This is a genomic window from Rossellomorea pakistanensis, assembly GCF_016908495.1.
Classification (GTDB): Bacteria; Bacillota; Bacilli; order Bacillales; family Bacillaceae_B; genus Rossellomorea; species Rossellomorea pakistanensis.
On sequence record NZ_JAFBDZ010000002.1, the window covers coordinates 1 to 230,686 of the forward strand.

Consider the following 230,686-nt stretch of genomic DNA (forward strand, 5'->3'; position numbering starts at 1 on the left):
CTCGACTTGCATGTATTAGGCACGCCGCCAGCGTTCGTCCTGAGCCAGGATCAAACTCTCCGATAGAAGTTTGACTTGCTCATTTGTGTAAGAACCATGTTCTTACGTTGTAAATCTTTTAGAATTAACGTTGACGTTTTGTCTTGTTCAGTTTTCAAGGTTCAATACTTTGTTGTCTTAAGCGACCTATATAATGTAACATCTTAATAAGTTACCTGTCAACAACTTTTTAAAACTTTATTTCATGGCTTTTTTGCCAACGAGATTTATTATACATAGGTTTATTCTTCTTCACAAGAGGTAATTCAAAACTTATTCTAAGTTTTTATCTAAAAGCTTGTAATAATAATGGAATAACCCAACGAAATAGCATAGATAGGGAGATATTTAATTTCATTGGGTCTCCGGAAAATGACTTTGCTAAATACTTATAACTTCTTTGATATGGAGATCTCTTCTTTTCTGTAAATCTAGTATTTCATTTGTTTGATCTAGTTTTAATAGGGGTCTTGTTAACATGTCTCTGTTAGTAAAAATGATTTCTCCTGTTTCTCCATTTGAAACTTTAACCTTTGCTCTCGGGGAAAGATTTGCTACCAATTCTAGTAGTGTTTCTACCACTTTAATATCCAGCTTACCAAAATAATCTTCTTTTATTTTTTCTAAAACTATAAAAGGAGTCTGACTACTACGATATAATCTTTCTGAAGTCATGGCATGATACATATCTGCAATAGCAATAATTTGTGAATGAATATGGACTCGATTTTTGCTTTCACCCGAAGGATAGCCACTTCCGTCAAGACGTTCATGATGCTGGAAAATAGCAAGCTTCATATCAGATTTTAATAGTGGGATATCCTTTACCATTTTATAGCTTAAAGCTGTATGTTGTTTGACTTCATTAAATTCTTCCTCGGTTAAAGCTGCTTGTTTCGTTATTATAGAGGATCTCACTTTAGCCATACCACAATCTGCCAGCATACCTGCTAATGCGATTTGATTTATATTTCCTCTCTCATATCCTAATTTCTTAGCGATCATAGCACTTATCAGTCCTACTGAAAGAGAATGATGATAAATATATTCTTCTTTATTGGAGTACAAATGAATATTGTAAAGATGGATTTGATTTTCTTCGAAAATGTTTAACAAAGGGAGAATAATGTTTCTTATTGTCGTAATATTGATTCCGGAACCAGATTGCCAATTTTGAAATTCCTTTTTTAATTGTTGAACACCGCTTAAATAAAGAGGGAGGAATGGATCTTTTTCTATCGTTCTTTCCGATTTTTTTTCTTTATTCGTATCTAGTTTAAGATTAGGCTGGAGGGGATCCCCGTTCGCTTTTGTATTTCCCACATCTACTTCATGAATAAAAAAAGATTTCAGAACTTCAATATGTAACGATGAAATGACAGTGTTCCTTGGAATAATAGGATGACTAGTCATCCCCATAATATCCTCTTCTAAAATACAACCTTCTTCAAGATCTTCCACTCTGACTTTCACAACATTCACCTCATCAAATGGTCTCTAATAATATTTTTCTTTATTTTACCAAATAAACATGAGAGGTTCGGTATGTTTTTTTAATAATACAAAAAAAGGTGACTCGATGTACATGACGTTCAAAAAAATGAATACGTCAGTACTTCGGATCACCTTTCTTAATTATCTACTCCTCAGTAGGAGTTTCTTGAAGGTCAACGTCTATTTCTTCGCCTTCTTCTCCTTCATTACTTTCTTCTTCCTTTGCTACTTTTGCTACTGTTGCTACGAATCCTTCCTCATCAAGACGGATTAGTTTAACCCCTTGCGTATTACGTCCTGTTGTGGAGATATCTTTAACATCCATGCGAATCATAACTCCGTGAGCTGTGATCAGCATGATATCCTCTTCTCCTGTTACAGATTTAACGGCTACTAGCTCTCCATTTTTTTCTGTAATATTACATGTCTTTAATCCTTTTCCCCCACGAGTTTGGACTCTGTACTCCCCTGCAGGAGTACGTTTTCCATATCCATTTCTCGTTACAACTAACACGTCTTCTTGATTTTCAAGAATTTCCATTCCAACCACTTCATCTTCTGAGGTTAAGTTGATTCCCTTAACCCCTGTGGCAGTACGTCCCATAGAACGGACATCTACTTCAGGGAATCGGATTAACAATCCTTTTTTCGTACCAATAATGATATTTTTAGAACCATCTGTCAGCCTTACAGATATCAGCTCGTCATTTTCCCTTAAGTTAATGGCGATCAATCCGTTTGTACGAATGTTAGCATAGTCCGAAACTGGAGTTCGTTTTGAAATCCCCTGTCTTGTCGTAAAGAATAAGAACCAATCATCTACAAACTCTTCAATACGGATCATTGCATTGATTTCTTCATCCTGATCGATCCCTAAAAGGTTAATGATTGGAATTCCCTTCGCTGTTCTGCTTAGCTCAGGGATTTCATATCCTTTTGCTCTATAAGCTTTCCCTTTGTTAGTGAAGAAAAGGATCGTATCATGAGTCGAAGTTGTTAGGAGATGCTCAACAAAGTCGTTCTCATTCGTTCCCATTCCTTGTATCCCTCTACCACCTCGTTTTTGGCTGCGGTAAGTGGATACTGGAAGTCGTTTAATATATCCGTTGTGGGTTAAGGTTACGATGATATTTTCCCGAGGAATTAAATCTTCATCTTCAATTTGCTCAATTCCTCCAGAAACGATTTCCGTACGGCGTTTATCGTTAAAACGCTCTTTTAATTCCAATAACTCTTGGCGGATGATTTCTAACACTTTTTCCTCATCAGCAAGAATGGCTTTCAATTCTCCAATAAGCTTCACCAAATCCTGATACTCGTTTTCAATCTTGTCACGCTCAAGTCCTGTAAGACGTTGCAGACGCATATCAAGAATGGCTTGTGCTTGTTTCTCAGATAAAGAGAATTGTTCCATTAGTCCTGCTCTTGCAATGTCTGTTGTTTCTGAACCTCGAATTAAGGCAATGATTTCATCTATATGATCTAAGGCAATTCGTAAACCTTCTAAAATATGAGCTCTTGCTTCAGCTTTTCTGAGTTCAAATTCAGTTCTTCTACGGATAACTACTTGTTGATGGTCTAAGTAATGTTTAAGGCATTGTTTTAAATTTAAGACCTTTGGCTGACCATCTACAAGGGCTAATAGGTTGATTCCGAAGCTTGATTGTAAGGCGGTTTGCTTATAAAGATTATTCATTAGTACTTCTGCATTAGCATCTCTTCTTACTTCAATAACGATTCGCATTCCATTACGGTCAGATTCATCACGTAGGTCTGTAATTCCATCGATCTTTTTATCTCTAACTAAGTCAGCGATCTTTTCAATAAGCTTTGCTTTGTTCACTTGATATGGGATTTCATTAACAATAATCGTTTCTTTGCCATTCGCTTTTTGTTGGATATCAACGCGCGCCCGCATTGTTATGGAACCTCTACCGGTTTCATATGCTCTACGGATTCCACTTCTTCCTACAATCATTCCTGCCGTTGGAAAGTCAGGGCCTGGAATATAATCCATTAATTCTTGGATTGTAATATCAGCATCCTTACTTAAAGCAAGGAGACCGTCAATAACTTCTCCTAACTGATGGGGAGGAATATTTGTGGCCATTCCAACTGCGATTCCAGAAGAACCGTTTACTAATAAGTTAGGAAATCTGGAAGGAAGAACAATAGGTTCTCGTTCTGAGCCATCATAGTTATCTCTATAGTCAATGGTATCCTTGTTAATATCACGAATAAGCTCCATGGATATTTTCGACATACGCGCCTCTGTATAACGCATGGCTGCTGCTGCGTCTCCATCCACAGATCCAAAGTTTCCATGTCCATCTACTAACATATAACGGTAGTTGAAATCTTGCGCCATACGTACCATGGTGTCATATACAGCAGAGTCACCGTGAGGGTGATACTTACCAATAACCTCACCAACGATACGTGCAGATTTCTTATATGCTTTATCCGCTGTCATTCCTAGATCATTCATTGCGTATAGAATGCGGCGATGAACTGGCTTTAATCCGTCTCTAACATCCGGTAATGCACGAGAGACAATAACGCTCATGGCATAATCTAAGAAGGACGTACGCATTTCTTGGCTAATATTAATCTCTTTTATTCTAGAATTTGGCGTCTCTGCCATAGTAAAAGGAACCTCCTTTTAGAAAGGGTTAACCTTTCTTCGCTTTCCCTGATCTTTTATAGGGGAATAATTCAAATAGTTAAAAGATGGGCTGATCCAAATACAAAGGATCAGGACAACAGCTTTCAAAAAAGAATTATTTATTTATAAAACTTTTGATAAGAATTAAACATCCAAATTTTTCACATACATGGCATTGGATTCGATGAAATTTCTACGAGGCTCTACTTTGTCACCCATTAAAATCTCAAATGTTTCGTCCGCTTCAATCGCATCCTCAAGACTTACTTGTAGAAGTGTCCGGTATTCTGGGTCCATTGTTGTTTCCCAAAGCTGTTCTGCATTCATTTCACCTAAACCTTTGTAACGTTGAATACCAGGCTTTGGTTGAGCCGGTAATTGTGACAGAGTTTCTTCCAGCTGTCTATCATTATAGACGTATTCAACCTTTTTCCCTTGTTGAATCTTATATAGAGGAGGTTGAGCGATATAGATATAACCTGCTTCAATAATTTGTCTCATATAGCGATAAAAGAACGTTAATAGCAATGTTCTAATATGGGCTCCATCAACATCGGCATCGGTCATAATGACAACCTTGTGATACCTTGCCTTAGATATATCAAAATCTTCCCCAATTCCTGTTCCAAGAGCAGTAATGATCATTCTAATTTCATTGTTAGATAGAATCTTATCTAAACGTGCCTTCTCTACGTTAATAATCTTTCCTCTCATTGGAAGAATCGCTTGGAAGTGACGATCACGTCCCTGCTTAGCTGATCCACCTGCAGAATCACCCTCTACGATATAAAGTTCGCTGATTTCAGGATTTCGTGATGAACAGTCAGCTAGTTTCCCTGGTAAGCTAGAAACTTCTAAGGCACTTTTTCTTCGGGTTAATTCTCTTGCTTTTTTTGCAGCCAGACGCGCCCTTGCTGCCATGAGTCCTTTTTCGACAATCTTTCTTGCTACTACTGGGTTCTCAAGAAGGAAAGTTTCAAAGTGCTCGGAGAATAGAGCATCTGTTACTGTTCTTGCTTCAGAGTTACCTAGTTTTGTTTTTGTTTGACCTTCAAACTGTGGATCAGGATGCTTAACAGATATAATAGCCGTTAATCCTTCCCGTACATCTTCTCCTGAAAGGTTTGAATCACTTTCTTTGTAGATATTATTTTTACGAGCATAATCATTTATCACTCGGGTTAAAGCTGTTTTAAATCCAGATTCATGTGTTCCACCTTCATAGGTGTGAATATTGTTGGCGAAAGAGTAAATATTACTTGCAAAGCCATCATTGTATTGCAGGGAAATTTCAATTGAGATTTCCTCTCTTTCCCCTTCAATATAAATCGGTTCCTCATGAATCACTTCTTTTGAACGATTTAAATGCTCAACATATGACTTAATACCACCTTCATAGTGGTATTCATTACGTTTATCCTCTTCTCGTTTATCTTCAATAGTGATTTTAAGACCACGATTTAAAAACGCTAATTCCCTAATACGATTAGCAAGAATATCATAATCGTATTCTGTGGTTTCTGAAAAAATCTCAGCGTCTGGTTTGAAGTGAATGATGGTTCCCGTTTTATCTGTTTCTCCTTCAATTCTTAAATCAAAACTAGGAACTCCTCTTTCAAACTTCTGGTAGTGAATCTTCCCATCACGATGGACAAATACTTCAAGTTCCGTGGAAAGTGCGTTCACTACGGATGCCCCTACACCGTGGAGACCACCAGAAACTTTATAGCCGCCACCACCGAATTTACCTCCAGCATGGAGAACGGTCATAATGACTTCCACCGCAGGTCGTCCCATTTTTTCATGAGTACCTACCGGAATACCACGACCATTATCCATAACGGTTATACTATTGTCTTTTTCAATGATGACATTGATTTCGGTACAATAGCCGGCTAGCGCTTCATCAATACTATTATCGACAATTTCCCAAACTAAATGGTGCAGCCCTCTTGAACTGGTTGAACCAATGTACATTCCGGGTCTTTTCCTAACGGCTTCAAGACCTTCTAAAACCTGAATCTGATTTTCATCGTAAGATTGACCTTGAGCTTGTTTTTGCTCCATAGCCATACCATTTCACCTACTCTTTCTAATACATAGGATGCCTACAGAACGTAGGTCAGGGGCTGTCCCAAAAGGAGCGGTAATCACTATATTCGCTATATATAGGAGATCCTTCAAAGGCTTCTTCTATATATTGAATGCTGTAATTCCAGTCACCTAGGTTAGGGTCTGCCTCTTCCTTCATTGGTCTTTTTCGGCGTTCCTTACTCTATGTTTCTTCCTATCTCTGGTTGCTTTCCTTTTATTTTCAAACTAGTTGTTTAAAACATTTTCTTGAGCGCTCCAACGTTTTGATCGTTTCTTTAATGTGTTAGAGGCTAGTGGAGAAAGATATAAATGATTGACGGTTACAACCAATGATTTATAAGAACCTTTTGCTAAATTGCTAATCTGATTTTCTTTTTTCTTTAAGAAATCCTGTAATTCGCTTGAGAACTGCACAGTGTCTTTATCAATGATTGCCACAATTTCATCCGTTCTGACCATGACATCTTCACCGACATGAATGTACACGAAACCACCTCACTTTAATCGATTCATCGTCCCCGCTTCCACAACATATGTAGAGGCTTCGTTTAGTGTCTGATGGTCAATACCATCTACACTTGTGGTCGTTACAAAGGTTTGTACTTTTCCTTGTATAGTGTTCAGTAAATGTGACTGACGGTAATCATCCAGTTCTGATAGAACATCGTCCAATAGAAGAATCGGATATTCTTTTATTTCGGAGTGTATTAGTTCTATTTCTGCTAATTTTATGGAGAGGGCAGTCGTTCTTTGCTGACCTTGAGAACCAAACGTCTGAACATCTCGATCATTGACGATAAATTGAAGATCATCACGATGAGGGCCAATCAACGTTACGCCTCGTTCAATCTCCCGTTCTCGAACTTTTTGAAATTTATTTTCAAATACTTCTATCATTTTCGACCAATCTTGGTCTTCTGATACGTCAATAGACGGTTTATATACAATTTTTAAGGTTTCTAGATTTCTGGAAATGCCAGAATGGATTGGTTTAGCCCAATCCTCTAGTAGAGTAACAAATTCATAACGTTTTTTGACGATTTTTGTTGCCATTTCTATAAACTGTTCTGTTAACACATCCAGCATCGTTTGATCTGTCTGTTTCTTTAACTGCAACATCTTTAAATAATGGTTTCTTTGCTGAAGAATCTTTTTGTATACACCAATGTCATGTAAATACACAGGAGACACCTGTCCTATTTCCATATCAATAAAACGACGCCTTACTTGAGGGCTCCCTTTTACTAAATGAAGATCTTCAGGCGCAAACATAACAACGTTCATATTACCAACGTATTGGCTTAATTTTTTCTGTTCGAGATGATTATATTTAGCTTTTTTTCCTTTTTTCGAAATCACTAATTCTAACGGGACACTTCCGTTGTATTTTTGAATCTTCCCTTTTATTTTAGCATATTCCTCATCCCAACGTATTAAATCTTTGTCATTTGATGTACGATGAGAATTTGCCATTGCCAAAACATAGATAGATTCCATAATATTGGTTTTTCCTTGGGCGTTTTCTCCAAGAATGACGTTAACTTTGTTTTCAAATTGAATATCAAGTGAGCTGTAATTACGATAATTGGTTAATTGAATATGATCAATGTACATAGAAAGAACATCCTTTATTGTTCATCAGAAATAAAAAAAGCGGAAGCGCCTTGTGTATAGGATGAAAGGCTAAGTTCTCCACGTCCTGTGGACCTCGGACAAGCATAAGACGAGTCACCTAGGAAGGGTGCCTTTTCCTAGGTGCCTTGGCTTATGACTCGAAGGACTAGGCGCTGGAGCTGGACAATGATAATCCTTTTTATCCATAAACACTCCTAATTTTTAACATTCTTCTCTCACAACAAAAATCCCTATTTCGGGAATTTCGATTTTATCACCTACGGTTAACTTTCTGCCTCTTCTTTGATCTTGTTCACCGTTCACATATACTGTGTATTCACTTAAAAACCATTTAGCCATACCACCTGATTGAATGACTTCCGCTAATTTCAAAAATTGACCAAGCGTGATTTTTTCCGTCTCTATTGTCACGATCTTTTCCATCTCAACTCACTACTTTCCGTTTTTTGTCTCTAATTATTTATTCTACTAAAGTTTATTTATTTATACAAAGAGAGAAATGCAAAAGTATTTTGGCTGTTGTCATAAGGAAAGCGGAAGCGTCTTGAACAGCTCCGATAAGCATAAGATGAGTCACCTAGAAAGGGTGATTTTTCCCTTTCTAGGTGACTTGGATTATGACATGAAGGCCTAGGCGCTGGAGCTAGACAATGTCAAACTTTTTATATCCATAAACACTCCTAATTTTTATACATTCTTATCTAATAAAAAAGAAGAAGACTGACCCTATTCCGAGAGGTCAGTCTTATATTTTTCTAATACGTTCTTACAGGCAGGATTAATTGTAAAATTGACTCGTCATGGAGTGGGCGAATTACAAATGGCCTCATAGCTCCTGTGAAATTAATATGGATTTCTGTTCCTTCTAATGCTTTTAAAGCATCCATCATATATTTTGCACTGAAGGATATCTTAAGTTCCTCACCGTTGATAGATTCACTTTTTAATTGCTCTATAACTTTACCTATTTCCGGAGAATTGGAAGAAACCTCAATCATTCCCTCTTCAATTGTAGAAAGTTTTACAACATTGTTTCGACCCTCTCGAGCTAATAAAGAAGCACGATCAATGGCTTGTAAAAATTCTTTAGACATAAGCGTAAGCTCTGTTTTACTATCCGATGGGATTAAACGGCTAGTGTCAGGATAATTCCCTTCTAGTAATCGAGAAAAGAATAATAGGTGTTTAGCTTTGAATAATATTTGATTTTCTGTAATGACAATTTCGACTAACTCTGTTGTATCATCTAGGATTTTGCTTAATTCACTTAAACTCTTGCCTGGAATAACAACATTGTATTCACCACTATGTCCACTTTCTATCGGAGCTTTTCTCATCGCTAGTCGATGACTATCTGTTGCAATACAGGATAAGTCACCGTTTTCCACTTTCCAGTTTACACCTGTCAAGATAGGGCGTGTTTCTGAGGTGGACACTGCAAAAACAGTTTGTCTAATCATTGTTTTTAATAAGTCTGTAGGTAATTTAAATGCATTTCCCTCTTCAATTTGAGGTAAATGTGGATATTCTTCTGCATCTAAACCATTTAAATTAAATTCTGCCTTACCTGATCGAATAACAGTTTGAAAATGATTTCCCACTTCTAATTCTACTGTATCCATTGGGAGTTTCTTAACGATTTCACTAAAAAACTTAGCTTGAAGAACAATTCCACCTGGTTGCATTACTTCCACAATTTCCGTTCCTTCTTCTTCAACAGGAATGAAAGATTCAATCGATATATCTGAATCACTTCCTGTTAATGTTACTCCCTCATTTGTAGCAATGATCTTAATTCCCGTTAAGATCGGGATAGTTGTTCTAGAAGTAACGGCTTTCATTACGTCTTGAACACTTTCAACAAGACGGTCCCTTTGAATGACAAATTTCATAAATGATTCCTCCATTTTAGTCATAATTTATTTGTTAACGACATATAATAATATGTTTTAAAAAAATAGTAATAATAGTAATAGGGCTTGTGGATATGTGGATAAGCTGTTCAAAAGAATGGAAACACAGCCTATCCACATGTGGACAGACTGTGTGCAAGCTATGTTCAGTTATTAACAGTAATAAGAATACCTGTTTATATTTAAAGTTAAAAGTAAAAACTTCAATAGTGTTTTCGGATCATATCTTTCAAACTGTACATGGATGAAATTTTCATAGAAAATGGCGATAGTTGTCAGTGTTTATCCATTCGCTAATCTTTCTATGGATCAATTTTTTAATTGCTCACGGATTTCTTTAATCTGATGTGGCAAATGTGGATCCGTTTGAATCATTTTTGAAATTTTCTCATGGGCGTGAATGACGGTTGTATGATCTCTGCCACCAAATTCTTCTCCGATTTTAGGTAATGAAAAGTCGGTCATTTCCCTTGATAAGTACATGGCGATTTGCCTAGGATATGCAATGGACTTCGTTCTTTTCTTTGCTTTAAAATCCTCAAGCTTTACATTAAAATGTTCTCCTACCACTCTTTGAATATCGTGGATTGTAATGACTTTCGGTTTTGAGCTCGGAATAATATCTTTTAAGGCTTCAGCTGCTAAATCTGCATTAATGTCTTTATTGATTAAAGAAGAGTATGCAACAACTCGGATTAAAGCTCCTTCAAGTTCACGAATATTTGAGTCAATTTGATTTGCGATATACAGCATCGCTTCATTTGGGATATCGAGCCCTTCCGCTTTCGCCTTTTTTCGCAAAATAGCAATTCTCGTTTCTAAATCAGGCGGAGTAATATCTGTTATTAAGCCCCACTCAAAGCGAGATCGCAGACGATCCTCTAATGTTGGGATTTCTTTTGGCGGACGATCACTTGATATAACAATTTGTTTACTTTCTTCATGCAATGTATTAAAAGTATGGAAAAATTCCTCTTGAGTTTGTTCTTTCCCGGCTAGAAATTGAATATCATCGATTAATAGTACATCAACATTTCGATATTTATTGCGAAAATCTACTGCTTTATTATCTCGAATAGAGTTAATGAACTCATTGGTGAATTTTTCTGATGATAAATAAACAACCTTTGCTGCAGGGTTGTGTTCAATGACGTAATGACCAATTGCGTGCATAAGGTGGGTTTTTCCTAACCCTACTCCTCCATAAATAAATAACGGATTGTAGGCTTTAGCAGGCGCTTCGGCAACAGCCAATGATGCAGCATGTGCGAATCGGTTGCCAGAACCGATGACAAATGTATCAAACATATACTTTGGATTAAGCATATTTTGTTGAAGTTCATGGGTTTCATCTTCTCTACCAGTATTTTTTGCCGGTAATGGAATATCAAACTCTTCTGGCTCTTGATTTTGAGGAATAATAAATTTAACTGTAAGTTCTTCTCCGGTAATTTCATAGAGTACACCTGAGATAAGTTGAGAGTATCTTCCTTCTAGCCAGTCTCTAGCAAACTCATTTGGAGCGGTAATTATAAGGGTATCCCCTTGTATGGAGTGGGCTTTAGTCGACTTTAACCATGTTTCAAAACTAGGTTTACTAATTTTTTGCTCGATGTTTGACAAGGCTTTACTCCATAAATCTCCGATATTCTCCAATCAATCTCCCTCCTTTTCTTTAGGATTTCGTGACCTTAGTACTAGTGATAAATCCCGTATATTGCTTCTCTTTTATAAAAATACAAGATTATGAATGTGGAAAAATATATAATAAGGAAAAGACTCGGTTTTCGACAATTTCCACTGTTTGTGGACAACCTTTTACATAGGCTTTGAATAAGTTATTAACACACTATCCACAATTTGTGGATAAACTGATTTATTCACAATAACTGTCAAGAGTGAAAACACAATAATCATATCAGAATATCCTTGTAGTTGCAATGGCTTTTCGCTCTTATCCACAAGTTAAAGGGGATGTGGAAATTATTTTTCCACAGCTTATTTATATGTGAAAAAGTTGTCAATATGTGTTGTGGATAATCTTTGGCGTTGTCGAAATATATCCACAGGGTATAGGGAAGAGTAAAATTTTAAATATTCCATGTAGATCCTTGAGGTAGGTTCATTCCCTCTTTCTGAAAGAGAGTATTGACATTTGGGGGCCACCCTCTTTATAATTGAAAAGAATGTCTTTAAACTTGTAATTTATCCATTCCTCAGGGAGGTGTCATATATGAAAAGAACATTTCAACCAAATAATCGTAAAAGAAGTAAGGTACACGGATTCCGTGCACGCATGAGCTCAGCTAATGGACGTAAAGTTCTAGCTCGTCGTCGTCGTAAAGGAAGAAAAGTATTATCTGCTTAGGCCACTGAAATGAATCAGTGGTCTTTTTTCTCATTAATAGATACGAGAGTGAAATTTCAAATGAATTGTTTAGTGAATCTTCAGTGGTGTTGAGCTCTAGCATCTAAACAAGGGATTCCGTTTTTCTAAAAAAATAGCAGGTGTGTTAAATGCGAAAAGATCAAAGAGTAAAGAAAAATAGTGAGTTTCAAGATATTTTCCAAAAAGGGACTTCGTTTGCCAATCGGCAATTTGTTGTCTATAAATTAAAGAAGCCGCAGCAAATCGACTTCAGGATTGGATTATCTGTAAGTAAAAAGATAGGGAATGCTGTCAAAAGAAATCAGATTAAACGTTATGTAAGACAAGTATTTCTCGAATTAAAAGATGAAGTGAAAAAAGAGTATGATTATGTCATCATCGCCAGAAAACCGGCGGCCGAAATGAATTTCCATGAAGTGAAAAAAAGCTTATTACATGTATTTAAACGTGGAAGTGTTTTAAAAATGAAATCTAATGGTGAAAATGTCAAAAAGGGGTAGATTTTGTTTTCCATTAAAGACAGTTTTCGGAAGCAAAACCTTTCAAAAGATGTTACAATACATGGGGTTAAACTTTTTTTATTAATAGTATGTTTAAGGTATTCGAGGTTGGACAAGTTATTTTGTTTAAGCCTATTAAAAATATAGTAGACATTGCAAAAAGTAGGGAGGAAAAAGAGGGTGAAGAAAAGAATATTAATCCTAATTACTTTGATTGGGGTTACAGCTCTACTCTCAGGTTGTATGGATTATAACAAGCCGATCACTGCTGAGAGTGATGGCTTTTGGAATGAGTATATTGTATATCCACTATCAATGATGATTACGAAGTTTGCAGAGTGGATGGGTGGAAGCTATGGGTTATCGATTATTGTTGTTACCCTTATCATCCGTTTAGCGATCTTACCTTTGATGATTAAGCAGACTAGAAACTCAAAGGCTATGCAAGCTTTACAACCAGAGATGCAAAAGCTGCGTGAAAAATACAAATCGAAAGATGCACAATCTCAACAAAAGCTTCAGCAAGAAACCATGGCATTATTTCAAACTCATGGTGTGAATCCGTTAGCAGGGTGTTTCCCATTATTGATTCAAATGCCGATCTTAATTGGTTTTTATCACGCAATCGTACGTACTCAGGAGATCAAAAATCATAATTTCTTATGGTTTGATCTTGGCAACCCAGATCCGATATACCTTTTACCATTAATTGCTGGTGTAACGACGTTCATTCAGCAAAAAATGATGATGGCAGGAACAGCTAATCAAAATCCACAAATGGCTATGATGCTTTATATTATGCCTGTTATGATTATTATCTTTGCAATTAATTTCCCAGCAGCATTATCTCTATACTGGGTAGTTGGTAACTTATTCATGATTATTCAAACATACTTCATTAAAGGCCCAGAATTAAGGGGACAACCTGCTGTTGGTAAAACAGGGGGAGCTAAAAAGTGAAAGAAGTAACAGCTACTGGTCCATCTATTGAAGAAGCAGTAGAATCAGCATTAGCCCAGCTTAATATTAGAAGAGAACAAGCGGACATACAAATTCTAACTGAAGGTAAAAAAGGTTTATTTGGACTATTTGGTTCTAAGCCAGCTTCTGTCTTGGTGAAAAAAATCATGGATCCAATTGAAGAAGCAAAAAAATTTATTCTTGCTGTTAGTAAAGAGATGGGGATTACGGCAGATATTACGGTGAAACAAGATGGGAAGAATGTTGAATTTCAAATGAGTGGAGACAAAATCGCTCTATTGATTGGAAAAAGAGGACAAACATTGAACTCACTACAATATTTAACCCAGCTTGTAGCGAATCGATTTTCGGATCAATATATCAATATTGTCCTTGATGCCGAAAATTATCGCGAGCGTCGAACTGAAACACTAATGAACCTGGCCATAAGACTAGCTGATAAATCAGTAAGAACAAAACGAAAAGTTTCTTTAGAACCAATGCCTTCTTATGAGCGGAAAGTGATTCATACCGCTTTAGTGAATTCTTCATTAGTAGAAACGGAATCAGAAGGTTCTGAACCGAATCGATATATCGTGATTACGCCTAAATAATTTAGTCATATAATAAGCCTTCAAGTTCATTCAAGAACTTGAAGGCTTATTATTTTTCTTTATTTCATACTTTTTTATTTTTTATTTAGATAAACAGGGCCAATTATAATAAAAGAACCTCCGGATTTCGTTTATTGTTATTCACATGTGGATAAGTTAAAATAAGATAGCTATTTTTTTGTACTGTGGATAAATGACGAATTCTTTAGTATCGATGGAGATTGTGATATTCTATTAATTTAGAGGATTATAACGTCATTAAATTTTATAAATAGATGAGGAAAAAATATAGCACTAAGAGAGGTGATAAAATCATGGAACTTGATACAATAGCTGCCATATCTACTCCAATGGGGGAAGGAGCGATTGCCATTGTACGTTTAAGTGGTGATCATGCTTTTGATATTGCCGATAAAGTATTCAAAGGTATGAAAGGTCAGTCTATTCATGAAGTCCCTTCCCATACGATTCATTATGGCCATATTCAAGAACCTGAAACGGGTCAAGTAGTAGAAGAAGTAATGGTTTCAATCATGAGAGGGCCTAAGACGTTTACGAGGGAGGACATCGTAGAGATCAACTGTCATGGAGGGTTAGTATCGGTAAACAAAGTTTTACAACTTGTTTTAAGAAATGGAGCTCGACTAGCAGAACCAGGAGAGTTTACAAAAAGGGCATTTCTAAATGGACGTATTGACCTTTCACAGGCGGAGGCAGTGATGGATCTTATCCGGGCAAAGACAGATAGGGCTATGAATGTGGCACTTAATCAAATGGAAGGGAGACTTTCCAATCTGATTCGTCGACTGCGTCAAGAAATTCTTGAGGTATTAGCACATGTTGAAGTAAATATAGATTATCCGGAATATGATGATGTCGAGGAAATGACACATGGAATGCTTTTGGATAAATCTACTTATGTACGTAATGAAATTCAGAACCTTCTCCGTACTTCAGAACAAGGGAAGATATTAAGAGAAGGACTTTCTACTGTCATCATCGGAAGACCAAATGTAGGGAAGTCTTCTTTATTAAATAGTTTAGTTCATGAAAATAAAGCGATTGTAACAGATATTCCAGGAACGACAAGAGATGTGATTGAAGAATATGTGAATGTTAGAGGAGTACCTCTACGATTAGTCGATACGGCTGGGATTCGGGAAACGGAAGATATTGTTGAAAGAATCGGAGTGGAGCGTTCACGTCAAGTGTTAAAAGAAGCTGATTTAATTTTACTCGTATTAAATCACGCGGATGAACTGACCCATGAAGATATTCAGTTATTCCAAGCTGTTAAAGGAATGGATGTCATCGTTATAATTAATAAAACAGATTTAGCTAAAAAAATAGATTTAGAAAAAGTCTATCAAGTGGCTGATGAACATAAAATCGTCGCGACTTCACTATTAGAAGAACAAGGAATCGATGAGCTAGAAGAAGCGATATCTTCATTATTCTTTGAAGGCTCAATAGAATCTGGTGATATGACCTATGTCTCGAACAGCCGTCACATCGCACTCCTTCATCAAGCCTTACAAGCTATTGAAGAAGCCATTCAAGGAGTCGAAATGGGAACTCCTATCGATATCGTACAAATCGACTTAACTCGTTCGTGGGAATTACTTGGGGAAATTATCGGTGATAGTGTACATGAAAGTTTAATCGATCAGTTATTTTCACAATTCTGCCTAGGAAAGTAGAAGTATGGATTCAACAAAGATTCTAGGATAGAAAAGGAGGAAAAACATAAAATGCAGCAGTATGAGGCAGGACAATATGATGTGGTTGTTATTGGAGCTGGACATGCAGGTGTAGAAGCGGGACTTGCTTCGGCCCGAATGGGAGCCAAGACCTTGATGGTTACTATAAACTTAGATATGGTTGCTTTTATGCCCTGTAATCCGTCAGTCGGTGGACCTGCAAAAGGAATTGTTGTCCGAGAAATTGACGCATTAGGTGGCGAAATGGGGAAAAATATCGATAAAACCCATATTCAAATGAGAATGCTAAATACAGGAAAGGGCCCTGCAGTACGTGCTTTGAGAGCACAAGCAGATAAATTTTCCTATCAACATGAAATGAAAAACACATTAGAAAAGGAACCTAATTTATCGCTATTACAAGGTATGGTTGAGAGCTTAATTATTGAAGATGGTGAATGTAAAGGGGTTGTAACACAAACAGGAGCAGAATATCGTGCAAAAACGGTTGTAATTACAACAGGGACATTCTTACGTGGGGAAATTATTCTTGGTGATTTGAAATATTCAAGTGGACCTAATAATCAACAACCATCGATTAAACTTTCTGAGCATCTCCAAGAACTCGGATTTGATCTTGTGAGGTTTAAAACAGGTACACCTCCGAGAGTGAAGAGTTCTACTATTGATTATGATAAAACGGAAATACAACCTGGCGATGACGTTCCTAGAGCGTTTAGTTATGAAACGACCCAATATATTACCGACCAATTACCATGTTGGTTAACGTATACGAACGAAGAAACACATAAATTAATTGATGAAAACTTACATCGTTCTCCGATGTATTCAGGAATGATTAAGGGAACAGGACCACGCTATTGCCCATCAATTGAAGATAAAGTGGTACGCTTCCATGATAAACCTAGACATCAGATCTTCCTTGAGCCTGAGGGACGTCATACTCAAGAAGTATATGTACAAGGGCTATCCACAAGTCTTCCTGAGGATGTTCAAAGAAAAATTCTATCAACCGTTCCGGGACTTGAAAACGTCGAAATGATGAGAGCAGGATATGCCATTGAGTATGATGCTATAGTGCCAACACAGTTATGGCCAACGCTTGAAACCAAACGTATTAAGAATCTTTATACAGCTGGTCAAATAAATGGAACATCCGGTTACGAGGAAGCAGCTGGCCAAGGGCTGATGGCTGGGATTAACGCCGCAAGTCGGGCTCTAGGCAAGGAAGAAGTCATTCTAAGCCGGTCAGATGCTTATATTGGTGTCCTTATAGATGATTTAATTACAAAAGGGACAAACGAACCTTATCGATTATTAACATCAAGAGCTGAGTACCGTTTACTTCTCCGTCATGACAATGCCGACTTGCGCCTAACCGATATCGGTCATCGAATTGGACTAATATCAGAAAAGCGTTATGAAAGCTTCAATGAGAAGAAAGATGCCATTGAGAATGAAAAAAAACGACTAAGCTCGATTATTATAAAGCCGAATGAAGAAACCCAAGCTCTTATCCGTGAAGTAGGTGGTAGTGAGTTAAAGGACGGGATTCGTGCAGCAGACTTACTTCGTCGCCCTGAAATGAACTACGAGCATATTAAAAAATTAATTCCGAGTGATGTAGATCTTATATCCGATGTTGAAGAACAAGTCGAGATCCAAATTAAATATGAAGGATATATAGAGAAGTCTCTGCAGCAAGTCGATAAATTGAAAAAGATGGAGACGAAAAAAATCCCTGATAATATTGATTATGATGCCATAAATGGTCTCGCCTCAGAAGCGCGACAAAAATTGAAAGAGGTCCGTCCTCTCTCCCTCGCTCAAGCATCAAGAATATCCGGTGTGAATCCTGCAGATATTTCCATACTACTCGTTTATATTGAACAGGGAAAAATAGCGAAGGTTTCCAGTGAGCAATAACTTTTAATCTTACTTTTATCTTAAAGAATAATAAAGAATATAGTTTTAAATGTTGTCATTGTCGAGTTATTGAGCCTAGTACCGGAGTCTAAGCCAGTCCTTGAAGGGGTAAAAATCCCTTCATAAGTATGCCCTTCAAGAAATAAGCCATGTCACCTAGAAAAGGAATAGGCACCCTTTCTAAGTGACTCGACTTATGCTTGTCATGGGCCACAGGGCATGGCGAACTTAGCCTTTTATCTTCTTATCAAGGTACTTCCGCTTTTCTTATTAGGAAGGATGAAAACATGAATACGGAACAATTTCAAACCATGTTGGACGAGAAAGGAATTGCCCTATCTCCTCAACAAGTTAACCAATTTCAACGCTATTATGAGCTGTTAGTGGAATGGAATAACAAAATGAATTTAACCGCTATAACGGAAAAGGAAGAAGTGTATTTAAAGCATTTCTATGATTCCATTACGGCTGGATTTTATTTGGATTTCTCAAAAACGCTACATATTTGTGATGTAGGGGCTGGAGCTGGCTTCCCAAGTATTCCATTAAAAATTTGTTTCCCTCACATAAAAGTATCGATTGTGGACTCGTTAAACAAAAGGATTACTTTCCTCGAAACATTAGCCAATCAACTAGGACTTAACGGAACACACTTTTATCATGATCGGGCTGAAACGTTTGGAAAAAAACCTGAACATCGTGAACACTATGATCTTGTTACTGCCCGAGCAGTGGCAAGAATGTCAGTTCTTAGCGAACTATGTCTTCCACTCGTAAAAGAAAACGGCTTATTTGTTGCGATGAAAGCAGCAAATGCTAGTGAAGAATTATCCGCAAGTCAGAAAGCGCTTCAAGTATTAGGAGGAAAAATAGAAGAAACCCATTCCTTTACATTGCCTTTTGAGGAAAGTGAGCGCAATATTATTACCATTAGAAAAGTAAAATCAACTCCAAAAAAATACCCAAGAAAACCGGGGACGCCTAACAAGCTACCATTGGAATAACCCAAAGGGTAATGGTATTGACGTGGGTCACGGCTATGATGCAAAAGGAAATGACAAATGCAGTTGCTGATCCTTAAAGGATTCCAGTATTAAATTGTCAAAGTGTTGCAGGAACTTGTCAAATGATAGAGAATAGTAAATAAGGGAGTTTCTTAAAGGTGGTGTAGGAAGATGAAGCATCCATTCTCTCGTTTTTTTGGCCTAGGTGAAAAAGAACAGGAAATGGAAATGGAAATGGAAGAGGAATCGATTACAACTGAAGAGAGAGACGAAGTAAAGAATATTCCTATCTCCCAAATTGTACCGAATCGCTTTCAGCCAAGAACCATTTTCAACGAAGAGAAAATAGATGAGTTATCAAGAACAATTCACACTCACGGGATCATTCAACCGATCGTTGTACGTGAATTTGAAAACAATCAATTTGAGATTATCGCTGGTGAGCGTAGGTGGAGAGCGGTTCAAAAGCTAGAATGGGAAACCGTTCCTGCGATTGTGAAGAATTTAAACGATACAGAAACAGCTTCTGTTGCTTTAATTGAAAACTTGCAAAGAGAAGAGTTATCTCCTATAGAAGAGGCAATGGCTTATGGAAAATTACTAGAACTCCATGATTTAACCCAAGAGGCATTAGCTCAACGACTAGGAAAAGGTCAATCTACCGTTGCGAATAAGCTTCGCCTTTTGAAACTGCCGGAAGAAATCCAAGAAGCTCTTCTTTCAAAGAATTTAACTGAAAGACATGCACGGGCTCTTATCCCATTAAAGAATCCTGAAAAACAAATTCTATTAATGCAGGAAGTTATCGAAAAGAGTTTAAATGTAAAACAAACTGAAGATCGGGTTGTAAAAATGCTTGATCAAAGTGAAACGAAACCGAAACCGAAAAGGCGAGCATTCAGTAAGGATATGAGAATTGCTGTCAATACAATACGACAGTCCTTATCAATGGTTTCGGATAGCGGGATAAATTTAGACTCTGAAGAAGAAGAACACGAAGAGTTTTATCAATTTACCATTCGTATTCCGAAGAAAAAATCATAGATATAGCATACAAGTGAGGAGCTAAGTATAGTTTCTCACTTTTTCTATGAATCTAGGAAACAACGTATATAAATAATTGGAAGCGGAATTTTTTGAATTAATTGAGAAACCAATCCATATTTTTGATAAAATAAAAGAATACGTGATTATGTATATATTTTTTAGGAAGTCAAAGGGAAGGTGACAACCTTGGGCAAAATTATTGCCATTGCCAACCAAAAAGGTGGTGTTGGTAAGACAACGACCTCAGTCAATTTAGGGGCTTGTTTAGCTTACATAGGAAAGAAAGTCTTACTTGTTGATATTGACCCTCAGGGAAACGCGACAAGCGGTATTGGAATAGAAAAAGGTGACGTTCAGCATTGTATATACGATGTATTAGTTGATGATGTAGATGTAAAAGAGACCATTAAGCCAACAACCGTTGAAAATTTATCCGCAGTACCAGCGACCATCTCACTTGCAGGTGCTGAAATTGAATTAGTTCCTACCATTTCACGGGAAGTTCGGCTGAAAAGAGCATTAGAGAAAGTAAAAGAAGAGTACGATTATATTGTTATTGATTGCCCTCCTTCACTCGGGTTATTAACCATCAATGCTCTAACAGCTTCAGACGTTGTCATCATCCCCGTTCAATGTGAATACTACGCATTAGAAGGACTTAGTCAATTACTTAGTACAGTACGCTTAGTACAAAAACATTTAAATCATGAACTAATGATAGATGGCGTTCTATTGACCATGTTAGATGCAAGAACAAATCTAGGAATACAAGTTATTGAAGAAGTTAAAAAATATTTTCAAGATAAAGTATATCGAACGATTATTCCTCGAAATGTTCGCCTTAGTGAAGCTCCAAGTCATGGGGAACCTATCATTATTTATGATGCAAAATCAAGAGGTGCAGAAGTATATTTAGACTTGGCAAAGGAAGTGGTGGCGAATGCCTAAAGGTTTAGGAAAAGGGATCAACGCATTATTTGCCAATGTGGACCCAACGAACGAAGAAGCTGTAAGAGAAATGAAGATAAAGGAATTACGTCCTAATCCCTATCAACCTCGAAAAATCTTTGAACCTGAAGCTATTGAAGAGTTGAGAGATTCCATTCTAGAGCATGGAATCCTACAGCCTCTTATTGTTCGTAAAAGCATCAAGGGTTTTGAAATTGTTGTGGGAGAACGCCGCTATAGAGCAGCAAAAGCCGCTAAGTTAGAGAAAGTTCCTGTAGTAGTAAGAGAACTTAATGATCAACAGATGATGGAATTGGCAGTATTAGAGAATTTACAACGTGAGGATTTAACTCCTATTGAAGAAGGTATAGCCTATCAAATGCTCATGGAGAAATTAAACCTTACACAAGAAGAGCTGGCTAAAAGATTAGGGAAAAGTCGCCCTCATATTGCAAACCATGTTCGATTGCTATCTCTACCAGACCAAATTCAGCAATTCATTTCAGATGGAAAAATCACAATGGGGCATGGAAGAGCTCTCTTAGGATTACGAAAAAAAGAGAAGATTCAATCTGTAATTGAAAAAGTCATTAATGAGTCACTTAATGTAAGACAACTAGAAAAATTGATTCATGATATTAATGAAAATGTTCCACGTGAAACAAAGAAGCCCAAAGAAAAAGACATATTTATTAAAGAACAAGAGTCAATTTTAAGGGAAAGATTTGGTACAACGGTAACAATCAAACAATCCAAGAAAAAAGGAAAAATTGAATTGGAATTTTTCTCAAAAGAAGATTTAGATCGAATCTTAGATTTATTAGGAAAGATGAACGACTGACCACCTAGGCATTAGGTGGTTATTTTAATTGTTGATTAAAAAAATCTATGAAAATTAGAAAAATAGTGGTATTTTTGAAAGAAATAATATTTCGATATTCGAAAAAAGGGGAAACTTATGGTACTGTTAGGCACACTAGTGAACGGAGTATGTATTATAATTGGCACCTTGATAGGTATACTCCTCCATCGCATTCCTGAAAATATGAAGACGACTGTTATGAAGGCCATTGGTTTAGCTGTCATGGTGTTAGGGCTGCAAATGGGCTTAAAAAGTGAGAACTTCTTAATTGTCATTATAAGTTTAGTATTAGGAGCCGTATTGGGAGAATGGATGAAACTCGAAGACCGCTTAAATGCATTAGGAGCCTGGATTGAGAAAAAAGTAGGATCTAAAGGTGATGCAAGTATTTCACAAGGATTCGTTACAGCAACGTTAATCTTTGTCATCGGAGCAATGTCTGTAATTGGTGCTTTGGATAGTGGAATCAGAGGGGATCATGATGTTTTATATACCAAGTCAATCATTGATGGCTTTACCTCCCTTATCCTAACGACTACCTTAGGGGTCGGTGTTATGTTTTCTGCTATTCCCGTAGTGCTTTACCAAGGAGGCATTGCCCTATTTGCTACACAAATCAATCAATGGGTTCCGCAGGTAGTAATGGATTCTTTTATCGCAGAAATGACGGCTGCAGGAGGAATTATGATATTTGCCATTGGTTTAAACCTAACCGGTATTACTAAGATTCGAGTGGCTAATTTACTCCCAGGAGTCCTTGTGGTAGCAGTGATTGTATCCTTACTATTTGCTTATCAGAATATCTTTTAAAGAAAAAGACTGTTTTTTAAAAGATTGTTGTTTTTTGAGTACACAAATTTTGTAAAAAGGTTGATTGAAGCGGAAGGTGCGAGACTCATGTGGGAGAAGCGGGACAGGTGAGAGACTCCGCAGTAGCAAGGCGATGAGGATGCTCACCGCCCACCCCGCGGAAAGCAAGCATCCTTTCGCTGATACCAACTAACTCTTTTTCAAATATGTTTTCGAAAACGGCCAAAGAAAAAGACTGTCCCAGATTAGGTGTAATAACTCCAACATTATCTATAGAAAAAACTTCGAAATTTTTTCTATATAGGAAAAATAATGTGGAGCTGACCCCCTTATGGACAGCTTTTTTCTATGGAATATGCTTTTGTTCGCGCTCTAAATTTATGAGCGAGTACTTACGTTGATAGGCATGGGATGAATAAATAATTGCTTCGGAAATAATTTTTGCCATTTTCATAACGATATTCAATCTCGTATTTTGTAGAACAAAAAACTCCATAAATCCGCTTACATTTACAATTCCTGTTATATGCATATCCCCTACCTCAGGAAGTTCTTTATTGACTCCTGCCCCAGGCTTTACTGGTCCCGTATCCATATGGATTGAGCCTACGCTTTTTAATCTTCCTAAGCATGCATCGATGCCGATAATAAAGGGATTGTTAAAAGTATGATTAATTTCTTCTATTTTTTCTTCCAAATTTACAGCATGCACAGGATCATCCAGTGTTCCATAAATCGGAAAGGAAAAGCTCTTTTTTTCTTCTAAAAAGGTACCTATGAGTGGTCCGAGGGAATCGCCTGTAGAACGGTCTGTCCCAATACAAACAATCACAATAGGTCTATGTTGTTCAGGAAGCATGTTCACAAGTTGAGCTGATAGCAGTATCGATGCCCGATCTTCATTATGTTGAATTCTAAATGGTTCTGGTTTTCTTTCAAATAGACCTTTTTTTAGATTCATCCATGCCACTCCTTTATAATGGTAGTAACAGTATACGGAAAATTTAGAATTTCTATACTTAAATCAAGCGTATTTCTATAAAAATTCGATTGATAAAAGATGTGTATTAAAGTTTGGAAGTGCTTGGATATGAGAATGTATTAGCTTTACAGTTCTGGTACCTATCATTTAAGGTCTAATCAGCGAAAATACCCATTATTCCTAACTTGTCATATACTATGCTATTTTTCTTAACTTTTTTGAACGGTTGGGTTTTTTCTACTCTTTTGAAGGGAAACTTGGTAAAATAGAATTTAATTTTGGCAAACACAAACATGCTGAACAGGTAAAGAAGAGCATAGGTTAGCCTGGTCTCTTCTTATTGAATAATGTCTAGACAGTATTTATCTTATGATAATAAGGAGTAAAATAGATGGTGGAGAAATTAGAGAAAACTGAAACTTTGAAAAAAATAGAAGAGAGTAAGACCTTTCAAAAATTAATCAGTGATGAGTTATGGATATCCATTGGAGAAACGAGTATAAAGATTATCGCTATTATTATTCTGACAATGCTAGCTACTAAGATAGGAAGAACAGCTATTCAAAATATTTTCAAAGCTCGATCGCGTTCTCCTTTAAGAATCTCAGAAAGAAGAGAAGCAACCCTATTAAAGCTCCTTCAAAACGTCCTAACTTACGTCGTTTATTTTATTTCTTTTATGACAATCCTCTCCACTTTGGACATCGATGTAAAAGGATTAATTGCGGGTGCAGGAATTGTTGGCTTGGCTGTAGGATTTGGAGCACAGAATTTAGTACGGGATATCATTACAGGGTTTTTTATTATATTTGAAGATCAATTTTCTGTTGGTGATTATGTGAGAATCGGTAATGCTGAAGGGACGGTTGAAGAAATCGGCTTAAGGACAACGAAGATTTTAAGCTGGACGGGTGAACTTCATATATTCCCAAATGGAAATATAACGGAAGTGACGAATTTCTCTATCCATAACAGTATTGCCGTCGTTGATGTTAGTATTGCTTACGAAGAAAATATAGAACAAGCTGAAAAAGTGATTGAAGAATTGATCCTCAAGCTTCCTCAGAAATATGAGGAACTTGTGAATCCACCTGAATTACTTGGGATTCAGACCTTCGGGGCTTCAGATGTTGTCTTAAGGATTGTAGCCGAAACAGTACCGATGAAGCATTGGTATATAGCGAGAATGATCAGAAAAGAATTAAAAGCTTGTTTAGATGAAAATGGGATTGAAATACCATTCCCTCGTCTAGTCATGTATTCGCGTAATCAAGAAGAACCGTCAAATGGACAAGAAATGAAGAAAAGTCAAGCAAAAGGTGAATAGGAGGAGTCGCTTTATGGAGCAAAAAACATTTAATATACATGATATCGTTGAAATGAAAAAACCACATCCATGTGGAGTCAATCGTTGGAAAATCATCAGACTAGGGATGGATATCCGCATAAAATGCGAAGGCTGTGCTCACAGCGTCCTTCTACCAAGAAAAGAATTTAGTAGAAAAGTAAAGAAAATACTTGAACATGGAGAGAGCTAATCCTCTTGACTATACGAGTATGGAGAAAGAATGACTCCACTTGTATGGTCTTTTTATTTAAACTTGTACCCTTGTGTTTTCCTTAGCTAAAATCTATAATTGTGAAAGGTTTAAAATACTACTAGAATAATGTACGTAGTGAAAATAGATAGGATATGAAGAAGAGGAGTGACGGATATGGCTTTAACAGCTGGAATTGTTGGATTGCCGAATGTGGGAAAATCCACTCTTTTTAATGCCATTACAAAAGCAGGAGCAGAATCTGCCAACTACCCATTCTGTACAATCGATCCGAATGTTGGAATTGTGGAAGTGCCAGACTATCGTTTAGATAAATTAACAGAACTTGTTGAACCGAAGAAAACGGTACCAACTACATTTGAATTTACTGATATAGCAGGAATTGTAAAAGGAGCAAGTAAGGGTGAAGGGTTAGGAAACAAATTCTTATCCCATATTCGCCAAGTCGATGCGATTTGCCAAGTGGTCCGCTGCTTTGCTGATGATAATATTACCCATGTTTCTGGAAAAGTAGATCCTATTGATGATATTGAAACAATCAATCTTGAGCTTATTTTGGCTGATTTAGAATCAGTAGATAAACGAATTAGCCGTGTTGAAAAAATGGCTAAACAAAAAGATAAAGAAGCTATGTATGAGTATGAAATTTTAGTGAAGTTAAAAGATGCTTTTGAAAATGACAAGCCGGCACGTACAGTTGAATTTACGGATGAACAAATGAAGGTTGTCAAGGGTCTTCATTTGTTAACCATTAAACCGGTTCTGTATGTAGCGAATGTTGGAGAAGACGATATTGTTGATCCATCAGAGAATGAATACGTTCAAAAGGTCCGTAAGTTTGCTGAGTCCGATAATGCTGAAGTGATTGTCGTTTGTGCCAAAATAGAATCTGAGATTGCTGAGCTTGATGATGAAGAAAAGGCTATGTTCCTTCAAGAGCTAGGAATTGAGGAATCAGGTCTTGATCAATTAATTCGTGCTGCCTATCATCTCCTTGGCCTTGCCACTTATTTCACTGCAGGAGTTCAAGAAGTTCGCGCATGGACATTCAGAAAAGGAATGAAAGCACCTCAATGTGCAGGTGTGATCCATACCGATTTTGAAAAAGGATTTATACGAGCGGAGACCGTTTCTTACGATGATTTAGTGGCTGCCAATACAATGACCGCTGCTAAAGAAGCTGGGAAAGTTCGTTTAGAAGGAAAAGAATATATTGTTCAAGATGGAGATGTCATTCATTTCCGCTTTAACGTTTAATCTATTGAGCCTACTCTTTTTTGGAGTAGGTTTTTTTGTGCGATGGTTTCTGTAGTAATTTGTCGAATGACCGATAAAAGTCGTTATACCGTTTAATCGCCTAGTTTAGTTGAATTTTTTTCAAAACGAACATTATATTTCAAGGATTCTAGGACTGTATTGCATAAGCTTGCCCAATATGATATAATTCTAACTTGTGAGTAATGAAAGCATTGCTCCTTGCTCTATTTCACAATAGAGCCGCACAGACCATAAGGAGGTGAAAAAGATGAAAAAGTACGAATTAATGTACATTATCCGCCCAAACATTGACGATGAGTCAAAGAAAGCTGTTGTTGAGCGTTTCGCTAATGTTCTTACAACAAACGGAGCGGAGATCATCGAATCTAAAGAGTGGGGTAAACGTCGTTTAGCGTATGAAATTAACGATTTCCGTGATGGTTTCTACCAACTAGTAAACGTTAAATCTGCGACTGAAGCTATTAACGAATTCGATCGTTTAGCGAAAATCAGCGATGATATTATCCGTCACATCGTAATCAAAGAAGAAGAAAAATAATCGTAAGCATAAACGCTTCTTGATATGTTCCACGTGAAACATGCCAGAACGAAAGGGTTGATTCTGATGATGAACCGAGTAATATTAGTAGGTCGTTTAACAAAGGACCCTGAGTTAAAATATACTCCAAATGGAGTTCCTGTGGCTACGTTTACTCTTGCTGTTAATCGTACGTTTACGAATCAACAAGGTGAACGAGAAGCGGACTTTATTAATTGCGTTGTATGGCGTCGCCCTGCTGAAAATGTTGCAAACTTCCTTAAAAAAGGAAGCTTGGCTGGAGTGGATGGACGTATTCAAACACGTAACTTCGAAGGTCAAGATGGTCGTCGAGTCTTTATGACAGAGGTTGTAGCGGAGAGTGTTCAATTCCTTGAGCCTAAGAACGCTAATAACCAAGGCGAACGTGGCAGCTATGGCGGTGGTCAACCACAACAAGATTATTCATTTAATCAGAATCAGCGCAATAATAATAACAATAACAACAGACAGAACTATACACGTGTAGATGAAGATCCATTTGCTAATGATGGTAAGCCAATCGACATTTCAGATGACGATCTTCCATTCTAAACGAAATATAATTTGAAATATATTAGTTAGGAGGCGAATCTATTATGGCAGGACGCAGAGGCGGACGTAGACGTCGTAAGGTGTGTTTCTTCACTTCAAACGGAATTACACACATCGATTACAAAGACGTAGATCTACTGAAAAAATTTATCTCTGAGCGCGGAAAAATCCTTCCACGTCGTGTGACAGGAACAAGCGCGAAGTACCAACGTAGATTAACTCGTGCAATCAAACGTGCACGTACAATGGCATTATTACCATACGTAACTGGTGAATAATCAATATTAAAAAGGCTGTCCATTTTTGGACAGTCTTTTTCTGTTTTTAAAAATCCTAAACCCTTTCAAATATGAAATGCTCTCCTACCACCCTAAAGCTTGTTTGATGATTATTTATTAAAGTGATTAAAATCCTTCTGTTCTCAAATTTGGTTTATTAGTCCATTCGAATTACTTTATCTGATTTTCCTAAGAAAATATTCCTGTATAATTACTCGAAACTCCTAAAAGAAATAAGAATTTTGTCGAAATTAACAATATGCACAGAAATTATTGCATCGGAGGTACAACAAAAGGTGAAGGGTTTAAATAAAATTAAAGGGTTCCTATCATTTCGATCTATTAAGGCAAAACTGATTCTTATTTTCTCTCTATTAATTTTCTTATCATTTGCAATTGTCATTGCCATTACAAGTTGGCAAACGAGAGAAAAGTTGGAGAAGAATGTCATTTCTCAAACTGAGGGGATGGTTATGGAGTTAAACAACTCTGTACAGCTCTTTCTTGGCCAATATGAGAAAAGTTTAGAACAATTCACATTTTCGGATTCACTAAAAAATTTAGCGAAAGTGCAAGGAGGAATGCTTGAAACTAAGGAAAAAACAGAGGTTTTTGCCAGCACTCAAGCGGATTTTAATAATTATTTAGGGCTGTATGCTGAGGCAGCGTCGCTTTATTTGGCTACTCCAAATAAAGAATTGAAGATTGTTCCCTATACTAGCCTTCCTGCAGACTTCGATCCAACTAGTAGGGCGTGGTATGAAAAAGCACTAGAAACAAAGGTTGAGGTTGTTTGGAGTGATCCTTATATTGATGAAGCAACCAATGAATACATTATTACCGCATCTAAAGCTGTTCTTACAGAAGGAGAAGTCGTAGGGGTTCTCGGTGTAGATATCAATTTAACGAAATTAACAGAAAGAATTGCAAAGATGGATATAGGGTATAAAGGTTATCCTTTCGTATTGTCATCTAATGGATCTGCTATTGTTCATCCTTCTAAAAGGGGTGAAAATCTATCATCTCTAAGTTTTATTAAGAACATGCTTGAAAGCAAAAATAAGACAGGATCTGTTCACTATCAATTAGAAGGTGAAGATAAACTTCTTGTATACGATACCGTTCCAAAAACAAACTGGAAAATTGGCGCATCCTATGGGAAGGATGCTTTAGTACAAACCTCAAAAGAGATTGAGATGACATTATGGATATCAGCTATTGGGACGTTAATTCTTTCCATTGTTGTGGTCATTTTAGTGGCTCGAGGCATAACCAAACCAATATTACAACTTAAAAAAACAGTAAGTTCAATGGCAGATGGTGATTTTTCCACCAATACATCTATTCTATCAAAGGATGAAATTGGCGAGCTTGGACAGGATTTTAATAAAATGATGGAAAGTATGAGGACGACTCTCATAACGGTTAATCAATCTGTTTTTAATGTTCGGGAATCTGCAGAAAGTCTAAGTGCTATTTCCGAAGAAACAAACGCTTCAAGTGAGGAAATGGCAAGTGCTGTCTCAGAAATTGCCAACGGTGCCTCCCAATCGGCTGCTGATGCAGACACTGCAAATCAACAATCAATGGATTTAAGTAATCAAATAAACCAGGTTTCGGATCAGGCAAAGGGAATGTCTTCTATAGCGGAAAAAGCAGACGAAGTAAACCAAACAGGGATCGTTCAAATGAAGAAGCTACAAGAGTCTTATGCCTCTTCAAAACAGTTTATTTCATCAATGGAAGAGGTTGTCCTAAGTCTTGAAGATAAAGTGAAGAAAATTGAATCGGTTATGGAGACGATAACCGATATTTCCTCCCAAACCAATTTATTAGCTTTGAATGCGAGTATTGAAGCGGCAAGAGCTGGAGAACATGGCAAGGGATTTGCGGTCGTGGCTGAAGAAGTTAGAAAGCTTGCCGAACAATCAGTCCAAGCAACGGATGAAGTGAAGAAGACGATAACAGACATTCAAACCGGCTCCAAGCAAGCAGTAAATGAAATGTTCCACACGAAAGAAACATTTCAGGAACAATTTATAGTCGTAGAAGAAACGAATTCAATTTTTCAACAAATCTCAGGGTTGATGAAACAGATGCAGGAAGCCATTGTTTCCATATATCATGAAGTCCAATCTGTCTCAACAAACAAGGATGAAGTATTAAACATCATTCAAACGATGGCTTCAACGGCTGAACAAACAGCAGCAGCCTGTGAAGAAGTTAGTGCTTCTACTGATGAACAACTGCATTCTATTCAAGGCGTTACAGACGCAGCAGAGCGCTTAACAGAACTCAGCCAATCCCTGCAAAATGCGATAGAACAATTTAAAATTGATTAAGAATCAGGAAAGCAGTCCTAAAAAAGGTTTCATAAATAAGCCTTTTGGGGACTGCTTTCTTTGTTGTTAAGGTTTTTCTTTTGTTCTTGGACGAATGAAGCCCTGAAGAAACAAAAAGTTCGAAATGAGGACCTCAAAGAAGTCGAATGGAGCCCTGAAAAAGCAAAAAGTTCAAAATGAGGACCCCGAAAGATGCCAAAGATGCCAAAGATGCCCAACTAAAGGCCATTCGTTCAGTTACAGCCCCTAACCCTCGAGACCCAAGCCGGCTAGAAGGAAAAGACACCGCCACAGGTTGTGGTTAATTTAGTCGTTCATTCCGCTTTTATAACAACCCGCATTGCTTGAACGATGTTTAAAGAACGGATAAAATTAGTATGATATAAATAGTAAATGAAATTTAATGAGGTGTCTTTGTGAAGAATCCCCGTATTCTTACGGAAGGGGCATTAATGCTCGCTATATTTGCCGTTCTTACTCTAATCACTATCTACATTCCAGTTATTGGGGTTTTATCAAGTCTTGTTTTAATATTCCCAGTCCTTTATTTTGCCTCAAAGCATCGTTTAAGGATATCACTGATTTTATTAGTAGGCTGTATTTTGATTTCCTTCATTATGGGGTCAATCCTTGCCATTCCTCTTGCCATCATATACGGGACAACAGGCGTTGTGATGGGGTGGTATATTAAGGAACAGAAAAGTAAAATCTCTTTACTTATCGCATCAGGTTTTACTTTATTAATCAATTTGGTTATTCAATATGTTATATCAATTCTCTTTTTTAATTTTGATTTAATTAATGATATGATCAAGATTTTGGAAAAATCGTTTGATCAATCTATTGAGATGATGAAAAGCTTTGGGCAAACTCCTGATCCGAGAATGGTCGATCAAATGAATTTTTATTTAGATATGATCGGTATTTTAACTCCCTCTTTCTTTTTAATGATGGCCTTCATCAATGCTTTTATTATCATTTGGGTTAATTTCCCTATTTTACGTAGGCTTGGAGTTGAAACGCCCAAGTTCAAACCTTTTCGTGAATGGCAATTACCAAAGAGTTTCTTATGGTATTATTTAATTATCCTTATTCTATCCATCGTTCTTCAGCCGGAAAAAGGTGACTATAGCTTTTGGGCTCTTCAAAACATATCCTATGTTTTACAGGTTTTGATGGTTATACAAGGGCTTTCTTTCATTTATTATTTTGCTTACATAAAAAAATGGACAAAGGGTTTATTGGTCCTTATTACGATTTTATCACTTCCCCTTCTTTCTATTGTTAGGATTTTAGGTATAATTGATTTAGGATTTAATCTTAGACAGCGCCTTCAACGTAAGTCATAAAGGTTGTAAATTTTGTTTTAGGAGCTGAAATCATGCCATCTTTTTTTCGAAAGCGTATGATCCGTTACCCATTATATGGACTGATAGCGCTTTGCACTTTATTAGTGATCGCCTTCGCCTTTTACAATTGGGTTATTGCCGTGATTGGATTAGCTTTATTTGGCGGTGTATTCTTTCTTGCTTTTTATTATGAAAATAAATCTCATATGGCAACAGAAGATTACATATCGACCCTCTCCTATCGAGTAAAACGAGTGGGAGAAGAGGCATTAATGGAAATGCCTATTGGAATTATGCTAATTAATGATGACTATTTTATTGAATGGACAAACCCGTTTCTTGCCTCTTGCTTCAATGAAGACACACTTGTAGGTCGTTCTCTCTACGATGTAGCAGAATCGGTCATCCCTCTCATTAAACAAGAAATTGATACAGAGATTATTACCATGAACGAACGAAAGTATCGAGTCGTCATCAAGTCGGATGAAAGACTTATTTATTTCTTTGATGTCACAGAGCAATCGCAAATTGAAAAGCAATATGAGGATGAGAAAACAGCTATCGGGATTATCTTTTTAGACAACTATGATGAGCTCACTCAAGGTATGGATGACCAGACTCGTAGTAGTTTAAATAGTCTAGTAACCTCTATTTTAAATAAATGGGCAAAAGAATCAGGGGTTTTGCTGAAGCGAATTTCCTCAGAACGATTTTTGGCCGTTTTTAATGAAAAAATACTTCAAGTGCTAGAAAAAGAAAAGTTTTCCATTTTAGATGATGTAAGGGATACCACTTCGAAACAAAATGTTCCTCTTACTCTTAGTATTGGAGTCGGAATGGGTGTCTCTTCTCTACCAGAGCTAGGAACTTTAGCACAGTCGAGTCTAGATCTTGCTTTAGGTCGAGGTGGTGACCAAGCAGCGATTAAACAGACAAATGGGAAAGTAAAGTTCTATGGTGGAAAAACGAACCCGATGGAGAAACGTACAAGGGTGCGTGCACGCGTTATTTCCCATGCCCTTAAGGAGTTAATCGTCGAGAGTGATAAAGTCATTGTAATGGGCCATAAGCACCCTGATATGGATGCTGTGGGTGCAGCTATCGGCATTCGAAAAGTTGCTCAAATGAATCAGAAAGAAGGATATGTAGTCCTTAATTTTAATGAGATTGATAATGGTGTTAAACGGTTACTTAAAGAGATCAAAGGAAACCCTGATCTATTTTCACGCTTTATTACACCTGAAGAAGCACTAGAGATGGCGACAGATGATACTCTATTAGTTGTTGTGGATACCCATAAGCCTTCACTCGTGATTGAAGAAAAATTATTAGGTAGAATAGAAAATGTCGTTGTGATTGACCATCATCGGAGAGGAGAAGATTTTATTAAGAATCCATTGCTTGTTTATATGGAGCCTTATGCTTCTTCTACCGCTGAATTGGTAACAGAGTTATTAGAATATCAACCAAAGCATGAGAAGATTTCAATGCTTGAAGCCACTTCCCTTTTAGCAGGTATTATTGTCGATACGAAAAGCTTTACACTAAGAACTGGTTCAAGGACGTTTGATGCAGCCTCCTATTTACGGGCACAGGGAGCAGATACCGTTCTTGTACAGAAGTTTTTAAAAGAAGATGTGGATACTTATATTAAGCGGGCAAGACTAATTGAAACAGTTGATTTTTATAAAGATGGAGTGGCGATTGCTAGAGGTAGTGATGACATTGTCTATGATCAGGTTCTCATTGCTCAAGCAGCTGATACTTTGTTAACAATGGATGAAGTTATATCATCATTTGTCATTTCCAAGCGTGAGGAAAATTTGGTTAGTATTAGTGCCAGATCACTTGGAGAAGTGAACGTCCAAATTGTCATGGAAGCTCTAGGCGGCGGCGGGCATTTAACAAATGCAGCTACTCAATTACCGGATATCACTGTTGACGAGGCCGAAGAACAATTAAAACTGGCATTGGATGAATATTTTGAAGGGGGAAAAGACTAATGAAAGTGATTTTCTTAAAAGATGTAAAGGGAAAAGGTAAAAAAGGCGAAGTGAAAAATGTAGCAGATGGGTATGCACATAACTTCCTTATCAAGCAAGGGTTAGCAGTAGAAGCTAATCATTCGAATGTAAGTCAATTAGAAGGACAAAAGAAGAAAGAGCAAAAGCTAGCTCAGGAAGAGTTAGAAGAAGCGAAACAGCTTAAAGAAAAGCTAGAAGGTTTAACGATCGAGATGAAGGCAAAAGCTGGAGAAGGCGGTAGACTTTTTGGTTCGATTACTAGTAAGCAGATTGCTGAGACGCTCAAGAAAAATCATAAAATCAAAATTGATAAACGTAAAATTGAAATGAATGATGCGATCCGTGCATTGGGATATACAAATGTACCTGTTAAGCTTCATTCAGATGTAACGGCAACATTAAAAGTCCATGTTACAGAAGAAAACTAAATTTGCCAACTCATATTTTCAAAAAACATGTTAGAATAAAATAGGTATGTAAAAATGTGATCAATTATCTGATCACATTTTTTCTTAGACTAATAGTCCTTCTCTAAAGGAGGTTTTCTATATATGAATGAATTGTTGAACCATCAAGTACCACCTCAAAATATTGAAGCAGAGCAAGCTGTGTTAGGTGCTATTTTCCTAGAACCTTCCTCTCTTACTCAAGCATCAGAAGCGCTCATCCCAGAAGATTTTTATCGTAATTCTCATCAGAAAATCTTTAATGTAATGTTGAACCTGAGTGATGCTGGGCAGGCAGTAGATTTAATTACCGTTACGGAAGAACTAGCTAATATGAAAGAGCTTGAGGATGTTGGTGGAGTATCTTACTTAAGTGAACTAGCGGCATCTGCCCCGACAGCCGCAAATATTGAGTATTATGCCAAGATAGTAGAAGAAAAATCACTATTAAGAAGATTAATCCGGACAGCATCTACGATTGCTCAAGATGGATATACACGCGAAGATGAGGTAGATGAGCTTCTAAGTGAAGCAGAAAAAAATATTATGGAAGTAGCTCAAAGAAAAAATGCAGGAGCCTTTCATAATATTAAAGATGTTTTAGTACGAACGTACGATAACATTGAGACCCTTCATAACCGTGTAGGGGACATTACGGGAATCCCTACAGGGTTCGCTGATTTAGATCATATGACGGCAGGGTTTCAACGAAATGACCTAATCATTGTGGCTGCCCGCCCTTCCGTTGGTAAGACAGCCTTTGCCCTGAATATTGCTCAGAATGTCGCAACAAAAACCGATGAAAATGTAGCTATTTTCAGTTTGGAGATGGGTGCTGAGCAGCTTGTGATGCGTATGCTTTGTGCTGAAGGGAATATCAATGCTCAAAATCTTCGTACAGGCTCCCTTACTGATGAAGACTGGAGAAAGTTAACGATGGCAATGGGAAGCCTTTCAAATTCAGGTATTTATATTGATGATACTCCAGGGATCCGTGTTAATGAAATTCGCTCAAAATGCCGCCGTTTGAAACAGGAATCTGGACTAGGGATGATCCTGATTGATTATTTACAATTAATCCAAGGGTCCGGACGATCAGGAGAAAATCGTCAGCAGGAAGTATCAGAAATTTCCCGGGCATTAAAAGGGTTAGCGCGTGAATTAGAAGTGCCCGTTATCGCTCTTTCACAGTTGTCACGTGGAGTAGAACAACGACAAGATAAGCGTCCGATGATGTCTGATATTCGTGAATCAGGAAGTATTGAGCAAGATGCTGATATTGTAGCCTTCTTATATCGTGATGATTATTATGATAAAGAATCAGAGAACAAGAACATTATCGAAATTATCATTGCTAAGCAACGTAACGGCCCGGTTGGAACCGTCTCTCTCGCCTTCGTTAAAGAATATAATAAATTCGTAAACCTCGAACGGCGATTCGACGATACTGGCATTCCACCTGGAGCCTAAAAAGAGGCTGCCTCCTTCAAATGGAGGCAGCCTCTTTTCTTCGACAAATTTCGGGCCGTGCCTGGCACCACCCGAAATTTGTTGAATATTGCATACGAACAAATGTGAAGAAATAATAAATAAATGTTCGTGTTTCAATTGACTTTTTGCATAGTTAATTGATAAAATGAGTTTGTTTGAAAAAAGTGGGTATATTAATCCCTATCGGAGGTGCTTTATATGTCTTCAGTAGTCGTTGTAGGAACACAATGGGGAGACGAAGGAAAAGGAAAAATTACCGATTTCCTTTCAGAACATGCAGAAGTAATTGCTCGATATCAAGGTGGAAATAATGCAGGCCATACCATTAAATTTGATGGAGAAACCTACAAGCTTCATTTAATTCCATCTGGGATTTTCTATAAAGATAAAATTGCTGTAATCGGAAATGGAATGGTTGTAGATCCGAAAGCTTTAGTGCAAGAGTTAAAATACTTACATGACCGTAATGTAACAACAGACAATTTACGTATTAGTAATCGTGCACATGTTATTCTTCCATACCATTTAAAGCTTGATGAAGTGGAAGAGGAAAGAAAAGGCGCGAATAAAATTGGTACGACCAAAAAAGGGATTGGCCCAGCATACATGGATAAAGCAGCACGAATTGGTATTCGTATTGCAGATTTATTGGATCGCGCGGCATTTGAAGAAAAATTGACGCGTAATCTTGAAGAAAAAAATCGTCTGCTTGAGCGTTTTTATGAAACAGAAGGATTTACATTAGATGAGATTCTTGATGAGTACTATGAGTACGGCCAGCAGATTAAGAAGTATGTGATCGATACTTCTGTTGTTTTAAATGATGCCATTGACGAAGGACGCCGTGTTCTTTTTGAAGGCGCTCAAGGCGTTATGTTAGATATCGATCAAGGAACATACCCATTTGTTACATCTTCAAACCCTGTAGCAGGAGGAGTGACGATTGGATCAGGTGTAGGTCCAACGAAAATTAATCATGTAGTTGGAGTATCGAAAGCCTATACTACTCGTGTTGGAGACGGTCCGTTCCCTACCGAACTAACAGATGAAATTGGCGATCAAATTCGTGAGGTTGGCCGTGAATACGGTACAACAACTGGTAGAGCACGTCGTGTTGGATGGTTTGACAGTGTAGTAGTCAGACATGCTCGTCGTGTGAGTGGACTAACAGACCTTTCCCTTAACTCTATCGATGTTCTTACAGGAATTAAAACATTGAAAATTTGTGTTGCTTATAAGTACAAGGGTGAAACGATTGAAGAATTCCCTGCAAATCTGAACATCCTTGCAGAATGTACTCCAGTATACGAAGAACTATCTGGCTGGACAGAGGACATTACTGGATGTAAAACACTTGGTGAACTTCCTGAGAATGCTCGTCATTATCTAGAGAGAGTTTCTCAGCTAACAGGTATCCCATTGTCAATCTTCTCTGTAGGACCAGATCGTTCTCAAACCAATGTAGTAAGAAGTGTTTGGAGTCCTAATTAATCAGGCTGTTTTCGCATAGATTGTTGTTTTTCGATCAAGAATAGAAATCCGTCATGATTAAGGTTTCGGGGCATCTTTTAAATTGTACAAAAAGAGCCTTAATCAAAAAAGGTTGCCACAATAAATGGCAACCTTTTTTCTTATGATTTTATTTTTTCATAAACGTGATCATGACAAACAATATATAACAAGTCATCTGACTTTAAGGGTTTTTGATGAGCATTGGTGAAATCCATTTCATCATTAACGGCAATTAAAACAGCCCCATAAGCTAATAAGTTCTCTGATGCCTCCTTATACGTCTTCCATTCAGCTTTAGGTAATAGTTCATGGATATTATTTCCAAATCGCTTACTTAAAAGCTGTCTGAAAATACTCGTGGTTCCAGGATGTAAGGTGGACTTTGCCATCAGCATTGAAATCGAATCATTTGAAAGAATAAAATCATCGACATGGATATGATGAAATTTAGGAATATTTTTATCCTCACAAATCTCTACAATGGTATGAATATCTTTATTATGCTGGTGTGAAAGTGATTCTACTGCAGAGGCGATTAAAAGAGTCTTCCCATCGGCTAAAATGGATTGAGTTATCGCTTCATCTGCAAAAATGGCAACTCGCTTAGCCTCAAGTATATTAGCTTTAAGAAGAACTTCTTCGTCTGAAGCATCACCTTGAATATAGTGAATTTGGTCATGATTAAAAGGATTTTCCTTTAATGAATCAATCAAAACAACCGTCATTTCGGGGAGATGTGCGAATACTTCTTGTATGGCTCTTTCTGTTTTTTGAGACCAGCCGATGTAAATAATATGATTTTTACCCTTAAACACTACCTTCCCCTCCCTCTTTAATTGATTATAAGTAGTTAAGGAATCCACTACATTACTAATGAGTAAACCGATAATTCCGATTCCAAAAATAAATAGAAAAATTCCCAGCAGCCTTCCAGGAACGGTTATCGGTGAGTAATCCCCATATCCTACCGTTGTCAAGGTTGTCATAGTCCACCAGAAACTTTCAAATACTGTTGGAAATGTATTAGGTTCAAAATAATGAATTCCGAATGTCCCAATTACGATAATGAAAATAGAAAAAAGCAAGATAACACTAAAATCCATTTTACTTACTTTTTTCAGTAATCGAAGAAAAATAGTCAAATAATCCCACCTCCTGCATTTATATCTTATCATGAATGCGATCAAATTAAGCATATTTATCCAAATTTTAAAAGCTGATCATTTTTCGACAAATTTTTTTAAAAAGTTGTTGCCTAATCATTTTCTTATGTGGTAATATTATCTTCGTTGCCATAAAAGAGCATTTAAACGAGATTGATAGTTTAAGAGCCAATAGCTCAGTTGGTAGAGCACGAACGAGTAAGCTGCGAAGCGAAACATCAGCGTACAGCACGAGAGACATCTTGAATAAGCATCCTGAGAGCTGGACGTCGAAGATGAAACTTTATTAATGCAGTTATTATTGAGAGCCATTAGCTCAGTTGGTAGAGCATCTGACTTTTAATCAGAGGGTCGAAGGTTCGAGTCCTTCATGGCTCACCACTTTAAACGTGGCCCGTTGGTCAAGCGGTTAAGACACCGCCCTTTCACGGCGGTAACACGGGTTCGAATCCCGTCCGGACCGCCATTACATACATATCTTTGCAAGGAATTATTTCATTTAGAAAACAATTTTAATACAGCTCGGTAGCTCAGTTGGTAGAGCACGTCCGAGTAAGCTTCAAAGTGTTACTTCAGCACACAAGTCGAGCAGCTACTTGAATAGACTTCCTGAGACTTGGGTGATGGACAAGGCACTATTTCATTTAGGAAACAATACTAATACGGCTCGGTAGCTCAGTTGGTAGAGCAATGGACTGAAAATCCATGTGTCGGCGGTTCGATTCCGTCCCGAGCCATCTAAAAAGCACTGCGATGACTAGACTCTCGCAGTGCTTTTTCTTTGTAATACTTATGTAACATTGGATGGGGACTTTTCTAAGATTTCCCTGAAATTCATTATGCCCTTTACATAATAACCCTAGAAAATCCCCTCTACATCTTATTTCCTATATAAAAACAGAGAAATTGTTATATTTTATATAATTAAGTCTAATTTTGTCAGCAATTATACATTTTTATTACATTATACAAACGATTCTTTCGGGTTCTTAAATTTGTGGTAAATTAGAGAAGTGCAAAATTTGTAGAATATTCGTTTTTTAGTATGAAAGCACTAACATTTTTCTTAGAAATTTAGGAGGATCGCCCAATGACTTGGACGAAGAAAATACGAAATTATTCGTCAAAACTACTAAACTCTAAAAATACATATAGACCAAATACTCTATTTAATAAAGTAGCGATTACGGTCTTAGCTATATCTGGGATTTCCATTACATCTGTATCTTCTGCTCATGCAGAAGAAAACGAAAGTGAACTTCAAACCATCTATCATGTTTATCTCGATGAACAGTATGCAGGAGCGGTTACAGATCAATCATTGATTAAGGATGCTAAAGAAGAAAAAATTAACAAGGTTGAAGAAGTGCATTCTGATTTCGAAATAGATATTGATAAAGAACTTTCATTTGTTCCTGAGCAGGTTTTTAGAAACAATGTAAACAATCAAGCGACGGTTAAGACGTTTAATGCAAGTGTAACGGCAAAAGCAGAAGCTGTCTCCCTTCAAATCAATGGGAAACCAGTTGTTTATGTTAAAGATAAAGCTGATGCGGAAGAATTAATGAAACAATTAAAGCTCAAATATGTTTCTGAAGAAGAACTAGCTGAATATGAAGCAAGAAAAAAAGATTCCAGTAGTGAATTACCCCCACTAAAGGAGGGTGAAACACGTATATTAGAAATAAGTGCTGCTGAAGATTTAAAGTTCAATGCTGCTGAAGAAGAACCCGAAAAGGTTTTAACTCCAGAGAAGGCAGTTGAGCTTCTTTTAAAGGGAACTCTTGAAGAGAAAAAGTATAAGGTTCAGTCAGGAGATGCTCTTAGTAATATCGCAGAAGAATATAATATGTCAACTACTGAACTGTTTGATTTAAATCCTTCTTTAGAAGAAGATGGTGTTTTGCAAGTTGGGACCGAAATTAACGTAACAGAAACAAAGCCACTCATTCATGTAAATATAAAAAGAGAAGCTAAAAAACAAGAAAAAATAGCTCATGGAAACGAAGTGGTAGAAGATTCTTCTATGTATAAGGGTGATATGAAAGTTAAACAAGAGGGTCAAGATGGAGAGCGGATCGTCACTTATCTTGTAGAAGAACAAAATGGCGACGTAACCAAAAAGACAGAAAAAGATGAAGAAATGATCAAAGAGCCAGTTAAGCACATTGTCATTCGTGGAACAAAAGTGACGCCATCAAGAGGTTCTGGCAATTTTGTTTGGCCAACAAATGGTGGATATGTTTCATCTAAAATGGGTCCAAGATGGGGAAAAGTTCACAAAGGGATTGATATTGCAAGACCGGATAACAAGACTATTAAAGCAATTGATAATGGAAAGGTTATATCTGCAGGTTTTGATGATGGCGGGTACGGAAACAAAATCGTCATCGACCACAATAACGGTTATAAATCTGTCTATGCTCATTTAAGTAGTATTGATGTTTCTGTCGGGGAAACAGTATCAGCAGGATCTAAAATTGGGAACATGGGAAAAACCGGACAGTCCACAGGAGTTCATTTACACATTGAAATCTATAAGAATGGATCCCGTGTTAATCCGTTAGAATTATTATAATCATATGAGGCTGACCCTAAAGGGTTATGCACTGCATAGGAGAAAACGTAAAGTTTTTTATGTGGTGTTTCACCTTTAGCTTGGATCAGTCTCATTTTCTATTATGAACATGGATATTTTTGTTAGTGAAAATATACAATAAGAAAGAAATTGTTCATTCAGTTTACTAGTAAAAGATGAATTAAGAAGGAGAAAATGATAAATTAGAGAAAGAAATAGTAAAGGGATATGAATACTTTACAAATTGTACTTTTGGATGCAAGCATAAATAGGGTATGGGAATTGATTTTTGTGCAAAGTTACAACAGAATTTATCGAAAAAGTCATACTAAATGAAATAAAAATTGCCATGAAGGAGACCCGTTCGTATATGGAAAAGAAAATATTAGTTGTAGATGATGAAAAACCGATTGCGGATATATTACAGTTTAACTTAAAAAAAGAAGGCTACGAAGTTCATTGTGCCTATGATGGAGACGAAGCGATTAAATTGGCAGAAGAATTAAAACCAGATATGATTCTGCTTGATATTATGCTTCCAAATCGAGATGGAATGGAAGTTTGTCGTGAAATTCGAAAAAAATATGAAATGCCAATCATTATGCTAACAGCAAAGGATTCTGAAATTGATAAAGTATTAGGCCTTGAGCTTGGTGCAGATGATTATGTGACAAAACCATTTAGTACAAGGGAGCTTATTGCCCGTGTCAAAGCGAATCTACGAAGACATCAGCATGGGGCTGCTCAAGTAGCTGATGAGGAGGAAAACAATGAGATCGCGATTGGATCCCTTGTTATTCATCCTGATGCCTATGTCGTGTCAAAAAGAGGGGATACAATCGAGTTAACCCATCGTGAGTTTGAGCTTCTTCATTATCTTGCGAAGCATATTGGACAAGTCATGACCCGTGAGCATCTTCTGCAAACGGTTTGGGGTTACGATTATTATGGAGATGTGCGTACGGTTGATGTAACCGTAAGACGGCTACGTGAGAAGATTGAAGACAACCCAAGCCATCCAAATTGGATTGTAACAAGAAGAGGAGTAGGCTATTATCTACGTAATCCTGAACAGGAGTAAATGAAATGAAGAAAGTTGGTTTTTCAAGGTCTATTCATCTAAAGTTTGTGCTGATTTATGTGTTGCTCATTCTGTTAGCAATGCAAATTATTGGTGCCTATTTTGTCAATGAGCTAGAGGATAAACTCATCACGAACTTTCAAAATTCTATAAAGGAAAGCGTAAACTATATTGAGTACAATCTTCGTGAGGAAATGATTAAGGAGAGAGAAGAAGATGGTCCGACGCTTGAAGAAGATATAGAGGATATACTCGCAGATGCAAGTCGCTCAACAGATATTTCTGAAATTCGTGTCATTGATAAGAACAAAAAGATTATTGGAACATCTGACAGTGATAATCAAGGCTCGATTGGACAAAGGTCAACAGAAGTGAGTGTTACTCGAACGATCGCGTTAGGAAATACGCAAGATGAAGTCTTTATACAAGAACACACTGGAACTCGATTATGGGTATACACCACACCTATCGTAAAAAACGGAAATGAGACAATTGGAGCGATCCGTTTAGTTGCTGAAATTGAAAATGTGTATTCACAGTTGAGAGATATTAATAATATTTTCATTTCAGGAACTGTTATAGCATTGGGAATTACGGCTATCCTTGGGGTGTTATTATCCCAAACGATTACAAGACCGATTTCAGATATGAGAAAGCAAGCATTAGCAATGGCAAAAGGGAATTTTTCCCGAAAAGTTAAAGTGTATGGATATGATGAAATAGGGCAATTGGCGATTACCTTTAACAACTTAACGAAAAGGCTGCAGGAAGCTCAAGCTACTACAGAAGGAGAAAGAAGAAAGCTGTCTTCCGTTCTTTCCTATATGACAGATGGCGTTATAGCAACAGATCGAAAAGGGCGAGTGATATTAATCAATGACCCTGCCGCTAAAATGCTAAATGTTTCACGTGAAACAGTCCTGTCCCAGCCATTAGTATCTCTACTAGGTTTAGATGAGCTTTACACATTCGAAGACTTATCAAATGAACAAAACTCTATTACTCTAGATTATTCAACAAATGAAAAGCCATATGTTTTAAGGGCGAATTTCTCTATTATTCAAAAGGAAACAGGCTTTGTAAACGGACTGATCACCGTCTTACATGATATTACCGAACAAGAGAAAATAGATTTAGAGAGACGTGAATTTGTCGCCAATGTTTCTCATGAATTACGTACCCCTCTTACGACAATGAGAAGCTATTTAGATGCTCTAGCAGAAGGAGCGTGGGAAGATAAAGAAATTGCCCCTGCGTTTTTGGATGTGACTCAAAATGAAACGGAGCGAATGATCCGGTTAGTTAATGACCTCCTTCAGCTTTCTAAAATGGACAGTACAGATTATCGTTTTAATCGAGAATGGATTGATTTTATTCGTTTCTTCCATCAAATTATTGATCGTTTCGAAATGACAAAACAACAAAATGTGATGTTCAAACGATTTCTACCTGAAGATCCTGTTTTTGTCGAAATCGATAAAGACAAGCTTACACAGGTTCTCGATAATATTATTTCTAATGCATTAAAGTATTCTCCAGAAGGTGGACAAATTACGTTTAAAGTAGAAGTGAAGGAAGATATGATGCAAGTAAGTGTGGCAGATCAAGGGATGGGGATCCCTAAAGAAAATCTCGAAAAGATTTTTGAACGTTTTTACAGAGTGGATAAGGCTCGAACTAGGCAAATGGGTGGTACAGGGTTAGGATTAGCGATTGCAAAAGAAATGATTACAGCTCACGGTGGTGACATATGGGCAAGCAGTGTAGAAGGAAAAGGATCGACCATTTACTTCACTCTTCCATATGACCGTATACAAGAGGATGAATGGTCATGAATTATGAAAAAATTAAATCCATAATCTTAACCCTTTTGGTCGCTATCAGTGTTTTATTAACATGGAATGTCTGGACATATCAGCCTAACTACGATGTAATTGGTGAAGATTATACTCCTGGAGTTACAATAGGGGCAGAAAAAACGTATAAAGACGTCTTTAAGCCTTTTAAGGTTTTGTTTCACCAAAATCAAGCTACTTTTGGAACAGTCGACGACAATGAAATCGCCAAAATGATGGAGAACATATCCAATTGGAACTTCTATGAATTGTCTGAGGTAGGGAGAGATTTAACTCAGAGTGAATTTGAATGGTTAGTTCATGGAGATAAACGCGTTGAAATCTTATTCCCTGACATTATCTCTTTTGATGTTTTAAGAAATCTGCTTAATTTTGAAGAGAAGAAGCTTCCTAATCAGTCCATTGATCGAATAATTGTAAATACAAGTAAGGTTAATAACGATACTGCAGAAGTATATTTTGTTTCCTATAGTGACCAGCTCGTTTATAAAGGGCAAATTAAATCAGCATTTCTTACTACATTTAATGAGGATTTTGTTGCTAATTCGGATAAACATCCAAGATATTTTGCAGAAGAAGTAGCCAAATCTCATAAAATATTTTTGCCAGAAAAGCCTATTGATTTCCCAAGCTATAGGTACGTTCTAGAAGAGATCAATACACAGACTTTTAGAGATGCATTGTTCAGTGATCCAAATGGTGTGACCAAAGAATTTACGAATGATGGTGAGCAATTTACAGATGGTAAAAGCTTGATGGAATTGGACGTTAATAATCAAATTCTTACTTATGTAAACCCAATCTACGAGGAAACAGGAAGCTCGACAACGACATCTGTACTTATTCAAGAAAGCTTCAATTTTGTTAATGAGCATGGAGGCTGGGTAGATCAATTTCAATATTTTAAAATCAGTAATGTAGAAAGAAAGATAGTGTATCGCCAGTTTATCAATGGACTACCCGTTTTTAATGAGAGCGGAATGGCAGAGCTCTCTTATGTCCTAGGAAACAAAGAGATTTACAGGTATCAAAGACCCTATACGAAAATGGGGTTACAATTGGATTCTGAATCAGAAAACGGGGTAACACTTATGTCGGGATATGAAGTATTAAATTATTTAAATAGTCAGGAGGATATCAAGCCTTCTTTAATAGAAGACATTGCAATCGGCTATAAGCTTTCAAGAGACATTGACTTAAATCAAAACATCATTATCTATAAACCTACATGGTATTACCTATATGCCGGAGGCTGGCTCCCGATTATACCAGAGGAGATGGGGGGAACGAATAATGGATTGGAGTAAAACTAAATCCATTTTCATAGTCGTATTTTTAGTATTAGATATCTTTCTCCTCTCTCTTTTTATTCAAAAACTTTCAGATAACAAGATAGGGTTATTCGTACAAACATCTACTGAAAAACAATTAGCTGCTGATAATATCGTGTATCCACAGCTTCCTAAAACGACCAAAGAAGAACCTCGTATAACAGCGAAACCAAAGGCCTTTACGGAAGAAGATTTAAAGACGCTTAAGGGACAAGAAGCCGAGATGATCAATAATAATACAACGATTTATTCTCATTTAGACAAACCTTATGTATTAGGTGAGAAATTTGATAAGGATGAATTTAATAATTTTATCAAGAGCTTTACCTTTGAAGGGGGAGAGTATGAATTTTGGAAATATGATGAAAAGAACATGAAGGTTATTTATTATCAATCCTATAAGGACAGGCCATTATTTATGAATTTTAATGGGGAAATCACCTTAAACTTGAATGAAAACAAAGAGATTGTTTCCTACAAACAAACGATGCTTACTTCATTTGATAAAATTGGGGATAAGGAACCGGTATTGCTTCCTATAAAGGCGATTGAGATTTTACGAGATAGTAAAAAGATTCCTTCCGACAGCGAAATTATAAAATATGGTCTTGGCTATAGTACATGGATTCCCCTGGCCGAATCGCAGGTCTTGTCTCCTACATGGCATTTCATCGTAGAGAAAGATGGCAAAAAAGAAGATTTATTTATTAATGCTATCGAGGGTAAAGTCATTGAGGTGGAAAATCAAAATAAAGAAAAATTGGAGTGAATTTGAATGTCCATGCATTTTAGTGTACTGGCAAGTGGGAGTACCGGAAATGCGATTTATGTTGAAAATGAGGAACATTCCTTTCTTGTTGACGCTGGATTAAGTGGGAAACAAATGGAAGGGTTGTTTCAAAAAATAGATCGTAATATGAAAGATTTGAGCGGGATATTTGTCACTCATGAGCATAGTGATCATATTAAAGGAGTGGGGATCCTTGCACGCAAGTATGGGCTCCCGATTTATGCAAATGAAAAAACCTGGAGTGCGATGTCCCCTCTTATAGGAAAAATAGAAACGGAACAAAAATTTGTATTTGGAATGGAAACCGTAAAGTCTTTTGGCTCACTAAGCATTGAATCGTTTGGAGTGTCACATGACGCGGCAGAGCCTATGTTCTATGTATTCCATCAAGGCGACAAAAAGTTGGTTCTTGTTACTGACACCGGGTATGTCAGTGACAGGATGAAAGGGATCATTTCGAATGCTGATTCCTATGTATTTGAAAGCAACCATGATGTTGATATGTTAAGAATGTGTCGTTACCCTTGGAATATTAAGCGGCGAATCTTAAGTGATGTTGGACATGTCTCAAATGAAGATGCGGCGATTGCTATGAGTGAAGTAGCGGGAGATCGAACAAAAAGTATTTATCTCGCCCACCTGAGCAAAGATAACAATATGAAGGATTTAGCGAGAATGAGCGTGGCTCAAACTCTTGAATCAAGAGGGTTAATGATAGGAGAATCTTTTGATTTATATGATACAGACCCACAAAGCCCAACCGAATTAGTAGCGATTTAGCGGTTTAGTCCTATCGAATAAAAGGTATAGCAAAGGTGGAGGTCTTAGAATTCTCCATCTTTTTTACATATTGTAAAAATCTTAGCTCATTTTCATCATATTTTAATTTTCTCTGATTATAATTTGGGCTGTATAGAGAAAATATAAAAGGAATTGTTGTTAGAAAGGATGTGCACTTATGGGTTATTATGATGATGAAAACCAAAGCCGATCTAAGCAAAAAGGAAGTCGTGGCGGATATTTTCTTGCAAGTCTAGTTGGAGTCATTCTAGGTGTGGTACTTATACTTGTTGCAATCCCACAGCTAAGTGATTACAATATCCTACCGTATGACGTGAACCCTGATGAGAACCTAGCAAGTACGGATGAGGAATATCACAATGGAAACGTAGAAAAGGTTTCAGTCGATGTGACGACAGATATTACGAAAGCGGTTGACAAAGCTGGAGATGCTGTCGTTGGAATTACAAACATTCAATCACAAAGCTTCTGGGAACAAAATGGACAAGAAGCTGGTACGGGTTCAGGAGTAATTTATAAAAAAGAAAACGGGAAAGCTTACGTCGTGACAAACTATCACGTCATCGAAGGAGCTGACCAACTTGAAGTAACACTGTCGGACGGAACCAAAATTCCAGCTGAAATAAAGGGCGGAGATATTTGGACGGATCTTGCTGTCCTCGAAATGGATGGTAAAAATGTAAAATCAGTTGCTGAGTTTGGGAATTCTGATCAATTAAAAGCAGGTGAACCTGTAATCGCTATCGGAAACCCACTTGGATTATCCTTTTCTGGTTCGGTTACAAAAGGAATCATCTCAGGTGTAGAGCGTACCATCCCGGTGGACTTTGACCAGGATGGAAGGGAAGATTGGCAGGCTGAAGTTATCCAAACTGATGCTGCCATCAATCCTGGTAATAGCGGTGGTGCCCTTATAAACATTTCTGGTCAGGTAATAGGAATCAATTCAATGAAGATTGCTCAAGAAGCTGTTGAAGGAATAGGTCTGGCCATCCCTATTAATTATGCTCAACCCATAATCAAAGATTTAGAAAAGTATGGAGAAGTAAAACGTCCTGCAATGGGTGTTACCCTTCAAGATGTGAATCAAATAACTTCTTATCATCAAGAACAAACATTGAAATTACCGAAAGATGTGAAGGAAGGAGTCATGATTCGTGAGGTGGTTCCTAATTCTCCAGCGGCACAAGCAGGTCTTCAAGAGCTTGATGTAATTGTCGAACTGGATGGTGAGAAAGTAGCGGATATAATAGAACTGCGAAAGCACCTATATAATAAAAAATCGGTTGGAGACCAAATGAAGGTTAAATTCTATCGTAATGGTGAATTACAAGAAACGACAATGAAATTGACAGATGAATCACAAATGATGTAGAGATAAAGCAGAGAGGTGGGTTTTCCATCTTTCTGCTTTTTTTGTTTAATGGTATGATGACATGTGGATAAAATAAGAACAATAAAGGTAACGGAGGAAATGAAATGATTTATTGCTGTAAAGAGCATGTAGAGTTAGCGATGGATATTGTCGTGGATGAGTACGAGGTAGCGCCTGTACTAGAACAGCTAACAGAAGAACAAAGTTTATCCACAACCTGTGAATATTGTGAGAATAACGCAACATATATTGTGGCGAACTAATATTCTGCTACGAAATGTGGATACTTCCTGTTGATATGTGGATAACTACTGTGGATATCTTGTTTGTAAACTGTTTGTAAAGTGAGGGTAAAGATTGAATATCTCGATTGTAACGGTTGGTAAATTAAAAGAAAAATATTTAAAGCAAGGAATTAATGAATTCCTAAAAAGGCTTGGCCCCTACGCAAAAGTTGAAATCATAGAGGTTTCAGACGAAAAAGCACCCGAAGAACTGAGTAGTACAGAAATGGAACAAGTAAAAAACAAAGAAGGCGAAAGAATTCTCACAAAGATTAACCCAGATGCCCATGTCATTGCCTTAGCTATTGAAGGAAAAATGAGAACTTCCGAAGAGCTTGCTGCCAATCTCGATCAGCTCGCAACCTACGGAAAAAGCAAAGTAGCCTTTGTCATTGGAGGATCTCTAGGATTAAGTGATGACGTTATAAAGCGGGCGAATGAAACTTTATCCTTTTCAAAGATGACTTTTCCTCATCAGATGATGCGGTTGATATTGGTGGAGCAGGTTTATCGGGCGTTTCGGATTAATCGGGGTGAACCGTATCATAAGTAAATGAGGTTTCTGCGATAAAAGTAACAGCCCCCTCTCATTTGTTGGAGAGGTGCTGTTTTGTTATTTGAAAGCTAGATGAACATTTGTTACATGATTGGTCGTTTTTGCTTGTAATAAATTTAGTTTTTTTGTTCAATCAGGATTTTCTTTTCAAAGTGAAGAAAATCCTGATTGAACAAATACAAAAATGGCTGAATTCATCCACTTGCGCCTTTGTTGATTTAATATTCTCCTTTAATTACAAAAAACGTGCCCCGAATGGTTCCAGCTAGTTTAGACCTCTGCCTAGCAAACTTAAACTTTCCTTCTAATTCCTTGGGTACCTCCATCCCCTCAGAAAGCTTAAAACCAACGGCCCGCTTCTTTGGGTCATCAACCGTATACATGACGTTAACCTCAAGACCATCCTCATAAAAGATGTAGGTCCATTTGATATTTTCCACTTGAAAACGCGAAGTTTCTAAGGGTTTGGCCGCAAACTCAATATTACGTTCGACTTTCAAAATTAGATTCACATAATCAACGGTCTCCTTGCTTTCACTAGCTGGTACAACCGTAAATTCATGCTTATATTTGTTCATAAAGTAACGGGCTTCATTAGCACGTAAACCAGCAAGCGCTTCTGCTACTGATGAAGACTCTAAACCAACCGTAGACACATTTTTAAAATCAACGATATAGGACATTTCCTCCCGCCTTTTATCACTTTATTTCCTAACTACAGGAATCCACATTTCACCATATACTATGCCGTTTCTCTGCCCCATCTCAACCGTCGCATTCGGCCCTCCAACATAAGTAAAATCCTTTGCTTCTGGCAAGACTTGACCAAAGGCAATGCCAGTAAGTTTATTACTCAACTCATCAGCCGTCTGCCCTTCTCCTCTAACTATTAGGTATTCCCCTTTAGGAAATTGGATAACTCTATGTTCTTCAGGTACTGTTGCCTCTGTCATGACGCCAGCATAATGCATCATCTTGTTATTCACCGCTTCGTTCACGGCAAAAATGTAGTCATTTGTGGCTATGGCTTTTAAAGTGTCAAGCCTTCCATCTTGTTTGATGACCTGCCAAAAGTCTGACTTTTCCTTGGTTATGCCAGCATAGTCTGTGTAATCACTCTTAAGCTCAGTTCCCAAACCTAAAACGGTAAAGCTGTCTTTTTCTTCTAGGGTATAATTTGTCATATTCAAAACCTTCCTCTTTTTTAAATTTATCAAATGATTTGTATTTTCACTTGATAGGTTTATAATAGCCTTAAATCATGTCAAAATATGATACTGTTTAGGGGGGGCCCATGAAAAAAGTTGAACGGATTAATATCATCATGCGGTATATCAACAACCGTGCCCACTTTACAATTTCTGAAATCATGCGAGAATTTAACATCTCTCGTTCGACAGCTATTAGAGATATCAGAGAAATTGAAGCCATGGGGATGCCACTTGTCGCTGAGGTTGGAAGGGATGGGGGTTATTTTGTCATGAACAGCTCTGTCCTGCCCGAAGTTCGCTTTACCGATAATGAGGTCAAAGCTCTTTTTATTGCCTTTATGGCCACAAGAAATCAACAACTCCCCTATCTAAAGAGTCGTCAGTCTTTAGCTGAAAAATTACTGGGCCTCATCTCAGAAAACCAGCAAGATGACCTTGTTCTTTTAAATCAAATCTTGCTTTTTGAAGGGACCAACCCCAATAATCCCGACCTGCTTGATCTATCAGACCTCCCTCACCCCATGTTAGAAAAACTCATCCAAATCCTTCTTTTGGATAGCTATTTATTGATTACGATCAATGAAGAGAAGGCAATAAAGTCTTATCCGATTTACCTCTTGCACCTGTATCGTGAAAAAAGTTTTTGGTTGATTGAAGGCTTTAACTTAAAGGAAGAAAAGAAGCAGATTTTTCCTGTCGACAACCTAACCAATGTCGAACCTTACCAGACGAAAAATAGATTAAGTAAGAAAAAAATTATAGAAAAACTAAGTAAGCAGGAAGAAGTAATCAACCTTGTCCTTGAACTTGGTCCAAAGGCGATTGCCCAGTTCAAAAAATATCATCCTATAAAAGTTTCAATTTCTTATACAAATCCTTACCAAACCACAGCCATTCTAAAGACTTTTATCAACGTTAATAATTCAGAGGAATTGACCGAAATAACAAATTGGCTGCTTTTCCTAGGTGAGGATATCAAGGTCAGGGAAGTACCAGAAGAAGTTTTAGAAGGTTTACAAGAGAGAATATTTCTATACTGCCCCTAAGCAGTGCCAGTTAAACCTCATTTAGATGCGTTACGGTGAACCTTTTAAATTTATATTAAAGGTGATTCGCAGATATTTTGAACTTGGTAGTTATTAATAATATTTTATGGGCAATGGATTCGTGGTGATCAACCATGGTCCATTGCCTTTGCATTGTAAAATCCTGTTTTTCTTTTGGAGCAAGAACATAAGGAAAATTTGAATACTCTCTAGACGATTTATAACATTCCCAGATTTTCACTAAGCTCTATTATAATCTTACTTAAAGGTTTAGTAGCCTCTGCTTTACAATCTGAAATTCCTCATCAGAAAGATAGCCCTGTTCCTTTAATTTAGCTAGCTTATCTAGTTGATCAACTATGTTGTCATTAAGATGCCTATTATGCTGAGGAACAACAATCAAGACCTGATTTTGACTTATTCGTTTCATGACTCTATACCCGTGCTCTGAAGCTGTTGCAATCCCTTCCTTGTTTGGTCTGCAATAGCTATTTGCCTTGCAAGTGCCATCATCGCGAACTAGGAGCTGTCCCATTATCCCAACTGCCACCCATTCCGGCCTCTTAGAGCGTGGAATATATTCCTTAGTAGAATCCCATTCAGGGTTTAATATTGGTCTGCGTTCTACCTTTTGTGGCACGATGACGTTACCTTCAGAGTCAAATACAGGGGGAAGTGAAATGTTTTCATACAGAATTTCTCCCCATTCAGTGGTCAAATATTTGTGCTTCCAGCGCATCTCTCCGCTATTGGCCAAGAAAGCCGGCTTTGCGCTTGTAATTCCCAATATATAATCATCTTCACCATTTGATATACGTACTTTATTCTCTTTTAACGTGACGAAATAGCCGTATTCGATCGGTTTCCCATCTATCGTTTCGAACATTTCGGCATAATCTGCAGCTGGGGTAGTGACGGCTCCATCAATTTTGACATTACCGTCGCTTAATATTTTTGCCGCCAAACTTGGATTCGAAGCATCGGTACCGTTAGCCAGGTACCAAGAATACGGTAGCTCATTTGCTTGACCGAATCTTCCCATGATATGAACACCTTCCAAAAGGTTCGCATCTGTCGACTGGCCTTCAGTATGAGAGAAAAATCCTGAAGCAACAGTGTTGACACCCTCTGCATGCGATGTGAACCCACTCGCAATGTTAAGAGCGCCTTCTGCATGAGCATTTTGACCACTCGCTTGTGTCTGATTTCCTTCGGCATGGGAAAGATCACCTGAAGCAATAGTGCGTTGTCCCTCCGCGTGGGCAAAAATACCGTTAGCCATTGTCAAGTTTCCTTCCGCGTGAGACGCTCTACCATTGGCTTCTGTTTGGTCACCTTCTGCATGTGAAGATTCTCCTTGAGCCATCGTACCTTGTCCTTCCGCATGAGAAACAAGTCCGCTGGCAACCGTATTTTCACCCTCTGCATGGGACGCAATGCCTGACGCAGTCGTCAAGCTTCCCTCTGCATGGGCAGCGATATTACTAGCGGATGTAAACCGTCCCTCACTATGAGAATCTAGAGCACTAGCGATGGTCTGGTTACCCTCTGCATGAGAGTGGGGGCCACCGGCAGTCGTAGAAAACCCTTCTGCATGAGAAGCTACACCACTTGCTGTAGTTGAAGTTCCTTCGGCGTGTGCCGTACTCGCTATCGTTTCGGTAGAAAGCCCCTCTGCATGAGAAGCATTTCCCGTTGCACTTGTATTAATTCCTTCTGCATGGGCAGCAATACTATTAGCGGATGTAAACCGTCCCTCACTATGAGAATCTAAAGCACTAGCGATGGTCTGGTTACCCTCTGCATGAGAATGGTCGCCACCGGCCGTAGTAGCGAACCCCTCTGCATGGGCAGCTACTCCACTGGCTGTAGTTGAGTTCCCTTCGGCGTGAGCTGTATCAGCTAATGTTTCGGATGAAAAACCTTCCGCATGGGAGGCTGACCCATTGGAGATTGTACTATTTCCTTCTGCTTCCGAACAAGTTCCGATAGGATTTCGATTGCATCCATTGGACATTATTATCTTCTCCTTTAATAAAATTTATCGAGAATCGTTAAACCTTCTATCATGTAAAATAAAACGAATCTATTAAAATATGATTATATTATTCCTTTAAATATAGTAAGAACACTACTATTAGTATGTTATGTTTTAGTGGAACATTGGTATGGACAAACTTTCTAACGTGGTAAAGTAATTATTTTTTAAATGATGTATTTTCCTTCTTCTTAGAAGTATTTCAACCGGAGTTATAACAGATGAAGTTCTGATTTAGTATTTAATACTATGGGAGATTACAAAAAATAGGTTTTTATCAAACGCTTTATAGCTCCATTCATTCGCTATATAATAAATTTTAAAGAAGAAGTAAGGAGGGGAAAAAATGAAGAATAGTAAACAAGTAATTTGTGAGAAAAGATCCTATTCCAGAGAGTTTGATTCTCATCAACATGATTTTGGACAGTTCCTCTTTCCGTTGCATGGTTCCTTAGATATACAAACGATGTGGCAAAAGATAAAACTTAGTTCAGATTACTGCTTCTATCTCCCTCCTGAATGTAATCATGTTTACCGTTCTACGGATCGAAATGAATTTCTGATTTTGGATATTCCGACCCATTATTTACCTAGCGGAACAGAGAGCATGTATATGAAGTTAGATCAACAATGGTCTTCGATTCGTTTTTTATTATTAGAAGAGACTAGAAATCAGGAGACCTCATCACCATTAAATGACTTAACTAGATATGTGGCCCATAAACTTCGAATGTCGACATCCCCTTCTATCGACTATATTCATAAGCATTTTAAAGAATCAATTAAAATGGAACAATTAGCGGAAATCGAACATTATCACCCTGTATATTATTCATCATGGTTTAAACAGAAAACAGGTAAAAGTCCAAAAGCATACATCTCTGAGTTGCGCCTGAAGGAAGCCAAACAATTATTAAGAACGACATCATGGTCGATCTCAAGCATTAGTGAAGAATTAGGCTTTGAAAATTCCTCCTCATTTACAAGGTGGTTTGTGAGGTTCGAGGGTATTCCTCCACAAAAATACAGAAAAAATTAAGAATGGATAAAAAGAACCTTAAACTTAGTAAAGAAAAAGGATGATTCGTTTTCTATTATAAGTTTAAACGTTCTTTTTATCTTTTTTTATTGGAGTGAATAGGATGAATAAAAAGTTTTCTTCATTTTGGGTTTTACTTGCTGCTATCCTTTGGGGAACCACTGGTACAGCACAGACTTTTGCACCGGAAGGCGCACACCCATTTGCTTTAGGTGCTACTCGACTAGCAGTAGGAGGAATTTCATTATTTTTGATTGTTCTATTACTAGGACAATTAAATTTGAAAAATTGGCCAATGAAAGCCATACTATTGGCTTCTTTAAGCATGGCAATTTATCAACCATTATTTTTCTCTGCCGTTACGATTACAGGAGTGGCAATTGGGACTGTGATTGCCATTGGAAGTGCTCCTATTTTATCTGGAGTTCTAGAATGGATCGTATTGAAAAAAAGTCCGTCAAAAATATGGTGGTATTCTACCCTCTTTTCTATTCTTGGATGTCTCATGCTATTTCTAAATAAAGAATCAGTAAATGTAGATCCTTATGGGATCTTGATGGCTCTTGGGGCTGGTTTATCGTTTGCCATTTATACTTTTTCAAGTAAAAAATTAGTTAAGAATTATTCTACCCTATTAGTAGTTGCGGTTATTTTCACTCTTAGTGCTACTCTTTTATCTCCGTTCTTGTTTCTTTATGATATGTCTTGGATCATGGAGCTAAAAGGTGTCACGGTAAGTCTTCATCTTGGGATTATCGCAACAGGAATGGCCTACTTTCTTTTTTCTAAAGGGCTTATCAACACCCCTTCTTCAACAGCCGTTACACTTTCATTAGCCGAACCCTTAACAGCAGCATTATTAGGAGTTTACTTAGTAGGAGAAGATCTAGACTTTACTTCGTGGATTGGGATATCCCTTCTAATAATAGGGATCGGATTATTGATATGGTCTTCCCCAAATCCTAAAAAGGTTCTCCAAGTTCATTCAACGATTAAGTGAAATAACCTTTTAAGGGTAGAGAAGCAAATGATAGCTTTCCTTTTTGTCACATGGACCATAAGAGCAAGAATGAGGACGAAATCAGTATAGATTCCCTGATAAAATGAGTCCATCGAACTGAGGAGGAGAGGAAAATGAACAAAATTCAGGAATTCAATGAACTTCATTCGTCAAAGGAGATGTTATTTTTAGGAAACGCCTGGGATCTGCTATCAGCTTTAACTCTCGAGAAAGCAGGATTCAAAGCAATTGGTACGACAAGCTGGGGAATTGCCAACTCCATTGGATTGGCGGATGGTGAATTCATTGAATTTGACCGACATTTAGGAATCATCAAAACGATAACGGATCATGTGAAAATACCTGTTTCTGCAGATATTGAAGCGGGCTATGGAGATGATACAGAAACGATAGTAGATAATGTTTTAAGGACTGCAGATGTTGGGGTTGCCGGCATCAATATTGAGGATTCACTCAAAAAACAAAAAGGCTTAAGGGAGATATCGGAGCATTGTAATCTTTTATCAAAAATTAGAACCGAGTTAGATCATCATGGTTATAAAGATTTTTATATAAACGCTAGAGCGGATACTTATTTTCAAAAGGATAACCCATTAATGGAAACAATTGATCGAGCAAGGTCTTATGTGGAGAGTGGGGCTAGTGGCATCTTTGTTCCAGGAGTAACCAAAGAGAAAGAGATAAAGGAAATGGCGCTCAATATAGATGCTCCACTTAATATATTGTCTTTACCTGGACTAACAAATTGTAATAAGCTTAAAGAATTAGGAGTTAGACGTTTTAGTTTTGGAAATGCACTGTCTGACATCATGATTGATTATTTAGAAAAAAATACGACAAGATTATTAGAGTATAAGGACACCTCACATTTATATGAATACTAACCTGGAAAGGATAGGAGTTCGATGATCGCTAATATAAATCTTTCATTTGAAGAAATGTGGGAGAAAATCATCGCGTGTGACCAAAAATACGATGGGCTATTTTATACGGCTGTGAAAACAACCAAAATTTATTGTCGGCCTTCCTGTAGTTCCAAAAAGCCGAAAAAAATAAATGTAGAATTCTACCATGATATCAACGATGTTGAAAATGCCGGTTTTCGCGCTTGTAAAAGATGTCAGCCAGAAGTTGAACATTCCCCTCATACAGAGCTGGTTAAAACGGTTATCGCCTTCTTAGTTACTCATTATAAACAAAGACTTGTATTACAGGATATTGCAAATCATGTCGGTGTAAGTTCCTATTATCTTGACCGCCTATTTAAACAGGAAACTTTAGAAACCCCACGAACCTATTTGGAAAAAATAAGGGTTGATAAAGCAGCATATCTTCTTAAAAATACAGATCGAACAAATCTTGAGGTTTGCTATGACGTTGGATTCCAAAGTCCTTCAAATTTCTATAAGGTATTTCGAAGGTTGAAAAATTGTTCGCCTAGTGAATATCGGAATTTAGATTGTTGAAACGGGGATTATATTCAACTGTTCTCGCTTTTTCATGTTCTATCAACTTCAGTGCTGATACAGGTTCTTTAGAGACTCCTTCTGTTGGTTTACTAGAGTGTATATCTTCTATGTTTTCTTCTGTGTTAGACTCACCAGGGTTCCTACTAAAAGAAAAGTGAATAGCCTCACTTTTTTATTAGCCTCCTCTTTAAACTCCCCTTAAACTTAAAAGGAAACAAAGGGGAGTTAAAAATGGTTTGTTTAATCTATTACATTTTTTAACAGTTGAATATTTATTGTAGCTCTTTATGGAAAAAAGCATGATTTAAACAGAAATCATGCTTTTTTTCGTTAAAGAGGATTTATCAGTATTATTTTTATAATTTTCTAAATTTAATTGAATTTTATGTATTTATTAATTATAATACAAAACATAACAAATAATCTTTTTCTTAAAAAGGAGGTGAATATATGAAATTTGCAGGGATGAATACTATCTTTCGACATTATCCTTTTCAAGATTTTTTGGATAGTATGGATCGTATTGGTATAAGGAACATTGAATTGTGGGCTGGCGAGCCACACATATATGTTTATCGGAACATACTTGGAAACATAAGAAATATTAGAAAAGAACTGAAATCCAGAAATATGAATATTGTTTGTTATACTCCTGAACAGTGCATTTATCCATACAATCTTGCAACATCAGATTCTCATTGGAGAAAAACAAGTATTCACTATTTTATTGAAAATTTATACGCTGCATTGGAGTTAGGGACAAACATGATGCTTGTTACTTCTGGGATTGGAGACTTTTCTGTTTCTAAAGAAGAATCTTGGAAGTTTTCATGTGATTCACTATCTCAATTATCCAAAGTGGCAGAAAAGGAGGGAATGATTCTTGCTTTAGAACCGTTAACCAAATTTGAATCAAATCTAGTTATCGACTCTCAAGGACTGAAAAAAATGATAGAGGACATCAAATCTCCCTCATTAAAAGGCATGATTGATACAGTAGCCATGAAATTAGCTGATGAAACACCTGAAGATTATTTTTCGATTTTACCAGAGTTATGTCATTTTCATCTGATAGATGGAGACGGTCAGTCAGATGCACATCTGGCTTTAGATGAGGGAGTTTTGAAGTGGAGAGAATACCTTACAAGTCTGCAAAACCATCAATACGAAGGAGCGTGCACCATAGAGATAATGGGATCTAGGTATTACCACAATCCTCAAGATACAATCATAAAATCATTTGAGAAAGTAAGGGAATTAGGAATCTTATAATCTGGATTTGGAGGAAACTTGTATGAGTAATGGCACACTCACACGAAAGCTGGGGTTTTGGGCTGCTCTAGCTATCGCTGTTGGAACTACTGTTGGATCAGGTATTTTTGTCTCTTCTGGTGATGTAGCGAGAGCTTCTGGAACCCCATCTATTTCTATTTTAGCATGGATTATAGGCGGGATCATTGCAATCCCTCAAGTAATGGTGTTAGCGGAGTTATCTACTGCTTATCCTCAAAATGGAAGCGGTTACGTGTACTTGAATAAGGCAGGGTGGAGACCTCTAGCTTTCCTGTACGGGTGGGCTACATTTTGGGCTTTAGATCCGCCATCTATTTCAATTATGGCTTTAGCGATTGTTTCTTACCTAGCCACCTTTTTTCCTTTTTTCCAAGGAGTTCCTGGGAAATTGTTAGGGATCGCGATCATATTAGTTATTACGTCTATTCACTATCGAAGTGTGAAAGAAGGGGGACTATTTCAAGTTATTATCACAGCCGTTAAAATCATTCCTTTTGTAATTGTCATTGTTTTAGGATTCATGTACATGAACACCGATCATTTTACTTATACCCCTTCAAGTGGAGAAACGAAAACGAGCTTAATCGGTGGCGTTTCTGCAACGACTTGGGCATACACAGGAATGGCGGCTATTTGTTTTATGGCTGGAGAATTCAAAAATCCGGGAAAAACCCTCCCTCGGGCATTAATTAGTTCGGTATTCATTGTATTGGCTTTATATACACTTCTTGCTGTCTGTATTACAGGCTTGATGCCTTTTGATAAATTAATGAACTCAAATGCAGCTGTTTCCGAAGCAGTAAAGTATATCCCAGGACTATCTGATATTGCCTCATCATTTGTGGCTATTACAGCTATTATAGTGATCTTGGGGTCGTTGAGTTCCTGCATAATGTTTCAACCTCGTCTGGAATATGCAATGGCAAAGGATGGTCTATTCTTTAAACGCTTTGCAAAGGTTCATCCAAAATATGAAACTCCAAGTTTCTCAATCATCGTTCAGGTTACTTATGCCTGTATTCTTGTGTTCTTTAGTAACTTAACAGCGTTACTTGGGTATTTCACACTCATTCAACTGGTCATCAATATTATGGATTTTGCGGCTGTCTACAAATGCCGTAAAAGGGATGATTATACCCCCATTTACCGCATGCCGATGTGGAGAATAACAACAATATTGGCTATCCTTGGAGCATCCTGGCTTGCTTGGGGGACATTTACTTGGGCTCCATTGGAAGGATTGATTGCAGCATTTATTGTTATTGCAACGGGGCTGCCAGTCTACTTCTACTGGGAGAAAAGATATGGATCAAAGAATAAAAATGACGGTAATATAGTGGCTTAGGTTGAAACCAACACTATAAATAGAGATTCTCTAAAAATTAACATTTCTAATTTATATTAATAGAAAAAATAAATTGAACAATATGTATTGTTTTAGTATAATACAAGGCATAACAAATGTTGATTGTTAGTTATAAAAGTTGTATTTACGGAGATAAGGAGGAAAAATTTCATGTTAAAATTTGATGAGGAATTATTTCTTAAGCTTGTAGAAAAAGAGGGTCTTACTTTTAGGGGGAAAATTGAAAGCATTGTTGATGAGATCTCTAATAAAGGATACAGCAATATCTTCCTAATTGGTGCGGGGGGAACGATAGCTATGATGTACCCTTATGAATATATTTTAAAATCCAACTCGACAATTAATGTCCATGCAGAAATTGCATCGGAATTCATGGTTATGAACCATCAACATTTTAGCAAAGATTCCGTTTGTATCTTCTCATCAGTATCAGGGACAACCGAAGAAACGGTTGCTGCTGCAAAGTTTTGTAAAGAAAAAGGAGCTGCTACGATCGCATTAGTAGCTGAGCCGAATACTCCGTTAACCCAAGCTGTAGATTACTGTATAACGACTGGATCAGAAAAGCACTCATTTGATACCTTCTTCATGCTTCTTTACATGTTTATTTTCCGATTTATGTATAACAACGATGAATTTCCTCAATATGAACAATTCACGAAGGAGGTTTCCTTCCTTCCACAAGCTATTCTCAATGCTGTTAAATCCTTTGATCAAAAAGCAGAGGAATTTGCTATCAATCATAAGGACACAGAATACCATATGATGGTTGGATCGGGTAATTTATGGGGGAACACCTATTCATACGCAATGTGTATCTTAGAGGAAATGCAATGGATTCATGCTAAGTCTATCCATGCTGCTGAATTTTTCCATGGCACACTTGAACTTGTTGTTGAAGATACAAGTGTCATTTTATTAAAAGGTGAAGATGAAACAAGGCCATTGGTAGACCGGGTAGAGAGATTTGTTAAAAAAATCACGAAAAATCTAACAATCATTGATACAAAAGATTTCGAACTAGAGGGGATAAGTGAAGAGTTCAGGAAACATTTTGCTGTTAGTATTAACTGGGCAGTCTTAAGCAGAATAAGCGTTTATCTTGAGCGTGAAAGAAATCATCCATTAGACCTTAGAAGGTATTACCGAAAAGTGGAATATTAAAGAGTAATGATTGAGGCTGTCTTAAAAGAGAAAAAAACCACTTCAAATGTCCATAGGGTGTTTTTAGATTTTCTACATTGATTTATGCTCATGACTTATAGACAGCCTCTTTTCTTTTAGTGAAAATTTTTCTAAATGATAGAAAGTGAGGTCTGAAAGATTGAAAATTGTTACAGTAGGGGACAACTGCATGGACGTTTACCTGGCAGATGGGAAAGGCTATCCTGGAGGCAACCCTGTGAATGTTGCTGTATATTTAAGGGACCTTCATGTTGAATCCGCTTATATTGGTTGGGTCGGATCTGATAAATATGGTGATGAAATGATTAGGGCCATTCAAAATAGAGGTGTTAATACCACACATATTTCTCAGAAAGAAGGAAAAACAGCTATTACATATGTTGAAATGATAGGTAATGATCGTAGTTTTAAAGAATATGATGAAGGAGTCATGGTTGATTTTTCTTTATCAACGGAAGAACTCCATTTTATTCAAACCCACCAACTCATACATGCCGGGATTTGGGGTCATGTTGAAAAGTATTTACCCATACTCAAAGAGAAAGGATTGCTCACCTCTTTTGATTTCTCAGATCAATTAGATAGCCATTTGGTGAAAACGTTACCGCCCCATGTTGACTTTTCATTCTTTTCTTATACCAAGGATGATCAGTTTATACGGGATTTTTTAAAGGAAGTCAAACATCAAGGCTCTAAAGTTGCGCTGGCAACGTTAGGTGAAAATGGTTCCCTTGCTTACAATGGAGAACATTTTTATAAATGTGGTGTGGGTAAAGGAGCTGTCGTTGATACCATGGGAGCCGGAGATTCTTTCATTTCAGGTTTCGTTTATGGCATCTTAAAGGGCTTTTCCATTCAAGAGTGTTTACAATTGGGGACAGAAACAGCTGCAAAAACAATAAGATATTACGGGGCATGGTGACTGGTGATTTCAATCAATGTATAATTGACTTATATAATCTAATTGAATGATAAAGGATGAATGATATGAATTTAAATCCTTCGACCCCCCAGCCTCTATATATGCAGATTCGGCAAATGTTGAAGAATGATATCCAGGAAGGGAAATACAAGCCAGATCAACAAATCCCTACTGAAGCAGAGCTTTGTGAAACGTATAAAGTAAGTCGAATTACTATAAGGAAAGCAATTGAAGAACTAGTGGAAGACGGCACGCTGACTCGTATTCCACGTAGAGGAACTTTTGTTGCGTCTAATAAATTTCATAATGAGTTGTTATCGGTAAGCGGATTTTCAGAGTTTAGTCACCAATTGGGTATGATCCCCAATTCACGTATTTTAAGAAGTGAAGTCATCCCGGTACCTAAAGATGTTGCCGAACGCCTCCATGTTGAAGAAGGAAGTCCCGTTCTAGAACTTGAACGATTAATGTATGTAAATGAAAGGCCATTATTTTACGATATTGCTCATTATTCGTTAATTCGCTTCCCTAATTTAGAAAAGAAAATTGCAAGGGATGAATCTACATATAAAATTCTCTTAGAAGATTATAATACAGAAATAGTCAGTAACGATAAAATTATTGATGTTATTAGTGCTACAAAAGAATATGCAAAGTTTCTAGAATGTGATATTGGATCTAACCTCTTTAAAATTTTAAAAATTGCATTTGATTCAAACGATGAACCGGTGCACCTCTCTACCTTTATGTGTGAAACAAACAAAGTAAATTTAACTGTCCATCGGGCAAAATAGATCATACCAAATGCATAAGTATGATCTATTTTTATACTGCAACATACTGAGAAAGCAAATTTTATGTTTTTCTTCACAAAGTTATCCCTTCTACTTTTTAACATATTAGCTTTAGCTAGTTTAAAAAGTAGAAGGACTGGCAACAAAAAAACTTTTAGGGAGGATATTTAAAAGGATGAGAAGAATAACTAACTGGGTTGAAATTAATCTTTCCATGTAGACAATATACAAGTCAGTAGACGTTTTTAACTTCAGTTATCCCTAAAACGTTATATGACCCTTTGACGATAGCGCTTTACCAAACAACGAAAGGGAATCTTATGAGAGAATCGAATAATATTAAATTTATTGAGTTGGATAGCAATGATTTAACCACTACCCTTTTAAAAACCTTCAATCGTTATCAGGAAACCAATCAGGTACTGTTTAAAGCTAACGATCAATATCGTTTTAAAGCTGACCACTTTGTAGACCAATGGGAGGATGAAAAAAAAGCTCTTGTCATCCAGTCATTACAGAATTGTGTGAAATCTGGAGGGGGTGTAATCGGTGCTTTTCTTGAAGGCCGTTTAGTTGGCTTTGCAAGTGTGGAGGGTGAATTGTTCGGTAGCGATAATGAATACCTAGAACTCTCTTATATTCATGTGTCGAATGAAATCAGAAACAGTGGTCTAGGTAAGGAATTATTCGGGCTTTGCTGTTCGAAGGCAAAACAACTTGGTGCTAAAAAGCTGTATATAGCTGCACATCCCTCTGAAGAAACACAACATTTCTATTCAGCCGTGGGTTGTACATTTGCAATGGAGATTAACCAAGAGATCTATGTAAAAGAGCCTTTAGATATACAATTAGAATTTACTTTATAACTATTATAAAGTGGAAGGCCTCCCAAATAGGAGGCCTTTTCAACTGAAGGCAGAGTTACCATCGTATCACCCGTTTTATCGCTTTTTCTGTTACTGTCCTCGATACATATGAATAAGGCTTCGATTTTGTCCCCTTGCGAATACATCAATACGGTTTGGTCCCCAAGACACTGCCGCTGGTTCAGAGTTTAGAGAGCCTCCAAGGTTTCGCCAATCTGACCATCGAGAGCCGTTCCATGTTTTTAGATAAAGTTCATTATTTCTTCCTCTTACAAATACCTGTAGTCGGTTTGGACGTGTGGAAGACACTGCAGGTGCTGATGTCAGGACTCCTCCAAGGCTTTCCCAATTACTCCAATTAGAGCCATTCCACCATTTGTGAATTAAATCTCGGTTTTGTCCTCTTGCAAACACATCAATACGGTTCGGCCCCCAAGACACAGCTGCTGGTGCCGATGTTAATTGGCCGCCGAGGTCTTCCCAATCTTCCCAGCGAGAACCATTCCATGTTTTCTTATAAAGTCTTTGATTTCTTCCTCTAACAAAAACATCTAATTGGTTTGAACGTCGAGAAGAGGCAGCAGGGCTACTCGTTAACGTCCCTCCAAGGTTTTCCCAATCACTCCAGCGGCTTCCGTTCCACCATTTATGGTAGAGACTATCATCGGTCCCTCTGACAAATACATCGATACGATTTGGTCCCCAAGAAACGGCTGCAGGTGATGATGTTAATGTTCCACCAAGACTTTCCCAATTGCTCCATCTCTGTCCATTCCACCAAATATGGTAAAGACTTTGGTCGGTTCCTCTTGCAAACACATCAAGTCGATTGGGCTGCCAAGAGGAGACTGATGGTCCAGATGTGAGGATTCCTCCGAGGTCTTCCCAATCTGACCATCCTTGGCCAGGCTGACCTCCTCCATTTCCATTCCCGATAGCATTTAACGTAATTTGGATAACTCTTACTAAAACTCGATCTACAACGTTTTGTGAAATATTATATTGTCTAAAAAGGAGATTAAGCCAAGGAATTCGATTTTGGAATTGATTGTAGATTTTGTTAGCCGATTGATTGGTATTTGCTTCATTCAGTGTAAAGCTCACAACAAGAGAAAAAATATAATCAACGAGATTACGGTTCATTCCGCCTTGCTCAAATTGATTATATAAATTATTATGCTGGGAACGAAGCGTCTGCATGACCTCCTGAACACTTGGTTGTTGACGGTAAAACATATTTGGTTGAACATAAGGGTTTATTGGGATAAATCGTGGCATTCGATATCGATATCTAAACATTTACATACCTCCTCTATTGTATAAAGTCAGCATATGCACATATGGGTGGATGGGGGAATGAATCATGAATTAATCTCCAACTTTTCTATTAAGAGATGAAACTCAGCCTACATGTTGACAAAAAACTACAGTCTATGTTATTAAAATAGTGGGTTAGCACTCAAATAGATAGAGTGCTAATGGTAGACAAAGTATATATTGAAAGGGGAAAATTCAATGATCAAGCAAGAGTTTAAAGCAGAATCTAAACGATTGTTAGAAATGATGATCAACTCTATTTATTCTCAAAAAGAGATCTTTTTAAGAGAGGTTATCTCCAATTCAAGTGACGCGATTGATAAAATCTATTACAAAGCGTTAACGGACGATTCTTTAAGATTCGATAAAGATAGCTACTACATAAAAGTAGAGCCTGATAAGGAAAATAGAACGTTGAAAATTATCGATACCGGGATTGGCATGACAAAGGAAGAGCTTGAACATAATCTTGGAACGATTGCCAAAAGTGGCTCATTAGCTTTCAAAAAAGAAAATGATTCAAAGGATGGCCATGATATTATTGGTCAATTTGGTGTAGGTTTTTATTCAGCGTTCATGGTAGCTGACACTGTAACGGTGAGCAGTAAAGCGCTAGGCAGTGACGAGGCCTACAAATGGGAATCTAATGGAACGGATGGATACACAATGGAACCATCTGAAAAGGATTCAGTCGGAACAGAAATTACTCTTATAATGAAAGAGAATACGGAAGACGAGAACTTTGATGAATTTTTAGAAGAATATCGATTAAAGGCGATTATTAAAAAGTACTCTGACTTTATCCGCTACCCAATTAAAATGGATGTGACTAGCAGAAGACCTATCGAGGGTAGTGATAATGAGTTCGAAGAGTATCAAGAAGAACAAGTGTTAAACAGTATGGTCCCAATTTGGAGAAAGAATAAGAATGAGCTTACTCCAGAAGATTATGAGAATTTTTATAATGAAAAGCATTACGGTTTTGACAAGCCGATTAAACATATTCATATCAGTGTCGATGGGACCGTAAGATATAATGCCATTCTATTTATACCAGAGAAAATTCCTTTTGACTACTATTCAAAGGAGTTTGAAAAAGGTTTAGAGCTTTATTCCAGCGGTGTATTAATTATGGACAAATGCCCAGACCTCCTACCAGACTACTTTAGCTTTGTTAAAGGAATGGTTGACTCCGAGGATTTATCTTTAAATATTTCTCGAGAGATTTTACAACAAGATAAACAATTGAAGTTTATCGCTAAGAATATTAAGAACAAAATTAAGCGAGAATTGGAAAGCTTATTAAAAGGTGATCGCGATAAGTATGAAGAGTTTTATCAATCGTTTGGTCGACAATTGAAATTTGGCGTCTATAATGATTTTGGACAGGATAAAGATGTTTTGAAGGACTTATTAATGTTCTACTCTTCAAAAGAGAAAAAGCTTGTAACATTAGATGAATATGTATCGAGAATGTCAGAAGATCAAAAGTATATTTATTATGCAACAGGTGAAACGAATGATCGAATTGAAAAGCTTCCGCAAACAGAGCTAGTGTCAGAAAAAGGCTTTGAAATTTTATACTTCACAGATGACATTGATGAGTTTGCCATTAAAATGCTTATGAATTACCAGGAAAAAGAGTTCAAATCAGTATCCAGCAGTGATCTAGGGATTGACGAGGATAGCGAGAGTAATACCGATACACAGCAACAGGAAAACAAAGAGCTCTTTGACTATATGAAAGATGTATTGTCCGACAAGGTTAAGGAAGTCAAACTCTCAAAACGATTAAAGACTCACCCAGTGTGTTTATCTACTGATGGTGAAGTCTCAATTGAAATGGAAAAAGTTCTAAATGCTATGCCAAATAATCAAAACGTAAAAGCGGACAAGGTACTAGAAATTAATCCAAACCATGAGGTCTTCCAAACATTAAAAGCGTCTTTCGAAAATGATAAAGAGAAACTTAGTCTATATACCAACCTACTTTACAATCAAGCCCTTCTCATTGAAGGATTACCAATTCAGGACCCAGTAGAGTTTACAAATGATATTTGTAAAGTGATGGTGTGATCTAAGAAGCATGGGGATTTCCCCGTGCTTTTTATTTTAGGAATAAAGGGCACAGAATGAGTCGAAATTAGTCGGTTGGTCAAGAAGATAGGGATTTTGGACAAATTACTTCACGTTTCTCCTCATTTACAAATCTTTACGTTATCTTTAACTACTAGTTACCCTATCTTAAAATCTATCAATTATGTTATTAACAGATTGATTGATTTTAATGAAAGGGGAAGTTTATATGATAAAAGGTCTTTTTAGAAATGTTTTCATGTCTGCAGCACTAGTTGGAATCGGGGGAGGAGTAGTGGGTCAAGCAGAGGCCGCTGAACCTATTCATCCTTCACTTAATCCGAATAAAATTTTAAATGTCGCTCATCGTGGTGCATCTGGTCATGCTCCAGAACATACTCTATTAGCCTATGAGCTAGGTGAACAGATGAAAGGCGATTACATAGAAGTAGATTTGCAAATGACGAAAGATGGCGAACTTATTGCTATGCATGATGAAAAGCTAGACCGAACAACAAACGGAACTGGGCTTGTGAAAGATCATACCTTAGCAGAAATTAAGCAGCTAGATGCGGGTTCATGGTTTAATGAGAAATATCCTGACTATGCAAATGAAGAGTATGTTGGTCTTCAAGTGCCTACCCTTGAAGAAGTGATTCAAAAGTTCGGGAAAGATGCCCGCTACTATATTGAAACAAAATCTCCTCATGTTTATCCTGGAATGGAACAAAAGCTATTAGAAATTCTAGAGGAGTATAAATTAACAGGTCCTAATGCATCTTCTAGTAAAGTAATCATTCAATCTTTCAGCTCTGAAAGCTTGAAAATGGTTCATGCCTTAAACCCAACTGTCCCTCTTGTACAATTAATCTCATATAAAGGGTCAGCATCCATCACAGACGAACAGTTAGTGGAATATAAAACATATAGTATTGGACTAGGAATGAGCTATAAAACTATTGATGAAGCCTACGTCCAAAAAGTCCGTGAACACGGATTACTGATTCATCCCTATACAGTGAATGAAAAAGAAGATATGCGTAGACTTTTGGACTGGGGGGTAACAGGAATGTTTACAAACTTCCCAGATCGCTTACAAGAGGTCATGAAGGAGAAAAATAAAAGATTACGTGACTAATCAGTAGTTTGAAAATCATGAGGAAAAGGATAGCAGATGCAGCTATCCTTTTTTGCTTTATAAAGAATAATAAAATACTAATATGCTGATAACGATGAAATGACCCGTTTTAATTCAGCGATAGTATCCTTCTTCGGAAGTTTAGGCCAAGCCAGGAATAAGGGTTATGCTTATTGATCCTAGCTTGTCTTATGCAAGTTACTTATTTTGTTCTTGGAAATGAGGGAGTTTGTCAATATAGATATGCGATAAATGTCGAATTCAGTCGATTGATCAATATATTTGGATTATGGACAAATTAATGGTCATTTTGGACAAATAAAGTACGATAACGGACAAATTATCACTGATGATGGACAAATAATTAAGTCAATCCTTGCTTCAGGATCATCAAATGATTAAATTGAATGATTTTGAAACGAAACTCTGGTGATAAGCACTAAAAAAGATGATCCAAATTGCTCTAACGGTAATGAAAATTCGAAAAAGCGAAAATGACGACCCTTTAAGAAGAAAGCCTGATATCATGCTTTATATTCTTTAATTCAATCTAAAAAGACAGCTATAGCATCACACATGAATCCTGCTAGATACTCACTTCTGACACCAAGCAATACAGGAACCATGCTGTTGTTTTAAAAGGAAACAAAGTTTGCTAAAACAGCTTAAAAAAAGACAGATTTCCGCTCCATAAATTATTTTGGTTTAATTTTACTGATATACGAGATCCTCCACTTATAGGACTTTGCTAGGAATGAAAGTTATCCACCTTCATAATATGATATACTATTCTGAAAAAGGGGGATTTAGGATGGAAGAGAAAATAATCAAAGCCATTCAAGATGATTATCCAGATGATTTTTCCTGGTGTTATGGGTGCGGGAGATTGAATAAAGAGGGTCATCAATTTCGAACAGGCTGGCAAGGGGAGAAAACCGTTACGATTTATACCCCAGAACCAAAGCATACGGCAATCCCAGGCTTTGTTTACGGTGGACTAATGGCATCGCTTATCGATTGTCATGGGACCGGTTCAGCAGCTTTAGCGTTGCATCGAAAAAATGGACATGAAGCAGGTGATGGATCCGAGCCTCCTCGATTTGTTACGGCGTCATTAAAGGTTGATTTTTTAAATCCAACCCCACAAGATGTTCCATTAAAAGCGATCGGTACCTTACAAGAAATTCATCCGAAAAAATGGAAGGTGGAGACAGAGGTATTTTCTCATGACACACTTTGTGCCCGTGGAGAAGTCGTTGCTGTCGTGATGCCTGATACCTTTATGAAAAAGGCTTAAGTTCTAAATAAATCTTCTTTTCTTTAAGGGATTGCTTGATCTTAATTAGGGTATGGATGAAAGTATGAACTTAACTAAGGAGAGGATACTTTGCCTGTATATACTAAACGTGCCTATGAGGAAATCTCAGAAGATGATGGTGTCCGTGTGCTCGTTGATAGAATGTGGCCAAGAGGAATTTCAAAACATGAATTAAAGATTGACTACTGGATGAAGCAAGTAGCACCCTCTGCTTCATTACGTAAATGGTTTGACCATGATCCAGATAAGTTTCATGAATTTAAAGATAAATATAAAAGCGAACTAAAAAATGATGAAGATAAAAAGGAACAATTAGAAGAACTAAAAAGAATTGTTAAAAAGAATGAGAAGAAGGTAACATTAATCTATGGTGCAAAGGATAAAAAAAATAATCAAGCGACAGTTTTAAAAGAAATCTTGGACCGACAACATGTATAGTAGGGGTATAAGTTCATTAATTGGAAGAATCCTATAAAAAACGCTTGGATCCAAGCGTTTTTTATTCGTTCAATTTCATTTACCAATAAGTTCAACTACCACATTGGCTCCTCAATATTACTCAACTTATACAAATAAGGCATGTAAACTAATACTAAAGCATATAAAATAAATTCTAAAGTTAAGACATAGCCAAAAGGTACACCAGATGATACTAACGGTATCCATATTAAAAAAGGGAGAAATGCAAATAGGCTTAATTGGTTTCTTGATTTTTTTGATAAATATTGGTGTGCATTGCAGGAGGAGCAAAGTAATTTATTTTTAAATGTAAACATTTTTATGAAAGTTTCTCTCCAGCTCCATTTAAAGCCGCAATTCTGACAGACCGGCATATTAAACAGCCTCCCTATAAATATCTCCACCAATATTTTAACATAAAATGACATTAACACTTGAAATTCCTTATTGAATATTGAAAAAAAGTGGCAACCATTATTAGCATAAAAGCCTATAGGTCAGCCACTTTTACATGGTTTGTATATTCCTACCCTTCATTTATGGCCACTCTTTGTGATTCTTTCATGGCTTCTCTTTTTTCATCTTCTTCAGCAGGTTTAACTCGTTTAATAAAGAATGCAAGCAATAAGGCAAGTACAGATAAGCCGGTTGCTACTACAAATGCGTCATTTATTCCTTGAATGGTCGCTTCTTTTATTATATAACCCATTTCCTGTTTAGCATCAGGCGTAACACCTTCTGCAGCCGCCAGTTCTGTTACATGTTTTTCGGTTTGGTTGGACATAACAGTTACAAGAAATGCCGTCCCAAGTGCACCAGATACTTGTTTGAATGTGTTGGACATGGCGGTTCCATGTGCATTTAAACGTTGTGGAAGCTGATTTAAACCTGCTGTCATAATCGGCATCATCAGCATGGACATTCCGAACATCCGTGCCGTATAGATGATGATTAAAAATGTATAAGTAGTATGGTCTGTAAGCTCACTAAATTCCCATGTTGTAAAGGTTGTAATCGCTAAACCAATAACAGAGAGCCATCTTGCCCCAATTTTATCAAAAATCCAGCCTGTAATCGGAGACATAATGCCCATTAAAATCGCTCCCGGTAACAATAATAGTCCTGATTCCAGCGGAGTAAATCCTCTGATATTTTGCAAGTAAATAGGCACTAATATCATTCCGGCAAACATGGCCATTGTGATAATAACATTAATGATGGTTGTTAATGTAAACATGTTATATTTAAACACTCTAAATTCCAGCATTGGATTTTTAACCGTCATTTGCCGTCTTATAAATAAGATCAGGGTAATGACTCCGATGATTAGGGTTGTAATGACCTCGGTGCTTGTCCAACCTAAACTTCCCGCACTACTAAATCCATATAATAGACCTCCAAACCCTAAAGTAGAAAGGATAATTCCTGTGAGATCAATTTTAGGAAATGTTTGATTGGTAACATTCTTCAAAAGTACTGCAGCAATAAAGAAATCGATGATGGCAATTGGTAAAACAATATAAAATAACACTCGCCATGAATAGTTTTGTACAATCCAACCTGAAAGTGTCGGCCCGATAGCAGGGGCAAAGGTCATTGCTAATCCAATAAGTCCCATCGCTTGTCCACGTTTTGCGATTGGAAAAATCGTTAATATAACAATCATTAATAATGGCATGATAATACCAGCCCCTGCAGCTTGTACCACTCTTCCTAATAATAATATTGAAAAGTCAGGGGCGATCGCGCAAATCAAAGTACCAGCTGCGAATAATCCCATTGATGTTAAAAAGAGTTGTCTAGTCGTAAAGCGTTCAATTAAAAAGGCTGTTACGGGGATTAAAACCCCATTGACTAGCATATAACCAGTTGTCAGCCATTGTGCTGTATTAGCGGAAATCTCTAAGTCGTTCATCATTTCTGGTAAGGCTACATTCATTAGTGTCTGATTTAAAATCGCAACAAATGCACCTAATAGCATAACGGTAAGAATCGCACCCTTTTTTATTGATTGGGCCGATGTATTAGCTTCATTCGTCATTTTTTACTTCCGCTCCTTTTGTTTTCATCTTCTCAATTAATAAATGGTGGAGTTGTAATAGCTGTTCTAAATCTTTATCTGGTATGTCTAGTATTTTTGACATTTGCTCTATAAATATGTTGTCACATTCTTTTTGCTTCTCGGCGCCTTTTTCTGTGAGGCGAATCAATAATGATCTCCTATCCTTTTCGGAACGTTCGCGAAATAGGTAACCTGCTTTAACGAGACGATCCACAATACCACTCATCGTACTACATCCGACTTGAAGACGTTCTGCTAATTCTCCTAAACTGATATCCGGCTCTTCTTTCAAGGTACGAAGGACAAGTAATTGTTTAACCGTAATTCCAAGCTGAGCAATCTCGTTATTTAATACAGAATAAAATCCACGATTGATTTCGTGGAATGAATGCATAACCTTTTTTATTTTAGTCTGACCATTCATATATCTTGCTCCTCTATTATTCATTAACGAAATATTACGCATACGAAATATTAACAATGTTAAATTATACTCTCGTTTATATAAATGTCAACCAATAAGAAAAAGCCTTCCCACAAGAAGTTAAAAGATTATGTATATAGAAATGGTCTTTAGATTCTATACAAAACTAAAAAAGCCCATTCCAGCAAAGTGCTGGAATGGGCTTTTGGTCAACCTAATTGAGTTCTAATTGGAAATATTCATGAAATCTTATTCAAATCTATTTAAATATTACTTTATACCCTTCATATAAGTCTGAATTTTTGGCGCTAGCATGAAGAGGATAATACTTAGAACGATCGATGCTCCACCAATGATTCCAAAATAAAGCATTTCTGTTTCGGGTGAATAGAATTTAACAATCTGCGCGTTAATAGCTTGAGCAGCAGCATTAGATAAGAACCATAGACTCATCGTCTGTGCAGAGAAGGCAGATGGTGCTAATTTTGTTGTAGCCGATAGCCCTACAGGTGATAAGCATAGTTCTCCGAGTACGACAATGAAATAACTAAGAACAAGCCATAATGGGTTTACTAATGAATCATCTCCACCAAAGTATGCTGGTAATAGAATGACAATAAATGATAATCCGGCAAACAATAGACCTAAAGAGAATTTTTTAGGAATTGTTGGCTGACGGTTTCCTAATTTTACCCATAACCAAGCAAATACTGGTGCTAAAATGATAATAAATAGCGGGTTCAATGATTGGAACCAAGCAGGTGAGATATGAATACCTGCAAACTCTAATTGTGTACGTTTATCAGCATAATTGGCAAGAATAGTCGAACCTTGTTCTTGGATTGCCCAGAACATAACAGAAGCAATAAAAAGCGGAATATAGGCAATAATTCGTGATTGCTCCACTTCTGTAGTTTTAGGACTGCGATACATGACAACGAAGTAGACGATTGGAATTCCGATTCCGAGTATTCCGATAAGCGCTATAAAACTGTCAACTGTAAGAAGTCCAGTTGGAATGGCGATTGCAATTAAGATAGCTAGAATAATTGCACATAATCCAATAATGGTGAAGACTTTTTTCTTTTCCTCTTGTGATAATGGATTTGCTACATAGGTACCAGCAAGTCCAAGGCTATTTTTCTTTGTAAAAATAAAGACTAATAATCCAAAGAACATCCCAATTGCAGCTATACTGAAGCCTAAGTGGAAGTTTATTTTCATTCCCACTGCTCCAACGATTAGGGGAGCTAAAAATCCTCCAAGGTTAATTCCCATATAGAATATACTAAAACCAGCATCACGACGATTGTCTTCTTCACTGTAGATATCTCCAACAACACTTGATACATTTGGCTTAAGCAAACCTGTACCAATGACAATCAGAACCATGGAGACAAAGAACATGGATAAGCTCCCAGGAATCGCTAGAGCAATATGTCCAAGCATAATAAATATTCCACCGTAAAAAATAGCTCTCGAGGTACCGAATATTCTATCGGCAAGCCACCCGCCAATTATACCGGACATATATACTAATGAACCGTAGACAGACATTATGGCAAGAGCTGTTGTTTCATCAAGCCCTAATCCACCTTTTGAAACCTCATAATACATATAGAAAACAAGGATAGCTCTCATTCCATAATAAGAGAAGCGCTCCCAAAACTCTGTGAAGAAAAGAGTAAATAATCCCTTAGGATGTCCAAAAAATCCTGTTTGTGGAACACTATCCACAATTTTCTGTTTATTCAAACCTGACATTATGAATCCTCCTTTATTCTTCTACTATAATATTTAAATATTTTTATATTGTCAAAAAAATTTTTGGGTATTTAGATTTAAGGCATTAAATTTCTGATTACTCATCAAAGAATGAAAAATATGCTTTTTTAGAATAATAAGTCGATTTAGTATTATATTCCCCCGTTTCAGAATAACGGATAGTAAAATCCTCTCGTTTGTATAGTAAAATTTACAAATGTTAACTAATATAGGTGCACTTGTTACCTCCAGATAATTTACCTAAAGAAATAAATCCCTCAAAATATTAGTATATATTACCATTGAAAGCCTTTTCTTTTTTCTTTACCCACAGGTATTAAATTAACTCTAATATCACCTTTTTACTAGGATAAAAGAGAGGTTTACCGTTAGACCCAGTGCAGGGTTTTTGGATATCAGAGGTCCTTACGATGGAACTACTTTAGTATTCTGTCTCTGTCTGAGGTGTATCTACTTTTATAAGCTAAGACTGTTTTGAAACCGTATTGTGGAATCTAATGACAGCACATACATACTTCTTCGCCTTTGGAATCGTACTACTTGCGATATTAATTACGTACTTTATTTTAAGAGATTTAAATCAAGGGAAGAAATTAGGGGATATTTTTACTTACCTTATTTTTTGTATCCATAGGAGAGGTGTTAAAAGCATTTTTAGATACAAGTTCTATGCAATTTTTCATCCAAATTCTATTTATCGTTTTAATGATTGGTCTAGTTATTCCTCTCATTTTTATAATGCTTCTTCACCTTAGATCTGACATAAAAAATCCAAAGTAATACAAATTTTGTTGGATATTACAAAATAAGGAATATTTTATTAATAATATTCCTCCTAGTTTTTTAGGAGCGATATATAGGTTTCATATTATCTATAAAATTGTTTTTTGATAGATTAGAAGATAGCTAATAAAAAGGAAGGAGAGATGGAGTGAAGACTTTCCCAAAAGATATATCTTTTTTATATGATTGGCGAACATACCAGCAACGAGTTCTTTCTTCACTTGAAGAACACCTTCAAAATCGCCATTTTCATTTAATAGCACCGCCTGGTTCAGGGAAAACCGTATTAGGGCTCGAGGTTATGCTTCGACTAAATGAGCCAACGATCATTCTTGCTCCGACTTTAGCAATCAAAAATCAATGGCTTGAACGGTTTGTTGAATTATTTCTAAAACAAAATAAAGCTCCTGATTGGGTATCCATGGACTTGAAAAATCCAAAATTTCTTACGATCACCACCTATCAATCGCTTCACTCTATCGTTTCTAAAGGTGCAGATAAAGAAGAATCTAAAGATGAAATATTGATTGAAGACGAAATAAATGAACGAGAGAAAATAACTTCTTATTCTCAAACGGTCCTCGAGTCTATTGAACAAATTGGGTTTAAGACTTTAATTTTTGACGAAGCCCATCATCTAAGGTCTTCATGGTGGAAAAGTGCTATGCAGTTTCGGAGTCAACTTTCACAGCCGAATTTAGTGGCTTTAACCGCAACGCCACCGTACGATGTTTCTCTATCTGAATGGAATCGCTATATTGAATTGTGTGGACCTATTGATATTGAAATTAGTGTGCCAGAACTAGTTAAAGAACAAGACCTTTGCCCACATCAGGATTATCTATACTTTTCTGCCCCATCTTTTGATGAAAGGGAGACGATTCAATCCTTTCGAGATGATGTCTCTCAAACAAGGGAAAAGCTACTAGCAAATTCTGTGTTTGTAAACATGTTAAAAGAACACCCATGGATGATTAAACCAGATGATCATATTGAGTCGATCTTAGCCGCCCCATCCTACTTTTCAAGTTTACTGATCTTTCTTAATGAAGCTGATGAGATTAAATGGAAAGATTATAAACATATTCTTGGAACTAAGAAAACGATCCCGAAACTTGAATTAGATTGGCTTGAAACATTATTAACTGGGTGTATTTATCAGGATCCGTATACTCAGGGTTTTGAAGAAGTCATAAAGGAAATCAAGAAATGGTTAAGTCGTATAGGTGCCATTGATCGCAAGAAGGTTTATCTACGGTCAACGAAAAAGATTGATCGGATGTTGTTAACGAGTGTATCCAAGCTTCGAAGTATAAATGAGATTGTTCAGTTTGAGGCAAGTACTCTTAAAGATGATTTACGGTTGGTTATTTTAACTGATTATATTCGATTAGCAGATCTGCCTCGAAATGCCGATGATGAGAAAAAACTAACAAGATTAGGGGTCATCCCTATATTTGAATCCTTACGTAGAAATATGATGACGGGGGTTAAATTAGGAGTGTTATGCGGATCGGTCGTTATCCTTCCGAGAAGTGCTATTCCTGCATTGAATGAGATTATTTCCTGTGAAATAAAAGAGAATTTACGCATTACGCCACTTCAACATGATGATCACTATGTTTCTTTACAAATGAATGGGAGTCAAAGCCAGCAGGTTGTAAGAATCATGACAGAATTGTTCACTGCAGGAGAAATTCACGTCTTGACCGGTACAACGTCTCTACTTGGAGAAGGGTGGGATGCTCCAAGTATTAATTCAATCATTCTTGCTTCATATGTTGGAACCTTCATGCTTTCAAATCAAATGAGGGGAAGAGCGATAAGGGTTCAGCGTGGAAATGATCACAAAAGCTCTACTATTTGGCATCTAGTATGTATAGACCCTTCTCAAAAAGAAACAGGGTATGATATCGATACCTTATCAAGACGATTTAAAGCATTTGTAGGGGTTTCTCATACTGGAGATTATATTGAGAATGGAATGGATCGATTAAATCTAGAGCTGGCTCCTTTAGGTGCAACTAAGCTCCAAAATTTAAATCAGCAGATGTTTGATCATGCAAGAAGAAGATCGGAGCTTAGTACTCATTGGAGGCAAGCAACTGATAAGAGTGGTAATCATAAAATGGTGGAAGAGCTTAAGACAGCTCCAGAGTCTTTACCGAGAAGCACCCTTATTACCAATACGATTAAAGCTCTTATTATGCAAGGCTTGATGTTCGGATTATTCATATTTGCTCAGTTATTAGAAGAAATCGCTTATTTAGAACTTGAATCATTCATTTCTTTTCTTTATATAGTCTTGTTCGTATTGGCTATTTCAGTAATATTTATGTTGCCTAAAACGATTAAAGGAATTTGGTTATGGATAAAACATGGAAGATTAGAAACGAGCGCTAAGCAACTGGGTGAAACGGTGATTGAAACCCTTCATCATTTAGATTTAATCAAAACGGATTTAGATGAAATAGAGATGAAAGTAACACAAGAATTTAATGGTTTTATTAACTTCTGGTTGAATGGGGGAACTAGGTATGAACAAACCCTGATTCTAGAGGCTATACAAGAAATACAGGAACCCATCGATAATCCTAGATACTTCATTAAAAGGAAATCAAAATGGGGTCCTTTTCTTCGATATGATTATCATGTAGTTCCTCAAGTCATTGCGAGGAATAAAAAAGGAGCAGAATTCTTTCTTCAGCAATGGAAGAAAAGGGTAGGCAAAGCAGAACTTATCTTCGCAAGAACACTTGAAGGCAGGCAGGAATTATTAAAGGCTCGAATGAAATCACTTTCTGCTGCTTTTGTGAGGAAAACAGAGCGTGTTTCTGCATGGAAGTAGTCGATTCTAATTACGGTTGTTCCATTTTTTGTAAAAAATACGATACTAGCAGGATTGTAATCTCATTTTTTCTGACTGGCTGTTTTCGTAAACATTGTTGTTATTTGAAAAAGATCTAGTTGGTTTCATCTCCAAGGATGTTCGCTTTCCGCAGGGCGGGCGGTGAGCATCCTGACTTATTGTTTTGGGCAGCTTTCTTTATTCTTCTTGCCCTTTTTTTCTTGCTAATTTCTCTCTGTCCATCGTTCCCGGTGGTTGTTCAAGCCAATGATGTTTAATCATAATATCTGCACCAGATTTGGCATATTGAGCAATTTCTAGCGATAACCTTTCATAATTAATAACTAAATCATTCCTTTGACTGGCTGCTGCAGCAGTTGCATAATTCCCTGTCCCTGCAGCACTGATTAAAGACATATGAAACATCATTAATTTATCTGAGAAGGTTCGGGTTGTCGAATTACTCACACTAAGATCAGGTAATCGAGGGGTAGGAATATCGTTATCAAGCATAATAGAAGAAAAGATTTTTATATGTTTGTTCGCAATTTCTTGACCACGTAACATAAAATCCTGTATCTCTTTTGATTGGGAGGTTTGAGCAAAGCTAATCCCAAGTTTAACCCCAACAGCATTTGTTTGTACGTTCATATATAAATGCGAAATTTCGATTGCGTTTAATGGCCGTTTGTTACTAAATGGATTTAAGCCGCTCATATATCTTTTACTGTTAACATAGTCCGCTTCCTTTGGAACTTCAATATAAGGATGTCTGGACAGTACTCCTTTTGAGCTCGCAACATCTGAAGATCGATTATAGAGGGAGGTTGTTTCTATTAACCCTTGAGTATAATAGTCTCGGATGTCCTTCCTTGAACTCATTGAAACAAATCCACCGTATGCTAACATCCCCACTTTTGCCATATGATTCACATACGTTAAACAAAATATATCAGAGAAAAGCCACGGGGCATCCATATTGACATCCTGATTGGAAAATCCATTAGGGATTGCGAATTGCTCTTCATCAAAGATGATAAGCAATTTGTCTAAATGCCCAGTTGCAATATCAAAAGCATATTGAATAATTGGCTTAATCTCTTCATCTTCAATATGTTTTAACATATATCCTAAAATACATTTAGACATACTATCATTCATATACGATGTCCAGAGACTCCCAATTTCAGCAGATGTAAGATAGATTTTTTCATTACTCATCAACTTAACCTCCTTAGAAATAAGTCAGGATAGATTTATTCTTTACTAAAAGGACGCTTAGTATGACAAAGTTTTGGGAAAACTGTTGTTTTCAGACAGCATTTTTTTTATGAATCTTTATTATTTTTATTGTTCATCCCATTTGAGGAGTATTTTCAGATAACATTTTCTTGTTATTCTTTTTAAGTGATTTTCATCAAACTTTATTCTATTTTCATCTTCTCCAAGCTAACTTTCCCTTCCGAATTTTGTAAACCTATACTGAATTTAATAAGAGATAATAGAAATTGTGACTGGTAATACCTGTTAAATAGATGTTGTATACGTAAACTGTTTACAAGTTTACAATTATGTATACAAGTAAACAAAATTGTATTCGTTTGTATACAGAAATGTATACATGTGTACAGATCGGTACACATGTTGTTATATAGCTTTGTATTCGCTTTTGTGTACAACGTTACAATTTGTATACAAATATAGTGGCAGATTACAATTGTGTAATAGATACATAAGTAGGATTGACCCAAGAGTAGATATTGGTTACTCTTTCAATAAGAGTTTAAAATTTTCTAATAAATTCTTATTCGAGAATGAAAGGATGATTTCTTTGACTAACACACGCATTGCAGCAATTGATGTAGGAAACGACTCTCTTAAAGGGATTTTTGGAAAGATGGATTCAGAAGTTAATATTCCAAATGTAATTGCTAGAGATATTGAAGACAGACCTATTATTGGGATTGAAGAATTAGATAATCAAGATCCACTTGACGGTATACATATTCGCGTGCACTCCCCTACTCTTAACGATAATAATGCGATTTATCGTGTAGGGAACTTAGCAACAAAGAGCAATAACTCTACAGAACTAGATCCAGGCAGCAGTAAATCAGAAGAAGATCAAACACTTATCATGCTATTTGCATCTCTAGCAATTGATGCTGCAAGAGGTGGAAATGATCAATTTAAACGTTCTAATAATGTAATTGAAGCTAATTACACCTTAGGAACAGGACTTCCACTTCGTGAAGTGAAGGAAGGAAAAGACGTAGGGTACCGTTCAAAGCTACTAGGTTCTGTTCACCAAGTGGAGTTCTTAGTTACTCCACGTTACCAAGGAATTAAAGTAAATATTAAATTCGATGAAGTAAAAGTGTATCCAGAAGGATTCGCTGCCTTTATTAATCTAGTAATGGATAATAACTTGAATATTATTAATAAGGACCTCATTGACAAACGAATCTTAATTCAAGATATTGGCGGGCTTTCTACTGATATCGCGGTAATTAAAGATCGTAAAGTGGATGATGATAAAGCGCAAGGGTTTAATATAGGAGTCTCTGAATCTCTTGAAATGATTAGAGAAGAGATTCGCTCTAGACACGGAATTGAATTGGATACTCGTCGTGATGTAGTTGAGATTATTACGAAGAAAAACGATCGAAATCATATAATGGTAAAAGGAAGTCGTACAAGCGTACATGATATTGTTGATCGAATTTTAGTAGAGCTTGCAAAGAAACAATATCGCCATCTAAGAAATATGTGGCAAAAGAACTCTCAAACAGAGATTTGTTACTTCATCGGTGGAGGCTCAAATGTTTTAAAAGAGTATATCAAGACGCTTAATAATAATCTTGATGGCTATAATATTGATTTCTTTGAGGATGAAAAAGAAAGCATCTGGATGATGGCCAACGCTTATTATAAGTTAATTGCAGATTTTTCAAGAAAAAATCAAAAAGGAAATTTAAAGGAAAAACAGAAAGAAGAACAAAAATTGGCCAAAACCAAATAGGGTGATTTCATGAAAGACAAGGGAATGACTAGGGGACAGCCGATTACATTTCGAATTCCCTCGGATACACCTGACCATATACTGAAACATTTACAGAAGCTAAAGGAAACGGAGAAACGAAATTTTTCCAGTAAAATCGCTGAACTTGTGATGACTGGTGTAAATAACACTGTGTCAAAACAAAGAGAGGCGATTACAATCCCTTTACCTAAAGGCTTAGATAAATCCCAACGAGACTGGTTAAAGCACGAACATTCTGAAGCTTTATTGGGCAGTATTGTCTATCAATTACTATCAAATCCAGTTCGAACAGCATCCCTTCTTGCATCTTTAAGTAGTAGCGCTTTAGACATCGATGAAGCCCTCTATCTTCAAGAAGAAACGGCTGTAAGCAAGGAGCATGATAGTGGTTGGGCTTCTATCGAAGGAAAAAACGATCTAGATACAGAGCCGGTTGAAGAGCATTCGCACTCAACGGACGAGGAACTAGACAATTTTGATTGGGAAAATGCTATGAAAACACAAGAGCCTGATAAAGAAGAGGATATCGTTGAAGAAAGTATGGAAGATCTTCTAGGAGATTTTCTTGCTCAAATGAATAAGTAATGATGATATAGAATAGGGAAATGGGGCAGACACAAAAAGTGTCTGCCCCATTTTTCATAATGAATAAAATTACTCTAATATTTCACCCTGCCAAGAGAGACCCATAGAATATAGTTCAGAAAGGAGTTTGCTTTAAAGTGTATAGGGCTTAAAATTTGGAAACAAAGTTGATGCTTCTGGTAACGATGAGAGTGATTTCATCTCGGCTACTTCCATCATATTTTCCCAAATGGTCATTACTTGATTCGATTGATGTGCAAGATCCTTTGCTTCTTCCGATCTCCACTCGAAAATTTCCATTACAGTTCCATTTTTAGATAGGATTCGAATTGGTTCTAGGGAAGTAATTAGTTCTTCTTCTTGAAGGGTAGAAACATGGTTTTTTAGAATATCATTTAGTTCTTTTTCTTTTTCGGCATAAGGTTTATAAAGCGCAATAGTAAGTAGCGATTGATTCATAAAATCATTGAACTCCTTTTAAGATCGTCATATTGGCTTAATTGGATTTTCACGACCTCCATCGGTTCAATTAAGGTCCTTATTTTTGCATTTTTCTTTTCTTAGGGCAAATTCCAACTAATCTAATAGATTAATAGATGCATAAATCGATAGGATTGGAAGGTTATATGCTTATAGATTATGCTTTGCAGGGATTTCCCACAAATTCTCAATTCCTTGTGCCCTTTTAATTGTCGTAATGGCTCCTTGGTGCAGCCCCTCATGCCAATTAGTGAAGGACAGTACTTCTCCAAGAGTAGTGAATTGTACCTTTTCTGTTAACCGAAATGGCTCTTTACCGACTTCATCTAATCTGCCAGTAAATTTCTCTTTTACTCTATTTGGTTGTTCCTCGAGAAGCCCTTTTAGCTCTGTTAAGCTAGGAGGGGAATGTTCCCAAATGGTTGGATCAGTATTAAAATGGAAAAGCTCAAGAAAATGTTTAGGAAGGATGGGTTCTTCCTTAATAAAATGGTGTAATAGGTTTTCTTGTGCAAGATAGATATGACCCAAATTCCATCTGATGGAGTTTCTAAAGCCGTTCGGTATGACATCTGCCATTTCCTCGGTTGTAGCATCCAAAGCAGCAATTGTTCGTGCCCGAATAAATTCCATTTGTTGAAAAAGCATTCCTTCTTTCATCATGAAACCTCCTCACAATCTTTTTAATTCATTCAATTTTCATTTGAAGAACTCCTTCCTAAGTTAAGGTGCTTTATGGAAATCGAACTTAATTAAGTGGATAAACTTGTACTAGTGATGGTTTGTAGGGTTAAACTAATAATAATAAATACCTACATAAAGTTCTTATAAAGTGAAACTTCTCATAAGGGTAAATCGTATATGTCATTAGGAAGATTGAAACGGAGGTGCTACATGAGCTTTTTTACTAACCTATTTGGAAAAAAAGAAAAAAAGATTCCTGAAGTAAAAGAACGGGATATTCTCTCAATAGAGGTCGGGGATATTGTTTCCTACGATCTTGAAGATTATCAGGTAGTAGGAAAACTAATATACGAAGATCATGGCTTTGAATGGTTGGCCTATCAGCTTCAGAGTCCAGCAAAAACGCTGTGGTTAAGCGCTGAAATGGACGATGAACTGTATGTAGGAATCTATGAGAAAATAAAGCTGAAGCTTCAGGAGCCCTTTCCTAAAAAACTTGAACATGATGGAATTCGTTTTAATCTCGATGAATCTGGAGTAGCAAGAGTTCGTGGAGAAGGTAGAGGGAAGAACGTTAACAATATTCAGTGTAAGTACTATGATTATTGTGATGATGAAGAAGAGCAATTCCTATCTATAGAGGTTTGGGGTTCAGAAGTTGAAGTAAGCTATGGGTATGAAATTGAAGAATATGAAATAAAGATTATCGCTAGTAAATAAAATCATTATAGGAGGAGATTCATTTGTTCCAATTCTTTAAACGAGTGAGAACGGTAGTAGGGTCTGAACTAAACGCAATGCTGGATAAGGCAGAAGATCCGGTGAAAATGTTGGATCAATTTATGCGTGAAATGGAAGCGGATATCCGCGATGCAGAAGCAGCTGTGGCAAAACAAATTGCCAATGAAAAAATGCTTCAAAAGAAATTTGAAGAAGCAGAAAAGATGGCAAACAAGCGTCAGGAGCAAGCCATAAAAGCCTTAGAATCTGGAAATGAAGATTTAGCACGGAGAGCATTAGAAGATAAAAAAGGACATCAATCCCAAGCAGAGACATTAGAAGAATCTTACCTTCGTGCAAAAGAAGATGCTAAAACCCTTCGTACAAAGCTAGATGAAATGAAAAGTGAATACAACCAAATGAAATTGAAAAAGGATTCTCTTAAAGCACGTGCAGAATCGGCGAAGACGAGAACAAAAATGAATCGTGCCATGTCAGGGATTGGTGGAGATCAGTCCAGAAAAGGGTTTGAGCGAATGGAGGAAAAGGTCCTTCAATTTGAAGCAGAAGCGGAAACAAGTGAAGACATGCGCTCTAGCAACAGAAGTTTAGATGATGAGTTAGATGCTTTGGACAAAGAGAATAGCGTGGATGATGAATTAGCTGCGCTAAAGAAACAAATCGGAAAAGAATAAAATATACCTCTATGATAGGTTCGGGACTGACAAATCGTCAGTCCCCCTAGTTTTGTATAGAAAGTGGGTGAATTGATGAAGAAACCACTTCTTCCCCTTCTTCTTTCTGTTGTTCTCTTGTTAGCCGCTTGTGGTTCGAATACAGGTAGCGGTTCGTTATTTAAAGAAGGAATTGCAGAATTTATAAATAATGAATTTGTCATTCATGATACCGTTTCAAGCGTTACAAACAGCTCAAATTTCTCTGAAATCTACATAGCAGAGAATCAATCGATTGAAGAAGTTTCATCAACGATTAGTGGTCATATTGAACCGGTGGAAAAAAGTGAAATTAAGGATGATAAACAGGTGCTTGTGTATGATCGTCTTTTTGTTATTTTGACAAAAGATGAAGAAAATAGTGCCAATACGTATATTGAAGTAGCCAATGATGATTTCGTTAGAAATAATTATAGTCCTAGTTTCTTTAATGGTTTGTTTTTACTATGGGTTTTAGATGACCTTCTAGATGTCGACGACTGGGGGAAAAAGCAGAATTTAAGGTGTAATAAAAGCCCAGATTATTGTTATGGTGGCTATGGAGCCTCTGGAGGGTCTTTTAAAGGTTTAAATCAGACGCCAACCATCAGAAAAGGGTCTTCCGTACGCGGTGGAGGTCCTGGTTCAGGAAAATAGACGAAGGGAGTAAGAGAATGCAGCCATTTTTATTAACACTTATGTATTTTGCATTAGCCATTATTATTGTCATCATTGGATTAGTGATTTTTGAGATCATGACAAGGAAGTATAAGGATTGGGATGAGGTATTAAACAATAATCATGCCGTAGCCCTTTCTATTAGTGGGAAAATTATTGGAATCTGTATCATTCTGGCTTTTTCGATTTATCATAGTTCAGAATTGACGGATACCCTTATATGGGGAGCTTTTGGAGTCGTTCTACAGATGGTCGCCTATTTGATTTTTGAATTCTTAACAAGAAAATTCTCTGTCGAGGAACAATTGTTAAAAGGGAATGTATCTGTGGGGATTATTAGCTTTGCGGTGTCTGTAGGGTTAGCGTTTGTTATCGGTGCATCGATTACGTGAGGCATTAGAGAAGGGAATTTATAAAACATGCAGGAACAAATAAAGAAAACAAAAGCCATTTATTGGGCATCTGGCATTGTATCGATATGTGGCATTATCTTTGAGGTTCTTTTTGGCGCAGCAGGTTCTTATATTTTGGGAGATGGGGTTAAGCAGTATACGCTCACCATCTCCCTCTTTCTTACAGGAATGGGGATTGGTGCGTACATCAGTGAAAAAGTAACGAAAAATTTGATTTTATCCTTTGTTTGGATTGAATATTTGATCGGAATTTTAGGTGGGTTTTCTGTATTTCTCCTTTTTGGTGTTACGGCGTACATAGGTGACGGTACAGATGCCTTTTTCCTTTATTCCATCACACTATTAGTGGGTACATTAACAGGTGTAGAACTCCCCATCCTGATTCGGAAAGCAAATGAAATTGGAGAAAAATTAAATCGAAGCGCGGCTAGAGTACTGTTTTCTGATTATGCAGGAGGGTTAATCGGTGGCCTCTTATTTGTTTATCTATTACGTCCTGAATTAGGGTTAGTAAAATCAGCCTTTGTCATTGCCCTAGTGAATGTTGGAGTCGCCATTTGGTTTCTATTTTATTTCAGAGATGAAATCAAAAACATAAAGCGTCATGCATCAGCAGGAATTATGATCTTTCTCATTCTATTGGCTGGGGTATTTGTTGGAGAGGAAATCGCCTTTTCCCTTGAACAAAAGCTGTATCGTGACCCTATCGTCTATTATGATCAGACAAAGTATCAGCAAATTATCCTAACAAAAGAGCAAGGGGATTTACGCCTCTTCCTTGATGGCCAGCTCCAATTTAGTTCTACTGATGAATACCGCTATCATGAAACACTTGTCCATCCAACAATGGCTATGTCCGATAGGAAGCAAAATGTGCTCATTCTCGGGGGCGGTGATGGTCTAGCCGTTCGCGAGCTGAAGCAGTATAACGAAATTGAGACCATCACACTCGTTGATTTAGACCCAGAAATGGTAAAACTTGCAAGGTCTCACCATGATATTGCTGACCTAAATGAACATGCCTTAGATGATCCCCGAGTCAGTGTAGTGAATCAAGATGCTTTTGTGTTTTTGGAGGAAGCAAAGAAATTTTATGATGTGATCCTCGTGGATTTACCTGATCCGAATAATGAATCTTTAAATAAGCTTTACACAATGGAGTTTTATCAGCTTATCAGAAATCACTTGAATCCAGGTGGGAGTGTGATGGTTCAATCTACCAGCCCTACCTTTGCAACAGAAGTCTATTGGACCATTGATAAAACCATCCAAGCAGCAGGGTTAGAAACATCAAATCTACACGTAGATATTCCGAGCTTCGGAGATTGGGGTTTTGTCCTAGCAAAACGTAAGCCAATTGATTGGGAAGGGATTCAACTACCAGAAGGAACAAAATTTTTAGATGAAGATACCCTTAAAAGCTTGAGAACTTTTGGAAAAGATATCGACAGGGAAATGGAAAAAAACAGGAAAAAGGTTCAGTTAGAGGTTAACACTCTTATGAATCCAATCTTAATTCAGAAATATAGTGAGGCATGGCTACATTATTAAGGCTCATTTTGTAAAAAGTAGCAAGGAACGTTACCAGTTTTATAAAACAACGAAAATAGTCCGGAACGGTTAAGAGGATTTCTATGAACGGTTCCGGGCTCTAATTGATAAAGATTCTTTAGTCCTTATTCATATAAAAATCTTCAGGCTTTACCTCTTCACCATTTTCTCCAGAAAAGCGTAATCCCCAGCTTGTGATCGCTGCGATAAACATAACAATTAATAGAAACCAGCCTTGAAAAACAAAAGGGAAAATTTCCGTTGGACCGATAACGGGAATGAAATCAAAGTCTTCAGCCACCCCTTTTATGGTTGCCCAGGCAAGTAATACACCACCGCTCCAAGGGAAAATATAGCCTAATGAAGACGAGACAGTATCAAGAAAATTAGCACGGCGGTAAGGATGGATGTGAAATTCTTTTCCGAGCTTACGTACAAAAGGTCCTGCGGTAATTTCTGCTGCTGTGTTGATGGTAATGAACACATTTAAAAATGCCACAATCGCAAAGATAGAGAGCTCAGCTTTCTTTACCGCTCCATTAATTAATTTCAGGAAAAAGTTCTTGATTGTTTCCATAGTCCCGGCTAATTCCATTAAATGTGCTGCTGCTAATATAAACAAAATTAAAATCGCCATATTGAAGTAACCGCCTATTCCGCTCATCAGAGCTCCTTCTACCACTGGGTTTCCAGCCTCATCTTTTGAAAACGCAAGAACTTCAGAAAAGGAAGTCCCTGTTAAAAAAATGAAGGCGATTGAGGAAACAATTCCCCAAGTGAGAGAAGTGAGTAGATGTCTTCCTGACAGGGCTAAATAGAGAACAAATATAAAAGGAATTAACATAAACAACCCTTTAGGAGAAACCTGTGCCTCGAGGTTGGCTAATACTTGAGGTTCACCGAAATCTCCACCTCCGCCCAGAAGAGTAAATAAAATAAGGGAGGGAATCGCTGCCGCAATCGAGTATTTAAATCGAGATTTCACCACACCGGGAACGTCTGCTTCTTGAGTTGTAGCCGATACGATCGTTGTATCAGAAACAGGAGCCAGATTATCTCCAAAAACCGCCCCACTTAAAATCGCAGCGAGAAGGACAACGGGCTCTGCACCTAAAATGATCCCCGCAGGAAACATTAATATTCCAAAAGTAGCAACCGTTCCATACCCAGTACCTACAGCAGTAGAGAATAGTGCGGATAATATAAAGGTCAAACCAACAATAAAGCCACCCTGAAGTCCAGTCTTAAATCCAAACCATATAAGTCCTTCAACTAGGCCACCGGCTGCGAGAAGCTTTGCAAACATCCCTGCCCAAAACCAAGCTACAACCGCAATTACACCAATTGGCTGCGCCATTCCAGTAAACAAAGCTTGAGCATAATTCTTCCATTTTGATTTACAAAAAAAGAGACCAATCGCAATTCCAATGACCATTCCTAATACTAATGCTTCTTCTGTAACAAGTTTCATTACACTTAACGTGATTGCCCAAACAATGAAAAAAACAAGAGGAATAGTTGAAAAGAAGACCCCTCCTCTGAATTCAAGTTTATCAATTTCTAGCTCCCCGACTGCTTCTTGGGCAGCTAATTCCTGTCCTTGATCATCATTCATGTTTTGCCCTCCTTAAAACAAGTTCCTCCTATATGAATTCTCTTTTATTATGAGGTCATTTCATGTTTTTATTCTAATCAAGAGTGACTCTTATTTCCCGGGCAAGAATTTGTCGAATTGGACAGAATATTTTCAGCTCCACTTTTTCATACTATCCTTAAACGAAAAGGAGTGATTGAAATGGGACGTACAAAATCAGGAAATGCGAATGCACAAAGAAATAACAATCAGAAAAAAGGAAATCGGACAAGCTCAGAGATGGTAGAGTTCACAACAGGACAGGTAAAGGAAAAAAAGAATCGGTATCAAGACTAAGGTAATGGGAGTGAGGCTGACTCTAGTGTCAGTCTTTTTTTATTAGATAAAAATATGGAGTGTTTATGGTTAAAAAGATTTGTCAGTGTCCAGCTTCAGCGCCTAACTCCTCGAGACATAAGTCAAGCCACCAAGGAAGGAAAAAGGCACCCTTCCTTGGTGGCCCGCCTTATGCTATGCCTGCTACCCACAGGATGTGGCGAACTTAGCCTTTCAACCTTTGACGTGACGCTTGCGCTTTTCTAGTTTCCTAAGCCCATTCTTCTAAAATGAAGGGAAATGAAACCTTCTTATCTAATTAGTAGAGGGAATGAATCAAAGGGGAGGAAAAACTATTAATGAAAATGAGTCGTGAACGTTTTGAAGAGGCAGGGGAGTTTATTAAAAGAAATGGACGTTCTCTTGAAGCAGAGTGTTTTCGTTTTTTATTTGAAAAAGGTAAAGCGGATACGGTAATAGCAGAAACAGTGAAGTATCAAAATGAAGATGGAGGTTTCGGTCATGGAATGGAATCTGATTTTCGATTGCCACTATCGTCACCGCTTGCAACCTCGGTTGGTCTAAGACATCTTGTAACTGTCGGTGGGAACGAAGCAGAAACAAGTATCAGGAAAGCGATTCAATACTTAGAAAAAACTTATGATGTAGATCGAAAGGGTTGGTTTGCTGTTTCGAAAGAAGTAAATGACTATCCTCACACACCGTGGTGGCATTTTAATGAAAAGGAAGGGTTGACGGTTATTGATTATAGCTGGGGTAATCCTACAGCGGAAATTTTGGCGTATCTTTATCAAAATCGTCAGTTTGTGCACATGTTGAACATCGATGATTTAGTTATAACAGCGATTTCAAAATTAGAAAATAAAGTCGATTTTCAATCAGAGCATGAACTATATTGCTATGTAAAACTCCATGAAGTTTTACCTAACGAGCTAAAAAATCGCCTAGAAGCTCCTTTAAAAAAAGGAGTTCAACAACTCATTCAACTAGATGAATCAAAATGGAATGAATATGTACCAACTCCCCTTGATTTTGTGAAAAACCCTGCTCAAAACGATTTCGGAATTCCTACAGAAAAAATAGAGAAAAATCTTGATTTTCTTCTTGAAGAATTGGTGGAAAAAGGGAAAATCAGTCCTTCTTGGGGTAAGAGCTTCTATGGAGAGGGCTTTGAAAATGCCTATGAGGAGTGGCAAGGTGTCCTTACATTAGATGCTTTAATTATACTAGCTCATTTTGATAGGATAGACGAATGAGAAAAAAAGTGAAGAACCAATGTTAAGCTGGTTCTTCACCCCTTTCTTTAGTCTAATCTCTTTAATGGTTTTTCAGCGGGACCTTCAATAACATCGCCATTAATAGAATAGCGTGAGCCGTGGCATGGACAGTCCCAGGTACGATCACCATGATTCCATTCACATTCACAGCCAAGATGAGTACAGGTGGTATCTACGAGATGAAGTTTCCCATCTTCATCTCGATATCCTCCACCCCTTATTCCATTTATATTCACAACGTCACCCTCGTCAACCCTAAGATCATCAGGTGTTTTCATTGGAATCTCTAGTTTTCCTTTTACAAGGTGTCTGGCTACATCAGCATTTTCCTTAATGAAATGTTTGATACTTGGGTCTGCCACAAAACGAGATGGCTGAAACACCTCTTCATAGGGGCTTGATTTTTTAATAATCAAGTCTGTCAACAATGTGGCTGCTACTGTACTACTTGTCATCCCCCATTTCTTATAACCTGTAGCCACATAGATGTTCTTTTTCTTAGAACTGTGCTGGCCAATATAAGGAACTTTATCAACGGTAATTAAATCCTGTGCAGACCATTTATACTTTACCTCTTCGATTCCAAGGACTTCCTCACCAAAGGTTTCAAGGGCTTTGTAATGCTCCAGTGTATCCTTGCCTTGGCCTGTCTTATGATTATCTCCACCGAAAAGTATTAACTTTCCATTAGATGTGTTTGTATATCTAATGGAGCGTGTTGGATCCTCCGCACTTAAATACATTCCTCCAGGATAGTCCTTTCGCGTTTTAGCACCGAGTACATACGAGCGCTCGGCATACATTTTGGTAAAATAAAGTCCCATTCCATCGTAAAAAGGGAAATGCGAGCAGATGAGAACGGTATTACAAGTAATGGTGTTTCCATCACGTGTTTGAACCTGAGGTTGATCTCCTTCTCGAATGTCCGTTGCTATTGTATCTCCGTATATTTTTCCACCGTTCTTCGTAATTTCCTCGACTAGCTTTGTTAAATACTGCAAAGGGTGAAACTGAGCTTGGTTTTTCATGACAACCGCATTTTTAATGTTGAGGTCAATCGGAAGCTGTTCAACCAAGTCGCCTTCGATTTTTAACTGTTTGTAGGCTTCGTATTCTTTTTCGATTTTCTTCTCATACTTCTCAGTAGTGGAATAGACATATGCATCCTCTTCGGTAAGATCACACTCAATTCCTAAACTATTGATGGTGTCTTTGATAAACGTTATAGCTTCATCATTGGCTTTGTAATACAGTTTTGCTATTTCGTTTCCAAAATGTTGAATTAGCTCATCATAAATAAGACCATGCTGAGCTGTTACCTTTGCCGTAGTATGCCCGGTTGTTCCATTGAAAAGCTGATTTGCTTCAATTAGAACAACATTTTTGCCTTGCTTTGTTAATTGGTATGCTGCTGTAATTCCCGTTATTCCTCCACCGACGATGACGATATCTGCTGTAAGGTCTTCTTGTACCTTGGGAAATGATTGAATGTTTACGGATTCTCTCCAATAAGGTTCGGGTGATTGTTGAATCTTTTCTTCAGGGTTCATCGATTTGTCCTCCTCATATGCTTCTTATCATAATTTTTCCAAGTGAGGAGTTTTCATGTATAAATTCTAAGAATTTTCTCGTTATGTGTTTATTTTTGGAAGGAGTATAGATGTAGGAGGATAGCTTGTACTAGAGTTGTTAGAGGTTTTTTGTGTAAAGAGTCTGTATCCCAGTATATAGTAGGGAATGTATTTAGGAAATGAAGGTTATTTGTTGCGCAGATCTCGAAGAAAAATTCACGATCTCAGTCCAAATAGGCGCTGGATTCGTGAATGTAGGAGTTGAAAATAAAATTTATGAGCGGCTCCCGAAAATAATGTGACCCATCGCACTTCATGGCCAAATATCAAGCAAGGCAAAAAAACCCGGATTCCAGCACAATCGTGCCTAAACCGGGTTCGCTTTATATTATTTTACCGAAACGCCCATTTTCTCTGCTGAGTCAACGGTTTGCTTTAAAAGCATGGAGATTGTGACAGGTCCGACTCCGCCAGGGACAGGGGTAATGGCACTTGCTTTTTCAAAACAAGTTTCATATTCTACGTCTCCGATGTTTCCTTTATTATAACCAGCGTCTAAGACAACGGCTCCTTCTTTTAGCCATTCTCCTTTAATAAAGTTTGGTTTTCCGACTGCTGCGACAACAATATCTGCGCTCTTGATCATTTCTGGTAAGTTTTCTGTGTAGGAATGACAAGTAGTAACTGTAGCATTGCGATTTAATAGCATCATAGAGACAGGCTTACCAAGAATTGGGCTTCTACCGATAACAACGGCATGCTTCCCTTCTAGCTCTACGTTGTAATAATTAATAATTTCAATGATTGCTGCTGGAGTACATGATGGGAAATCTCCAAAGCCAAAGGTAGTTTGACCAAATCCAAGACTTGTAACCCCGTCAACATCTTTTTCAATCGCAATTGACTCAAAAGCTGCTCTTTCATCAATGTGAGAAGGAACAGGGTGCTGAAGAAGAATCCCGTGTACGGTTGAATCTTGATTTAATTGATAAATCGTGTCTAGAAGCTCTTCTGTCGTTGTTTCTTTAGGTAAGTGAATTCTTTTTGAAAGAATTCCTAGGCGTTCACAAGCGTTGCCTTTCATTTTTACATACGTTTCTGAGGAGGGGTCATCTCCCACAAGGATCGTAGCTAAGCAAGGTGAGATTCCTTGATTTTTTAATTCTCCTACTCTTGTTTGCAGACGTTCCTTAATATCGTCTGCAACTTTCTTTCCGTCTAAAATTAAAGGTTCCATTTTGACAATCCCTCCTGAATTTAAGAAAAAGGTCTGATTCAAAAGTGTCTAAGAACAAGTGGCAGATCAATACAAAATATTGCAGCTGTAGTTCCTGATTCTTTATTTAGAGTCAGCTCCTTTGCCCAGGCGAACGGCTAATGGTGGTCTTTACGCAGCTCCCTTGTGGTTTTTTCCACATTTTCGCCAGTCACTGCAACCTTTATTCCTTTGCTTAGATTATAACACGAACATAATTAAAAAATCTACATGTATTGTTCGTCTATTTTGATGTCCGTCGAAGGTCTTAGCTTTTTTTCCTTCTATTTTCTTAAAGCTAGTTCTCCCCAATACCCGATTTGAAAGCATTGGATCAACAATATACTAAAATCAAAGATAACTATTGGAGGGATTACCAATGAGTCAAAAAGATCAAGTTGTGATGATAACAGGTGCTTCAAAAGGATTAGGGAAAGCTCTTGCGTTAGCATTTGCGAAAAATGGAGCGAAACTGGCCATTTGTGCAAGAGGGAAAGAAAGTCTAAATCAGGTACATGACGAGATCAAAGCTTTAGGAGCAGAGGTGGTAGCCGTAACAGCAGATGCTTCAAATTCTAACGATGTCGACCGATTTGTTTCAGTGACAGAATCGACGTTTGGTCGTGTTGATGTGTTAATCAACAATGCGTCAATTTTTGGACCTGGACCTCGTCTCTTATTAGATTATGCTCAAAATGATTTTGAAGAAGTACTAAAAGTAAATGTGGGAAATCCTTTTCTAATGACGAAAAGAGTGCTTCCTGGAATGTTATCAAGAAATCAAGGTTCCATTATTAATATTACTTCTGAAGCTGGAAAGACAGGTTTTGGTGAATGGGGAGCATATGGGATATCAAAATTCGCTGTTGAAGGATTAACCCAAACCTGGGCAGATGAACTGAGTGAAACCAATGTGAAAATCAATATGGTGGATCCGGGAGAAATGGATACGGAAATGCATGATCGGGCCGTTCCTGATTGTGATTATGAATTGGCTCAACCGAAGGATATTGTCGATGTTTTTCTTTACCTAGCTTCAGATGAATCTAAAAGCGTAAACGGGAAACGATTCGAGGCGCAATTATTTAAAAAAGGAGGGGAGTAAAAATGAGTGCTTTTGTCCATTCCTTTCAGATTCCAGATGAGTTAAATGCTAAGAAACCAAAAGAAATACTTGGGAAAAACCGAGAAGATGTTAGGTTGATGGTTTTAAATACGGACAATGGTGGTTCGATTCATACTCATTTTAACAACATTACAGATTTTTTCGAAGAAGGAGATCTTCTCGTCTTTAATAACAGTCGAACAATCCCTGCCGTTTTAGATGCAAAGCGGAGAAATCAAACATTGGAGCTTCGTCTCTCTAGGAAAACAACCGAGAGCTGTTGGGAAGGAATTCTACTAGGAGGGCTATACCAAATCGGAGATGAACTTACATTTGACCAGGGATTATCAGGGAGGATAATAGGCGTAGGAAGTGAACCCCCGCTTGTGAAAATTGAGTTTTCTCTTAAAGGGAGCGAACTATTAGATCATATTTACCGTATTGGTCAACCAATCCGCTATGAATATATTGATTCTCCATGGCCACTTGAAAGCTATCAAACAGCATATGCATCTGTTCCCGGCTCTGTTGAGATGCCCTCAGCAGGGAGAGCTTTTTCATGGGGGATAATGAACAAATTAAAGGAAAAAGGGGTCCAGCTTTCATTTCTGTCCTTACACGCAGGTTTAAGCTATTACGGGAATGATCAATGGCCAACCCCAACAGAACACCCAGAGGAGTATATCATTCCTACTGAAACCGCGGAGCTAATCAATCAAACGAAACGGAAAAAGAAACGCATAATTGCAGTAGGAACGACTGTCGTGAGGGCGCTTGAAACCGTCGGACGAGAAAATCCAATCATGATTTCGAAAAAGGGAATTACAAATTTGTATATCGATCAAAGTTTTTCGTTGAAAATTGTAGACGGTTTGCTCACTGGCTTTCATGAGCCTGAAGCTAGCCACCTTGCTCTATTATCAGCATTTGTGAAAAAGGATAAATTGTTAAATGCTTACAGAGAAGCGATAGAGTTAGGATATTATTGGCATGAGTTTGGGGATATGAATTTAATTATAAGAGGAAACTAGCGTGAAAATTAAATCACATCATATCGGAATTGAAGTTCAGAATTTAGAAAAATCAGTTGAATTTTATGAATCGATTTTTAACTTTAAAACAGTAGCTTGCTTCATTCTCGAAAATGAAAAAATTGTATTTCTTGAGAATAATGGAGTCAAGGTTGAACTCATCCACTCTGACTCCATCACCACTCCAACCTCAACCGTTCATTTTTCATGGGAGGTAGACCATTTAGAGACCATGATCGAAACTCTTTCGATGCATTCTCTTCATCCATTTGAGGGGCCGATTCTTCTTGATAACGGATGGATTACAGTCTTCTATAAGGGTCTTGATAGCGAAATCATTGAGATTATTCAATCAAGCTTGTGACATTCGAAATCCAACAAAATAGATAGGTTTTGTGAAATTTTTTATTCTCTGAATCTATGATAAGGTTATTCAGTTAATGTTGAAAAGTAGGAAGGGATAGAATGATTCGAGAAAAAAGTTTACGCTGGACCTTCTTTTTTGTAGGATTAATCGTATTAGCTTTAGGGATTACTTTAACGATTAAAGGTAAGGATCTGGGGATTGGCCCTTGGGACGTCTTTCACTATGGCTTGTTTGCTCAATTCGGTTTAACGATTGGGACATGGTCGATTATCGTCGGTATTTTATTGATTACGATGACAGCCATTTTCACTAAGGTACTACCTAAAATCGGTGCTTTTTTAAATATGTTGTTGATTGGGGTCTTTATTGATTTTTTCAACTATATCATTCCGGATCCTGAAACGATTCTTGTTCAGACGGTATTATTTATAATAGGGACCGTTATTGTAGGATATGGAATCGGGCTTTATGTATCCGCTGATTTAGGTGCGGGTCCACGTGATAGCCTAATGTTATTAATTGTTGAAAAAACAGGCTGGAAAATCCAGTGGGTCCGAAATGGGATTGAAGTGATTGTCTTCTTATTGGGATGGTTACTTGGAGGTCCAGTTGGAATTGGAACCATCTTTATTGCCTTTTTCTTAGGTTCTATGGTGGGAATCTCACTTCCACAATGTCAAAAGCTTTTACAGTCATTCCTCATAAAAGGTCAAGATAAAGAGGCGGAAATTGCATAAAACCATTCAAAGCTGTCTCTTTATGAAAAGAGTCAGCTTTTTCTTTTTAAAAGAAATCACTGTGGGGTAATGGGTGGAATGAGGTCGTGAAAATCCAAAAAGGTGAAAATGGGGTTCTCAAAAGAGTGGAATGTGGCCATGAAAATCCGGAAAAGCTAAAAAGACGTCCTGAATAGAGCCGTATCAAGTTGCGAAGATCAAAAGAAAAGGAAAATGCCGCCATCACAAAAAAACTAGTAAACTTTTAACATTTCCCCCGAAATATTTTCTTCATTGTTTCTCTCATTCCCTTTTTTTCTCCCAAGTAGCCATAATATTTACGTTTTACCTACTTTAAAGAGCCTAATAAAGAATATATTTTTGTGTTTAAGATTTAGATGTATTTATGCGATTGGGCGAGACATATATCCCTTTTAGAAGCAGTTGAATCTTTTAAAATCGGGGTACTATATAAGATTCGAGTAAAATTAAAGTTTTACCCTCATAAAAGAAGGGGATAGATCCCAAAATCAAGAAAATAAATATAAAAACTGATTTTAACGTGTAGGGGTGCTAAGCATGAAGGAACTTGTTGGACATTGTAAACGTTGTCAGAAAGAAATTTATTGTTTAGATGGGTTTTTTAATGGAATCAAGCTGAATGATGGACAGCTTTTATGCTTTGCTTGTGAGGAAAAACAAGAGGAGGAAGTTTAATGAATGCTTATACAAAACAAATTGTTGCAACTTTTAAAGAATATGAAAATAAAGAGCTGGCAGGTCCCATGGAAGCCTATATGAGAGACCAGTTTCCTTTTTTGGGGATTAAAACACCGGAAAGAAAAGCGATTTTCAAAGATTTTTTAAATCAATATTCTACGCCTGAGTTAGAAGATCTACAGGTGATTGTAAAAGAATTATGGGACCAGCCAGAACGTGAATTTCAATATATTGCGTTAGCATTGCTTGAAAACCAGTTCAAGCATTTAGACACTTCCTATTTGCCATTAGTAGAAGATCTAATCATCGAAAAATCCTGGTGGGACACGATTGATGCGATTGCTTCAAATTTTGTTGGGAAGCTGCTTTTGAAGTATCCAGATCAAATAGAACCTTATACACGAAAATGGATCATGGATGAAAATATGTGGTTGAATCGAACCGCCATTCTTTATCAATTAAGTTATAAAGCAAAGACAGATGAGGAAAGGCTATTTGAGTATATATTGCTGCACAAGGAATCAGATGAGTTTTTCATTCAAAAAGCGATTGGGTGGGCATTAAGAGAGTACTCAAAGACGGCTCCTGACTCAGTTGTCAAATTTATTGAAAAAGAAAAGTTGAAGCCTTTAAGTAAGCGAGAGGGGTTAAAATATCTTAAGAAAAAAGAGAAGGAACGTGTTCAATGAAAACGGCAGAATGGATTATATCGACGTTAAACATGACTGCACATCCGGAAGGTGGTTATTATGCCCCCTCTTTTCAATCAGAGGAACGAATCGAGGACGGGACAATCAGAAAGCGTTTTGATGACGATCGAAAACTTTGGACAAGTATCTACTTCTTGCTGAAAGAAGATGAGGTTTCTCATTTTCATAAATTAAAATCGGACGAGCTTTGGTATTTCCATGAAGGCTCTTCACTCACTATTTACATGATTCTTCCGACTGGAGAATTAAGAATGGAAACATTGGGGTTAGATTTAGAGAAAGGTGAAAGACCTCAAGTTCTTGTTCCCAAAGGAACCATCTTTGGATCAGCAATGAATGGTGAAGGATTCACTTTAGTAGGCTGTATGGTTTCTCCTGGCTTTGACTTTGCCGATTTTAGATTATTTAAGCGAGAAGACCTTTTAGCTAGATTCGGAGAGCATAAAACCATTATAGATAGACTAACCAGGAAGTAGGCAATCACCTATTTTTTCTTATTGCATAAACTACATTGAGTTTCTTACAACGGAAAAAAAGGAGTGACTAGCTTGTCTGGAACCATTCTTCATTATTATGCTGGTGGTAATACAGCCCGCGGCTTTCATAGTTTATATGAATCGAACTTAAAGGACCTTCAAAAGCTTTTTATTCTTAAAGGAGGACCTGGTACTGGGAAATCTTCTCTTATGAAGGCGTTAGGTCGTCATTGGGAAAATCAAGGGTATAATTTAGAATGCTTACATTGTTCATCTGATAATGATTCTATCGATGGTGTAATCTTGACCGATTTCAATATAGGAATTGTGGATGGTACGGCACCACATGTAATCGAACCGAGAGTTCCAGGGGTAATTGAAGAATACATTAATTTAGGTGAAGCGTGGGACGAAGCAAAGTTAAATGAAAATAAAGAGCAGATTATTTCATTAACCGAAGAAGTAAGTACTTCTTTCTCAAATGCTTATCATACCTTTTCGGAAGCTTTAGCCATCCATGATGAGTGGGAGGAAATATTCATTGAGAATATGGATTTCGAGGCGCTTAATTCTTTGACATCGAACTTGATTGAAAAGTTATACACATCTGTGAAAAAAGATAAACGATCAAGAGTGCGTCACCGCTTTCTCGGAGCTGCCACTCCAGAAGGGGCAAAGGATTGTATTCCAAATTTAACGGCTGATTTGGAGAAAAGGTATTTGATTAAAGGCCGTCCTGGATCTGGAAAATCTACGATGCTGAAAAAACTGGCAAGAGCTGCTGAGGAACGTGGACTTGATGTAGAAGTTTATCATTGTGGTTTTGATCCAAACAGTCTCGATATGGTCATCGTTAGAGAACTAGGCTTTGCTATTTTTGATAGCACAGCTCCACACGAGTATTTTCCAGAACGTGTAGGTGATGAGATTGTAGACGTTTATCAAATTGCCATTAAAGAAGGCACGGATGAGAAATATGCTAAAGAGATTAGCGAAATTTCCAGTAGGTATTCGGCAAAAATGAAAGAAGGTACTGCGTATTTGGCTCGTGCGAAAGAGTTGCATGATCAACTTGAGAACTATTATGTCGAGGCGATGGACTTTGATGTAGTAGCAAATTTTAGAGATAAAATCCAGAAGCATGTTGAAAGTTTAGTTGAGTAATCATTGATGACCGATCTATGGATATAGGTTGGTTTTTTTTTATGCTAATAATTTTTCTTATGTTTAAATCACTCTTTTTGACGGGAATAGATTACAAAACATATCAACAATCAGAAAGGAGAATAAAAAAGTGTCAACAGTAACGGCAGGAATCCAGGTTTTACCGAATGGGCAGGATGTAGATACTTATGGGGTTATACCGAGTATTGTAGGCTCTGTTAAGGAGTCAGGGCTGAAATATCAAGTTGGTCCAATGGAGACGGTAGTGGAAGGAGAACTTGATGAAGTCCTATTATTGATTAAAAATCTACAACAAGATAGTATCCAATTGGGTGCTAGTGAGGTCATAACGAATATTAAACTGCATTATAAACCTAATGGAGTAACCATTAATGATAAACTGACAAATGTATAATACTATATTGGAAAGCAGGGGCATCCCTGCTTTTTCGTTAAAGTTGAAAATTATATGTAATTTCCCATATCCTATTTCTAATCTACTAAATTTATATTAAAGTTGAACTTAGTAAAGAATATAGTGAAAATACAGAAGTGCTTTAGGGATATGGGAGGAAAATCATATGAACTGGAATGACTGTATCGAAAGAACCAATACACATTCGGTGAAATGGTCTTTTGCGGATGAAGAAATAATTCCGATGTGCATTGCGGATATGGATTTTCAAGTATCGTCGGCGATTGTAGATGCTATGAAAGCAAAAGCTCAGCATGGTATTTATGGTTATACGACATTTAGTGAGAGGTACTATGAATCCATCATCGGCTGGTGGAAAAAAAGGCACGAGATGACGATTGAAAGAGATTGGATATCATTCAGTCCAGGCATCATTCCTGGAATGAACATTCTTTTATCATTATTAACAGAGCCAGGGGATCAGGTCATGATTCAAGAGCCTGTCTACTACCCTTTTTATAGTTCGATTGAAAATCATGGCTGTCGAGTCGTAACAAATTCGCTTTGTTATCAGGACGGTAAGTACAAAATCGATTTTGCCGATTTTGAGAAAAAAGCAAGTGATCCACGCACGAAAGTTTTTATTTTATGTAGTCCTCATAATCCTGTTGGAAGAGTGTGGACAAAAGAAGAGCTGCAAGAGTTAGGGAATATTTGCCTTAAACATGATGTTTGGATTTTATCCGACGAAATGCATGGAGACTTAGTTTATGAAGGATATAAACATATTCCCCTATTTGAAATTGACTCAAGATTTAAAGAGATGAGTGTTATTTGTGCGGCACCAAGTAAAACCTTTAACATTGCAGGGCTGCAGACATCTATTCTATTGATTTCGAATGAGGATCTAAGGAATAAGTATCAGAACAAGCTAACCCAATTTGGTTTAATGCGCCCAAATGTATTCGGAGTTGAAGGAACAATTGCTGCCTATGAAGAAGGCGGTCCCTGGTTAGAAGATCTCCTCATGTATTTGGAGGAAAATCGCAAGCTAGTGAAAAACTATCTTCATGAGAACCTTCCTGAAATACTCCCTGTATTACCCGAGGCGACTCACCTAATTTGGTTAGATTGCTCAAAGCTTGGAATGAGTGGTGAAGAGTTAGTTCATTTCTTCTTAAAAGAAGCCAAAATAAAATTCGATGAAGGCTATAAATTTGGTCAAAGCGGTGAAAATTTTGTCAGAATGAACATCGCTTGTCCACGAGAGAGATTATATACAGCCTTAACTAGAATGAACGAAGCCATTCTTAGGCATCGGTTAGAAGTGAATCGATAGGGGATAGTTTATAGAAAGAGTTGGCTCAACACATTGAGGAGTCGGCTCTTTTTATATAAATGTACGATTGAAGAATTGTGTATTATTTTGTCGAGCGGTCAATATATAGTTGGGACTGGACAGATGACTTGCCATCTCGGACAAATAATTAAGCGGGCTTTCTGACAAGTCAATTATTCTACTATCGGCGGTTCATTCTCTAGATTCCCCCTTTTTGCAGCCCCATTCTCCTCCCTTAAATGTGGTAATGCACAACTTTTATTTTAAGCACGAAAATGACTGGTAAACGGATGAGATTCTAATTTTGTGCACCAAAACCTAGAGTCAGTGCACAAGATTTCAAATTTATGCACATGTTAATAGACAGACGAATAAATCAAAAAGGAACAAAAACTTACCATTTGATATGACTAATAAAAATAAGAGGCTTTCCCCAAATGAAGGTGTCAGGAAGCACAACTTCCGTATATAGAAGAAACCCTTTAAGACCTCCTCTATATTTGGATAATACTAATGCTCCCTAACCCTTATAGAGAACCCCTTTGATATCTTATTGAAATAAAAACGTTAATTGAACATGATTTTTGCACAAAATTAAAGGACACATTGAGCGGCACAAAGTATTAATAAGGTTTTGGTTTTTTCTCCAATAAACTCTTAAAGTTATTTCTGTAATAAAACAACAGATAACTATAAGCGATGACAAGCATTACTGCTAAAAGAAGTAACGAATGGTCTAGGAATAAATGAAGTAAAAAAATGTTGACTACAATTGGCGATAATATTGTCAAGACTAATGGAATGAATAGATTGATTAAGAGTAAAGCTCCACATAAAATCTCTAAGGTTTTTTCCGCAATTAATAGATATTTAAATTCGAATAATGCCATTGCTTCGGGGCTAGTTGCTATAAAAGGATCAAGTCCAAAAATGACAAAATAACCGTTTAGACCTCCAACCAAAAAAATGACTCCTAAAAAAAGCCTGGTTATATGCAAAATTATTATAATCATTGCACACCTCCTAGTAGAGTCTATTCAATTTAATTTTATTTTATTATAGCCTTAAAACGTGAAATCAGTTTTAGAAGCATTGGTAAATGAATGAACCGAGTTCGAAGCTATTGTGATTCATCAAATATTCATTTGTTTAAATACAAACTTTCAGATCCTTAGTATTTTTTATTTGCAATTACAATTTACCATTAAACTCAAATAGATTAGCAAAGTAGAAATCTCTTTTTATTATGCATCATTAGATTGTTACTCATATTTAGTACCATTATTTAAAAAAGACCGACTCGCTATGCGAATTGGTCTTTTTTAAATGCTATATTCGTTTCTTCCTCACAAAAACAGCTAGTTAGTTTCAGAAGCACGTTTATTTCATGTTTAGATATTAAGAAGCTTCTGCAAAAACATCTGATTTCTTCTTCTTTCTAGATAAAAGATAACCGATGACGATTGATGCAACGGTTAGAACAATGGGAATGATTAAATGATAATCTGCTGTGTAATGATGTAATTTAGGATCAGAAACAATCATTTCACCTGCAGTCCATGCCAATAGTCCAGCACCAAAATAAATAATGATTGGAAATTTTTCCATTGCCTTTAAAATTAATTGACTACCGAATACAATAATTGGAATACTCACAAGAACTCCAACAATAATGGCAAACAATGACCCGTGAGCAATACCTGCCAAAGCTACAACATTGTCAAATGACATGACAGCATCTGCGAAAATAATCGTTTTAACGGCGGAAGCTACCGTAGTACCGCCTTCTTTGTGGTTGTCTTCTTCACCAGTTAAAAGTTTAATCGCAATTATGACAAGAAGTACTCCACCAACGGCCGTTAAATAAGGTATTTTTAATAGAAAAATGATAGCTGCTGCAAATATTATACGAAGTGCAATGGCACCAAAGGTTCCCCAGAAGATGGCTTTCTTTTGTTGTTCTTTAGGGACATTACGGGCAGCCATAGCAATGACAACCGCATTGTCTCCACTTAAAACTATATCAATCAGGATCAGCTTTAATAACACGTCCATAGATAATCCGAAAATCTCCAAAATATCACCTCTATTATTTTGTCACTATCACATTATATATCACCTGAGTAAAAATAAAAGGGTTATTGTCTGATTTTCTTATGGTAATTAAAAATTTTCCGACAATTATCTATCAATTATTTTTAGTATTTTTACTTTCTAATAGGAAAATACGATTATTTTCATGAGTAGTAATGAGTTGATAAATCCGATAAGTTTTGTATACTTTAATTAACTTATATTGGAGGGCTTTCTGTGAAAAAACTATATATCATTCATGAAAATAAAGAATGGACAGATCATTTAGTGAATCGTTTAGAAGAATTAGATGTTCCTTATGAAGAATGGTTCTTAGATAAGGGAACCGTTGATTTAACAAACGAACCGCCTGATGGTCTTTTTTATAATCGAATAAGTGCTTCTTCCCATACTAGAGATCATCGGTTTGCACCAGAACTTACGGGTGCTGTACTTTCATGGTTAGAGCAGCACGGTAGAACTGTTTTGAATGGAACTCGTGCTCTTCAGCTTGAGCTTAGTAAAGTGAACCAATACACTGAACTACAAAAAGAGGGGATTCGTACGCCTAAAACGATTGCTGCGGTTGGGAAAGAGCAAGTCATTCAAGCGGCGGAAAAGCTCCAAACGACTCCATTTATTACCAAACATAATCGAGCTGGAAAAGGTTTGGGAGTTCAACTTTTTCAATCTATAGAAGCACTTCGTAAATATGTGTATGGACCAAGCTTTGAAGAATCGATTGATGGTATTACGTTAATTCAAGAATATATACAATCACCAGATTCAACTATTACTCGTTGCGAGTTTATTGGTGGGAGATTTCTTTATGCTGTCAGAGTCGACACATCAGAAGGCTTTGAATTATGTCCAGCTGATGCTTGTCGGATTGATGATATGTTCTGCCCTACAGGATTTGAAGCGGAATCGAAACCAAAGTTTGAAATTAGAGAGGGTTTCCACCATCCTATCATTGAAAAATATGAGCGTTTTCTGCAAAATAATCAAATAGCAATGGCAGGAATCGAGTTTATAGAAGATGCCCAAAATACTATCTTCACATATGACGTCAATACCAACACCAACTACAATAGCGAAGCGGAACAGAAAGCGGGCAAATTCGGAATGCTCGAAATGGCAAAGCACTTCAAACAACAAGGAAACTTCTAAATCGCTTCACCGCGGTAAACAAATGAGGGACGGTTCTTGGTCGCTTTAAAGCGACCAAGAACCGTCCCTCATTACGTTAACGCGTTCCTTTATGCTTGCTTTTGCATTTGGATTAGGAGCTGTTGGTAGGCTTTTGATTCATGGGTCATGCCTTTTTCTTGGTAGAGTCGGTTGAGCCATTTGATTGGGGATGGGTCGTTTGGCTTTAATTCCATATCCCATGTGAAGCATTCAATGGCTCGGTCAAGCTGTTGGTATTGATAATAGTACTCACCAAGCTTTGACTGCTGGTCGGGATCCTCATGTAATCTTCCCATTTCTTTAATGCGTTCAGCAATGGGGATTTTCAGTTTGTGTTCGCTTAGTGGCATTAGCCATTCCTCGATATATTGAACATCGTGATGTTGAATGAGTGCTTTGATACAAGATTTTAAGACCTGATTGAGTTTTTCGGGCTGATTTTTTAAGAGCGGTATAACGATTCGACTCATGTCTTCTAGTGGAATAGATGAGCTTTCCCAATTAATCTCTTCAACGATCCCTATCAGGCTGTCTTGGTTTTTAATCGTTAGAGCAGGAGATTGAACAAGAATCTGTAATGCTTCTTCAAATCGTTTAAGCTTAAGGAAATAATTGTATTGATACTGTTGAATAGGAAGATATTTAGGCAATTCATTTGCTAGACATGTGTGAATGTCAAGAATGATTTCAGGTGGATAGGTGGAATTTAGATAATGTAACAATAATCGATAGTGGGAGTCCGTTTGATTCTTTTTAAATTCTTCTAGCTTATAAGCTGTCAGTGTGGAAGTCAATCTTCCTTTTTGAAGAAACTTCTCAAGAATTTCCTGTTTTTTTGAATGGCCACGTTCTTCCCAAACCTTTTGATAAACATAGTGAGGATCCTTTTGTACTAATTCTTCGGAAGGCTGCTGATACATTTTCTCGTATTTGGAAAAGGAATGATCCTGATTAGATTGTTTGACCCAGGAGTGTTCAGGAGCAAACTCTTTTAAAATCCATAAGATTTGATAGGCATGTAGGAATTTACCGTCTCTTCGGTATTGATAAAATTCTTTTCGAATTAAGCGAACCAATTTTTCTTTAGAGATGAAGGAATCGAGTGCTCGGAAGATTAGGGATACTTCCTGAGGGGAATAGGATTCTTTACAGATTGTATACAGCTGATTAAAGGTGATCATTTTTAAGCTTTCGTCTTTTTGAATGAGTTCAGTTACTATCGGATGAGGACATAAAAAAACAATTCCCTTTTTAAATGCCTCTTCAATAAACGATTGTCGTCGCAGTTTATTGGTCTTTTTGGCAGTTAGGAATTGTTCTTTATAGAATATTAGATAATAGTAATCGTGTTCATCAGTAGCCTCAATAAAGGATAACTGTTTATATAGAGCAATGCGTTTAAGATTTAATTTGGTCCAGCCAAATTCCTTTCCATCGAGCAGAACGTTCGTAATCATCTAATCCGCCTCCTTTTATTGACAGTTTACCACACTTTTATTTCAATACAAAGAAAGTCTTTTCTTTTCCATTTATACTCTGAGCTTGGCGAAAATGATCGAATGACTGATCTATTGAAAACTTCGACCAATAAGAAAAAAACCAGTTATTTTTTTAAAACTCAAAAAAAGTAGAGGAAAAAGCTACAAACTAACAATTAGTAGTAATATTTGTTTCTCTCATCGTTCTTTTTCTATTAAGAACCATAATCTATAAATAATCATGCTTGTTAATGACATCATTAAAACAGTTCGAAAAAAGACCTTCATAAAAAGAATCTGGAACCACCATATTCGTTTATATAGAAGTTGCTGTTCCGGAAACCTTGGTATTGCGAGAGCCTCTTTTTATTTTGTTTAGAAACGCTAAACAACCATTAGGTACATATAATTATTTTTATTTGTAGGAGTTTGTACACCCTTTGGTCATTTAGTCGAAACCAAGTCGAAGCATTAGATCTTTTCTTAAAATCATACTATTTTAGGGTCTTAATACCTATATTCCAAAACAAAATTTTTCTTTTTTCTAAATATTATCTATGTTAAGATAAATCAGGTAGTTCAAATCTATTAAACTATTGGAAGGAGTTTTGCTAGTGAAAACGAAAGTATTATCCATTTTGTCCACCGGTGCTTTAGCCCTCACACTTTTAGCCCCTGTTGCAAGTCCTGCCCCTACAGCAGAAGCGGCATCTAACTCACCTAAATGGGATGTGGAGCGTTACGGAGATCGTGTTGATATTGATGGAGTCCTAAACCAATTATCCCAAGACGAAGATTTCCTTAAAAAAGCAGAAGCAGAAATAAAAGAACAATCTAAGGGAATCCATTTTAATGAAGCTGAAGGAGAAGAAAATACCTCGGGTGATGAGCATTTTACATATGATGGAGGAACGAAAAAGTTTCTTGATCGTGATTTAAAATTTAAAGATTTTACGCTTCGAAGTGTAGGAGAGAATGTTGAAGTTTGGGTTGCAAATGATTTAAGCTTTCCAGAAGGGGACCCACGTGGAGCAGATGTGGTAACACAAGAACAGGTAGACAAGCTTGTTGAAGAATTTGATCGTAATATCTATCCAAAAGCCACTTCATTTTTTGGTACGCCTGATTCACTTGACGGGTCAGAGTCACCTCTCCCTGAGATGGTTGGCTTGCCTGAAGGATATTATAAAAGTGAAGACGGAAACGATAAAATCCTTATGATGGTTGATAACGTGAAGGATGATAACTATTATAATCCAGATTATCCTTTCTTTGTTGCAGGGTTCTTCTGGCAGACATTAGAGAATTACACGGATAGAAACATGATAACAATCGACACTAATAGTTGGGAAACAAGATTAGAAAGTACATTCTTCGGAACAACTATTCATGAGCTGCAGCATTTGATCCACGCTGACAATGATGGTGCGGAAGAAACATGGTTAAACGAAGGAATGTCCACATTCTCTGAATATCTTGGTGGATATGGACATGATGCAGGCTCCATTAACTTTTACCTCGATCATCCAGAGAACTCTCTAGTAAACTGGGATGAGCATCGTTCAGCTGAAACAGGTCCAGAAACAATCGCAGACTATGGACAAGTTTACTTATTTACTCTTTATATGTATGACAAATATGGACAAGAGTTTATCCGTGAGCTTGCGACTAATGAAACCATCGGAATTGATAGTGTAAACCAAACACTTGAAAAGTTCGGTGCAGAAGAGGACTTCACTGAAGTATATCAAAACTTTATAACGGCATTAGCTCTTGATGATCCAAAGGCTGGAGATAAGTATAATTTTGATAGTATCGATCTACGCGACCTTGAAGTGGATAATGAAGGAACTAAACGTGGAATGACTGTGAATTATGAAAAAGCATTAGAGTTTGAAAAAGAAGGGGTCCCTGCTTGGGGCGGTGACTTTAAAGAACTAGACTTCAATAAGAAGGTTAGAAGTGTTTCTTTTGATGGAATCGATTTCTTACCAGTTCCTTGGGAGTCTGTAAGTGACCCACTTGGTTCTAATAATCAAGTTTTGTGGGGGAACACGGGAGACGAATCAGATAACGCACTGATCTTTAAGGCAGACCTTTCAAATGAAGAGAATGCTACACTACAATTTGATAACTACTATAAAATTGAAGAACAATGGGATTTCGGTGTCGTTCAAGTATCGACTGATAATGGTCAAACATGGACCTCTTTAGCAAATGAAAATACTCGTTCTGATGTTGTAGAAGAAGGGCATCCAACGATCAAGGAAAATATTCCGGGATTCACTGGAACGAATGAAGGTTGGAAAAAAGAATCGTTCGACCTAAGCGAATATGCCGGAAAAGAAATTCTTGTTTCCTTCCGCTATCTTACCGATTGGGGTACTAACGATGAGGGCTGGTTCATCGACAACATCGAAATTCCTGAAATTGGCTACTTAAATGACGGTAGTTCAACAGAAGAATTCAATTCTCTTAATGAAATTTTAGGTCAATATGTTGAATATACCGTTACATTCATCAATGAAAGAACAATCGGTTCTAAAAAGAATCCAAAAACGAAGTATGACGTCGTAACGATTGATCCGTTTAACATTACAGAACAGGATTCTGTAAAATTAAAAGGTCTATTTAAAAAAGGCAATACAAGCATGATCACATCATATGCTGCTCCTTCAGGCAGCAAGGATCCAGTTTCATTTAGTTATGAAATTAAAACAAAAAAAGATAAACCAGGTAAGCCAAAAAAGCCGAAAAAACATTAGTTAGTAAGCAACCATTTCATTTATGGAATGGTTGCTTTTTGTTATGTAAAAAAATTTGGAGAAGAAGTAAAGGTGATCTCTACCAAGAGGCGTCACGGCTCTTATAAAAATAGAACCCAAAGCAAATACTATATTTTGATAAAGAGATTCTTTGTCCGTCACACAAAAACATGATAAGATGTAAGTATACTTAAAAACGCGTGAAATAGACTGAAAACTCGATCCGGTTGTACACCTTGTGTGGACATGTGTTTATGAAGCGTTTACATTATTACCTATTAAATGGAGGAATTGACGTTATGACAAGTAAGACATTAGATCATTTTCTTAAAGAAAATTTAGATGACCTCAAAGAGCGCGGGCTATATAACGAAATTGACCCTGTTGAAGGTGCCAATGGAGCTATCATTAAAATTGACGGGAGAGAGCTAATCAATCTTTCCTCTAATAATTACTTAGGTCTTGCTACAAACGAGCGTATGAAAGAAGCAGCTATTGAAGCCATTAACGAATATGGTGTAGGGGCAGGTGCTGTTCGTACAATTAATGGAACATTAGACCTTCACGTGAAACTCGAAGAAAAGCTTGCAGAGTTTAAAGGGACTGAAGCTGCGATTTCTTATCAGTCTGGATTCAATTGCAATATGGCGGCAATTTCTGCGGTTATGGATAAAAATGATGCGATTTTATCAGACGAACTAAATCACGCATCTATTATCGATGGCTGCCGCCTATCAAAAGCAAAAATTATTCGTTTTAATCACTCTGACATGGAAGACTTAAGAACAAAGGCAAAAGAAGCGAAAGAGTCTGGACAATATAACAAACTAATGATCATTACAGACGGTGTCTTCTCCATGGACGGTGATGTTGCCAAGCTCCCAGAAATTGTAGAGATTGCCGAAGAGTTCGATATTATGGTGTATGTGGATGACGCTCATGGTTCTGGCGTCCTTGGAAAAGGAGCAGGAACCGTGAAACACTTTGGCTTGTCAGATAAAGTAGATTTCCAAATGGGAACTCTTTCAAAAGCGATTGGCGTAGTTGGCGGATATGTGGCTGGGAAACAATCCCTGATTGACTGGTTAAAAGTTCGCTCAAGACCATTCCTTTTCTCAACAGCTGTTACCCCAGCAGACGTAGCTGCAACGATTAAATCTCTAGAGTTAATTACGAATAGTACAGAGCTTCAAGACCAAATGTGGGAAAATAGCCGTTACTTAAAAGAAGGCTTAAAGAAGCTTGGCTTTGAAATTGGAAATAGTGAAACGCCGATTACTCCATGTATTATTGGTGATGAAAATACGACACAGAAATTCAGTAAACGCCTAAATGAAGAAGGGGTATATGCAAAGTCAATTGTATTCCCAACTGTTCCAAGAGGCACAGGACGTGTACGGAATATGCCAACAGCAGCCCATACGAAAGAAATGCTAGACAATGCACTTGCGATCTACGAAAAAGTTGGAAAAGAATTAGGGATTATTTAAACATAGAGAATAAGTTTACCTTCTGAGTAGATTCCTTTCTATTCAGAAGGTTTATTTTAAGAAAATCAAGAACAACAAGATGGACAGAAACATGGAGGTTGAACAATGAAAAAGATTTTATTAACAGGTGCACTTGGACAAATTGGTTCCGAGCTGACGATGAAATTACGTGAAGTTTATGGAACAGATAATGTCATCGCGACAGACATTCGTGAGTCCGATAGTGAAGTGGTCAAAGGCGGGCCATTTGAAATTCTAGATGTAACAGATGCACAGAAGATGCATGATTTAACAAAAAAACATGATGCTGATACCATTATTCATTTAGCTGCATTGTTATCGGCAACAGCAGAGAAAAAGCCACTTTTAGCTTGGAATATCAATATGGGCGGACTTGTGAATGCATTAGAAACAGCAAGAGAGTTGGGTTGTCAATTCTTCACACCAAGTTCGATTGGGGCGTTTGGACCTTCTACTCCGAAAGATGCCACACCACAAGATACGATTCAACGTCCAACAACCATGTATGGGGTAAATAAAGTATCTGGTGAGCTTTTATCAGATTATTATTATAGCCGCTTTGGAGTGGATACAAGAGGACTGCGTTTTCCAGGTCTCATTTCCTATGTAACTCAACCAGGTGGTGGCACAACAGACTATGCAGTGGAAATCTACTATGAAGCAGTGAAAAAAGCTGCTTATACCTCTTATATTGGGGAAGGTACATACATGGATATGATGTACATGCCAGATGCGTTAAATGCTGTCATCGATCTAATGGAAGCCGATCCCGCTAAACTAAAGCATCGTAACTCATTTAACGTAACAGCAATGAGTATAGCTCCAGAAACGATTACAGAAGAAATTCGTAAGCATATTCCAGAATTTGAATTAAGCTATGATGTCGATCCAGTAAGACAAGGAATTGCGGAAAGCTGGCCAAATGCGATTGATGCTTCAGCCGCTTCTGAAGAATGGGGCTTCAAGGCGGAATATGATTTAGCAAAAATGACAAAAGATATGTTGGATAAAGTGAAATAATGATGAAATAAGACAGATGTCCTTTAATGGAACATCTGTTTTTTTATGTATCTTCTTATATTGAAACGTTATTCTTCGTGGTATGATGAAAGAAATAACAATGATCAAGGTGAGAAATATGAATTTCATTACTCATAATTGGATCCGCTATCTATACATCTTCATTTTTCTCGTATTGCTTCAGGTTCTTTCGATTTCTTTTATTACCGAGAAAAGGTGGATGGTCTCTATAAGCATTTTGATAGGTCTCATGATGCTTTATTTGGTTTGGAGAATGGTCCAATCCTTTGGCAGTTTCCACAAGGTATATCAGGAGTTAATGGAAGAAGAAAAGCGATTATCAACTCTGCTCCATTCCCTTCCGGATTTCGTTTGTTTTAAAGATGGAAAGGGAAGATGGCTGAAGATTAATGAGTTTGGTTGTGAACTCTACCAACTTAAAAATATCAACTATGCAGGGAAAACAGATATAGAATTAGGAGAGTTAAATCCTTTTTTTAAAGAAGCATATGATTATTGTATTATATCAGATGAACGGACATGGAGATCAAGGAAGCTGTCCCGTGGAGAGGAATCCTTCTTTATTCCATCTGGGGAACTAAAAACTTTTGATGTGATTAAGGTGCCATTGTTTTATCCTAATGGGGAGCGAAAAGGGTTAGTTACCATTGGTCGTGATATTACACAGCAAAAAGTAGCCGAAGACATACTAATCAAAACAGAAAAGCTCTCTGTAGTTGGAGAGCTTGCAGCGGGAATTGCTCATGAAATCCGGAATCCACTGACAAGCATTAAAGGATTTATTCAGCTATTAGAGGAAAATGATCATGTTCCTGCTACCTATCTGGATGTGATGTCATCAGAAATGGATCGTATTAACCAAATCGTAAGCGACTTGCTAATTTTAGCAAAACCCGAATCAAAAGCTTACAAGCCCCTCAATATTTGCGAAGTCATGGGGTATGTCAAAAATGTCATGAGTCATGAAGCGCTACTAAAAGGCATTAATCTTGTAGTAGAGGATCAATCAAAGGAAAAGAAAATCTTTGGCGATAAAAATCAACTCATCCAGGTGTTAATCAATGTGATTAAGAATGCCATTGACGCGATGAAGTCCGGAGAAATTAACATTATGATAATGAACGAGAATCATCAATTAAAAATCACCGTTCAAGATCATGGAGTCGGAATCCCGCCTGATCGTTTGAAAAAACTGGGGGAACCGTTCTTTACCCTAAAAGAAAAAGGGATGGGTCTTGGATTAACGATCAGCCAAAAAATTATTCAAGATCATAAAGGATTGCTTATAATTGAAAGTGATGTGGGAATTGGAACAAGTGTACATGTGATACTTCCAGTTTATAAAATAGAGTGCGAGGAGAGTTTTCGGGATTTATAGAAAGGGTGCCATTTTGGCATCTTTTTTTTACGAGCATCGAGTCGGTAAACGTTGAAGATTGTCGAATGATCGATATATAGGCTTAAATGAGAATAAATTGTTGATAGTCAATAAGGAATGCTTCCTAAGTTGAGAACAAAGTAAAGAATGCCTTGATTTACGAAGAGAAGCTCCCTCTTAATAAAGCCTTCCAAGGTAGTCCACCCACATCCATTATAAAAATACACATATTTCGCCTATTCGATTGATACATATAACTGATATGGAAAAGGAGTGAGCAGGATGTCCATTAAAGTAAAGAAGCTGTCTTCTATCTCTCCCTTAGGTCAGCTAGGGAAATTTAAAGAGAATCCTTTAGCCTTTCTTGATGAATTAAAGGAAACGGATAGCGATATCGCACAATTTCGGATTGCTAATCGAAAAGTGCACCTAGTGATGAATCCGGACTTTATCAAAGATATCCTTGAAACCAGGGCAGCTGGCTATCGCCAATCCTCAAAGTTTGATGAGTTAAAACCGTTGTTAGGTGAAGGTTTGATAACGAGTGAAGATCCAAAACATAAAGAGCAGCGTAAAAAAATGGCCCCGCTTTTCACTAAAGAGCATATGAAAAGCTATCGTTTGAAGATGATCGGTACGTCGGAACAGTTCTACAGTCAACAACGCGAAGGGGAATGGAACCTATCGGATGTGATGATGGAGCTGTCTTTAGCTTGTTTATCTCGAACCATTCTTGGGATGGATTTAGCAGAAACAAAAGAAAAAATTGGTGCACCGCTTTATCAAATTTTAGAAGTGGGAACAAAAAGAATTCAATCGCTCTTGAAGGCACCATTAAGCTTCAAAGTCGGGGAAATAAAAGCCTATGCCTCTGCGATTGATGAATTAAATAAAACCGTCGATGAAGTCATTTTAGTAAGGAACGAAAAAAACTATTCCCCATATGATTTTCTTAAGATGCTTTTAGAGGCTTGTGAAGGAAATCGACTGCAGGCTCGAAACGAAATCATGACCATGTTATTGTCCGGTCATGAAACAACGGCAAATTGGATTACATGGTGTTTGTATGCGATTTGTCAAAATGAAGACGTTAAACAAAACCTTTATAGAGAAGTAGATCATGTAGCGGGTAGAAACAAATTAACTCCTGCAATGCTTGAGAGGTTAACCTATTCAAAAAAGGTGTTAAATGAAAGCTTGCGTCTTTATCCACCTCAGTGGATGCTGGGAAGAACGGCTGTAAATGATTTAACCTATGGCGGTTACACGATCCAAAAAGGGGACATTGCTCTCCTCTCACCATATGTTATGCACAGACATCCGAAATTTTATCCAGACCCTTTAAAATTCAAGCCGGAACGATTCCAGGAAGGTATACCAAAAGACGTTCCAGACTTTGCTTTCTTCCCCTTTGGAGGAGGTGCAAGGGGATGTATTGGAAATCATTTTGCCTTTCAAGAAGCCCTAATTATCCTTAGTATGTTTATACAAAAGTTTGATATTCAATTAGTCGACGAAAACCGTATTGTACCGGAGCCTTTTATTACGTTACGGGTGAAGGATGGGTTGAGGGGTGAGGTGTGGAAAAGATAAATAAAAAGCTGACCCTTTAAGGTCAGCTTTTTAGCCTTTATTAAAACATAATATGCCCAACACCAACAATAATCGGCAATGAAATCAGCGTTCTTAATAAGAAGATAATCACAAGGTCTTTAAAGCTTACTGGAATTTTTGTTCCGAGCAGCAGTCCACCGACTTCAGACATATAAATCAGCTGTGTAACGGATAAGCTTGCAATTACAAATAGGGTTAGTTCGCTTTCAATACCTGAACTGAAAATCGTCGGTAAGAACATATCAGCGAATCCAACGAGAATCGTTTTCGAAGCGGCTGTGGCTTCAGGAACCTGCAATAATTCTAGAATAGGAATGAACGGAACACCAATCCATTCAAAGACAGGAGTGTTCTCTGCAATGATCAGAGCGGTTGTCCCAATGGCCATGATGACAGGCGCAACTCCCATCCACATATCAAGAACGTTTTTTCCACCATCTTTAAAGAAGTCTAAAACACTATTATTACGTTGTGCTTGAACGAGCGCTTGCTTATATCCGTAACCTAAGCGAGTGTATCCATCAGGAATGACATCCATCGTGTCTTTCCCTTCTTGATCGTTAAAATAGGTATTTGGTTTATTAGATAATGGCGGAATTCTTGGCATGATAATCGCTGTTAAAATTCCTGATAATACGACTGTTAGATAGAATGGTAGAAAGAAATCACTCAAACCGACTTCTGAAATAACAACCAAACAGAAAGTAATGGAAACAACGGAGAATGTTGTACCAATAACAGCTGCTTCTTTCTTTGTATAATAGCCTTCCTCGTATTGTTTACTAGTTAGAAGAACCCCAATGGTTCCATCCCCCAACCATGAAGCAAGACAGTCAATGGAAGAACGTCCAGGCAATCCAAATAATGGTCTCATAATTTTTGATAACAGCGCACCAAAGAGCTCAAGTAAACCAAAGTTCAACAGTAATGGAAGGAATAATCCAGCAAAAAAGAAAACGGAAAATAATAGCGACAGAAGTCCACCTGAATTCAGTAGTAATCCTCCGGTTGCATCCGACCAAACCCATTCAGGCCCAATCTTGAATAAAGTCATAACAGCATATGCGGCACCTAGTAGACGAATTCCCACCCATACTGGACGAACATCAAATAGGTTTTTAAAAAATGGATAGTTATTAAGAGAATCTGATTTTACTAGCTTCACCATTAGTGATCCTATTGCGGTGATGACAATGATGGCTGTCATAATCCCCGGAACCCACGTGCCGATCAGATCTCCAAGTGCGTTAGAGAAGACAGCAATGGGAATAGTCACACCTTCTTCGCCAGGAATAGGAACCATAAATAGGAAGATTCCTATAAGAGAAGGAATGACAAAGAGCATAATATTTAAAGGACTATTTAATCTAAGTTTGTCATTCATATTGTTCACCTCAAAAGTTGTTTTGTATAAAAATAAGATATTATACATTTTAATTCATAAGTACTGTTGTGTCTACAAAAAATAGGTAATTCCCATCAAGAAAACGTTTTCTTACACTCTACTATTTTACTATTAAAATCAGATATTTCAATAAATATTTAAATTTTAGAAAAAAATCATACTTTTTATCCCTCATTACGTTCAATAAACCTGTTTTGATTTTACAAAATGTTCCTTAAAAATAAGAAATAAGTGCCGGAAATATGATAATATTAGAAATAAACAGAATAATTCGGGGGTCGAAGCAGTGAAGAGACTTGTACAAATCGTTATTCAATTTATATTATCTTGTGTAGGGATCATCCTGGTTGGGGCTCTTCCGGTGCTGTTATCTGGGATTAATGAGAGAAAACTTTATGTAAAAGAATACATAGCGAGTATAAATGAGATTATTTATTCGATTTTCCACTTGGAAGAATTGACGTATTTTGTTTTTAGCTCAAATATTGAAAGACCGCTGTTCCCGCATCTTTGGGACCCAATTTTGTACTCCTTAACTGTATTATTTAGTGCTTTATTGTTAGCTTGCGCATTAGCTCTTCTACTGACAATCGTCTCCATGCTGTTTTCAGAAAGAGTAAGGAGTAGATTGAAGCTCTTTTTTTATGTTCTTGAATCTCTCCCAGATATCTTTGTCATTATCGTATGTCAGTTTTTCGTCATTTTCTTTTTCAAGCAGACAGGTATTCTTCTTGTTGAGATTGCGGCAGTAAGTGAGCAACAGGTTTATACGCTGCCGATCCTTTGTCTAGCGATCCTGCCAACGATTCAATTATATCGTTTATCCATGCTAACCTTTGAAGAGGAATCTAGAAAGAATTATGTCGAATTAGCACAATCAATAGGATTAGGTAAGCTGTTCATTATTGTGATACACATTTTTCGGAATGCGATTATTTCAGTGTTTTTCCAATCAAAAAAAACCGTTTGGTTCATGCTCTCAAACTTATTTGTACTGGAACTATTGTTTAATATTGCCGGGGTAACACGCTTTATAATGTCTTACACACAACCAACGATCTTTACGGTTTCGTTATTGGCCTTCTTTATACCAATCTTTCTTTTCTATTCCATTGGGGAATGGATATTGCAGAAAAAAGCGAATCGAGGGGAGGTTCTGTCATGAGGAAGGTTTGGAAGCAGCCATTATTTTTAATTGGCTTTCTTTTTATTGCAGGAGTATTAATAACGAGCTTTGCTTATTCATGGATAACAGATAATGAGATTAAAAAGGTTTACTACTTATATGAAGATGGTAGGTTAGTGGATGGAGCTCCGATTGAACCCCGACCAGGCTTACCATTTGGAACTGACGCTTTAGGTTTGGATATTTTTGCGAAAATCATCATCGGAGCAAAATTTACGATATTAGCGGCTTTAGCCGTAGCTGCCTTAAGGGTATTCATTGCACTCCCATTCGGGTTTCTTATGGGAACCTACTTTAGAAAACAAAAAAAGTATTTTAATGGATTAATTGACTCATTCCATTATGTGCCGTTAACGATCCTTGCCTATTATTTACTTAGACCCGTATTAATGGAGCCGATGGAAGGTTTTCAAACTTCTATGACTGAGCGGGTACTGATTGAAGTATTCATCCTTGCCTTATTAACGGTACCCATCATCATCTCTTTAATTGGAAATGAATCTTCATTAATTTATCAGCGTGACTTTGTGGTGTGTGCAAAGTCATTAGGGGCAAGTAATTGGAGGATTATTCGAAAACATATCTATCCATCTTTAAGGGAAAAACTATTTGTTATTTTTGGTCAGCAAGTCATGCAAACTCTGATTATATTATCCCACTTAGGATTACTAAAGCTATTCTTAGGGGGAACCCATGTCACTTTTGGGATGATGCCTGACCCGCCTACATCGATTACACAAGAATGGTCGGGACTGATCGGGGATTCCTTTCGTTATTTACAATCGGCTCCATGGATTCCACTCACACCGATCCTTTGTTTTGCAGCAACGATGTTAGCGGTAGCTTTGATGATTGAAGGGTACGTGAGAGCAACAACAGGTCGTTCTCATTATTTGAAAAAGCCGATAAGAACGAAAGCTAGAAAAGAAATGTCAAAAACAAAGCATGTGACAAAGGAAGACCTGGAATGGTTTAAGCAAACAAGTTATTAGGTGAGGAAAGCTCCTTTTGTATAAAAACAGGGCTGTCTGATAAGTCAATATTTCTACAATCAGATGGATCATTATAACGCTTCCATTTTTGAATTCTCTGGATTGCCTCTATTGGACAGTTCATTTTTCTACTACACTACATGAAAAAGAATTAAGCTGATCGATAATTTCAGGTGGAAATTTCATTAATTCTTGGTTTTTCCTTTAAAATTCATACGATTACTTATTCCAGTTCAGTCCATCCTAAGGATAATCATTATTTTCCTTGACTCGAATGTCGAAATGCACAACTTTTTGATTTTATGCTCGTAATCGACTTGTAAAAGCACAAGAATCGAATTTCGCGCACGAAAATCCAGGAGAAATGCACGAGATTTTAAATTTATGCATATGTTAGTATGTTGAGGAATAAAAAACAGGGCTGTCCTAAAACCAAGGAGTCTGGAACCATAACTTTAGATAGAAGCCTCAGGAGGATCTTCTACTTATGAACGTTCCACTCCCTTTTTAGACAGCCCCTCTTTCATAAGAATAGTAAGCCTAATGAAATAAAAATTCCGCTGATGAAAAGAACAATAACACAGTAGCCCATAATATCTTTGGCTTTTAATCCTGCTATTGCGAGGGCAGGCAAAGCCCAGAATGGCTGGATCATATTGGTCCATGCATCTCCCCAAGCAACGGCCATCGCCGTTTTGGCTACCGAAACATCTAGCGCTAAGGCAGCGTCTACCATAATCGGTGCCTGTACAGCCCATTGTCCTCCACCAGATGGAACAAAAAAGTTAACGATTCCAGCAGAGATAAAGGCGAATAATGGGAATGTAAAATCATTTGAAATGTTTACAAAAGCCTCAGACATTAGTGCTGCTAGATCTGATGCCGACATCATTCCCATAATACCGGCGTAGAATGGGAACTGAATAACGATTCCAGCGCCACCTTTTATCGCATTTTGTACAGACTCAAGGAAACGACGCGGTGTTCCATGAAAAAGTATTCCTAAAAACAAAAACAAGAAATTAACAATGTTAAGGTTAAGATTAAACCCGCTAGTGGCAAAGTAATAAATTAGAAAAATGATTCCTAAACTCCCTGTTAACATCGAAACAATTGTACTATTCTCTAATCGCTCAGCAGGAGTGTTCTCGTTATGTTCAATAGTAGCTGCTTGCATATCAGTGTCAGCTAATATCTTTGGATCTACTGTTACGGTTTTATCTTTATTTGGCATCATAAGTCGATTTAAAATCGGTAGGATAATAAATAAAGAAAGTACAATCGCAATATTAAACGGGGCGAAAATCGTTTCACTTGTTGAAATGACACCTACTGCCTCTTGAAATGGATGCCCTTCTGTAGCAATTGATAATGGAATCGATCCCGAAAACCCCCCATGCCAGACGATAAACCCACTATAGGCACTCGCAATTAGCAAACGATAATCAACGTTGTGCACTCTCTTAGCCAGCTCTTTCGCAAATAAGGCACCAATGACCAACCCAAATCCCCAGTTGATCCAACTTGCAAGCATAGAAATCACCGAAACCCAAACAATAGCAGCACCTGGTGACTTGGCTAAACTAGCTAAACCCCCTAAGCCCTTTTTAAAAATGGGGCTACTTGCCAGGACATAACCTGTAACAAGTACAAGAACCATTTGCATAGAAAATTCCAGGAGTCCCCAGAAGCCTTCTCCCCAAAATTGAACCATTTCTATCGTCGAACTATCGGTAAGACCTAATCCTAGCCCAAAAACAACAAACGTTAAAATAATAACAAATAAAAATGGGTCTGGTAAAAATCTTTGCATAATTGAATTAGACAAATTGATAACCGCTTTCATGATCTTCCTCCCTTTTGTAGCTTTCCTTCTGATTGCATAACCATTATTTCTACATATTTTTTTGAAAACCCTTCCAAATAGTCTGAATAATTCGGAAATCAATAGAGAGAATATAATCACTCAAATAAATTTAAGGATTTTTGACTTTTACGAAGTTTCGTGGCTTCATCCGACTCTAATGAGGTGGTCGTTTAGGCTATTGCAGTTTTTTACCGCCACATCCGAGGTCATTTCCGCAATTGCAAAGTTTCCCAGCCTCAACCAACTCATTTAAGGTCGTCATTTAGGGAGCCATGAATTTCTACATGTTTCCGAACAAGAAAGGAATACTACTAGGTGAAGCCAAAATTTCCTTATTCCTAATGTTTTCATGTTAAAATATCCTATATTCTTATAGAAGGAATGGTGTTTACATATGATCACTTGTATAGCAACAGATATGGATGGAACATTACTGAATGCGAAACAAGAGGTGAGTGAAGAGAATCGAAAAGCTATTCTAGAAGCAATTGATCATGGGGTTGAAGTTATTGTCGCGACGGGCAGGTCTTATGAGGAAGCAAGATACCCTTTAAGTGAAGCGGGCATTAAATGTCCGGTTATTTGTGTCAATGGAGCAGAGGTACGAAATGCGGATGGTGACATCACTTATTCGACAGGGATAGAAGGGGATAAAGCCCTTAAAATGGCCCAGCTATTGAACGAAATCGGCCTTTATTTTGAAGTGTACACGAATAAAGGAACCTATACGGAGGATTATGAGCGGGGAATCGATATTATTGTCGATATATTTACAACAGCGAATCCTGAGGTATCAGAAAAACAAGTAAGGCAATCAGCAAAGGAACGATTCGATAAGGGCCATATTAACCTAGTTGGTGATTATAGTAAAATTTTCAACAAACCTGAATTTATCGTTTATAAATTTCTAGTGTTTTCTTTTGATGAAGCTTTACTACAAACAGGAAGGGACGTGTTAAAAGGGATTCCTTCCATAGCGATTAGTTCTTCAGGGAATGAAAACCTAGAAATTACAAGTGTTGATGCTCAAAAAGGAATTGCCTTAGAACGTTTTATCACAGAAAAAAGCCTTAACGCGAAGGATGCGATGGCAGTCGGAGACAATTTCAATGACTTATCGATGATGAAAGTGGTGGGACGACCAGTAGCGATGGGAAATGCAGCAGAAGCGATAAAGGATTTCTGCCGCTATCAAACGGCATCGAATAATGAAGATGGAGTTGCCAAAGCTATTCGTGAAGCATTACAAACAACAAGTGTATGATTATACAACTAGAAACTCTCGGCCATAATAGGGCTAATAAGGGAGAAGGAGAGTTTTTACATTGAAAAAAATCATTTCTTTATTGTTTCTGGTATTATTGATTTCTTTATTGTTTCTGGTATTATTGATTTCTTTAAGTGCCTGTTCAAACGAAAATCAAAACAGTGACGAGGAGGCAAAAGAAACTGTCGGCGGCCTAGATCGAGAAGCAAAAGTGTTAGCACAAAACCTGGAGATTCCTTGGTCGATTGCTAAAAGCGGAGATGTCTTTTATTTAACAGAAAGAACAGGTTCCATTGTTAAGGTTGAAGACGGAAATCAGACAAGAATGAGGGTAGAATTAAGTGACCCTTTAGCAGAAGTGGCAGAGGCGGGATTAATGGGATTTGTGCTTCACCCTGAATTTAATGACAACAGTCTGGCCTTTGCTTATTATACATACACAGAAGCAGGCGATTCCATAAATCGCCTAGTTCAATTAAAGTTAGATGGTGATGTATGGAAAGAAGAAAGAATTCTACTCGACAATATTCCAAGCGGTCAGTTCCATCAAGGCGGAAGAGTGGAAATCGGGCCTGACAACAAGTTATTTGTTACAACTGGAGATGCTACACAGGAGCAAATTTCCCAGGATATAAACGCAATTGGTGGTAAGATACTCAGAATCAATCTAGATGGAACGATTCCCTCCGACAATCCTTTTGAGGGATCATACGTTTATAGCTATGGACATAGAAATCCACAAGGTCTAGCATGGAATGAAGCTGGTGAGCTTTATAGCACTGAGCATGGCCCTAGCGGCTTTGACGAAATCAATCATATTCAAGAAGGAAAAAATTATGGCTGGCCTCTTATTACTGGGGATGAGAACATGGCAGGTATGCAAACACCAGTCATTCACTCAGGTGAATCCACGTGGGCTCCCTCGGGGGCAGACTTTAAAGATCATACACTTTATTTTGCCGCTCTTGCAGGCCAAGGCATTTATTCCTATTCACTTAATACAATGAAGTTAGAGAAAGTTTTGGGTGGATACGGACGGGTTAGAGATGTATTGATAGTGGGAGATACCCTATACTTTGTCACTAATAATACCGATGGACGTGGCGTTCCAAGAGAAAACGATGACAAGCTTTACCAAATTGATTTGACCAATCTTCGCAAAAATTGATTAAAAAAGAGCTGTCCCGATGAGCCAGGAATCACAGTGTTTGCCTACATTTGTGGTTCTAGACTCACTTGAGACAGCTCCTTTTTTATATGGAAGAGGCTTTGACGCCATTCATAATCATGTGGATGGTGTATTCAATTTCTTTTTCATTATCCCAATCTGCTTCAGGAAGCAGGAGGTGTCTTGCTATAAGAAAGCCGAAAATTGAAGAGAGCGTGAATCTGAGCACCGCCTGGGAAGGCATACTGATAACCTGGCCTAATTCTTGATAATGCTCGATAATTCTTTGGACACGTTCAAACAATTTATTGGCGATATGCTCTTTAAATTGTTCTTTAAGTTCAGGGTGAAACGGAATTTCTTGAATGAGAATTCGAAAGGCCGCCATATTTTCTTTTAAAAAAGCTTGGCGATTTAATATAAGAGCTTTTAAAAAGGCTTCGTACGTCTCATATTTGGTATCTAACACTTTGTTTAAGTCTTTTATAACAAAGGGAGCGACGAGTTTGGCCATTGTCGGTGCCACAATAGATAATAGTAAATCTTTTTTGGTTTTATAATGTCTAAAGATCGTTCCTTCTGCGACTCCTGCTTTTTTAGCAATTTCATTTGTAGAGGTAGCAGAGTAACCTTTTTCCGCGAAAATCTCTATGGCTGATTCTAAGATTTTTTTTTGCTTCTCTGTTAGACTCTCATCTTGATTTAGAAGTTCTTCAAAGAGATTATGTTGATTTTGTTCAGGCATTTTGATACCCCTATCATACTAGTATATACATTTATATTTTACGGTATTTTTTTAAAGCTGCAATGTTTAGTAATACGAATAAAATGGAAAACCCCAATAGAATCAACAACGGAACGGCTATTTCCGATAAGGATAGCCCCCTAATCATCACATCACGTAGGGCATCCGCTGCATAATACAATGGAGTGACACGACCGATCCAGCTTAACCAATCTGAGATCGTATCCAAATTAAATAAGCCAGAGAAAAAAATTTGTGGAACGACGACAATAGGAATAAACTGCATCATTTGCAGCTCGTTTTTGGCGAAAGATGAAAGCAAAATACCGAGCGTAAGTGCTGAAAATGACAGGGTGACGATAATCATTAGTAAATGAATAAATGCTCCCTTCATCATCATGTCTAAAATATAGATAGAAAACCATGAAATAAAAGAGGCTTGTAGAATCGTAATGATTCCAAAACCGATTACATAGCTAACAACCATTTCCCAAATTCGCAGTGGACTTGCAAGCAACCGCTCTAATGTTCCGCTCGTTCTCTCTCTTAAGAAGGAAACACCACTGACTAAAAATACAAAGAAAAAAATAAAAAATCCAAGAAGAATCGGCCCAAAGGAATCAAAAAGCCCCATCTCCTGCTGCCCATACAAATAATGTACCTCTTCACTTAGTGTTGCTTGATTATCTTTTGTCAAAGCCGTCTGTATTTCCTTTAAAACAGCCCCGTTAATAGTAGGGTCACTACCTTCAACGGTAATCGATGGATTATTTGGTTCTGTAAAATCAACGAAACCATCAATCGTTCCTTCTTTCATCGCCGTTGTAGCTTTAGCTTCTTCACTATAGTCTTCCCAACGATCAGGAATTGAAAAACCATTTTGAGCAGAAGATAGAACATACCCAACCTTTGGTTCATAGTCTTCTGAATCAAAGATGAGGGATAGCAAAGTTAAGATTAAAATAGGTGCCATAAACATTAAAGCAAGTGTACGTTTATCACGAAGCAGCTGGCGAATAATTCTCAAGGAAAAACCAAGAATTCTCATATGTTCGACACCTCCGATTTAAGAAAGACTTCTTCAATGGAAGACACTTGAAACGACTCTGTAATGGATTCCGGCTTTTCATTCGCAATAATTTTTCCATCTCGTAACAAAGCAAGACGGTCACAGCGTTCCGCTTCATCCATCACATGGGTGGTAATCAGTAACGTCCTGCCATGTTTTTTTAGTTTCTGAAACTGCGCCCATATTTCTTTCCGCAATACTGGGTCAATCCCTACAGTAGGCTCATCTAAAATCAGCACCTCTGGGTCATGAAGAAGAGCGATCGCTAAGGACAATCTTCTTTTCATCCCACCTGAATATAGATGAACAGGCTTCTTAAGATGATCTAGTAGGTCAACGGTCTTCATAACTTCTTCGATTCTTTGTTTGCGTTCTTTCTTTTTGAGTCCATATATAGAGGCAAAAAACTGTAAATTCTCATATGCTGTTAACTCTTCATAAAGAGCATCTGATTGCGCCATATAGCCAATTTTTTTGTAGAATGGGATCGCTTTAATTTCTTCACCTTTAAAGGACACTTCACCAGCAGACAGAGACTCTAAACCAATAAAAATTTTAATTAATGTCGTTTTTCCAGAACCTGATGGACCAATAAGGCCAAAAATTTCACCAGATGGAATAGATAAGTCTACTTTATTCAATACGGGGTGATGACCAAACGATTTTGAAACGTTTTTAAAGTCAATAATTACGTCCATTTTTACACCTCCATAGAAGTGAGTGATTACTCACTTTATATTATGACATCGTAGAGGTTTTGTAAAGTGAGTAATCACTCATTTTAAGCGGGTGAAGTTCGAAATTTGTCGAGCGGTCAATATATCGAAGATTACGGACAAATTATTAGATAAAATGGACAAATTAATGATCGTTCCCGACAAAAAAACACGAAAACGGGACAAATAAATTTGTTTAAGCTTTTCATTGGGGTGACTAGTTACAACAAAATGGGGGTACATGATTGAAATCTCGCTAACAGTGCATATTAACTTTAGAACTATTATGGAAGGAGGCACCCACACCATGAAAAAACAGACGAAACAAAATTATAAAGATGCCGAAGTGAGACAAGAGGAAATGCAAACAATAAAGGATTTTTCGAACAATGAAAACAGACAGCCTGAACCACAACCCAAAGATTATGATGAAATAGAGTATTAAGAAAAAGTCGATCCTAATGATTGGGATCGACTTTTTACATGTACCAAGTATTAAGTCACTTAACGATTATTCAACCTGGTCATTCTCCCATTGATAGCTCCAAAAGCGTTCATTGGTAACCCATTTGAGAGCGTCGGGATCATTTTGTTTCAGCTTTTCGTCCATATCCTTAAGCATCCAAGCAGTTTGGGAAATATGAGCCTTCATCGTTTCTATTTTTTGGTCTTTTACTGCTTGAATGTTATTAATGATGTCTGGTGCACCTAAGTCTTTTTCGCAGTCTTTTGAAAAAGCAACAAGATGTAATTTTGGACGAGAAGCTTTTGGTAATCTTCTCACAGCACGAACGACTGCACTGGCCGTTGCCTCGTGGTCCGGGTGAACAGAATACCCTGGGTAGAACGAAATGATTAATGATGGATCGAGCTCTTCTATGAGCTCTGTCACCATATTTGCCAGAGCTTCATTGTTTTCAAATTCTAACGTTTTGTCGCGGTAACCCATCATTCTTAAATCTTGAATTCCCATCACTTGAGCTGCTTTTTCTAGTTCTTTTTTACGAATAAGGGGAAGAGATTCTCTCGTTGCAAAAGGAGGGTTTCCTAAATTTCTTCCCATCTCTCCTAGTGTAAGGCAAGCATAGGTAACGGGGGTGTCATTTTTTACATGAGTAGAAATCGTTCCGGATACACCGAATGCTTCATCATCTGGGTGAGGGAAAATCACAAGTACACTTTTTTCTTTTTCCATGATCCTATTCCTCCTTACTCAAAAGGTTTCGAACTGATTTCTAATGCAACAGCAAGCTTACCGTCAAAGTCATGGCCTGCCATTAATAATCGTCCTGCTTCATCGATTTCAAAATGTGTTAGTCCTTCGGCATAAATCCAGCCAATATCAAGCTTTAGTCCTACTCTGTATGGTCCTTCCCCAACAATTTTTCCGTGCTGATAACGAACTTTTGCATTTCTTATGTAAGCTCCAGCTGAAAAGAACTCTTCATTAAAATGAGAAGCATATGCTCCATTCGTCGTTTCTAAATGTATATAAACCTCTTGGCGGGCAAAATCATTGATGTGCCCCTGTACCTTCGTCGTCACAATTGGTTCCATTGCTTTTCCTCCTTGACGATAGAATCCAATTACAAATCAAAAACAAGTATTATCATTATCTTACTAAAAACGGAAAAGAAATGCGAAGAAATAGGGACGGTCCTCGACTACAGTAACGCTTTACTGCATTCGAGGACCATCCCTGAAAGATCTCTGTAAAGAAATGTTTCCTTTTTATAGGTGGGAACCGATTAAATAAAGCAATTGGCAAACGCCAATTGTATCCAGTCCAATTTCTAATTTCTGACGTCATATACAGGCGTTTTAGAACGGAGTTACTCATTCTATCTAAGTAATGATTTAAAAAACTTTATTTTCTATTATACGCTCCGTGCATAACCGGTCCAACATATTCGTTTAGTTTGAATCCGTGTTGGATGGCGGCAGTGACAAATTTTTTGGCGTTTTGAACAGCTTGTTTCACCGCTTGTCCGTTTGCCAAATTGGCGGTAATCGCTGCTGCGAATGTACATCCAGCACCGTGGTTGTAAGTCGTATCGATTTTCTCCGCTTCTAATAACGTGAATTCTTCTCCATCAAAGAATAAATCAACTGCTTTTTCATGCTGTAGCTGTTTTCCCCCTTTGATGATGACGTTTTTAGCACCAAGCTCAACAATCTTTTGGGCTGCTGCTTTCATATCATCAATCGTGTTAAGCGGACCATTTTGAGCTAGTTGGCCTGCTTCAAACAAGTTAGGAGTAACCACTAGGGCGCGAGGAAGCAGATATTCTCTCATCGCGTCTGTTGTTTCAGGGTGTAGTACCTCGTCTTCTCCCTTACACACCATGACAGGATCAATCACTACTTTTTCTAGTGAATATTCATCGATTTTCTTCGCCGCTAATTCAATGATTTCAACAGAACCAAGCATTCCCGTTTTCATTGCATCGACACCTACAGATAAGACCGTATCTAATTGTGCTTTTAATGTATCAATGGAAAGTGGGTGAACATTATGATGCCAGTGATTATTAGGATCCATTGTAACAACCGTTGTTAAAGCGGTCATTCCGTATACCCCATGTTCTTGAAATGTCTTAAGGTCCGCTTGAATTCCAGCTCCACCGCTTGTATCAGAACCTGCAATCGTTAATGTTTTGTTTAAACTCATTCTTCCTTTTCCTCCTATGTATTTATCTACATGTTCATTTATTCTCTATTAAGAATAAATGAATCATTCTGTAAAAACAAATGCAAAATCCAATTGACGACTTCCAACATTTATCGTTAAGGTAGTGTTAGAAAATCCTGTAAAAAGGGGCTTTAGTAGATGAACAAAATTCTATATATTGAAGATGAAAAAGATATTGGTCAGTGGGTTTACAAACATCTAGAGGAAAAAGGTTATCAGGTCACCTGGTTACAATCTGGAGATCAAGCCTTTTCCTATATAGAAGAAATCGACCTTGTGATCCTAGATGTAATGCTTCCCGGTTTAGATGGTTTTTCGATTGGAAAAAGAATCAAGCGGGAAAGAGAAGATCTTCCAATTTTAATGTTTTCCGCAAGATCTGCTGTAGAGGACAAGCTTGAAGGGCTGCAATTTGCTGATGATTACCTTATCAAACCATTTCATCCTGAAGAATTAGTCGCCCGTATAGAAGTTTTATTAAGAAGGTATTCGAAGCATACACCAGACTCCTTAGTATTCCAGCACCTTGAAGTGTATCCAAAGGAAAACCGAATCGTCGATACAAGAACCGATCGAGAAATTATCTTGACAGGGAAGCAGTTTAAAATTTTTCAATACTTTCTTATGAATGCAAATCAGATTTTAACGAAAGAGCAAATCTATGAGGGGGTTTGGGGAGAAAGCTTTATGGAAGGAGATAAGACACTGATGGTACATATTCGTCATTTAAGAGAAAAACTCGAGGACAATCCAGCGAGTCCCACGATCATTGAAACGATTAGAGGGATCGGATATAGGATGAAATCATGAAGTTTTTTCAATCATTATTATCAAAATATATACTGATTATTTTAATCGGGATTGTCTTGCTCCCTTTTGCTTTTCCTATCATTTCGTTGTTGTTCTATATTCCATTCCCATTTTTGGAAAATTTAAATGAGAAAGAGGCCATCAACGGAGAAGTAATAGAAAGAGATTGGCATGAGGCAGCTAAGGACTTGGATGGGGCGAACCGAAAACAAATCATCGAAAAGCTTGAAACATTCCAGAAAGAGTATAAAGAATCTGAAGTTTTCTGGGTAAATCGTGAAGGTGTATTAACCTATCAATCACAAAAAAATCTAAATATACCTAAACAATGGGATGCCGATTATACAGTAAGGTTTATGAAGGATCGGGTAGAGGGGGATCCTTTTACAGTAGTTGCTTTTATTGGTAAACAACAGAATCAAGGATTTATGGTTTTCCAAATATCTAGAGATATACTAGAACCGCCTATTCAAAAGCTAAGAGATAACTACGGTTATATTTTTATAATCGGTTTATTAGTTATTCTTGCTTCATTCATGTTCGTTTCTTTACTCTTCTTCAGAAGTATCCGAAAACGTCTGATCCATCTACAAAACGCCATGATGATAAGAGATGAAAGTAATATTCCCTATCCTGTTAAAGTGAAAAAGAAGGATGAGATCAGTCAGTTAGAGGGCTCCTTTAATCAAATGATTGACGAATTAAAGAGTAGCAGACAACGTGAACTAGAAGAAGAACAACTTCGAAGACAGCTGATTGCAAATTTATCCCATGATTTAAGAACTCCCATCACAGCTATTAAAGCCCATGCCTATTCCTTAACAACGGAGCCGATCTCTGAAAAAGGGAAAGATTCATTAAAACTAATAGATCATAAAATAAGCTATTTAGATCGATTAATTGAAAATTTAATGTCGTATACTCTCTTAGTAGCCGGGAAATACCTTTATAAGCCGAATGAGATTGAAATCCATCGGGTGATTAAAACATCGATTGCATCTTGGTATCCAGTTTTTGAAAAGGAAGGCTTTGGCATCCATGTTGAGCTTTTGGATGAGCAAGTGCATTGGTATTTAGATGCTCATTGGTTTGAAAGAGTGTTGGATAATCTTTTTCAAAACGTTCTAAGGCATGCAAGGTCAGGAAAATTCCTCTCGATCAGATCCTTTCGAAAGGATGAAGAGCTGCGGATTGTGATAGAGGATAAGGGCCCAGGATTAAAGCACACCTCAGAAGATAAAGGAGCAGGCATAGGGCTTGCCATTGTAGCTCTTATGGTAAAAGAGATGGGACTGAAATGGGAGGTCTCTTCAACTGAAGAAGGAACCAAAATAGAATTGTATAAGATTAAATAAAAAAGAGGCTGACATTATTTATGGTTAGCCTCTTATCTTTTTTAAACTAAATTTAAACTTACACCTACCTCGGTTTTAACCTAAGAGGTTTATCTTGGAATTGAGGTGAGAGGAATGAACGAAAACATTATCCAAACAACAAATTTAACGAAAAGTTTTAAATCGTCAAAAGCAGTGGTAGGGCTCAATATGCAGCTGCCTCAAGGAGAAATTTACGGCTTTCTTGGTCCAAACGGTGCCGGGAAGACAACGACGATCCGGATGCTTCTTGGATTAATGAGACCTTCACATGGTTCCATCCGAATTTTTGATCAAGAACTTAAGAAAAATAAGCGTCGTATTTTAAAGCAGGTAGGGTCTCTAGTAGAATCTCCTTCTTATTACGGACATTTAACCGCAAATGAAAATCTCGAAGTGACTAGAAAAATATTAAATGTCCCTCAAAGTAGAATTAATGAAGTGCTAGAAATCGTTCGGTTAACAAATAGTGCGAATAAAGCGGTAAAGGGATATTCTCTTGGAATGAAACAACGGTTGGGGATTGCCAATGCATTGCTAGGAAATCCAAAGCTTTTAGTATTAGATGAGCCAACAAATGGCCTGGATCCTTCTGGAATCCTAGAAATGCGAGAATTAATAAAATCACTCCCCAAAAAATATGGAATGTCCGTACTTGTTTCAAGCCATCTGTTATCAGAAATTGATCAAATGGCGACAAGGGTGGGGATTATCACAAAAGGAGAACTTATTTTCCAAGACTCCATTGATGCTTTAAGAGAAAGAGCGAAATCGAATATAAAGTTAAGAGTAAGTGATGAAGAAAGTGCATGGAAGTACCTATTATCGCAGGGAGTTAGTGTCGATTGGGAACAGGAAAAAGGATTGCAATTGCAGGAAAACAAAGATGATAGAATTGCAAATGTTGTTGAATTGTTAGTGAAAGAACGGTTTTCGATCTACCGGGTGGAAGAAGAGAAAATGTCTTTAGAAGATATCTTCTTAGACATGACCCGAGGGGAGCTCAGCTTATGATGAAAAGTCTCTTACTAGCTGAAATGATCAAAATTAAGCGAAGAGCGGTATGGTTATTAGTCTTCTTAGGACCGATCGGAATCGTTGGCATACAAGGTCTTAATTATGGAATTCGATACGAGTATCTTGTGAAACCAGAAAGTGATGTGTGGGGAGATCTCTTAATGAACTTAAATATGTTCGTCCCCATCACACTTTTATTAGGAATAGCTATCATAACATCGCTAAATTCAAGTATTGAGCACCAAACAAATACATGGAAGCAGATACTAGTGTTACCAGTGTCGAGGAAGAGCATCTTCTTTGTAAAGTTTTTATTGAACAGTTTCTTGCTCCTTCTATCATCCCTACTCTTAGTCGGCGGAACGATCTTGTTAGGAGTTCTATTAAAGTTTGGATATGATTTCCCGATGGTAGCGATCTTGAAAAATAGCTTCTTTCCCTTTTTCGCAGCACTTCCAGTTTTAGCTCTGCAACTATGGCTATCTATCGTTGTTTCAAACCAAGGAGTGGCATTAACCGTTGGAATTCTTGGAGCGATTGCGTCAACCTTCTTTCGTTTACCAGAGTGGATTCCATATAGTTGGCTCTCCTTTCAAAATGAAGAATATGTATTAAATATTAGTTTAGGACTGTTGACTGGATTACTCGTTTTCATTATGGGAGCCCTACATTTTTCAACAAAGGATGTGAATTAAATGATACGGTTATTTCGTGCAGAATGGTATAAAGTGCGAAAATCAAAGATCCTCCCTGTACTATTATTAGGTCCGTTAATAGCAGGTATTTCTGGAGCAGGAAAGAGCGTATATGAAGAGGGAAATCAGTGGTTGGGCCCGCTTTTTATGATGATTATTGTACACGCTCAAATTTTTCTTCCCTTATTAACGGGTGTCTTAGTCGCTTTTATTTGTCGCTATGAACATCAAAATGGAGGGTGGAAACAATTATTCGCTCTTCCGGTGACAAGAGGGCAGGTTTTTACCGTTAAGTTTGCCATCGTAGCGATCCTAATAGCCGTTGTACAATTATTATTTTTGCTAGGACTTTATATCATTGGAATGATGAAGGGATTCAATGATCCGTTTCCATTATTGATATGGAAAAGCATTCTAGGTGGCTGGATTGCATGCTTACCTTTGATTGCCCTCCAGTTATGGGTATCACTTGCATGGTCTAGCTTTGCAGCACCATTAGCTTTAAACGTGATCTTTACTTTACCGAATATACTTGTTGCAAATTCAGCAACATATGGTCCTTGGTACCCATGGGCGCAGCCATTACTAACAATGATTGCACCATTGACTCAAGGGGATGTTGCAAATAATTTAAATTTCCCAATCGAGACTCTTGTATTTGTAATTAGCACAAGCTTTCTAGTCTTTGCCTTTTCTGGCTTTATCTATTTTCAAAGAAAAACGGTTTAGTTGTCACAAATGTGGCAACTTTTTTCTTTAGAGGGGCTCACAAGACTAAATTACACCTTATAATAGATTAAAAGGGAGGGGATTGACGATGAAATCCGTCTGCATACTAGCGGGAGGGAAATCCAGTAGAATGGGGCAGAACAAGTCTTTACTATCAATTGGAGACAAAACCGTTATTGAATTAATCGTAGAGGAACTGTCACAGGTCAGTAAAGATATTTTTGTCATTTCAAATGATTCCCGCCCTTATGAAAACCTTGAGGTAAGATGCTATCCCGATATCCATGGGTATCAAGGGAAGGGACCGTTAGCAGGACTATTAACGGCACTTATCGAAGCAAATGGAGATATCGTTTTATTAACAGCCTGCGATATGCCATTTGTTTCAAAGGATTTTGCTACAGAGCTAATAGAAATGATGGAGAACAATCAATGGGATGTTTGTCTTCCCTATTTTGAAGGGAGAATTCATCCACTTTTTGCGGTCTATCATTCTAGAATCCTTAATGAAGTAAGAAATTGTCTAGCTCAAGATAAGTTAAGTATTAAATCCCTCCTTAAGAAAGTCAGAGTGAAAACCGTTACAGAGAAGGATCTGTCCAAGGATTTGGCTAAGCAATTGCCAAAGATTTTATTTAATATGAATACACCGGAAGAATATAGAAAGGCGAAGGAGATTGTCCATGTTCAAAATGACAAAAGACCCTATTAATATAAATGAAGTGACCAATGCAGTCGTAAAAAGAGAAGCTGGAGCAATCGTAAACTTTATCGGAACTGTGAGAGAGTTAACGGATGGTAAAAAAACATTGTATTTAGAATATGAAGCCTATGAAAGCATGGCGTTAAAAAAGTTAGAAAGAATCGGTCAAGAAATCAAAGCGAAGTGGGATGATGCAGAAGTGGCAATCGTTCACCGACTCGGAAGGTTAGAGATTTCTGACGTAGCCGTCGTCATTTCCGTTTCAACACCACATCGTCATGATGCCTATGAAGCGAATCGTTATGCCATTGAACGAATAAAAGAGATTGTTCCGATATGGAAAAAAGAACATTGGGAGGATGGAGTAGAATGGATAGGGAATCAAAAAGGAACGAAAAGCTATCCAGAAGGAAAGCCAATAGGAGGGGACTTTAATGATTAAGGTTTTGTTCTTTGCTCACTTAAAGGAACAAGTTGGGACGGAAATGCTAGAATTCGAGGCTTCTGGAATGACCATTGAGAGGCTGCTATTTAAACTGGAAAAAGAATACTCCCTTCCAGCATTAAATACTATAATGGTAGCGGTGAACGAAGAATTTGAAGAGCGCTCCTATCAACTAAAAGCAGGCGATATTGTAGCTTTAATCCCTCCAGTAAGTGGGGGATAACTAGAGTACTGAGTAGTTTTTGGGGATGGGTCCGTTAATGAGATAGTTTTTCTTTTTAAAAGTGAGTACTTAATTCCTAATTTGTCCGACACTGCCTTTATTTAACCTGTGATGTCGATAATCAGTCTGCAAGCTCCAATAATTTGATTAGAATCCACTATTATTGACCAATGGACATACCGACAAATTTCATCAACGCCAGATTTAAAAAGAGCTGACCCCAACACAAATGTTGGGGTCAGCTTTTCTGAGTACGAGATCATTTTTATATGTTTTTAGTGAAATTGAGGTCCTTTGCTTCATTCGAGCCAACAATGACTACCTTACCTTTATCTAGTTCAGCCTCATATTGGTCTGCCTCTGCTTGGTTCATTCCAACTGCTCTCATTTTGGAGCGTAATTCATCTCCTCGACTTTTCAGAAAGTTCCCTAAAGACTCGAATATTCCTTGCTCTTTAATCCCGATATTTTCTGTGTGTGTAACATCTGTAAGATCTTTGGAACGTTCACGATAATGGGCAAAAATATAAATATCATGATCAGTAAATCCTTCGTTCTTTAACGCGTTTACAGTGTCTGTTGCTTGGACTCCATTTTCGACTGTTCTAATTTTATACAAAATAAAACCTCCTATGATGGAATCTTTATTTCTTAGTACCTGTTTACCCATCAATACAAGTCTTAAACAAATGCTAATAGGTGGTGAAATTTAACAGCTTTTGAATGCGGTATCCGATGTATTGTAACCAAGCGATACTATAATCCTGTAACCATACTCCTGTGTGTACTCAACTTCTTTATTTTTCCAAATGCGATAGAAATAGGATAATAATTCTTGGTCAAGCTCATTCCCTTTTGGTGTTTTGATCCAAACATTCGTTTCTGGATTTAAGTCCTTGAGATTTCGTGTCGTATAGTTTGCTGACCCTCTAAGAATAACGGAATGCTCTTATTTTCTAATATAAAGCAGCTTTGTATGGTATTGTTCCATTTTATTTGAGAACTCTTATTCCCCATTTCATTTAATTCCTTTGCGACAGGAATGTTGGGGAGCCCCATTTTCTGCTGACCAAAAGCATTTTGATTAGGGTCGAGAATAATCCGTACTCTCCTCCTATACCCCATTCGATAACAAATATTCCAAGTTCTGACAATTTTTTTATAATAAATAATAGGAAGGAAGGTGGAGGCGATGAGTCATCATCATGAAAAAATAAAAGAAATGGAAGCCATTTTACAAGAATTGAAAGCGGGTCAACAGGAAACGGGGGGCGCTTTAGCGATAGAGAAAAGCAGAAAAAGTCCTACTTTGAAGGATATTAGCGGTTTAGTATTTAGATTTTGGAAAAGTAGGGTTCTGATTCTTCTTCTATTATTTGCTCTCATTGTTTCAGGAATCTCAATAGGGGTTTACTCATGGTTAAGTGGGGATAGTTTTAAAGAAGAGAAAGGTAGTTTTGTAGAGAAAATCCGTGAAATGAGTTCACTTGCTACAGCTCAAGGATATGTTAAGGCAGTTATTGAGCAAGAAGATAATCAGATCTTTGGTAAAGAAATAGCAGCAGATATCCCAGGGACAAAACGAAAGCTATTAATTGTTGTGCCTGGAACGGTATTAGCAGGAGTAGATTTAAAGAAAATCAAACAAAGTGACATTTCTGTAAATGAAGATTCGAAGGAAATCTTTTTGACTCTACCTGAAGCGGAGATCCTGCAAGCACCTTCGATTCATACAAGCAATATCGAATTATTCTCGGTTGAGGGAGTTTTCCGTAGTGAAGTAAACTGGGAGGAAGGCTTTAGTTTAGCGGATGATGCAAAGGAATTAATGAAGAAAGAGGCAACGGATCAAGGGTTGTTAGAAGCAGCTGAAAAAAATGCCAAGCGGTCTTTAAAGGAGTTCTTTGAGCATATCGGCTATAAAGTAACGTTTAAGTAGATTAATAGAGAGAGGTGTCTAAGAGTGGGTAAAGACATACTTAAGAATGATTGGGCTGATTTATTAAAGGAAGAATTCGACAAGCCTTACTATTTGAAGCTCCGTGAATTTTTAAAAGAAGAGTATCAAAATGAAAGGATCTATCCTAATATGGCTGATATATTTAATGCCCTAAATTACACCCCCTATAAAGATGTGAAAGTAGTGCTTTTAGGTCAAGATCCTTATCATGGTCCGAATCAAGCACATGGATTAAGCTTCTCGGTAAAGCCTGGGGTAAAAATCCCGCCTTCCTTAAGGAATATGTATAAGGAAATGAAGGCTGATATTGGCTGTGACATTCCTGAGGATGGATACTTAAAGAAATGGGCCGATCAAGGCGTGCTGTTGTTAAATACAGTCTTAACAGTACGAAGTGGACAAGCTCATTCACATAAAGGCGAGGGGTGGGAGATCTTCACAGATCGTGTAATCTCACTGATTAATGAAAGAAAGAAACCAGCCGTTTTTATGCTTTGGGGTAAGCCTGCGCAAAGCAAGCTTAAAAGGATCGACACGGACAAGCATTTTATTATCACGTCACCACACCCAAGCCCGCTTTCTGCCAATCGAGGATTTTTTGGAAGCAAGCCATATTCAAAAGCGAATAAAATCCTAAAAGCACTAAACGAGAGCGAAATTGATTGGTGTCTGAAAGGTTAGAAACATTTTTCTACAGGTGACAACATGTTTCACGTGAAACATTCAAAACCGCTAGGAGAATGTATGAAAAGAGCAGAAGAGTTTCAGAAGAGTTTTGATAGAATAGGTGACGAATATACGAAATGAAAGGGGAATGGTATTGATCCATACAAAGAAGGTTAATTGTTTTCATTGTCAGTATTTTTATACGACTTGGCAGCCTAGTCATCCAAGGGGATGTAAGGCGTATGGATTTAAAACCAAGAAAATACCGTCCCAGGTCGTCTTGCAATCTTCAGGTCAACCTTGTTTAAAGTTTACTAAAAGCCGAAGGGACGAGGATCATTAATAGATTATTTTTAAAAAACATTCATAGTTGATCAAGTGTCCTTTGAGAATATAGTCGTAAAATGGTACTATTCAGGTTTAGAAGGGAAAACGATTATTTCTCGAAGAAAAGGAGGAGAGCCTGTGAATATCAGTCATCAATCCATTATTAAAAAAATCGAACAAGAATTAATGAAGGCGAAAACAGTAAATCAATCAGATAAAATGAAAGAGCATATTTATTCCATAAAAGCCTTGTGTGAAGTACTATTAGAGTCGGATAGTACCCATCAATCTACAAACGTGCTTTTAAGTAATGATCAGCAGCAGCCAAGTTATATCCCTCCTTCTCAGCCTGCACAACCTATTAGGATCCAGGAAGAGAAAAAATTAAAAACAGATGACGGGGCAAACGGAGATTCACTATTTGATTTTTAGGAGTGTGGAAAATGAAGATCTTTATCATTATTGGTGCCATTAGTGCTTTTCTTTCGGTCGGTTTCGGTGCATTTGGTGCACACGCATTAGAGGGAAAGATTTCGCAGAAGTATATAGAAATCTGGAATACTGGAGTCCTTTATCAAATGTTTCATTCCATTGGGATCATTATCGTAGGGATTCTGCTCGGGAATGTTTCGGCTAGTTCTGTTCTTTCATGGTCAGGCTGGTTGATGCTCATTGGAATTATCTTATTCTCTGGAAGTTTGTATGTTCTTAGTTTATCAGGCATTAAGGTACTAGGGGCTATTACACCACTGGGAGGCGTTTCCTTCCTAATTGCCTGGGTATTAATTGTTGTGTTTGCGGTGAAAGCATTATAATAAAAAGCTCTTTTTAAAAGATTGTTGTTGGTTTTCGCTGCAGGTGCGAGACTCCTGCGAGAGAAGCGGAACAGGTGAGACCTAAGCAGGAGCATGGCAACGAGGAGGCCAACCTTCTGACCCGCGGAAAGCGAGCATCCCTTCGCTGCAACCAACTAACTCCTTTTCAAATAATATCAATGTTTACGAAAACAGCCTAAAAAAACGCGGGACTGTCCTTTAAGGGTCCAACTCACATTAACTCTCATATATAGAAGTAGTATACAAAGTTTCTTCTATATACAGGTGATGTGATCTTAGAACCTTATGATTTGGACAGTCCCGTTTTTTTATCTTTGAGAGTAAGTTCCCATTCCTCCATTACCACCAAAAGGATATTCATACTCAATTTCCTCATCAAAGGTAATGTAATCTAAGTATATCATCGGTAATAAATAACGTGTTCCTGTTTGAGGGTCGCTTAAAATAAGGTGATCACGTCCAGCTGCCTCAATGATTCCTTTAAAAACCTTAGCATTCCATTCTTGGTTGTTTTCAAATGTCATGTAAACTGTAGCGACTTTTCCTTTGTTAAGGCGTAGAATATTTTCAATATACGATTGTTCGATTGGCAGCATTCCTGGAACAGCTTGTGTAGGGGCCGGTGCATCTGTTGGTTGAGGTACCTGTATACCTCCTCCAAATCCACCATTTTGCCCCTGACCTTGCATCGGTCCCATAAATTGCCCTGTTCCATACTGGCCATATTGGTTGGATCCTTGACGCTGGTTATAGCCATACATATATGGGTTTCCCCCGTATTGCACCATGTTAGAACCTCCTTAAATTAAAATACTTTTGGACAATCAGCTTGTGTTGGCTGGAAAAAACAGTGGGATTTATATCGACCAGAATTAGCTTGGTTATACCACTGTGCTGGACAGGCTCCTGCAGGCTCAAAGAACCATAAAGCATAGGAAGCAGGATGATAGCGCAACCCTTTAATCGTATCTCTTGCTAACTTAATGTCCTGTTCTCGAGCTCTTTGATAAAAATAACCTTTCTGTGTCGCTTCAAATCCCCCCGGACTTTGAAAAACCATTCTTTGAATCGTGTTAATGTCCTTAAAATCTAAACAACGTGACCGGACTCGATTGACTCCAGTGTTTCCAACCATGAGCATCCCGAGCTTCCCTTCACCCTCTGCTTCCGCTCTCATCAGTCGTGCCAACAGCTTCACTTCTTTTTCGTTATGTGCAATTACAGCCATTTATTTCACCTCTCTTTAGGTGTATGACTATGAATGAGTATCGGTGAAACATTAGTGGCTTTATTTCACTATTTCATAACTATGAGGATAGGTTGTGGATTATACCTTGTTTTTAGGTGATGCTTTGGTTATTGGCGTGGGTGTGCATGCCCACCCGCGAAAAGTGTTGAATTTAGTCGGCCGGTCAATATATTTCCGGTTATGGACAAATTAATGGTCATAATGGACAAATTATCTTTCCTTTTGGACAAATAAATTAGTTTAAAAAACGTTTCACATTCTATTCGAAAATGTCCTAGCAATTGATCATCCACTACTAAAGTTGGATTTATAAAACCAGGTCAAAAAAATGACACTATATTCCCCCGATATAGTGTCAACGTAATAAATTATTAGTTTACGTGAAGAAATTGTGAAATTTTTTCTTCTTTTAATAGGTTTCCGACAAAGAATGTTCCGAACTCCCCAAAGCGGGCGCTTACTTCGTCAAAACGCATTTCGTAGATCAGCTTTTTAAACTGCAGGACGTCATCAGCAAATAATGTCACGCCCCATTCATAATCATCGAAGCCAACAGAACCTGTAATGATCTGTTTTACCTTACCTGCATATTGGCGTCCAATCATTCCATGATCGCGCATCATACTACGGCGATCCTCCATCGGCAGCATATACCAGTTATCCTCACCTTGGCGGCGCTTGTCCATTGGGTAGAAACAAACATGATTCGCTTTTGGTAGAGCTGGATATAGTCTTGCACGGATTTGTGGATTTTCGTATGGATCTTCTCCAGCAGGTAGATAGTTACTTAATTCTACTACAGAAACATATGAGTAAGTTGGAATCGTAAATTCAGCTATTTTTAGCTTATTGAACTCATTTTCCAATTCGTTTAACTCTTCCATAGTTGGACGAAGAATCATTAGCATGAAATCAGCTTTTTGACCAACAATTGTATAAAGAGCATGACTACCGGCCTCTGCCTCTTGTGCTTGATTGACTTTATCTAAGTATGCATGGAATTCATGAATTGCAGATTGGCGTTCATCACTTGAAATCAGCTTCCAAGCTGTCCAGTCCATTGAACGGAAATCATGTAAAGAATACCAGCCTTCTAACGTTTGTGCTGCTTCACTCATGAAAATCACTCCTATCTAATCTATTTGCAACTTTACTATATCATAGTTTGACCGAATCAATTACATTAGAAACCTTATTGTTAAGAAATTGCCATAAGCTAGGATAAATAATTTTTGTTGGAGGATAATAAAAGATTGTATACAGTAGATTTAATTTTCAAAAAACAAAAACATTTACGTTGAAAACGATAACATTCTTCGTATATCTTGAATTCTCTCATCAGAAGGGTATTCTAAAAATGGAATGTAATTTAAGGAGGTATTTTGGTGAGCGATTTGTTTCAAACCTTAACTGATAAAATAAAAGCGAAGGAATTAAAAATCGTTTTTCCTGAAGGGTTAGACGAAAGAATTTTAACTGCAGCATCTAGACTAGCAAAAGATGAAATCCTGACTCCGATTCTAGTTGGAAATCCGGAAGAGATTCAATCGAAAGCGAAAGAATTAAATGTTATTCTTGAAGGATGTGAAATCTATCATCCTGCCCAGTATGACCGAATGGATGAACTTGTACAAGCATTTGTTGAACGTCGTAAAGGAAAAGCTACTGAAGACGATGCTAGAAAAATCCTACTGGATGAAAACTATTTCGGTACAATGCTGGTTTATAAAGGATTAGCGCACGGATTGGTCAGTGGCGCTGCTCACTCAACGGCAGACACGGTTCGACCTGCACTTCAAATTATTAAAACAAAAGAAGGTGTCCGTAAAACTTCAGGTGTCTTTATTATGGTACGCGGGGATGAGAAATACGTATTTGCTGATTGTGCCATCAATATTTCACCAGACAGCCAAGACTTAGCGGAAATTGCTCTTGAAAGTGCGAAGACAGCTGAAATGTTTAATATTGATCCGAAAGTGGCTATGCTGAGCTTTTCAACAAACGGTTCCGCAAAATCACCTGAAACCGAGAAAGTAACAGACGCTGTAGAAATTGCCAAAGAACGTGCTCCATACCTTACTTTAGATGGGGAGTTTCAGTTTGATGCAGCATTTGTTCCATCCGTAGCAGCGAAAAAAGCTCCAGATTCCGTGATCAAGGGTGATGCAAATGTCTTCGTATTTCCAAGCCTTGAAGCAGGGAATATTGGCTACAAAATTGCTCAACGCCTAGGGAACTTCGAAGCAGTCGGTCCAATCCTTCAAGGGTTAAATGCCCCTGTAAACGATCTATCCCGTGGATGTAATGAAGAAGATGTTTATAAGTTAGCATTGATAACAGCTGCACAAGCGATTTAATTATATAGGGGGCTGTCCAAATAGGGGTCCGGAACCACTATGTATATAGAAGATGTCTTGAGGGTTTCTTCTACATATTAAAGTTGTAGTTCCTGATTCCTCGGTTTTGGGCAGTCCCTTTTTCATTTATATTTATGCTGTATAGGGCCTAAGATTTATTTTTTTCGAAAAAAAGCTTATGGAACAATAGAAAATACCTTCATTTCCTTAGCTTAAAGGAAATAATTTGAGCTTGATTTCCAACTTTTACAAATTCTATCGATTTCTCGACAACAATTGACGAGTTTCTCTGAAACTGAAAAGAGCAAGCCAGACCCCTGACAGAAATCCTTCTAAAGCTGGATAAGTTTCACTCAATTGGACAAAACATAAATACCAAAGCCATCATGATTGGAGCTTAACCCGGTATGAATCTAACTTATCTAACTTATCTAACATTGGAATTAATCTGTGGATTTTTCCTGTTATTTTTAATTATAAAGATCCTGGGAAAAAAGATTATTACCCAAATTACACCTTTTACATTTATTTCAGCTATTATTCTAGGTGAACTTTTAGGAAATGCTCTTTATGATGAAAAGGTTGGCGTCAGGTATATTTTCTATACTATGTGTTTATGGGGACTCCTTTTGTTTATAGTCGAGACTGCTAGTCAGAAATTTTTAAAATTACGTTTACTTTTTGAAGGGAAACCATCGGTATTAATAAGGAATGGGATTGTGAATAGGGAGCAGTTAAAGAAAAATCGAATGAATCTTAATCAGCTACAAAGTTTACTCCGACAATCTGAGACTTTTTCAATACGAGAGGTTGCCTACTGCTACTTGGAGGCAAATGGATCCATTAGTTTATTGAAAAAAACCTCTTATCAAAAGACGACTCAAGAAGATTTTAATTTCGCCCCTAAGCCTGTACATGTTCCAGTCACGGTTATAAGGGATGGAGAATTATTAACGGATGAATTATTGGATATTGGCCGTGATAAGGAATGGCTATTGTTGCAATTAAAGTCACAAGGAATAGAAGAACCAATGGAGGTCTTTCTAGCTGAATGGTTAGAAGGAGATGGGCTATTCGTTCAAACCTTTAATCAAGCTTCTCTTAGTAAAAAATGAGGTTCAACATCCTTCCTCTTCAGCTAAAAGAAGCTTCTCTATGGTATAATGAGCACGCATGTTTGTTATATTGTGGATTAATAGTGAACGATGCTTAAGGCTTTGTTGCTAGATGTGGCTTTATCGGTGCCCCTTGAGCATTTCTTATGAAGGAGTATTTTAGAAAAAATGGAAAAAGATAAATCAAAATTACTTCAACAGCCAAATTGGAGAATTATTGATCAGTCGAGCTTAGGACCGATCTTTGGTGCACTTCAGTCATTTGCGATAGATGATACTTTATGTACCTCAATTGGCGCTGGAAACTCTGTTACAACAGCTAGATCCTGGGTCCATCATGATACTATTGTATTGGGGATTCAGGACACGAAGCTTCCCTTTCTGGAGGAGGCACTTCGTTTTTTAGAAGATCAAGGATATCAGTATATTGTTCGAAATTCAGGTGGTCTTGCTGTTGTATTGGATTCGGGTGTATTAAACCTTTCGTTGATTTTTCCTGACTCTGAAAAAGGGATTGATATCAATCGTGGCTATGATGCTATGCTTGAGCTTATCAAAGATATGTTCAAGGACTTTAATGTAAAAATAGAAGCGAAGGAAATTGTTCATTCCTATTGTCCAGGGAGCTATGATCTAAGTATTCATGATCGTAAGTTTGCTGGGATTTCCCAAAGAAGAATCAAAAATGGTGTAGCTGTTCAAATTTACTTATGTATCAATGGCTCAGGAGAAGAGCGAGCGAGATTGGTACAGCAATTCTATAAGATTGGAAAAAAAGAAGAAGTGACCAAGTTCATTTTTCCTGAGATAAAGCCGGAAGTAATGGCTTCACTATCAGACCTTTTAGGTATTGAATTAACGGTTCAAGATGTGATGCTTCGTTTCTTACAATCGTTAAAATCATATAGTCATAACATTTTTGCAAGCCCTCTTCATGGTGAAGAGCTGGTTCTATATGATGCCTATTATCAAAGAGTCCTAGATCGTAATGATAAAGTGCTAAATAGCTAAAAAAGGAACGTGCCATAAGGTGGCCGTTCCTTTTTATAAAATTTACGAAATAAATGTTTATTTGTGTATTGCCCTGTTCAAGGCGTTACCGCTTTTCTGGTGTCCAGTTCCAGCGCCTAGGCCTTCGAGTCATAAGCCAAGCCACCAAGGAAGGGAAAGGGCGCCCTTTCTAGGTGACTCGTCTTATGCTTTGCCAGCGGCGCACAGGATGTGGGTCAGAAAGGCGTTGCCACAGGACGTGGCGAACTTAGCCTTTCAACCTCTTAGAGGCGCTTCCGCTTTTCTTTTTACTCCGCTAATTTTTCCAGGTTTCCATTTCTGTCCATTTTAAATCTAGGCGATTTTCCTTCGTCGTCTTCAAAGGCAACGAGTTTTCTTGCTCTGTTCATAATTTGCATTAATGTCTCGTAATCTTCTTGCATCGTTATGGAATTTTTTTCGAGACTAGCAATTTTACTTTCGAACTCTTGCTGCTTTCGTTTTAATTCCGCATTTTCATGTCGTAAACGAAGATTTTCGCTTTTTACTATATCGCTATGAACATTTGAGTGTGCTAGATTCTGTAAGAAGGCAATAACCTTTTCCAATGAAAGCTCTTCCCTAGAAGCTTGAGGCTTTCTGTAGCTTGGTACAGGTACTGCTTCTTCTTCTCTATCAGGTTCATGATTTGAATCCTTTTCTGTTACTGGCTGCTCTTGTGCAATTGGTTGTTCAGAGCGTACTTCTTGTTCAAATGGATACGATTCCTCACCCATCTCAGCTTCCATCGATAGAGACATAGCATCTAATTCTTCTAGTGATGGATTTGGTGGTTGATATAATAGTTTCTTCTTGCCACTTTGCTCTTTTCCAAGTAGGCGATGGCGCTGCTTTCTTTGTTTTTTTGCTAGTTGAAGAGCTTTTTCATATTGATGACGGACAACGGCATTCCAGCGGAACCCGCAAGCAGCAGAAGTACGATTCAGCTTATCTCCAACCTCTTCAAAAGCGTTAAGCTGTGTACTTCCTTCTCTAACATGACGTAGTACCGTTTCAGCTAATAATAAATCATTTTCATCCGTCCATGCATCTTGACGTGTTTTCATAAACATCTCAACTCCCATATCATTCTTTGAATTTTTCGAGGAAAATACGATCGTATTAGGCCTTAAAACAAGTATTTCTATACCCTCAGCATGGACATTTCCAAATGATTTTATACGAAAATGTTAAAAATATTTTATATCTAATAGTTTCGTTGTCAGTTTTGTTCATCCTTAAAGGAATTAAAGATTGGAAGAGAACCTCTCTTGCAAAACAGTACGAGAAAATGTATTCTAGATAGCGGAAATCATGAAAAGCTCGGAGTGCCTTGAACAGCTAGGTACTTACGCTTGCCACAGATATACCATTCTATTTATAAACACTCGAAAATTTTTATTACCTCTAAACGAAAGGGTTGTTGACGAATGGCAAACGAATTTCGTGTTTGCGATGATTGTCAAGCCGTTAATGTAAAAACACTCATTCCAAAATTAAAGCAGTTAGATTCAAATGCACCTGTTGAGGTAGGCTGCCAATCCTATTGTGGACCAGGGCGAAAAAAGACTTTTGCCTTTATTAATAATCGACCTGTTGCGGCATTGACAGAAGAAGAGTTGCTTGAAAAAATTCAGAAAAAGCTAAAGTAATGATGAAGAATAGAATCGCCACATTTCAAAATATGGGGGAGCACCTCCATTTTTGAGGTAAGGTGATTTTTTATGCTTTTGGATAGTTATCAGAATAATTTGTCAACGGTTAGATTCATTAAAAAATTTTTTAATCATCACTATGGGTAATGAACAAAAGGGTTCTGAGGCTTTGAATAATTTTCCGATATATTTCGAGATGAAGTCGTTAAAAAAAGTCGCTATAATAGAAGCATGCTAGTTAGGAAGAGGGTAAAATATGGAATATTCCAAACAGAAATTAGACGAGGAAAAAGTTTTTAAAGACCCTGTTCATCGATATGTACACGTTAGAGACAGAGTAATTTGGGATTTAATAGGAACAAAGGAATTTCAAAGATTGAGAAGAATCCGCCAGCTAGGAACCACTTACTTAACCTTTCATGGGGCTGAACATAGTCGGTTTAACCACTCTCTAGGAGTATACGAAATCATCCGCCGGATTGTCGACGATGTGTTTGACGGTCGTCCTGAATGGAGTAAAGAAGAAAGGCTTCTATCGTTATGTGCGGCACTTCTTCATGACCTCGGCCATGGACCCTTTTCCCATTCCTTCGAAAAAGTATTTCAGCTTGACCATGAGCATTTCACCCAAGCGATTATTTTAGGAGATACAGAAGTAAACGCCATTCTTTCGAAAGTGAGCAAGGATTTTCCGAAATATGTCGCAGAAGTCATCGCGAAAACCTATGAAAATAAGCTTGTTGTGAGCCTGATCTCAAGCCAGATTGACGCTGATCGTATGGATTATTTACAAAGAGATGCGTACTTTACGGGTGTTAGCTACGGGCACTTTGATATGGAAAGAATTCTAAGGGTGATGAGACCGAGGGAAGATCAAGTCGTTATTAAATATAGCGGTATGCATGCGGTTGAAGACTATATCATGAGTCGCTATCAAATGTACTGGCAGATTTATTTCCATCCCGTGACCCGAAGTGCAGAAGTCATATTAACGAAAATTCTCCATCGGGCAAAAGAGCTATATGAAAATTCTTATTCCTTTAAGCTGCCCCCTATTCATTTTTACTCGATGTTTGAAGGAAAGGTATCTCTTAAAGACTATTTGAAATTAGATGAGGCCGTTATTCTCTATTATTTTCAAATCTGGGAAGAGGAAGAAGATCCGATATTAAGTGATCTTTGCCGTAGATTTATGAATCGTAACCTATACAAATACGTAGAATTTGATCCAGCAAAGGAATATAAGAAGCACAGCGAGCTTGAAACGCTATTTAAAAAGGCTGGGATTGATCCAGAATATTACTTAGTACTAGACTCTTCGTCAGATCTACCTTACGACTTTTATCGACCTGGTGAAGAAGAAGAGAGACTACCGATTCATCTGATGATGCCAAGTGGAGATTTACGAGAGCTTTCAAGAGAATCTGATATTGTCGATTCCATATCTGGGAAGAGAAGAACGGATCATAAGCTCTATTTCCCTGCTGATTTTCTATATGATGAGTCTTCTAAGAAAAATATAAAGAGGCAAATACGTACGATCTTAGATTTAACATAAGACAAGATAACGACGACGGATCTTACAGAGCAATACTAGGAGTAGGAGATGAAGTACCATTGTTGAAAGATCACGCTAGACTAATGAGTGCATTTTTGGCTTCCGGAGAGATTGTGGGAAGAAAAAAGCTTCAAAAAATGATTTACATTTCAAAAAAACTAACATTCCCATTTCAAGAGAAATTTCAATTTCACTTCTATGGACCTTATTCAGAGGAGCTGACATTACGAGTAGAAGAGCTATGTAATATGGGCTTTATAAGTGAAACTAAAGAAAAAAAGGGTGGATATTTTCAATATCGATATGCCATTACAGAAGAAGGCCAAGGGTTCTTAAAGCTGTACGAAGAACAAATGCCTTTTTTAAAAGATTGTTTAGAGGACATGAACCTTCAATCAGCACGCTTTTTAGAGCTGGTTTCTACTATACTTTATTTTGATAACTTGGAGAAAGAAGAAGTAAAAGAGAAAATTTTCACTTTAAAAAGGAAACAAAAGTACACAGCAGAAGAAGTAGACGAAGCATACGAGTATATTAATCAACTAAAGTATAAAATCCAGTAAGAAAGAGCCTGAAGATGTGGAATTTTCACTTTTCAGGCTTGTTCTTTTTGTAAAAGGTTGTTTTGGGGCCAGAAAGACAATCCTTAATTGAACTTAGCCATTTATCCTTCGTTCAAGGCGCTTCCGCTATTCTAGTGTCCAGCTCCAGCGCCTAGCTCCTCGAGACATAAGTCAAGCCCACCAAGGAAGGGAAAAGGCGCCATTCCTTGGTAGGCTCGCCTTATGCTTGTCGGAGGCCCACAGGACGTGGGTCAGAAAGGCGTTGCCACAGGACGTGGCGAACTTAGCCATTCATCCTTCATTCAAGGCGCTTCCGCTTTTCTAGTTATCACTGAGTCGTTTGCCGCCAACGGCATAGTCACCTTTGTTCATTTCTTCGATAAACACCACGATTTTTTCCTCTGGAGCCCCTGTTGTTTCACTGACAGCAGTCGTTACTTTTTCTACTAATGCTCTTTTTTGGTCTTCTGTTCGCCCTTCTAGCATTTTTACTGTAATATATGGCATTGTTTTCGCTCCTTTTTCATTTTTTTGATACAATCACGATAGAGAGTCTTTTTTATTTTACAGGAATTCAATTAATTTTATCGAGTATGAGGCGGAAAATTTTTTAATATACTGTTTAGTGTGAATAAACCAAGTCTTTTTTCGTGAAATTGTTGTTTTTTATAAGGAAAGGAAATTGACAATCCGTTCATTTTTCTTCACTCTAGCAGCAAAGTTTACGAAAACACCAAATAATATTGATAAAGGAGTACATACATTGGATCAGTTTTTATTTTTTAATTTAGAAGAGCTTCCGTTTGTTGTCATTGCTCTTTTACTTGCTTTTACTTTTCATGAGTTTGCCCATGCCTATGTTGCTTATAAGTTTGGGGACTCAACAGCAAAGGAGCAGGGAAGGTTAACCTTAAATCCCATCCAGCACTTAGATCCGATTGGTACGCTATTTATCCTAATCGCTGGATTTGGGTGGGCGCGACCAGTACCAGTTAATCGTTTTCACTTTAAAAATCCTCGACTTGCAGGGGTACTGGTATCGGCAGCAGGGCCATTAAGTAACTTTCTGCTTGCATTCGTGTTTTATGGTGTGCTTTATTTGTTTGTTAATTTAGGGTATCAAGCCCCTCCATTTTTATTGGACTTAATTAATATGGTTGTGTACTTAAACATTTTATTGTTTTTCTTTAACTTACTACCGTTCCCACCATTAGATGGTTATAGGATCATTGAGGATTTATCACCACCTAGAATTAGGTCAAAATTATCTCAATATGAGCAATACGGAGTAATCCTTTTTATCGTTCTGGTGATTACTCCATTGGGAAGCTACACAATCTGGCCATTCTTAAATGGCGGTATGGATGCTGTCGTCCCAGTGTTTAATACCATTTTCTCTACACTATTTTCCGCATTTATATAAAGTAAAGGGAGTTGAGCTATAATGGAAGAGAATAAAAAGAAGAAAAGTATTGGCTTTAATATTATCAAAAGTGATCCCACTGATGGACATGGTGGGTATGGCGTCGGAAGTTTAAGCCTGGATAATGTATCACCTGTTATTGTCGATGTTGAAGATGGAGATGCCATTGTTGATATTGGGGCGATGCACGCCAGAAGCCAGGTAGAAAAGGGGATTAAATTCACACGCAATCGTGAAGATTCAGAAGGTGGAAAACCTTATTGGCTTGTTTGGGTAACAATTGACCGTAAAGAAGCAGGTCCCTATTATGCGGGGGTAACGGCATGTGAGATGGTTGTGAACCGGGAAAAGCGTAGAGGATACAAGCTTTTGCCAGAGCATGTGAATCGCATGGATAAATCGATTAAACGCCATATTATAGTCGACCATATGGATGAAAAATCCAAAACGATTTTAAAAAACTTTTTAAAATCTCATGATGAAGGCATGTGGGAACGTTCAGAAAATAAACTGAAACAGGATTTAACAATTTGACTCTTGTTTTACATTATTTAACAAAATGTTGAACGAATTATGACATTTTTTCGAAAATCTTGTTCACACCTTGCCCTATAACAGGAAAAAAAGTAAACTTAAAGCACAGTTTGCACATAAAAACTAGGACATGAAAAACCTCGGGACCGCACAATCCCGAGGTTTTTCATTTGAAGCAAGTATTTATACGATTGGTATATATTCGTTAAAAGGCGGACTGAAGTTTATTGGTTTAAATTCCAAAATTAGGGCAGGAAATTAAGAATTGGGCGATAAATATTGGTCAAGTACTGCATGTATTGGTTGCTAAAAAATGATTTATTTCTTGGCCACGAAAAACATGTCGGCCAAATTGAATAAATCGATTGATCAAGAGATCTATCAGTTAAAGCCAGCAAACACCAGGTGTCTGATAAAATTTATCAATCTAGATCCTGCCTATATTGGTCATTCGATAAATAATAACAAGCCTCGCCCAAATCGCTATCGTTTCCAAAAGTATTTTAAAACAACCATTCTTTAAACTTTTTATACCAAGGTTGATCGTCTTTCTTTTCTTCTTTCTTTGGTATTTCCTTATTTTTTTCCTCTAATTGGTCAGTGCAATATTCTGTTGGGACTGTTCCTTTAACAAAATATGTGAAACGCTGGGAAGAGCAGTCTTTTGTGGCAAGCTTTCCGTTATGAGGATTTACTTTGACCCCAACAACATCGTTTGTCGGTTTAAATGTTTTTATCGGCTCGCCTTTTAAAGCTTCCTCCATAAAATGAACCCATATTTCCTTAGCATACCTTTTGTCTGCTATAGCTGTGATGTCTTTCCCTTTATCGTAGCCAGTCCAGATTCCGGCCGTTAACTGCGGGGAAAAGCCAATCATCCAGTTATCCGTGTTCGTTGTACCGGATTTTCCTGCATAATGTCTGGTGATATGTTTACGGATTGTGATTCCGGTAACAGTGGAATAATCATTTAATTTCGGGTCAAATATTCCGGTTAGCATATGTGTCATGACGAATGCGACATCAGGGTCTAGAACTTGTTCTTTCTCCCATTCATGTTCATAAATCACTTTACCTGTGAAGTCTTCCACTCGTGTAATAAATACTGGTTCCACTTTTACTCCGCCATTAGCAAACATATTGTAAGCATTGACCATATCAATGACTCTTGCTCCAGAGGTTCCAAGAGCGGAGGATGGAATCGGTTTGATTTTCGTCGATAGTCCAAATTTTTCAGCAGCTTTTGCTAACACTTCTTCTCCTAAAAAAAGATGTGTTTTAACGGCATAAACATTATCAGAAACAGCAATAGCTTGGGCTAGAGTAATCTTGTCATTTGCATATTTATTATTATAATTATGTGGTGTGTACTTACTTTTCCCATCATCAAACGTAAAGGTCGTCAGTTCACTTTTCATCGTTGTTGATGGTGTAAAGCCACTCTCTAAAGCCTCATAATAGAGCAAAGGTTTAATGGTAGAGCCAGGCTGTCTAATGGCTTGTACTGCCCGGTTGTAGGGACTCTCTTCATAGTTCCTGCCACCCACTAATGCGGTTACATATCCATTCTTTGGATTCATCGAAGCAAAGCCAATTTGAACTTCTGATTCCGGGTCCATTTCTTCATTAATGACTTTCTCTGCCACTTTTTGATGTTTAGGGTTTAGAGTGGTATATACTTTCAAACCGCCTAATTCCACTGTTTTCTCATCAATTCCAAGCTGGGTTTGTAGTTGGTGTTTGACTACGTCTTGGAAGTAAGGAGCCATTTCAATTTGCTGATGCTCATGTTCCCCAACAATTTTCAGTTTTGCCTCTTTTGCCTGTTCAGCTTCCTCATTTGTGATTTTTTGTTCTTTTACCATTGTGTTTAAAATGATATCTTGTCTTTCTTTTGATTTCTCAAAGGAGGATAGTGGAGAATAATGGCTGGGTCCTTTAGGAATCCCTGCTAATAGGGCTGATTCAGCAAGTGTAAGCTCATTAGCGTCTTTGCCAAAATAAAATTGACTAGCCGCTTGAATCCCGTAGGCCCCGTGTCCATAATAGATCGTATTCATATACCCTTCCAAGATTTTTTCCTTAGAATAATTCATTTCGATTCGTAGGGTATAAAGTGCCTCATTTAGTTTACGAGTCCAAGTTTTGTCGTGAGTGAGAAAAAGGTTCCTTGCATATTGCTGTGATATCGTACTAGCTCCTTGGACCTTTGCCATTGCTTTAATATCTGCAATCGCAGCTCCAGCAATCCGCTTAAGGTCAAATCCATGATGCTCATAAAAATTTTTATCCTCAATGACGAGGGTGGCGTCAATCATGGCTGGGGAAATGTCATTTAGCTTAACCCAATATCTTTTTTGCCCACCATGACTACTCTCCCCAATCACTTCTTCATTTGCACTATATATTAACGTTGATTGTGGAACAGCTAATGGTGGTGGTCCCTTTATTTTCGCGTAAGTGAATAATCCTAGGAGGAAAAATAGGATAAATACTGAAAATACTAAACTAATAAAGATGATAGCTCTCAAATATTTTTTTGTTTTTCTGATTTGAGAATCAGTTAAAATCTCCATTTTTCTCCCTCTTTTCCATTAGGATTACTAAATTTCAAATAAGCCATAATAGTAACAGTATGAAAAAAATAGATCGTTTTTAAACATTCCTTCTTTAAGAAAAAATTTTTTCTTGAAATTTTGCTAGATTCGACTATACTTTTCCTAGAATATGATTGAAGAAGTGTATTCTTATGAATGTGTATTTACTGTTGTCTTGTTGGACGTTTTCTTTTTTCTTATTAGATAAGAATGTATTAAATTTGGAGTGTTTATGGCATTGTCAGCTCCAGCGCCCAGGCCTTCGAGTCATAAGCCAAATCACCTAGAAAGGGGAAAATCACCCTTTCTAGGTGGCTCGTCTTATGCTTGTCAGGCCTGTTCAAGGCGCTTGCGCTTTTCTTATATGTTTGTAATTAATAAGTTAGGGAAGGATAACATTGATGTTTCGGCAGGGCATTTTTTTAATAGAGAAAGTTCATTTGTCACGTGAAAGTTAAAAAGGAAAGGATGAAGATGAATGGGTGGATTTTGGTTTACAGAAAAGCAGACAGAAAACTTTGGAATTACAATGAAGGTAAATAAAACTTTACATACAGAGCAAACAGATTTTCAAAAGCTTGATATGGTTGAAACAGAAGAGTGGGGGAATATGCTTCTGCTTGATGGAATGGTCATGACTTCTCAAAAGGATGAGTTTGTTTATCATGAAATGGTGGCACATGTACCATTGTTTACCCATCCAAATCCGGAAACGGTCTTGGTTGTAGGAGGAGGAGACGGTGGAGTTATTCGTGAAATTCTCAAGCATCCGAGTGTAAAGAAAGCGGTTCTGGTTGACATTGATGGGAAAGTGATTGAGTACTCAAAAGAATACTTGCCTGAAATTGCAGGTGAGCTTGAAAACGAGCGCGTCGACGTTCAAGTTGGAGATGGCTTTATGCATATTGCGAAGAGCGAAAACGAATACGACGTCATCATGGTGGATTCAACAGAACCAGTTGGTCCAGCTGTTAACCTATTCTCAAAAGGGTTCTATGCAGGTATTTCAAAAGCGCTTAAAGAAGACGGAATCTTTGTTGCTCAATCAGACAATCCGTGGTTTAAAGCCGATCTTATCCGACAAGTTCAAAGGGATGTGAAGGAAATCTTCCCAATTACACGTCTTTATACGGCGAACATTCCTACCTACCCAAGTGGCTTATGGGCATTTACCCTAGGATCTAAAAAATATGACCCACTAGAAGTAAGAGAAGAAAGATTCCATGAAATCGAAACAAAATACTATACAAAAGAACTGCACAAAGCAGCATTCGTCCTACCAAAATTCGTAAAAGACTTAACAGAGTAACGCGTTAAATCATTCGGGGACGGTTCTCGATTGCGTTAAAGTGTCAACGCAATCGAGGACCGTCCCTAAATAGGGAGGTCACATAAAGATGAGATTTGATGAGGCATATTCCGGTAATGTGTTTATTTGCAGTCATCCGTCCTATGAAGACAGTCAGGTGGTCCTTTATGGAATGCCGATGGATTGGACCGTCAGCTACCGTCCTGGCTCTCGCTTTGGGCCTGCGCGAATCCGTGAGGTTTCTATTGGACTTGAAGAATATAGTCCATATTTGGATCGTGAATTAGAAGAAGTAAAATACTTCGATGCAGGGGATATTCCACTACCTTTTGGAAATCCTCAAAAAAGCATTGAACTAATAGAAGATTATATTGATGAGCTTCTAGCAGATGGGAAAGTCCCATTTGGTATGGGCGGAGAACATCTAGTATCTTGGCCAGTTATGAAGGCTATGTCAAAGAAATATAAGGATCTAGCTATAATCCATATGGATGCGCACACAGATCTTCGAGTGGATTATGAAGGAGAGCCTCTTTCACATTCGACACCAATAAGAAAAATTGCCGAGCACATCAGACCTTCGAATGTATATTCATTTGGCATTCGTTCCGGCATGAAGGAAGAGTTTCAATGGGCAAAAGAGAATGGGATGCATATCTCCAAGTTTGAGGTTTTAGAGCCTCTAAAAGAGATTCTTCCTACTTTAGAAGGACGCCCAGTCTATGTCACGATTGATATTGATGTATTAGATCCTGCCCATGCACCGGGAACAGGAACCGTTGATGCCGGTGGAATCACTTCACGTGAACTATTAGCTTCCATCCATGAAATTGCTCGATCAGGAGTGAATGTAGTTGGGGCAGACTTAGTCGAAGTTGCACCAATCTATGATCATTCCGAACAAACTGCGAATACAGCTAGCAAGCTTATCCGCGAGATGCTGTTAGGATGGGTAAAATAATTTCAAATTAAGGGGTAGACCCAGAATAAGAAGTAAGACATAACACCTTCAAAGTGGAAATCGAACATGAAGCTCCATTTCGATACCTAATATGAAGGTGAACCTAACTTCTTTATCGGGTCACCCCTTTTCCCATTTCCACCAAAACGTACCTTCCATTGCTTTTTTGACGAAAAATTTTTATACTAGAAAGGTTATCGTTATACATCGGAAAAAGACTTAAATCATTATATTGTTGCGTTAATACGCTACAGCATTACCCGATTACCCCGTTCGAGAACCGTCCCTGGGTGCGTTAATGCGGTAAAGGGTAAAAAATTGTTTTAAAGGATGTGAGTGGGTTGGCGGTACATAGTAGTGAGAAGCAGATACCGGTGAAAATTCACTTGAGAACGGATATACAGCATGGTGATGAGAAAGATTCTTTTGAGCTATTTGCATTTGGACGATACTATAAAAAAGGGGATACTGCTTATTTGAAATATGATGAAGTCCAGGAAGAAGGGACCGTTCATACTATCATCAAAATGGCAAGTGAAAACGCCCTGATTTTGCGAAGTGGTGCTGTCAAAATGAGATTGTCCTTTAATAAAGCACATGAATTAAATGGCTCATATGAAACAGAAATCGGCACACTCTTATTAACTACGACCACGAATAAGCTTACGTATGAGGAATACGAAGAAAATAATAGCGGTGAATTTCAAGTCCATTATGAATTGCATATGCAGGGAAGCTCAGTAGGTAAATATTATATGGTGATCTCATTTAAGGAGGAGACTCAAGAGTTATGAACATAGTAGAAACAGTTCAGGAAAAATTAAAGTCCGAAATTAAAGCAGCCGTAATAAAAGCCAATTTAGCTACAGAACAACAAATCCCAGATGTCATACTAGAAACGCCAAAAGATAAAAGTCATGGGGATTATTCAACAAATATGGCTATGCAGCTAGCAAGAGTAGCCAAAAAAGCCCCAAGAATGATCGCAGATGACATTGTAGCTCACTTTGATCATTCAAAAGCGTCAATTGAAAAAATTGACATAGCCGGACCAGGTTTTATTAATTTTTATATGAATAACTCCTACTTAACAGACCTAATTCCTACGATTCTAAAAGCAAATGAAGCTTACGGAAGCTCTGATGCTGGAAAAGGTGAACGAATTAACGTCGAGTTCGTTTCAGCTAATCCTACAGGGGATCTCCACTTAGGACATGCTCGTGGTGCGGCTGTCGGTGATTCTCTTTGTAATGTTTTAGAGAAAGCGGGCTATAATGTAACGCGTGAATACTATATTAATGATGCTGGAAACCAAATTCATAATCTTGCTCTATCTGTAGAAGCTCGTTATTTCCAAGCCCTTGGACAGGATAAACCAATGCCGGAGGATGGCTATCAAGGGGCAGACATTATCGGAATAGGGAAAAAGCTAGCAGAGGAGTTCGGTGACCATTACACTCAAGCTGACGAAAAAGAACGCTATGATTTTTTCCGTCAATATGGCTTGAAATATGAAATGGAAAAACTAAAAAAAGACTTGGAAGCTTTCCGTGTACCATTTAATGTTTGGTATTCTGAAACCTCTTTATATGAGAATGGAAAAATTGATAATGCATTAAAGACTTTAAAAGAGAACGGACATGTATATGAAGAAGAAGGAGCAACATGGTTCCGCTCTACTCAATTTGGAGATGACAAAGACCGTGTATTAATCAAAAATGATGGTTCTTACACATACTTAACACCAGATATTTCGTACCATCAAGATAAGATAGAGCGTGGTCACGATATCCTCATAAATATTTGGGGCGCTGACCACCATGGATATATTCCAAGAATGAAAGCGGCGATTGAAGCATTAGGTTTTAATCCGGAACAGCTTGAAGTCGAGGTGATTCAGCTCGTCCACCTTTATAAAAATGGTGAAAAGATGAAAATGAGTAAACGTACAGGAAAAGCTGTAACAATGCGTGAACTTGTTGAAGAGGTTGGTTTAGACGCAGTACGTTACTTCTTTGCCATGAGAAGTGCGGACACTCATATGGACTTTGACCTAGATTTAGCTGTATCACAGTCTAATGAAAACCCGGTTTACTATGCCCAATACGCACATGCACGTATTTGCAGTATTCTAAGACAGGCGAATGAGCTAGGGTTCACATCAATGGAAGCAAACTATTCTCTCATTCAGAGTGAAAAAGCCATTGATTTGTTAAAAGTGTTAGGTGATTTCCCTCAGGTTGTAGCAGATGCAGCTGAAAAACGTACACCACATCGCATTGCGAATTATATAAATGATTTAGCGGCAACCTTCCATAGCTTTTACAACGCAGAGAAAGTACTAGATGAGGGACAAAAGGAACTGACAAAAGCCCGCTTAGCTTTAATTGAATCCGTAAAAATGACATTAAGAAATGCATTAGCACTGATTGGTGTTTCTGCACCAGAATCCATGTAAGATTAGTAAAAGAACGAAAAGGTGACTCAGTTCGTGTCAGGAACCACTTAGAGGCTGTGGTTCTTGATGCCTGAGTCACTTTTTTTTATTGACATAGGATGATGACATTAGGTTAACCTACTAAATAAGGAGGGACTTTTCATGAAAGAGGTTTTTATTGCATTGTTAACGGGATTTGGAGCTGGTTTTATCTTTGCGATGTTTCGATTACCTATTCCAGCACCACCTGCATTTGCAGGAATTATGGGGATTGTCGGAATATATCTAGGCTTTAAAGTATTTGGGTGGATTCAGCCATTATTTGAGTCGTTTATGAAATAATAAATGTACATGTCTGAGGCTAGTCAGACCGTGGGGATAAATCGTTTCTTAATATAAATACTTGTAGGATTTTGTCGAGAAATCGATAAACTGTAAAAAGTTGAGAATAAAACTATCAAAGTTGAAAATAGAAATGCAAAAGTTGAGAATAAATCCATCATAGTTGAAAATAAAAATACAAAGGTTGAAAATAAACCCATTAAAATAGATAAAAAAAGTAAACTCTGAGCATGATTTTTCGTGAAAAGAATGCTTAGTGATAGCACTATATCAAATCTAGCTTCACCACTCCACTATTCCACCTGTAATCCTTTTCACTCCCCGAATCTTTGAGATATCTTCTATTAATTTCAGCATCGCAAGGTTTTTATTTTTTGCCTCCACCATTAAATCTACGTCCTGATTTAATCTTTTTAGGTCCTTTAGTAGCGGATAAATAAAATCGAAATCTACATAATCAGCATGTGAACGAAACGCTTTTTTTGATTTTGGAGAAGAGACGTGAATTTTAGGAGGGAGAGTGCGGTGCTCCCAAGTTTTTACTATGGAAGGTAAGTACGTTTTTAGATCCCCAACACCATCAGAATTAGCGAGGTGATGATGAATATCGAGCACCATTGGAATCCCTTCTTGATGACAGGCTTTTAACGTTTCTTCGACATTGTACGTTTTATCATCGTTTTCCAGTGTCATGACCTCTTTGATTGGCGAAGGGAGCTTCATTAAGTTTTTATGAAACCTCAACAATGTAGTGGCTTTATCTCCATATGCTCCTCCGATATGAATGTTAATGACTGATTGTTTGGCAATTCCCATTGCTTCTAACATTTTATAATGATAACGCATATCCTCAATTGCATTAAGAGTCACGTCTTCTCGAGGGCTTGTAAAAAGAGTAAATTGATTAGGATGAAAGCTTGCCCTAATCGAAAATTGCTTTATTAAACGTCCAAGTACATCCCATTCTTTTTGGAAAGGCGTTAGGAAATCCCACTTCACTTCAGGGTGGGTCGCTAAAGGGACAAGTGAGCTGGATAATCTATAGACAGATATTTCATGAGCAGCAAGGTAATACAAAATGCGTTTTGTATGGATTAGATTAGCTGCGGTTATTTCCTTTAAACGGTCCATTCTTTCTGTTTGTGGTAGTTCTGAAAAGCGTTTAAATGTCATTGTTTTAGACGGGCTTGCATCCCAGAGTGAAAGAGCATTGGCTACAAACCCTAACCGGTCCGCATGATAATTCCACCTTTTTTGGACAGCGAGAGTAGTCACAAGCTGCTTTCACTGAATTTTTATAACAAAATGGAAATAGTTGAAGCAATCCCTTCTTTTATTCTGGTAAATAAACTGACAGAATCGAGGTCTTCCTTCTTCAAAAAATCCGCCTGAGTTAAATCATCATTGATTTGCTGAAGCGCATTTTTAATAAAAGATTTGTCATAAATCAACATATTACATTCAAGATTAAGAAAAAAGCTTCGTTGATCAAAATTTGCGGTTCCTATATCGCAAAGATTATCATCCACCATAAACACTTTCCCATGGTAAAACCCATCCTGAAATTGATAAATATTCGCTCCATGGGAGAGGAGAGTTCTAAGGTATTTAAATGATCCTTCCTTTACTAGAATATGATCTGAATTATTAGGGACAACAATATTTAATGACACGCCTCTTTTTAATGCATGGACGAGTTCTTTCATTACCCGGTCAGTCGGTATAAAGTAGGGGGAACCGATAATGATTCGATCTTTGCTTTCACGAATAAAGCTTGCAAACACATCTTCTATTTTAATTCCTTCCGTTGGGAATAACTGATGATTCATCATTCCTTTTTCAAGTGGTGGAAAATATAATGATTGATTGAAGAGTTTTTCTTTTGCTGATCGCTTCCAATCAATCAAATATTCTGATTGCATATCCTGAACACCTTCTCCGGAAATTCTTAGATGATAATCCCTCCAAGGTGCCAATTTTTGATCTTCATTTATATATTCTTTTCCAACGTTGAACCCGCCTAAATACCCTATTTTTCCATCAATAACAGTAATTTTCCGGTGATTTCTTTGTTGAATCGAAAAAAATATTAAAGGAAAAGAAGGTTTTTTACTGAAATATAGTTGAACCCCTTGATCATGGAGTTCTTTAACCATTTTCCTTGTAATTTTATGACTTCCTAGTCTATCAAGGATAAGGCGTACCTCAATTCCTTCTTTTGCTTTTTTTATAAGCAATTGAAAAAATTTTTTCCCAAGATGATCATCCTGCACAATGTAGAAAAGAATGTGAATAGAAGTTTGTGCCTTTTCAATGTCAGAAAATAATTTTTTGAACAAGTTGGGACCTGAGGCAATGAGCTCTATGTCACTTTGTCTTATCGGATATTCTCTAGCTACAGCTTGTTTAACAAATTTTTTTCTACCAATGTAAAAATCAATACAGAACCAGAGTAGAATACAAATCATTACAATGATTATCCAAATCCACCACATCAAAATCACTCTTTCACTCTCGATTACACGTTAGTATACCCAATTATGTTTTAATTACTTGAATCTGTTAAGACATCCATGCACTTTAGTATATGTTATTAGAGAATACAAAAAAATTGAAAAAGCATTTGACTGAATGCTCATTCATTATATAATGGAGATAAGGAACATTCTGAATATTATTTTCTTTTTAAGAATTTGAACAAAGGCAAAAGGGGGAAACGGTCATGCACCTAGGAAGGGAGAGGGATTGGTAGTGAATGCATTACTCTGGATTAACTGGATTGCGTTTTTGATTGTAACCGCTTACGCAGTCGGGTTATTTGTATATGTTGTAAAAACAAGAATGGAATATATTAAACTGGGGAAAAAAGTTGAATTTGATCAAAATGTCAAAGAAAGATTAAAGAAAATTGGTGTAAACGTATTTGGACAAAAGAAATTACTGAAAGACAAGAAAAGTGGGACGATCCACGTCATGTTCTTTTATGGGTTTATTCTTGTTCAATTCGGTGCTATTGATTTTATTTGGAAAGGGCTTGCACCAGGATCTCATTTGCCACTTGGGCCATTATATCCTGGTTTCACCTTTTTCCAGGAGCTTGTCACTTTAATGATTTTGGTGGCCGTTGTTTGGGCATTCCATCGTCGTTATGTGGAAAAGCTTGTTCGTTTAAAAAGAGGGTTTAAATCTGGTTTGGTTCTCCTATTCATTGGAGGATTAATGCTATCCGTTTTACTTGGAAACGGTATGGGGCTGATCTGGCATGGTGAAGAGCTGGCATGGACAGAGCCTGTTGCTTCTCTTATTGCAGGAGCGCTGGGAGGCATTGGTGAAACCGCCTCTATTGCCATTTTCTATATCTCTTGGTGGATTCACTTGATTTTCTTATTAGCTTTTCTAGTGTATGTTCCACAATCGAAGCATGCTCACTTAATCGCAGGGCCTGCAAATGTGTATTTTAACCGTTTAGACAACCCTGGGAAACTGGAACCAATTGATTTTGAAGATGAATCGGCTGAAACCTTTGGGGTAGGAAAAATTGAAGAATTTACTCAGCCGCAAATGATCGATTTCTATGCTTGCGTTGAATGTGGACGCTGTACAAATATGTGTCCTGCAACCGGGACAGGAAAGATGCTTTCTCCAATGGATTTGATTGTAAAATTACGTGATCATTTAACGAACCATGGGGCAGCGGTCACATCGAAGAAGCCTTGGGTACCAACATTTGCTTTCAATCAAACGAAAGGAAATCAGATTGCAATGGCAAGTGCAACGGCAGCGGCAGAAGAGGCAGCATCTGCTGCACACTATAGTCCAAGTTTAATTGGAGATGTTATTACAGAAGAAGAGATCTGGGCTTGTACGACATGTCGTAATTGTGAAGACCAGTGTCCAGTGATGAATGAGCATGTTGATAAAATCATTGACCTTCGCCGTTATTTAGTGTTAACAGAAGGGAAAATGGACGCCGATGCACAACGCGCAATGCAAAACATCGAGCGTCAAGGAAATCCATGGGGGTTAAATCGTAAAGAGCGCGAAAATTGGCGTGAAGCAAGAGAAGACGTTCATATTCCTACAGTAAAAGAATTGAAAAAAGCCGGAGAAGAGTTTGAGTTCTTATTCTGGGTTGGATCCATGGGTTCTTTCGATAACCGCAGTCAAAAAATCGCTTTAGCATTTGCAAAGCTTCTTAATGAGGCTGGAGTCAAATTTGCGATTCTTGGAAATAAAGAAAAGAACTCTGGCGATACACCACGTCGTCTTGGAAATGAATTTTTATTCCAGGAGCTAGCGACTCAAAATATCGCAGAATTTGAAAAGAATAATGTTAAAAAGATCATTACGATTGATCCACACGCTTATAATATTTTCAAAAACGAGTATCCGGATTTTGGTTTTGAAGGGGAAGTCTATCATCATACAGAGCTTCTTGCACAGCTTATCGAAGAGGGACGCTTAAAGCCAAAATATGAAGTTAATGAAACGATTACATTCCATGATTCTTGCTATCTCGGAAGATACAATGAAGTTTATGATCCACCACGGGATATTTTAAAGTCCATTTCTGGCGTAAAGCTTATTGAGATGGAGAGAAATCGTGAAAAAGGAATGTGCTGTGGAGCTGGGGGAGGACTCATGTGGATGGAAGAAGATACGGGACACCGAGTGAATGTTTCTCGTACAGAGCAAGCACTGCAAGTAAACCCTTCTGTCATCAGTTCTGGCTGTCCGTATTGCTTAACTATGCTGTCTGATGGAACGAAAGCGAAGGAAGTGGAAGAAAACGTTGCAACACTGGATGTTGCTGAGCTGTTAGAAAAAGCAATATTCGGAGGTCAGAAAGAAGAAGAGATCGCTTAATTTTCAAAAATGATGAAAAATTTATAATTTTCGTTTCAATCATTCTGAATTTCCATTAAAATGTATAGAGGGGACAGATTTTGTCCCTTAGTAAAAAAGGATAAAAATTTTTGAATGTTAACTGAAGAAAAGTTTAGTATCCAACTCTAGCGCCTTGGCCTTACGAAGTTAAAGCGAATGGACATAGAAAGGGAAAAATACCCTTTCTATGTGACTCGTCTCATGCTTGTCCGGCCTGTTTCAAGGCGCTTCCACTTTCCTTTACTAGTGAGCGAGCGTTCAGTCAAATAAATGAAAGCGGTATCAATATGCTAATAGATTCATAGAAAAGGGAGGAAATTAAAGATGGGGAAAACTGTTATTTTAGAAGGTTCCAGAACACCGTTTGGAAAATTAGGCGGGAGCTTAAGCTCTTTTACGGCATCACAATTAGGAGGCTTTGCTGTTAAGGAAGCTCTGAAACGTTCAGGAGTTCGTTCTGAGGATGTTCAAGAAGTGATTTTAGGTACTGTTCTTCAAGCGGGTCAGGGACAAATTCCTTCCCGACAGGCTTCTCGTTTCGCTGGTCTTCCATGGAATGTAAAGACGGAAACCATTAACAAGGTATGTGCGTCCGGAATGAGAAGTGTAACATTAGCCGACCAAATCATTCGTGCGGGTGACGAAGAAGTAATTGTGGCAGGTGGAATGGAATCCATGTCCAATGCTCCATATGCAATGCCAAAAGCACGCTTTGGTTTCCGTATGGGTGATTCACAAGTGAAGGATCTTATGGTACATGACGGCTTAACATGTACTTTTAATGGTGTGCATATGGGAACTTATGGAAATGAAACAGCTGAAGAATTTGAAATCACAAGACAACAACAGGATGAATGGGCATTACGCAGCCACCAATTAGCTGCGAAGGCTGCAGATAAATTGACCGAAGAAATCGTTGCGGTGGAAGTGCCTCAAAGAAAAGGAGACCCTATCATTGTCAATCAAGATGAAGGTCCACGTAAAGATACCTCTATTGACAAATTATCAAAACTAGCGCCGGTTTTTGGTTCAGAAGGTACAATCACAGCTGGAAATGCTCCCGGGGTCAACGATGGAGCGGCAGCGATGGTATTAATGAGTGAAGACCGTGCCTTAAAAGAAGGGAAAGCTCCACTCGCTTATATTCTAGGTCACACAGCGATTGCCGTTGAAGCGAAGGATTTCCCTCAAACTCCAGGACTTGTCATCAATGAACTTCTAAAGAAAACAGGAAAAACGATAGATGAAATCGACTTATTTGAAATTAATGAGGCGTTCGCCGCGGTGGCATTAACAAGCGGTAAAATTGCCAACCTAGACCCTGAAAAAATCAATGTAAATGGGGGTGCAGTCGCATTAGGTCATCCCATCGGAGCTAGTGGAGCAAGAATCATTTTAACCCTTGCTTATGAACTAAAGCGTCGCGGTGGAGGAATTGGGATTGCTTCCATATGTAGCGGTGGCGGGCAGGGAGATGCCGTCATGATTGAAGTTCCAAAAAATAAGAACGGGGAGATGTAGGAATGAAGATTAATAGAGTGATGGTCATAGGTGCTGGACAAATGGGCTCAGGGATTGCTCAGGTTTGTGCACAGGCTGGGTACGAAGTGGTTCTTAATGACCTAAAAGAAGAATTTTTAGAAAGAGGACTCAATGGAATTACAAAGAATTTATCTCGTTCAGTAGAAAAAGGAAGAATGGCAGAAGATGAAAAAGAAACGGTATTACGTCGTTTAACCAAGTCTACAGATTTACAAGATGCAAAAGAAGTAGACATAGTGATCGAAGCAGCTGTTGAAAATATGGAGATCAAAACAAAAATCTTTTCACAATTAGATGAAATTGCCCCTAAGCATGCAATTCTAGCATCGAACACGTCTTCTTTACCAATTACAGAAATTGCTGCAGCAACAAAGCGACCGGAAAAAGTGATTGGGATGCACTTTATGAACCCTGTTCCTGTTATGAAGCTTGTTGAAATTATTCGTGGGCTAGCAACAACGGATGAAGTGTATCAAGCAATTGAAGACATGACAAAGAGTTTATCCAAAGTTCCGGTTGAAGTAGAGGACTTTCCTGGATTCGTATCTAACCGCATCTTAATGCCAATGATTAATGAGGCTATTTTCACATTATATGAAGGTGTTGCAAGTAAGGAAGCTATTGATGAGGTTATGAAGCTTGGTATGAATCATCCAATGGGGCCATTAACTCTAGCTGATTTCATTGGACTCGATACTTGTCTATACATCATGGAAACTCTTCACGAAGGGTTCGGGGATGACAAATATAGACCTTGTCCACTCCTCAGAAAATATGTTAAAGCAGGCTGGCTAGGGCGTAAAACAGGCCGCGGCTTCTATTCATACGAGTAGCGATCACATCAAGGGGGAAAAAGGATGGAACTTGCGTTTACGGAAGAACAACAAATGATGAGGAAAATGGTAAGAGATTTTGCACAAACAGAGATTGACCCATTTATTGAAAAGATGGAAGAGGGAGAATTTCCACGCGAAATCCTAAAGAAAATGGCTGACCTTGGACTGATGGGGATTACCACTCCTGAAAAATATGGCGGTTCAGAAATGGACTTCACCTCCTATATCATTGCCATTCATGAGCTATCCAAAGTAAGTGCAACAATAGGAGTAATCCTATCCGTTCATACTTCTGTAGGGACGAATCCTATTCTTTACTTTGGAACAGAGGAACAGAAACAAAAGTATATTCCGAAATTAGCTTCTGGGGAATATCTTGGTGCCTTCTGTTTAACAGAGCCAAGTGCTGGTTCGGATGCAGGCGGCTTAAAAACAAAAGCAGTGAAAAAAGACGATCATTACGTTCTTAACGGATCAAAAGTGTTTATCACGAATGGAGGCGAAGCAGACACCTACATCGTCTTTGCCTCAACGTCACCTGAAAATGGAAGCGGTGGGGTTTCAGCTTTTATCGTCGAAAAGGACACTCCTGGCTTGGTCATTGGTAAGGATGAACACAAGATGGGTCTCTATGGTTCAAGAACCGTACAATTAACCTTTGAAGATATGAAAGTTCCAGTTGAAAATTTACTTGGAGAAGAGGGGCAAGGCTTCAAAATTGCGATGGCGAATCTTGAGGTAGGCCGAATTGGTATTGCTGCACAAGCACTTGGTATTGCTGAAGGTGCCTTCGATTATGCAACAGCCTATGCAAAAGAGCGTGTTCAGTTTGGTAAACCCATTGCTGCTCAGCAAGGAATTGGATTTAAGCTTGCAGACATGGCAACAAGTGTTGAAGGAGCGAAGTTGTTGGTTTATAGAGCCGCTGAGCTACGAACAAAAGGGATTCCTTGTGGGAAAGAAGCATCGATGGCAAAGCTTTTCGCTTCAAAAACAGCAGTAGATGTATCGACAGAAGCGATCCAAGTTTATGGCGGTTATGGTTATACAAAGGACTATCCAGTAGAGAGATTGTTCCGAGATGCAAAAGTAACAGAAATATATGAAGGAACAAGCGAAATCCAGCGAATGGTTATTGGTAAGCATCTGCTAAAATAAACTGTTTATCCTATCTTAGAAAATAAGATTGTATATTTACAGATTAAAACACAAGGGGAGAAAAAGATGAGATTCCAACTAACAGAAGAGCATGAAATGATCCGCAAAATGGTTCGTGATTTTGCTAAGAATGAAGTTGAACCAACCGCGACTGAACGTGATGAAGAAGAACGTTTTGACATGGAAATTTTCAAGAAAATGGCTGAGCTAGGATTGACGGGTATTCCATGGCCAGAAGAGTACGGTGGAATTGGCAGTGATTATTTGGCTTATTGTATCGCAGTAGAGGAGCTCTCACGTGTATGTGCTTCTACAGGTGTAACCCTTTCCGCTCATACTTCTTTAGCAGGCTGGCCAATCTTTAAATTTGGAAGTGAAGAGCAAAAACAGAAATATTTAAGACCGATGGCGCAAGGTGAAAAAATCGGTGCTTACGGATTAACAGAGCCGGGATCTGGTTCAGATGCAGGTGGAATGAAAACAACCGCTAGGCTCGACGGAGAGCATTACATTTTAAACGGATCTAAGATCTTTATTACAAACGGAGGTATTGCCGATATCTATGTGGTGTTTGCCTTAACAGATCCTTCAGATAGACGACGCGGAACAAGTGCCTTTATTATTGAAAGCGGATTCGAAGGGTTTTCGGTTGGGAAGAAAGAAAAGAAATTAGGGATCCGTTCCTCTCCAACAACAGAAATTGTTTTTGAAGATTGTAAAGTACCAAAAGAGAATCTTCTTGGAAATGAAGGAGATGGCTTTAAGATTGCCATGATGACATTGGATGGGGGAAGAAATGGAATTGCAGCCCAAGCGGTTGGGATCGCACAAGGAGCCCTTGACGCGTCTATTGACTATGCAAAAGAACGCGAGCAATTCGGTAAGCCAATTGCAGCCAATCAAGGAATATCATTTAAATTAGCTGATATGGCAACAAGTATTGAAGCATCTAGATTATTAACCTATCAAGCAGCATGGTTAGAGTCTGAAGGAATGCCATACGGAAAAGAATCAGCCATGTCGAAACTAATGGCTGGAGATACAGCGATGAAAGTAACGACAGAAGCGGTCCAAATCTTTGGGGGATATGGTTATACAAAAGATTATCCAGTCGAGCGCTACATGAGAGATGCTAAAATTACACAGATCTATGAGGGGACACAAGAGATACAAAGACTCGTAATTTCTCGAATGATTACAAAATAGTCAATTACAGGGGATTTATAGTGAATGGGGAGAAAAGGCACGGTTAAAAAAAGGGGATTTTAATAAATAGCTGTTTTCGTAAGCACTTTATCAGTCCGATTTTTCCCTTACTGATATCAAACATAAAAAAGGATTCGGGTATTGCTGGCATTATGGCTTGCGAAAACAGGCATACAAATCTATTTTCTATGGGGATGGGAAATTAGATCTTTTCCAGGTTTTAAAAAAAGGTGACGGTTCATATTAGGAAGAATGCGGTAAAAGGCGGTTGGGACATGCTTAATAAACGAAGAGAGGTTCATGCCTCAGTAAAAGACGAAAAATTAGTAGAAAAACGGCGTGATGAGATGATACGAGGAGCTGTCTCTCTATTTACACAAAAAGGCTATCACCGCACCACGACAAGAGAGATTGCTCGAGCCGCAGGATTTAGTATTGGCACATTATATGAATATATTAGAACAAAAGAAGATGTACTATATTTAGTCTGCGATAGTATCTATGAGCAGGTAAAAAACCAGCTTCAAGGGATGGATCTCGAAAAAGGGACATTGGAAAGTTTAAGGTTGGGGATTGCTCATTATTTTCGAGTAGTAAATGATATGCAGGATGAAGTCCTTGTTATGTATCAGGAAGCAAAATCACTCTCAAAGGATGCCTTACCGTATGTGATTAGAAAAGAACTCGAAATGGTCGGGATGTTCGAAACATTAATCCAGAGATGTGTAGAAAAAGGAGAGCTTCTTCTAAACGAAAATCAAGTCCATATGTTCGCTCATAATATTTTTGTCCAAGGTCAAATGTGGGGATTCAGACGCTGGGCACTGCAGAAAAGATTTTCTATCGAAGATTATATTGAAATGCAAACAGACTTATTATTTTCAGGAATAAAGGGGTATGAAACGAGTGAAAGAAAAGGGGGAGAATAATGAGCACTGTAGAGATTTATAAACCGAAGAACCATGTACGGTTTGTTACAGCTTCTAGTCTTTTTGACGGTCACGATGCTTCCATCAATATTATGAGAAGAATTATCCAGGCAACTGGAGCAGAAGTTATTCATCTTGGGCATAATCGTTCAGTTGAAGAGGTTGTAAATGCGGCAATTCAAGAGGATGTCCAAGGAATAGCGATCTCTTCTTATCAAGGAGGACATGTAGAATATTTCAAATATATGTATGATCTTCTAAAAGAAAAAGGTGCTTCTCATATTCGCATTTACGGCGGAGGAGGCGGGGTGATTATCCCGAAAGAGATTAAAGAATTGCATGACTACGGAATTGCAAGAATCTTTTCACCAGAGGATGGAAGAACTCATGGCCTCCAAGGAATGATCAATAACATGGTTGAGGAGTGTGACTTTCCGACCGTTACAGAAAGCATTCAGCATGAAACAGAGAAGCTTCAATCCGGGGATATTCAGGCAATCTCTAAGCTAATCACACTTGCAGAATATCAAATGACGGCAACACAAGAAGCAGCTGCAACAGCTCAAACGGTGTTAACAGAGGTGAAATCACTGGCAAAATCAGTACCAGTATTGGGGATTACAGGTACAGGTGGAGCAGGAAAAAGTTCCTTAACGGATGAGTTGATTCGACGCTTCTTAAATGAATTAGAAGATAAAAAAGTTGCGATTCTTTCAATTGATCCGACGAAACAAAAAACAGGCGGGGCACTCTTAGGTGACAGAATCAGAATGAACGCGATCTTCAATAACAGAGTGTACATGCGAAGTCTGGCAACAAGGGGATCCAAAACGGAGCTGTCATTAGCCATTAAAGATTCGATTGACGTAGTAAGAGCAGCAGGTTATGACTTAGTCATTGTCGAAACAAGCGGAATCGGTCAAGGGGATGCAGAAATAACTGAAATTTGTGATTTATCTATGTACGTTATGACTAGTGAATTTGGAGCGCCGACCCAGCTAGAAAAAATCGATATGATTGATTTTGCTGACTTAATTGTGATCAACAAATTTGAGCGGAAAGGGTCGGAAGATGCCAAGCGCCAAGTTCAAAAGCAATATCAGCGCAGTCATTTATTGTTTGATAAAGATTTAGATGAAATGCCTGTATATGGAACGATTGCGAGCCAGTTCAATGACCCTGGAACAAACGCATTGTTCGCTGCATTGCTGGATGTTATTAAAGAAAAGAAAAACATCGATTGGAAAACATCCTTCTCTAAAAATGTAGATGTTGAAAAACAAAATGTCATTATTCCAAACGACCGCCGTTACTATTTACGAGAAATCACGGAGACTGTTCGTGGATACCATCGAAAAGCAGAAGAACAGGCGAGAATTGCCCGCAAGATTTTCCAATTAGAAGGCGCGATTGAAGCGGTAAAGGAAAAAGAAGTAAACGAGGATATCTTTACTTCACTTCGCACTTTAAAAGAAGAAACCGAAGAAAAGTTAACGCCACAATCTAAAAAGATTCTAGCCCAGTGGAATGACTTAAAAGACAAATATAGTGGGGATCAATTTATAACGAAGATTCGTGATAAAGAGATCATCACTGAATTAAAAACGAAAAGCTTATCTGGATTAGATATTCCTAAAGTTGCTCTTCCAAAATACGAGGACTTTGGTGAAATTCTCGCTTGGGTATACAAAGAAAATGTCCCGGGAGCTTTCCCGTACACTGCAGGAGTGTTCCCATTTAAGAGGAAGGGTGAAGATCCGAAACGTCAGTTTGCTGGTGAAGGTACACCTGAAAGAACGAATCGCCGTTTTCATTACCTATCTAAGGATGATGATGCCAAGCGTTTAAGTACCGCATTTGACTCCGTTACACTCTATGGTGAAGACCCAGACCATCGCCCAGATATATATGGGAAAGTTGGAGAAAGTGGAGTAAGCATTTGTACGTTAGAGGATATGAAAAAGCTATACAGTGGCTTTGATCTTTGCCATCCGTCTACTTCTGTATCGATGACGATCAACGGTCCTGCCCCGATCATCTTAGCGATGTTTATGAACACAGCCATTGATCAACAGGTGAAAAAGAAAGAAGAAGAACTTGGAAGAACACTCAGCTTGGAAGAGTTTACAGAGGTAAAAGAAGCCACATTATCCGTTGTAAGGGGTACGGTTCAAGCGGATATTTTAAAAGAAGATCAAGGTCAAAATACTTGTATCTTCTCAACTGAGTTTGCTTTAAGAATGATGGGGGATATTCAACAATACTTTATTGATCATAAAGTAAGAAATTACTATTCAGTATCGATATCTGGGTACCATATTGCAGAAGCCGGGGCAAATCCAATTTCACAGCTAGCCTTCACACTTGCAAATGGCTTTACGTATGTGGAATATTATTTAAGCCGTGGAATGAATATTGATGACTTTGCACCAAACCTTTCCTTCTTCTTCTCAAACGGACTTGACCCAGAATATACGGTGATTGGTCGTGTGGCAAGAAGAATTTGGTCAACGGTCATGAGGGATAAATACGGAGCGAATGAACGAAGCCAAAAGCTTAAATACCATATTCAAACATCAGGCCGCTCACTGCATGCCCAAGAAATTGATTTCAATGATATCCGCACGACCTTACAAGCACTGATGGCACTTCAGGATAACTGTAATTCACTTCATACTAATGCCTATGATGAAGCCATTACGACACCGACGGAAGAATCCGTTCGACGTGCAATGGCTATCCAAATGATCATTACGAAAGAGCACGGATTAACAAAGAATGAAAATCCACTTCAAGGGTCTTTTATAATTGAAGAATTAACGGACTTAGTAGAAAATGCCGTATTAACAGAATTCGAACGTATCAATGATCGTGGCGGCGTACTTGGTGCAATGGAAACACAATACCAACGAGGGAAAATACAAGAAGAATCAATGTTCTATGAAATGAAGAAGCATTCTGGTGAATTACCTATTGTCGGGGTGAACACGTATTTGAATCCTAATCCTCCGTCAGAAGATGAAATGAATAATATGGAGCTTGCCAGAGCTTCAAAAGAAGAGAAAGAAACACAAATTAAGAACTTACGAGAATTCCAATCAAGTAATGAGGACAAAACAGCTGAGGCGATTAAACGTTTAAAAGAAGCAGCTGTTAATAATGGAAATATATTTGCTGAATTAATGGAAACGGTAAAAGTTGCAAGCCTTGGCCAAATTACAAAAGCCCTCTATGAGGTGGGTGGTCAATACCGAAGAAATATGTAACTCCGGAGTGAGTGAGGGTGTCCTAAAGGGATACGGACCTACTTATTTTTCAATAGTTAGAAGGTGTTTTTGATAGTTCTTCTATCTATTGAAGGAGTAGTTCCTGTCACCTTGGTTTGGGATACCCTCTTTATTATATTGACTCTTTTCGTGAAGATTGTTGTTTTTTATAAGCTTTGAGGTCTGATAAGTAAACCAATTGGTTCTTAGTCAGACTCCTCAGGGCTTTACTTTTGTTCTAAAAGGCTGCAAAGTTTACGGTTGATCACTTGTTTAAAGAGTGGAAGATGTGTTAAGAATAGAACCGTCTTACCTAAAATTTAACGGAGACTTAATATTAATTTTCGACGGTTTCTATTATAATGGGGATGAAGATAAATAAGGCGATTAACGGACTTTTTTATACGGGAAGTGAAAATGTGAAGACTCTCATTAAATATGGACTCCTAATTATAGTATTTGCACTTTCTCTATTCTTATATCACCATCAGCTCGGTTCCATACCATTCTTAATTCTTTCTATTTATTTCACCTATGAGGCCTACCGTGAATGTACAAAAGGGAATGGTAGAGGGCAAAATCCACAGATGGAGGAAGGCAAAACGCCCTGACTCTATGAAAGTAAAAAAAACAAAGAAAAACTAGATAAATATAGCATAAACATACGTCTTTTGTTTATAATGAATAATATGGTTTTTTGTGCGAAAATCTAAGGTTTTTGCCCTTTTTCACTCTATCTCTTAGGGTGTTAATTAGAGAAAGGAAGTGCGTACTGTGAGTCTAAAGAAAATAGCAAAAGAAGAATTACTTGAGATGTCTTTTATTGAAATTGCTCATGAAATACTAGTTGATAAAAAGCAAGCTTGTTCATTCAATGACCTATTAAAGGAAATTGGTAATATCCTTGAGTTATCTGAGAGTGAAGTTCGCTCTCGAATGGTTCAATTTTATACAGATTTAAATATCGATGGCCGCTTCATGGCTCTTGGTGAAAATCGCTGGGGACTAAGAGCTTGGTATCCTGTTGATCAAATTGAAGAAGAAACAGTACCAACCATCAAAACGAGAAAGAAAAAAGCGAAAAAAGCAGTTGATGGAGACGAGGAAGATTTTGAGGATCTGGATGAAGAGGAATTAGACTATGATGAACTTGACGATGTCGATGAAGAGGATCTCTCAGACGATGATGACGAAGACTTCGACGACGATGACGAAGATCTAGATGATGACCTTGAAATCGAAGATGATGAATACGACTTAGATGACGATGAAGAGGATGAAGACGATGACGAAGAGGATGAAGAACAGAAATGAAATCTGTTCTTGACTTCTTACTTTTAGGAAGGTAGTATTTTATTTGGGCTCCTTAAAAAAGGACAGAACGAATACATTCAACGCTCCCCTTACTTGCAAACAGTAAGTGGGGCGTTTTTTATTTTTTCACCCAATCTCAATTAAATCTACTTTTTTAGACTAATGTTCAGCTTAGCTGAACATACTTTTTTTAGGAAATATTTTAAAGGGGGACCACTTTGTGACCAAGTATATTTTTGTTACCGGCGGTGTTGTGTCATCTTTAGGAAAAGGTATCACAGCTGCGTCTCTAGGAAGACTATTAAAAAATAGAGGATTATCGATAACAATCCAAAAGTTTGATCCATATATTAACGTGGACCCTGGAACAATGAGTCCATACCAACATGGTGAAGTTTTTGTAACAGATGATGGTGCTGAAACGGATTTGGATTTAGGTCATTATGAGCGTTTTGTAGACATTAATCTAACAAAATACAGTAGTTTGTCTACAGGGAAAATTTATTCCACGGTTCTAAAGAAAGAACGCCGCGGAGATTATTTAGGTGGAACCGTACAAGTGATTCCACATATTACGAACGAAATTAAGGAACGCGTATTCCGTGCAGGCCGTGAAACCAATGCAGATGTAGTCATCACGGAAATTGGCGGAACGGTTGGAGACATAGAATCCCTTCCATTCTTAGAAGCCATTCGTCAAATTAAAAGTGACGTAGGCCGTGACAATGTAATGTATATTCACTGTACATTAGTTCCATATATTAAGGCAGCAGGAGAAATGAAAACAAAACCGACACAGCATAGTGTTAAAGAACTGCGCAGTCTAGGTATTCAACCTAACGTTATCGTCGTTCGTACTGAAATGCCAATGACACAAGACATGAAGGACAAAATTGCTCTTTTCTGTGATATTGATGAAAAAGCGGTTATTGAAGCGATGGATGCAGACACTTTATATGCTGTCCCAATTTCCTTGCAAGAACAAAAGCTAGATCAACTCACATGTGAGCATCTAAAGCTAGATTGTCGTGAACCAGATATGGAAGAATGGAACGAACTATTAAACAAAGTCCGTAACCTTTCTCGTAAAACGAAAATTGCCTTAGTCGGGAAATACGTAGAATTACAAGATGCGTATATTTCCGTTGTTGAAGCTTTAAGGCATGCTGGCTATCAATTTGACGCGGACATTGAAGTAAAATGGTTAAACTCTGAACTCGTTACAAAGGAAAACGTTGGAGAACTTCTTCAAGAGGTTGACGGAATTCTTGTACCAGGTGGCTTTGGAGATCGTGGAGTAGAGGGGAAAATTGCCGCTACTCAATATGCACGTGAAAATAAAGTACCTTTCCTTGGAATTTGTTTAGGAATGCAATTAGCATCAGTCGAATATGCACGCAACGTCCTTAGTCTAGAAGGAGCTCATTCCGCTGAACTAGACCCGGAAACAAATTATCCTGTCATTGATTTATTACCAGAGCAAAAAGACATTGAGGATCTAGGCGGAACCCTTCGTCTTGGACTCTATCCATGTAAATTAATGAAAGGGACAAAAGCTTACGAAGCATATGATGGAGAAGTCGTTTATGAGCGCCACCGTCACCGCTATGAGTTCAATAACCATTACCGTGAACAAATGGAAAAAGAAGGATTCATTTTCTCAGGAACAAGCCCTGATGGACGCCTAGTGGAAATCATAGAACTAGCAGACCACCCTTGGTTTGTTGCTTCCCAATTCCACCCAGAATTCACATCCCGCCCAACCCGCCCGCAACCACTCTTTAGAGACTTTATCAATGCGGCCTTGGTGAATGGAGAAAAATAAGCTTAATGAACAAAATCCCCTATCCTTTGGATGGGGGATTTTGTTATAGTCTATTTTAATACATCGCCAAGCGTCCAATTTAGCAACAACTTCTAACTACAGGGGGTCCGTCACTCCCAAGAATTCTTTATAAAATTTACATGAACTACAATACCATTCAGAATCCACCCATGGATGGGAAGGACTGACACCACACACTTGGAACGAGCACCTGCTCAAAGAAACTAATTAAAATAAAAAGAATATTGACAAAATTATCGCGAATCGTTATGATTACCATTAAATGAATGCGAAATTTCATATTTTCTCTTATAAAGAGTAGGCAGAGGGACTGGCCCGATGATGCCCGGCAACCTATCGTTTAGACGAAAAGGTGCTAATTCCTGCAGGAAAATTTCCTGAGTGATAAGAGTTTGGTATATACATAACCTCTTTTCCTTAGGAAAAGAGGTTTTTTGGTTTTTACATAAATTTTAAAAAGAAAAGGAGATTGTTCAATGAGAAAACGCGTAGGGGTCTTATTAATTGTTTTCGCACAAATAGCAAGTTTACTTGCGGCATGTCAGCCAAATCTATCACAAGAGGCAAACGCAGATAAAAGTAAGAATAGTGGTGGAAATGAGGAGCATCCACTAGCAAACAAAAAAATTGCTTTGATTATGCAAATCAACTTAGGAACGTTCTCAGCTCAATATATCGCGGGTGTGAAAGAACAGGTTGAGAAATTTGGCGGGGAGGTCCAAGTTTTTACTTCTGATGGGGATCTAGCAAAAATGTCGTCAAATCTGGATGCAGCGATTAACCAAAAATTTGATGGGATCTTAATCGATCATGGAACAAAAGAAGCACTTCAAGCAGGAGTTAAAAAAGCGAAGGAAGCGGGAATCCCTGTAGTCGTATTTGATGCAGATGTTCAAGGGGAAGAGGTTACGGTTTTAGAACAGGGTGACCAAAAGATGGCTGAACTCAGCTTAAATAAGTTGAAGGAAGATATAGATGGAAAAGGAAAGATAGTAAAAATTTGGGTGGCTGGTTTTGCCCCAATGGAAAGAAGACAAGTGGCGTATGAGCAATTTTTAGAAGAGAATCAAGACATCAAGGAAATTGCCGCTTTTGGAGCAGCCACTCAAAATACAGCGCTAGATACCCAAGCGCAAATGGAGGCCATCCTAAAACAATATCCAAACAAAGGGGATATTGATGCGGTCTGGGCTGCATGGGATGAATTTGCGAAAGGGGCTGTTCGTGCTATTGAAGCAGCGGGAAGAACGGAAATTAAAGTATACGGGATAGATATGAGTGACGAAGACCTGCAAATCATTCAGAAGCCTAATAGCCCATGGGTGGCATCAGCGGCTGTTGACCCTAAAGATATCGGTCGTATCCAAGTGAGATTTTTATACCAGAAACTAAATGGTGATAACACACCAAAAAAGGTTGTATTGGATCCTGTTTTTATTGAAAAAGAACAATTACCCGAAGAAAAAATCACAACAGATGACCTGCACAAACATGTAGAAGGCTGGGGGGCAAGTGAGCAAGGGTATACAGAAGAACTAAAAAAGCTTGAATCAAAATAGGCGATTGGGATGAGGTGCTGGAGAACCCAGCGCTCATGATCCCTATGATTTTTTCTGATAGGGGGGATTGAAGTGACAGAAAAGCTATTAAAAATGAACGATATATATAAAACGTTTGGGGCAAACCGAGCATTACAGGGAGCACGTTTTCAATTATCTAAAGGAGAGGTCCATGCTTTGTTAGGTGCTAATGGAGCAGGAAAGAGCACATTAATGAAAATTCTTTCCGGAGCCTACACACCGGATAAGGGGACTTTATTACTAGAAGGAGGCCCTCAACAATTTAAAACTCCACGAGAAGCAAAATTATTAGGCATTCATTGTGTTTATCAGGAAGTAGATACAGCGATAGTTCCTGAATTATCGGTAGCAGAAAATATATTGCTGGATGAATTAGCAACCGACAGAAAGGTGTTTATTTCTTTCTCGAAAATAAAGATGAAAGCGGAAAACGCGTTAAAAAGAATCCTAGCTCATCATATTCAAGTTCATAAGCAGGCTTCAGAGCTTAGCCTAGCTGAAAAACAAATGGTCCTTATTGCAAGAGCCCTTAGTCAGAAAGCCAAGCTCATTATACTAGATGAACCGACGGCACCTTTAAGTTCGGAGGAAGCGAATAATTTGTTTGAAATGGTAGATCAATTAAAAGCTGAGGGTGTAGGGGTTATTTTCATCTCTCACCGTCTTCCAGAAGTGTTCCGAATTTCAGATCGTATTACGGTAATGAGAGACGGCAAGACGATTAATACCTTTGATACGAATAAAACATCCCCTCAAGAAGTAGTGGAGGAAATGTTAGGTGGGAGTTTTCAAGAAGAGTTTCCGGTAAGGGAGCATTCGCTAGGAGAGCCCTTTTTTACCGTTGAAAATCTTTCAGATAGAGATAAGATTAACAACCTTTCTTTACATGTTTCTGAGGGTGAAATTGTGGGAGTAGTGGGATTAGTAGGGGCAGGCAAAACTGAATTGGCTAAAGCGATCTTTGGTGCAACTCCAAATCTAATAGGGAAATGGAAGCTTAGAGGGAAAAGCTTTAAGTGTAAAGTTCCTAGAGATGCTGTTAAAAACGGAATTGTTCTCGTTCCAGAAGAAAGAAGGAAAGAAGGTCTTTTTATCGAAGAATCCGTTAAACTAAACCTCTCTTTTCCATTTCTAAAGTCATTTTCAAATCGCTTGTTCATCCATAAGGGAAAAGAAAAGGTCTTCGCAAAAGAAATGATAGAAAAATTAGGTATAAAGACTGATAACGAAAACACTCCTTTAGAGTTTTTAAGCGGAGGGAATCAACAAAAGGTTGCCATTGGCAAATGGCTATCAAACGAGGCGGAGCTCTTTTTATTTGATGAACCGACAAAAGGGGTCGATATCGGGGCAAAAAAGGAAATATACCAACTCATTCAAACACTGGCCCAAAATGGCAAGGGCGTTCTTTATTTTTCATGTGAATTTAATGAAATTGTTGGGATATCGGACCGCATTCTTGTTTTATACGATGGAAAGCTAGTGAAGGAATTATCTAAAGAAGAAGCCACCCAAGAAAAATTATTGCTGTACGCCAGTGGAGGAAAGGAAGAACGTGATGAAGAACAAAAGCATCGAGTTTCTGTTTAAATACGGAGCCATTCTTTTATTAGGGGTGGTGCTCTTATTTTTCAGCTTTTATAATCCATACTTTTTTACCTATGACAATATATCAGATATTCTACGATCGATTTCAATCGTTACAATTCTAGCCATCGGGGTCACGTTTACACTTATTGTCGATGGATTTGACTTGTCTGTTGGGTCGACAATGTCGCTTTCAACCGTAGTAACTGCTTCACTTATGGTTTGGTACGAAGCTCCATTGTTATTTGTGATCATCATTCCCATTCTTGTTGGTGCTCTTGTTGGATTATTTAATTCGTTACTTATCGTGAAAATTGGAATCCCTGATTTATTAGCAACTTTAGGGGCGATGTATATTATCGCAGGAGTTCATCGGACATACACAGAAGGGTACTCCATTTATAATCAAATGCCCTTAACATCTGGAGGCACAGCACCTGGAGAGTTTACCTCTTCTTTTCTATGGATTGGACAAGGACAGTTAGCAGGAATTCCTGTACCCGTAATCATAATGCTAATACTAGTGGCAGCCGTTTATATTATTTTGCATCATACCCGCTGGGGAAGGCTTCTCTATATGACGGGAGGAAACGTAGAGGCAGCAAGACTTTCGGGAGTAAGAGTAAATAGGATAAAGCTTATGGCGTATGTCCTATCTGGAATTTTTGCAGGATTAGCAGGAATCTTATTTGCAGCCCGAGTAGGGTCAGGACAAATGGACGCTGGTTCCCCTTTACTAATGGAAGCTGTCGCCGCAGTATTCGTAGGCTACTCAGTATTTGGAGCAGGAAAGCCCAATGTAATCGGAACATTCTTTGGCGCAGCCTTAATCGGAATCCTTCTCAACGGATTAACAATGATGAACCTCCCATACTACGCATTTGAAATCATCAAAGGCGCCGTACTAGTCCTAGCATTAGCCGTAACCTACATACACTCTAAAAAGAAACATGCCTAAAGCCCCTTCATGTCAGGAGCCGGGGGCAGTCCCTCCCATTTCGACTTCATAAAGAATTCAAAATGGGAGGGACGGACACACGCCCCTGGAACAATCAGCTGCTCAGACCTAAGCAGAAGAGTTCAAAACGCAAAAAGAGCCTTATATGTAAAAGCCATGAAATACACAACACATTAAAACCCCTCAACACAATAACGAACTTTAGCATCTTCACATCAGAGCATAGGAGTTCGTATCACTCCAAAAACTCTCTAACAAATTTATATAAAATCCAAGCCTCGTCAAAGAATCGCTCATGACGGGGAGGGACGGACATCACGTACTTGATTCGAGCACCTCATTTGTCTCTGGCAGAAAGAATTATTCTTTTATCGAATATTGTCGAATAATCGATAAACACCTTAAAGTTAAGAATAAAACCAGAAAAGTCGAGAATAAATCATATAAAATTGAGAATAAAAGAGCAAAAGTCGAGAATAAATTCCATTCAAGGAATTAAATCCATTGATAATAATCCACTTCTTAGCATTTGCCATGTATACTTTGATAGGCTTTTCTTAAAAAGGGGATTTATCAGTGAAAAATAAACTCCAGCACCCTTATGTCATGAACATAGGGGTCCGTCACTCCCAAAAACTCTCAAATAAATTTATATGAAATACAACCCACAACAAAAAATCACTCATGACGGGGAGGGACTGACAACACGCACTTGAGACGAGCATCCGATCAACCGAAGCAGAAATTCATATCGCCAAAAATCCATCATTTTTGTATTTTAGAGAACCCTACTCAACCTCCTCCACAATCTCCTCCAATGTAAATTTTATAGCAAAATATATATATAGGGCTGCCATACTAGAAGGAAATCCAACTCTTTCTCCTATCTCATTTGGAAGTAACCCTTTGATCACTTTAGTATCAATATGAAAATCAGCGAAATCTACTAAATTTTCACCATCTTCTTTTGTTACCCCAGAGACTGCCACGAATGGAATTCCTCGTTGATTCAATTCCGTTGCTAGTTCTAAAGCTTCAGAATCTGTAGCGTACCGTGACACTATTAGTACTCGATCGGCTTCAGTAAGAATGGTGAAGTCGTCAAGTTTACGAGCATTAGATAATGGTTCTTTTCCCTCAAGAGCTTCTAACATAATGGCTTCCATCTCATTATATCCTTTTATATAAATATGACCTTCACCTATAGCTGCTTGTGCTAATAGACGAGCACTATCTTCTATTGTATATTCTTCATTAGCTTGTATGCGATTAAACAATCCCGTTAACTGGGTTGTAAACATTTTTATCAAAAAAATCTCCCCTTCACATCTTTCATTATCGCTTTTATTATAAAAGAGGTGAGATCGGGAAGTAAAATCAAAGGAAAAGCAGGAATTACCCATAGAAAGGTAGAAGTATACTTCTGAATAGAGATATACATAACTAAAAACATGGAAATGGTCGGATTTACCAGGATGGAAAGTAAAAATAAGGGGAAGAGGTAGATTAGATGAAGGAGAAAATTTTAATCGTCGATGACCAGTTTGGGATTCGCATTCTACTTAATGAGGTTCTTCAGAAGGAAGGCTATGAAACGTTTCAAGCAGCAAATGGAATTCAAGCTCTAGAAATTGTAGACAAGCATTCCCCGGATTTAGTTTTATTAGATATGAAAATTCCGGGAATGGATGGAATTGAAATCTTAAAGAGAATGAAGGAAAAGGATCAGGATATTCGTGTGATCATTATGACAGCATACGGAGAGTTAGATATGATACAGGAAGCGAAGGATTTGGGAGCACTGACTCATTTTGCAAAACCATTCGACATTGACGATATTCGTAAAGCTGTAAGAGAATATATTCCAATGTAACCCCTTCCAATAATTTGAAAATACTAAATAGTATTTCTTTTAATGAAAACCTTTTACTCAGTTGGTAAAATGAATGGTGTTTTGGTATGATACAAGTGAAATTATCAAACAATGATTAGGGTAACCATTACATAAACCCAGCACTTTCCAAAATGAAAGCACTGACTGGATTTTAAAGGAGGAAATTTTTAAAATGCCATTAGTTTCAATGAAAGACATGCTTATTACAGCTAAAGAAAACAGCTATGCAGTAGGTCAATTCAACTTGAATAACCTTGAGTTCACTCAAGCGATTCTTCAAGCTGCAGAAGAAGAGAAGTCACCAGTAATCTTAGGTGTATCTGAAGGTGCTGCTCGTTACATGGGTGGATTTAAAACGACAGTAAAAATGGTTGAAGGGCTTATGGAAGATTACAATATCACAGTTCCTGTTGCTATTCATTTAGACCATGGTTCCAGCTATGATAAATGTAAAGAAGCCATTGATGCAGGATTTACTTCTGTGATGATTGATGCTTCCCACGATCCATTTGAAGAAAACATTGCAACAACTTCAAAGGTTGTAGAATATGCACATTCTAAAAACGTTTCTGTTGAAGCTGAATTAGGTACTGTTGGTGGACAAGAAGATGACGTTATTGCAGACGGTGTTATTTACGCTGATCCGAAAGAATGTCAAGAGCTTGTAGAGCGTACAGGGATTGATTGCCTAGCTCCTGCATTAGGCTCTGTTCATGGTCCATATAAAGGTGAACCAAATCTTGGATTCAAAGAAATGGAAGAAATCGGTGCTGCAACCGGTTTACCACTAGTTCTTCACGGGGGAACGGGTATCCCGACAAAAGATATTCAAAAAGCAATTTCTTATGGAACAGCTAAAATTAACGTCAACACAGAAAACCAAATCGCTTCAGCGAAAAAGGTTCGTGAAGTACTAGCGGAAAATACGGAAATGTATGATCCACGTAAATATTTAGGACCTGCTCGTGAAGCAATCAAAGCTACAGTAATTGGCAAAATGCGCGAGTTTGGTTCTTCAAACAAAGCATAAGCATAGTGAATTTAACAAGTTTAGGGTAGGGACTGGCACAAGCAATGGTCAGTCCCTTCCGTTCATTATAAAAATATTGAAAATTTCGTCGAAAGGAAGGTAGAAATTATGAAATTTTTTATTGATACAGCAAATATGGAGGAAATTAAAGAAGCACATGAGTGGGGGATCATTTCTGGAGTCACAACAAACCCATCTCTTGTCGCGAAAGAGAAGGACGTATCCTTTCATGATCGCTTACAAGAAATTACAGAGCTAGTAGATGGTTCCGTAAGTGCAGAAGTGATTGCATTAGACGCGGAAGGAATGATTAAAGAGGGAAGAGAGCTTGCCAAGATTGCGCCAAATATTACTGTAAAGGTCCCGATGACTCCAGATGGGTTGAAGGCAACGGCTGTATTTGCTAAAGAAGGAATCAAGACAAACGTAACATTAATTTTTAGTGCGAATCAAGCTTTACTTGCAGCAAGAGCTGGAGCATCCTATGTATCTCCATTCTTAGGCCGTTTAGATGACATTGGTCATGATGGGCTTGAGCTTATTTCAAAAATTGCCGAGATTTTTGCTATACATGGAATTGAATCTGAAATTATCGCGGCGTCGATTCGCCATCCTCAACATATTACAGAGGCAGCATTGAGAGGAGCAGATATCTCAACGACACCATTTAAAGTGCTAAAGCAAATATTCCATCACCCATTAACAGACAAAGGAATCGAAGCATTCTTAAAGGATTGGAATAATCGCTAGAAGCAGAGCATAAAATGTAGGTCATTTGGTTTATTCTAAAAAAAATCTATTCACCTATACATGTTTTTTGTATAAATGTATAAACTAGTAGACAATACCTCGTAGAATCTTCCCAAATGGAAAAATAATCCTATAGTATATCTTCGCAACGATCAACAAGATTTGGAAGGAGTCTAAAATGGAAAAGCTTAAAATTGCAGGAGGCTATCCGCTAAAAGGGACGATTAAAGTTAGTGGTGCTAAAAATAGTGCAGTAGCCTTGATCCCGGCAACCATTCTTGCCGACTCTCCGGTAACAATAGAAGGATTACCTGAAATTTCAGATGTCCTCACATTACAATCATTGCTAGAAGAAATCGGTGGCACCGTTTCTTTTGAAGATGGGGAAATGAGAGTGGATCCTTCAGAAATGATATCAATGCCTTTGCCAAGTGGAAAAGTGAAAAAGCTTAGAGCTTCCTATTATCTTATGGGGGCAATGCTAGGGCGCTTCAAAAAGGCGGCGATTGGATTGCCTGGGGGATGTCACTTAGGGCCACGTCCGATTGACCAGCATATTAAAGGATTTGAGGCACTTGGAGCAGAAGTCACAAATGAACAAGGAGCCATCTATCTTAGAGCAGATGAATTAAGAGGGGCTCGTATCTATCTTGACGTTGTTAGTGTTGGGGCTACGATTAACATTATGCTAGCAGCCGTAAGAGCTAAAGGTAGAACGATTATTGAAAACGCGGCAAAGGAGCCAGAAATTATTGATGTTGCCACTCTATTAACAAATATGGGTGCTAAGATAAAAGGCGCAGGAACAGACGTCATTCGTATTGACGGTGTGGAAGAGTTAAGCGGCTGCCGTCATACAATCATTCCTGATCGAATTGAAGCAGGAACTTATATGATCCTAGCAGCTGCAAGTGGATCGGGTGTGTTGATCGATAATGTGATTCCACTTCACTTAGAATCGCTTATTGCAAAGTTAAGAGAAATGAAAGTGCCAATTGAAGTTGGAGCTGAACAAGTATTTATTGGAAAGGCGGATCATATCAACTCTGTTGATATTAAGACTCTCGTATATCCTGGCTTTCCGACGGATCTTCAACAGCCGTTTACAACACTTTTGACAAAAGCAGAGGGTTCGGCGGTCGTCACGGATACGATCTATTCTGCTAGGTTTAAGCATATAGATGAACTGAGACGGATGAATGCCAATATTAAAGTAGAAGGCCGGTCAGCCATTGTAAATGGACCTATACAGCTTCAAGGAGCGAAAGTGAAAGCTAGCGACCTAAGAGCTGGAGCAGCATTGGTAATAGCTGGACTGTTAGCAGAAGGAATAACAGAAGTCACGGGCTTAGAGCATATTGATAGAGGATATAGTAACCTAGTTGAAAAACTAGAAGGTTTAGGTGCAACCATTTGGCGTGAAAAAATGTCGGCAGAAGAGCTGGAACAATTGAAAAGTTCTTAGTAGGTTTTAAAAATAGTAAAAAATAAACCATCCTACTTCTAATATTGTGTTACAATATATTCGATAATATGTTATACAAATATGCAGATATTAACGTATTTGTGACACGGGAGGCAAAAACAGATGGAAAGAAGTTTATCGATGGAGCTTGTTCGTGTAACAGAAGGTGCTGCACTAGCTTCTGCACGATGGATGGGAAGAGGAAAGAAAGACGAAGCGGATGATGCTGCAACATCTGCCATGCGAGATGTTTTTGATACAGTCCCTATGAAAGGGACAGTAGTCATTGGGGAAGGAGAAATGGATGAAGCCCCAATGTTATATATTGGAGAAAAGTTAGGAACTGGCTATGGACCTCGAGTAGATGTAGCTGTTGACCCATTAGAAGGAACGAATATTTTAGCAGCTGGAGGCTGGAATGCATTAGCCGTCCTAGCTGTAGCCGATCATGGAAATTTGTTACATGCTCCAGACATGTATATGGAAAAGATCGCAGTAGGACCGGAAGCAGTAGGACAAGTTGATATTAATGCTTCGGTTTTAGATAACCTAAAAGCAGTAGCAAAGGCTAAAAATAAAGATATAGAAGATGTTGTGGCAACCGTTCTAGATCGGGAACGTCATCAGCATATTATTGCTCAGTTAAGAGAAGCAGGTGCAAGAATTAAACTGATTAATGATGGGGATGTAGCAGGGGCTATGAATACTGCTTTTGACCATACAGGCGTTGACATCCTTTTCGGATCTGGTGGAGCACCAGAAGGAGTTCTATCAGCTGTCGCACTTAAATGTTTAGGTGGGGAAATCCAAGGGAAACTGCTTCCTCAAAATGATGCCGAATTAGAACGCTGCATCGGAATGGGATTAGATGTAAACAAAGTTTTACGTATGGAAGACCTAGTATGCGGGGATGATGCCATTTTCGCTGCTACAGGAGTTACAGACGGAGAGTTATTGCGTGGGGTTCAATTAAAAGGCTCGCATGGGTTAACACACTCTGTTGTTATGAGAGCGAAGTCAGGAACGGTTCGTTTTATTGATGGGCGCCACAGCTTAAAGAAAAAACCTAATTTAGTCATCAAGTAAAACAGAAAAGGTTAGACTTGGGGGGATTGAATTTTGACTTCCGGTCTTCCCTCTATCTGCTTATTTAAGGCTCTTTTCCTAAGGTTGTTTCATATGAGTTGCGAGTTTTTTACATTAGGAAATAGGCAAATCACATATTCAATACCTATCGATTACGATCAAAATGGTTCTCGGACTGAAAAATACCATTAAAAAAGATTAAAAAATATATAAATGGTACGGGTTTCCCTCATATTCCGTATCTTTCCTTCCTTTTTATCGATTCCAATGATTGATTCTTTTATCATTATGTGGTTAAAATAGTAATTGCTTTCTTCAATGTATCTTATAAAAATAGCTTCTGATTATTCTTCAGTCATACTATTTTCCAACAATACTCCTACCATTGTTCTTTTTCTTTTTTACATTTCTAAAAAATTACATATGGTAGAACGAATAAAATAAAGAGTGGTGTCATTATGGCAGAGTTAACGATTTCTAGTTTAGAAAATATGAAATTAAAAGAGCTTTATGAACTCGCTAGAGAATATAAGGTTTCCTATTACAGTAAATTAACAAAAAGAGAATTGATTTTCGCAATTTTAAAAGCGCGTGCAGAACAAGAAGGATATTTCTTCATGGAAGGTGTATTAGAAATAATTCAATCAGAAGGATTCGGATTCCTTCGACCTATTAACTACTCACCTAGCTCAGAAGATATTTATATTTCGGCGTCGCAAATTCGTCGTTTTGATTTAAGAAACGGTGATAAAGTATCTGGTAAAGTACGTCCTCCAAAAGAGAACGAGCGTTATTTCGGTTTACTTCACGTGGAAATGGTGAATGGCGAAGAGCCTGAAGCATCTAAAGAGCGTGTTCATTTCCCTGCATTAACTCCATTATATCCAGATCGCCAAATCATGTTAGAGACAAGCCCATCGAAGATTTCAACTCGTATTATGGATTTGATTTCCCCCGTCGGCTTTGGTCAGCGTGGATTGATTGTAGCCCCGCCAAAAGCTGGTAAAACAATGCTATTAAAGGAAATTGCCAATTCAATTACGAGGAATAACCCTGAGGCAGAACTCATTATCTTATTAATAGATGAACGCCCAGAGGAAGTGACCGATATTGAACGCTCGGTTGAAGCAGAGGTAGTCAGCTCTACGTTTGATGAGGTACCTGAGAACCACATTAAAGTGGCAGAGCTTGTCCTTGAAAGAGCCATGCGTTTAGTTGAGCATAAGCGTGATGTTATTATCTTAATGGATAGTATCACTCGTTTAGCTCGTGCTTATAACCTTGTTATTCCCCCAAGTGGTCGTACATTATCAGGAGGGATTGATCCAGCCGCATTCCACCGTCCAAAAAGATTCTTCGGTGCAGCGCGTAATATCGAAGAAGGCGGTAGCTTAACTGTTCTAGCAACTGCTCTTGTTGATACTGGGTCTCGTATGGACGATGTTATTTATGAAGAATTTAAAGGGACTGGGAATATGGAACTTCATCTTGATCGTTCTCTTGCAGAAAGACGTATTTTCCCAGCTATCGATATTCGTCGTTCTGGAACAAGAAAAGAAGAACTCCTTATTGCTCCTGAAAACCTTGAGAGACTATGGGCAATTAGAAAAGTAATGGCAGATGCTCCGGATTTCGCAGAGAAATTCATTCGTAAGCTAAAACAATCTAAGACCAACGAAGAATTTTTCGAAACACTTCATGAACAGTCAAAAGCTAGAAGTCGGAACTAGATGAATTTTATCCAAATTTGGATAGGATTTTCCGAAGTCTTGATGTAGAAAAATTCCGTTAGATCGACATTGAGATGATGCACAATACGATTCTTTTTTGACAAGAGTTTACAGTAAAGTGGAAGTCAATAAAGCGATAATCGGGTTGCAAATGTCCCATCTCCTTGTTATAATATTTTTTGTGTGATTAACGAATTGGATGCGGTAAGGGGCTGGCTATCACTCTCATGCTTATGCTCATATCGCATATTATCTCGAATATATAACTCTGTTTCAGATGATTCAGGGCGGAAGGAGATGAAAAGAATGAAAACAGGAATTCATCCTAAATACCAAAAGATCAAAGTTTCTTGTGCATGTGGAAATGAGTTCGAAAGCGGATCAGTATCTGACGAAATTCGCGTAGAGGTTTGCTCTGAATGCCATCCATTCTACACTGGTCGTCAAAAATTCGCTGACGCTGGCGGACGTGTTGATCGTTTCAACAAAAAATACGGCCTTAAGCAAAAATAATTTTGCGAGAGTTCATAAGAACAGGAGAAGAGTTGAGAATGTGTGTTAACACTTCTTCTTCTCCTTTCTTTATAGCTAATTTATAAAAAACGGGGTTGTCCCATAAGGGTCCGGAACCACTTTGATCGTCATATATAGTAGATGTTTCGAGGGGTTCCTGACACCTTGGTTTTGGGACATCCCTTTTTTTATCCCTTCATGTAAGGTAAATATTTGTTGAAGCTGAGAGGAAGCCTAAAGGGTATACCTCTTTTTTTCTGAAAAAGTTGGGCATTCTACCCTTATCATTACATAGAATGCTGTCGTTTTATTTGAAATTGAAATGATATTTATTATATAGATAGGTAAACATTTTTACGGGGTTAAGGAAAGAGTTATTGCAAGGAAGGAGAGGGGCCCTTTCATGTACGTCATGAAGCAAACAGGTTGGTTAGAGGTAATTTGTGGAAGTATGTTTTCTGGAAAGTCGGAAGAATTGATTCGCCGTGTGAGAAGATCCCAATTTGCTAAACAGGAAATTGCCGTATTTAAACCTAAGTTAGATAATCGTTATAGTGAGGAAGAGGTGGTCTCGCATAACGGAACGTCTGTCATTGCAAACCCAATTGAGTCGTCAAGACAGATTTTAAATGAGGTTTCGGCAAGTATTGATGTTGTTGCTATAGATGAAATTCAATTCTTTGATGATGAGATTATCCACGTTGTACAAACATTAGCAAATAGAGGCTACCGTGTGATTACTGCAGGTTTAGATCAAGACTTTCGAGGAGAACCATTCGGGCCAATGCCAAAGCTGATGGCCATTGCCGAACAGGTGACAAAACTTCAGGCAGTTTGTGCAGTTTGCGGTTCACCAGCGAGTCGAACACAAAGGTTAATTGACGGGGAGCCGGCATGCTACGATGATCCCATCATTTTAGTTGGCGCATCAGAAGCCTATGAACCTCGTTGCCGACATCACCACGAAGTTCCTAAAGGACTAAGCTTAAAAGCAGAAGAAGCCATTAAAAATATTTGAATTTTTTCTTAAAGCCCCAGGAATTGCCTGTGGCTTTTTTTAGATATCTAAATCGGCGAATCCAGTCCCTGCACAACGGTGATGATGGATTTTTCAGCATAACCTTCTTTAGGATAGGACATTCTAAGGGCAGGAGGTGTATGAAGTTGAAGAAGTTTTTATTTTTGCTCATGGTCATGGTCCTGGTTTCAGGCTGTGGAGTACAGAATGATTCTTCGTATGTGCGAAACGAAGATCAGCATGGAAGGCAGTTTGTGGATAATGATTTAGATAGAGAGGAAATAGATGAACGACAGCTAGAAACCGTTAGAAATAATACAAATCAAAACCCAAACTTCCTCGACCTCTCGGATAGTCAACCAACAAACGGGACTGATATTAATAAAGCCCGTGAAGTGGTCGAGTATTATACAGATTATGAGGCTGATGAGGTATGGATAAACGGTAAACAAATGTGGGTAACCGCTCATACAAGAAAAGAAATGACTCCTGCAGAAAGAGACCGTGAAGAAGCTAAGCTGCATAAACGATTAGTTAAAGCTATTCCTCGATATAAAATTGAAGTTCAAATTAAAGAACGCTAAAAAAGGGTCTGAAACCAGATTTTTTAAGGGAGATGGTTAAAACAATTTTCCCCTTTTAATCAGGTTTCAGGCCTTTTTCACTCATCCATGTTCTTGTTTTTCTATTGTCCTTATAATATAATTAGAATGTTATGGATTAAAATTGAGGTGAATAGCTGTGTTTGATCGTTTACAAGCAGTGGAAGATCGCTACGAGAAGTTAAATGAACTTTTAAGTGATCCAGAAATTGTGAATGACCCTAAAAAGCTAAGAGAATATTCAAAAGAACAATCGGACATCCAAGAAACAGTGGAAGTTTATCGACAATATAAAGATATTACTCAGCAATTTAAAGATGCTAAAGCAATGTTAGAAGAGAAATTAGATGCTGACATGCGGGAAATGGTTAAAGAAGAGGTTTCTGAGCTTGAAGAGCAGATTGAACCACTTGAAGAAAAGCTAAAGTTCTTATTGATACCTAAAGACCCGAACGATGATAAGAACGTAATCATGGAGGTTCGTGGTGCTGCCGGTGGAGATGAGGCTGCATTATTCGCTGGTGATTTGTATCGTATGTACAGCCGTTATGCAGAATCACAGGGCTGGAAAATTGAAATTATGGAATCGAACTCAACGGGAGTTGGAGGATATAAAGAAATCATCTTCATGATCAATGGTAGCGGAGCTTATTCTAAAATGAAGTATGAAAATGGGGCACATCGTGTTCAACGTGTTCCAGAAACAGAATCTGGCGGGCGGATCCATACTTCGACAGCGACTGTTGCTTGCTTACCTGAGGCAGAAGAAGTAGAAGTAGATATTCATGAAAAAGACATTCGTGTCGATACATTTGCATCTAGTGGACCTGGTGGACAAAGCGTTAACACGACCATGTCTGCCGTTCGTTTAACGCATGTTCCGACAGGGGTAGTCGTTTCTTGTCAGGATGAAAAATCCCAAATTAAGAACAAAGAAAAAGCGATGAAAGTACTACGTGCTCGTATTTATGATAAATTCCAACGGGAAGCACAAGCAGAGTACGATGCGACTCGTAAATCTGCGGTTGGAACAGGGGACCGTTCTGAACGAATCCGTACCTACAATTTCCCACAAAATCGTGTGACGGACCATAGAATCGGATTAACGATTCAAAAGCTAGATCAGATTTTAGAAGGTAAGATGGATGAGGTTATCGATGCTCTTATCTTTGAAGATCAATCTAAAAAGCTAGAAAGAATGGAAGAATAATGCTTCCTTTTTCAACTGTGTTTGAAGCCCTTAAATGGGCTTCTTCTTTTTTAAAAGAACAGAGCCGTGACGAGAATGTGGGAGAAATTTATTTAATGTATTTGTTAGAGATGAATCGTGCACAGCTATTGGCAAACTTAAGAATGGAGCTTTCTGAATCGCAGGTGGAGCTTTTTTTGAAAGGGATACATGAACATGTCAATGGAGTGCCGATCCAACATCTAATAGGGTATGAAGAATTTTACGGTAGAAGATTTTTAGTAAACAATGATGTGCTTATTCCTCGCCCCGAGACCGAAGAATTGGTTTATCAGGTATTGAAGAAAAGCAGTCAGCACTTTTCGAAACAGGAAACGCTGAAGACATTGGATATTGGAACGGGTAGTGGAGCGATTGCCATTACCCTTAAATTAGAAAGACCGAACCTTGAAGTGGAAGCTGTGGATATATCTGAAAAAGCTTTACGGGTAGCTGAAAAAAACGCCCGACTATTGAATGCCAACATTACTTTCCGGAAAAGCGACCTATTACAAACGTTAATATCAAAAGGAGAGAAAGTGGATTTAATTGTTTCCAATCCACCCTATATTCCTACCACTGATTTAATGACGCTATCCGATATCGTTCGCAACCATGAGCCACATACCGCTTTATTTGGAGGAGAAGACGGTTATGATCTTTACCGAAGATTAATGGACGAGCTCCCACAGGTGGTTAAATCCCGATTTATGATTGGCTTTGAAGTAGGAGCAGGACAAGGCAGTACGGTGGCAAAGCTTTTACAAAAGACATTTCCCACTAGTAAAACAGAAATAAAGAACGATATTAACGGGAAAGATAGAATGGTGTTTTGTATCCAAGACTAATTGATGTTGATCAATTGGTCTTTTTTGGCTCTTTTCGTAAACATTGTTGTTATTTGAAATGGAGTTAGTTGGTTGGGAGCGAAAGGATGCTCGCTTTCCGCGGGACGGGCGGTGAGTATCCTCGTCGCCTTACTCCTGCTTAGGTCTTACCTGTCCCGCTACTCCCGCAGGAGTCTCGCACCTGCAGTGAAAGACAATCCTTTTAACAACAATCTTTTAGAAAACAGCCTTTCGTAAACTTTGTTGCTTTTGGTCAATAATTAACATCTTAAATAATTCAGGAACCATATATTGTTTTTGAACGATAAGATGCACGGAAACCATAATTATTATGGGTTTCTTTTCTTTTTCGAAAAGCAATAATCTATGCGAAAACAGCTTCATCAGTGTTCTTTTAATCTATTAAATTGAATTTCTATAATTAATTGAAAAAAATGAGTTTTACTAGTTTAAGATTTCCACAAGTTGTCCACACTGTTTTAGTGAAGGGGTGGTGGAGAACATGAAAACAAAAAATCTAGTATGGATGTATATTTTAACATTGGCGATTGGAACTATTTTAAGTTTATATATACCGAAACAACAGGAATCACTTGCAGCAGAAGAGATGCAGGTGATTCCAGATGAAGCGATTCGTCTTAGAATATTAGCGAATAGTGACTCGGATGAGGATCAAGCAGTTAAAAGAAAGATTCGTGACCGTGTAAATGAGGAAATTACATTATGGGTTCAGGATTTAACGTCACTCGATGAAGCCAGAACAACAATCAAATCAGGATTACCTCAATTACAACAAATAGCTGAAGAAGTAATGGCGGCAGAAGGTCTTAGTCAAACCGTTCAAGTAGATTTTGACAAAGTGGAATTTCCAACAAAGTTATATGGTCAATTCCTTTATCCTGCAGGGGAATATGAAGCGATTTTGATCACATTAGGAGAAGGGCAAGGAGCAAACTGGTGGTGCGTATTATATCCACCACTATGCTTCCTCGATTTCTCAAGTGGGACGGCTGTACAGAGTCCTGGTTTTGAAGGAAAAGCCGAAGCAAGCACTATAGATCAAGAAGACACAGTGCAGAAAGAAGTAGAAGAAGTAGCGGTTGAAGATCCACCAAAGCCTGTGGAAAATGGAAGGGAAGAAAAACATGAAGCCTCGGAAACAATCGATGATCAAGAGCCTATAGTAAAGAAAGAACCGGTTAAGGAACAGCAGGTAAAAGAGGAAAATCTGGATACAGAGAAAACGAAAAACGTACAAGTTGTAGAGAAAGATGAACAGGTAAAAGAAAAAGAAGAAGTGGAAAATGATGGAAAGGTAAAAGAAGGCGAAAAGAAAGGGGAAGATCCTCACTATGTAGGGGAAAAAGATGATGAAGTAGAAGTTCGATTCTTTGTACTAGATGTTTTTAAAGGAATATTTAATTAGGAAGAAAAGGCTGTCCTAGAAGAGGGATGGAACCATCAGGATTGTTCAAATAGAGAAGAAGCCGATGGTTTCTTCTATAATTTGAAGATATGGTTCTCATTACCTTGATTTGGGCGCAGCCTTTTTTGATTTAGGCAAAAAAAGACCCTTTACATTGGTAAAGGGTAGAAAATAGGGGGTCTATTTCAAGACAAACCTTCTATGATGAATATACGCTGATTCGTATGAAAATCCAAGTCGCAGAAAAGGTTGTGTATAAGTGTGAGAGGGGATTTAATAATCGTTATCTCGAAAACATAGCGAAATATGCACATGTTAATAACTCTAAGAATATCATGAGAATTTTTCATTGGTTAGGGGTGAATTTGAATCGGAGAGGTATTGAGATTTAATTAATCAGCCTCTATTTTTTATTATAATCGAATAGCTAAGTACCTCAAAAAAAGAGGAAGGCTTAGTTCAGGTAAGGGCCATCTAAAACCGGAGCCTCATCCTGAAATGTTGCCATTACTTACATCTTGATGCCTTTGAGGCAACTAATTTTGATTCAGATTCCCTGTTGGGCTGGATGTATGACTCAAGGAACTAGGCAGCTGAAGCTGGACAAGAGTAATAAACAATCTCTTTTTAGTTCTATTTTTTCTTCTACTTCATAGATATGAAGTAGATAGAAAAAGTAGAGAGAGGTGCACTATGGTAAAAATTATTAGAAAAGCAGGTTTAGGAGACTTGCAAGCAGTAGAGGATTTTTTGGTTGCGGCAAACATAGGATTGGATGGACTGGATGAGGTAATTGAAAACTTTTTAATCATTGAGGAAAACGAGGAGATGTGTGGGACATTAGGGATTGAAATACAAGGAGACAAGGGGTTATTCCGCTCTCTAGTCGTAAAGCCGGAGCTAACAAGTGATGATTTATTTACGTTGTTTCGTGAAGCGCTAAAGATCGGAAAAGAGAAGCAGCTAGCAAATCTATACTTAGTATCTAACAAAAACAGTTCCATTCAATTCTTTCACCTATTAGGATTCAAAGAAATGGAGCATACCCAAAGCCTCAAAGAACTCTCCCAATTCCAACACGCCCAAAAGTTATCCACAGTGGATAACTGCACATTCATGAAACTAACCCTTTAACCCTTTAAACCACCCGGGGACGGTTCTCGAGAAGATTAACGCTTTAAAGCGATCGAGAACCGTCCCCGAGTTTGGTAAAGCGTTAAAGTACTTTTTTGGTTAATTGAGTGTATTTTCTGACTTATTCACATGTATCCACAGGGTTATCCACATCATTTGGGTAATTACGCACATAATGTGGATAAAGGTTGAGTATTTTTACGGTTTCTTTTATACTTGCAAAGTAGATTTGATGAATGAACTAGATTTTAAAGGATTTATTTAATTGATTAAGCATTAGATAGAAAAGGTGAAATGTAATGACGATAAAGCATTGGATTGTGGAAAACAATGTGGATATTAACGAAAGTTATCCACAGATTGTGGATGCATCTCAATATCTTAAAGATAATGAGGTTGTTGCTTTTCCTACTGAGACCGTCTATGGATTAGGGGCAAATGCAACATCGGATGTGGCGGTAGATAAGATTTTTCAAGCAAAAGGAAGACCAAGTGATAATCCACTCATTGTCCACATCTCAGCCTCTGAGCAACTAAATCATTTAGTAGAGGAAATCCCTGAAACAGCTCAAAAATTGATTGAGCACTTTTGGCCTGGACCATTAACGATTATTTTTAAAAAGAAAGATGGCGTTTTCTCTAATAAAGTAACAGCGGGCCTTGATACAGTTGCCATTCGTATTCCAGACCATCCTATTGCACTTGCTTTGATTGCAGCAGCGAATTTACCAATTGCTGCACCTAGCGCGAATCGTTCTGGTCGTCCAAGCCCTACAACTGCCACACATGTCATTGAAGATCTCCAAGGAAGAATTGTCGGTGTTGTAGATGGTGGTGAAACAGGTGTCGGTGTCGAGTCAACGGTTGTCGACTGTACTGGAGATCACCCGCTCATCCTTCGTCCAGGTGGAGTAACAAGAGAACAGCTAGAAGAAATCGTTGGAACGATTGAAGTCGACCCTTCTTTAAAAGAGGGAAAGGGAGCTCCAAAATCTCCCGGAATGAAATATACTCATTATGCCCCAAATGCTCCGTTGTATTTGGTGAAGGCAAACAGAGAAAAATTTCAATCACTAATAAAGAATAAACAAAAAGAAGGTCTTAAAGTAGGAGTTTTGACAACAGAAGAAAATAAAGGAGCATTCTCAGAAGCAGATGTCATTATTCCCTGTGGAAAAAGAGAAGATTTACTCACTGTTGCACACGCTTTATATGATACATTAAGAGCGTTTAATAGTTCGGATGTGGATATTATTTTTTCAGAGACATTCCCTGAAGAAGGTGTCGGTCTTGCTATTATGAATCGACTTCAAAAAGCGGCAGGCTATCGTGTGATTGAAGAATAATCTCGATCTCAAGTAAATATTTTTCAATGATTATACATTCTATTTCCTTTTGGACGTGCATAGAATCTGATGTAGGCAAGTCCAAGGGGGGAACGGAATGACAAGTGTAATCGGTGAACTATTCACCCTGATGCTAATGGCATTTGCTTTAGGAATGGATGCATTCTCGATTGGGATTGGAATGGGGATGTTCCAGTTAAGACTGAAGCAGATCTTTTTTATAGGAATAACGGTTGGGGTGTTTCATATATGGATGCCACTGCTTGGCATGATAACTGGAAAATTTTTATCTGAGCAGTTTGGGTCGATTGCGGCATTTGCCGGAGGGCTTTTGCTCATTGCTCTAGGAATTCAAATGTTCCTTTCGAGTTTTAAAGGAGACGATACAAAAGTAATGACGCCTGTAGGTTTCGGGTTGATATTATTTGCTTTAAGTGTTAGTTTGGATAGCTTTTCAGTGGGGTTGACCCTTGGTATATTTGGCGCTAGAACGGCTGTGGCTGTCATATGCTTCGGAATAGCCGCAACCCTTTTAACATGGACGGGACTATTGATTGGACGGCGTGTGCAGGGGTGGCTTGGTTCCTACAGTGAAGCACTTGGGGGAAGTATCCTCTTTGCTTTTGGTGTCAAACTATTACTCCCTTTTTAGAGCAAAAGATTGGCTTTCTTCGGCCAGTCTTTTTTTAAATTTATTTTTTACAAATGATATTTTTAGTTAATATTATTACAATAAGAAGGAATGGAATTTTCCCGAATAATGACTAAATTCATAAAACTATCATTCTTTTGTCCTATTCCCGTTAAAGTTTTTTTGTATTTTCAATAGAATGAATTGAAGGAGATGAAATGGATGAAAATCCTTTTTGTATGTACAGGGAACACTTGCCGAAGCCCGATGGCAGAAGCGTTACTAAAGAATAAAAACGCTAGTAAATTTGAAGTGAAATCTGCAGGTGTTTTTGCGAAAAATGGACAACCTGCAACAAATTATACTAAAGAAGTCCTAAAAGAGAACGATATAATACATGAGCATGTATCTCGTTTATTATCTCTTGAAGACATCGAGTGGGCTACACATATTTTCACAATGACAACAGGACATAAAACCACAATAGGAAATGTATTTCCACAAGCATTAGATAAAACCTTCACATTAAAAGAGTTTGTTCATGACCTTGATGAGGATGTAGTGGACCCATTTGGAGGTACTGTCGAAGTCTATCGTAAAACATATCGTGAACTAGACGAGCTAATCTGCAAATTAATAGAGAAAACATAGGACAATTGGGGAGTGGGATTTGGGAATGGCAGACAAAAAGAAGTATACATTTGGTTTGAGAAAGAAACTAGCACTTTTTACAACATTACTAGCTATTATTACGTATTCTACGAGTATTGTCTTTATTAATTATATTCACTCGGCATTTTTCTCAAATGTCAACGAAGGGATTTTTACGATTGTTGTACTAGTTTTAGGAATCTTTTGGTCAGGGGTTCTTGCTTTTATTGCGGCAGGTTTTATTATTAAACCTCTTCAAAAATTGGAGAAAGCTGCAATCCAAGCTTCTCATGGTGATATTCATCAGGATGTAGATCTGTCAACTTCAGATGATGAAATTCGTTCATTAGGAATCGCCTTCAATTCTATGCTTCAAAATTTAAGAGAGATGGTTCATAGTGTGGATGACAATTTCCGTAGCACGAATGATCATGTGATTGAAATATCCCAAGCATCCTCTAGAGCATCTCAACAAGCGGAAGGAATTGCTTTAACCATCAGTGAAATATCCGCTGGTGCAGAGAGCTCGGCCGTTTCTATTCAGTCGACAGCGGAATCAGTGGAAGATGTCATTCGAATTGCTCAAGAAGTACAAAATCGTTCAAAATCTTCAGAAGCAGTATCGACAGAAATGCTCAATGAGCTTCAAGATAGTAAGGAAGTTGTTCATTCCCTTGTAAATGGGATCGTAAAATTAGCTAAAGGCAATCAAGACTCTCTACAAGCAGTTCGTCGATTAGAAGAAAACGCTAAGAAGGTAGAACAGATTATTCAGCTAGTAGGTGATATTGCAGCACAAACCAATCTTCTTGCTTTAAATGCATCCATTGAGGCAGCACGGGCAGGGGAACACGGTAAGGGGTTTGCCGTCGTAGCAGAAGAAGTCCGAAAGCTTGCAGATGAAAGTGGGAAGGCTGTTCAAGGAATATCTGATTTGATTAAAAATATTCAAACCGAGGTTGGAAGTGTTGTCGGTCATATCACCACTCAAGTGGATAGCGCTAATAATGAGGCTGAAAAAGGAGAAAAAACCAACACAGTCATTGAAGATATGACGAAAACGATACATAAAGTGGCCTCTGCTGTTAAAGAAATCTCAACCCTTGTCGATCAACAAATGGAGAGTATCCAATTGACTTCTCAGCAATCACAGGAAGTGGCTGCGATAGCAGAACAAACCTCTGCAGGAGCGGAAGAAGTGACAGAAGCAACAAAAGAACAAGCGGTTGTAATGGAAAATGTAGAGAGGCTTGCACTCAACCTTCAAGCACAAGCAGAAAAACTCAAAAATACCATTACTAGATTCCAACTATAAAATGGAATGGCAAGTCTGAGATTGGATGGTTGATATGTTTTGGCATATTAGTCTGATGGTATCAGGCTTTTTTTTATTGGTTAGACTCATCGGGTAAAAACGATATTGGTCGGAGCTTAAGAGGAATGGGGCAAGACAGGGTTTATGCTCGCCTACACGAAATTTATGAGCCTGGATCTGGATATAATGAGTCAAAAAAGAGATTTATGAGCCTAGTAAAGCTTTACGAGCATGGACCTGAACTATATAAGCTGAATCTTAAAATTTATAAGCTAAAAGTTTCCCGCACCAGTATAAAAGTAATTGCCACCACAATCTCAAAATCTTTATAATTTCATGTAGGTATGTCAAAATTAAGATAAGAGTATTGAATTCGAGGAGGAATAAAACATGAAAGTAGCGATTGCATCCGATCATGGCGGGGTAAACATTAGAGAAGAAATTAAAGGTTTATTAGAAGAAATGGGAATTCAATATGAAGATTTTGGCTGTGAATGTGGAAGCTCAGTAGATTATCCTGATTATGCATTGCCTGTTTCTCAAAAGGTAGCGAATGGTGAATTTGATCGAGGTATCTTAATTTGCGGAACAGGAATTGGCATGAGTATTTCGGCCAACAAAGTAAAAGGGATTCGTTGTGCGCTTGTTCATGACGTATTCAGTGCCAAAGCGACGCGTGAACATAATGATAGTAATATGCTAGCAATGGGTGAGCGTGTTATTGGTCCCGGACTGGCAAGGGAAATTGCCAAAACATGGCTGCAAACAGAATTTGAAGGGGGCAGACATGCGAATCGTGTAGGCAAGATTACAGAATACGAAGAAAAAAATTAATCGTTTTCTTAAAGGGGTGAGAGGTCATGAACATCGAAATACTTCAATCACAACTGAAGAAAATAATAGCTGAGTTTGGAGCACAAACTCCTTTTAAGAAAGGAGATGTACTAGTTGTCGGGTGTTCTACGTCTGAGGTAGTGGGAGAGCGGATTGGGACTTCAGGGACAACAGAAGCCGCTCAGATTATCTTTGATGAGTTACAGCAATTCGCTACTGAAAAAAATATTTCATTAGCTTTCCAATGCTGTGAGCATCTAAATCGAGCATTAGTGATTGAAAGAGAGATAGCGGAAAGGAAAGGGTGGGAAGAGGTTAGTGTGATTCCTGTAAGAAATGCAGGCGGAGCAATGGCTACCTTCGCATACTCCAATTTCGATGACCCGGTGGTTGTGGAGCATATTCAAGCAGACGCTGGTATTGATATTGGCGATACATTTATTGGAATGCACCTTAAGCACGTAGCTGTACCAGTAAGAGTTTCGATAAAACAGCTAGGTGAAGCCCACGTAACTCTAGCAAAAACGCGCCCGAAACTAATAGGCGGAACACGGGCCATTTATGAAAAAACCAACTCAAACCTAAACTGCACCTAAGTAGAGTTCGGGTCGTGCCAGGCACCACCCGATATTTGTCGATTAGGGGAGTGGTAGGAGATTTCGAATATTAGAATTAGTTTTTATAAAAAATGTACGGATTTTGGGTTTCTAAATAGGGAAAACATGATAGAATAGAATTGAATTTTGAATTTTTACTAGGAACGGTCTTCATTGTTACCGTATCATGAAGGGGGATAAGTATGAGTAAAATTGCACAGCAAGATCAGAAAGTTTTTGAAGCTATCCAAGATGAGTTAAAACGTCAGCAAACGAAAATTGAGTTAATCGCGTCAGAGAACTTTGTAAGTGAAGCGGTAATGGAAGCTCAAGGTTCCGTTTTAACGAATAAATATGCAGAGGGTTATCCAGGTCGTCGTTATTATGGCGGATGTGAACATGTTGATGTTGTTGAAAACCTGGCTCGTGACCGTGCGAAGGAAATATTCGGTGCAGAGCATGCAAACGTTCAACCTCACTCTGGAGCTCAAGCGAATATGGGTGTTTATTTTACTGTACTAGAGCAAGGGGACACAGTATTAGGAATGAACTTATCACATGGCGGTCACTTAACTCACGGTAGTCCTGTCAACTTTAGTGGAGTTCAATACAACTTTGTTGAGTATGGTGTAGATAGTGAGACACATCGTATTAATTACGAAGATGTACGTCAAAAAGCTTTAGAACATAAACCAAAATTGATTGTAGCTGGAGCGAGTGCTTATCCAAGAGAGATTGATTTTGCGAAATTCCGTGAAATCGCTGATGAAATCAATGCTTATTTAATGGTAGACATGGCTCATATTGCTGGACTAGTAGCGGCAGGTTTACATCCAAACCCAGTTCCTTACGCTGATTTTGTCACAACGACAACACACAAAACTCTGCGTGGACCTCGTGGCGGAATGATTCTCTGTAAAGAAGAATTTGCAAAGAAAATTGATAAATCAATGTTCCCAGGTTTACAAGGTGGACCACTAATGCATGTAATTGCAGCAAAAGCGGTTGCATTCGGAGAAGCCCTTCAAGATTCCTTTAAAGATTATGCTGGTAAGATTATCGAAAATGCAAAACGTTTAGGAGAGTCTCTTGAAAAAGAAGGAGTTACACTTGTTTCAGGCGGAACAGATAATCACCTTCTATTAATTGACCTTCGTTCACTAGAATTAACAGGTAAAATTGCCGAAAAGGTACTAGATGATATCGGTATTACTGTAAATAAAAATACAATCCCATTCGATCCAGAAAGTCCATTCGTAACAAGCGGTGTACGTATTGGTACGGCAGCAGTAACGAGCCGTGGATTTGGACTAGAAGAAATGGACGAAATTGCTTCGATTATGGCGTATACATTAAAAAATCATGAAGACGAAGGAAAGTTAGAAGAAGCACGCAACCGTGTTGAAGCGCTAACTTCTAAGTTTCCGTTATATCAATAATTCTATTAAAAAGAACTGCCTTGAATGGGTAGTTCTTTTTTATGAAAAATTTACGTTTTCATAACAATCATCTGTGAAGATTGCCCTAAGAAATTCTTTTATGTACAATAGGACAGAATGAAAGTAAGGAACTAATAAATGTTACATAAGTATAGAAAAATAAAGGAGAGAATGCTGTGGGTAAGGTATATGTGTTTGATCATCCATTAATTCAACATAAGTTAACGTTTATCCGTGATAAAAACACGGGAACGAAGGAATTTAGAGAACTGGTAGACGAAGTAGCTTCCTTAATGGCGTTTGAAATTACTCGTGACATGCCATTAGAAGATATTGAAGTAGAAACACCAGTAAGTAAAGCAAACGCAAAAACACTAGCAGGGAAAAAACTCGGAATCGTTCCAATTCTAAGAGCAGGATTAGGAATGGTGGATGGAATTTTAAAATTAATTCCCGCTGCAAAAGTTGGACACATTGGTTTATATCGTGATCCAGAAACATTAAAGCCTATTGAGTACTACGTAAAGCTTCCAAGTGATGTTGAAGAGCGTGATTTCATTCTTGTTGATCCGATGCTTGCCACTGGCGGATCAGCTGTGGAAGCGATCCATTCATTGAAAAAGCGTGGAGCGAAAAGCATTAAATTCATGTGTTTAGTTGCTTGCCCTGAAGGTGTTGATGCTATTAAAGAAGAGCATCCTGATGTCGATATCTTCATTGCCGCTCTAGATGAGAAATTAAACGAAAAAGGATACATTGTACCAGGCTTAGGCGATGCTGGTGATCGTTTGTATGGGACGAAATAAAGAAGAGCAGGTGACAAAATAATGGATTCGAAAATTAAAGTGATGACGATTTTTGGGACGAGACCGGAAGCGATTAAAATGGCTCCACTTGTTTTGGAATTGGAAAAATATCCTGATGCTTTTGAAACGATTGTTACAGTAACAGCTCAGCATCGTCAAATGCTTGACCAAGTTCTGGAAATTTTTGATATCGAACCCGACCATGATTTAAACATTATGAAAGATCGTCAAACATTAGTAGATGTGACAACACGTGGTCTTGAAGGACTAGACAAGGTAATGAAAGAAGTGAAGCCTGATATCGTGTTAGTTCACGGTGATACGACGACAACTTTTATTGCGAGCTTAGCTGCTTTTTATAATCAAATCGCCGTTGGTCATGTTGAAGCGGGTCTACGTACGTGGAATAAATATTCTCCATTCCCAGAGGAGATGAACCGACAACTGACGGGGATTATGGCTGATCTTCATTTTTCACCTACAGATAAATCTGCCACAAATCTATTAAATGAAAACAAAAAAGAAGATAGTATATTCATTACAGGAAACACGGCTATTGATGCACTAGCGACAACGGTCAAAAATGAGTATCATCATGAAGTTCTTGAAAAGGTTGGAGATGACCGCCTAGTACTTTTAACGGCACATCGTCGAGAAAACCTTGGTCAACCAATGAGAAATATGTTTAGTGCGATAAAGCGATTGGTAGAAGAACATGACGATATTCAGGTTGTTTACCCTGTACATTTAAATCCTGCTGTTCGTGAAGTAGCGAATGAAGTACTAGGAAACGACCCACGCATTCATTTAATTGAACCGTTGGATGTTATAGACTTCCACAATTTCGCATCAAGAGCACACATTATTCTGACTGATTCTGGTGGAGTACAGGAAGAGGCTCCATCATTAGGAGTTCCTGTTTTAGTCCTTCGTGATACAACAGAACGTCCTGAGGGAATTGAAGCAGGTACATTGAAATTGGCAGGAATTGAAGAAGAGAATATTTATTCTTTAGCCAAAGAATTGTTAACAGATAAAGAAGCCTATGACAAAATGGCGAAAGCAACGAACCCATATGGAGATGGAAAAGCTTCTTACCGTATTACCCAAGCTATCCGCTATTATTTCAAGCAACTTGAGAAGCGCCCAGAATCCTTTAACCCTCTACCGTAATCGAGAACCGTCCCTCACTGCTTTAAAGCAGTGAGGGACGGTTCTTTGTATAGACAGGTTCTTTAAGGCAGACGCTAAGGAAAAAGGTTTAGGAGCGTCTTTTATGAAGAAGTGGATCATTTTATTGTTAATGAGTTTATGTTTACCTCGAACTGTTTCAGCTCAAGAATTTGAACTGCCGCCGTTAAAACAGGATGAAAAGGAGGAAATGGTGGCGATTATCGAAACGAAAGATGAAATCGATGTTGCCTCTTTAAAAGAAAGCTTAAAAAAATACGATACTCTTCACTTAAGATTTACGTTCTCTGAAGTCATAAACGGTTTTTCCATTAAGGGGAGTCGGAACGATCTTCGAAACTTCATAGATAAGAATAAATCTTCCTCCATTATGATGGTTTCAGAAGCTCGTGAATATAAGATTTCGGGAGTTGGGAGTATTCCTTTTGTTGGGGCAATCCGAGCAAGGGGTTACTTTGACGAACAAGGAAAGCGATTAACAGGAAAAGGGGTAAAGGTAGGAATCATTGATACGGGAATGGATTATCACCATCGTGATCTTTCCATTAATTACAAGGGAGGAAAAGACTTTGTCGATCAAGACGATGAGCCAATGGAAACGGGAACTAGAAATAACTACAGCACCATTCACGGGACTCATGTAGCAGGTGTGATCGGTGCAAATGGTTCACTTCAAGGAATGGCACCTGGAGCTGATCTCTACATCTATCGCGCTTTGGGTCCAGGGGGGAGAGGGACAACTGATCAAGTGGTAGCTGCCATTGAACAAGCAGTAAAGGACAAAGTCGATATTGTGAATTTGTCTTTAGGGAGTGATGTTAACGGTCCTGATTTACCTTTGAGCAGGGCTTTAGACTTTATCGCCAGAAAAGGAATTATACCGGTAACAGCAAGTGGGAATTCAGGTCCGAAGACTTGGACGATCGGAACGCCAGGTACCTCCAAAAAAAGTATTTCTGTCGGAGCATCGACTCCACCAATGGATATTCCTTATTTAGTTGTGGGGCGTGAAAAGCCAACTAAATTGTATCCTATAAAAGGGATTCATCTTCATGGAATGAATCATAGCTTGTTAATAGAAGATGGTGGAATCGGAAAAAAAGCGGAATTATCAAAAGTTAAAGGGAAAATAGCGCTAATTAAAAGAGGGTTCCTCACTTTCGAAGAAAAAATTAAGAATGCAATCGAAGCAGGAGCAAAAGGAGTCCTCATTTATAACAACACAAATGGACCATTTATGGGAGTGGTCGAAGAAACCTTCCATATCCCTGCTTATACGATAACCCAAAAAGCTGGAAACGACCTCCTTGTACAAATCGAAAATCAACCGACAAAAGTAGAAATTCAATTTAAGGAAGAGAAAGACCGTTTAGCGCCATTTAGCTCTAAAGGTCCTGTTACTGTGAATTGGTTAATTAAACCAGACGTAACGGCCCCAGGTATGGGAATTAACAGTACGATACCGGGTGGTTATTCAGCGCTTCAAGGAACAAGTATGGCTGCTCCACATGTAGCAGGTGCTGCGGCAATTCTAAAACAAGCAAATCCAAATTGGGGACCTGAACAAATCAAGGCGGCGCTAATGCTTTCAGCAAAGCCGTTATATAATTCAGACGGAGAACCCTATAAGGTATATGAACAAGGAGCGGGAAGAATTCGGCTAGAAGAAGCTTTGAGGCTAGAAACGCTCGTAACTCCGGCGTCGATATCATTAGGACAGGTAAAAGGGTCTTCAAATGATTTTTTAGAGAAAAAATTAAAGGTCCAAAATAATGGAAATCATCCTAAAAAGTATTCTTTAAAAGAAGACAGTGTAAAGAAAAAAGGGATACGGTGGGAGCTTCCTTTATCTTTCACACTCCAACCGGGTGAATCAAAGGAAATAGTCGTTAGGGCAATTTTAAAAACTCAGTTACAAAATGAAACCTTAATGGATGGCCGTCTAATTTTAATGGAAAATACGAAATCATATTCGATTCCTTATTTATTTGCTGTTGGCGAACCCGATTATCCACGTGTAATGGGCTTTGCCGCTGTTCCTGGAGACCGTAAACGGACAATGAGATATCAGGTTTATCTTCCTGGGGGAGCAGAAGAATTCGGGGTGGCGCTTTATGATAGTGAAACGTTAAAATTTATTGGGTTAGCTGATCAAAAGCGAAATGTCGGGAGAGGGTATATTGAAAACGAAGTGAACCTTCCATATAAGGAGAAATCGAGAATCTATGCCGTCGCATTCGCTAGGAAAAAAGGGACAGAAGATTACCAAAAGGCACTTATTAAAGTAAAATAGTGGATGGGATTTATTACAAAAAATCAATCATTTCTTTACACTTTTTCTTCATTTATAATAGGGTGGTGTGCAAGGAAATGAATCTTTGGAACCACATTTTCTTGAAGATGTGGCTCCTTCTATTTTTTAAAATAAACACTCTTTTTTTTAAAGTTTGATGATTTTGTGAACATTTTGGAAACGCGTGGATAGGTTGTGAACTTTTTCACGGGAATACATTGACATAGATAATACCCTATTGTATGCTTACAAAGGGTATAAAATGATAAGGTTTTCACAATGTATTTTCAGTGTATGAAAACGCTTTTACATGACTGTTTTCAGCGTTTTAGTATCCATAAAGTCCACATGAAATGCAGGGATGTTTAGATGAGTCAGAAGAACAGACGTCCTTATCAGGCGATGGCTTTATACACAGCTATCCTTTCACAATTAGTCGGTGCCCTATTGATCGGGATCTTCGGAGGGAGATGGTTAGATCGTGAAATAGGGACCGAACCACTATTTTTAATTATCGGACTACTCCTTGGGTTAGCAACAGGAATCTATGCAATGCTTCGTACAGTCCGACAATTCTTTTCAGGAGATTAATGCTCTATGCCAGAAATCCAACAGATGTTCAATAGGCACCGCCGCTACATGTTCTTTCTACTCTCTATATATGTTCTAGGTTGGGGATTTACCGCCTATCAGTCTATTTTTTTAGGATTAATCCTAGGGACAAGTATCAGTCTTTTTAACCACTGGTTAATGGCAAGGAGAACAGTAAGGTTTGGTGATGCGGTACTAGAAGGACGGAAAATTCGTTCGCTTGGGACTTTTTCAAGAATGGCAGGGGCAGTACTGATCGTCATTGTTGCAATGGAAATGCCAGAGACGTTTCATCTCCTAAGTGCAGTTTTGGGATTAATGACATCTTACATGGTCATTATGATAGATTATTTTTTTCAAAGCGTTAAACATCATAAATAGCGGGGAAGAGAGGTGAATTTCATTGCATCATGGAGCTCCTACTCAAGAGTTTTTAGGCCTAACTTTTAACATGGCTAATGTCTTGATGATTACAGTTGCCAGTCTGATCGTATTTTTACTTGCTGTAGTGAGTACACGACAATTGGCAATGAACCCAACAGGAATGCAGAATTTCATGGAATGGGTTATGGACTTTGTTAAAGGAATTGTCAAAAGTAATATGGATTGGAAAACGGGTGGACGTTTTCATATACTAGGCCTTACATTAATTATGTATATCTTTGTTTCTAATATGTTAGGTCTTCCATTTGCCATTACCTACGATGGCGAACTTTGGTGGAAATCACCGACAGCTGATCCGGCTGTAACTATGACTCTTGCAGTTATGGTTGTGGGGTTATCCCATTATTATGGTATCAAGATGAAAGGTTTTGGTGGATACGGTAAAGATTTCTTTAAACCGATGTGGTTCTTATTCCCGCTGAAGATTATTGAGGAATTCGCAAATACACTTACATTGGGTCTACGTCTTTACGGGAACATTTTTGCAGGAGAAATCCTGTTAACACTATTAGCTGGAACTCTAGCGATGTCTGGTCCTGGAGGTCTACTAGCAGCAGTTATTCCAACTATTATTTGGCAAGGATTTTCGATATTTGTTGGTTCAATCCAATCATTTATCTTTGTAATGTTAACGATGGTTTATATTTCTCACAAAGTGAGCGATGACCATTAATATATACCCTGTTCATTCAATGAACAAAACATATTAAAAATTATAATTTTTATACATTTAAAGGAGGAACTTTAGAATGGGTCTTTTAGCAGCAGCAATAGCAATCGGTTTAGCAGCACTTGGTGCAGGTATTGGTAACGGTCTTATCGTATCTCGTACAGTTGAGGGTATCGCACGTCAACCAGAAGCACGCGGTATGTTACAAACAACAATGTTTATCGGGGTAGCGTTAGTTGAGGCGATTCCTATCATCGCAACTGTTATCGCGTTCATGGTATTAGGTCAATAATTCAAAGCTACATGTTCCAAAATGGCGAAGATAACATTCCATGTGAACCTTCGCCATTCATTTATGTTTTAAATTTGAGTGTATACCGTTTTATAAGAAAAATCGTATATAAACAATAGAGACAGATTGACTCTTGAAGGGAGTGAAATCGCGTGTTAACAAACGCATTTGTCCTGGGAGCAGGCGCTGGCTTCAATGGTGGAGACATCTTGTTCCAGCTAGTTATGTTCATTATCTTGCTTGCGTTGCTAAAGAAATTTGCATGGGGTCCATTAATGGGCATTATGAAACAGCGTGAAGAGCATATAGCAAGTGAAATCGAATCGGCGGAAAAAAGCCGTGTAGAAGCAAATAATTTAGTAGAAGAACAACGACAGCTTCTAAAAGAGGCTAGACAAGAAGCTCAAGTAATGATTGAAAACTCAAAGAAGCATGGAGCGGAGCAACGCGAAGAAATCCTCGTTACAGCCCGTGCTGAAGCAGAACGCTTAAAAGAATCTGCAAAACGCGAAATCGAAACTCAAAAAGAACAAGCAGTTACTGCATTACGCGAGCAGGTGGCTTCATTATCAGTTTTAATTGCATCTAAAGTAATCGAGAAGGAACTAAGTGTTGAAGATCAACAGAAACTAATTTCTGATTACATTCAAGAGGCAGGAGAAGAGCGATGAGTAGCAGTGCGGTAGCAAAGCGATATGCCCTAGCTCTTTTTGAAATAAGTAAAGAAAATAAACAAATTGAAACAGTGGAAGCAGAGCTTCGTGTGATTAAAAAAGTATTCTTAGATAATAAGGAACTAGGTGTTTTATTAGAAACTCCTAGACTTACGATTCAAAAGAAGAAAGCGATTTTAAAAGACGCGTTTGCAAATGTTTCTCTTCCAGTATTAAACACAATTTTACTATTAACCGATCGTCATCGTGGGGACCAAATTGTTGGAGTCGTTGATGCTTTCATCGAGCTTGCTAACGAAGAACACGGTATTGCGGATGCGACTGTTTATTCAGTTCGTTCGTTAACTGACGATGAAAAAAATGCTGTATCTGCTTCTTTTTCAAAAAGAGTAGGAAAGAAATCATTAAGAATTACTAATGTTAGAGACGAAGATTTACTGGGCGGATTAAAAGTCCATATTGGCAACCGTATATTTGACGGAAGTCTGAAAGGTAAATTGAATCGTCTGGAACGTGAATTAGTTCGTTAACTTTCATATAAATGAGGGGTGAAATTCATGAGCATCAAAGCGGAAGAAATCAGTGCGCTGATAAAAAAGCAAATTGAAAGCTATCAGTCTGAGATGAAAGTAAGCGATGTTGGTACAGTTATCCAAATTGGTGACGGTATCGCTCGTGCTCATGGCCTCGACAATGTCATGGCTGGTGAGCTTGTTGAATTTTCTAATGGTGTCATGGGAATGGCGCAGAACTTAGAAGAAAACAACGTCGGGATCGTAATTCTTGGACCATATAAAGACATTCGTGAAGGCGATGAGGTTCGTCGTACTGGACGTATCATGGAGGTTCCAGTTGGAGACGAATTAATCGGTCGTGTTGTGAATTCACTTGGACAACCTGTTGATGGTTTAGGACCAATTAGCACAACAAAAACTCGTCCAATTGAAAGCAATGCACCTGGGGTAATGGATCGTAAATCTGTACATGAACCATTACAAACTGGTATCAAAGCGATTGACGCTCTTGTACCTATCGGTCGTGGTCAGCGTGAGTTAATCATCGGAGACCGTCAAACAGGTAAAACATCTGTAGCAATTGATACCATTCTGAACCAAAAAGATCAAGATATGGTTTGTATCTATGTAGCGATCGGGCAGAAAGAATCAACTGTACGTAATGCAGTAGAAACTCTACGTAAGCACGGTGCTCTAGAATACACAATCGTCGTAACAGCATCTGCATCTCAACCAGCTCCAATGCTATTTCTAGCACCATATGCTGGTGTAACGATGGGTGAAGAGTTCATGCATAACGGAAAGCATGTATTGGTTGTCTATGATGATCTTTCTAAACAAGCTGCGGCCTATCGTGAGCTTTCACTATTACTACGCCGTCCTCCAGGTCGTGAAGCATTCCCTGGTGACGTATTCTACCTACACTCTCGTTTACTAGAGCGTGCGGCAAAATTAAGTGATGCAAAAGGTGGAGGTTCCATCACAGCATTACCATTCGTTGAAACGCAAGCAGGCGATATCTCTGCTTACATCCCTACCAACGTTATCTCGATCACAGACGGACAGATTTTCTTACAATCTGACCTATTCTTCTCCGGTGTTCGCCCAGCGATCAACGCAGGACTATCTGTATCTCGTGTAGGGGGATCCGCACAAATTAAAGCAATGAAGAAGGTATCTGGTACGTTGCGTCTTGACTTAGCTGCATACCGTGAGCTAGAAGCATTTGCTCAATTCGGTTCTGATCTTGATAAAGCAACCAAAGCAAAATTAGATCGTGGGGCACGTACAGTTGAAGTGCTAAAACAAGATCTCAACAAACCACTTAAAGTTGAAAAACAAGTTATGATCCTTTATTCATTAACAAAAGGTCATTTAGATGATATTCCAGTAACAGATATCCGTCGCTTCGAAGACGAATTCTTAAGCTGGTTAGATCGCAACCACACTGAATTGTTAGACCAGATTCGCACAACGAAAGGTCTTCCTGAAGACGAAGCGATGGCTGCGGCTATCAACGAATTCAAGAAAACTTTTGCGAAATCAGAGTAATGAACTTTGGGGAGTTGATTCATTCGGATCACCCCCTATAAATTCGTCATCAATATTCTTCGGTCAAAAACAATGAAACAAGGGTGGTGAGATCTAGTGGCATCGTTACGCGATATAAAATCTCGTATTACGTCAACAAAAAAGACGAGTCAAATTACAAAGGCAATGCAAATGGTATCCGCTTCAAAAATGAGCCGTGCTGAAATGAATGCTAAGTCATTCGTTCCTTACATGGAAAAGATTCAGGAAGTAGTATCATCCGTTGCACTTGGTAGCTCAGGTGTTAGTCATCCGATGTTAGTTTCCCGCCCCGTTAAGAAAACTGGTTATTTAGTTATTACTGCAGACCGTGGGTTGGCGGGAGCTTATAACAGTAATGTTATCCGACTTGTCAGTAACGCAATAAATGAACGTCATAAGTCAAACGATGAATTTGCGATTATTGCAATTGGTCGGATCGGAAGAGACTTTTTCCAAAAACGTGGGTACAATGTATTGGACGGAATCGTTGGTATCCCGGATCAGCCAAGCTTTGCTGATATAAAGGATATTGCCAGTAAAGCAGTAGAAATGTATTCAGATGGAGCTTATGATGAGCTTTATCTATACTATAACCATTATGTCAGTGCGATTCAGCAAGATGTTACGGAGAAGAAAGTCCTTCCTCTAACAGATCTTGAGACTTCTTCAAAACTGACATCATATGAGTTTGAACCATCTGCGGAAGAAATCCTTGAGGTATTACTTCCTCAATATGCTGAAAGCTTAATTTATGGAGCATTACTAGATGGTAAAGCCAGTGAGCATGCGGCTCGTATGACAGCCATGAAGAGTGCAACAGATAATGCACAGGACTTAATTAATAACCTTACACTTTCATATAACCGTGCTCGTCAGGCAGCAATCACACAGGAAATTACGGAGATTGTTGGTGGAGCAGCGGCTTTAGAATAGAGTTTTCGCGGCAATATTTTCTAAATAAAGTTGTCGCTACATGCTAGTTAGGAGGGAAAAAGATGAATAAAGGACGCGTTCTTCAAGTTATGGGTCCGGTTGTTGACGTAAAGTTTGATAATGGTCAGCTTCCTGAAATCTTTAACGCGTTAAAGGTTGAGCAAAAAGCTCAAGCTGATTCAGTTGGAGTTGAATTAACACTAGAAGTTGCCCTTCACCTAGGTGATGATACAGTTCGTGCGATTGCGATGGCATCAACGGACGGACTTACTCGTGGAGTAGATGTAATCGATACAGGAGCTCCTATCTCTGTTCCTGTAGGTGATGTGACTCTAGGACGTGTATTCAACGTACTTGGTGAAACGATCGACCTTGATGCACCAATCGAGGGTGGTATCCGTCGTGACTCGATTCACAGAGAAGCACCTAAGTTCGAACAGCTTTCTACAGAAGTTGAAATTCTTGAAACAGGTATCAAAGTAGTAGACTTACTTGCTCCATATATTAAAGGTGGAAAAATTGGTCTATTCGGTGGTGCCGGAGTAGGGAAAACCGTTCTTATCCAGGAGCTTATCAATAACATCGCACAAGAACACGGTGGTCTTTCCGTATTCGCAGGTGTAGGTGAGCGTACTCGTGAAGGTAATGACCTTTACCATGAAATGAGTGACTCTGGAGTAATTAAGAAAACAGCAATGGTATTCGGTCAGATGAATGAGCCGCCTGGAGCACGTATGCGTGTTGCTTTAACAGGTCTTACAATGGCAGAATATTTCCGTGATGAGCAAGGCCAGGACGTATTATTGTTCATCGATAATATCTTCCGCTTTACTCAAGCAGGTTCAGAGGTATCTGCCCTATTAGGTCGTATGCCATCTGCCGTTGGTTATCAGCCAACACTTGCAACAGACATGGGTCAATTGCAAGAGCGTATCACGTCAACAAACGTAGGTTCTGTAACATCTATTCAAGCAATCTATGTACCTGCCGATGACTACACGGATCCGGCACCGGCTACAACATTTGCTCACTTAGATGCAACAACAAACCTTGAGCGTAAGCTTTCTGAGATGGGTATTTATCCTGCGGTGGATCCATTGGCATCTACTTCACGTGCCCTTTCTCCAGAAATCGTTGGTGAGGAACATTACAGTGTTGCTCGTTCCGTACAGCAAACACTTCAACGTTATAAAGAGCTTCAAGATATTATCGCGATCTTAGGAATGGATGAGCTTTCAGATGATGACAAATTAGTTGTTCAACGTGCTCGTCGTGTACAATTCTTCTTATCTCAAAACTTCCACGTGGCAGAACAGTTCACTGGACAAAAAGGATCTTATGTACAAGTAAAAGATACTGTACGAGCATTCAAAGAGATTCTTGATGGGAAATACGACCACATTCCAGAAGATGCATTCCGTCTAGTTGGCCCAATCGAAGATGTTTTAGAAGCAGCTAAAAAGATGGGTGTAGAGGTATAATTAGGGACCAGGAGGGAAGAAAATGAAGACATTAAAAGTCAATATTGTCACTCCCGATGGCCCAGTGTACGATTCAGAAGTGGAAATGGTGAGTACAAAAGCTATGAGCGGTGAGCTGGGAATCTTACCAGGACACATTCCGATGGTAGCTCCATTACAAATCGGTGCAGTGCGCTTGAAAAATGGCAATAACACTGAGCTTGTAGCAGTTAGTGGTGGATTTTTAGAAGTTCGCCCTGAACAAGTGACAATTCTAGCGCAAGCTGCTGAAAAAGCAGAAGGTATTGATATTGAACGCGCGAAAGAAGCAAAAAACCGCGCAGAAAGTCGTTTACAAGCACAGCAAGGAGACTTAGACTTCCGCCGTGCAGAGCTTGCACTTAAGCGTGCTATGAATAGAATTAACGTTTCTGAACGTAATTTTTAATAGAAAAAACCTCCAACTTAGTAGTTTGGAGGTTTTTCTTAATTTAAGGCGCTTCCGCTTTTCTCGTGCCAGCTCCAGCGCCTAGGCCTTCGAGACATAAGCCAAGCCACCTAGAAAGGGAAAAGGCCCCCTTTCTAGGTGACTCGTCTTATGCTTGTCAGAGGCCCACAGGATGTGGGTCAGAAAGGCGTTGCCACAGGACGTGGCGAATTTAGCCTTTCATCCTCTACCAAGGCGCTTCCGCTTTTCTAGGGAATATGGACGGTTTGAATATGTTGCAGGTTTAAATAACTCGAATTTCCTCGTGCTGTGATGATTTCGATTATATTGTTATCGATGTTTTCGATCCTACCAATTAGATCCTCATTTTTCCCTAAATTAAACACAATTAATTTATTTGAAAGTTTCCCGATTTGTACTTCGAAACTTCTGGCTAAGCTCATGGAAATGGGATTGACTGGTAGGTTTTCTGCGCTTAATTTATAAGGAGAGATGTTGCTGGAATAGGGAATGATCCATTTTAAATGCTGCAAGGAAATGAGCATTGTTTTATAGACTGGAGAATAAAAGGAAAAGTAGTTATTCATCACATTAGTGATATACCCATGTAATGGCTGGTTACCGGTTACATAAATTTCTAGAAACACTCCCTTTGCGGAATTCAGTATTTTCCTCAGTGCTAGTTCTTCGTCTTGTTCTAATACTGGCATATTCGTTGGTTCTGAAATAGAATAATCATCTTTGGGTATTATGTGCAGTGTCTGGATATGCCCATTAGGGACATAGATATAATCTTCGCCGTTAAAGACAATCAAAATCTCATTCCCAACTTCAATCAGAATGCCATTAATGACTTTTTTTCCTGAAATCTCTATTTTGACTCCTTCTCCAATAAATTGAGTATATATTTTCATAAATAGTATTCACTCCTCTCTCGTACTAAAATATCCATTCAACCCAGAAATATAGACTTAGTAAGCCTGTGATTAATGCAATGGGTATAATTAAAATGGTTACTTTCAAATATTTTCCCCAGGATAAGTGAATAGAATGGCTCTTTAATATATACATCCAAATGAGAGTCGCGAGGGTTCCAACTGGTGTTAATAATGCACCGATATCACTTCCAAGAACATTTGCTAGATAAGCAACTTGTAGAGTGTGGGGGTCTAGTCCCATTTCAGTGATCGACAAGGTTCCAATCATAACCGCTGGAAGATTATTAAAGAGGTTCGACATAACCGTAAGGAGGACACCCATTATCAGGCTCCCGTTAAAAGGTTGATCTACAATATATCCGCTTAAGCTCTCAACAATGTATTGGTTCAATCCTACATTTTTTAGCCCGTATACGAGTACATACATATTGAAAGCGAACAGAAGGATATGCCAAGGGGTTTTTTTGAAAATGTCAATGATCCCGATTTTCGTTCGATACCATCTAATAAATATCAGAAGTGCTGCTCCGATAAGACCTACAGCTTCTAGTGGAATACCAAACGGGGTTAATGCGAAAAAGCTAGCTCTCGTTAGGACCACGGTCACAATGCAGATTTTAAATAACCACCAATCTACATCTTCTTTAGGTTTAGAGGTTTCGAGAGGGTGATTATACTTATATTTTAATGATTGTGTTTTCCATATAAGGGAGATATCGCGTGTTTTTTGGGGGATATCTTTTTTAAAGTAGTAATAGAGAAGATAGGCAAGGACTAGAATGGCAATCATTGATGGAATAAACATCATTTGGATATAGTTGTTTAGACTTAATCCGACTATTTCAAGTGCAATTAGATTGGAAATATTGCTTACAGCGATAGGAGCACTGGCTGCGGTTGCAATGAGAGCACCGGATAATAGATATGGGATTTGTTGGTTTGGTTTTAGCTTTAACATGGACACGATATGAATGATGATCGGTGTTGTAATCAGGATACTACCATCATTATTAAAAAACATGGTCATCAAAAAACATAATAAAAGGATGTAGATATACAATTTTACTCCTGATCCATTAGAACGATTGACGATATTTAAGGCAATCAATCGGAAAAAGCCGATACTTTCGAGAACGATAGACATCATTATGGTTGATAGAATCGTAAGTGCAGCACCGCTAACAATATCGAAAATATCTACTACATCTGTAAAGGGAACAATCCCTAAAATCAACACAAGAAAAGCACCAATGGAAGTTGGGATCGTTTCATTGATTCCAAAGGGGCGCCAAAGCATAAACAATATAGTAAAGGGGAAGATGATCATCATTAAAATTAAATTGATATCAGGCATTCTGATTCGCCTCTTTAATAATCGCAGTATGTTTATTATCGGTATTTGTTAATGTTTGATGTTCTTCTTTATATTTCGATGTTGGCTTTAGAAAGATGAAGTAATATAAACTACCCAATAAGGTAAAGTAGCCAATGATAAACATAGTCATGATCATAATTTTTCCTCCCTTCCTATTTCATTTGGCCTTAAAATCGTTTGCTTGTATTATAATAGATGTTCATGATTACTGTATAAGTAGCTTGGTGAGAAGTTTAATATAGAGATACCTCCTCATAGGATCTGTACATTTAGCTTCTCTCTATTTAGTGAAGGCTGATCTTTGGAAGATCTGTTGGAATTTTCTCTCGAAGTTTTGTTCGTTATTTTGTTCACTTTTACTTTCAGACTTTTGCTCGTTTTTTGCTTCTGAATTTTGTTCTCCTTTGTCTTCATCTTTAGATTCGTTCTCTACTTTTTCACCGTAACTGATATTTCTAATGTGATACATTGAGAGACGAACGACCTCTTCATTTTTAACAATCGTTGCATAGTCCTCATTGCTCTCATTCAGAATCCCTTCAATGGACTCAGGGCCGCCGCGATTGATTTTTACCCATTCGTATTGAAGTTCAGTTAATAGTGAGTTGAAAGATTCAGCTTGCTTATATTCCATATCTTCTGGAATCTCCATGCCGAAATTTAACTTGTTTTTCGAGTGTTTCGTAACACTCTTCACATGTTGATGTTTGTAATAAACGACACCATCCTTTTCTGTTAATAATGTAAGGTGATCATCTGCTACCGCTATTAGCATCCCTATTCTAGATTCAGGGCCACCTCGATCAATCCTAACCACCTGCCCAACCAATGTAGACAATAAATCGTAGTTCATTAAGAATCCCTCCTGTTTTGTGTTAAAACATTTCTCAATATTTATATGTGCCAAGCTATAAGCTTGTAATATTGAAAACGCCTATTTTATAAATAACAGACGTTTGTCCATACATAATAGTCGTCTACTTAAAAGTCTTTCAGTTGATGGGTAAGAAAGTGGTTTCTATCTTGAATAAAAGTAATGATTTGGTGGGCTTCTTCTTCAAAATCCAGCTTTGAAGCGTGGATAAACGGATCCTTGTCCCGATGGGGTTCCAATAAGGTAAATAAATCTTGAACAACAGGTTCTAAATAAGTAGGAGTAAACTTGGTGGAGAGCACTTCTTCCATTTGTTCTTTATAGCATTTCCGATACTTTTCAAATTGAAGAAGGCGAGCAGTCAACGTGTTGTATCCATCAATAGAAATATAATCAAAAGCCGTATCGCCTCCATTCAGGTCCTTACCCCATGTGCCATCATAATCCCAAGGACTGATTTCAAATAGCTCGGTTTCGTAATTTTTATACAAGGCATAATTTTGGATGAACCCATCAAAATTCTGAGTACAAATAACTCCGACTAGCCATTTTAAATATTTTTCTACATCTAATATGCCTTCAATGATTTCAGGAAACTCTCGTTCGGATGCCAAATTAATAGAATAGATCAACTCTTTCAGACGATCATCATCTTGAGTTGTACCAAATTTTCGTGAATATCCGGAATCTAATGCCTCTTTTACCGTTAATTCTGGTGTCAATAAAGAGAAATTAGCATCGTCATTGACAGCATAATGAATAGAGCCGCTTGGTAACCCTCTTTTCTTCAATAAATGTTCATCTAAAGATTCTAATTGCAGATATATCCCTTGAAAGGTCCCGTTAAGATAAAGCAATACATAGCTGGAGCCAGGAGAAAGAACTCCAATATCCTGGAAAAAATCCAATGAAAGCTTATTACGGATCAAGGAAAGATCCTTGTACTCTGCATTTAAATGAATTTCTTTTGCCCCATAGAAACTTTTTTGGAAAATGAGCTGATAAGATTTTTTCTGCATATTACGAATATGTTCTCCACGATAGAGCACATCCACTTTGAAGCTCTGATTTTGGGTAGTTAACTTAGCATTGACTGGCCTTTTCCTCCATACATTTTGCTTTAACGCTTTAAGGTCTTTTGGGTGAATGAAAATGGAATAAGTTAAAAGTTCAGTGTTCATAACCTTCACCTCACACTTGTTTTGTGTATATAAGTATTCGGAGAGTTAGGATAGTGTGTAAATCAGGCAGATTTCCTTGAAATTAGGGAGAATGACTAACGCAACATTGGTTGTCCTCACATAAAATAATTAACACCATACTAGGTAAAAAATTTCAGGAGGTCATAAACGTGAAAGTATTAACACACGACGTGGAGACGTTGATTGAATTAGCTAATGAAAAAGGATTAGATAAATACTTGATCAATAATCCAGTAGAAAAAGAGGAAGAAAATAACGGACAAGTAGTCATTGCAAAAGGCAAAGGATCAAAAGGTAATAAAGGTGGCAAGGGTTCAAAAGGCAAAGGATCAAAAGGTAAGAAAGGTCAAAGTGATCAAGAAGACAAATGTTCAAAAGGTAATAAAGGAACAAAAGGCAATAAAGAAGGTAAGGGCTCTGGTGGCAATAAAGGAACAAAAGGCAATAAAGAAGGAAAAGGCTCCGGTGGCAATAAAGGAACAAAAGGCAATAAAGAAGGTAAGGGTTCCTGTGGCAATAAAGGAACAAAAGGCAATAAAGGTGGAAAAGGCTCCGGTGGCAATAAAGGAACAAAAGGCAATAAAGGTGGAAAAGGCTCCGGTGGCAATAAAGGAACAAAAGGCAATAAAGAAGGTAAGGGTTCCTGTGGCAATAAAGGAACAAAAGGCAATAAAGGTGGGAAAGGCTCCGGTGGCAATAAAGGAACAAAAGGTAATAAAGGTGGAAAAGGCTCCGGTGGCAATAAAGGAACAAAAGGCAATAAAGGCGGAAAAGGCTCTGGTGGCAATAAAGGAACAAAAGGTAATAAAGGCTCTAAGGGCAATAGAGGAGGAAAAGAAGGAAACTGGTGGAGTCAAGATCCAAATTGGTGTGGAAACAAAGGTTCTAAAGGTAAAAAAGGCTCTAAAGGAAAAAAAGGCTCAAAAGGCGGTAAAGGGAAAAAGTAACATAACCATTTCTGATTATTGGGGTTATCCTAAAAAAGTCAATCTTATCATTCATATTAGAGGAATAATGCAGGATTCTACCTTATTTTGATGGTGAAGATTTGGACAATTTGTTTAGGGTCACCCCTAATGTTTTTTTACATAGGATTTTGTATGAGTGACAATTAATTGAATATTGGGTGTTTTTGAAAAAAGCTGATTCCCCTTGTGATTATGTGTTAAAATAAAGAGTATGTCGAAATTTGCAAAAAAAGGGTGATTCACTCGATGCTTGAATCTTTTGGACAACAAGCTCTAATCAATATGCTTGTGCATTTAGCTTTTTTTGCCGTGACTTTCTGGGCACTTCAGGCTTTAAATTTTGAAAAGTTACTGCGAGCAAATCGAGTTATGCAAGCACGGTTGCTTTATATTTTGTTAAGCATTGCGATTGGTTCTATTGTAAGTAACTTTTTTCTAGATTATTTATCGTGGTCGTTACAGCTTCAGCATTTTTTTCAATAAATGTTCGATAAACTGTAACAAGATAGGTCTTCTTGCATGTTCCAAATGCAGCTTATTTTGAGTATTATTTTAATTGTGTGTTTCTTTTCACAAAGTGAGGGTTCATTTGTTGAAAGTTGACGACAATTCCCAAGTATTATTCTCCCTATAGAGGAAAGACTGTGAGTAAGGGAGAGGATACGGATGAAAAGAATAATACAATTTGCTTTAATAATTACTATTGGGATAGGTTTGACTTATTTTTATTACGGGAATAACACCACTGCAGCTAATCAGCAATTGGAAATTGAGAAGCTAGTAGAGGCGGTCGAAAAATCAGATGGAGATATCATTGAATGGTCTCTATATGCAAGAGAAAACTTAGATTTCTCCACTAGTAAAGGTTTTGCATCCTATTATGAAAATATGCGTGCAAAATACCCGGATTTTCAGTGGACTCATACCAAAAGTAATGAAGACATTGTTATAAAAGGTTTACAGAAGCACCAAGACGGGGAAGAAAGTATTAAATTAATTTCGACCGACAAAAACGGACAAAAATCTTCGTACCTTATCTACGAATTCCGTGGCAGCGGTTGGAATTCAAAAAAGGCACAATCTGTTAGAAAGCATTTCTTACCTAAATTGGAAGAAATTTTTAACGGTGAACCACTTATTTTCTCTTGTATAGAAGGCGAATTCAGTGATACACTTGACGAAGTTTTGTCAAAACGGGCATCCAAGCTGTTAAATGATTTAGGCGCAAAAGAAGTTGAATCATTAAAAGAAGAAAACTTTATTTCAATTTCTGCTTACTCAAAAGAGTTTAAGCATTCAGTCCCTACTGAAAATAACTTGATGAATATGCAACTAGGCTTAAGAGATGAAGGAATGGGCGCTAAGACAACCTTTGTCATTGGCACACCCATTATTACGATTGAATATTAATATAGAGAAATTGGACGCGGAGGGGAAGACTCTTGGAAAAAATTATCGTCCGCGGCGGAAAAAGGTTAAATGGTACGGTTAAAGTTGAAGGAGCAAAAAATGCCGTTTTACCTGTGATCGCTGCAACATTATTAGCTAGTGAAGGTAAGAGCGTAATCAAGGATGTACCAGCTCTCTCCGATGTATATACGATTAATGAAGTATTACGTCATTTAAATACAGATGTATCGTTTGATGGAAGTCAGGTTGAGGTAAATGCATCTAGAGAGCTATTTGTAGAAGCACCATTTGAATATGTACGTAAGATGCGTGCTTCTGTGTTAGTGATGGGTTCATTACTTGGCAGAACTGGAAAGGCTCGTGTCGCTTTACCTGGCGGATGTGCTATTGGTTCAAGACCAATCGACCAACATCTAAAAGGCTTCGAAGCAATGGGAGCAAAAGTGAAGGTTGGTAATGGTTTTATCGAAGCAGAGGTAGACGGAAAGCTAAAAGGTGCTAAGATCTATCTAGATTTTCCAAGTGTAGGAGCTACAGAGAACATTATGATGGCTGCAGCATTAGCTGAAGGCACAACTGTTCTTGAAAACGTAGCAAAAGAACCTGAAATAGTAGACCTTGCAAACTTCCTGAACAAAATGGGCGGAAATGTAAAAGGTGCCGGTACAGGAACGATCCGAATTGAAGGTGTCGAGCGTTTATATGGTGTAGAACACACTATTATTCCAGACCGTGTTGAAGCAGGAACGTTCATGTGTGCTGCGGCCATTACAGGTGGAAATGTACTTGTAAGAGGAGCTGTACCTGAACATTTATCATCACTCATTGCCAAAATGGAAGAGATGGGAATCACGATTATTGAAGAAGAAGACGGTGTTCGTGTCATCGGACCTGAAAAACTAAAAGCAGTAGACATTAAAACGATGCCACATCCTGGATTCCCAACGGATATGCAATCTCAAATGATGTCTCTCCTTTTACATGCCCAAGGTACAAGTGTCATCACCGAAACAGTATTTGAAAACCGCTTTATGCACGTGGAAGAATTCCGTCGCATGAATGCAGATATTAAAATTGAAGGACGTTCCGTTATTATGAACGGTCCTGCTTCCTTACAAGGAGCGGAAGTAGCTGCTACTGACTTACGTGCAGCAGCTGCACTAACCATTGCGGGTCTTGTATCTGAGGGATACACACGTGTCACAGAACTTAAACATCTAGACCGTGGCTATGTCAACTTCCATGGAAAGCTCGCAGCACTTGGAGCTGACATCGAACGTATTAGCGAAACAGAAGAAACCGAAACAACGATCAACAACACAATTGTTACCGACTTAAATGCCTAATAACAATACTAAATCATCACATAAAGAAAAGCCTCCGCTATGCGGAGGCTTTTCTGCTTTAAAGGAATCGGGGACGGTTCTCGATTCCTTTAAAGTGGTGAAGTAGAGTGAGGGTTTTGCACTTTTGATGTGTTGAGGATTGTAATAGTGGCCGGACTTACTTTGAGATTAAACTGGAATAGACTCTGTTTTCTCTACTCACCTTCTAATTTTGTAGAATATTGTCGAGAAATCGATAAAAGTGTGAAAGTTGAAAATTAAAAGTGAGAAGTTGAAAATTAAATGCCAAAAGTTGAAAATAAAACAGCCAAAAGTTAAAAATTATCCACTCGCTTCCTATGAAAACACATTTAATAAAAGGAAAATTGGCTAAGGAATAAGACCGGTTATTCCCAAGAATCGGTCTTATTGATTTGTATTTCATTATTCATTAACTAAATAATTCATTAAATGTCAAGGAACGCTAGATTTTTACTAACCATTTATATAAATGTTGACCCTCTCTAAACTCCAGGGGAAGATACCCTCTACCCCACTTCACTCTGGGATTTCCCCAGCCGAATCACTGTGCCCCACACTTGAGACTCGTTCCTGGTTGAGTCACAGCGACTGAGAACCGTCCCTGGAGGCATCACCGCGTCACAGCGCCCGAGAACCGTCCCTGGAGGCAGTCCCTGGAGGCATCACCGCTTCACTCTATAGAAGTACTTCTACCCCAAAAAATTTGGTCATAAATGCTTGTCCAATACCATAGATATGAATTGAGGTGGAGGAAAGCCTGAGATTTCCTCCCTTAAATATTTTTATGGGGGCATCGTGAATGAAGCAGTTAAAGCCAGTATTAATCATCATCTCCTTTATCATCGCCGTATCGTTTGTTGTACCGACTCTCTTAGTGCTTCCTTTTTCATCAGACCAAGCAAGTGGAAAGCTTGATGAGAGTAAGAAAAACCCTCCAACGGAAGAAAAGTTATCTGAATCGGTGGAAGTAGCGGTTTACCGCAGCAATACCGAAACGATTGAAAAATTGCCACTTGAAGATTATGTGGTCGGTGTAGTGGCAAGTGAGGTGCCTGCAGAGTTTGAAATGGAAGCACTTAAAGCTCAGGCTCTAGCAGCAAGGACCTATATTGTGTCTCATTTAATGGCGAAAGATGAATCAGTTCCAAAAGGTGCAGATGTAACAGACACGATTTCTCATCAAGTTTACAAAAGTAAGGATGAACTTAAAAAATTATGGGGACCTGACTATGATCGAAAGCTTGAAAGAATAACAAAAGCAGTACTAGAGACGCAAGGAAAGGTTCTTTCATATAATGGGAGCCCCATTACAGCTTCATTTTTTTCAACCAGTAATGGGTACACGGTGAACTCCGAAGATTATTTTCCGAATGAAACCCCATATTTAAAAAGTGTCGAAAGTCCTTGGGATAAAGATTCTCCTAAATTTGAAGAACAAAAAATAGTGTCAGTCGCAGAATTTGAACAAAAACTAGGAGTAGAGCTCGGAGATAAAGAATCAGTTGGAACGATAACCTCTAGAACATCTGGAAAGCGAGTAGGCAGTATTGATATTAATGGAAAAGAATTTACAGGTAGAGAAATTCGTGAATCTCTAGGTCTAGCCTCAACAGATTTCACATGGTACCGAAAGCAGGACCATATTGTTATTTCAACAAAAGGATATGGCCATGGAGTCGGCATGAGTCAATATGGGGCTAACGGGATGGCAGAAGAAGGAAAATCATTTAAAGAGATTGTGAATCATTATTATTCAGGGATTGATATTGTAGGAACAGATAAATTTCTAAAACAATATACTGCTAAAAAATAAATCTGTTCGCAAACTTTTTACCCTATTAGAATAAAAGCAAGATTCCTGAATGCTTGGTGTCAAAAGTGAGAGGTTGGACTCGAGGCAATTGGCGACTTGTCTATTGCTATATTTAAAGGCTGTTGGTTACATTATGAAAAAAGACAAAATAAAAGAAGGGCTAAACGTAGTTAATGAGATTACGCTAAGCTCCTTCTTTTTTCATTATTACACCTGTTAACCATTTCATCCCTCTAGTCAAAAAATGAGAAGGTCGTGTAAAATACGTTCGATTGACAATCCAAAAGGAAATCCCAACCCCAATCAAATCTTTGACAGCGTCAATAATAGTAGCAGAACGATAGGGAATAAATGATTGATGAATCTCATCAACAAGACCATAGAACGCAGCAACCAAAGCAACAAATAGATTCGCAGTATAGGTTAATCGATCATGTGCTAGTAATGCTAGAATGAAAAAACTATATAAAATTCCAAACTCTATGACATGCAACGATTCTTTGAAAAAACGATCAAAAGCATCGTCTGGTAATTCTATTACGGCCGTATCAGGTAAACTAGATAACACCCAGATTAAAATCATATATAAGAATGGGATCATCGTAAGGCTCCATCGCACAAAAGCTTTCATACACATCCTCTTTCTACTATTGTTTAGAAAAAACTTGTCATTCATGAATAAGTCTCTTTTCCAAGTCTTTTCCTCATAGCTCTTGCACTATATTGTATCATGTGAAAAAGAGGGAACCGACTCTGGAAGAAAAACTTTAATAAAATATACATAATTCTTGAAAGGATATCGAATAATAAGAATTTAAAAAATTTTTTTCATCACAAGGTATATATTCTTTTCAAAGTGTTCAGAATGATTGCTGAGGTGATGAAAATGAGAGAGGAAGAAAAGAAACATACTTCTCAAAAATCTAGTGTTCAAAAATTTTTCAAAAAGCGTTGGGTATTCCCAGCAGTCTATCTAGCAAGTGCCGCAATCATTATTACAGCTATTTTATGGTATCAAGCATCAGGAAATGACGTGGCAGAAGAAAACCAATATGGATTCGATCAACCAACAGACAATGAGTTTGATAATCCAGCTTTGGAAGTGAATCGTTCGCTCGAGAATTTCGTAATGCCGCTTGAAAACCCAGATAAGGCAGTTATTGAGAAACAATTCTATGATGTGAATGCATCTGCTGAAGAGCAAGCAGCCGCTCTAGTTGTCTACAACAATAGTTATCAACCAAACCAAGGCATCGACATTTCGATGGATGGGAAAGAATTTGATGTCCAAGCTTCAATGAGCGGGACAGTTACAAAAGTTCTTGAAGATGAACTATTAGGAAATGTGATTGAAATTGAGCATGATAAAGGAATTGTTACTCTTTATCAATCCGTTAAAGACTTCAAGGTAAAAGAAGGCGACACAGTTAAGCAAGGTCAATCGATTGCAAAAGCTGGTCAAAGCACACTGAATAAAGATGCCGGGGTACATGTTCACTTTGAAATTCGCAAAGATGATGTTGCGGTGAATCCATTAGATTACGTGAATAAATCTTTAGCAACACTTCAAGAAGCTTCATTAGAAGAAGAGCAGAAAGTGGATCAAGAAGAGCAAGCTGGTGAGGAATCTACAGAACAACCACCTAGCGAAGAAAACGCTGGAACTGAAAGTCCTGATTCTGAACAGCCAGCTGGAGAAGAAAGTACAGATCCAACTGAAGATCAGGAAAACCCAGATGCTAATGAAACAGAAGAACAAGCAGACCCAAGCTCTGATGAATCCGATGATCAAGCAACTGAAAACCCTGAGGATGAAAAGAAAGAAAACCAATAAAGACATGATAAAAGGATTACCTTCCGAGGTAGTCCTTTTTTTAATCTAAGGCTGTTTTCTAAGAACTTATATTTTTGAAAAAAAGGCTGGTCCTCGCTGCAGATGCGAGAGGAGCTTAACGCCTTCCCCGCAGCGGAAACCAATTAACACCTTTTCAAATAACAACCATGTTTACGAAAAAAGTCTAATCCAAAAACGAAATTTCCTATCAAAAAATTTCCGAGGAAATTCGACAGTCCTATTATTATATTTCAAAAACACCCTTGTGAAGAAAAATAGATAACCAAAGTGAAATGCTATGAATTATATTATTTTTGAAAAATAAAACATGGCTATAAATAAAGGAAATACATTATTTGTCTAACAATTATGATTGACCAAGCTATACTCAGTCGTGATAATAACAATATAAAAAATTCAGAAAAATTAAAATATATAGAGAGAAGGAGAGGAGTTTGATTGACTACATTTCTAGTTTTTTTCATTATTACCGCAGGTTGCTTAATATTAGCCTTACGTAAAAAGAAAGCATTTTTCTTAGCGATCCCGTTTTTATCCTTATTTGCCTATTTTATTTTCCAAATTGCTCTTGTACCCATTCCGTTTCTTGATACAGTTAAATTTATTTTTAGCTTAACGTAAGGGGGAAAAATATGAAGAAGATCGATAAATTGAAGGCCGATCAATATTTTAAAGAAAAAAATAAATATACAATCCTCTACTTAATCATTTGGTTTCTTTCTTCCTTTGGAATTGTTCTGTTTGCAGAGCCACTAGCTAATATCACCCTTGGTGGCTTTCCGCTACATTATTTTATGGGAGCACAAGGATCCATTATTGTTTTTATCCTACTATTATTTATTAATGCAAAAGTAAGTGATCGAATTGATCAGAAATACGGGATTGATGAGAGTAAAAACGAACAGCTTAGCTATGGAAAAACTCTAGACCACTAAATAATGGACAAGCGTCATTAAGGGGGATTAGATTGGATACACAATTTATTGTATCAACGGCCATCATACTTGCTACTTTTGGAATTTATATTGGAATTGCAATTTATAATAAAGCACGTGCTACATCAGACTTTTATGTAGCCGGAAGGGGAATTCCACCTGTTTTTAATGGAATGGCCATTGGAGCAGATTGGATGAGTGCCGCATCCTTTATTGGGCTGGCTGGAACTGTCATGATACTAGGATATGATGGACTAGCTTATATTATGGGATGGACGGGAGGCTATCTTCTTTTAACCTTTTTATTAGCCCCACAATTAAGAAAATACGGCCGCTATACTGTGCCAGAGTTTATTGGCGATCGTTATGCAAGTCATACAGCACGAGTTCTTGCGGCCATTTGTACAATTATCATCAGTTTTACCTACTCCATTGGACAGCTTTCAGGCTCTGGTGTCGTCATTGGACGCCTCTTTGAAATCGATGCCAAAGTTGGAACTCTTATCGGGGTGGTATTAATCGCTTTCTATTCAGCATTCGGCGGAATGAAAGGGATCACTTGGACGCAAGTAGCACAATATATTATCTTAATCATTGCTTATTTAATTCCTGTCATTTTTATGTCGCTTCAAATTACTGGAAACCCGATGCCGTGGATATCGTACGGGGATATTGTCGGCAAAATGGGGGAGCTTGATCGTGAGCTTGGAATTTCGGAGTATTTTGCTCCGTTTACCAATGGAACCAAATGGCAGTTTATGGCTTTGTTGTTTACGCTGATGGCCGGAACAGCTGGACTCCCTCATGTCATTGTAAGGTTTTATACTGTTTCAACAATGAAAGCGGCTCGTTGGTCAGGTGCGTGGGCGTTGTTATTTATCGGATTACTCTATTTATCAGCACCGGCATATGCAGCATTCTCTCGCTTTATTTTAATGACAAAGGTTGCTGGAAGCAAAATCGATGCGCTTCCAAGTTGGACCAAATCCTGGGTCGATACAGGCAAACTTAAAGTAGCAGACTCAAATGGTGATGGGATCCTTCAATGGAAGGAGCTCATTATTTCAAATGATATTGTCGTAATGGCGACACCAGAGATAGCGAACTTAGGAGTATTCGTCATCGGGTTAGTTGCAGCAGGAGCAATGGCAGCGGCATTATCAACTGCTGGCGGATTAATGATCGCCATATCATCATCATTTGCTCATGATATTTACTATCGCGTTTTTAAGCCAAATGCGACAGAGGGGAATCGATTATTAGTAGCGCGTTGGTCTATAGTCATCGCTACAGTTCTTGCAGGTTTAGTTGCCCTCAATCCTCCAGGGGTGATCACTCAAATTGTGGCCTGGGCATTTGCGTTGGCTTCAGGTACATTCTTCCCAGCTCTTGTCCTTGGAGTTTGGTGGAAACGCTCTAATTCCAAAGGGGTCATAGCTGGTTTATTAATTGGTCTTGGTGTAACCCTTACGTATATTTTTATGGCAAGAGCGGGTATAACAGTCTTGGGAATTATAGATACCGGAGCAGGTGTTTTTGGAGCCGCAGCAGGGTTTATCGCCAATATTGTTGTATCCTTAATCACTAAAGCACCGAATCAAAAACTACAAGAAGAAGTCATGAACCTACGTTATCCTGAACAAATGACATATAAAAATGGTGAGGTTTGGGTGGACGATGATGTTAACTTAACATAGAGAATAGAATATCGAATTTTGCCGTTCTTCTTAATCCTTTGTTCTAAGGAATAAGTGAGTAACGGCTTTTTATATTTCATGCGACTCGACAAATTTCTCAGGAAATATTCGAAAAGGATCATGAGTGGGTCTTAGTATGAAAAAGGATAGGCTTAGAAATTGAAAGCACCGACTCATAAAACCAGAAAAGTAGAGCAGAAAATGAGAATCCCGCTCTTAAAATGTAAAAACTGGCTCGAAAAAAAGATAGTAAATCAAAAATCAGGAGCACTCACAAAAACAGAATAACAGCAAAAGTAAGTTGTAGACAAATAATCCGTTAAACCTGTCTATAAAAAGCTCACTCCAAAGAAAGGCTTTCAAATCACATTTGAAGATTATTTCTATAAGGTGGTGATTTCCACTCATCCAGGGTGTACATAAAGTGAAAAAAACTAAATCTTTATAAAAATTTAGAAAATTCGCCCATATACTTGTCCTTATTGAGCAATTCGTGCATATATCTTGACCATCGATAATAAAATGATACAAACCTGACAAAAAGAGAGTGTTTGAGGTGAGTTTTCGTTATTATCAAAGTTAGAAATAGCTGCATTCATGTTTATACGTTGTAAGTGGGGATGACCCAAGAAAGCACATGTTAACCTATGTGCTTCAACTTTAATGTCGCCCTCCCGCATACATATAAAGCATAAGGTGTTGACACCCCACAGCTTTTCATGCGGAACCTAATAGTCCATTGAAGCGAGAGCGAGTCTCATTTCACACTTCTCACATCCAATTTAGGGAGGTCGAGTGGTGTGCACGATTACATCAAAGAGAGAACAATCAAGATTGGGAAGTATATCGTGGAGACGAAGAAAACAGTTCGTGTCATTGCGAAAGAGTTTGGTGTATCTAAAAGTACAGTTCATAAAGATTTGACCGAACGATTGCCAGAAATTAATCCTGATTTGGCTAACGAAGTAAAAAATATTCTCGATTATCATAAATCGATCCGACATCTCCGCGGTGGTGAAGCAACTAAGAAGAAGTATAGAAAAGAAGAGCTAGAAGGCGAAGTAGTAAAGTAAATAGGAGGCTAAACCTATTGGTGAATACCTAAAGGTTTAGTCTTATTTTTATTGTCTGGAAAAATCTAAGGAATGAAAAAACTACTTAATTAGTCATGCTGAGAATAAGGTGACAATAAGCCCATGAAAAGCTCATCCAAAAATAAATATTATCTAGCGCCTATACCTTCGAGAGACATAAGCTAGGCCGCCTAAAAGGGAAATGGCGCTCTTTCTAGATTGCTTGGATTATGCTTTTCAGGCGATTTTTAAGGCGCTTAAACTTTTCTGAACCAAATGAAAAATTATCCGTTTTTTTGACAAATCATTCCTTCCTTCGACAAAAATGTGGTAAAATAATCTAATGGAAACAGCTTTATATCATTCACAGAAAACATAATTTATTCGATATAAATGAATCGTTTTTACTATTGTTTGTAGAAAAAGAAGGGAGTAAGAGTAAAATGTTCGCGAAAGATATTGGAATTGATTTAGGTACTGCTAATGTATTGATTCATGTTAAAGGAAAAGGAATTGTTTTAAATGAGCCATCCGTTGTGGCGATCGATAAAAACACGAATAAGGTACTAGCTGTTGGTGAGGAAGCTCGTCGTATGGTAGGACGTACACCAGGAAATATTGTAGCCATGCGTCCTTTAAAAGATGGTGTTATCGCTGATTTTGATGTGACCGAAGCCATGCTAAAACATTTCATTAATAAACTTGATGTAAAAGGTTTTTTATCAAAACCACGTATCCTGATTTGTTGCCCTACCAACATTACAAGTGTTGAACAAAAGGCGATTCGAGAAGCAGCTGAAAAAAGCGGTGGGAAGAAAATCTACCTGGAAGAGGAACCTAAAGTTGCGGCCATTGGAGCAGGCATGGACATTTTCCAACCGAGCGGAAATATGGTTGTAGACATTGGTGGAGGGACAACGGATGTAGCCGTTTTATCCATGGGTGACATTGTGACAGCATCTTCTATTAAAATGGCTGGAGATAAATTTGATGCTGAAATTTTAGCTTATATTAAGAAAGAGTACAAGCTTCTTATTGGAGAACGAACAGCAGAAGATATAAAAGTGAACATTGGAACGGTATTCCCAGGGTCACGTAACGAAGAAATGGAGATTCGTGGCCGAGATATGGTGAGTGGACTTCCAAGAACGATCACCGTTAAATCGGAAGAAGTGGAAAGTGCGTTAAGGGAATATGTGTCCATCATCGTTCAAGCAGCGAAAAATGTTCTGGAGAGAACACCACCTGAGCTATCGGCAGACATCATTGACCGCGGTGTCATTTTAACTGGTGGAGGAGCTTTATTACATGGAATGGATCAATTACTAGCAGAAGAACTAAAGGTTCCAGTTTTAGTGGCAGACGAACCAATGGATTGTGTAGCGATTGGAACAGGCATCATGCTTGAGAATATTGATCGAATCTCCAGAAGAAAAATCGGTTAATGGAATAAGATACCGGTTTGAAAAAGATTAAAATTCAATAATTTTTACGATAAAATGAGGTGAGTGAAATGTTTCGTGGCTTTTATACGGTAGCATCTGGAATGATTGCTCAGCAACGAAAGACAGAAATGCTGACAAATAACATGGCGAATAGTAACACACCAGGCTATAAGGCAGACCAATCTTCCATGAGGGCTTTTCCTGAAATGCTCCTACAAAGAATGGGAGGAGTGAACATCCCGACAGAACAGGAGCTTCATCTCCCATATAACAGACTTGTAGGAAAGCTGAATACAGGGGTATACATGCAAGAAATGACTCCTTCATTTTTTCAAGGGGACCTTAAAGGAACAGAACGAAAAACAGATGTCGCATTAGTAAATGTTAACATGCCGGCAAATGGTGAAACAACAGGAACGGTTATGTTTGCTGTGCGTGGGTTAGACGGAAATACTCAGTATACACGAAACGGAAACTTCACCTTAGATGGAAATGGATTTTTGACGAACTCAAATGGAAATTATATTTTAAATGAAAATGGATTGCCAATCCAATTGAACAGTGATCAATTCTCCATCAATGATAGAGGCGAGATTCTTGTTCATGATGAAGTGGTAACGACACTTGGAATAGGATATGCTGAGGACCCCAATTTACTAACGAGAGACACTGGTGGACTGTATAGCACTGAAGATAACCAGCCTCTTCCTAATGCAAACGATGTCCAAGGAGTTAGCTTTCAAACAAAGCAAGGCTTCCTTGAACGCTCAAATGTTGATCCTTCTCGAACGATGACCGATATGCTTACAGCCTACAGAGCCTTTGAAGCGAATCAAAAGGTGTTACAAGCATACGATCGCAGTATGGAAAAAGCGGCAAACGAAATTGGTCGAGTGGGTGGATAAAGGATATCGATTGAATAGGGGGAATCCGCTGTGAATCGGATGATGATAACGGCAGCCAATACATTAAATCAATTGCAAAAGAACATGGATATGATCGGTAACAATTTATCAAACGCGGACACTAATGGGTATAAAAGAAGAGAAGCAACGTTTTCTGAACTTCTTGTTCAACAAGTGAATAATCAAGGGAATGCTGCTGAAGAAATCGGTCGGCTAACCCCAAATGGGATTCGCCAAGGAGTGGGGGCGAAGTTAGCTCAAGCTCAACTGATTTTAGAGCAAGGATCATTGAAATCAACTGGAAGAGAACTGGATTTTGCACTAGCTTCTCCTAATCATTTTTTTAAAGTCCTTACTCAAGAAGGAGATGCTTCACGTATCCGTTACACTCGTGATGGAGCCTTTTATGCTTCTCCAATTGGAAATGGAGAACTGATGATTGTGAACGGACAGGGGTTCCCAATTCTTGATGAAAATGATAACTTTATTACAGCACCAGAGAATGTAGAAAATTTCTCACTACAAGACGGAGGAGCATTGAATGTCCAATTACAGAATGGACAAGCAGCGACCTTTCATTTAGGTGTGGTCTCGATTGAGAAACCTCAATTCATGGAGCAATTGGGAGGAAACCTTTTGGGGTTGCCGACTAATTTTGATCAATTAGATGTAACAGAAGCGGAAATTTTAACAGACCTAGAAGGGCAACAGCGAATGAATATTGGCCTTCAGCAAGGGTATTTAGAATCGTCCAATGTAGATATAGGAAAAGAAATGACGGATATGCTAAATGTTCAGCGTTCCTATCAATTCCAAAGTCGGTCGATTTCGATGGCAGATCAAATGATGGGGCTTATCAACGGGATCCGTTAAAAGGAGTTAATAATTATGGCAGAGAAAGAGTTACTTCAAGAAGGTAAAACAAGAGAAGAAATCAAATCTGAGAAAAAGTTGGAGAATGAATCACAGGATAAGAAATGGATACGTGTGAGACTTCTCCCGATTTGGCTTCGTGTCATTCTTTTTGTCCTCTTTTTTGCTGTCAGTCTCGTTCTAGGAGCTATTGTGGGCTATAGTGTCATCGGTGACGGAAAAGCAAGTGACGCATTTAAAAAATCGACATGGGAACATATCATTCAGATTGTTACGAAGGAAAAATAAAAGGGAGTCCTGCGAGGCTTCCTTTTTCAATGTCCAACTCCAGCGTCTAAGCTCCTCTAAACATAAGTCAAGGCACCTAAGAAGGGAAAAGGCACCCTGCCTTGGTGCCTCGCTTTATGCAAGGCAAGAGCTGTTCAAGGCGATTGCCCTATTCTTTATTTGAGGAACGGCTACTATATGATATGATATTCTAAGCATAAAACCTAATACATAATTATTTTTTCCAATAGGAGGTCCAATATGTTAGATATTCAGCAAATAAAAGAAATCATTCCACATCGTTACCCATTCTTACTTGTTGACAGGATTTTAGAAGTAGAAGAAGGAAAAAAAGCGGTAGGAATTAAAAATGTAACAGCAAACGAAGAGTTTTTTAACGGACACTTTCCGGAATATCCCGTCATGCCTGGTGTGCTTATTGTTGAAGCATTAGCTCAGGTAGGAGCAGTAGCGATGCTCAAAAAGGAAGAAAACCGTGGCCGTTTAGCCTTTTTTACGGGAATTGATAACTGCCGTTTTAAACGTCAAGTGAAACCAGGAGATCAGCTTCGATTAGAGGTAGAAATGGTCCGCTTCCGTGGTTCGATAGGTAAAGGAAAAGCCATTGCAACGGTAGATGATGAAGTGGCATGTGAAACAGAAATGATGTTTGCTTTAGGAGAAAAACAGGAATAAATGAAGTGGGACAAAGGTCTAGTTTTTTGAAAACTAGGCCTTTTTTTCGTTAAGTGGAAAAAGACGGGGAATGGAAAGACTAATCGATATCGATATTTCATCTGATCACAAGGGCGATAAACGCAGATAATTAGCGAATTCAACCCGTTTTTGCTCAAATTGTATGAACTTGAATATTGGATGCAAGTTTTCAGGATTTTTGGGAAAGCTAACGAAAGACCATAGACAAAGGTCTCAAATTAAACTTTTATGCATTGAAAGGAGTCATACAAATGAACAAGAAGCTTTTATCGATTCTTGGCGGTTCAGCTCTTGCAGCTATGATGCTAATAGGTTGTAACGTAAACGATCAAGAGCCGCCTCCAGAAGATGATGCACCAACAGAAGAGCCAGCACCAGAAAACGGTGGCATGGATGAAGGTAACAATGGCAACCAAGAAGGCGATATGGACATGGGTGAAGATCAAAACACTCCAGAAGAAGAGCCTTTAGAAGATAATAAGGACCTGCAAGACGAAGATAATAAAGATCAATAATAGGCATTAAGGGCTGACCCAAAATTCAAGGTGTAGAAACCGCAATTTCAATATATAGAAGAAACCGTCTAGCATCATCTTCTATATGGTTCCTGACCTCTTATGGGGCAGCCCCTTAAACCATTTAAGTTACCTTAGAAACTATAACCCAATACCATCAATGCATTGAAAGGAGATTTACAGAATGAACAAGAAGTTATTCTCCATTCTTGGTGGTTCAGCTCTTGCGGCCATGCTACTTGTAGGTTGTAATGTCAACGACCAAGAGCCACCTCCAGAAGAAGAAGCACCAACAGGTGAAGAAGCTCCAGCACCAGAAGCTCCAGCACCAGAAGAAAACGGTGGCATGGATGAAGGCAACGATGAGAATAATGATTTGAATGACGATCAACAAGGCAACATGAACAATGGTGAAGATAAAAATGCACCGGCAGAACTATTAGAAGAAGATGAAGGAAATGAAAATCAATAATGATTGATTAGAAAGGCCAGTCTAGGGGCTGGCTTTTTTTAGTTGTCAATCGTTCTATTTTAAGAACGAATATTTCTTTAAAAAATACAAAATGATAAGAAAAATAAAGGAAACAAGAGATAGGAAGTAATTTGTTCGGTAAAAAGAACGAATATAGCGATTTTTAAGA

The 230,686-nt window shown here is 38.0% G+C and carries 219 protein-coding genes, 3 tRNA genes, 1 rRNA gene and 2 riboswitches; of the genes, 171 read left to right on the plus strand and 52 right to left on the minus strand.

Annotated elements, in window-relative coordinates; all coding sequences use genetic code 11:
- The 9 genes from JOC86_RS07805 to dnaA form a co-directional block, all read right to left on the minus strand.
- Positions 1-66: ribosomal RNA gene (locus JOC86_RS07805) — 16S ribosomal RNA — on the minus strand; the annotation flags it as partial.
- A gap of 354 nt (positions 67-420) precedes the next feature.
- Positions 421-1,512 carry an HD domain-containing phosphohydrolase gene (locus JOC86_RS07810; protein ID WP_205170264.1) on the minus strand — a complete coding sequence of 364 codons (1,092 nt, stop codon included), beginning with the start codon at positions 1,510-1,512 and terminating at the stop codon, positions 421-423.
- 166 nt (positions 1,513-1,678) lie between these two features.
- Positions 1,679-4,177, minus strand: a complete 2,499-nt coding sequence (gyrA, locus tag JOC86_RS07815; RefSeq protein ID WP_205170266.1) for a DNA gyrase subunit A — start codon at positions 4,175-4,177, stop codon at positions 1,679-1,681.
- A gap of 165 nt (positions 4,178-4,342) precedes the next feature.
- A complete protein-coding gene (gene gyrB, locus JOC86_RS07820) occupies positions 4,343-6,265 on the minus strand; it encodes a DNA topoisomerase (ATP-hydrolyzing) subunit B (RefSeq protein ID WP_205173446.1) in 1,923 nt (640 codons plus the stop codon).
- 252 nt (positions 6,266-6,517) lie between these two features.
- The gene (remB, locus tag JOC86_RS07825; protein WP_205170268.1) at positions 6,518-6,778 is read right to left on the minus strand and encodes an extracellular matrix regulator RemB; all 261 of its coding nucleotides are present in this window, start codon (positions 6,776-6,778) and stop codon (positions 6,518-6,520) included.
- 9 nt (positions 6,779-6,787) lie between these two features.
- Positions 6,788-7,906: a DNA replication/repair protein RecF gene (gene recF, locus JOC86_RS07830; protein WP_205170270.1), complete on the minus strand. Its 1,119-nt coding sequence runs from the start codon at positions 7,904-7,906 to the stop codon at positions 6,788-6,790.
- Positions 7,907-8,128: 222 nt separating this feature from the next.
- A complete protein-coding gene (yaaA, locus tag JOC86_RS07835) occupies positions 8,129-8,350 on the minus strand; it encodes a S4 domain-containing protein YaaA (RefSeq protein WP_205170272.1) in 222 nt (73 codons plus the stop codon).
- A gap of 332 nt (positions 8,351-8,682) precedes the next feature.
- The gene (gene dnaN / locus JOC86_RS07840) at positions 8,683-9,819 is read right to left on the minus strand and encodes a DNA polymerase III subunit beta (protein ID WP_205170274.1); all 1,137 of its coding nucleotides are present in this window, start codon (positions 9,817-9,819) and stop codon (positions 8,683-8,685) included.
- A gap of 330 nt (positions 9,820-10,149) precedes the next feature.
- A complete protein-coding gene (gene dnaA / locus JOC86_RS07845) occupies positions 10,150-11,496 on the minus strand; it encodes a chromosomal replication initiator protein DnaA (RefSeq protein WP_205170276.1) in 1,347 nt (448 codons plus the stop codon).
- A 577-nt stretch (positions 11,497-12,073) separates the two neighbouring features.
- Between dnaA and rpmH the strand changes: the two genes are divergently transcribed.
- The 11 genes from rpmH to JOC86_RS07900 all read left to right on the plus strand — a co-directional run bounded on the left by rpmH (position 12,074) and on the right by JOC86_RS07900 (position 22,621).
- Complete coding sequence (gene rpmH / locus JOC86_RS07850) at positions 12,074-12,208, plus strand: 50S ribosomal protein L34 (RefSeq protein ID WP_205170279.1); 135 nt, start codon at positions 12,074-12,076, stop codon at positions 12,206-12,208.
- A 149-nt stretch (positions 12,209-12,357) separates the two neighbouring features.
- On the plus strand, positions 12,358-12,729 hold the full coding sequence (gene rnpA, locus JOC86_RS07855; RefSeq protein WP_205170282.1) for a ribonuclease P protein component: 372 nt from the start codon (positions 12,358-12,360) through the stop codon (positions 12,727-12,729).
- Positions 12,730-12,909: 180 nt separating this feature from the next.
- Positions 12,910-13,689, plus strand: a complete 780-nt coding sequence (gene spoIIIJ / locus JOC86_RS07860; RefSeq protein WP_205170285.1) for a YidC family membrane integrase SpoIIIJ — start codon at positions 12,910-12,912, stop codon at positions 13,687-13,689.
- Positions 13,686-14,303, plus strand: a complete 618-nt coding sequence (gene jag / locus JOC86_RS07865; protein WP_205170287.1) for an RNA-binding cell elongation regulator Jag/EloR — start codon at positions 13,686-13,688, stop codon at positions 14,301-14,303. The genes spoIIIJ and jag overlap by 4 nt, the downstream gene beginning before the upstream one ends.
- Before the next feature lie 314 nt (positions 14,304-14,617).
- Entirely contained in the window at positions 14,618-16,003 is a 1,386-nt protein-coding gene (gene mnmE, locus JOC86_RS07870) for a tRNA uridine-5-carboxymethylaminomethyl(34) synthesis GTPase MnmE (protein WP_205170289.1), read from the plus strand.
- Positions 16,004-16,054: 51 nt separating this feature from the next.
- The gene (mnmG, locus tag JOC86_RS07875; protein WP_205170291.1) at positions 16,055-17,950 is read left to right on the plus strand and encodes a tRNA uridine-5-carboxymethylaminomethyl(34) synthesis enzyme MnmG; all 1,896 of its coding nucleotides are present in this window, start codon (positions 16,055-16,057) and stop codon (positions 17,948-17,950) included.
- Positions 17,951-18,237: 287 nt separating this feature from the next.
- A complete protein-coding gene (gene rsmG, locus JOC86_RS07880; protein WP_205170293.1) occupies positions 18,238-18,954 on the plus strand; it encodes a 16S rRNA (guanine(527)-N(7))-methyltransferase RsmG in 717 nt (238 codons plus the stop codon).
- 171 nt (positions 18,955-19,125) lie between these two features.
- On the plus strand, positions 19,126-19,998 hold the full coding sequence (gene noc, locus JOC86_RS07885) for a nucleoid occlusion protein (RefSeq protein WP_205170297.1): 873 nt from the start codon (positions 19,126-19,128) through the stop codon (positions 19,996-19,998).
- Positions 19,999-20,187: 189 nt separating this feature from the next.
- Positions 20,188-20,949 (plus strand): ParA family protein, encoded by a 762-nt coding sequence (locus JOC86_RS07890; protein WP_205170300.1) that lies wholly within the window; start codon positions 20,188-20,190, stop codon positions 20,947-20,949.
- Positions 20,942-21,790, plus strand: coding sequence for a ParB/RepB/Spo0J family partition protein (locus JOC86_RS07895; RefSeq protein WP_205170303.1), 849 nt, complete (start codon positions 20,942-20,944; stop codon positions 21,788-21,790). The genes JOC86_RS07890 and JOC86_RS07895 overlap by 8 nt, the downstream gene beginning before the upstream one ends.
- A 117-nt stretch (positions 21,791-21,907) precedes the next feature.
- Positions 21,908-22,621 carry a DUF554 domain-containing protein gene (locus tag JOC86_RS07900; RefSeq protein WP_205170305.1) on the plus strand — a complete coding sequence of 238 codons (714 nt, stop codon included), beginning with the start codon at positions 21,908-21,910 and terminating at the stop codon, positions 22,619-22,621.
- Positions 22,622-22,967: 346 nt separating this feature from the next.
- Here JOC86_RS07900 and yyaC read toward each other — a convergent pair whose 3' ends face one another.
- Positions 22,968-23,582, minus strand: a complete 615-nt coding sequence (gene yyaC, locus JOC86_RS07905) for a spore protease YyaC (protein ID WP_205170308.1) — start codon at positions 23,580-23,582, stop codon at positions 22,968-22,970.
- Positions 23,583-23,994: 412 nt separating this feature from the next.
- Between yyaC and JOC86_RS07910 the strand changes: the two genes are divergently transcribed.
- The 13 genes from JOC86_RS07910 (at position 23,995) to JOC86_RS07965 (ending at position 36,972) form a co-directional block, all read left to right on the plus strand.
- Positions 23,995-24,930, plus strand: a complete 936-nt coding sequence (locus JOC86_RS07910; protein WP_205170311.1) for a mechanosensitive ion channel family protein — start codon at positions 23,995-23,997, stop codon at positions 24,928-24,930.
- 13 nt (positions 24,931-24,943) lie between these two features.
- A complete protein-coding gene (locus tag JOC86_RS07915; RefSeq protein ID WP_205170314.1) occupies positions 24,944-25,141 on the plus strand; it encodes a DUF951 domain-containing protein in 198 nt (65 codons plus the stop codon).
- Between the two features lie 177 nt (positions 25,142-25,318).
- The gene (gene ychF, locus JOC86_RS07920) at positions 25,319-26,419 is read left to right on the plus strand and encodes a redox-regulated ATPase YchF (protein ID WP_205170317.1); all 1,101 of its coding nucleotides are present in this window, start codon (positions 25,319-25,321) and stop codon (positions 26,417-26,419) included.
- Between the two features lie 268 nt (positions 26,420-26,687).
- Entirely contained in the window at positions 26,688-26,978 is a 291-nt protein-coding gene (gene rpsF / locus JOC86_RS07925; RefSeq protein ID WP_205170320.1) for a 30S ribosomal protein S6, read from the plus strand.
- A gap of 66 nt (positions 26,979-27,044) precedes the next feature.
- Complete coding sequence (gene ssb, locus JOC86_RS07930) at positions 27,045-27,551, plus strand: single-stranded DNA-binding protein (protein ID WP_205170323.1); 507 nt, start codon at positions 27,045-27,047, stop codon at positions 27,549-27,551.
- Positions 27,552-27,592: 41 nt separating this feature from the next.
- A complete protein-coding gene (gene rpsR, locus JOC86_RS07935; protein WP_205173447.1) occupies positions 27,593-27,829 on the plus strand; it encodes a 30S ribosomal protein S18 in 237 nt (78 codons plus the stop codon).
- 296 nt (positions 27,830-28,125) lie between these two features.
- Positions 28,126-30,171, plus strand: a complete 2,046-nt coding sequence (locus JOC86_RS25380) for a methyl-accepting chemotaxis protein (protein ID WP_205170326.1) — start codon at positions 28,126-28,128, stop codon at positions 30,169-30,171.
- A gap of 176 nt (positions 30,172-30,347) precedes the next feature.
- Positions 30,348-30,476: a hypothetical protein gene (locus JOC86_RS24960; protein ID WP_275583385.1), complete on the plus strand. Its 129-nt coding sequence runs from the start codon at positions 30,348-30,350 to the stop codon at positions 30,474-30,476.
- 111 nt (positions 30,477-30,587) lie between these two features.
- Entirely contained in the window at positions 30,588-31,520 is a 933-nt protein-coding gene (locus JOC86_RS07945; RefSeq protein WP_205170329.1) for a DUF2232 domain-containing protein, read from the plus strand.
- A gap of 32 nt (positions 31,521-31,552) precedes the next feature.
- Positions 31,553-33,523: a DHH family phosphoesterase gene (locus JOC86_RS07950; RefSeq protein ID WP_205170331.1), complete on the plus strand. Its 1,971-nt coding sequence runs from the start codon at positions 31,553-31,555 to the stop codon at positions 33,521-33,523.
- A complete protein-coding gene (gene rplI, locus JOC86_RS07955; RefSeq protein ID WP_205170334.1) occupies positions 33,523-33,972 on the plus strand; it encodes a 50S ribosomal protein L9 in 450 nt (149 codons plus the stop codon). Before JOC86_RS07950 ends, rplI begins: the two co-directional genes overlap by 1 nt.
- A 123-nt stretch (positions 33,973-34,095) precedes the next feature.
- Positions 34,096-35,460 carry a replicative DNA helicase gene (dnaB, locus tag JOC86_RS07960; protein ID WP_205170337.1) on the plus strand — a complete coding sequence of 455 codons (1,365 nt, stop codon included), beginning with the start codon at positions 34,096-34,098 and terminating at the stop codon, positions 35,458-35,460.
- 219 nt (positions 35,461-35,679) lie between these two features.
- Positions 35,680-36,972: an adenylosuccinate synthase gene (locus tag JOC86_RS07965; protein ID WP_205170340.1), complete on the plus strand. Its 1,293-nt coding sequence runs from the start codon at positions 35,680-35,682 to the stop codon at positions 36,970-36,972.
- A gap of 140 nt (positions 36,973-37,112) precedes the next feature.
- On the opposite strand, the gene JOC86_RS07970 is transcribed toward JOC86_RS07965, so the two are convergent.
- Entirely contained in the window at positions 37,113-38,189 is a 1,077-nt protein-coding gene (locus tag JOC86_RS07970; RefSeq protein ID WP_338021737.1) for a potassium channel family protein, read from the minus strand.
- A 272-nt stretch (positions 38,190-38,461) separates the two neighbouring features.
- Here JOC86_RS07970 and JOC86_RS07975 point away from each other — a divergent pair.
- From JOC86_RS07975 to rlmH, 12 genes are all read left to right on the plus strand, one after another.
- Positions 38,462-38,537, plus strand: a tRNA-Lys gene (locus JOC86_RS07975).
- A gap of 18 nt (positions 38,538-38,555) precedes the next feature.
- Positions 38,556-38,622: transfer RNA gene (locus tag JOC86_RS07980), tRNA-Glu, on the plus strand.
- A gap of 198 nt (positions 38,623-38,820) precedes the next feature.
- A tRNA-Phe gene (locus JOC86_RS07985) sits at positions 38,821-38,893 on the plus strand.
- A gap of 353 nt (positions 38,894-39,246) precedes the next feature.
- A complete protein-coding gene (locus JOC86_RS07990) occupies positions 39,247-40,734 on the plus strand; it encodes a peptidoglycan DD-metalloendopeptidase family protein (RefSeq protein WP_205170345.1) in 1,488 nt (495 codons plus the stop codon).
- Positions 40,735-41,104: 370 nt separating this feature from the next.
- Positions 41,105-41,815 (plus strand): response regulator YycF, encoded by a 711-nt coding sequence (gene yycF / locus JOC86_RS07995; RefSeq protein ID WP_205170348.1) that lies wholly within the window; start codon positions 41,105-41,107, stop codon positions 41,813-41,815.
- A 5-nt stretch (positions 41,816-41,820) separates the two neighbouring features.
- Positions 41,821-43,650 carry a cell wall metabolism sensor histidine kinase WalK gene (gene walK, locus JOC86_RS08000; RefSeq protein WP_205170351.1) on the plus strand — a complete coding sequence of 610 codons (1,830 nt, stop codon included), beginning with the start codon at positions 41,821-41,823 and terminating at the stop codon, positions 43,648-43,650.
- Positions 43,647-44,978 carry a YycH family regulatory protein gene (locus JOC86_RS08005; RefSeq protein ID WP_205170354.1) on the plus strand — a complete coding sequence of 444 codons (1,332 nt, stop codon included), beginning with the start codon at positions 43,647-43,649 and terminating at the stop codon, positions 44,976-44,978. The genes walK and JOC86_RS08005 overlap by 4 nt, the downstream gene beginning before the upstream one ends.
- A complete protein-coding gene (locus tag JOC86_RS08010; protein WP_205170357.1) occupies positions 44,965-45,771 on the plus strand; it encodes a two-component system regulatory protein YycI in 807 nt (268 codons plus the stop codon). The genes JOC86_RS08005 and JOC86_RS08010 overlap by 14 nt, the downstream gene beginning before the upstream one ends.
- A 6-nt stretch (positions 45,772-45,777) precedes the next feature.
- Positions 45,778-46,572, plus strand: coding sequence for an MBL fold metallo-hydrolase (locus tag JOC86_RS08015; RefSeq protein ID WP_205170360.1), 795 nt, complete (start codon positions 45,778-45,780; stop codon positions 46,570-46,572).
- A 178-nt stretch (positions 46,573-46,750) separates the two neighbouring features.
- Positions 46,751-47,968: a S1C family serine protease gene (locus tag JOC86_RS08020; protein WP_205170363.1), complete on the plus strand. Its 1,218-nt coding sequence runs from the start codon at positions 46,751-46,753 to the stop codon at positions 47,966-47,968.
- A gap of 104 nt (positions 47,969-48,072) precedes the next feature.
- Positions 48,073-48,231, plus strand: coding sequence for a CxxH/CxxC protein (locus tag JOC86_RS08025; protein ID WP_205170366.1), 159 nt, complete (start codon positions 48,073-48,075; stop codon positions 48,229-48,231).
- A 94-nt stretch (positions 48,232-48,325) separates the two neighbouring features.
- Positions 48,326-48,805 carry a 23S rRNA (pseudouridine(1915)-N(3))-methyltransferase RlmH gene (gene rlmH, locus JOC86_RS08030; RefSeq protein WP_205170369.1) on the plus strand — a complete coding sequence of 160 codons (480 nt, stop codon included), beginning with the start codon at positions 48,326-48,328 and terminating at the stop codon, positions 48,803-48,805.
- A 221-nt stretch (positions 48,806-49,026) separates the two neighbouring features.
- Here rlmH and JOC86_RS08035 read toward each other — a convergent pair whose 3' ends face one another.
- Positions 49,027-49,491 carry a phage tail protein gene (locus JOC86_RS08035; RefSeq protein WP_205170371.1) on the minus strand — a complete coding sequence of 155 codons (465 nt, stop codon included), beginning with the start codon at positions 49,489-49,491 and terminating at the stop codon, positions 49,027-49,029.
- Positions 49,492-49,512: 21 nt separating this feature from the next.
- Positions 49,513-49,992, minus strand: a complete 480-nt coding sequence (locus tag JOC86_RS08040) for a GyrI-like domain-containing protein (protein WP_205170373.1) — start codon at positions 49,990-49,992, stop codon at positions 49,513-49,515.
- A 110-nt stretch (positions 49,993-50,102) separates the two neighbouring features.
- On the opposite strand from JOC86_RS08040, the gene JOC86_RS08045 reads away from it, so the two are divergent.
- A complete protein-coding gene (locus JOC86_RS08045) occupies positions 50,103-51,065 on the plus strand; it encodes a helix-turn-helix transcriptional regulator (protein WP_205170382.1) in 963 nt (320 codons plus the stop codon).
- Positions 51,066-51,327: 262 nt separating this feature from the next.
- Here JOC86_RS08045 and JOC86_RS08050 read toward each other — a convergent pair whose 3' ends face one another.
- Positions 51,328-53,082, minus strand: a complete 1,755-nt coding sequence (locus JOC86_RS08050) for a peptidase G2 autoproteolytic cleavage domain-containing protein (RefSeq protein ID WP_205170385.1) — start codon at positions 53,080-53,082, stop codon at positions 51,328-51,330.
- Positions 53,083-53,449: 367 nt separating this feature from the next.
- Between JOC86_RS08050 and JOC86_RS08055 the strand changes: the two genes are divergently transcribed.
- The 10 genes from JOC86_RS08055 (at position 53,450) to JOC86_RS08100 (ending at position 63,058) form a co-directional block, all read left to right on the plus strand.
- The gene (locus JOC86_RS08055; RefSeq protein ID WP_205170388.1) at positions 53,450-54,142 is read left to right on the plus strand and encodes an AraC family transcriptional regulator; all 693 of its coding nucleotides are present in this window, start codon (positions 53,450-53,452) and stop codon (positions 54,140-54,142) included.
- Positions 54,143-54,245: 103 nt separating this feature from the next.
- Complete coding sequence (locus JOC86_RS08060; RefSeq protein WP_205170391.1) at positions 54,246-55,142, plus strand: EamA family transporter; 897 nt, start codon at positions 54,246-54,248, stop codon at positions 55,140-55,142.
- A 134-nt stretch (positions 55,143-55,276) separates the two neighbouring features.
- Entirely contained in the window at positions 55,277-56,047 is a 771-nt protein-coding gene (locus JOC86_RS08065) for an isocitrate lyase/PEP mutase family protein (RefSeq protein WP_205170394.1), read from the plus strand.
- A 21-nt stretch (positions 56,048-56,068) separates the two neighbouring features.
- Positions 56,069-56,629 carry a bifunctional transcriptional activator/DNA repair enzyme AdaA gene (locus JOC86_RS08070; protein WP_205170397.1) on the plus strand — a complete coding sequence of 187 codons (561 nt, stop codon included), beginning with the start codon at positions 56,069-56,071 and terminating at the stop codon, positions 56,627-56,629.
- A gap of 453 nt (positions 56,630-57,082) precedes the next feature.
- Complete coding sequence (locus JOC86_RS08075) at positions 57,083-57,904, plus strand: TIM barrel protein (protein WP_205170400.1); 822 nt, start codon at positions 57,083-57,085, stop codon at positions 57,902-57,904.
- 22 nt (positions 57,905-57,926) lie between these two features.
- Positions 57,927-59,270: an amino acid permease gene (locus JOC86_RS08080; protein ID WP_205170403.1), complete on the plus strand. Its 1,344-nt coding sequence runs from the start codon at positions 57,927-57,929 to the stop codon at positions 59,268-59,270.
- Positions 59,271-59,441: 171 nt separating this feature from the next.
- On the plus strand, positions 59,442-60,455 hold the full coding sequence (locus JOC86_RS08085) for an SIS domain-containing protein (RefSeq protein WP_205170405.1): 1,014 nt from the start codon (positions 59,442-59,444) through the stop codon (positions 60,453-60,455).
- A 160-nt stretch (positions 60,456-60,615) separates the two neighbouring features.
- Positions 60,616-61,398, plus strand: a complete 783-nt coding sequence (frlD, locus tag JOC86_RS08090; protein WP_205170408.1) for a fructoselysine 6-kinase — start codon at positions 60,616-60,618, stop codon at positions 61,396-61,398.
- 65 nt (positions 61,399-61,463) lie between these two features.
- Complete coding sequence (locus JOC86_RS08095) at positions 61,464-62,192, plus strand: GntR family transcriptional regulator (protein ID WP_205170411.1); 729 nt, start codon at positions 61,464-61,466, stop codon at positions 62,190-62,192.
- Between the two features lie 320 nt (positions 62,193-62,512).
- Positions 62,513-63,058, plus strand: coding sequence for a GNAT family N-acetyltransferase (locus tag JOC86_RS08100; protein WP_205170414.1), 546 nt, complete (start codon positions 62,513-62,515; stop codon positions 63,056-63,058).
- Positions 63,059-63,148: 90 nt separating this feature from the next.
- On the opposite strand, the gene JOC86_RS08105 is transcribed toward JOC86_RS08100, so the two are convergent.
- Positions 63,149-64,357, minus strand: a complete 1,209-nt coding sequence (locus tag JOC86_RS08105) for a PLL family lectin (protein WP_205170417.1) — start codon at positions 64,355-64,357, stop codon at positions 63,149-63,151.
- Positions 64,358-64,573: 216 nt separating this feature from the next.
- Between JOC86_RS08105 and htpG the strand changes: the two genes are divergently transcribed.
- From htpG to JOC86_RS08125, 4 genes are all read left to right on the plus strand, one after another.
- A complete protein-coding gene (gene htpG, locus JOC86_RS08110) occupies positions 64,574-66,451 on the plus strand; it encodes a molecular chaperone HtpG (protein ID WP_205170421.1) in 1,878 nt (625 codons plus the stop codon).
- 232 nt (positions 66,452-66,683) lie between these two features.
- On the plus strand, positions 66,684-67,589 hold the full coding sequence (locus tag JOC86_RS08115) for a glycerophosphodiester phosphodiesterase (RefSeq protein WP_338021750.1): 906 nt from the start codon (positions 66,684-66,686) through the stop codon (positions 67,587-67,589).
- A gap of 811 nt (positions 67,590-68,400) precedes the next feature.
- On the plus strand, positions 68,401-68,886 hold the full coding sequence (locus JOC86_RS08120) for a PaaI family thioesterase (protein ID WP_205170427.1): 486 nt from the start codon (positions 68,401-68,403) through the stop codon (positions 68,884-68,886).
- Positions 68,887-68,976: 90 nt separating this feature from the next.
- Positions 68,977-69,345, plus strand: a complete 369-nt coding sequence (locus tag JOC86_RS08125) for a DUF488 domain-containing protein (protein WP_205170430.1) — start codon at positions 68,977-68,979, stop codon at positions 69,343-69,345.
- Between the two features lie 95 nt (positions 69,346-69,440).
- Here JOC86_RS08125 and JOC86_RS25300 read toward each other — a convergent pair whose 3' ends face one another.
- The 4 genes from JOC86_RS25300 to JOC86_RS08145 form a co-directional block, all read right to left on the minus strand.
- Positions 69,441-69,794: a TIGR04104 family putative zinc finger protein gene (locus JOC86_RS25300; RefSeq protein WP_419096037.1), complete on the minus strand. Its 354-nt coding sequence runs from the start codon at positions 69,792-69,794 to the stop codon at positions 69,441-69,443.
- Between the two features lie 98 nt (positions 69,795-69,892).
- Positions 69,893-71,407, minus strand: coding sequence for a DHA2 family efflux MFS transporter permease subunit (locus JOC86_RS08135; protein WP_205170436.1), 1,515 nt, complete (start codon positions 71,405-71,407; stop codon positions 69,893-69,895).
- Positions 71,397-71,852 carry a MarR family winged helix-turn-helix transcriptional regulator gene (locus JOC86_RS08140; RefSeq protein ID WP_205170438.1) on the minus strand — a complete coding sequence of 152 codons (456 nt, stop codon included), beginning with the start codon at positions 71,850-71,852 and terminating at the stop codon, positions 71,397-71,399. The genes JOC86_RS08135 and JOC86_RS08140 overlap by 11 nt, the downstream gene beginning before the upstream one ends.
- A gap of 270 nt (positions 71,853-72,122) precedes the next feature.
- The gene (locus tag JOC86_RS08145; RefSeq protein ID WP_205170440.1) at positions 72,123-73,616 is read right to left on the minus strand and encodes a peptide MFS transporter; all 1,494 of its coding nucleotides are present in this window, start codon (positions 73,614-73,616) and stop codon (positions 72,123-72,125) included.
- A gap of 952 nt (positions 73,617-74,568) precedes the next feature.
- Between JOC86_RS08145 and JOC86_RS08150 the strand changes: the two genes are divergently transcribed.
- Entirely contained in the window at positions 74,569-77,268 is a 2,700-nt protein-coding gene (locus JOC86_RS08150) for a DEAD/DEAH box helicase family protein (protein ID WP_205170442.1), read from the plus strand.
- Between the two features lie 198 nt (positions 77,269-77,466).
- Here JOC86_RS08150 and JOC86_RS08155 read toward each other — a convergent pair whose 3' ends face one another.
- A complete protein-coding gene (locus tag JOC86_RS08155; RefSeq protein WP_205170444.1) occupies positions 77,467-78,489 on the minus strand; it encodes a DUF3231 family protein in 1,023 nt (340 codons plus the stop codon).
- Between the two features lie 610 nt (positions 78,490-79,099).
- On the opposite strand from JOC86_RS08155, the gene JOC86_RS08160 reads away from it, so the two are divergent.
- Together JOC86_RS08160 and JOC86_RS08165 are read left to right on the plus strand one after the other, a co-directional pair.
- Positions 79,100-80,290, plus strand: a complete 1,191-nt coding sequence (locus JOC86_RS08160; RefSeq protein WP_205170446.1) for a ParM/StbA family protein — start codon at positions 79,100-79,102, stop codon at positions 80,288-80,290.
- 9 nt (positions 80,291-80,299) lie between these two features.
- Complete coding sequence (locus JOC86_RS08165; RefSeq protein ID WP_205170448.1) at positions 80,300-80,896, plus strand: uL1 family ribosomal protein; 597 nt, start codon at positions 80,300-80,302, stop codon at positions 80,894-80,896.
- A gap of 132 nt (positions 80,897-81,028) precedes the next feature.
- Here the strand turns inward: JOC86_RS08165 and JOC86_RS08170 are convergent, their stop codons facing one another.
- Together JOC86_RS08170 and JOC86_RS08175 are read right to left on the minus strand one after the other, a co-directional pair.
- The gene (locus JOC86_RS08170; protein WP_205170451.1) at positions 81,029-81,355 is read right to left on the minus strand and encodes a hypothetical protein; all 327 of its coding nucleotides are present in this window, start codon (positions 81,353-81,355) and stop codon (positions 81,029-81,031) included.
- A 171-nt stretch (positions 81,356-81,526) separates the two neighbouring features.
- Positions 81,527-82,036, minus strand: a complete 510-nt coding sequence (locus tag JOC86_RS08175) for a DinB family protein (RefSeq protein ID WP_205170454.1) — start codon at positions 82,034-82,036, stop codon at positions 81,527-81,529.
- A gap of 234 nt (positions 82,037-82,270) precedes the next feature.
- Here JOC86_RS08175 and JOC86_RS08180 point away from each other — a divergent pair, with 234 nt between their 5' ends.
- The 5 genes from JOC86_RS08180 (at position 82,271) to JOC86_RS08200 (ending at position 86,135) form a co-directional block, all read left to right on the plus strand.
- On the plus strand, positions 82,271-82,780 hold the full coding sequence (locus JOC86_RS08180) for a DUF4178 domain-containing protein (protein WP_205170457.1): 510 nt from the start codon (positions 82,271-82,273) through the stop codon (positions 82,778-82,780).
- A gap of 23 nt (positions 82,781-82,803) precedes the next feature.
- Entirely contained in the window at positions 82,804-83,475 is a 672-nt protein-coding gene (locus tag JOC86_RS08185; protein WP_205170460.1) for a PspA/IM30 family protein, read from the plus strand.
- A 75-nt stretch (positions 83,476-83,550) separates the two neighbouring features.
- Positions 83,551-84,150, plus strand: coding sequence for a DUF4247 domain-containing protein (locus JOC86_RS08190; protein ID WP_205170463.1), 600 nt, complete (start codon positions 83,551-83,553; stop codon positions 84,148-84,150).
- A 17-nt stretch (positions 84,151-84,167) separates the two neighbouring features.
- On the plus strand, positions 84,168-84,563 hold the full coding sequence (locus JOC86_RS08195; RefSeq protein WP_205170465.1) for a DUF350 domain-containing protein: 396 nt from the start codon (positions 84,168-84,170) through the stop codon (positions 84,561-84,563).
- Positions 84,564-84,590: 27 nt separating this feature from the next.
- The gene (locus tag JOC86_RS08200; RefSeq protein WP_205170466.1) at positions 84,591-86,135 is read left to right on the plus strand and encodes a polyamine aminopropyltransferase; all 1,545 of its coding nucleotides are present in this window, start codon (positions 84,591-84,593) and stop codon (positions 86,133-86,135) included.
- A 118-nt stretch (positions 86,136-86,253) separates the two neighbouring features.
- Here the strand turns inward: JOC86_RS08200 and JOC86_RS08205 are convergent, their stop codons facing one another.
- On the minus strand, positions 86,254-87,750 hold the full coding sequence (locus JOC86_RS08205) for a Na+/H+ antiporter NhaC family protein (protein ID WP_205170468.1): 1,497 nt from the start codon (positions 87,748-87,750) through the stop codon (positions 86,254-86,256).
- Between the two features lie 180 nt (positions 87,751-87,930).
- Between JOC86_RS08205 and JOC86_RS24965 the strand changes: the two genes are divergently transcribed.
- A complete protein-coding gene (locus JOC86_RS24965) occupies positions 87,931-88,065 on the plus strand; it encodes a hypothetical protein (protein WP_275583386.1) in 135 nt (44 codons plus the stop codon).
- A gap of 338 nt (positions 88,066-88,403) precedes the next feature.
- Positions 88,404-89,321 carry a hypothetical protein gene (locus JOC86_RS08210; RefSeq protein WP_205170470.1) on the plus strand — a complete coding sequence of 306 codons (918 nt, stop codon included), beginning with the start codon at positions 88,404-88,406 and terminating at the stop codon, positions 89,319-89,321.
- A gap of 47 nt (positions 89,322-89,368) precedes the next feature.
- On the opposite strand, the gene JOC86_RS08215 is transcribed toward JOC86_RS08210, so the two are convergent.
- Both JOC86_RS08215 and JOC86_RS08220 read right to left on the minus strand, forming a co-directional pair.
- Positions 89,369-90,892, minus strand: coding sequence for an FAD-dependent oxidoreductase (locus JOC86_RS08215; RefSeq protein WP_205170473.1), 1,524 nt, complete (start codon positions 90,890-90,892; stop codon positions 89,369-89,371).
- 409 nt (positions 90,893-91,301) lie between these two features.
- Positions 91,302-92,150, minus strand: coding sequence for a bifunctional 5,10-methylenetetrahydrofolate dehydrogenase/5,10-methenyltetrahydrofolate cyclohydrolase (locus tag JOC86_RS08220; RefSeq protein WP_205170476.1), 849 nt, complete (start codon positions 92,148-92,150; stop codon positions 91,302-91,304).
- Between the two features lie 116 nt (positions 92,151-92,266).
- A riboswitch (ZMP/ZTP riboswitch) is annotated at positions 92,267-92,354 on the minus strand.
- 193 nt (positions 92,355-92,547) lie between these two features.
- Between JOC86_RS08220 and JOC86_RS08225 the strand changes: the two genes are divergently transcribed.
- The 10 genes from JOC86_RS08225 to JOC86_RS08270 all read left to right on the plus strand — a co-directional run bounded on the left by JOC86_RS08225 (position 92,548) and on the right by JOC86_RS08270 (position 100,211).
- A complete protein-coding gene (locus JOC86_RS08225) occupies positions 92,548-93,273 on the plus strand; it encodes an SDR family NAD(P)-dependent oxidoreductase (RefSeq protein WP_205170477.1) in 726 nt (241 codons plus the stop codon).
- Positions 93,274-93,275: 2 nt separating this feature from the next.
- Positions 93,276-94,304: an S-adenosylmethionine:tRNA ribosyltransferase-isomerase gene (locus JOC86_RS08230; protein WP_205170484.1), complete on the plus strand. Its 1,029-nt coding sequence runs from the start codon at positions 93,276-93,278 to the stop codon at positions 94,302-94,304.
- A gap of 1 nt (position 94,305) precedes the next feature.
- Entirely contained in the window at positions 94,306-94,668 is a 363-nt protein-coding gene (locus tag JOC86_RS08235) for a VOC family protein (RefSeq protein ID WP_205170487.1), read from the plus strand.
- Positions 94,669-94,769: 101 nt separating this feature from the next.
- On the plus strand, positions 94,770-95,408 hold the full coding sequence (locus tag JOC86_RS08240; protein WP_205170489.1) for a YczE/YyaS/YitT family protein: 639 nt from the start codon (positions 94,770-94,772) through the stop codon (positions 95,406-95,408).
- Positions 95,409-95,966: 558 nt separating this feature from the next.
- Positions 95,967-96,104: a hypothetical protein gene (locus tag JOC86_RS08245; RefSeq protein WP_205170491.1), complete on the plus strand. Its 138-nt coding sequence runs from the start codon at positions 95,967-95,969 to the stop codon at positions 96,102-96,104.
- Entirely contained in the window at positions 96,104-96,796 is a 693-nt protein-coding gene (locus JOC86_RS08250) for a DNA alkylation repair protein (protein ID WP_205170493.1), read from the plus strand. The genes JOC86_RS08245 and JOC86_RS08250 overlap by 1 nt, the downstream gene beginning before the upstream one ends.
- Entirely contained in the window at positions 96,793-97,293 is a 501-nt protein-coding gene (locus JOC86_RS08255; protein WP_205170494.1) for a cupin domain-containing protein, read from the plus strand. The genes JOC86_RS08250 and JOC86_RS08255 overlap by 4 nt, the downstream gene beginning before the upstream one ends.
- A gap of 72 nt (positions 97,294-97,365) precedes the next feature.
- Positions 97,366-98,457, plus strand: a complete 1,092-nt coding sequence (locus JOC86_RS08260) for a PRK06851 family protein (protein ID WP_205170495.1) — start codon at positions 97,366-97,368, stop codon at positions 98,455-98,457.
- 130 nt (positions 98,458-98,587) lie between these two features.
- Entirely contained in the window at positions 98,588-98,872 is a 285-nt protein-coding gene (locus tag JOC86_RS08265; protein ID WP_205170496.1) for a thiamine-binding protein, read from the plus strand.
- A 166-nt stretch (positions 98,873-99,038) separates the two neighbouring features.
- Positions 99,039-100,211: a MalY/PatB family protein gene (locus JOC86_RS08270; protein ID WP_205170497.1), complete on the plus strand. Its 1,173-nt coding sequence runs from the start codon at positions 99,039-99,041 to the stop codon at positions 100,209-100,211.
- 623 nt (positions 100,212-100,834) lie between these two features.
- On the opposite strand, the gene JOC86_RS08275 is transcribed toward JOC86_RS08270, so the two are convergent.
- On the minus strand, positions 100,835-101,224 hold the full coding sequence (locus JOC86_RS08275; protein WP_205170509.1) for a hypothetical protein: 390 nt from the start codon (positions 101,222-101,224) through the stop codon (positions 100,835-100,837).
- 385 nt (positions 101,225-101,609) lie between these two features.
- A complete protein-coding gene (locus JOC86_RS08280) occupies positions 101,610-102,266 on the minus strand; it encodes a TerC family protein (protein ID WP_205170512.1) in 657 nt (218 codons plus the stop codon).
- Positions 102,267-102,521: 255 nt separating this feature from the next.
- Between JOC86_RS08280 and JOC86_RS08285 the strand changes: the two genes are divergently transcribed.
- The gene (locus tag JOC86_RS08285; protein WP_205170515.1) at positions 102,522-103,454 is read left to right on the plus strand and encodes an ATP-grasp domain-containing protein; all 933 of its coding nucleotides are present in this window, start codon (positions 102,522-102,524) and stop codon (positions 103,452-103,454) included.
- Between the two features lie 89 nt (positions 103,455-103,543).
- On the opposite strand, the gene JOC86_RS08290 is transcribed toward JOC86_RS08285, so the two are convergent.
- The gene (locus JOC86_RS08290; RefSeq protein WP_205170518.1) at positions 103,544-104,932 is read right to left on the minus strand and encodes a tetratricopeptide repeat protein; all 1,389 of its coding nucleotides are present in this window, start codon (positions 104,930-104,932) and stop codon (positions 103,544-103,546) included.
- A gap of 635 nt (positions 104,933-105,567) precedes the next feature.
- Here JOC86_RS08290 and JOC86_RS08295 point away from each other — a divergent pair.
- The 5 genes from JOC86_RS08295 (at position 105,568) to JOC86_RS08315 (ending at position 113,241) form a co-directional block, all read left to right on the plus strand.
- The gene (locus tag JOC86_RS08295; protein ID WP_338021738.1) at positions 105,568-107,718 is read left to right on the plus strand and encodes a choice-of-anchor J domain-containing protein; all 2,151 of its coding nucleotides are present in this window, start codon (positions 105,568-105,570) and stop codon (positions 107,716-107,718) included.
- A gap of 299 nt (positions 107,719-108,017) precedes the next feature.
- Entirely contained in the window at positions 108,018-109,208 is a 1,191-nt protein-coding gene (locus tag JOC86_RS08300; RefSeq protein WP_205170533.1) for a glycine C-acetyltransferase, read from the plus strand.
- A gap of 105 nt (positions 109,209-109,313) precedes the next feature.
- Positions 109,314-110,249, plus strand: a complete 936-nt coding sequence (locus JOC86_RS08305) for an L-threonine 3-dehydrogenase (protein WP_205170536.1) — start codon at positions 109,314-109,316, stop codon at positions 110,247-110,249.
- Positions 110,250-110,367: 118 nt separating this feature from the next.
- A complete protein-coding gene (locus tag JOC86_RS08310) occupies positions 110,368-111,648 on the plus strand; it encodes an ATP-binding protein (protein WP_205170539.1) in 1,281 nt (426 codons plus the stop codon).
- A 282-nt stretch (positions 111,649-111,930) separates the two neighbouring features.
- Complete coding sequence (locus JOC86_RS08315) at positions 111,931-113,241, plus strand: cytochrome P450 (protein WP_205170542.1); 1,311 nt, start codon at positions 111,931-111,933, stop codon at positions 113,239-113,241.
- Between the two features lie 40 nt (positions 113,242-113,281).
- Here JOC86_RS08315 and JOC86_RS08320 read toward each other — a convergent pair whose 3' ends face one another.
- A complete protein-coding gene (locus JOC86_RS08320; RefSeq protein WP_205170544.1) occupies positions 113,282-114,646 on the minus strand; it encodes a YjiH family protein in 1,365 nt (454 codons plus the stop codon).
- Positions 114,647-114,953: 307 nt separating this feature from the next.
- Between JOC86_RS08320 and JOC86_RS08325 the strand changes: the two genes are divergently transcribed.
- A complete protein-coding gene (locus tag JOC86_RS08325; RefSeq protein ID WP_205170550.1) occupies positions 114,954-115,832 on the plus strand; it encodes an ABC transporter permease subunit in 879 nt (292 codons plus the stop codon).
- Positions 115,829-116,845, plus strand: a complete 1,017-nt coding sequence (locus tag JOC86_RS08330) for an ABC transporter permease (RefSeq protein ID WP_205170554.1) — start codon at positions 115,829-115,831, stop codon at positions 116,843-116,845. The genes JOC86_RS08325 and JOC86_RS08330 overlap by 4 nt, the downstream gene beginning before the upstream one ends.
- 523 nt (positions 116,846-117,368) lie before the next feature.
- Here the strand turns inward: JOC86_RS08330 and JOC86_RS08335 are convergent.
- A complete protein-coding gene (locus JOC86_RS08335) occupies positions 117,369-118,691 on the minus strand; it encodes a short-chain fatty acid transporter (protein ID WP_205170556.1) in 1,323 nt (440 codons plus the stop codon).
- A gap of 415 nt (positions 118,692-119,106) precedes the next feature.
- Between JOC86_RS08335 and JOC86_RS08340 the strand changes: the two genes are divergently transcribed.
- Both JOC86_RS08340 and JOC86_RS08345 read left to right on the plus strand, forming a co-directional pair.
- Positions 119,107-119,976 carry a Cof-type HAD-IIB family hydrolase gene (locus tag JOC86_RS08340; RefSeq protein ID WP_205170570.1) on the plus strand — a complete coding sequence of 290 codons (870 nt, stop codon included), beginning with the start codon at positions 119,107-119,109 and terminating at the stop codon, positions 119,974-119,976.
- Positions 119,977-120,037: 61 nt separating this feature from the next.
- Positions 120,038-121,147 carry a PQQ-dependent sugar dehydrogenase gene (locus tag JOC86_RS08345; protein ID WP_239587489.1) on the plus strand — a complete coding sequence of 370 codons (1,110 nt, stop codon included), beginning with the start codon at positions 120,038-120,040 and terminating at the stop codon, positions 121,145-121,147.
- 85 nt (positions 121,148-121,232) lie between these two features.
- Here the strand turns inward: JOC86_RS08345 and JOC86_RS08350 are convergent, their stop codons facing one another.
- From JOC86_RS08350 to JOC86_RS08360, 3 genes are read right to left on the minus strand one after another with little or no spacing between them, the layout of a single operon-like run.
- Positions 121,233-121,892 (minus strand): TetR/AcrR family transcriptional regulator, encoded by a 660-nt coding sequence (locus JOC86_RS08350; RefSeq protein WP_205170573.1) that lies wholly within the window; start codon positions 121,890-121,892, stop codon positions 121,233-121,235.
- A gap of 31 nt (positions 121,893-121,923) precedes the next feature.
- The gene (locus tag JOC86_RS08355) at positions 121,924-122,940 is read right to left on the minus strand and encodes an ABC transporter permease (protein WP_205170576.1); all 1,017 of its coding nucleotides are present in this window, start codon (positions 122,938-122,940) and stop codon (positions 121,924-121,926) included.
- Positions 122,937-123,659, minus strand: coding sequence for an ABC transporter ATP-binding protein (locus JOC86_RS08360; protein WP_205170578.1), 723 nt, complete (start codon positions 123,657-123,659; stop codon positions 122,937-122,939). Before JOC86_RS08360 ends, JOC86_RS08355 begins: the two co-directional genes overlap by 4 nt.
- 325 nt (positions 123,660-123,984) lie before the next feature.
- On the opposite strand from JOC86_RS08360, the gene JOC86_RS08365 reads away from it, so the two are divergent.
- Complete coding sequence (locus JOC86_RS08365) at positions 123,985-124,122, plus strand: hypothetical protein (RefSeq protein WP_205170581.1); 138 nt, start codon at positions 123,985-123,987, stop codon at positions 124,120-124,122.
- A 66-nt stretch (positions 124,123-124,188) separates the two neighbouring features.
- Here the strand turns inward: JOC86_RS08365 and bshB2 are convergent, their stop codons facing one another.
- From bshB2 to pdxK, 3 genes are all read right to left on the minus strand, one after another.
- Entirely contained in the window at positions 124,189-124,872 is a 684-nt protein-coding gene (gene bshB2 / locus JOC86_RS08370) for a bacillithiol biosynthesis deacetylase BshB2 (RefSeq protein ID WP_205170584.1), read from the minus strand.
- Positions 124,873-124,886: 14 nt separating this feature from the next.
- On the minus strand, positions 124,887-125,234 hold the full coding sequence (locus JOC86_RS08375) for a YojF family protein (RefSeq protein ID WP_205170587.1): 348 nt from the start codon (positions 125,232-125,234) through the stop codon (positions 124,887-124,889).
- Positions 125,235-125,544: 310 nt separating this feature from the next.
- Entirely contained in the window at positions 125,545-126,348 is an 804-nt protein-coding gene (gene pdxK / locus JOC86_RS08380) for a pyridoxine/pyridoxal/pyridoxamine kinase (protein ID WP_205170589.1), read from the minus strand.
- Positions 126,349-126,507: 159 nt separating this feature from the next.
- Here pdxK and JOC86_RS08385 point away from each other — a divergent pair, with 159 nt between their 5' ends.
- The 8 genes from JOC86_RS08385 (at position 126,508) to moaD (ending at position 132,364) form a co-directional block, all read left to right on the plus strand.
- Positions 126,508-127,179 carry a response regulator transcription factor gene (locus JOC86_RS08385; RefSeq protein ID WP_205170592.1) on the plus strand — a complete coding sequence of 224 codons (672 nt, stop codon included), beginning with the start codon at positions 126,508-126,510 and terminating at the stop codon, positions 127,177-127,179.
- On the plus strand, positions 127,176-128,534 hold the full coding sequence (locus JOC86_RS08390; RefSeq protein WP_205170595.1) for a sensor histidine kinase: 1,359 nt from the start codon (positions 127,176-127,178) through the stop codon (positions 128,532-128,534). The genes JOC86_RS08385 and JOC86_RS08390 overlap by 4 nt, the downstream gene beginning before the upstream one ends.
- Before the next feature lie 114 nt (positions 128,535-128,648).
- Positions 128,649-129,566 carry an ABC transporter ATP-binding protein gene (locus JOC86_RS08395; protein WP_205170598.1) on the plus strand — a complete coding sequence of 306 codons (918 nt, stop codon included), beginning with the start codon at positions 128,649-128,651 and terminating at the stop codon, positions 129,564-129,566.
- Positions 129,563-130,264, plus strand: coding sequence for an ABC transporter permease (locus JOC86_RS08400; RefSeq protein WP_205170600.1), 702 nt, complete (start codon positions 129,563-129,565; stop codon positions 130,262-130,264). The genes JOC86_RS08395 and JOC86_RS08400 overlap by 4 nt, the downstream gene beginning before the upstream one ends.
- The gene (locus tag JOC86_RS08405) at positions 130,265-130,993 is read left to right on the plus strand and encodes an ABC transporter permease (protein WP_205170603.1); all 729 of its coding nucleotides are present in this window, start codon (positions 130,265-130,267) and stop codon (positions 130,991-130,993) included. It begins immediately after the preceding gene.
- Between the two features lie 88 nt (positions 130,994-131,081).
- Positions 131,082-131,705: a molybdenum cofactor guanylyltransferase gene (mobA, locus tag JOC86_RS08410; RefSeq protein ID WP_205170606.1), complete on the plus strand. Its 624-nt coding sequence runs from the start codon at positions 131,082-131,084 to the stop codon at positions 131,703-131,705.
- Positions 131,677-132,138 (plus strand): molybdenum cofactor biosynthesis protein MoaE, encoded by a 462-nt coding sequence (locus tag JOC86_RS08415; protein ID WP_205170609.1) that lies wholly within the window; start codon positions 131,677-131,679, stop codon positions 132,136-132,138. Before mobA ends, JOC86_RS08415 begins: the two co-directional genes overlap by 29 nt.
- Positions 132,131-132,364, plus strand: a complete 234-nt coding sequence (gene moaD, locus JOC86_RS08420) for a molybdopterin converting factor subunit 1 (RefSeq protein WP_205170612.1) — start codon at positions 132,131-132,133, stop codon at positions 132,362-132,364. The genes JOC86_RS08415 and moaD overlap by 8 nt, the downstream gene beginning before the upstream one ends.
- Before the next feature lie 265 nt (positions 132,365-132,629).
- On the opposite strand, the gene JOC86_RS08425 is transcribed toward moaD, so the two are convergent.
- Positions 132,630-132,983, minus strand: a complete 354-nt coding sequence (locus JOC86_RS08425) for a YflT domain-containing protein (RefSeq protein WP_205170614.1) — start codon at positions 132,981-132,983, stop codon at positions 132,630-132,632.
- A gap of 573 nt (positions 132,984-133,556) precedes the next feature.
- Between JOC86_RS08425 and JOC86_RS08430 the strand changes: the two genes are divergently transcribed.
- The 4 genes from JOC86_RS08430 to JOC86_RS08445 all read left to right on the plus strand — a co-directional run bounded on the left by JOC86_RS08430 (position 133,557) and on the right by JOC86_RS08445 (position 136,132).
- Positions 133,557-134,303: a DUF4230 domain-containing protein gene (locus tag JOC86_RS08430; RefSeq protein WP_205170616.1), complete on the plus strand. Its 747-nt coding sequence runs from the start codon at positions 133,557-133,559 to the stop codon at positions 134,301-134,303.
- Between the two features lie 24 nt (positions 134,304-134,327).
- Complete coding sequence (locus tag JOC86_RS08435) at positions 134,328-135,005, plus strand: uracil-DNA glycosylase (protein ID WP_205170618.1); 678 nt, start codon at positions 134,328-134,330, stop codon at positions 135,003-135,005.
- A 450-nt stretch (positions 135,006-135,455) separates the two neighbouring features.
- A complete protein-coding gene (locus JOC86_RS08440; RefSeq protein ID WP_205170620.1) occupies positions 135,456-135,749 on the plus strand; it encodes a DUF5327 family protein in 294 nt (97 codons plus the stop codon).
- An 11-nt stretch (positions 135,750-135,760) separates the two neighbouring features.
- A complete protein-coding gene (locus JOC86_RS08445; protein ID WP_205170631.1) occupies positions 135,761-136,132 on the plus strand; it encodes a DUF423 domain-containing protein in 372 nt (123 codons plus the stop codon).
- Positions 136,133-136,461: 329 nt separating this feature from the next.
- Here the strand turns inward: JOC86_RS08445 and gerQ are convergent, their stop codons facing one another.
- From gerQ to hemQ, 3 genes are all read right to left on the minus strand, one after another.
- Positions 136,462-136,941, minus strand: a complete 480-nt coding sequence (gene gerQ, locus JOC86_RS08450; RefSeq protein WP_205170633.1) for a spore coat protein GerQ — start codon at positions 136,939-136,941, stop codon at positions 136,462-136,464.
- 17 nt (positions 136,942-136,958) lie between these two features.
- On the minus strand, positions 136,959-137,381 hold the full coding sequence (locus tag JOC86_RS08455; protein ID WP_205170635.1) for a cell wall hydrolase: 423 nt from the start codon (positions 137,379-137,381) through the stop codon (positions 136,959-136,961).
- A gap of 392 nt (positions 137,382-137,773) precedes the next feature.
- The gene (gene hemQ, locus JOC86_RS08460; RefSeq protein WP_205170637.1) at positions 137,774-138,520 is read right to left on the minus strand and encodes a hydrogen peroxide-dependent heme synthase; all 747 of its coding nucleotides are present in this window, start codon (positions 138,518-138,520) and stop codon (positions 137,774-137,776) included.
- 267 nt (positions 138,521-138,787) lie between these two features.
- Between hemQ and pta the strand changes: the two genes are divergently transcribed.
- From pta to lipL, 3 genes are all read left to right on the plus strand, one after another.
- On the plus strand, positions 138,788-139,759 hold the full coding sequence (gene pta, locus JOC86_RS08465) for a phosphate acetyltransferase (protein WP_205170639.1): 972 nt from the start codon (positions 138,788-138,790) through the stop codon (positions 139,757-139,759).
- A gap of 407 nt (positions 139,760-140,166) precedes the next feature.
- Positions 140,167-140,874, plus strand: coding sequence for a YetF domain-containing protein (locus tag JOC86_RS08470; RefSeq protein ID WP_205170641.1), 708 nt, complete (start codon positions 140,167-140,169; stop codon positions 140,872-140,874).
- 168 nt (positions 140,875-141,042) lie between these two features.
- A complete protein-coding gene (gene lipL / locus JOC86_RS08475) occupies positions 141,043-141,885 on the plus strand; it encodes an octanoyl-[GcvH]:protein N-octanoyltransferase (protein ID WP_205170644.1) in 843 nt (280 codons plus the stop codon).
- 287 nt (positions 141,886-142,172) lie between these two features.
- Here lipL and JOC86_RS08480 read toward each other — a convergent pair whose 3' ends face one another.
- Complete coding sequence (locus tag JOC86_RS08480; RefSeq protein WP_205170646.1) at positions 142,173-142,970, minus strand: RsfA family transcriptional regulator; 798 nt, start codon at positions 142,968-142,970, stop codon at positions 142,173-142,175.
- Between the two features lie 363 nt (positions 142,971-143,333).
- On the opposite strand from JOC86_RS08480, the gene JOC86_RS08485 reads away from it, so the two are divergent.
- The 3 genes from JOC86_RS08485 to JOC86_RS08495 all read left to right on the plus strand — a co-directional run bounded on the left by JOC86_RS08485 (position 143,334) and on the right by JOC86_RS08495 (position 145,679).
- Complete coding sequence (locus JOC86_RS08485; RefSeq protein ID WP_205170648.1) at positions 143,334-143,555, plus strand: YuzB family protein; 222 nt, start codon at positions 143,334-143,336, stop codon at positions 143,553-143,555.
- Between the two features lie 259 nt (positions 143,556-143,814).
- On the plus strand, positions 143,815-145,116 hold the full coding sequence (locus JOC86_RS08490; RefSeq protein WP_205170650.1) for an HD domain-containing protein: 1,302 nt from the start codon (positions 143,815-143,817) through the stop codon (positions 145,114-145,116).
- Positions 145,117-145,175: 59 nt separating this feature from the next.
- Positions 145,176-145,679 (plus strand): YwgA family protein, encoded by a 504-nt coding sequence (locus JOC86_RS08495; RefSeq protein WP_205170652.1) that lies wholly within the window; start codon positions 145,176-145,178, stop codon positions 145,677-145,679.
- Positions 145,680-146,000: 321 nt separating this feature from the next.
- On the opposite strand, the gene JOC86_RS08500 is transcribed toward JOC86_RS08495, so the two are convergent.
- The gene (locus JOC86_RS08500) at positions 146,001-146,186 is read right to left on the minus strand and encodes a 2-hydroxymuconate tautomerase (protein WP_205170655.1); all 186 of its coding nucleotides are present in this window, start codon (positions 146,184-146,186) and stop codon (positions 146,001-146,003) included.
- A 256-nt stretch (positions 146,187-146,442) separates the two neighbouring features.
- Here JOC86_RS08500 and JOC86_RS08505 point away from each other — a divergent pair, with 256 nt between their 5' ends.
- The 3 genes from JOC86_RS08505 (at position 146,443) to JOC86_RS08515 (ending at position 148,159) form a co-directional block, all read left to right on the plus strand.
- Complete coding sequence (locus tag JOC86_RS08505; protein ID WP_205173449.1) at positions 146,443-147,102, plus strand: site-2 protease family protein; 660 nt, start codon at positions 146,443-146,445, stop codon at positions 147,100-147,102.
- A gap of 21 nt (positions 147,103-147,123) precedes the next feature.
- Positions 147,124-147,636: a YwhD family protein gene (locus JOC86_RS08510; RefSeq protein WP_205170658.1), complete on the plus strand. Its 513-nt coding sequence runs from the start codon at positions 147,124-147,126 to the stop codon at positions 147,634-147,636.
- A 340-nt stretch (positions 147,637-147,976) separates the two neighbouring features.
- Positions 147,977-148,159 carry a hypothetical protein gene (locus JOC86_RS08515; RefSeq protein WP_205170661.1) on the plus strand — a complete coding sequence of 61 codons (183 nt, stop codon included), beginning with the start codon at positions 147,977-147,979 and terminating at the stop codon, positions 148,157-148,159.
- Here JOC86_RS08515 and JOC86_RS08520 read toward each other — a convergent pair.
- On the minus strand, positions 148,140-150,212 hold the full coding sequence (locus JOC86_RS08520) for a transglycosylase domain-containing protein (RefSeq protein WP_205170664.1): 2,073 nt from the start codon (positions 150,210-150,212) through the stop codon (positions 148,140-148,142). The two genes, JOC86_RS08515 and JOC86_RS08520, sit on opposite strands and share 20 nt — an antisense overlap.
- Positions 150,213-150,711: 499 nt before the next feature.
- Here JOC86_RS08520 and speE point away from each other — a divergent pair, with 499 nt between their 5' ends.
- The 5 genes from speE (at position 150,712) to JOC86_RS08545 (ending at position 155,282) form a co-directional block, all read left to right on the plus strand.
- Positions 150,712-151,542 (plus strand): spermidine synthase, encoded by an 831-nt coding sequence (speE, locus tag JOC86_RS08525; RefSeq protein ID WP_205170667.1) that lies wholly within the window; start codon positions 150,712-150,714, stop codon positions 151,540-151,542.
- Between the two features lie 88 nt (positions 151,543-151,630).
- Positions 151,631-152,503, plus strand: a complete 873-nt coding sequence (gene speB / locus JOC86_RS08530; RefSeq protein ID WP_205170670.1) for an agmatinase — start codon at positions 151,631-151,633, stop codon at positions 152,501-152,503.
- A 341-nt stretch (positions 152,504-152,844) separates the two neighbouring features.
- A complete protein-coding gene (locus tag JOC86_RS08535; protein ID WP_239587491.1) occupies positions 152,845-153,297 on the plus strand; it encodes a YwiB family protein in 453 nt (150 codons plus the stop codon).
- A complete protein-coding gene (gene argS / locus JOC86_RS08540; protein ID WP_205170673.1) occupies positions 153,294-154,961 on the plus strand; it encodes an arginine--tRNA ligase in 1,668 nt (555 codons plus the stop codon). The genes JOC86_RS08535 and argS overlap by 4 nt, the downstream gene beginning before the upstream one ends.
- A 141-nt stretch (positions 154,962-155,102) precedes the next feature.
- Complete coding sequence (locus tag JOC86_RS08545) at positions 155,103-155,282, plus strand: XapX domain-containing protein (protein WP_205170676.1); 180 nt, start codon at positions 155,103-155,105, stop codon at positions 155,280-155,282.
- Between the two features lie 282 nt (positions 155,283-155,564).
- Here JOC86_RS08545 and uvsE read toward each other — a convergent pair whose 3' ends face one another.
- Together uvsE and cls are read right to left on the minus strand one after the other, a co-directional pair.
- The gene (gene uvsE, locus JOC86_RS08550; protein WP_205170679.1) at positions 155,565-156,557 is read right to left on the minus strand and encodes a UV DNA damage repair endonuclease UvsE; all 993 of its coding nucleotides are present in this window, start codon (positions 156,555-156,557) and stop codon (positions 155,565-155,567) included.
- 20 nt (positions 156,558-156,577) lie between these two features.
- On the minus strand, positions 156,578-157,777 hold the full coding sequence (gene cls, locus JOC86_RS08555) for a cardiolipin synthase (RefSeq protein ID WP_205170682.1): 1,200 nt from the start codon (positions 157,775-157,777) through the stop codon (positions 156,578-156,580).
- A 256-nt stretch (positions 157,778-158,033) separates the two neighbouring features.
- Here cls and JOC86_RS08560 point away from each other — a divergent pair, with 256 nt between their 5' ends.
- From JOC86_RS08560 to JOC86_RS08620, 13 genes are all read left to right on the plus strand, one after another.
- A complete protein-coding gene (locus JOC86_RS08560) occupies positions 158,034-160,148 on the plus strand; it encodes a 4Fe-4S dicluster domain-containing protein (RefSeq protein ID WP_205170684.1) in 2,115 nt (704 codons plus the stop codon).
- A 345-nt stretch (positions 160,149-160,493) separates the two neighbouring features.
- Entirely contained in the window at positions 160,494-161,690 is a 1,197-nt protein-coding gene (locus JOC86_RS08565; RefSeq protein WP_205170686.1) for an acetyl-CoA C-acetyltransferase, read from the plus strand.
- A 2-nt stretch (positions 161,691-161,692) separates the two neighbouring features.
- The gene (locus JOC86_RS08570) at positions 161,693-162,544 is read left to right on the plus strand and encodes a 3-hydroxybutyryl-CoA dehydrogenase (RefSeq protein WP_205170688.1); all 852 of its coding nucleotides are present in this window, start codon (positions 161,693-161,695) and stop codon (positions 162,542-162,544) included.
- A gap of 24 nt (positions 162,545-162,568) precedes the next feature.
- Positions 162,569-163,705 (plus strand): acyl-CoA dehydrogenase, encoded by a 1,137-nt coding sequence (locus JOC86_RS08575; protein WP_205170690.1) that lies wholly within the window; start codon positions 162,569-162,571, stop codon positions 163,703-163,705.
- 66 nt (positions 163,706-163,771) lie between these two features.
- Positions 163,772-164,911, plus strand: a complete 1,140-nt coding sequence (locus JOC86_RS08580) for an acyl-CoA dehydrogenase (protein ID WP_205170692.1) — start codon at positions 163,772-163,774, stop codon at positions 164,909-164,911.
- 275 nt (positions 164,912-165,186) lie between these two features.
- Positions 165,187-165,840 carry a TetR/AcrR family transcriptional regulator gene (locus JOC86_RS08585; protein WP_205170694.1) on the plus strand — a complete coding sequence of 218 codons (654 nt, stop codon included), beginning with the start codon at positions 165,187-165,189 and terminating at the stop codon, positions 165,838-165,840.
- A complete protein-coding gene (gene icmF, locus JOC86_RS08590; protein ID WP_205170696.1) occupies positions 165,840-169,106 on the plus strand; it encodes a fused isobutyryl-CoA mutase/GTPase IcmF in 3,267 nt (1,088 codons plus the stop codon). Before JOC86_RS08585 ends, icmF begins: the two co-directional genes overlap by 1 nt.
- Positions 169,107-169,468: 362 nt before the next feature.
- Complete coding sequence (locus JOC86_RS08595; RefSeq protein ID WP_239587493.1) at positions 169,469-169,717, plus strand: hypothetical protein; 249 nt, start codon at positions 169,469-169,471, stop codon at positions 169,715-169,717.
- Between the two features lie 163 nt (positions 169,718-169,880).
- Positions 169,881-170,420 (plus strand): DNA-directed RNA polymerase subunit delta, encoded by a 540-nt coding sequence (gene rpoE, locus JOC86_RS08600; RefSeq protein ID WP_205170699.1) that lies wholly within the window; start codon positions 169,881-169,883, stop codon positions 170,418-170,420.
- Positions 170,421-170,640: 220 nt separating this feature from the next.
- The gene (locus JOC86_RS08605) at positions 170,641-172,245 is read left to right on the plus strand and encodes a CTP synthase (protein ID WP_205170702.1); all 1,605 of its coding nucleotides are present in this window, start codon (positions 170,641-170,643) and stop codon (positions 172,243-172,245) included.
- A 306-nt stretch (positions 172,246-172,551) separates the two neighbouring features.
- Positions 172,552-172,657: riboswitch (SAM riboswitch) on the plus strand.
- 85 nt (positions 172,658-172,742) lie between these two features.
- Positions 172,743-173,825 carry a sugar ABC transporter substrate-binding protein gene (locus JOC86_RS08610; RefSeq protein ID WP_205170704.1) on the plus strand — a complete coding sequence of 361 codons (1,083 nt, stop codon included), beginning with the start codon at positions 172,743-172,745 and terminating at the stop codon, positions 173,823-173,825.
- 93 nt (positions 173,826-173,918) lie between these two features.
- Positions 173,919-175,436: a sugar ABC transporter ATP-binding protein gene (locus JOC86_RS08615; protein WP_205173452.1), complete on the plus strand. Its 1,518-nt coding sequence runs from the start codon at positions 173,919-173,921 to the stop codon at positions 175,434-175,436.
- Positions 175,405-176,391 (plus strand): ABC transporter permease, encoded by a 987-nt coding sequence (locus tag JOC86_RS08620; protein ID WP_205170706.1) that lies wholly within the window; start codon positions 175,405-175,407, stop codon positions 176,389-176,391. Before JOC86_RS08615 ends, JOC86_RS08620 begins: the two co-directional genes overlap by 32 nt.
- A 788-nt stretch (positions 176,392-177,179) precedes the next feature.
- Here the strand turns inward: JOC86_RS08620 and JOC86_RS08625 are convergent.
- Complete coding sequence (locus JOC86_RS08625; RefSeq protein WP_419096064.1) at positions 177,180-177,692, minus strand: DUF2529 domain-containing protein; 513 nt, start codon at positions 177,690-177,692, stop codon at positions 177,180-177,182.
- A gap of 209 nt (positions 177,693-177,901) precedes the next feature.
- Here JOC86_RS08625 and JOC86_RS08630 point away from each other — a divergent pair, with 209 nt between their 5' ends.
- The 33 genes from JOC86_RS08630 (at position 177,902) to JOC86_RS08790 (ending at position 209,816) form a co-directional block, all read left to right on the plus strand.
- Positions 177,902-178,264 carry a response regulator gene (locus JOC86_RS08630; RefSeq protein WP_205170717.1) on the plus strand — a complete coding sequence of 121 codons (363 nt, stop codon included), beginning with the start codon at positions 177,902-177,904 and terminating at the stop codon, positions 178,262-178,264.
- Between the two features lie 193 nt (positions 178,265-178,457).
- Positions 178,458-179,315, plus strand: coding sequence for a class II fructose-bisphosphate aldolase (locus JOC86_RS08635; RefSeq protein ID WP_205170719.1), 858 nt, complete (start codon positions 178,458-178,460; stop codon positions 179,313-179,315).
- Positions 179,316-179,423: 108 nt separating this feature from the next.
- A complete protein-coding gene (gene fsa / locus JOC86_RS08640; RefSeq protein WP_205170721.1) occupies positions 179,424-180,065 on the plus strand; it encodes a fructose-6-phosphate aldolase in 642 nt (213 codons plus the stop codon).
- Positions 180,066-180,243: 178 nt separating this feature from the next.
- Positions 180,244-181,530, plus strand: a complete 1,287-nt coding sequence (locus JOC86_RS08645; protein ID WP_205170730.1) for a UDP-N-acetylglucosamine 1-carboxyvinyltransferase — start codon at positions 180,244-180,246, stop codon at positions 181,528-181,530.
- Between the two features lie 123 nt (positions 181,531-181,653).
- Positions 181,654-182,616 carry a class II fructose-bisphosphatase gene (gene glpX / locus JOC86_RS08650; RefSeq protein ID WP_205170732.1) on the plus strand — a complete coding sequence of 321 codons (963 nt, stop codon included), beginning with the start codon at positions 181,654-181,656 and terminating at the stop codon, positions 182,614-182,616.
- Between the two features lie 458 nt (positions 182,617-183,074).
- A complete protein-coding gene (gene rho / locus JOC86_RS08655; RefSeq protein ID WP_205170734.1) occupies positions 183,075-184,346 on the plus strand; it encodes a transcription termination factor Rho in 1,272 nt (423 codons plus the stop codon).
- A 306-nt stretch (positions 184,347-184,652) separates the two neighbouring features.
- Positions 184,653-184,859, plus strand: a complete 207-nt coding sequence (gene rpmE / locus JOC86_RS08660; RefSeq protein WP_205170746.1) for a 50S ribosomal protein L31 — start codon at positions 184,653-184,655, stop codon at positions 184,857-184,859.
- 403 nt (positions 184,860-185,262) lie between these two features.
- Complete coding sequence (locus tag JOC86_RS08665) at positions 185,263-185,877, plus strand: thymidine kinase (RefSeq protein WP_205170749.1); 615 nt, start codon at positions 185,263-185,265, stop codon at positions 185,875-185,877.
- Between the two features lie 146 nt (positions 185,878-186,023).
- The gene (locus JOC86_RS08670; RefSeq protein ID WP_205170752.1) at positions 186,024-186,461 is read left to right on the plus strand and encodes a hypothetical protein; all 438 of its coding nucleotides are present in this window, start codon (positions 186,024-186,026) and stop codon (positions 186,459-186,461) included.
- Between the two features lie 157 nt (positions 186,462-186,618).
- Positions 186,619-187,689, plus strand: coding sequence for a peptide chain release factor 1 (gene prfA / locus JOC86_RS08675; RefSeq protein WP_205170755.1), 1,071 nt, complete (start codon positions 186,619-186,621; stop codon positions 187,687-187,689).
- A complete protein-coding gene (prmC, locus tag JOC86_RS08680; RefSeq protein WP_205170774.1) occupies positions 187,689-188,555 on the plus strand; it encodes a peptide chain release factor N(5)-glutamine methyltransferase in 867 nt (288 codons plus the stop codon). Before prfA ends, prmC begins: the two co-directional genes overlap by 1 nt.
- A gap of 502 nt (positions 188,556-189,057) precedes the next feature.
- Entirely contained in the window at positions 189,058-189,981 is a 924-nt protein-coding gene (spoIIR, locus tag JOC86_RS08685; protein ID WP_205170777.1) for a stage II sporulation protein R, read from the plus strand.
- A gap of 693 nt (positions 189,982-190,674) precedes the next feature.
- Positions 190,675-191,115 carry a GNAT family N-acetyltransferase gene (locus tag JOC86_RS08690; protein ID WP_205170780.1) on the plus strand — a complete coding sequence of 147 codons (441 nt, stop codon included), beginning with the start codon at positions 190,675-190,677 and terminating at the stop codon, positions 191,113-191,115.
- A gap of 299 nt (positions 191,116-191,414) precedes the next feature.
- Positions 191,415-192,461 (plus strand): L-threonylcarbamoyladenylate synthase, encoded by a 1,047-nt coding sequence (locus JOC86_RS08695; protein ID WP_205170789.1) that lies wholly within the window; start codon positions 191,415-191,417, stop codon positions 192,459-192,461.
- Between the two features lie 97 nt (positions 192,462-192,558).
- A complete protein-coding gene (locus JOC86_RS08700) occupies positions 192,559-193,113 on the plus strand; it encodes a manganese efflux pump MntP (RefSeq protein WP_205170792.1) in 555 nt (184 codons plus the stop codon).
- Positions 193,114-193,314: 201 nt separating this feature from the next.
- Entirely contained in the window at positions 193,315-193,743 is a 429-nt protein-coding gene (locus tag JOC86_RS08705) for a low molecular weight protein arginine phosphatase (RefSeq protein ID WP_239587494.1), read from the plus strand.
- A 25-nt stretch (positions 193,744-193,768) separates the two neighbouring features.
- A complete protein-coding gene (locus JOC86_RS08710) occupies positions 193,769-195,058 on the plus strand; it encodes a methyl-accepting chemotaxis protein (RefSeq protein ID WP_205170795.1) in 1,290 nt (429 codons plus the stop codon).
- 390 nt (positions 195,059-195,448) lie between these two features.
- Positions 195,449-195,892 (plus strand): ribose 5-phosphate isomerase B, encoded by a 444-nt coding sequence (gene rpiB / locus JOC86_RS08715; protein ID WP_205170798.1) that lies wholly within the window; start codon positions 195,449-195,451, stop codon positions 195,890-195,892.
- Between the two features lie 26 nt (positions 195,893-195,918).
- Positions 195,919-196,488 (plus strand): TIGR01440 family protein, encoded by a 570-nt coding sequence (locus tag JOC86_RS08720; RefSeq protein ID WP_205170801.1) that lies wholly within the window; start codon positions 195,919-195,921, stop codon positions 196,486-196,488.
- Positions 196,489-196,691: 203 nt separating this feature from the next.
- Positions 196,692-197,927, plus strand: a complete 1,236-nt coding sequence (glyA, locus tag JOC86_RS08725; RefSeq protein WP_205170804.1) for a serine hydroxymethyltransferase — start codon at positions 196,692-196,694, stop codon at positions 197,925-197,927.
- Between the two features lie 176 nt (positions 197,928-198,103).
- Positions 198,104-198,733, plus strand: coding sequence for a uracil phosphoribosyltransferase (gene upp, locus JOC86_RS08730; protein ID WP_205170806.1), 630 nt, complete (start codon positions 198,104-198,106; stop codon positions 198,731-198,733).
- A 21-nt stretch (positions 198,734-198,754) separates the two neighbouring features.
- The gene (gene wecB, locus JOC86_RS08735; RefSeq protein WP_205170808.1) at positions 198,755-199,906 is read left to right on the plus strand and encodes a non-hydrolyzing UDP-N-acetylglucosamine 2-epimerase; all 1,152 of its coding nucleotides are present in this window, start codon (positions 198,755-198,757) and stop codon (positions 199,904-199,906) included.
- Positions 199,907-200,009: 103 nt separating this feature from the next.
- The gene (locus JOC86_RS08740) at positions 200,010-202,217 is read left to right on the plus strand and encodes a S8 family serine peptidase (protein WP_205170810.1); all 2,208 of its coding nucleotides are present in this window, start codon (positions 200,010-200,012) and stop codon (positions 202,215-202,217) included.
- Between the two features lie 369 nt (positions 202,218-202,586).
- The gene (locus tag JOC86_RS08745) at positions 202,587-202,808 is read left to right on the plus strand and encodes an AtpZ/AtpI family protein (protein WP_205170812.1); all 222 of its coding nucleotides are present in this window, start codon (positions 202,587-202,589) and stop codon (positions 202,806-202,808) included.
- A 6-nt stretch (positions 202,809-202,814) separates the two neighbouring features.
- Entirely contained in the window at positions 202,815-203,189 is a 375-nt protein-coding gene (locus JOC86_RS08750) for an ATP synthase subunit I (RefSeq protein WP_205170815.1), read from the plus strand.
- Between the two features lie 22 nt (positions 203,190-203,211).
- Positions 203,212-203,925: a F0F1 ATP synthase subunit A gene (gene atpB, locus JOC86_RS08755; RefSeq protein WP_205170817.1), complete on the plus strand. Its 714-nt coding sequence runs from the start codon at positions 203,212-203,214 to the stop codon at positions 203,923-203,925.
- A gap of 76 nt (positions 203,926-204,001) precedes the next feature.
- Entirely contained in the window at positions 204,002-204,214 is a 213-nt protein-coding gene (gene atpE, locus JOC86_RS08760; RefSeq protein ID WP_205170820.1) for a F0F1 ATP synthase subunit C, read from the plus strand.
- A gap of 152 nt (positions 204,215-204,366) precedes the next feature.
- On the plus strand, positions 204,367-204,885 hold the full coding sequence (locus JOC86_RS08765; RefSeq protein ID WP_205170822.1) for a F0F1 ATP synthase subunit B: 519 nt from the start codon (positions 204,367-204,369) through the stop codon (positions 204,883-204,885).
- Positions 204,882-205,418: a F0F1 ATP synthase subunit delta gene (locus JOC86_RS08770; RefSeq protein ID WP_205170824.1), complete on the plus strand. Its 537-nt coding sequence runs from the start codon at positions 204,882-204,884 to the stop codon at positions 205,416-205,418. The genes JOC86_RS08765 and JOC86_RS08770 overlap by 4 nt, the downstream gene beginning before the upstream one ends.
- A gap of 27 nt (positions 205,419-205,445) precedes the next feature.
- Positions 205,446-206,954, plus strand: a complete 1,509-nt coding sequence (atpA, locus tag JOC86_RS08775; RefSeq protein WP_205170826.1) for a F0F1 ATP synthase subunit alpha — start codon at positions 205,446-205,448, stop codon at positions 206,952-206,954.
- 96 nt (positions 206,955-207,050) lie between these two features.
- Positions 207,051-207,908 carry a F0F1 ATP synthase subunit gamma gene (locus JOC86_RS08780; protein ID WP_205170828.1) on the plus strand — a complete coding sequence of 286 codons (858 nt, stop codon included), beginning with the start codon at positions 207,051-207,053 and terminating at the stop codon, positions 207,906-207,908.
- Positions 207,909-207,970: 62 nt separating this feature from the next.
- Positions 207,971-209,389 carry a F0F1 ATP synthase subunit beta gene (gene atpD, locus JOC86_RS08785; protein ID WP_205170831.1) on the plus strand — a complete coding sequence of 473 codons (1,419 nt, stop codon included), beginning with the start codon at positions 207,971-207,973 and terminating at the stop codon, positions 209,387-209,389.
- 22 nt (positions 209,390-209,411) lie between these two features.
- On the plus strand, positions 209,412-209,816 hold the full coding sequence (locus tag JOC86_RS08790) for a F0F1 ATP synthase subunit epsilon (RefSeq protein WP_205170835.1): 405 nt from the start codon (positions 209,412-209,414) through the stop codon (positions 209,814-209,816).
- Positions 209,817-210,064: 248 nt separating this feature from the next.
- On the opposite strand, the gene JOC86_RS08795 is transcribed toward JOC86_RS08790, so the two are convergent.
- The 5 genes from JOC86_RS08795 to JOC86_RS08815 all read right to left on the minus strand — a co-directional run bounded on the left by JOC86_RS08795 (position 210,065) and on the right by JOC86_RS08815 (position 214,184).
- Positions 210,065-210,730 (minus strand): DUF2642 domain-containing protein, encoded by a 666-nt coding sequence (locus JOC86_RS08795; protein ID WP_205170838.1) that lies wholly within the window; start codon positions 210,728-210,730, stop codon positions 210,065-210,067.
- 25 nt (positions 210,731-210,755) lie between these two features.
- Positions 210,756-212,108, minus strand: a complete 1,353-nt coding sequence (locus JOC86_RS08800) for an arsenic transporter (RefSeq protein ID WP_205170841.1) — start codon at positions 212,106-212,108, stop codon at positions 210,756-210,758.
- Complete coding sequence (locus JOC86_RS08805) at positions 212,101-212,265, minus strand: hypothetical protein (RefSeq protein ID WP_205170844.1); 165 nt, start codon at positions 212,263-212,265, stop codon at positions 212,101-212,103. Before JOC86_RS08805 ends, JOC86_RS08800 begins: the two co-directional genes overlap by 8 nt.
- A 144-nt stretch (positions 212,266-212,409) precedes the next feature.
- Positions 212,410-212,982 (minus strand): hypothetical protein, encoded by a 573-nt coding sequence (locus JOC86_RS08810; protein ID WP_205170847.1) that lies wholly within the window; start codon positions 212,980-212,982, stop codon positions 212,410-212,412.
- Positions 212,983-213,110: 128 nt separating this feature from the next.
- Positions 213,111-214,184: a CotH kinase family protein gene (locus JOC86_RS08815; RefSeq protein ID WP_205170850.1), complete on the minus strand. Its 1,074-nt coding sequence runs from the start codon at positions 214,182-214,184 to the stop codon at positions 213,111-213,113.
- A gap of 170 nt (positions 214,185-214,354) precedes the next feature.
- Here JOC86_RS08815 and JOC86_RS08820 point away from each other — a divergent pair, with 170 nt between their 5' ends.
- The 5 genes from JOC86_RS08820 (at position 214,355) to spoIID (ending at position 219,763) form a co-directional block, all read left to right on the plus strand.
- Positions 214,355-215,152, plus strand: coding sequence for a hypothetical protein (locus JOC86_RS08820; RefSeq protein WP_205170853.1), 798 nt, complete (start codon positions 214,355-214,357; stop codon positions 215,150-215,152).
- Positions 215,153-215,419: 267 nt separating this feature from the next.
- Positions 215,420-215,656 (plus strand): DUF1146 family protein, encoded by a 237-nt coding sequence (locus tag JOC86_RS08825; protein WP_205170856.1) that lies wholly within the window; start codon positions 215,420-215,422, stop codon positions 215,654-215,656.
- 183 nt (positions 215,657-215,839) lie between these two features.
- Positions 215,840-216,583 carry a YwmB family TATA-box binding protein gene (locus JOC86_RS08830; protein ID WP_205170859.1) on the plus strand — a complete coding sequence of 248 codons (744 nt, stop codon included), beginning with the start codon at positions 215,840-215,842 and terminating at the stop codon, positions 216,581-216,583.
- Positions 216,584-216,615: 32 nt separating this feature from the next.
- Positions 216,616-217,929 carry a UDP-N-acetylglucosamine 1-carboxyvinyltransferase gene (gene murA / locus JOC86_RS08835; RefSeq protein WP_205170861.1) on the plus strand — a complete coding sequence of 438 codons (1,314 nt, stop codon included), beginning with the start codon at positions 216,616-216,618 and terminating at the stop codon, positions 217,927-217,929.
- Between the two features lie 820 nt (positions 217,930-218,749).
- Positions 218,750-219,763, plus strand: coding sequence for a stage II sporulation protein D (gene spoIID / locus JOC86_RS08840; RefSeq protein WP_205170864.1), 1,014 nt, complete (start codon positions 218,750-218,752; stop codon positions 219,761-219,763).
- Positions 219,764-219,947: 184 nt separating this feature from the next.
- On the opposite strand, the gene JOC86_RS08845 is transcribed toward spoIID, so the two are convergent.
- The gene (locus JOC86_RS08845; protein ID WP_205170867.1) at positions 219,948-220,394 is read right to left on the minus strand and encodes a VanZ family protein; all 447 of its coding nucleotides are present in this window, start codon (positions 220,392-220,394) and stop codon (positions 219,948-219,950) included.
- A gap of 234 nt (positions 220,395-220,628) precedes the next feature.
- On the opposite strand from JOC86_RS08845, the gene JOC86_RS08850 reads away from it, so the two are divergent.
- From JOC86_RS08850 to JOC86_RS08905, 12 genes are all read left to right on the plus strand, one after another.
- Positions 220,629-221,597: a stage II sporulation protein SpoIIQ gene (locus JOC86_RS08850; protein ID WP_239587495.1), complete on the plus strand. Its 969-nt coding sequence runs from the start codon at positions 220,629-220,631 to the stop codon at positions 221,595-221,597.
- Positions 221,598-222,056: 459 nt separating this feature from the next.
- Entirely contained in the window at positions 222,057-222,239 is a 183-nt protein-coding gene (locus JOC86_RS08855; RefSeq protein ID WP_205170870.1) for a hypothetical protein, read from the plus strand.
- Between the two features lie 11 nt (positions 222,240-222,250).
- Positions 222,251-222,553 (plus strand): DUF4212 domain-containing protein, encoded by a 303-nt coding sequence (locus JOC86_RS08860; RefSeq protein ID WP_205170872.1) that lies wholly within the window; start codon positions 222,251-222,253, stop codon positions 222,551-222,553.
- 32 nt (positions 222,554-222,585) lie between these two features.
- The gene (locus tag JOC86_RS08865; protein WP_205170875.1) at positions 222,586-224,250 is read left to right on the plus strand and encodes a sodium:solute symporter family protein; all 1,665 of its coding nucleotides are present in this window, start codon (positions 222,586-222,588) and stop codon (positions 224,248-224,250) included.
- A gap of 800 nt (positions 224,251-225,050) precedes the next feature.
- Entirely contained in the window at positions 225,051-225,323 is a 273-nt protein-coding gene (gene spoIIID, locus JOC86_RS08870) for a sporulation transcriptional regulator SpoIIID (protein WP_205170877.1), read from the plus strand.
- 443 nt (positions 225,324-225,766) lie between these two features.
- A complete protein-coding gene (gene mreB, locus JOC86_RS08875; RefSeq protein ID WP_205170880.1) occupies positions 225,767-226,768 on the plus strand; it encodes a rod shape-determining protein in 1,002 nt (333 codons plus the stop codon).
- A gap of 68 nt (positions 226,769-226,836) precedes the next feature.
- Positions 226,837-227,673 (plus strand): flagellar hook-basal body protein, encoded by an 837-nt coding sequence (locus tag JOC86_RS08880; RefSeq protein ID WP_205170883.1) that lies wholly within the window; start codon positions 226,837-226,839, stop codon positions 227,671-227,673.
- A 30-nt stretch (positions 227,674-227,703) separates the two neighbouring features.
- Positions 227,704-228,546: a flagellar hook-basal body complex protein gene (locus JOC86_RS08885; RefSeq protein WP_205170887.1), complete on the plus strand. Its 843-nt coding sequence runs from the start codon at positions 227,704-227,706 to the stop codon at positions 228,544-228,546.
- 15 nt (positions 228,547-228,561) lie between these two features.
- Positions 228,562-228,834, plus strand: a complete 273-nt coding sequence (locus JOC86_RS08890) for a DNA-directed RNA polymerase subunit beta (protein WP_205170891.1) — start codon at positions 228,562-228,564, stop codon at positions 228,832-228,834.
- Between the two features lie 240 nt (positions 228,835-229,074).
- On the plus strand, positions 229,075-229,509 hold the full coding sequence (gene fabZ / locus JOC86_RS08895) for a 3-hydroxyacyl-ACP dehydratase FabZ (protein ID WP_205170894.1): 435 nt from the start codon (positions 229,075-229,077) through the stop codon (positions 229,507-229,509).
- A gap of 272 nt (positions 229,510-229,781) precedes the next feature.
- A complete protein-coding gene (locus JOC86_RS08900) occupies positions 229,782-230,045 on the plus strand; it encodes a hypothetical protein (RefSeq protein WP_205170896.1) in 264 nt (87 codons plus the stop codon).
- Between the two features lie 184 nt (positions 230,046-230,229).
- Positions 230,230-230,517, plus strand: coding sequence for a hypothetical protein (locus JOC86_RS08905; RefSeq protein ID WP_205170899.1), 288 nt, complete (start codon positions 230,230-230,232; stop codon positions 230,515-230,517).
- Positions 230,518-230,686: the final 169 nt, after the last annotated feature.

Bases quoted from the DNA above. Each gene is read 5' to 3' on its own strand.
- JOC86_RS08620 (WP_205170706.1), top strand. From the start codon at position 175,405: ATGAAGAACAAAAGCATCGAGTTTCTGTTTAAATACGGAGCCATTCTT.
- JOC86_RS08805 (WP_205170844.1), bottom strand. From the start codon at position 212,265: ATGATCATGACTATGTTTATCATTGGCTACTTTACCTTATTGGGTAGT.
- gyrA (WP_205170266.1), bottom strand. From the start codon at position 4,177: ATGGCAGAGACGCCAAATTCTAGAATAAAAGAGATTAATATTAGCCAA.
- JOC86_RS08850 (WP_239587495.1), top strand. From the start codon at position 220,629: ATGATTGCTGAGGTGATGAAAATGAGAGAGGAAGAAAAGAAACATACT.
- JOC86_RS08790 (WP_205170835.1), top strand. From the start codon at position 209,412: ATGAAGACATTAAAAGTCAATATTGTCACTCCCGATGGCCCAGTGTAC.
- JOC86_RS25300 (WP_419096037.1), bottom strand. From the start codon at position 69,794: ATGTCATTTTATGTTAAAATATTGGTGGAGATATTTATAGGGAGGCTG.
- atpE (WP_205170820.1), top strand. From the start codon at position 204,002: ATGGGTCTTTTAGCAGCAGCAATAGCAATCGGTTTAGCAGCACTTGGT.
- wecB (WP_205170808.1), top strand. From the start codon at position 198,755: ATGGATTCGAAAATTAAAGTGATGACGATTTTTGGGACGAGACCGGAA.
- JOC86_RS08220 (WP_205170476.1), bottom strand. From the start codon at position 92,150: ATGGAACCTTTAATTTTAGACGGAAAGAAAGTTGCAGACGATATTAAG.
- JOC86_RS07950 (WP_205170331.1), top strand. From the start codon at position 31,553: ATGCCATCTTTTTTTCGAAAGCGTATGATCCGTTACCCATTATATGGA.
- JOC86_RS08545 (WP_205170676.1), top strand. From the start codon at position 155,103: ATGAAAGAGGTTTTTATTGCATTGTTAACGGGATTTGGAGCTGGTTTT.
- dnaB (WP_205170337.1), top strand. From the start codon at position 34,096: ATGAATGAATTGTTGAACCATCAAGTACCACCTCAAAATATTGAAGCA.
- JOC86_RS07900 (WP_205170305.1), top strand. From the start codon at position 21,908: ATGGTACTGTTAGGCACACTAGTGAACGGAGTATGTATTATAATTGGC.
- JOC86_RS07990 (WP_205170345.1), top strand. From the start codon at position 39,247: ATGACTTGGACGAAGAAAATACGAAATTATTCGTCAAAACTACTAAAC.
- JOC86_RS08750 (WP_205170815.1), top strand. From the start codon at position 202,815: ATGCCAGAAATCCAACAGATGTTCAATAGGCACCGCCGCTACATGTTC.
- JOC86_RS08625 (WP_419096064.1), bottom strand. From the start codon at position 177,692: ATGTTTACAACCCAGTTAACGGGATTGTTTAATCGCATACAAGCTAAT.
- JOC86_RS08490 (WP_205170650.1), top strand. From the start codon at position 143,815: ATGGAATATTCCAAACAGAAATTAGACGAGGAAAAAGTTTTTAAAGAC.
- noc (WP_205170297.1), top strand. From the start codon at position 19,126: ATGAAGCATCCATTCTCTCGTTTTTTTGGCCTAGGTGAAAAAGAACAG.
- JOC86_RS08800 (WP_205170841.1), bottom strand. From the start codon at position 212,108: ATGCCTGATATCAATTTAATTTTAATGATGATCATCTTCCCCTTTACT.
- JOC86_RS08575 (WP_205170690.1), top strand. From the start codon at position 162,569: ATGGAACTTGCGTTTACGGAAGAACAACAAATGATGAGGAAAATGGTA.
- fabZ (WP_205170894.1), top strand. From the start codon at position 229,075: ATGTTAGATATTCAGCAAATAAAAGAAATCATTCCACATCGTTACCCA.
- moaD (WP_205170612.1), top strand. From the start codon at position 132,131: ATGATTAAGGTTTTGTTCTTTGCTCACTTAAAGGAACAAGTTGGGACG.
- JOC86_RS08195 (WP_205170465.1), top strand. From the start codon at position 84,168: ATGCAGCCATTTTTATTAACACTTATGTATTTTGCATTAGCCATTATT.
- JOC86_RS08890 (WP_205170891.1), top strand. From the start codon at position 228,562: ATGGCAGAGAAAGAGTTACTTCAAGAAGGTAAAACAAGAGAAGAAATC.
- JOC86_RS08045 (WP_205170382.1), top strand. From the start codon at position 50,103: ATGAAAAAAGTTGAACGGATTAATATCATCATGCGGTATATCAACAAC.
- JOC86_RS08060 (WP_205170391.1), top strand. From the start codon at position 54,246: ATGAATAAAAAGTTTTCTTCATTTTGGGTTTTACTTGCTGCTATCCTT.
- JOC86_RS08635 (WP_205170719.1), top strand. From the start codon at position 178,458: ATGCCATTAGTTTCAATGAAAGACATGCTTATTACAGCTAAAGAAAAC.
- JOC86_RS08615 (WP_205173452.1), top strand. From the start codon at position 173,919: ATGAACGATATATATAAAACGTTTGGGGCAAACCGAGCATTACAGGGA.
- JOC86_RS08510 (WP_205170658.1), top strand. From the start codon at position 147,124: ATGGAAGAGAATAAAAAGAAGAAAAGTATTGGCTTTAATATTATCAAA.
- JOC86_RS08830 (WP_205170859.1), top strand. From the start codon at position 215,840: ATGAAAAGAATAATACAATTTGCTTTAATAATTACTATTGGGATAGGT.
- JOC86_RS08180 (WP_205170457.1), top strand. From the start codon at position 82,271: ATGAGCTTTTTTACTAACCTATTTGGAAAAAAAGAAAAAAAGATTCCT.
- gerQ (WP_205170633.1), bottom strand. From the start codon at position 136,941: ATGGTGCAATACGGGGGAAACCCATATATGTATGGCTATAACCAGCGT.
- JOC86_RS07965 (WP_205170340.1), top strand. From the start codon at position 35,680: ATGTCTTCAGTAGTCGTTGTAGGAACACAATGGGGAGACGAAGGAAAA.
- JOC86_RS08290 (WP_205170518.1), bottom strand. From the start codon at position 104,932: ATGATTACGAACGTTCTGCTCGATGGAAAGGAATTTGGCTGGACCAAA.
- atpD (WP_205170831.1), top strand. From the start codon at position 207,971: ATGAATAAAGGACGCGTTCTTCAAGTTATGGGTCCGGTTGTTGACGTA.
- JOC86_RS08280 (WP_205170512.1), bottom strand. From the start codon at position 102,266: ATGGACGTGTTATTAAAGCTGATCCTGATTGATATAGTTTTAAGTGGA.
- JOC86_RS08810 (WP_205170847.1), bottom strand. From the start codon at position 212,982: ATGAACTACGATTTATTGTCTACATTGGTTGGGCAGGTGGTTAGGATT.
- speB (WP_205170670.1), top strand. From the start codon at position 151,631: ATGAGATTTGATGAGGCATATTCCGGTAATGTGTTTATTTGCAGTCAT.
- JOC86_RS08355 (WP_205170576.1), bottom strand. From the start codon at position 122,940: ATGAGAATTCTTGGTTTTTCCTTGAGAATTATTCGCCAGCTGCTTCGT.
- JOC86_RS08415 (WP_205170609.1), top strand. From the start codon at position 131,677: ATGTTCAAAATGACAAAAGACCCTATTAATATAAATGAAGTGACCAAT.
- lipL (WP_205170644.1), top strand. From the start codon at position 141,043: ATGGAAAAAGATAAATCAAAATTACTTCAACAGCCAAATTGGAGAATT.
- JOC86_RS08585 (WP_205170694.1), top strand. From the start codon at position 165,187: ATGCTTAATAAACGAAGAGAGGTTCATGCCTCAGTAAAAGACGAAAAA.
- glpX (WP_205170732.1), top strand. From the start codon at position 181,654: ATGGAAAGAAGTTTATCGATGGAGCTTGTTCGTGTAACAGAAGGTGCT.
- ssb (WP_205170323.1), top strand. From the start codon at position 27,045: ATGATGAACCGAGTAATATTAGTAGGTCGTTTAACAAAGGACCCTGAG.
- icmF (WP_205170696.1), top strand. From the start codon at position 165,840: ATGAGCACTGTAGAGATTTATAAACCGAAGAACCATGTACGGTTTGTT.
- JOC86_RS07895 (WP_205170303.1), top strand. From the start codon at position 20,942: ATGCCTAAAGGTTTAGGAAAAGGGATCAACGCATTATTTGCCAATGTG.
- JOC86_RS08905 (WP_205170899.1), top strand. From the start codon at position 230,230: ATGAACAAGAAGTTATTCTCCATTCTTGGTGGTTCAGCTCTTGCGGCC.
- JOC86_RS08065 (WP_205170394.1), top strand. From the start codon at position 55,277: ATGAACAAAATTCAGGAATTCAATGAACTTCATTCGTCAAAGGAGATG.
- dnaN (WP_205170274.1), bottom strand. From the start codon at position 9,819: ATGAAATTTGTCATTCAAAGGGACCGTCTTGTTGAAAGTGTTCAAGAC.
- rpmE (WP_205170746.1), top strand. From the start codon at position 184,653: ATGAAAACAGGAATTCATCCTAAATACCAAAAGATCAAAGTTTCTTGT.
- JOC86_RS08210 (WP_205170470.1), top strand. From the start codon at position 88,404: ATGAAAATGAGTCGTGAACGTTTTGAAGAGGCAGGGGAGTTTATTAAA.
- JOC86_RS08515 (WP_205170661.1), top strand. From the start codon at position 147,977: ATGTCGGCCAAATTGAATAAATCGATTGATCAAGAGATCTATCAGTTA.
- JOC86_RS08305 (WP_205170536.1), top strand. From the start codon at position 109,314: ATGAAAAAGATTTTATTAACAGGTGCACTTGGACAAATTGGTTCCGAG.
- JOC86_RS08365 (WP_205170581.1), top strand. From the start codon at position 123,985: ATGAAAAAACAGACGAAACAAAATTATAAAGATGCCGAAGTGAGACAA.
- pdxK (WP_205170589.1), bottom strand. From the start codon at position 126,348: ATGAGTTTAAACAAAACATTAACGATTGCAGGTTCTGATACAAGCGGT.
- bshB2 (WP_205170584.1), bottom strand. From the start codon at position 124,872: ATGGAAAAAGAAAAAAGTGTACTTGTGATTTTCCCTCACCCAGATGAT.
- JOC86_RS08565 (WP_205170686.1), top strand. From the start codon at position 160,494: ATGGGGAAAACTGTTATTTTAGAAGGTTCCAGAACACCGTTTGGAAAA.
- JOC86_RS08375 (WP_205170587.1), bottom strand. From the start codon at position 125,234: ATGGAACCAATTGTGACGACGAAGGTACAGGGGCACATCAATGATTTT.
- JOC86_RS08570 (WP_205170688.1), top strand. From the start codon at position 161,693: ATGAAGATTAATAGAGTGATGGTCATAGGTGCTGGACAAATGGGCTCA.
- JOC86_RS08720 (WP_205170801.1), top strand. From the start codon at position 195,919: ATGAACATCGAAATACTTCAATCACAACTGAAGAAAATAATAGCTGAG.
- JOC86_RS08075 (WP_205170400.1), top strand. From the start codon at position 57,083: ATGAAATTTGCAGGGATGAATACTATCTTTCGACATTATCCTTTTCAA.
- JOC86_RS08710 (WP_205170795.1), top strand. From the start codon at position 193,769: ATGGCAGACAAAAAGAAGTATACATTTGGTTTGAGAAAGAAACTAGCA.
- hemQ (WP_205170637.1), bottom strand. From the start codon at position 138,520: ATGAGTGAAGCAGCACAAACGTTAGAAGGCTGGTATTCTTTACATGAT.
- JOC86_RS08270 (WP_205170497.1), top strand. From the start codon at position 99,039: ATGAACTGGAATGACTGTATCGAAAGAACCAATACACATTCGGTGAAA.
- JOC86_RS08275 (WP_205170509.1), bottom strand. From the start codon at position 101,224: ATGATTATAATAATTTTGCATATAACCAGGCTTTTTTTAGGAGTCATT.
- JOC86_RS08005 (WP_205170354.1), top strand. From the start codon at position 43,647: ATGAATTATGAAAAAATTAAATCCATAATCTTAACCCTTTTGGTCGCT.
- yycF (WP_205170348.1), top strand. From the start codon at position 41,105: ATGGAAAAGAAAATATTAGTTGTAGATGATGAAAAACCGATTGCGGAT.
- JOC86_RS08390 (WP_205170595.1), top strand. From the start codon at position 127,176: ATGAAGTTTTTTCAATCATTATTATCAAAATATATACTGATTATTTTA.
- JOC86_RS08250 (WP_205170493.1), top strand. From the start codon at position 96,104: ATGAATGCTTATACAAAACAAATTGTTGCAACTTTTAAAGAATATGAA.
- JOC86_RS08400 (WP_205170600.1), top strand. From the start codon at position 129,563: ATGATGAAAAGTCTCTTACTAGCTGAAATGATCAAAATTAAGCGAAGA.
- JOC86_RS08200 (WP_205170466.1), top strand. From the start codon at position 84,591: ATGCAGGAACAAATAAAGAAAACAAAAGCCATTTATTGGGCATCTGGC.
- JOC86_RS08770 (WP_205170824.1), top strand. From the start codon at position 204,882: ATGAGTAGCAGTGCGGTAGCAAAGCGATATGCCCTAGCTCTTTTTGAA.
- JOC86_RS08900 (WP_205170896.1), top strand. From the start codon at position 229,782: ATGAACAAGAAGCTTTTATCGATTCTTGGCGGTTCAGCTCTTGCAGCT.
- ychF (WP_205170317.1), top strand. From the start codon at position 25,319: ATGGCTTTAACAGCTGGAATTGTTGGATTGCCGAATGTGGGAAAATCC.
- JOC86_RS08230 (WP_205170484.1), top strand. From the start codon at position 93,276: ATGAGTGCTTTTGTCCATTCCTTTCAGATTCCAGATGAGTTAAATGCT.
- JOC86_RS24960 (WP_275583385.1), top strand. From the start codon at position 30,348: ATGAGGACCCCGAAAGATGCCAAAGATGCCAAAGATGCCCAACTAAAG.
- JOC86_RS08470 (WP_205170641.1), top strand. From the start codon at position 140,167: ATGAATCTAACTTATCTAACTTATCTAACATTGGAATTAATCTGTGGA.
- mnmE (WP_205170289.1), top strand. From the start codon at position 14,618: ATGGAACTTGATACAATAGCTGCCATATCTACTCCAATGGGGGAAGGA.
- mreB (WP_205170880.1), top strand. From the start codon at position 225,767: ATGTTCGCGAAAGATATTGGAATTGATTTAGGTACTGCTAATGTATTG.
- JOC86_RS08155 (WP_205170444.1), bottom strand. From the start codon at position 78,489: ATGAGTAATGAAAAAATCTATCTTACATCTGCTGAAATTGGGAGTCTC.
- JOC86_RS08740 (WP_205170810.1), top strand. From the start codon at position 200,010: ATGAAGAAGTGGATCATTTTATTGTTAATGAGTTTATGTTTACCTCGA.
- JOC86_RS08700 (WP_205170792.1), top strand. From the start codon at position 192,559: ATGACAAGTGTAATCGGTGAACTATTCACCCTGATGCTAATGGCATTT.
- JOC86_RS08190 (WP_205170463.1), top strand. From the start codon at position 83,551: ATGAAGAAACCACTTCTTCCCCTTCTTCTTTCTGTTGTTCTCTTGTTA.
- rpsF (WP_205170320.1), top strand. From the start codon at position 26,688: ATGAAAAAGTACGAATTAATGTACATTATCCGCCCAAACATTGACGAT.
- JOC86_RS08815 (WP_205170850.1), bottom strand. From the start codon at position 214,184: ATGAACACTGAACTTTTAACTTATTCCATTTTCATTCACCCAAAAGAC.
- JOC86_RS08445 (WP_205170631.1), top strand. From the start codon at position 135,761: ATGAAGATCTTTATCATTATTGGTGCCATTAGTGCTTTTCTTTCGGTC.
- JOC86_RS08100 (WP_205170414.1), top strand. From the start codon at position 62,513: ATGAGAGAATCGAATAATATTAAATTTATTGAGTTGGATAGCAATGAT.
- JOC86_RS24965 (WP_275583386.1), top strand. From the start codon at position 87,931: ATGGGACGTACAAAATCAGGAAATGCGAATGCACAAAGAAATAACAAT.
- JOC86_RS08630 (WP_205170717.1), top strand. From the start codon at position 177,902: ATGAAGGAGAAAATTTTAATCGTCGATGACCAGTTTGGGATTCGCATT.
- atpA (WP_205170826.1), top strand. From the start codon at position 205,446: ATGAGCATCAAAGCGGAAGAAATCAGTGCGCTGATAAAAAAGCAAATT.
- JOC86_RS08595 (WP_239587493.1), top strand. From the start codon at position 169,469: ATGGGGATGAAGATAAATAAGGCGATTAACGGACTTTTTTATACGGGA.
- rpiB (WP_205170798.1), top strand. From the start codon at position 195,449: ATGAAAGTAGCGATTGCATCCGATCATGGCGGGGTAAACATTAGAGAA.
- JOC86_RS08500 (WP_205170655.1), bottom strand. From the start codon at position 146,186: ATGCCATATATTACAGTAAAAATGCTAGAAGGGCGAACAGAAGACCAA.
- cls (WP_205170682.1), bottom strand. From the start codon at position 157,777: ATGTGGTGGATTTGGATAATCATTGTAATGATTTGTATTCTACTCTGG.
- JOC86_RS08085 (WP_205170405.1), top strand. From the start codon at position 59,442: ATGTTAAAATTTGATGAGGAATTATTTCTTAAGCTTGTAGAAAAAGAG.
- fsa (WP_205170721.1), top strand. From the start codon at position 179,424: ATGAAATTTTTTATTGATACAGCAAATATGGAGGAAATTAAAGAAGCA.
- spoIIR (WP_205170777.1), top strand. From the start codon at position 189,058: ATGAAAACAAAAAATCTAGTATGGATGTATATTTTAACATTGGCGATT.
- spoIID (WP_205170864.1), top strand. From the start codon at position 218,750: ATGAAGCAGTTAAAGCCAGTATTAATCATCATCTCCTTTATCATCGCC.
- JOC86_RS08010 (WP_205170357.1), top strand. From the start codon at position 44,965: ATGGATTGGAGTAAAACTAAATCCATTTTCATAGTCGTATTTTTAGTA.
- JOC86_RS07910 (WP_205170311.1), top strand. From the start codon at position 23,995: ATGGTGGAGAAATTAGAGAAAACTGAAACTTTGAAAAAAATAGAAGAG.
- JOC86_RS08405 (WP_205170603.1), top strand. From the start codon at position 130,265: ATGATACGGTTATTTCGTGCAGAATGGTATAAAGTGCGAAAATCAAAG.
- JOC86_RS08350 (WP_205170573.1), bottom strand. From the start codon at position 121,892: ATGCCTGAACAAAATCAACATAATCTCTTTGAAGAACTTCTAAATCAA.
- mnmG (WP_205170291.1), top strand. From the start codon at position 16,055: ATGCAGCAGTATGAGGCAGGACAATATGATGTGGTTGTTATTGGAGCT.
- JOC86_RS08665 (WP_205170749.1), top strand. From the start codon at position 185,263: ATGTACGTCATGAAGCAAACAGGTTGGTTAGAGGTAATTTGTGGAAGT.
- speE (WP_205170667.1), top strand. From the start codon at position 150,712: ATGGGTGGATTTTGGTTTACAGAAAAGCAGACAGAAAACTTTGGAATT.
- JOC86_RS08145 (WP_205170440.1), bottom strand. From the start codon at position 73,616: ATGTCAGGTTTGAATAAACAGAAAATTGTGGATAGTGTTCCACAAACA.
- walK (WP_205170351.1), top strand. From the start codon at position 41,821: ATGAAGAAAGTTGGTTTTTCAAGGTCTATTCATCTAAAGTTTGTGCTG.
- recF (WP_205170270.1), bottom strand. From the start codon at position 7,906: ATGTACATTGATCATATTCAATTAACCAATTATCGTAATTACAGCTCA.
- JOC86_RS08480 (WP_205170646.1), bottom strand. From the start codon at position 142,970: ATGAAAACACGTCAAGATGCATGGACGGATGAAAATGATTTATTATTA.
- JOC86_RS08135 (WP_205170436.1), bottom strand. From the start codon at position 71,407: ATGACGAATGAAGCTAATACATCGGCCCAATCAATAAAAAAGGGTGCG.
- JOC86_RS08310 (WP_205170539.1), top strand. From the start codon at position 110,368: ATGAATTTCATTACTCATAATTGGATCCGCTATCTATACATCTTCATT.
- JOC86_RS08860 (WP_205170872.1), top strand. From the start codon at position 222,251: ATGAAGAAGATCGATAAATTGAAGGCCGATCAATATTTTAAAGAAAAA.
- JOC86_RS08395 (WP_205170598.1), top strand. From the start codon at position 128,649: ATGAACGAAAACATTATCCAAACAACAAATTTAACGAAAAGTTTTAAA.
- rsmG (WP_205170293.1), top strand. From the start codon at position 18,238: ATGAATACGGAACAATTTCAAACCATGTTGGACGAGAAAGGAATTGCC.
- argS (WP_205170673.1), top strand. From the start codon at position 153,294: ATGAACATAGTAGAAACAGTTCAGGAAAAATTAAAGTCCGAAATTAAA.
- JOC86_RS08690 (WP_205170780.1), top strand. From the start codon at position 190,675: ATGGTAAAAATTATTAGAAAAGCAGGTTTAGGAGACTTGCAAGCAGTA.
- JOC86_RS08095 (WP_205170411.1), top strand. From the start codon at position 61,464: ATGAATTTAAATCCTTCGACCCCCCAGCCTCTATATATGCAGATTCGG.
- JOC86_RS08695 (WP_205170789.1), top strand. From the start codon at position 191,415: ATGACGATAAAGCATTGGATTGTGGAAAACAATGTGGATATTAACGAA.
- JOC86_RS08240 (WP_205170489.1), top strand. From the start codon at position 94,770: ATGATTCGAGAAAAAAGTTTACGCTGGACCTTCTTTTTTGTAGGATTA.
- JOC86_RS08360 (WP_205170578.1), bottom strand. From the start codon at position 123,659: ATGGACGTAATTATTGACTTTAAAAACGTTTCAAAATCGTTTGGTCAT.
- JOC86_RS08315 (WP_205170542.1), top strand. From the start codon at position 111,931: ATGTCCATTAAAGTAAAGAAGCTGTCTTCTATCTCTCCCTTAGGTCAG.
- JOC86_RS08580 (WP_205170692.1), top strand. From the start codon at position 163,772: ATGAGATTCCAACTAACAGAAGAGCATGAAATGATCCGCAAAATGGTT.
- JOC86_RS08165 (WP_205170448.1), top strand. From the start codon at position 80,300: ATGAAAGACAAGGGAATGACTAGGGGACAGCCGATTACATTTCGAATT.
- JOC86_RS08245 (WP_205170491.1), top strand. From the start codon at position 95,967: ATGAAGGAACTTGTTGGACATTGTAAACGTTGTCAGAAAGAAATTTAT.
- JOC86_RS08015 (WP_205170360.1), top strand. From the start codon at position 45,778: ATGTCCATGCATTTTAGTGTACTGGCAAGTGGGAGTACCGGAAATGCG.
- JOC86_RS07970 (WP_338021737.1), bottom strand. From the start codon at position 38,189: ATGCTTAATTTGATCGCATTCATGATAAGATATAAATGCAGGAGGTGG.
- rpmH (WP_205170279.1), top strand. From the start codon at position 12,074: ATGAAAAGAACATTTCAACCAAATAATCGTAAAAGAAGTAAGGTACAC.
- JOC86_RS08255 (WP_205170494.1), top strand. From the start codon at position 96,793: ATGAAAACGGCAGAATGGATTATATCGACGTTAAACATGACTGCACAT.
- JOC86_RS07915 (WP_205170314.1), top strand. From the start codon at position 24,944: ATGGAGCAAAAAACATTTAATATACATGATATCGTTGAAATGAAAAAA.
- JOC86_RS08040 (WP_205170373.1), bottom strand. From the start codon at position 49,992: ATGACAAATTATACCCTAGAAGAAAAAGACAGCTTTACCGTTTTAGGT.
- JOC86_RS08140 (WP_205170438.1), bottom strand. From the start codon at position 71,852: ATGAATGGTCAGACTAAAATAAAAAAGGTTATGCATTCATTCCACGAA.
- JOC86_RS08080 (WP_205170403.1), top strand. From the start codon at position 57,927: ATGAGTAATGGCACACTCACACGAAAGCTGGGGTTTTGGGCTGCTCTA.
- JOC86_RS08880 (WP_205170883.1), top strand. From the start codon at position 226,837: ATGTTTCGTGGCTTTTATACGGTAGCATCTGGAATGATTGCTCAGCAA.
- JOC86_RS08105 (WP_205170417.1), bottom strand. From the start codon at position 64,357: ATGTTTAGATATCGATATCGAATGCCACGATTTATCCCAATAAACCCT.
- JOC86_RS08340 (WP_205170570.1), top strand. From the start codon at position 119,107: ATGATCACTTGTATAGCAACAGATATGGATGGAACATTACTGAATGCG.
- JOC86_RS08225 (WP_205170477.1), top strand. From the start codon at position 92,548: ATGAGTCAAAAAGATCAAGTTGTGATGATAACAGGTGCTTCAAAAGGA.
- JOC86_RS08705 (WP_239587494.1), top strand. From the start codon at position 193,315: ATGAAAATCCTTTTTGTATGTACAGGGAACACTTGCCGAAGCCCGATG.
- JOC86_RS08455 (WP_205170635.1), bottom strand. From the start codon at position 137,381: ATGGCTGTAATTGCACATAACGAAAAAGAAGTGAAGCTGTTGGCACGA.
- JOC86_RS08645 (WP_205170730.1), top strand. From the start codon at position 180,244: ATGGAAAAGCTTAAAATTGCAGGAGGCTATCCGCTAAAAGGGACGATT.
- JOC86_RS08175 (WP_205170454.1), bottom strand. From the start codon at position 82,036: ATGAAAGAAGGAATGCTTTTTCAACAAATGGAATTTATTCGGGCACGA.
- gyrB (WP_205173446.1), bottom strand. From the start codon at position 6,265: ATGGAGCAAAAACAAGCTCAAGGTCAATCTTACGATGAAAATCAGATT.
- JOC86_RS08320 (WP_205170544.1), bottom strand. From the start codon at position 114,646: ATGAATGACAAACTTAGATTAAATAGTCCTTTAAATATTATGCTCTTT.
- glyA (WP_205170804.1), top strand. From the start codon at position 196,692: ATGAGTAAAATTGCACAGCAAGATCAGAAAGTTTTTGAAGCTATCCAA.
- JOC86_RS08385 (WP_205170592.1), top strand. From the start codon at position 126,508: ATGAACAAAATTCTATATATTGAAGATGAAAAAGATATTGGTCAGTGG.
- JOC86_RS08610 (WP_205170704.1), top strand. From the start codon at position 172,743: ATGAGAAAACGCGTAGGGGTCTTATTAATTGTTTTCGCACAAATAGCA.
- JOC86_RS08055 (WP_205170388.1), top strand. From the start codon at position 53,450: ATGAAGAATAGTAAACAAGTAATTTGTGAGAAAAGATCCTATTCCAGA.
- JOC86_RS08050 (WP_205170385.1), bottom strand. From the start codon at position 53,082: ATGTCCAATGGATGCAATCGAAATCCTATCGGAACTTGTTCGGAAGCA.
- JOC86_RS08170 (WP_205170451.1), bottom strand. From the start codon at position 81,355: ATGAATCAATCGCTACTTACTATTGCGCTTTATAAACCTTATGCCGAA.
- JOC86_RS08330 (WP_205170554.1), top strand. From the start codon at position 115,829: ATGAGGAAGGTTTGGAAGCAGCCATTATTTTTAATTGGCTTTCTTTTT.
- JOC86_RS08520 (WP_205170664.1), bottom strand. From the start codon at position 150,212: ATGGAGATTTTAACTGATTCTCAAATCAGAAAAACAAAAAAATATTTG.
- JOC86_RS08845 (WP_205170867.1), bottom strand. From the start codon at position 220,394: ATGAAAGCTTTTGTGCGATGGAGCCTTACGATGATCCCATTCTTATAT.
- JOC86_RS08025 (WP_205170366.1), top strand. From the start codon at position 48,073: ATGATTTATTGCTGTAAAGAGCATGTAGAGTTAGCGATGGATATTGTC.
- JOC86_RS08485 (WP_205170648.1), top strand. From the start codon at position 143,334: ATGGCAAACGAATTTCGTGTTTGCGATGATTGTCAAGCCGTTAATGTA.
- htpG (WP_205170421.1), top strand. From the start codon at position 64,574: ATGATCAAGCAAGAGTTTAAAGCAGAATCTAAACGATTGTTAGAAATG.
- mobA (WP_205170606.1), top strand. From the start codon at position 131,082: ATGAAATCCGTCTGCATACTAGCGGGAGGGAAATCCAGTAGAATGGGG.
- JOC86_RS08430 (WP_205170616.1), top strand. From the start codon at position 133,557: ATGAGTCATCATCATGAAAAAATAAAAGAAATGGAAGCCATTTTACAA.
- JOC86_RS08205 (WP_205170468.1), bottom strand. From the start codon at position 87,750: ATGAATGATGATCAAGGACAGGAATTAGCTGCCCAAGAAGCAGTCGGG.
- JOC86_RS08825 (WP_205170856.1), top strand. From the start codon at position 215,420: ATGCTTGAATCTTTTGGACAACAAGCTCTAATCAATATGCTTGTGCAT.
- JOC86_RS08070 (WP_205170397.1), top strand. From the start codon at position 56,069: ATGATCGCTAATATAAATCTTTCATTTGAAGAAATGTGGGAGAAAATC.
- yyaC (WP_205170308.1), bottom strand. From the start codon at position 23,582: ATGAATCTAAAAAAAGGTCTATTTGAAAGAAAACCAGAACCATTTAGA.
- rho (WP_205170734.1), top strand. From the start codon at position 183,075: ATGGCAGAGTTAACGATTTCTAGTTTAGAAAATATGAAATTAAAAGAG.
- JOC86_RS08795 (WP_205170838.1), bottom strand. From the start codon at position 210,730: ATGAAAATATATACTCAATTTATTGGAGAAGGAGTCAAAATAGAGATT.
- rnpA (WP_205170282.1), top strand. From the start codon at position 12,358: ATGCGAAAAGATCAAAGAGTAAAGAAAAATAGTGAGTTTCAAGATATT.
- JOC86_RS08020 (WP_205170363.1), top strand. From the start codon at position 46,751: ATGGGTTATTATGATGATGAAAACCAAAGCCGATCTAAGCAAAAAGGA.
- JOC86_RS08300 (WP_205170533.1), top strand. From the start codon at position 108,018: ATGACAAGTAAGACATTAGATCATTTTCTTAAAGAAAATTTAGATGAC.
- yaaA (WP_205170272.1), bottom strand. From the start codon at position 8,350: ATGGAAAAGATCGTGACAATAGAGACGGAAAAAATCACGCTTGGTCAA.
- JOC86_RS08745 (WP_205170812.1), top strand. From the start codon at position 202,587: ATGAGTCAGAAGAACAGACGTCCTTATCAGGCGATGGCTTTATACACA.
- JOC86_RS08215 (WP_205170473.1), bottom strand. From the start codon at position 90,892: ATGAACCCTGAAGAAAAGATTCAACAATCACCCGAACCTTATTGGAGA.
- JOC86_RS08035 (WP_205170371.1), bottom strand. From the start codon at position 49,491: ATGTCCTATATCGTTGATTTTAAAAATGTGTCTACGGTTGGTTTAGAG.
- rplI (WP_205170334.1), top strand. From the start codon at position 33,523: ATGAAAGTGATTTTCTTAAAAGATGTAAAGGGAAAAGGTAAAAAAGGC.
- JOC86_RS08335 (WP_205170556.1), bottom strand. From the start codon at position 118,691: ATGAAAGCGGTTATCAATTTGTCTAATTCAATTATGCAAAGATTTTTA.
- JOC86_RS08120 (WP_205170427.1), top strand. From the start codon at position 68,401: ATGGAAGAGAAAATAATCAAAGCCATTCAAGATGATTATCCAGATGAT.
- prmC (WP_205170774.1), top strand. From the start codon at position 187,689: ATGCTTCCTTTTTCAACTGTGTTTGAAGCCCTTAAATGGGCTTCTTCT.